A 228,733-nucleotide genomic window follows, 5' to 3' on the forward strand; every position below is an offset into this window, starting at 1 on the left:
AGCGAGTAGGCGACCGCTTCGCCGCGCTCGGCCGAGATCAGCACGCCGTTGCGGCGTCCGGGGATGTCGCCCTTGACCGGCGCGTACTCGTCGAAAACGTGGCTGATCAGCCCGGTGCCACGCGTCAGGTTGAGGAACTCGCCCTGGAAACCGATCAGGCCACGCGCCGGGATGCGGTATTCGAGGCGAACACGGCCGCGACCGTCCGAAGACATGTCCTGCAGGTCGCCACGGCGATAACCGAGCGCTTCCATGACGCCGCCCTGATGCGCTTCCTCGACGTCCAGAGTAAGCATTTCATAGGGCTCGCACGGCTCGCCGTCGACCTCCTTGATGATGACCCGCGGGCGCCCGACGGCCAGCTCGTAGCCTTCGCGGCGCATGGTCTCGAGCAGGATCGTCAGATGCAGTTCGCCGCGCCCGGAAACCAGAAAGCTGTCGGTGTCGGTCGTTTCCTCGACGCGCAACGCCATGTTGGTCAGCAACTCCTTGCGCAGGCGTTCGCCGATCTGGCGGCTGGTGACGAACTTGCCTTCGGTGCCGGCGTACGGTGAGTTGTTGACCATGAAGGTCATGTTCAGCGTTGGCTCGTCGATGTGCAGCATCGGCAGCGCTTCCGGCTGCTCGGTGGAGGTGATGGTGCAGCCGATCGAGAGATCTTCGATACCAGTCACCAGCACGATGTCGCCGGCCACTGCCTCGTCCATCGGCACCCGCTCCATGCCCTGAAAACCGAACACCTGATTGACCTTGGCCGTCTTCGGCGCGCCGTGCTCGAACTTGCCATCGGCATCGGCCTGGCCGTACATGATGGTCACCTGCTGGGCCGGCTTCAGGCGGCCACGCTGCAGGCGGCCGATGCCGATGCGTCCGACATAGCTCGAGTAATCGAGTGCCGAAATCTGCAGTTGCAGCGGCCCGTCGATCTCGTCGGCGTGCGGTGGCGGGACGTGCTTGAGAACGGTCTCGAACATCGCTCGCATGTCGGTCGAGGGCTGTGCCAGATCGAGCGTCGCATAGCCGTTGATCGCCGAAGCATAAACGACCGGGAAGTCGAGCTGCTCGTCGTTGGCGCCGAGTTTGTCGAAGAGGTCGAAGGTGTGATCGACGACCCAGTCCGGGCGCGCGCCGTCGCGGTCGATCTTGTTGACCACCACGATCGGCTTCAGACCGAGCGCCAGCGCCTTCTTGGTCACGAAGCGTGTCTGCGGCATCGGACCCTCGACGGCATCGACCAGCAGCAGGACGCCATCGACCATCGACAGCACACGTTCCACTTCGCCCCCGAAATCGGCGTGTCCCGGCGTGTCGACGATGTTGATATGCACGTCGCCATAGTCCACGGCCAGATTCTTGGCCAGAATGGTGATTCCCCGTTCCTTCTCGAGGTCGTTCGAGTCCATCATCCGCTCGGTGATGTGCTGGTGGGCGGAGAAGGTGCCCGCCTGAACCAGCAGCTTGTCGACCAGCGTGGTCTTGCCGTGGTCGACGTGGGCAATGATGGCGATGTTACGGATGGCGCGGGTCATAAGGGGTCAAGCCTCTGAACAGGGGCGGTTATTCTATCACAGGCTGGAAGTCCGTGCTGCGCTGCAAAAACTCGCCCCCTCTAGCCGGGCTGGTTGCGCATGAAGTCGGCCGTACTGAAAAAGGATGCCAGCAGTTTCTGGCGCAGGGCTTCCTCGATCCCGACCCCTTCCATGGCCAGCACCATGCACGCCACCCACTGGTCACGCTCGGCCTCGCCGATGGCAAACGGCAAGTGCCGACGGCGCAGCATCGGATGTCCGATGTTTTGCACGTAGAGGTCGGGTCCGCCCAGCCACCCGGACAGAAACATGAACAGCTTGTCGCGCGACGACTGCAAATCAGCCGGGTGCAGCGCCCGAATCGTCGCGAACTGCGGCACCGTTTCCATCAGTTCGTAGAAGCGTTGGCAGAGGCGGGCGACGGTGGTTTCGCCACCGATGAGGGTGTAGGGCGTTGCTTCGGGCATGGTGCTCACTCAAGGTCGGGTTCGCGCAAGCCTTGCTGGTCGCCGGTCGGATCGCCAGCCGCCAGCGGCGGCGCGCAACACGTGGCCTGACGCCTTGCTGGGGCGATAGGGAGGCGAAAGTGTGTTTGTGGCAAGGCGGCTTTCGGCGCTCATTGGCTCGCTGTTTTTCTCTTGTTGCAACGCAGCAAAAACGCTTGACAATCCCTGCTCGAAGGCTAGAATAGGTCATCCGCTGCATTGCAGCAAACAGCTTCAGGCGGGAAGCCTGGGCGGTGTTCGGGTTCGCAATTTCAAGGAGAGTATCGTGTACAACGTAGCTGAGCAATTCACCAGCCGCAGCAAAGCCGGTCTGGACGTGTGGAAGTCGGTGGTCAATGCCTCCTTTGACGGGGTGGGCAAGCTTGCTGCGTTGAATCTGCACACTGCACGCGCTGTTGCCAAGCAAGGCGCCGAGAACGTCAAGGCCTTGTCCGACGTTCGCGATATGGCAGGCCTGAAGGCCCTGCAGCAGCCGATGGCGGTCGCCGCGGTTTCACAATCGGTCGCCTTTTCGCGTCGTGCCTACCATATTTCCAACGAAACCTCGTCAGCCGTCGTGCAGGTCTTGGGTAGTCAGCTTTCGCAGGCCGGCAGGGGCGCGGTCGGAGCGCTTCAGGAAGCCAAGAAGAACACCCCGCCGGGTGTGGACTTTGCGGTGTCATCGGGTAAGCAGATGGTGACGACGGTCACCTCGATGCTTGCCAACCTCGCCCAGTTCACCAAACCGGCAACCGAGGTCAGCGCCAAGCCGGCGGCAAAGATGATCGCCAAGACGGCCTGAGCCAGCCCATCGGTAGCCGCCTGCTTGCGGGCGGCTGCGTTCGCGCAGGTCCGAGCCCGGTGTTACGGCACCGGGCTTTTTCGTGCTTGGCAGGCAGGGGCGTTGCGCGCTGCCTTCCTGCCGGAAATGGCCTGCGCCGATGCGCGCCGCAGCGCCGACAGAAGCGGGTTGCGGTTGGGTGCGATTTGCCAGAACGGCGTCCGCGGCGCACACTGAGACACTTTGCCGACTGGCAATGGCATTTATTTGGGGGTTCAGATGACCGATTCGATCCTTGGGTTCCTGAGAGCCAACGGCGAGCAGCTCGATGTCGACATGGCCGCATCGCTCGATATTCCGATCGCCGAACTGCGCGACGAAGTCGCGCGGCTCGCTTCGTCGGGAGACCTGATCTGTTGCCGGGTGACCCGTTTCGTCGACGGCCGGAAGATTGAGGGTACCAGCTGCCGGTTGTCGTGCGATCCGCCGACCCCGGCGCGTGGACGCAAGCCGGGTGTGAAGAAGGCTGACGACAGTAGCGAAACGAGCAATTATTGAGCTGGCCTGTCGTGCCCGGTGTCGACCGGGGCACGGAGGCGCCGGCCTGCCACCGTCATCGCAGCCGACGGCAACGGTCGGCGTCGGGCGGCGCGCTCAAAGCACGCCCGATTTCTACCTGAGCAGATTCAGGTTGAAGTGGGCCTTGGTGAATTCCTGAAATTTCTCGACCCCCTTCAGGGCGAGTTGCAGGCGGCCGAGCTCCATCATGTTCAGGCGTTTGAGGGGAATGTAGTTGTCCGGTATGCGCCCTTCCCGCACGGCTTCCACCTGACCGCGGAGGCGCATCAGAACCAGAAAGTCGAAGGTCTCGGCGACGTTGTCGGCCATTTTCTGATCGATCACCTTTTCCTTGACCAGCGCTTCCAGGCGCTGGTGGGTGCTTCCTTCGAGCTTGCCGGCGAGGATGGCCAAGGCCTTGACGCCCTCTGAAATGGCAAAGATACCGGCCTTCTTTATTTCCAGCATTCCCGAATGCTCGCCGCCGCTCTCGCCCTTGATCTTGCCAAACCAGCCCAGGGGGGGCGCAAAACGCAAGGTGCTCTCGACCATGCGCATCAGGAACAGTTTGTCGCGCTGGACGTGCTCGTAGAGTTGCTTCTTGAGTTCCTGTTCGAAGGACGGGTCGCCGTAGATCGTGCGGATGTCGACAAAGGTGCCACAGCTGAGCACGTGTTTCGGCGTTGGCGTGCGTAGCCAGCGGTCGAGTTGTTCGCGCCACTTGCCGATGCTGCGTCGCCACTCCTTGTTCTTGGCCATGATCCCGCCGGGGCAAGGCGGGATGCCGATGGCGATCAGCGAAGCGACCAGTTCTTCCGAAAAGTCCTCGATCCGCGCAATCTCCTCGGGGCCCAGTTCGTCGCCGTAGACAATTGCGTTGTCCTGGTCGGTGAGCAGCGTCTGCTCGCCACGCCCCTCGCTGCCGAGGACGACGAAGGCAAAGCGCGCAGGCAAGTCGGCAAAGCGGTCGGCGCGCATCAGCGCGATCAGCCGCAAGAGAATCTGGTCGTTGAGGTGGGCAATCAGTCGCACCATATCGCGAGTGCTGGTGCCGCTGCCGCTGAGGTGCAGAACCAGGCTCTGGATCCTGCCGTACACCGCTTTCACTTCGTCGAGGTCCTTGGTCGCTTCGATGTCCAGGACCAGTTGATGCGGCGAGTGTGACTGCAGGCGGATGATGTCGCTGTCGGTGATGATTCCCGAGAGTCGGCCCTTGCCATCGACGACCGCCAGCCGATGGATCTTCCTGCGCGACATCCGGTAGAGCGCCTCGTAGAGCAGGTCATTCTCGCCGATCACCGCCAGCGGACTGTTCATGATCGTACTGACGGTGAGCGTCGACGGGTCGATACCCGAGGCGACCACCTTGTTGCGCAGGTCGCGGTCGGTGATGATTCCACTCGGCAGTTTCTGGTCGCAGACCACGACGCTGGAGATGTTCTTGTCGCGCATGATGCGGACCACGTCTACCAGTGCGTCATCCGGTCTGCAGGTGACCACCGCACGCTGGCAGAAGTCCTTTACCGGGCGAAAAAACTGACCTTCCTCAGCCATCGTGTGCTGTTCCTTGTTGTCGGCTTTTTGTTTGGCCCGGCGGCGTGCGACGTGCGTGAGCGAAGCGAACACCGGACGGGAAAGTGCGAGGCGCGATTCTACCACTGGCGACGGGCGCGAGTCTGCTAACGCCCGGTCGTGCACTCGTTTCCCGCGCTGCCCAGCCGACACGCTGCGGCCATCAGCGGCGTGCTGGCGTCAGCGCAGCAGTCGGCTCGTGCCGGCGCATCGCGGAGCCGTGCCATGTGCTCGCTCAGGATCGCCGCAGCCGCCGACGCTTGTGCCTGACGTACCAGTACCAGCCGATGCTGGTCAGCAGGTAACTGGCGAGGCCGATCAGGCTGGCGGTGATCGCCAGGCCGACGACAAGCGGTGTGCCGAGGGCGGTGATGCGCTGCCAGATGCCCGCATCTTTTGCTGGCGGGGCGGTGCCCGCGCTTGGTGTCGGCGGGTCGAGTTTTTCGCCCGTGACCCAGGCGCCGATCCGGTAGGCGGCGAAGTAGACCGGTGCAAAGGTGATCGGGTTGGTGACCAGCGTACTCGCCGCGGCAGCCGGCAGGTTGGCGCGCATTATCACGGCGGCGGCGGCGGCGAACGGGATCTGTGCAATCGGGATCAGCAGGCCGAAAAAGACGCCGATCCCGACCCCCAGCGCCACCCCGCGGCGGGACCAGTGCCAGAGCTTGGGGTGGCCGAGGTACGGCGACAGCCAGCGCAGCCAACGATTGTTGCCAATCTGCTCGCGGGTCGGAATCAGGGCGCGCCAGCGTTCAAGCATCGCTGTCCGGATCCTGGGGCGCTCGGACATCGCTGATCACCAGAACATCGCATTGCGATTCGGCCAGCACGTGTTTGATGACGCTCCCCAGCAACAGCTCGTCGGCCGTGAACCGGCCGTGCTTGCCGACAATGACCAGGTCGCAGGCCTGCTCCTGTTCCACGGCAGCGATCAATTGCGCGGGGTCGCCATGGCGGACCAGCGGTGCATAGTCGCCGGATGCCAGCCCCGCGCTGGCGGCCAGTTGATGGAGTTGTCGCCGCCGCTCCCGGCGCGCAGTCTCTATGTAGCCGTGGATGACGCCATCCTCGACGCCGGCAAAGCGCAGCTTGCCCTCGTAAGGCAGCTCGAAGGCATGCAGCAGCACGATCTCGGCCGTCGGCGCCAGTTGCCGGCCGAGGCGGATGGCCTGTGCGGACGCCGGCGAGAAGTCCACCGGGATCAGCAGGCAGCGGTAGGATTCGTGCGGCGCCTGCTTGACGATCAGCACCGGTCGTCGGAGCGACTTGCGCAGCAGGCGCGAGGCGGTGGACCCGAGCAGGGCATGGCGCAGGAAGGATTCGCCGCGTGCACCGACGACCAGCAGGTCGGCATCGAGCGCATCGGCCTCGTCGGCGATGACCTTCAGGGGCGCTCCGGAAACGATCCGCGCATCGGCCGCGACGCCGCGGTTGTGCGCCGGGTTCGACAGCATTCGTTGCAGCGTTTCCCGGGCATCGTCGGCCAGCCGCTGCTTGATCCTGCCGGTGTCGGCGCCGAGCAGATCCGACAGGCTGTCGAGAGCGTCGAGTTCCGTCGCATGCATTACCGTATAGCGCGCGTTGCTGTCGGCGGCGATAAAAAAGCCACGATCGACCGCATGGCGGGCGGGTGCTGACAGGTCGGTGGCGGCGAGTATTCGGGTGATGGGCTTCATGGTGCATTCTCCTTTGTGCCGATAAACTTGGCAGTGCTGGCGTCGGCGCAATAGAGCGCCGGGGTCAGTGAGCGCTCATGGTTTGGGGTCCGTTCACATGCTGCGCACCTGCAAGCGCCGCAACACCGCTTTCTCCGCTTCGACGGCGAGGAACTTGCCTGCGCCGAGAGCGACGATGACCAGCCAGGACAGCACATCCAGCGCAGCGGTGTGGAACACCTGTTGCAGAGGCGGGGCGTAGGTGAACAGCAGCTGGAAAACGATCAGGATTACGCTGACCCAGAGGGCAACCGGATTGCCGGTGAGGATCTCGCGGTTGAGAGCCGGGGCGGTAAAGTGGCGGACGTTGAAAAGGTACACCAACTCGCCGATGACCAGCATGTTCACTGCCGCCGTACGCGCCACCTCGACGCTGCTGCCGCGTGCCAGTTCCCATTCGAAGACGGTGAAGGTGACCGCGATCATCAGCACGCTCACGTAGGCGATGCGCGCCGCCAGGACGCCGGTAATCAGCGGCTCGCCGGGGCGTCGCGGTGGCCGGAGCATGACGCCAGGCTCGGCTGGTTCGAAGGCCAGGGCCAGCGCCAGGGTGACCGCGGTGATCATGTTCACCCACAGAATCTGGCCGGCGGTGACCGGCAGCGCCAGCCCGAGAAAGACTGCCAGCAGGATCACGCCGGCTTCGCCGCCGTTGGTCGGCAGGATGAACAACAGCGATTTCTTGACGTTGTCGAAGACCACGCGGCCTTCGCGCACGGCGCGCGCGATGGTCGCGAAATTGTCGTCGGTGAGTACCAGGTCGGCCGCTTCGCGGGCGGCATCGGTCCCCTTGAAGCCCATCGCCACGCCGATGTCGGCGGCTTTCAGCGCCGGTGCGTCGTTGACCCCGTCACCAGTCATTGCCACCAGTTCGCCCTGGGCCTGCAGCGCGCCTACCAGGCGCAGCTTGTGCTCCGGGCTGGCACGGGCAAAGACGTCGGTGTCGAGGGCGTGGCGCCGCAGCGCCTCGTCGTCGAGCGCGCCGATCATGTCACCGGTCAGGGCATGATCCGCATTCAACCCCAGTTGCCGGCCGATGGCCGCTGCGGTGACCGCGTGGTCACCGGTAATCATCTTGACGCGCAGGCCGGCGCGCTGGCATTCGGCGACGGCGGCGATCGCTTCCTCGCGCGGGGGGTCGATCAGGCCGATCAGTCCGAGCAAGGTGAAGCGCGGAGCGATGTCGTCCATCGCCAGCGCCGTCGTGTCGGCCGGCATTTGGCGGCGCGCCAGCGCGAGCACTCGCTGTCCCGCACCGGCCGCACGATGCATGCGCGTTTGCCAGGCGTCACGGTCAAGCGGCTGACCGCTGCCATCATCGGTGCACAGGTCGAGCACCCGCTCCGGTGCGCCCTTGAGCAACACGGCGGTGTGTCCGGTGTGGTCATGGTGCAGCGTGGCCATGAAGCGATGTTCCGACTCGAACGGGATCTCGTCGACCCGAGGGTGCGTTTTAGCGAGCTGGGCGGGGTCTAGCCCGGCCTTGCGCGCGAGCGTCAGCAATGCGCCTTCGGTGGGGTCGCCAACGAGTTGCCAGCCGCTATCGGCGCTGCGCTTGAGTTGGGCGTCGTTGCACAACAAGGCGCAGCGGGCCAGTTCCTGCAGGGCCTCGTCGCGCTGCGCGTCTACGGTCGCGCCGTCGCGGCTGAAACCTCCCTCGGGCGCGTAGCCGGCGCCGCTCACTTCCAGGGAATGTGCGGGCAGCATGACGCACACGGCGGTCATCTCGTTCCTGGTCAGCGTGCCGGTCTTGTCCGAGCAGATGACGGTGACCGAACCGAGGGTCTCGACCGCCGGCAGGCGCCGGACGATGGCGTGCTGGCGGGCCATGACGCGGGTGCCGATGGCCAGGACGATGGTGACGATCGCCGGCAGACCTTCGGGGATTGCCGCCACCGCCAGACCGACGACGGCGAGAAAGATCTCCAGCACGGGCATGTCCTGGACCAGATGGCCGTACAGGAAAGTGAGCAGTCCGACGACCAGGATGAACAAGGTGATCTGGCGGGCGAACTGATCGAGCCGGCGGGTGAGCGGCGTCGCCAGGGTGCGCGTAGCCCCGACGAGGAGCCCGATGCGTCCGATCTCGGTCGCCTGTCCGGTGCCGACGACAAGGCCCTGTCCCTGGCCAAAACTGACCACGGTTCCGGAAAACGCCAGGCACAGGCGATCACCGATCGCGGCGTCGGCTGTCACCGCTTGCGTGCGCTTCTCCGCGGGTACCGATTCACCGGTCAAGGCCGCCTCATTGACACGCAGGTTCTTCACCCGCAGCAGGCGCAGGTCGGCCGGAACGCGTGCCCCCGATTCGAGAAAGACGATATCCCCGGGAACCAGCAGCGAGGCGTCGATTTCGTGCCGCTCGCCCTCGCGCAGGACGGTGGCGCGACTGGCCAGCATCGCGCTCACCGCTTCCAGCGCTTTCTCCGCCTTGCCTTCCTGAACGAAACCGATAACGGCGTTGATCAGCACCACGCCGACGATTACTCCGGCGTCGATATAGTCTCCGAGTGCGAAGGTGACGGTGCCGGCAGCCAGCAGCACATAGATCAAAGGGTTGTGGAACTGCAGAGCAAAGCGCAGGCAGGGCCCGCGCCGCTTGGGCGGTGGCAGACGGTTGCGCCCATGTTGTTCGAGACGCTCGGCGGCGCCTTGCTGGCTGAGACCCGTGGCAGCAGCGACCGCCAGCCTGTGCAAGGCATCGGCGACAGGCAGCGAGTGCCAGGCTGGAGAGTTGTCGGATGCTGCACGCGGTATGGACATAGGTCACCTCAAGCGAAAAGCGTCGGATTCCCAACAGGCTTCGGATTTCAAGCTCGACTCACGCGATGAGTTTCCTCCGGAAATTTGTCTTCCGGGCGCCAGGGTACAAGCACAACGGAAACGAAGGAAGTACGGTGTTCACGAGTGGCTTCATGCGTGCCCCGCACTGCTGCGCAGCGCCGCGATGCGTTCGGCCAGCGGCGGGTGGGTCATGAAGAGGCGCTTGATGCCGCCGCCGCCACCGCCGCTGATGCCGAAGGCCGCCATTTTCTCCGGCAGGGGCGCGGGATGCAGCGAATTCAGCCGCTCCAGCGCGGCGATCATGTGCTGCCGCCCGGCGAGCGCGGCGCCGCCCCGGTCGGCGTGGAATTCGCGCTGGCGCGAGAACCACATGACGATGATAGAAGCGAGAACGCCGAGCACCAGTTCGGCGACGATCATGGTGACGAAGAAGGCCGGCCCGTGGCCGCGCTCGGTCTTGAACACGACGCGATCGACCAGGTGGCCGATGACGCGCGAGAGGAACATGACGAAGGTGTTCACCACGCCCTGGATCAGCGCCAGCGTGACCATGTCGCCGTTGGCGACGTGGGCGATTTCATGACCGATGACGGCTTCGGCTTCTCGCTTCGACATCTGCTGCAAGAGGCCGCTGGAAACGGCGACCAGGGAACTGTTCCTGCTCATGCCGGTGGCGAAGGCGTTGACCTCGGGGGTGTCGAAAATGCCCACCTCGGGCATCTTGATGCCGGCTTTGGCCGAGTACGTGCGCACCGTTTCCAGCAGCCACGATTCGGTCGAGTTGGTCGGCGTTTCGATCACCTGCACCCCCATCGCCCGCTTCGCCGACCACTTGGAGATGGCGAGCGAGATGAAGGAACCGCCGAAACCCATGACGGCAGCGAAGATCAGCAGCGAAGTGAGATTCAGGCCATTGGCGTTGAGATAGGGCTCGACGCCCAGGAGGCGCATGCTGACCGACAACACCAGCACGATGGCCATGTTGGTGGCGAGGAAGAGAAAGACGCGTTTCATGGGTTCTCCTTTGCGGTGGGGTCTGACGACGGGGTTTGGAGAAAGCCGGACGGAGCGGTTGCGCCGACCGAGAGCATGGATTGGAGGGCGCGGATTTCATCGCGCAGGCTGCGCATCTCGGCGTGCAGGTCGGCCTCGATGTGCTCGCGGGCCGCTTTCACGGCCAGTCGCGTGTCGTGCTGCTCGGCGTCGGTGTAGCTTTGCATGGCGTTGACGATGATAGCGATGAACAGGTTGAGCATGGTGAAGGTGGCCACCAGGATGAAGGTGACGAAGAAAGCCCAGGCGTAGGGGAAGTTCTCCATCACCGGGCGGGCGATGCCCATCGACCAACTCTCCAGGGTCATGATCTGGAACAGGGTATACAGCGAGCGGCCGAGGTCGCCGAACCATTCCGGGTGGGTCGCGGCGAACAGCTTGGTGGCAATTACCGCGAACACGTAATAGACGATGAGCAGCACCAGGGCGATCGAGCCCAGGCCCGGAATCGCCGCCAGCAAGGCGCCGACCACGCGGCGCATCGACGGCACCATGGTCAAAAGGCGCAACACCCGCAGCACCCGCAGCGCCCGCAGTACGGCCAGCGGCCCGGTCGCCGGGACCAGCGCGATGGTGACCACGGCGAAATCGAATACGCTCCACGGGTCGCGCCAGAAGGCCGCGCGGTGGGCGTAAAGGCGCAAAACGATTTCGACGACGAACACCCCCAGGATGGTGCTGTCCAGCAGGACGATCAGCCCGCCGGCTGCCGCCATCGCGCTGGCCGAGGTTTCCAGCCCCAGCAAGGCGGCATTGAGCAGGATCAGGGCGATGATGAAGTTCTGCACCCGCGGCCGCTCGACCCAGGCGCGTATGCGCTCGCGTGAGTCGCGTGCCCGAGGGTCATTGAGGTTCGTGCTCATGGTCGTTTCAGCGAACCACCAGATAGGCCAGCGCCAGCAGCGCCACCGTTGCCCAGCCCAGGCGGTCCATATGGCGGTGCAGGGCGGCCTCCATGCGCTCACCGCCCCAGGCCATCAGCCCGGCGACGAGGAAAAAACGCGCACCGCGCCCGATCAGCGAAGCGGCGACGAAAGGCAACAGGGCCAGCGACAGGGCGCCGGCGGCCATAGTGAACACCTTGTAGGGAATCGGCGAGAAGCCGGCGATGAACACCGCCCAGAAGCCCCAGCGTTCGAACCAATCGACCGCCGTCTGATAGGCTGGCCAGTAACGGCTGTCCTGCAGCCAGGGAAGTACGGCGTCGATGGCGAAGTGGCCGATGGCGTAGCCGAAGAGCCCGCCGGCGACCGAGGCCAGCGTGGTCAGGAGGGCGAGACGCCAGGCCTGTCGCGGCTGTGCGAGGCACATCGGCGCGAGCATCACGTCCGGCGGGATCGGGAAGAACGAGGACTCGGCAAAACTCATGCCACCCAGATACCAGGGGGCGTGCGGATGCCGCGACCAGATCATGGCCCGGCGATAGAGTGATGAAAACAGTTTCATTGGCGGAACTCGTGGCGTTGGACAGTTTGGCAGGGTGCGAGTGCGGTGGCTACGACGAAGGCATCCCGTACCGCGTGCCGGCTGCCGATCACTATTCCCGAACAGCCGAGATGCCCGGCCAGGGCAATGACCTGATCGACGGCCTCACCCATCGCCACGTGCAGTCGCCACGGCAGGGCTTTCGAAACTGTCGATGCTGGCGGTCAAGGAAGGCTCCCCCCTCTTGCCGCAGGTCAGCGTCATGACCTGGCCGGCGTCCCGTGTTGCCGCCTTCTGCCGCTGCGCAGGAGAACCCGAGCCCATGACGATGGCTGTCAGCGGTCGGTAGGCAGGGCGCTGCACGGCGTTTCCTCGGTGAGCGGTTGTTGCCGAGTGGCTGAGATCATGGGGAAATCGCGTCGCCGCGCCAGGTGGCGATCGAGTGCACGGCCGATGCGTGCGCTGGCGCGGTCGATGGCCAGGTAAAGATCGCTCTGGATATCCTCGACGATCAGGGCAGGAGCGCCCTTGAGGCGCACTTCGATGCCGCAACATCTGTCCTTGCCGCCGCGCGGGCCATCGACCTCGGAAAGGCGGACGACGATGCGCGTGAAGACGTCCCGGCCATGGTTCAGGGCGTGGGCGAGGCGCGCGGCGAGGTGTTGGCGCAGCGCGTCGGTAAGAGGGAGGTCTTGAGCTTGGATTTTCAGGTTCATGGCATTCCGCTGGCTGGACGGGACGACGACAGCTGGATTATGGGCATTGGGCAGGTTCGACACAAATAGATATAACTATGGGTTATGATCGAAAAATACGAACATATGGAGGGCGGCATGCTCAACTACAAGCATTTGCATTACTTCGTCAGTGTCGCCCGCTCGGGTGGTGTCACCCGCGCGGCGGAGCGCCTGCATCTGACGCCGCAGACGCTTTCCGGGCAAATTTCCCAGTTCGAGGAACGGCTCGGCGTGGCGCTGTTCCGGCGCGTCGGGCGCCGACTGGAACTCACCGAAACGGGAAAACTTGCGCTCTCCTACGCCGAGGAGATCTTCCAGACCGGGGCCGAGCTGGAAGACCTGCTGAAGAATGGCGCCGAGGAGCGGTTCATCACCTTCCGCGTCGGCATCGCCGACGTCGTGCCGAAATTCATCGCCCATCGTCTGCTTGCGCCGGTACTGGGACTTCCCACGGCCGTGCGCCTGATCTGTCAGGAGGACCGGCTGGAACGTCTGCTGGCGGATCTGGCGATCCATCGTCTCGACATGGTGCTGGCCGCCCGCCCGATGCCGCCGGGTACGGAGATCAAGGGCTACAGCCATCCGCTAGGCGAATCGGGCGTCGCTTTCATGGCTGCGCCCGCGTTGGCGGCGCGACTGACGGGCGACTTCCCGGACTGCCTGGATGGCGCGCCCTTGCTCCTGCCCGGGCGTGATAGTGCCCTTCACGGCGCCCTGCCGCGCTGGCTGGAGCGCGAGGGGATGCGTGTGCGCATCGTCGGCGAGTTCGACGACAGCGCCTTGATGAAGGCTTTCGGCGAAGCCGGTGCCGGGGTCTTCCCGACGCCAGCGGCCAGCGTCCCGGACGTGACGGCGCATTACCAGGTCGTCAAGCTGGGCGAAACGGAGGAGCTTCGCGAGCGATTTTTCCTCATTTCGGCCGAGCGGCGGTTGACCCATCCCGCAGCGCGGGCGGTCAGCGAGAACGCGCGCAGCGGAGTGTTCACGCCGCCGCAAGGCCCGGCGAACACGACGTCGCAGCAGGATACGCAGCGAGGTTGAAAGGTCGGCCCGGGCGGGGTTTCCTCTCAGTGCGGCCCCGGCTCCTGCTCGCCTGTCTGCGCTGGCTGCCCGGAATTGCGCCCGCTCGATTGCCGATGGAGCGCCGCTTTGGCCAGCAGGTGTGCCGTCACCGGCGCGGTGATGAAGAGGAAGAACAAGGGGGCCAGCTCGTGCAGGCTGATTCCTTCGCTGTCCTGTAGCGAAAAGAAAATCGCCGAAGCGAGCAACGTTGCGCCGACGCCCATGGTCGTGGCTTTGGTCGGGCCGTGCAGACGCATGAGAAAGTCCGGGAGACGGGCGAGACCGACGGAGCCGAGCAGCGCGAACAGCGCGCCGACAATGATCAGCGCGGCGATGATGGCTTCGGTGGCCGCGCTCATTCGCTGATATCTCCACGCAAGAGGAACTTGCACAGCGCGATGGTGCCCACGAAGCCAAGCAGCGCGAGCAGCAGTGCGACCTCGAAGTAGGCGGTGCTGTTGGTGCTGATTCCGTAGAGTACGAGCAGGGCGATGCTGTTGATTCCCAGGGTGTCGAAAGCCAGGATGCGATCGGTCGTGTCCGGGCCGACGAGCAGGCGGTAGACGTTCAGCGCCAGTGCGCTGGCAATCATGACGAAAGCGATTTCGACGGCGGCATTCAGCATGCAAACATCTCCTTGAGGGCCTGTTCGTAGCGCTCCTTGATCTCGCTGATCAGCGCCTCCGGATTGGGCGCGTCGAGGGCGTGTACCAGCAGCACCCAGCGCTGCTGGTCGACGTCGATCGATACCGTTCCCGGGGTCAAGGACACGATACTCCCCAGTAGCGTGGCGATAAACGGGTCGCGCAGATCGAGGGGTACCTCGACGAAAGCCGGTGACAGCCGGTGTAGCGGCCCGATGATCTGGCGCGCAACGCGCCAGTTGGCGGTGACGATGTCGAGTCCGAAGAGACCCATGAAGCGCAATGCCCGCCAGGGACGGACGAGCGGCGGGGGGTCGGGCCAGAAGTCATGGGTCAGCAAGGGGATGACGATTGCCAACACGGCGCCGAGGACGAGCACGCCCAACGATGCGGCGTTGGTGATCACCGCCCAGAGCAGGAACACCATCAGCGACAGGCGCGGGTGTGGCAGGATGGCGCGCATCATGGTCTTGTCCCGTGGCCGGTGGTCGTTGCGCCTGCTCCGAGAACGCCCGTCACGTAGGCGCCAGGTGCATGCAGTTGAGCGGATGCGCGCGCGGCGTAGTCGGCTAGCGGGCGCGCACCGACCGCCAGCAGCGGCCCGGCAGCGACCAGCAGCAGGGTCGCCGTCGCCCGTTGCCAGCCGACGGGCTCGCCCGGCAGCGATCTCGCCGCCGCCTTGTGTTTCCAGATCAGATAGCAGCCGTCACGGGCCAGCGCGGCCATGACGATGAAACCCGAGATCAGTATCACTACCCAGATAGCGCTTCCCGCTTCGACGTCGCGCGTGCTGGTCAACAGCATCAGCTTGCCGACGAAGCCGGAAAACGGGGGCAGGGCGGCGGCCGTGGTGGCCACGATCAGGAAGGCGATTTTCAGCCAGGTGGCGCGCAGTGGCGGGCCGGCCAGGAACTGGTCGGCGACCTTGCCGCGCTGCTCGGCGATCAGGCCTGCGAGCAGGAAGAAAGCGGCGCCGGCAAGGGTCGATTGCAGCAGGTAGTAGAGCGCTGCGGCGCTGACTTCGGTACTTGCCTGCGCGGGCGTCACCAGCAGGGTGCCGGCCGACAGCAGGACCAGCCACGCGATAAGCGCCTGCAGGCGGGCGGCAGCCAGCGCGCCGAGGGCGGCGAAGGCGACGGTGGCCAGCGCCAGGGTGGTCAACCAGTTGTCGAGAAGGTCGGGCATCACCGGTTCGAGGGCGATCGCCTGTACGCGCAGGATGGCGACGATGCCGACCTTGGTCATGATCGCAAAGAGCGCGGCCACCGGTGCGCCGGCAGCGCTATAGGTGTGTGGCAGCCAGAACGATAGCGGCAACAGACCGGCCTTCAGTGCGAAGACCGCGATCAGCAGTGCGAAGGCCAGTCTGGCGAGTGCACGATCATGGCCGGGCAGGGTCAGAACGCGCGCTACATCGGCCAGGTTCAGCGTGCCCAGCGTGCCGTAGATCAAGCCCAGCGCGATCAGGAAAAGCGCCGAGCCGACCAGATTGAGCACCACGTAGGTGATCCCGGCGCGCGTGCGGGCCAGGCCGCCGCCGTGCGCGAGCAGCACGTAGGAGGCGAGCAGCATGATTTCGAAGAAGACGAAGAGGTTGAACAGGTCGCCGGTGAGAAACGCGCCGAGCAGGCCGAGCAGTTGAAACTGGAACAAGGGGTGGAAGTGAATCCCCTCGTCGTCGAAGCCGGCGCTGGCATAGAGCAGGACCACGAAGCCGAGCACGGCGGTGAGCAGGGTCATTGCGGCGGCCAGGCGGTCGACGACGAGGACAATGCCAAAGGGCGCCGGCCAGTCGCCAAGGGCATAGACGCGCAGCACGCCGTCGTCGGCGAGCAGCGTCAGCCAGCTGGCGACGAGCACGAGGAGCGCCGTGGCCAGCAGTCCGACCGCGCGCTGGAACGAGAGGCGGCCGGACGCCATCTGCAGCAGCGCTGCAGCCAGGGGGATCAGAAGCGGCAGAATGGGCGCGTTGGCGTTCATGGTCCCTTGTGGGCGTCGACGTGGTCGGCTCCCGATTCGGATAAGGCGCGCAAGGCAAGGATCGCCAGATAGGCGGTCATCCCGAAACCGATAACGATGGCGGTGAGCACCAGTGCCTGCGGCAAGGGGTCGGCATAGCTTGCGCCGGCGCGAATCAGCGGCGGGGCATCGATGCGCAGGCGGCCGCTGGCAAAGAGAAAGAGGTTCACCGCGTAGGACAGCAGGGTCAGGCCGAGCAGGACGGGGAAAGTGCGCGAGCGCAGGATGAGGAACACGCCGCAAGCGGTGAGCACGCCGATGGCAATCGACAGCAAGACTTCCATCAGTTCCCCGCCTCCTGGTTGTGTGCGCGTGCCGATAGTCGGCCCAGGCCGGAAAGTACCGTCACCACGACGGTGACCACCACTACATATACACCGAGATCGAAGATCATCGCCGAAGCCAGTTCGAACTCGCCGATCAGCGGCAGCGAGACATGGCCGTGGGCAGTGGTCAGAAAAGGCCGCTCGAAGAGCCAGCTCGCCATTCCCACTCCGCTTGCCAGCAGCAGCCCCAGCGAGAGCAGCCCGGCCGAATTGCGTGGCATGCGTCGCTGCGCAAAGACGTTGCCATTGGCCAGGTATTGCACGACCAGCGCGACGCTGGTGATCAGGCCGGCGACGAAACCACCGCCGGGCACGTTGTGTCCGCGCAGGAAGATGTAGACCGAAATGGTCAGCGACAAGGGCAGCAAGGGGCGCATCATCATCGCTAGAAATAGCGGGTGGGCTTCGCTCGACCAGGGGCGTCCATCGCTATCGAGTCGTGGTGCGGTCAGGATCAGCCGGTCGAGGAGCGCGTGGGAAGCCAGGGCGACCAGGGCCAGGACGGTGATTTCGCCGAGAGTATCGAAACCTCGGAAGTCCACCAGGATCACATTGACGACGTTCGTACCGCCGCCGCCGGGAACCGCTTCGCGAAGATAGAAACCGGAAATCGTCGCGAACGGTGCGGCGAGCATCTGCAGGGTAATCAGCGCCATGCCGCCGCCGGCAAACATGGCCAGCAGCAGGTCGCGTGTCAGGCGACTGGCACTGCTTCTCGGCGCTTCGCGTACAGGAAGAAAGTAGAGTACCAGCAGCATCAGAATGATGGTTCCTGTCTCGACCGCCAACTGGGTCAGCGCCAGGTCGGGTGCCGACAGGCGGACGAAGATCAGCGCCACGATCAGGCCGACGATGCCGACGAGAATCACGGCCAGCAAGCGTTTCCGATACAGCAGCGTGCCACCCATGCTGCCCACCAGCAGCGCGAACAGGGCGAGGTAGGCTGCTTCGCCAGCGGGTTGGCTGGGTAGCCGGACAGTCGCGGCAGGCCCCGAGAAGAACGCCCAGCTGCCGAGCACCAGGATGAAACTGAATAACAGCGCGTTGTAGCGCTGCAGAGAGCCGTTGTCGAGCAGCGCGACGAGGCGTCGCGCAGCGCCGGCGAGCAGCCGGTAGCCGCGTTCGAAGGCCGTGCGCGGGCGTAGTGGCGGCAGCTGTTCCTGCCACGCAAAGAGCGGACCGCGCATTGCGTAGATGAAAACGCCACCGGCTAGCGCCAGCAGGCTCATCATCAAGGGCCGATTGAAGCCGTGCCACAGCGCCAGTTCGAATTCCGGCAATGGCGCCTGCAACGCGGCGGCGGCGGCGACGTCAAGCAGCGGCGCGACGGTCCATCCGGGAAAGACGCCGACGAGCAGACAAAGGAGCACCAGCAGTTCGATCGGCGCACGCATCCAGCGGGGTGGCTCGTGCGGCTGGCGCGGCAGGTCGATCGGCTCGCCATTGAAGAAGACGTCGTGCACGAAGCGCAGGGAGTAGGCGACGGCAAGCATGCCGGCGATCGTGGCGACCAGCGGCAGCAGCCAGGAGACGGCTTCGAACTGCGGGTGACCGACCGTTTCGGCGAAGAACATCTCCTTGCTCAGGAAGCCGTTCAGCAGCGGTACGCCGGCCATCGAGCCGGCGGCAATGATGGCCAGGGCGGCAGTGATCGGCATGCGCTTGAACATGCCATTGACGCGGCGCATGTCGCGTGTGCCGCATTCGTGGTCGATGACCCCGGCGGCCATGAACAGCGAGGCCTTGAAAATCGCGTGGTTGATGATGTGGAAGACGCCAGCGACGATGGACAGCGGCGTGTCGAGGCCGAACAGCAGGGTGATCAGACCCAGGTGACTGATCGTCGAGTAGGCGAGCAGGCCCTTGATATCGTGTCGAAAGAGCGCCGTCGCCGCGGAATAGACCAGGGTCACCGCGCCGGTGCCGCTGACCAGCCAGAACCAGGCGTCGGTACCGCCGAGTGCCGGATGCAGGCGGGCGAGCAGGAAGACGCCCGCCTTGACCATGGTCGCCGAATGCAGGTAGGCCGATACCGGCGTCGGCGCCGACATCGCGTTCGGCAACCAGAAGTGGAAGGGGAACTGCGCCGACTTGGTAAACGCGCCGAGCAGGATGAGGATCAGCGTCGGTATGTAGAGTGCGTGTGCGCGAATCTGATCGCCGGCCGCGAGAATCACCGAAAGCTCGTAGCTGCCGGCGATATGGCCAAGGAGGAGGATGCCGGCGAGCAGTGCTAGGCCGCCGCCGCCGGTGACCGCCAGGGCCATGCGGGCACCAATCCGCGACTCGTACTTGTCGTGGCTGTAGGCGACGAGCAGGAACGACGAGAGACTGGTGATCTCCCAGAAAACGAGGAGCAGGAGCAGGTTTTCGGAAAGCACGACGCCGAGCATCGCGGCCATGAAGAGGAGCAGAATCGAATAGAAGCGCCCCATGCGGTCGCTGCCCGGCAGATAGTAGAACGCATAGAGCACGACGAGCAGGCCGATGCCGCAAATCAGCAGGCTGAAGAGCAGCCCGAGACCATCCATGCGCAGGCCGAGGTCCAGTCCGTAGGTGGGAAGCCAGTGCACGCGTGCGACCTGCGTTTCGCCGGCGAAGACGGCGGGCGCCAGCCGCAGCACCAGCGCGAGGCAGGTGCCGATCACCGCTGCCGCGGCCACGGTGGCGGCGACGCGTCCGAAGCGCTGCAGCAGCAGCGGCAGCAGGAAAGTGGCAAAGGCCATGCCGGGAATGGCCAGGAGCAGCAGGTTCGAATTCACAAAGGCCGATCCAGGAGTGAATTGTCCGGGGGTGACTCGGAGGTGCCGAAGATGCGACTATTACAGAAACTGGAGTTGTCCGCTGGCTTCATCGCAGGGAGTGTTCTGCTCGCCAGCATCGCAGGTCCTGGCGGAGCACAACAGCGGTGTCGCTGGGCCGGATTATAGCCGTCTGCTGAATCTGGTGGCCGACGCGAAGTCAGTGGCCGCTCCGGGCAGGCGGGCTGCGTCATCGCGCCGAAACATTGGCGGCGTAGTCTGCCGGCTGTCCTTCTCACTGCCCACACGAGCCCAAGCCAATGAGCGACCACCTCAGCAAACAGTTCGATCTGGAACTTGAACACATTCGCACGCGCCTCCTGCAGATGGGTGGCCTGGTCGAAAATCAGGTGCAGGCGGCGATCGATGCCTTCAGCAGCGGCAATCTGGAGGCGATGCAGCAGGTGATCGACAGGGACTGCGAAGTGGACGCCAACGAGGTTGGCATCGACGAGGACTGTACGCTGTTGATCGCTCGCCGGCAGCCGACGGCACGCGATCTGCGCCTGGTGATGGCCGTCTCACGAATTGTCACCGACCTCGAGCGTGTCGGCGACAAGGCGGCGAAAATCGCCAATATGTCACGCAAGCTGCACCAGGGCGGTAACCAGCGCATCCCGCGCCTGTCCGATATCCGGCATTGCGGCCGCCTGGCCACCGACATGTTGCAGAGCGCCCTCGATTCGCTGGCGCGGATGGATGTCGCCGCGGCACGGCAGGTCATCGGTGCGGACAAGGCGATCGATGCCGCGTTCAACGCGATCCTGAGGCAGTTGATCACTTACATGATGGAGGACCCGCGGACGATCAGCGAGGCACTGGACATCATCTGGATTGCCAAGGCCATCGAACGGGTCGGCGATCACGCGGCGAACATTGCCGAAAACGTGATCTACATCGTCAGCGGCGTAGACGTTCGGCATAGCGGGGCGGCGCGCAAGGTGGCGAGCGAGTGATGACGCGCACGAAGGCCAGTTTGCCGCAGGTTCTTGTCGTCGAGGACGACAAGGGAATTCAGGAATTGCTGCGCTTTACGCTGCTGCGCGGTGGCTATGAGCCGCTCTGCGCAGACAGCGCCGAGCAAGCCGAGACCTTGTTGCGCGAGACGCTGCCGGAGCTCGCGCTGGTTGACTGGATGCTGCCCGGGAAGTCGGGTCTGGCGCTGATTGGCCGGCTGCGCGGCGAGGCTCGCACGCGCGGCCTGCCGGTCATCCTGCTCACCGCGCGTGGTGAGGAACCGGACCGCGTCGCCGGGCTCGAAGGTGGTGCCGACGATTACATCGTCAAGCCCTTCAGTCCGAAAGAGCTTCTCGCCCGCGTGCAGGCAGTGCTGCGGCGTTGCGCTCCGGAGTTCGTCAAGGGGACGCTGCAAGCCGGGCCGATTGAGCTCGATACGGTCAGTCACGCGGCAAGTGTCGATGGCCAGCGAATCAGCCTGACGCCGACCGAGTTCCGGCTGCTGCGCTTTCTGATGGCCAACCCTGGCCGCGTCTACACGCGGCAGCAGTTGCTCGACAACGTCTGGGGCGATCACGTCTATATCGAAGACCGTACGGTGGATATTCACATTCGCCGCCTGCGCGTTGCGCTCGGCGCTGCGGCCGAGTCGATGGTGGAAACCGTTCGCGGTGCCGGTTATAAACTCGCATCTCGGTCCGGGTCGAACCCGCTGGACTCATGAGCCGGCGTGGGTCGTGGTTTGCAAGGTTTCTGCTCACCGGTCTGCTGCCGATTCTTGGCCTCGCCCTGCTGGCCTGGATCAGCCAGGGTGCAGCGTGGGGCTGGGCGGTTGCAGCGCTCGGCTTCGCCGTGCTGGCTTGCGTGCACGCCAGGCAGTTGGTGGCACTGCTCGCGTGGCTGGACGCTCCCGAGAAGCGCGCGTTTCCGCACGCCGGTGGCGCCTGGGGCGAAGTCCTGGGCAAGCTCTCGGGAAGGCTGCGTGACGATACGCGCGGTCGCCAGGAAGTCGAGGCGACGCTGCACTCATTCCGCGGTGCCATGGACGCCGTCCCCGATGGCCTGGTGATTGTCGACGCCAGCCATCGCATCCACTGGAGCAATCGCGCCGCCGGCGCGCATCTGGGAATTCATTTGCCGCGCGATAGCGGCGTGATCATCGAGCACCTGGTCCGTACGCCGGGCTTCGCCGAGTACCTGGCCAGTCCGGATGTGCACAGCCCCTTTGTCCTGCAGGCGCCGGCGGCGCGGACGCGCATCTACACCATCCGGGTCGTTCCCCTCGGTGATGCCAACAAGCTGCTGGTCAGCCTGGACGTGACCGATGCCCGGCGCGTGGAATCGATGCGCAGTACCTTCGTGGCCAACGTTTCTCACGAATTGCGCACGCCATTGACCGTGGTCCGTGGTTTTCTCGAGTATTTCACCGACGACGGGGTGGTCGACGGCGAGCAGCGCCAGCAGTTCGCGCGCCTGATGAGTGATCAGACCGCACGCATGTTGACGCTGGTCGACGACCTGCTGACCCTCTCGCGGCTGGAAGCGGAGGACGCGCCGGCGAGCGAAGAGGATGTCGATATGGCGAATCTTCTCGCGCAACTGCAAGCCGAAGGGAAAAGCCTCAGTGACGGTCGCCATCGTCTGGACGTGAATTGCCTGGGACCGGCCTTGCGCGGCAACCGCAAGGAGCTGCACAGCGCTTTCGGCAACCTGGTTTCCAATGCCATTCGCTATACGCCCGCGGGTGGCGAGATCGCTATCGAATGGGCCATGCACGAGGGGGTGGGCGTGTTTTCGGTTCGCGATTCCGGTGTCGGTGTGGCTGCCGAACACCTGCCACGGCTGACCGAGCGCTTTTACCGCGTCGATCGCGGTCGCTCGCGCGACACCGGCGGCACGGGTCTGGGCCTGGCGATCGTCAAGCATATCCTCCTGCGCCATCAGGCGAGCTTGAGCATCGACTCGGAAGTCGGGGCCGGCAGCACCTTTCGCGCCGCATTTCCGGACTGGCGCTTACCAGCGGCGAAGTGAGGCCGAGCTCGAGGCGACGCCTTGCTCCCGTCCAGGCGTCGTCGCGGTGTGCCTCGATCAGCCACCGCCTGGAAAATCGGCGGGCAATCGTCGCGTCGGGTCGTGGTGGTGGTGGCGGTTGAAAGGTTCCTCGTCAGGGAATTCGGGCGCCAGAACTGCCGGCTCGAATGCTTGCGGCTCGGCCGTCGCTGCGCCGAGACCGAGCTCGATCTGATCAGCGATATGCTTGATGCCGGCTAGCACTCCGGTGTCCGGATCGTCAACCAGCTGCCGCCACATCGCCGTCTGTGCCGAATCCAGGGTCGCGCGCAGCTGTGCTTCGAGCGCCGGCTTCTCCTGCGCGTGGGCGATGGCGCCAACGCCGGCGGCGCCCAGCGAGAGGACCATCCCGGCGACACCGCCGACGGCCGCCGCGGCAGCGCTGGCGCCGCCGCTGATCGCCATCTGGTCGATGAGTTTTCTTGCCGCGCGTTCGGCGATTGGCGATATCCGCGCCGCCACGGGCCCGGCGACGACGCGCGAACGCCCCTCGTGCAGGCGCGCCAGCAAGCTTGCATAGGCCGGCAGCCGGCCAACTGGCTGGCTATGCACAAGGTCATAGAGCGAGGCGTCTGGCGCGGCGGGTGTCGCGGCAGCAATGGCCGAAAGGGCCTTCAGTCTGCGCTCGAATTGGGCTCTTGGTACGCCATGGCGCCGCGGCATACCCTGCAGCTGCTCGGCGAGGAGCTTGACGTACAGGTTGGTCGCCTGTTCGGTGACCACGTCGGGGTCGATCTCCTCGGACGCCGGTTCGAGGACCCGCTCGGCGTATTCCTCCTGCAGATACGCGGCCAGGCGTCGTACACTTGCATCGTTGCCATCGCCATCGCCATCGCCATCGCTGCCCCCGTCCCCCATTTTGTACCAGGCAACTTTGATCGACAGCCATTGCTGGGTCCAATAGCCGGTATACCAGGGGATGAAGTCTTCTTCGCCAAGCTCGCGCACGCGGCGCATCCATCCGTCCATCAAGCCGCGCGCAAAGTTCTCGGCCGACTCCCAGGCCACCCGCGACGCGGCGGCAATGTCGTCATCGACCTGCTGCCAGGTGCTTGCGGATACATGGGGCGCGGGAGCCCGCTCGGGCGGCGGTTCGGGAGTTGCGCAGCCGAGCACGGAGAGCAGCAATGCGACGACCAGTGAATGGGCCGTCAGGAGCAGGGTTCTGTAGTATGAAATCGACACGTTTTGCCTGACCACCTATGTGCATGTCAGAACGGGTGCTTCCACACCGGCTGTCACTGATGCAATTATAGTGGGCGAGCAAAGTGCGCCTGGCTCCGAATTCCCGAGCGGCGGGAACGAGCGGCGGCCGGCCCTGCCGCGAGGCTGCGTTACCACAAGGAGAGACTATGAACACGCTTCGTCTGCTGGTTGCTCTGTGCTGCCTGTTTGCTTTGCCAGCGCTTCAGGCAGCCGACGACCTGAAGGCGTTTCCCGCCGCGGAGCAGGGGATGGTTCGCCATGTCCTGCGGCTGCCGCCGCAGGGGGAGGAAGACGAGGCCGATCTGAAGATCGAGCTGGTTGTCGGCAGGACGCTCGAGGTCGATGCGCACAATCGCTACTTCTTCGCTGGCCAGATCGCCAAGGAAACCATCAGCGGCTGGGGATTTCCGCGCTTCATCGTCAGTCCGTTGGGGCCATTGGCGGGCACCTTGATGGCCGTCGATGCGGATACGCCGAAAGTCAGGCGCTTCGTCGCTCTCGGTGGCGAACCGTATCTCATGCGCTACAACAGTCGCCTGCCGATCGTCGTTTACGCGCCCGAAGGCGTCGAAGTCCGTTATCGATTGTGGCGCGCCAGCCCCGGGACGACCGTGATCGACAGGGGGTGAGCAGGCGCGGCAGGCCGACGATCATCCAACGGGCGGGCAGCTTCGTTGCGCGAGTGCGAACCTTCCCGTTTCCGTTGCCCTCGAGCGTATCGAAGGCATTCTGCTTGCCGGTCGGCGTGGGTCAGGCGGTCATTGCCTCGGCGCCGTGCCGGCTGCTTAGCCAGGCAGAGAAGTCAGCGCCAAGTTCGGGGTGTGTCTCGCCGAGCACGACGCTGGCCTGCATCAGGCCGAGCTTGCTGCCGCAGTCGTAGCGCGTGCCGTGGTAGCGGTAAGCGAGGACCTGCTCGGTGTTGAGCAGCGCGGCGATGCCATCGGTGAGCTGAATTTCGCCGCCAGCGCCGCGCGGCTGCTGGCGAATCAGGTCAAAGACCGCCGGCGTCAGGACGTAGCGCCCGGCTACCGCCAGGTTCGAGGGGGCGACGTTCGGCTGGGGCTTCTCGACCAGGCCACTGATTTCCACCAGATCTGCCCCCATTGCCTGCCCCTTGACGATCCCGTAGCGGTGCGTCTGGTTTCTCGGTACCTCCTGCACGGCGAGGATACTGCACTGGTGTGCGGCGAACAGTTCGGTCATCTGTTGCATGATCGGGGGCTCGCCGATCATCAGGTCGTCGGCGAGCAGGACGGCAAAGGGTTCGCCGCGAACCAGACGCTCGGCGCACAACACCGCATGGCCGAGACCCAGCGCCCGCGGCTGGCGCACGTAGACGCAGTCCATGTCGTCGGGCTTGATCGAGTGCACCAGCGCCATCAGCGCGTCCTTGCCGCCGCTGGCGAGTTCTGCCTCCAACTCGTAGGCGGTGTCGAAGTGGTCTTCGATGGCCCGCTTGTTGCGGCCAGTGACGAAGATCATCTCGCGGATTCCAGCGGCGTAGGCTTCTTCGACCGCGTACTGGATCAGCGGTTTGTCCACCACCGCGAGCATTTCCTTGGGGCTGGCCTTGGTCGCTGGCAGAAAGCGCGTACCCAGCCCGGCGACCGGGAAGACTGCTTTCTGAACCAGCAAGTTGTTGTTCTTGGGAGTCATCAGGGTCTCCAGATTGAGTGGTTTGGCGGGGTCGTGGCGTCGTCCTGCCCTGCAGCGCTCGGCTCGTCGACGATCCGCCAATTGTGCCAATCATGGCTTCGGTCAGGTGTGATTTTATCCTCGGCGAGGAGCAACAGGCCCCCGGCTGGATCGACAAAGCCCTCGCGACCTGGGTCAGCTTGCGAAAACGGCGGCCCGATCGGCGGTCCACGCCATGCCGCCGATGACGGCCATTGCCGAGACAATGACGAGCAGCACGCAGCTCGCGAAGTATAGCCTCGGGTGCGCTTCGCGGTCGGCGATCGCCAGGATGTGCAGGGCTCCCCAGGTGACCGCCATGCCAATGAGTAGCGGGATGCCAAGAACCTGCCACTCGACGCTGTTCAGCGACAGCATGCGGCTCTCGCCCCACGGTACGGCGAGAAAGACGCCGAAGGTCCAGAACAGCGCGACGCTGCCTGTGGCGCAGAGTAGCGCGACGCTGCGGGTGATCCACTTTTCCATTCGGTTTCCTTGCCGTTCATTGGTTGCGCTGGCGGTGTCGCGGTTCGCGAAAACAGGGTCGTCGCAGCGCCGGATCACGGTTTCATCAGGATGACGCATCGGCTCGACGGTCAATAGATGAAGCGCTCGCGCAGGTCGTCGAGATTCAGCGCGTGCAGGATCTGTTCCAGTCGCGTGCCGGCGTTGCCGCGTGCCTGGCCGGTATGCCTGGCGATGATCAACTCGTTTTTCAGCGAGTGTTCCCAGCCGACGAGTTCGGTGACCGTCAGCTGATAGCCGCGCGCTTCGAGTTGCAGGCAGCGCAGGGCGTTGGTCAGCTGGCTGCCGAACTCTCGCGTGTGTATCGGATGACGCCAGATTTCCGACAGCGGTGTCTTGGCGAAGGACTCGTTTTTCTTGCTGCGCAGCTGTGCGGCGACTTCCGCCTGACAGCAGGGGACAAGAACAATGAACCGCGCCTGTTTCTCGAAGGCGAAGCGAATGGCGTCGTCGGTGGCGGTGTCGCAGGCGTGTAGCGCGGTGACGATGTCGATTCTCTCGGGCAGGGCTGGGGAATCGATGGCGTTTTCGACGCACAGGTTGAGGAAAGACATGCGCGTGAAGCCGAGTCGCTGGGCCAGCTGGCGCGAACGATCGACCAGTTCCGGTCGCGCTTCGACGCCGTAGATATGGCCGTCGTGCCGGGCCTTGAAGAACAGGTCGTAGAGGATGAAGCCGAGGTACGACTTGCCGGCGCCGTGGTCGGCAAGGGTCAGGCTGCTGTCGGAGGCGACGAGTTCGGCGAGCAGGGGCTCGATGAAGTGGAACAGGTGGTGGACCTGTTTGAGCTTGCGGCGGCTGTCCTGGTTCAGCTTGCCGTCGCGGGTCAGCAGGTGCAGTTCCTTGAGCAGTTCGATCGACTGTCCGGGCCTGATTTCGGGGGGCGGCGGCAAGTTTGTCCTGAGCTGGGTTGACGAGAAACCAGCATTCTAGCGCCCTTGGCTGATCGCGGGGCGGCAGCACAGGTGGCAGGAGGGCGGCAGGACGGTGGCCGAAGCGCGGCAGGAACGGTCAAGCGGTGGGATAATGGCCGCTCTTTCAGTCAGTCTTTGGATCGTGCATGGCCATCCAGTGGTTTCCCGGACACATGAACTCGGCGCGCAAGAAGGCGGCGGAGACGATGGCGTCGATCGACGTGGTCATCGAGCTGCTTGATGCACGTATGCCAGAGGCGAGCACCAATCCGCTGGTCCGCGAACTTCGCGTGCACCGTCAGCGTCCCTGTCTGAAGGTGCTCAACAAGGCCGACCTCGCTGATCCGGCGGTGACCGCGGCGTGGATCGATCACTACAACCGGCAGGATGGCGTGCGCGCGGTCGCGCTGTCGTGCCGCAAGCCCGGAGACGCAACGCGCCTGCCGACGCTGTGCCAGACGCTGGCGCCGCATCGCAACGACAACGTCAAGCCGCTGCGGATGTTGATCATGGGCGTTCCCAACGTCGGCAAGTCGACGCTGATGAACGTTCTCTTCAAGCGCAAGATTGCCAAGGTCGGTGACGAACCGGCGGTCACTCGCCAGCAACAGACCTCGCAGCTGGACGTTCGTCACTCGATTACCGATATGCCGGGGCTGATGTGGGCGAAGATCGACTATCCGAGCGATGGTCTGATGCTCGCTGCCGGCAATGCGATCGGTCGCAATGCAATGATCGATGAAGAAGTGGCGAGCTTCCTCGCCGGCGTGCTGCTGGCGCGCTACCCGGCGCTGCTGGCCAGCCGTTACGGTTTGCCGAGCGCTGAACTCGCCAGGCTCGACGCGGCGGACGTGATCGAGCGGATTGCCGTGCGGCGCGGCCTGCGCCTGCGCGGCGGTGACGCCGATCTCGAAAAAGCGGCGAAGGTGTTGCTGCAGGACTATCGCGACGGCATACTCGGGCGGGTGAGCCTGGAGACGCCGGCAACGCGGCGGCTGATGCTGGCCAGTCAAGCGCCGCTGGATGCTTCCCGACCGGCGGCCGCGGCGGAGCGGGTGTCCGATCCCCGGCGCCAGGAAAATTCGCCGGCGAGCCCGCCTGGCGACACTGCGCCGTAGGCCTCGCGCGACGGCATCTTCAGCGCGATCGTCGCCGTCGGCGCTCACCATCCATGTTCCATTTCCTTCCCGCCCCACTGCTTGGCCTGATCGCTTCCTTGCTACTCGGGCTCAACACCCTCGTCTGGGTGCCGATCCTGGTCTCCTTGGCGGTCGTCAAATTGCTCCTGCCATTCAAAGCGCTGCGTCTGCGTCTGGACCCGCTTCTGGTGCACATTGCCGAGGCGTGGATCGCCGGCAACAGCGGCTGGATGCGCCTCACGCAGAAAACGGTCTGGGACATCGAGGGGGGTGACGGACTCGACCGGCACGGCTGGTATCTGGTCAATTGCAATCATCAGTCGTGGGTCGATATTCTCGTCTTGCAACGCTTGCTGACCGGGCGTATTCCTCTGCTCAAGTTCTTTCTCAAGAGGCAGTTGCTATGGGTGCCGGTGATCGGTCTGGCGTGGTGGGCTCTCGATTTTCCGTTCATGCGCCGGCACAGTGAGCAGTCATTGGAGAAGAATCCGGAGTTGCGTGGCCGCGACCAGGAGGCGACGCGCAGGGCGTGCGCGAGGTTTGCGCTGATTCCGACCAGTGTCATGAATTTCTGCGAGGGGACGCGCTTTACCCCCGCCAAGCAGCGGCGGCAGCAGTCGCCGTACCGTCACCTGCTGCGACCGAAGGCCGGTGGCATCGCGCTGGCCCTGAACGCGATGGGCGACAAGTTCCAGGCCATCCTCGACGTGACCATCGTTTATCCTGACGGGGTGCCGAATTTCTGGGCGTTTCTGTGCGGGCGCGTGGCCTGCGTGCGTGTGCGTGTGCGTCGCCTGCCGGTGCCAACGCATCTGGTGAAAGCCGATTACGCCAGTGACCCGGCGGTGCGTGAGGCGTTCCAGCAGTGGCTGCAGCAAATCTGGCAGGAGAAGGATCGGCAGATCGACGCGCTGCTGGCGCAGCGATCGTGTTGAGCAGTTACCGAGCACTTGCCTGTTGCCAGCGAGCGGGGCGGGCGGTCAAGGTACTGCGAAACAAGTGCCCTGGTAGCAGGCGTCGTCAGGCAGCGCAGGCACCAGCAGGAAATAGTTCGTTTGGTCGCCACTTGCGGGTGCTTTGTGCCTTGCCTGTCAGGCCAGTGATGGCATAATTGCCGGGCAATGCCCATTCCTCTCATCAAGCTGTTTAGAAGGCAGGTTTTATGTCCATGTCACTAGGCCGGGTAATCGCCGTTGTTTCGCAGAAAGGCGGGGCCGGGAAGACGACGGTTGCCATGCAACTGGGCGGCGGCTTCCATGCACTCGGCGCTTCAGTGTTGCTGGTTGACCTCGATCCTCAGGAGAGTGCGTTTCGCTGGGCGGAATCGGCCCCTTTGCTCGACTCTGATCTGCAACTCGATGTGCGCAAGATGTCCGGGCTCGAGCTGATAAAGCACGTCGGCGAGTTGCAGCGGGAGGCCGACTACGTGATCCTCGACACGCCGCCGTCGATCTACCATCCCTCGACGCTGGCGGCGCTGGCGGTGGCGCATCTGGCGGTGATCCCGGCGGTGCCCAGCCCGACCGATCTATGGTCTACGCTGGCCGTCGAGCGACTGATCCTGACACGCATGGAGCAGAGCCATCGTCTGCACGGATGCATCGTGCCGAACCGCGTGCAGAACACCGCGCTGGCGACGGATGTGCTTGAACTGTTGCACGAATTTACCTTGCCGATTCTCGATGCTATGCTCTGCCAGCGTAATGCCTATGCGCAAAGTGCGGTGATCGGTGCATCCGTTTTTCAGCTGGGATCAGGAGCTGACGCCGCACAGGAAGAAGTGCGCAAGCTGATTGCCGCCGTTCTTAAACAATTGGGAGAAAATTGATGACAACATCCTCACGTACCAGCAGCAACAAAAGCGCCTTGCGCGCCAGCCTGAAGAAGGAAGACGATTCGCTGGCCGGTCGCCTGGCGGGGACTGACGCTCCCCTGGAGGCCACGATTCAGGCCACTGCAGCCGAGTCTGAACCGGCCACGGGCGCTGCTGCCGTTACTGCTCCCAGCGCACCGGCGCGGCGGGCAGCGGCACGGCCGGCGGCGGCGAAAGCGCCTGCTGCCCGGACGGCTGCGACGGCCAGAAAAGCGCCTGCCCAGGCGCCGGCGGTCGATCCAGCAGCAGCACCGAAGGCAAGACCGGCGAGCAGGAAAGTCGCCGCTACTGGCGCCGAGCCACGAACGAGGGCTCCCAAGCCGGTAACGGGGACCGTCGAGATGCTCGAGAAGGTGGCCAAGCAGAAGCGCGACAAGCTGGTCAGCTACTCGGTCAAGCTATTGCAGAGTGAGGAAGCCGCGATCGAAGCCCTGCGCGACGAGTTGTCCAGGGTTGCCGGTTGGGCGGCGACCAAGTCTGATATTCTGCGTGCAGGCATTCAGGTCTTTGCCGAGCAGAAGCTGGAGCAAATGCAGGCCTTGCTCGGGTCGCTGGCTGCACCGGTGAAAGCTGGCAAGAAGGATAAGAAGGATAAGAAGGATACGAAGAAAAGGAAGCGCTGAAAGAGACGCGCTGACTTGCAAGAATAAGCGGTGAGTGCTCACCGCTTTTTTTTTTGTCGAGGTCAGGCGCGCAGCCGTCGTAGAGCGGCGACGGTTTGACAATTCATGAGCGAGTGGCAGGACGATGATGGAACGTTTCGTAGTCGGTAAAGATGAAAAGCGTCGGCGTTGGACCAATGCCGGGTGGGGTGCGTTGTTCAGTGCTGCCATGGTCGTGGCGGTCTCTTTCGGTCACCAGCAAGACCCCGAACGTTACAGCAGTTTTCTCTTCTGGTCGGTTGCCTCAATCGTGACGACGCTGAATCTGGTCAACCTGATCTTCCTCTTGCGTTATCTGCGCGCGATCGGCGATCACTGCCTGGAAGTGCTGCCTGGCAAGCTTAGATTTCTGACCGCAGGGAAATGCTCCGAGCTGGAGTTCGAGCAAGTGACGGCACTGCGCTTGTTCCGGCGCCGAGGTGAGCTGCGGCACATTCAGCTGCTTCTCAGGAACAATCGCGGGATCCGCCTTGAGGGCTACCAGGATCTGGAACGTCTGGCTCAGTGTTTGCAGGATGCGCTTCCTGGCAAACAGATGTCCTGAAGAAGTCGGCGCGGCGGCTGGCTCAGGACGCTCGCCAACGGTCGGCAAGGCATTCCTCCTGCGACCTTGCCAAACGGCCATTCACGTGCGCTCGACACGCGTGCTGCGGGCGGCCGCGAACGAGCCGGCAGAGGCGCTTAACTCTCCCGTGATTGTCGCCTGAGCGCCAAAATGCTGCGTTCGGTGGCTGTCTGCTGGCTGGTCGACATGGCCTTCCGTCAAGCCGCCGCGCTGCGCTACGCATCGAAAAAAATTTCGCAATTGCAGGCGTTTGCGTCCAAAAAATCTCTTGACACCCTCCCTTTGTGATGCCTTTAGGACTACAATTTAACCCGGATCGAGATGCGTAGAAAGGCGCTTCACGGGCAGCTTGAAGGCCTGTGCGCGCGGCAAAAAATAACAGAGGTTTGTAGTTTTTCTTGTTTTTTACCAACCATACCGGAGGACAAATGTTATCCACCAATCCGATTGCGGCTTTGTTCGGCAAGTCGCCTTTCAAGCCCATGCAACAACACATGCGCATCGTCTGCGAGTGCGTGGCGGAAGTACCGGGAATGTTCAACGCCGTAATTGCACAGGACGCGGCGCAGGTCGAAGCGCAGAAGGACAAGATCTTCGTCAAGGAGGGTGAGGCAGACGCGCTGAAGAACGACCTTCGCGACCATCTGCCGAAGAGCATGCTGTTGGCGGTTGACCGGCGCGACCTTCTGGAACTGCTGGCAATGCAGGATTCGATTGCCGACACCGCTCAGGATATCGCCGGCCTGCTGGTCGAACGCAATATGGAAGTTCCGCCGGACATGGCCGAGCCGCTGATGCGATTCGTGAACCGTTGCGTCGAGACCTGCGAGCAGGCGCACAAGGTCATCGAGGAGCTTGACGAACTCCTGGAAACGGGTTTTCGCGGCCGTGACGTCGACCGGGTCAACGCGATGGTTCTCGAACTGGGCCAGATGGAAAGCGATACCGATCTGATGGGCATTGCGCTCAGCGGTGTTCTTTTCGCCCAGGAAGATAATATCAAACCGGTGTCGGTGATGTTCTGGTACCAGCTGATCCAGTGGGTTGGCAATCTCGCCGACAACGCCGAGAAGGTCGGTGATCGCCTCCGTCTGCTGATCGCTCGCTGATCATCGAACGCCGAGCGCGTGCGCAAGCCGTTCAGTCAGACCACCCTTCCCGATGCGGGAAGTCGATTCGCGTGGTCAACTAGCAAACTCTACAGTTAAGGTTATTCAATGGAAATTATTGAGCAGCATCAGACTATCTTCTTAATCATGGCCTTCGGTTTCGGTCTCTACATGACCTGGGGTATCGGCGCCAACGACGTCGCCAACGCCATGGGCACCTCGGTCGGTTCCGGCGCCCTGACCGTCAAGCAGGCAATCATCGTCGCCGCAATCATGGAGTTCGCTGGCGCCTATCTGGCCGGGGGCGGGGTCGCGTCGACGATTTCGAAGGGAATCATCGACGGTACGGCCTTCGAGCCGGTGCCGGAATTGCTGGTCATGGGCATGTTGTCGGCCCTGCTGGCCGCCGGCATCTGGCTGATGGTGGCCACGATGCGTGGTTGGCCGGTGTCCACCACGCATACGATCATCGGCGCCGTCGTCGGCGTTGGCGTCGCGGCAATTGGCATGGACGCCGTGCACTGGGACAAGATGGGCGAGATCGTCGCCAGCTGGTTCGTTTCCCCGGTGCTTGGTGGCTTTTTCGCCCTGCTGCTGACGCTCAGCATCCGCAAGCTGATTCTCAACACCGACGACCCGATCAGCCAGGCTCGCAAGTGGGGGCCGTTCTATGCATTCCTGGTTGGCTGGCTGGTGTCGCTGGTGACCATCACCAAAGGCCTCAAGCACATCAAGATCCATCTCACTGACGTCGAGGGGCAGATCCTCGCGCTGGTCATCGGTGTTGCCCTGGCCATCATCGCCAAGTTGATGATGAACCGCATCAAGACCGACGAACGTGCGGACAAGGACTTCCACTACGCGAGCGTCGAGAAACTGTTCATCCCGCTGATGGTGTTTACCGGTGCGGCAATGGCCTTCGCCCATGGTTCGAACGACGTCGCCAACGGTATCGGCCCGATGGCCGCCGTGATTCAGCTGATCGAGACCAAAGCCGTATCGGCGAAGTCGGCGGTGACGCCGTTCATGCTGTTCATCGGTGGTGTCGGCATCGTCATCGGTCTGGCGACTTACGGCTACAAGGTAATGGCCACCATCGGCAACAAGATCACCGAACTGACGCCAACGCGCGGTTACTGCGCGACTATCGCCGCTTCATTCGTCGTCGTGCTGGCTTCGGGTCTTGGCCTGCCGGTGTCGACCACCCATATCGCGGTGGGTGCCGTGATGGGGGTGGGCCTGGCGCGTGGAATCGGCGCCCTCGACCTGCGCGTCATCGGCGGCATCATTCTCTCTTGGTTCATCACCGTGCCGGTCGGGGCGATCCTGGCGGCGATCATTTTCTACGTCATGCGAGCCGTCTTCAGCTAGGCTAACGACGCAACCCTCCAGGCGGCGCTTCCTTTCCTTTGGGGCGCCGCCTGTTCGTTTGTCCACCTGAAAGCTTGTCTCCTTCCACTCCCGACCCTAGCCTTTCGAGATCTGATTGATGCCGGATCTGTCTACCCAGCCCGTAGAGTCGTTGCAGCGCTTGAAAGGAATCGAATTTCCAGGCGATGTGCGCTTTCGCCAGATTCTGGTGACCGGTCCGCCCGGCGCTGGCAAAAGCACGATGATTCGACGTCTCGGTGGCTGGTCCGAAGAGGGCTATCTGGACATCAGTCGAAAGTACTGGTGGCGATCGGAAATGCTTTCCGTGCGCCCGCGCGAGATCCATCTGGGGCTGCCGATGCTCGGCATGGTCGACGCGGTGTCGGTATACGATCCGGCGTTTCTCGACTGCGATCCCTTGCCATCGGTCGACCTTGCCCGTATAGCGCTGCCGCCCCGGCAGCTGTTCTTCCTGTCCGTCGATTGGTATCGACGCTATGTCTTCGATTTTCTGCTGCCACCGCCAGAACTGGTGTTCGAGAGACGCAGCGCGCGCGCGCGCCACCACACGCATCCGGTGGACGCTCAGCTGAGCCTGGCGATCTGCACAGCGCAAGTTGAGGTCTTTCGCCAGGTTGCCGAGCATCTTCATCGGAAGGGCTTCAATGTCTACGTGCGCGAGGGGATCGACAGCACGCCGCAGCGCTTTGTCGACCCTTCCGGGATCGCTGCAGCGGCGATTCCGCGCCGTCGCCGATTCACTTTTGCCAATGTCCTTGCTCGTCTGAAAGCCTTCTCGGCGCGACTGGGCTTTGGCGTCGGTCGTCACCTCCGCTTGCACGGCGCCTATCGCCTGGGGGATAGCAAAGTCCGCGTGACGCTCGGCGGTTTGCCGATCGAAATTACCCTTGGTCTCGACGACAAGCGCCTTCGACTCTATCCCGAGACACGCATCAACCAATTGGGAGAGGCAGTCAAGGTCGGCAGTTTCGTCGTCGTCGACCCCGCCACCCATCTCCGCCAGATTGGTGGGTTTCTGCGGTTGAGCCCCAAGAACTGGCTGGTCCTGGGTTCCGACGACCGCATCCAGCAGGCGATATTCGACTATCCAGAGGCTGTCGACGGGCATCATCTGGCCTTGATCCATGGCCGTGACGGCCTGGTGTTCCGCAACCTCAGTGACGCCGGTACGACCATTGCGCCGATCGTCGAAGAGCCCAAGGTGATCCGCCTGAAGCGCTTGCGGCGGCTGCGCAAGCGTAGCAGGCTGGTAGACCAGGGCATCCCCATAGCGCCCATGCTCGACAAGGCCAGGGCGCTGCGGATGAACAGATTGCAGCGGCTGCGCAAGATCTTCGGCGGGCCGATAAGGCTCGTGCCCAGGGACCAAGCGCTAGCCCTTATCGAAAAGGTCAATCGGCTGATGCACAACGAGGTCTATCGGCCCAGGGACGATCGAGGCCTGCCCGGCGGATTGCTCGTGCTGCCGCGCGAGTTGATCCCGATTGTGCTTGCAGACATGCATGCGCAGGTCGATAACCTGCTCACCGTGCTGACCCAGAACGCCTTCCTCGAAGCGCTGGAGGATGGAACCGCTGCCCTGATAATTCTCGGCGACGCTGTTCATTGCGAGGTTGATGGGCAACTGCGGGCGATGGAAAGCTCGATGATCCTGATGGACCTCATCTTTCGCCTCAAGCTGCATTTTCCGGAGCAGGTATTTTATATCCGCGGTAACCATGATTCGTTCTCGGAGGACCTGGCCAAGGAGGGCGTTCCGCAGGGTCTGCTGTGGGCGAGGGAACTCAGCGAGCTGCGCGGAGCGGTCTATCAAAGGGCCATGGGTGACTTTTACCGTCTGCTGCCCTATGTGGTCATGTCGCCCGATTTCCTCGCCTGCCACGCCGCCGCGCCAAAGACCAAGGTCAGCAAGAAAATGCTCGTGCAGCTCTACCAGCGACCCGAACTCGTTCTCGAATTGATCAACAACCGCCTGCAACGGGCCAATCGACCGCAAGGCTACACCCGACGCGACGTCAAGCGCTTCCGCAAGAACCTGAGCCTTGACCGGGAGACTCCGTTCATCGTTGGCCATACGCCAATCGACCGCGAGGAAACGCTGTGGCTGAACGTCGATGGCATTGACAATCACCATGTTCTGTTCAGTGCCAATCCCAGTCAGGTCGGCGTATTCACCCGCGTCGGTGAGACGATGGTGCCATTGACCTACCCGGTAGACGAGTTGACGCCAATTCTGAACGCCATGGTATTCAGGAGGACCGCCGACGCTACCGAGGCCACCGCCGGTCCTGGCGGGCCGGAGGACGAAGCGGCAGCGAAGGAGCCAGCTGCCAGAAGATTGCGGCAAGGTGGGTAGCCCAACCAGCCTGCTGCTTTGGGCGGCCTTTCGTGCCCTGAACGGGCAACTGTCTATTGCGCATCCGGGCCTATGGAAACAAGGGAGCCACGCTTGGAACATCGCCTAGCCGAACTGGAAGTGCGGCTGAGCCTCACCGAAGATCTGGTCGAGGCGCTGAACCTGACGGTCTATCGACAGCAGCAACAGATTGATCTATTGCAGCAGCAGCTGCGCCACCTTTACCGCTACCTGCAGGAACCTTCTCCGGCTGGCGAAAAGCGCAGTCCGCACGACGAAATCCCACCACACTACTGAACGGCGGGAGGCTCTACAGGCTGCCGTCAGGAGTCAGGGGCGCTCGCCTGTCTCCTCCGTTTTCCCGCCAGCTAGGCTCTCGTGCGCAGTGGCTGCGGCCGTCCTGGCCGTTGCCCAAAGCTCCCTCTGCCTGCCGTGACCGCTTTCTTGTTGATTCGTGTCAACCGCTACCCCAGGCGAGCGTTATGCGCTGCATGGGCGGGAAGCAAGAACAAACCTTCGACACAGGAGAGAAAAAAATGGGTAGCGTGAGCAACGAGTCTTTTGACCAGTTCCTGGATTCACTGAAAGAGGCTGGGGTTGAAATCAGCAACGAGCGCGAACTGCGGGAGCGCTTGGCAGAAGCTCAGCGCTGGCGTTTTGCTTTCGCCACACTGGCCGCCAACGGCCGTCAGCTGGGGATTCGTTTTCAGGACGCCAGGAGCGGCGTCAGCGATGCCGACATCCACCGGGCGTTCGCCCGCTTCGAATTCCCGGCAAAGCTGGAGAGTTCCTTTGCTGCCAGCCTTCGGGCCGACCACTAGGCGCCACGAGCTCGCCTCGGCCAAAGCCGTTAGGGCTGCCCAACGATCTCCGGGCAAGCCGTATGCGATGATGGAAAAGACCCGCCTCCTGGCGGGTTTTCTTCGCCTCCTGTTCGCCCTGCCGATGTCGCGCTGCTGTACAGGTTGGTTGGTGTTGGACGATCGCCGCAGTGTGAGTCATAATGCGGCAATGAACGAATCACCTCCCCAGGATCCGCGTCGCCGGCTCCGTGAGCTACTCTCCATCCCCGAGCGCGATCGCAGCGACCCGCAATGGGATGAAATCATCGAGCTCGAAATTACTCTGGCTCCGGGAAACCGTGAGTCCGATCGGAATTCGGACCGTCTTCCAGGGCAACCGGAGAAGCGTCAGAACACCTCCGGGCCCGGTCGTCGACCGGATCAACGCAAGACCGGCCCACGTCCGGCCGGGCCTCCTCGCCAGCAGGATCAGCGGCAGCCTGCCGCGAGGGCTGAAACTGCCTCCCCGGAGGGAGGGGCGGCTGACGGGCGCTCTCCCGACTCCAGGCCGCCCGCCAAGCGACATGGCCGGCGGCCCAGGCGGCCGCCCGAGGCGCCCAGCGACGGCTGATACCTCTCGCGACCCCGTTTGCGTGGCCGCGGAGGCGCCGAGGCGGGTGCTACGTGTGCCGCCCGCAGTGCGAAAAATGTCGGCTGGGAAGCGACACGGGAAGCGCTGTCAGTCGACCGACGGCAGGGTTCGCGCCCACACCCGCAGGCCGAGCCGGCAAGGGCAGACGCCGCAGCCGGCGAATCAGCTGCCGACCTGCCCGCGCAGCCACAGGCATTTGCCTTTACTTGCTTCGTCAAGGTCGGCCAGTGCCTGCTGGTGTTCAGCGACTTCTTCTTCGCTGGCGCGCCTGACGATCTGGGCTTTACGCCGACCCGAGGCGGGCATCGGGCGGGCAGCCTCTAAGCGTTCGGCGCTGTCATCGCCGAGATCCATGATCAGGCTTTCCTGGCCCCGGGTCATCGCCAGATAGACCTCGGCGAGAATCTCGGCGTCGAGAAGGGCACCGTGCAGCGTACGGTGCGAGTTGTCGACGCCGTAGCGGTCGCAGAGCGCGTTGAGGTTGTTCTTCTTGCCGGGGTGCAGATCCTTGGCCATTCGCAGGGTGTCGCAGACGGCGTGACAGACCGTGTCCAGTGGCGCCATGTCCAGTCGGGCCAGTTCGGCGTTCAGAAAGCCAAGGTCGAAAGCGGCATTGTGGATGACCAGTTCGGCACCGCGCACGAAATCGAGAAACTCATCGGCAACGTCGGCAAAATGCGGCTTGTCGAGCAGGAACTCACGGCTGATACCGTGCACTGCCAGCGCGCCAGCGTCGATTTCCCGCTCGGGATTCAAGTAGCGGTGGAAATGGTGATGGGTCAGGCGTCGATGGTACATCTCGACGCCAGCGATTTCGATGATGCGGTGGCCAAGCCTGTGTTCCAGGCCGGTGGTTTCGGTGTCGAGAAAAATTTGGCGCATGGGTGTTGTCCAATGACGGCGAAAGCTGGCGTTGTCGCGGATTCTTCGGTAGCGGGGGCCCGCGTGGGCAGTGCCGGTGGCTCAGGAGTCCCTGGCGCGTAGCTCGTCCATGCCGCGATTGGCGAGCGCGTCGGCGCGTTCGTTGCCGATATGCCCGGCATGTCCCTTGATCCAGAACCACTTGATGTCGTGCTGGCTGGCGAGTTGGTCGAGACGTTGCCAGAGGTCGGCGTTTTTCACCGGTTTCTTGTCCGACGTGCGCCAGCCATTGCGCTTCCAGTTGTGAATCCAGGCACTGATTCCTTTTTGCACGTACTGCGAATCCGTATGTAGATGCACCGTTGCGGGTCTGGTAAGCGCCTCAAGGGCGCAAATGGCGGCCGTCAGTTCCATGCGGTTGTTGGTCGTATTGCTCTCGCCGCCCCACAGTTCCTTCTCTCGGTCGCCGGTCTGCAGCACGGCGCCCCAGCCGCCCGGCCCGGGATTGCCACGGCAGCCGCCGTCGGCGTGGATGATAACCACCTGCTGATCAATCATGTCTTGCTGCTTCCTTCTTGGTGACCGCCGACAGGGCCTTGCGCGGAGTGGCCTGTTGCTTCCAGTTGGGCATGATCAGGCGCATGCTATGCACCCGTTTGACCGCGCGCAGTACGTAGACGCCGCCGGCGAAGCTCCACCAGCGCTGGCCGCTGGCTTCCAGGAAGTGCCAGCGTTTGAGCCAGCGCTCATTGCGGAAGGGCGGCGCGTAGCAACCGAAACGGCTGCTCTCGGCCTCGAAGCCGAGCAGTTGCAGCCAGTCCTTGAGGCGCGCCAGCGACAGGTAGCGACCATTCCAGGGAAAATGCTGCGGGCAGTTGGGGAGCCGGCGACGCAGGCCCCAGATCGAGATCGGATTGAAACCGGCAATGATCACTTCGCCCTCGGGAATCAGAACCCGTTCCACCTCGCGCAGAATTCCGTGCGGGTCGTCGTGGAACTCAAGGACATGCGTCATGACCACCAGGTCGATGCTGTGCGCAGCAAAGGGCAGTTGGCGCAGGTCGCAGAGGACGTCGACCTTGCCCGAGTCGTGCGCCAGCTGGCGGAGGGGAATGCGGTTTTGCGCGAGGAGGTCGAATTGCGGCAGTCCCAGCTGAAGCGCATGGTAGCCGAAGACATCGGCCACCATTTTGTCGAGGGTGGCCTGCTCCCAGGCCATGACGTACTTCCCCTGCGGCGTTTGAAGCCAGGCGTCGAGGCCAGCAATTGACATTTTCCGCAATTCTTCCAAAATTGAACGATGTTCGACGTCATCCGCATTCCAGCCTTCAAGGATAACTACATCTGGTTGTTGCGCAAAGGCGCATCGGCCGCCGTGGTTGATCCCGGTGATGCGCGCCCGGTGCTCGAGGCGCTTGAGCGCGAGGGTCTGTCGCTGACGAGCATTCTGGTTACCCATCACCACGCCGACCATCAGGGTGGGGTGGCGAGTCTCCTGGCGCACTACCCGGCCGAGGTCTTCGCGCCGGCAGCGGAATCGATTGCCGGCGCAAGCAGGCCCTTGCACGGCGGAGAAACGATTCACCCGACCTTCTGCGACGACGAGTTTCAGGTCATCGCCGTTCCCGGGCATACCCTTGGGCACATCGCCTATTATGCGGCAGGCTGCCTGTTCTGTGGCGATACCCTGTTTGCGGGCGGTTGCGGGCGTTTGTTCGAGGGCAGCGCAGGGCAAATGTTCGCCTCGCTGTTACGGCTGGCCAGCTTGCCCGAGCAGACGGCAGTCTACTGCGCACATGAATACACCGAGGCGAATCTGCGTTTCGCGCTGGCGGTAGAGCCAGGCAATCGCCGTCTGCAAAGCCGGGTCAATGAAGTCGCCGTGGCGCGGGCCAAGGGCTGGGCGACGGTGCCGTCGACGATTGGGCTGGAAAAGGCAAGCAATCCGTTTCTGCGCTGTGGCGAGCCGGAAGTAGCGGCATCGGCGCGGCGCCGCGTTCCCGGTGCGGTCGATGAGGTCGCCGTGTTTGCCGCGCTGCGCGAGTGGAAGAACGGCTTCTGAGGTTTTCTTCAGGTGGTTTCCAGGTCGCTGTTGTGTCTGTCTGGCAGGGTTTTTCCCGCTGCCGGCCAGGCCAGCCTGAGCGTATCGAGGACCTTGCCAACCTTGTACGGCTTGATGATGAAGCCGCTGGCGCCGCCCTGTATCGAATCGCGAACATTGGCGACACTCGGTGTTCCGCTGACCATGATGACGACGATCTGCGGATGCAGGGCCTTGATCGCCTGCAAGGCTTCGAGGCCGCCCATTTCGGGCATGACGACATCCATGCAGATAATGTCGGGTCGCAGTCGCTCGGCGAGTTCGAGCGCGCCGATGCCGTCTCGGGCCTCACCAACGACCTCGTAGTCGTTGCTGCGCAGAATGCTGCGCAGCAAGGCTCGCGTCAGCTCGTGGTCGTCGACGATCAGTACTTTCGCTCCTGCTGACGCCACTGCGTTACTCGCGCTCACGTCCTTGTCCCAGGGTTTGCCCAGGCGTCGTTCAGCGAAGATGTCGCCGTCGCTCTGGCGCTGGCCGCGTGGCGAGTGCGGGAAGCCCGCCTTCGTGCTAAATTCGCCCTTCCCCCAGCCAGCTTGCGGCCTGCTGCCATGCCTGAAAACACCGATCCTGCGACGGCGAATGCCTCCACCGCCCTGAGAAAATACGGGCTGCGCGCTGCCCTTGCGTTGCTGGTTTTCAGCGTGCTCGGATTTCTCGTTCTGCCGCTGGTCGTCAAAGCGGTCCTCGTGGAGCAACTTGCGCAGGTCTTGCAGCGGCCGGTGGCCGTCGACGGAGTGAGAATAAACCCCTATACGCTGTCGCTGCAAGTGAGCGGATTGGCGATTCAGGAAAAGGGCGGTGGCGAGATCGTAGCGGGCTTCGAAAGCCTGGATCTGAATGCCGAGTGGAGTTCGCTATGGCACGGTGGACCGGTGATCAGCGAGCTGAATCTGGTCGCTCCGGCGTTCAGGGTCGTGCGCCAGCCCGACGGGCGATTCAATTTCTCCGATCTGGTCGACGAGTTTGCGGCGAAGCCGGAATCAGACGATCCGCTACCGCGTTTCTCGCTGAACAACATTCGTATCTCTGGCGGAAGATTAGAATTCGACGACCAGATGCTGGCCGAAAAGCATCTGGTCAGCGACCTCGATGTCGGCCTGCCTTTCATCTCCAGCCTGCCACAGGCGATCGAGATATTTGTCGAGCCCACTTTTTCGGCTTCGCTTGATGGTTCGCCGCTGCTTTTCGAGGGCAAGAGCAAGCCCTTCGACCCGTCGCTGGAAAGCCAGCTGATGCTCGACCTCAGCGAAGTGCCGTTGGCCAGGTACGTCAATTACCTGCCGCTGCACCTGCCGATCGAAGTTGTTTCCGGCACCCTTGACAGCGCGTTGACGCTGGCCTTCCAGCGCCAGGACGCGGACCAGTCGATCTTGGCCATCTCGGGCAGGGTCGCGCTCAAGGACGTCGTCGTGAAAGACAAGGGCGGTTCGCCATTGCTTTCTCTGCGCCGCCTGGAGGTGGTGCTCGATGCGCTTGATCCGCTTAACGGCAAGTTCGCCATCGAACGCGTATCGCTCGAGCAGCCGGAACTCCATGCACGGGTCAGCCCGCAGGGCACGATCAACTGGGTCGACTTCTTCAGCAAGGAACTGGCGGCCCGCGGTACGCCTGCGGCGGAAGAAAAAGACGCCGGCGGATCAGTGCCTGTCGAGTGGTCGCTCGCCGAGGCGAGCATCACTGGCGGTGCGCTCCGCTGGCTCGACGAGTCGCACGGCAAGCCGTTCAATGCCCGCGTCGACGGGCTGACGGTCGAGCTGAAGAAACTCGCCAGCAGGAGCCGCGTGCCGGCAGAGTTCGACCTGGCGTTTCGCCTCGACGCCGATCAGTGGGTGAAGGTCGACGCCTTCGCGGTCAAGGGCGGCAGGCTCGATCTGGCCAAGCGTGCAGTGCTCATCAATGAGGTGGCGGTGCGTGATGCCAGGCTGCTGATTCGGCGCGCCAAAGATGGTCGCGTCGAGTTCGTCGAGCCGCCTTCACTGCGCGCCGTCGAGGCGGCGCAGGAGGATTCGTCGGCGCCGTGGGCGCTGACGGTCGCCAGATACCGTGGTGAGAACCTTGGCCTGCGCTTCGAAGACCACGGGGTCTCGCCAGCGGTGACGCACACGGTCGAGGAGATGAGCGTCGAGGCCGAGAATCTGTCGACCGAGCCGGGCGCGGCGGTCAAGCTGGCGACGCGCTTCAAGCTCAACGGCAAGGGCGCGGTCGAGGTCGGCGCCGGTGGCACGCTACTCCCTCTCGACACTGACCTCAAGCTGCTGGTCAGGAATCTCGAGCTCCTGCCGCTGCAACCCTATTTTACCGAGCAGCTGAATGTCGAGCTGAAGCGGGGCCACGTGGCCCTGGACGGCAATCTGCGTCTGCGCCAGGAGGCCGGCGGTGGCGCGGCTGTCGGCAAGTTGGGCGGGGGATTCTCCGGGAAGCTGGCGGTCGCCGACTTTTCGGCAGTCGACAAGACCAACGCGGCCGATTTTCTGAAGTGGGGGTCGCTCTCCTTCGGCCGTCTCGACTTGACCCTGAATCCGGATTCGCTGTCCATCGGCGAGGTGGCGCTGGCCGACTTCTTCGCACGGATAATCATCAATCCGGAGGGCAAGCTGAATCTGCTGCAGATTGTCCGGCGGCCTGCCTCGCCGCCCGAGGCCGTGGTGCCCAAGACTGGCGAGCAGACGTCCGGCGATGCCGCCGCGGAAGGCAAGGCGGTGGCGCCGGTGGCCAGTGGCGAGCAGCCACGGTTTCCGGTGAAGGTGGGAAAAATCACCTTGCAGGGTGGGGACATCAAGTTCAGTGACCACTTCATAAAGCCGAACTACTCGGCCGACCTGAAAAAGATCGGCGGTGCGATCAGCGGGCTTTCGTCGGCTGCCGACAGCGTTGCGACGCTCGACCTGCGCGGGAACTACGACGACATCGCCCCGCTCAAGATCGCCGGTCAGCTCAATCCCTTGATCGCCACGCCCTATCTGGATATCCAGGCCGACGTCAAAGGTATCGAGATGACTGCGCTGTCGCCATACTCCGGCAAGTATGCTGGCTATGCCATCGACAAGGGAAAGATGTCGCTCTTCGTCAAGTACAAGATCGAGAAGAACCAGCTGACTGCCGAGAACCGCATATTTCTCGATCAGCTGACTTTCGGCGAAGCGGTCGACAGCGCCGAGGCGACCAAATTGCCGGTGACCCTCGCCGTTGCTCTGCTCAAGAACCGCAAGGGCGAGATCGACATCAATCTCCCGGTCGCGGGATCGCTTGACGACCCGCAGTTCAATATTGGCGGCCTGCTCGGCGAGTTGATCGGCAGCCTCCTGGTCAAGGCCGTCACTTCGCCGTTTGCGCTGCTGGGTTCGATATTTGGCGGCGGTGAGGAGTTGTCGAACGTCGAGTTCGCTACCGGAATGGCGGCGATCAGCCCGTCGGCGCAGCAGCGTCTCGACGTCCTGGCCAAGGCCTTGCTCGATCGGCCGGCGCTCAAGCTCGACGTTGAGGGACATGCCGATCCGGAAGGAGATTCCGAGGGCTTGAAGCGCTATCGCCTGCAAGAGAAGTTGCAGGCCCTGAAAGCCGGAGGGCGCAGCGGCGACGACAGTGCCGCGCCGGCGACAGTCGGCGTCGACAGCAAGGAGTATTCCGAGTTGCTCGAGCGCGTCTACCGCGCCGAGGACTTCGAGAAGCCGCGCAACATGGTCGGGATGGTGAAGGGGTTGCCGGTCGACGAAATGGAGAAGCTGATTCTCGCCAACACGGTGATCGATGAGCAGGACCTGCGCGATCTGGCAGATCGCCGGGCAGTAGCCGTGCGCGACGCGCTGCTCGCGCAGAAAGTACCGGCGGACCGGTTGTTCCTGCGCCCCGTGCAAGTCGCCAAGCGGAGCGGCAAGGCGGCGGAGGGCAAGTCCGATGGAAAGCCGGATTTACCCGGGCAGGGCGAGGGAAACCGGGTTGTCTTTTCCCTGCGCTAGCGGCGGTCGCGTCTCGCCGGCCGATCTCGCCGGGCTACCGCCTGAGGCGCTTAGATGAGCGAAGCCTGGCTGTTGTATGCTTCGGCGTCGCTGGGCCTTCTGGTGATCGTTCTGCAGGTCGCGCTGCTCTTGCGGGCGGCCACCGCGCGCGAGCTGATGGGCGTGCGTTTTCGCGACCTGCAAGGCGGCCTGGAGCGACTCGAACGTGAGTTGCGCCAGGAGATGTCGCTGGGGCGACAGGAGGCGGCCAGTACCGCGCGCGGCGATCGCGAGGAGCAGTCTCAATCGCTGAACCGCGTCGCACAAATGCTTGTCGGGCAGTTGGCCCAACACGGCCGGCTGCAGGCGCAGCAGCTCGAATCCTTTGCCCAGCAGCTGGCGCGTCTGACGAACAGTAACGAGCAGCGTTTCGAGCAGCTACGCCTGGCGCTGGAAGCCCGTCTCGGGGCAATGCAGGCCGACAACGCCAGCAAGCTCGAAGAGATGCGCCGTACGGTCGATGAAAAACTGCACGCGACCCTTGAGCAACGGCTTGGCGAGTCGTTCAAGCTGGTCAGCGATCGCCTCGAGCAGGTGCACAAAGGGCTCGGCGAAATGCAGACCCTGGCGGCCGGTGTCGGCGATCTGAAGAAGGTGCTGACCAACGTCAAGACCCGCGGCAGCTGGGGTGAGGTCCAGCTGGAGGCCCTCCTGGACCAGTTGCTGAGCAGCGAGCAATACGCCAAGAATGTGGCGACGCGGCCGGAATCGTCGGAACGCGTCGAGTTTGCCATTCGTTTGCCGGGTCGCGCGATCGGTGATGACGAGCAACGGCCGGTGTGGTTGCCGATCGACGCAAAATTCCCGCTCGAGGATTATCAGCGCTTGCTGGAGGCACAGGAACGGGCCGATCCGGTGGCGTCGGAAACGGCGACCCGGGCGCTCGAACTTCGTCTGCGTGACGAAGCGCGAAAAATTCACGACAAGTACGTCGAGCCCCCGTACACCACCGACTTCGCCATCCTCTATCTGCCGACCGAAGGCCTCTACGCCGAAGCCTTGCGGCGACCGGGCCTGGTTGACAGCCTGCAGCGCGATCTGCGCATCTGCATCGCCGGGCCGACGACGCTGGCGGCATTGCTCAACAGCCTGCAGATGGGTTTCCGAACGCTGGCCATAGAGCGCCGGTCATCGGAGGTCTGGGCCGTCCTCGGCGCCATCAAGACCGAGTTCGGCAAGTTCGGCGAGATCCTCGAGGCGACGCACAGGAAGCTCGAACAGGCCAGCCGGAGTATCGAAGCGGCCGGCGTGCGGACCCGGCAGATCGAACGTAAGCTGCGCGGCGTCGAAGCACTGCCGGCGAGCGACGTGCGCTTGCGGCTGGGCGACCTTGAAGACCTCGGCGGAGAAGGCGAAGACCGATGAGCAGGGCCGCGATGGAGGCTGCATTCCTGGCGACGACCTATCGGGTGGAGACCCCCGAGCGCAGCTTCGATTTGCGCATCGGGGTGGCGAGCGCCGGCTTCGATGAATTTCTGTGCCGTCAGGCGGTGTCGCTGGGAAAACCTGCCGCCGCCGGGCCCGCGGGCGCGGCGATCGGTTGGGGCATCGTTACCGCCTACAACCCCGGCGAGCGGCTCTCGGAGCATCAGAACGAGATTCGTCAGCGCCGCTTGCGCGAGCGAATCGCCGCTTCGGCTGGCGCTTGCTTCGCGGCCAGCAACCTTCCAGATGCCGATGCACACTGGCCGGTGGAACCGAGCTATCTCGTACTGCCCGTCGATGAACAGCGGCTTGCCGCGCTTGGCCGCGAATTCTGCCAACTCGCTGTCGTCTATGGAGAAACGGGATTGGCGCCGCGCTTGCTGTGGCTTTGAGCAGAAACTTCTGTGCCGGCTGTGACTTTTGCGGCACTGGTCGCCAAAGATCGACGCCTAGAATGATTCATTTGGCAAGCGAGAGAAGCCGGTGAGCAAGCAGGTTGGACGTTTCGAGCTGATTCGCGAGCTGGGTCGAGGCGCGCAAAGCGTCGTTTACCTGGCGCGCGATCCACAGCTGCAGCGGCAGGTGGCAATCAAGACGCTGCACTTCGCCCCTTCCGACCCGCAGCAGAAGCAGCAATTGCTAGCCGAGGCGCGCATCGTCAGCCAGTTGCGCCACCCGAGCATCGTGCCGATCTTCGAGGTCGCAGAGGAACAGGGCGATCTCTATCTCGTCTTCCAGCACGTTCCCGGTCGAAATCTTGCCGAACACCTGCAGCTCAGTGGTCGCCTGCCGGCGGAAAAGGCGATCGCCATCATGCAGGCGATTCTCGATGCCGTGGCACACGCCCATGCGGCGGGGATCATTCATCGTGATCTCAAGCCAAGCAACATCCTGATCGACGACGATGGGGTGCCGCGGGTCATGGACTTTGGCATTGCCAGCCGCGCCGAGGGCCTGGCCAGCGACGGGGCACCGCTGTCGGGCACGCCAGCGTACATGGCGCCCGAGTACATCGCGCAGCGGACGAGCAATGAAAGGACCGACGTTTTCTCGGCCGGGTTGGTGTTCTATGAATTGCTCAGCGGCCAGCGCGCGGTACCGGGCAGCAACATCGACGAGGTGATGAAGCGGATCACGAGCACGGACATCACGCTGCCAGCGGAGCTGAACAGCGCACTCGACGAACGGCTGGTGGCGCTGCTCTACCGCGCGCTGGCTCGCGACCCGGAGGGCCGCTATGCGACGGCGGCGCAGATGCGTGCGGCCCTTGACGACTATCTCGCACCGGAAACGCCGGTGGCTGGGGTGGAGGCACGGCAGAGCACGATCGAATTCCTGCTCCGGCGGATGCGCCACAAGAGCGATTTTCCGGCGCTTTCGGAGTCGGTCGGGGCGATCAACCGGATCACCTCTTCGGAAAATCAGAACCTCGCCGAGCTGTCGAACACCATCCTCAAGGATTTCTCCCTGACCAACAAGATCCTGCGCATGGTTAACTCGGTGCACTACCGCCAGGCGGGTGGCGGCAACATCAGCACCGTGTCACGTGCGATCGTCGTTCTCGGTCTCGACGCGGTACGCAGCATTGCCATTACGGTGATGCTCTTCGAGCACCTGCAGAACAAGGACAACAGCAATCAACTCAAGGAAGAATTCCTGCGCGCCCATCTGGCCGGCGTTCTCGCCCGGGACATCGGTGGCAAGAGCATGGCGCGCGGCGACATCGAACAGGCCTTTATCTGCTCCAACGGTGTCCGGTTGCCTCATAGATATGCCAACAACAATGGCCGCAACTGGGCCTCATAAAGCGCCTGCGAGGCCGGTTTGTGAAAACAGTGCTTGAAGAACCGCAAGACTTGGCGGCTCACCTTGGAGGTGTAGCGGAATACCGGGCTGCTCCAGTCGGGGCGATCGGTCCCGTCGGTTGCAGAGGTCTGGCGCCGGTCCTGCTTGCGCAATGCTTTCTCGTCCACGATTCCGTGCTGACCCATTCTGCGGTGCAGCAGCAAGGCCACCAAGAGGCTGGTGACAATGGCCAGGCGGACCTGATTCTCGATGGCCGCCAGGCTGGCGCCCCAGGCCTTGGCCTGGCTGAAGTCGTTCTTCCAGGTGTCAAAACACTTCTCCTCCTCCCAGCGGCGCGAGTAGAGGAAGGCGATGAGGCCGGGTTCGAGCTTGAACTCGTTGGTCAGAAACTCCACGAGATGCCCGCGCCGGCTGCGGAAGGTGATCAAGCGCCAGTCTTGCCGGGAACTGCGCAGGGTGATGCGCAGATCCTTGAGCACCCCTTCGTTGGCCGGCACGTCCGCCACCGCCAAGCCCTCGGTAGAATCGATGCACAGGCTGCATTTCATGCGCGTGATCATGGTCACGCCCAAGCGCTTTTTCCGGCCATCCCAAAACGCCGCGTCGATGAAAGCGCGGTCGACCAACCACAGGGCACCCTTGTGACGGGTCATGGCTTGCGCGGATTGGTCGTAGTCGCGCAACAGCGCCGTCTCGTGGCGACTGCGGGTATCGACGTAAACGTCGGCGGGACAGCCCAGGCGCACGTCGTAGAAGCTCAACAGCGCGTGTCCCTTGGGATTGTCCTCGCCGCCCTGGCGGGGCGTACACCGCCCGTAGTGGGCGCTTTCGCTTTGATAGGTCCCATCCATCGCATACACCGGGCGTCCTTGCAGTGCAGGGAATTTCGCCAGACGATCCGGCAACACCGCCCGGGCCTCGGTAAGCAACGGCGGCATCGCCGCCTGCAAGACCGCGCGGCGGCGGCGCGAGGACAGCGCGTCCGACCACGTCGAACGTGCCAGCGGCACGCGCAGCGCCGTTCCCGGTTCCCAATGCAGAAGCAACTGCACCTGCTCGCGCAGGGTGCGCATACCCTGCAGGTGACGCAGTACTCCCAAGCCGATAAAATCCGCCATACTCAACACGCGCGATACGGCGTCGGTACCGCGCACCTGCGCCAGGGCACGCGCTATCGGCGCCAACAATTCCCCCAGGACGGTTTGATTCATGAGGCTATCCATGACCGCAGTTAATCGTTCGGTATCCACAAGACACTCCAATAAGCTGTTGTTTATACAGCCTAAATGTCGAGCATTTTGCCAAACCCTTGTCAAGTGATTTTTCGTTATTTTTCGAATTATTTTGCCAACCCATTATCCGCTTCATAGAGCGGATAGATTCCGCACCTGCCGTCTTTCTATTGAATGATTCCATTATCTGCGTACAACACGACTGCTGCTGCCTCATGGGTAGCATGCCTACTCCGGCTAGAAATACAAGCCGGACACCGTTGATCTGCTCGCTGTTTCACAACCTGGGTCGCCTGTTGAGCCAGTACTACTTTCCCGACGAAAGCGCCGAGATTCGGCGCCTGGCGCAGCAGAAAGACTGCAGCGACGATCTGGCGGCACAGCAGGTCCTCGGTCTGTCGTTCGAAGACCTCGGCGTGGGCATTGCGCAGAGCTGGGGTTTCCCGCGGCTGATCATCAACAGCATGCGCAAACTGCCGCCGGGGAGTGTTCGCCGCCCGGCGAACATGGACGATCGCCTGCGCGTGCTGGCGGCATTGTCCAACGACCTGTGCAGTCTGGTCGCCGACGCCGGAGTCGAGCAGCAGGCCAAGGAACTGCGTCGGATCGTCGCCCGCTTCGGCGAGGTGATCGAGGTCGACGAGCAGGATCTGCAGAGAACTCTGCGCAAATCATTCGAGCAGGTGTCGCAGTTTGCCGGCGTCTTGCGCCTTAATCTGCAGCAGACAAATTTCGGCAAGCAGAGCCGGGCCTGGGGCGGCGCAGCGGGTGGGCGAGCCCTTGCCGCCGACCTTCCGACTCAGGAGGACGGTCTCGCGGGTACGGTGCTTTCCGATGTCGCCGCGGACGGTCTGGCTGGCGATGAGGCGGCGGCAGACGGCGCCAGGTCAACGGCCGCAGCCGCGCCGGTGAGCAGCGAAGTCATCCTGATGGCCGGGATTCAGGACGTCAGCAACGCCCTGATCAGTGATTTCAAGCTCAATGACGTGCTGCGCATCATCCTGGAAACGATCTACCGGGCGAAGGGCTTCAAGAACGTCATCCTATGCGTCCGCGACGGGCGCAGCAACGCCATGCTCGGTCGTTTCGGTTTTGGTCCGGAGGCTCCGGAGATTGCCAAACGGTTCAGGTTTTCGCTGGTGTTCAGCGCCGACATATTCCATGCGGCCCTGGCCAACGGGGCCGATATCCTGATCAGCGACACGCGTGATGCGAAGATAGCGCCACGTATCCCGGCGTGGTTTCGCCGGGCGGTGACTGCCGAAACCTTCGTCGTCTTCCCGCTCTGCGTGCGCGGCAACGCGGTGGCCATGATCTACGCTGATCGCCAGCGGGCCGGGGAGATTGTCATCGCCAAGGCGGAGTTGTCCTTGCTGCGAACGCTGCGCAATCAGGCCGTACTGGCCATCAAGCAGTCAATCTGAAGAGGGGCGGCGTGCGGGTGGCCATGGCTTACCAGAGCTTCCACCACGGTTCCGGGCGATTAAGGCCGCGCACGTAGTATTCGCTGTTCGGGTAGTTCTTGCGCATTACGCGCTCGGCATCGTCGCGCAGATCGTTGAGGCCGAGGGCGTCGTAGGCCTTGACCATGATGAACAGCGCTTCTTCGCTCGACGGCGTGTCGGGATAGTTGATCATCGCGAACTGCGCTCGATTCGCGGCTGCCAGATAGGCGCCACGTTTCATGTAATAGCGTGCCACGTGGAGTTCTAGCTGTGCCAGAGCGTTGACCAGGTACTTCATGCGCAGCAGGGCATCGGGCGTGTATTTGCTATCCGGAAAGCGGGTGACCAGTTCCTTGAAGGAATCGAAGGACTCGCGTGCCCCCTTGGGGTCGCGCTCGGTCATGTCCTGATTGCTGATCGAACCGAGCAGACCCAGGTCTTCGTTGAAGTTGATCAGGCCGCGCAGGTAATACACGTAGTCGACATTCGGGTTGTTCGGATGCAGCTTAATGAAGCGATCGCAGGCCGCGATCGCCGACGCTGGTTCGAGGTCCTTCCAGTAGGCGTAGGCAATGTCGATCTGCGCCTGCTGGGCATAGCGGCCGTAGGGGTAACGTGCCTCGAGCTTCTCGAAGTACTTGATGGCCTTGGTGTAGGAGCCATCGTTGAGTGCATCCTTCGCTTCGGCGTAGAGCTTGTTGGCCGACCAGCCGACGGTCTCATCCTTGGTATCGGGAAGGAGCCCGCAGCCAGCGACCAGAGAGGCGACGAAAAGCGCTGCGATAACCGCTAAACTACGCATGATGAAGAACCCACAGAAGAAAGAAGCACTGGCAGAGGCGTCAACGCCGAAAAGCGAGCTTGCGGATTATAGCGCAAACCCTAGAATTGGCCTGAGCGTACCCGGGGATTGCAGCGGCCAGCGTGTCGACCAGATTCTTGCACGGCTGCTCGCGCAGCACTCGCGCAGTCGCCTGCAGAGCTGGATACGTGAGGGCAGGGTGACGGTTGGCGGTATGCGCGTCGTCGAGCCTCGGCAAAAACTGTGGGCTGGCGAAATCGTCGAAGTTGCCGAAGCACCCGACGAGCGAGCCGAATCGTCGGCCCCGGAGGATATCCCCTTGCAGGTAGTGTACGAGGACGAGTGCCTGATCGTCCTCGACAAACCGGTCGGATTGGTGGTTCATCCGGGTAACGGCAACTGGAGCGGCACTCTGCTCAATGGCCTGTTGCACCACGCTCCACAGCTCGACAAGGTGCCGCGGGCGGGTATCGTGCATCGGCTGGACAAGGATACCAGCGGCCTGATGGTGGTCGCCAAGACGCTCGAGGCGCAGACCGATCTGGTCAGGCAGCTGCAGGCAAGGTCGGTAAAGCGCTGCTACCAGGCGCTGGTGCGGGGCATCGTCGAGCGTGCGGGCAGTGTCGACGCGCCGATCGGCCGGCATCCAACGCTGCGCACGAGCATGGCGGTCGTGCGCACCGGCAAACCGGCACGGACGCACTACCGCGTTCTCGAGCAGTTTCTCGCCTGCACGCTGGTCGAGTGCGCGTTGGAAACCGGCCGAACGCACCAGATTCGCGTGCATATGACGTCAATTGGACATCCGCTGGTCGGCGACCCGACCTACGGCGGGGGAGCCAGCCGTGTGCCGCGCGCCGCAGAATTTCCGCGCCAGGCGCTGCACGCCTGTCGTTTGTCGCTACGTCATCCGGGGACCGGCAAGGCGATGCTCTGGCGCTCTGCTTTGCCTGACGACATGGCGACCCTGATCGAAAACCTGCGGCTGGAGGCAGTCGCTGCACGCGCGGGCGAAGGCGACGACGACGAGGAACTCGAAGACGACTGGGATGATGACGGCGATGGTCCGGAAGTCATCGTCATCGGCGGTGACAATGAAGACGATTTTGACGACGAGGAGTTGGGTGAGCAGTAGGGGCTGGCAGCGTCCCGATTGGCCGGCGCCGACGCGGGTACGCAGCCTGATCACCGAGCGCGAGGGTGGAGTGAGCGTTGCGCCGTACGACAGTCTCAACCTTGCTGCCCACGTGGGTGACGATCCGCTCGCCGTTGCCGAGAACCGTCGTCGCCTCGCCGGCCATCTGCCGGCGTCGCCTTGCTGGCTGGAGCAGGTGCACGGCACGACGCTGGTGGACGCTGCCGGCGTTGGGCGAGCGGAGGTGCCGGTGGCCGACGGGGCGTTCGCGCGCGTTCCCGGCGTCGTCTGTGCCGTAATGACCGCCGACTGTCTACCGGTCTTGCTCTGCGATCAGTCGGGCAGCGTGGTGGCTGCGGTGCATGCGGGTTGGCGCGGCCTGCAGGCGGGCATACTGGAACGTGCGGTGGCGGCCATGGCGGTGCCCGGAGAGCGGCTTCTGGCCTATCTCGGGCCGGCCATCGGCGCGCAGGCCTTCAAGGTCGGCAACGAGGTGCGCAGTGCGTTCGTCGCCGTACACCAGGAGGCGGCTGCGGCATTCCTGCCGGCGCCTCAGTCGCCGTCGCTCGACGAAGGTGTTGCCGCAGCGAGGGAGCGAGGGGGGGAGCAGCTGGTGGGAAAATGGCTGGCCGACATCTACCTGTTGGCCCGGCAAGGTCTGCGGCGCGCGGGCGTCAATGCCGTCTTCGGCGGCAGCGGCTGTACGCTGCAGGAAGCGAAGCGCTACTTTTCCTATCGCCGAGACGGTGTGACCGGGCGGATGGCGTCACTGATCTGGCTGGCCGACGATTAGTCAGCGATCGGGCGGCTGCGGCTGGTCTTTGCCGCTGGCCTCGCTGTTCTCACTGGCGATTCGAGCGGCACGGCGACGACGCGTTGGACCGCCGAAAAGCCATACCAGAAGTGCCGTCGGCAGGATGCCGTAGAAAGTCAGGCTCAGTAGCCCGGCGACGATGCTGCTTTCGGTCAGTGCCATGAGCACGGTGACGTAGAGCCAGCCGATCACGATGATGTACATGGCGGCATTATAGGGGGCCTGCGAGGCAAAGACGACGGCGAAGGGTCGAGCAATTGACAGCGTCGATGCTGCAATGCAGAATCGACGACGGTCGCGAGGCTGGCGTTGGCATCGCGACCATCTTCCTGATTTCGGTGCCGGGCCGGCGACGCACGAGAGTCGCAGCGTTGGCGTCGAGGGCCGCTTATCGGCGCCAGGCGCTGGTCTGTGCGTGCGTCGTCCGTACGTTCCAGTCAGGCATTGAGCGCGAATTGACCAACTTCAACGCCCTGGGCCTCGTCAACGAGGGGGCGTCGTGGGAGAATGCCGGCTGACGTTTGCGTCGGCGGCTCGGGAAGGTCTGGAAAATGGCCGCTCGCGAGCTGTTGGCGGCCCCGGATCGAAGGGCTCTCGGCCAACCGCGGTGGGATCCCCGCCTGGGTCGGTCAGCAGATGTTGTAATCGTGGTGGTGGATTGCCGCCAGTTGTTTCATTCGTCAACAGGAAAGGAAGAGTTATGACGCAACGTGTTGCTTTGGTTACAGGGGCCATGGGTGGACTTGGTACCGCTATCTGCCAGGAGTTGGCCAAGGCCGGTCACAAGGTGGTTGCTGCCTACCATCCGGAGTTCGACAAGCCGGACGAGTGGAACAAGGCCATGGCCGAGGCCGGTTTCACCGACTTCATCTGTGTTGCCGGTGACGTCTCGGACTTCGAGTCCTGCGTAGCCATGGTCGCCGAGGCGGAAGCCAAGGCAGGGCCGGTCGACATTCTGGTCAACAACGCCGGCATTACCCGTGACAAGATGTTTGCCCGGATGGAAGTGGCGCAGTGGAATGCGGTCATTGCCACCAACCTGAATAGCCTGTTCAACATGACCAAACAGGTTTCGGCCAAGATGGCCGAGCGGGGCTGGGGGCGGATCATCAACATCTCGTCGGTCAACGGGCTGCGCGGTCAGGCTGGCCAGACCAACTACTCGGCTGCAAAAGCGGGTGTGATCGGCTTCAGCAAGGCACTTGCCGCCGAACTGGCCGCCAAGAACGTGACCGTGAACGCCATCTGCCCGGGTTACGTGGCGACGCAGATGGTCATGGCCATCAAGCCGGAGATCCTGCAGACCATCGTCGATGGGGTGCCCATGAAACGTCTGTGCAAGCCGGAAGAGATTGGCGGCGCCTGCGTCTATCTGGCATCGGAACTTGCTGGCTTCATGACCGGCTCCACGCTGAACATCAGCGGTGGCCTGTACTACCAGTAAGCACATTTCCCGGTTTCATGCCATCACGACAGGCCCCGTTAGGGGCCTGTTTTTTTTTGCTGGGGTATAATTGTGTTGCACCGCACCACAGAGCGCTGGATTGCGCTTGTCGAGCCATCTGCACATGGAGGAAGCGTCGTCATGCCCGAGCAGCTGCGACTGATCAAGAAATACCCGAACCGTCGCCTTTACGACACCAAGACCAGCGCCTACATCACCTTGACTGATGTAAAGGATCTTGTCCTGGCTCGCGAAATCTTCAACGTTGTGGACGCCAAGACCGGCGAAGACATCACCCGCGCGATCCTGCTGCAGATCATTCTTGAAGAGGAGGCGTCAGGTGTGCCGCTGTTTACAGCCGATCTGCTGGCGCAAATGATCCGCTTTTACGGTCACGCGATGCAGGGCATGCTCGGCAAGTACCTGGAGACGAACATCAAGTCCTTCGTCGATTTCCAGAAGAAGTTGCAGGAGCAGTCGCAATCACTCTATGGGGAAAGCAATAGCCAGATGCAGAGCGACATGTGGTCGCAGTTCATGAATTTTCAGGGGCCGGCGATGCAGACGATGATGAGCACCTATATGGAGCAAAGCAGAAAGATGCTCCATCAGATGCAGGATCAGCTGAAAACGCAGACCCGGACGCTGTTCAACGGCATCCCTCTGCCCGGTTTTCCTGTCGATTCCTCCAAGCAGCCGCACGACTCCGAGAAGTAAAGGGGACGTTTCGCCTCGCGGAAGGGCTCACCGCGCAACCGGCTGCAAAAAAAACGCGCCTGGCTACTTTACCCCGTAGCCAGGCGCGATTTCGTGAGCAGGGTGCCGCGTTTCGGCTAGCGCAAGATCGAGATAAAGACCGCGGCGATGATCGCCGAGGTGATCACGCCGCTGATACTGGCTCCCAGTGCCTGCGGCATGACGATTGCTCCCGGGTTCGCTGCGGTAGCAACCTTCTGGACGATCTTGGCGGTGGTTGGCACGCAACTCACGCCGGCAATTCCGACGATCGGGTTGAACTTGCCGCCGGTCCAGAAGTACAGGATGTAACCGCCCAGCAGGCCACCCAACGCAGAGACCCCGAGAGCCAGCATGCCCAGAAGCAGGAGCTTCAAGACCGTTGGGTCGAGCAGCGTGTTGGCCTCGCAAAGAACGCCGAGGGTCAGGCCGAGGAAGAAGGTGGCTCCGTAGAGGAAGGTTTCGCCGAGCAGTTTGGCGAAGTTCTCGAGGCCGCTTTCGCGAATGGCAACGCCAACAAAGAGAGAGAAAAACAAAGGCGCAGCCACCGGGAAGAGCAGACACAGAAGGGTGCACGCGACGACCGCAAAGATCAGCTTCTGCGACCGGGTGATCCTCGGTCCCTGGTCGCTGATCATGCTGATGCCGCGGATGTGCTTCGGCACCAGCCACTTGATCATGTACGGATAGACACCGTAGGTCAGGCCGAGGTAGAGATAGCCAACGACGGTGATCGACACGAACAGATGCTTGGCAAGAACCAGCGAGGTGAACAGCACCATCGGTCCGTCGGCGCCGCCGATGGTGGCGACGGAGGCCGCTTCGGGTTCGGTGAGGCCGAGGGCAATGGCGAACGGGAAGACAACGAAGGTTCCGAGTTCAGCGAACAGGGCTATGAACATGCTCTGGAACGGGCGTGCCATGACGTAACCGACGTCGAGAAGAACGCCGATACCCATGAACACCAGACAGGCGATCAAACCGTTGCTGAAGGTGAGCGTGTAGATCGGCTGCAGCCAGTCGATTTGCAGAATGTTGATCAGCTGCAGTGGGTCGGTGATCAAGGGATCGACGAAGAGCGTTCCCGGTTTGCCCCCTTCGAGGAACATGACCGCCGCGTTGACCGACGACATGCCCATGCCCATCGGGATCATCAGCAGTGGTTCCAGGACGTTCCTTGAGCCCAGATAGATGAGCAGGAAGCCCAGCAACATCAGGAAGATGCGTCCCATCATGATCTGCGGCTCGGCGGCCACCAGGGTGGCGACACCCTGGAACAGATCGAGAAAATTTATGCTTTCCATGCGCTTCAGTCCTCGCACCTGGCCGCAGCACCCATCCATCGGCGCATCGGCTTGAAAACCGACTCGCGGACTGGTTGATGGGTGCCGGGTTTCGGCTGATATCCGCTCACGCGATTGTCAACAGGGGCTGTCCGCCCTCGACGGGATCGCCGGCGGCGACCAGAACTCGGGTAACCTGGCCGGCGCGGGTAGCGATCACCGGCGTTTTCATCTTCATCGCCTCCATGACGATCAGGCGGTCGCCAACGGCCACGGCCTGACCGACCTTGACGTTAACTTCGACGACGGTGCCACCCATTCCGGCAACGACATCACCGTCGCCGGCAGGAGCGCCTGCGGCTGCGGCGGGCGCGGCGGCAGCCGCAGAAGGTGCGCTACCCCCGGCCTGCGGCGCGGCGGCCGCTACCGCAGGGGCTGCCGATGGTGCCGGTTGGCCGGCAGTGAGTTCCAGTACGCTGACGTCGTATTCGCGTCCGTTGACCGTGACCTTGAATTGTCTGGGCATTTTGTGCTCCTGTTAGCGGTTGCTTCGGCCGGGAGCATGCCCCGGCGTATGAGATGAATGTTGGGCGGCGCGACCGCCGACTGCCCAGCCGTGACTGGGTTGCGAAATGCGCAGTATGCGGTGCGGGCCGATGGCCGCGAAGATCGCCGCCGACAAGGCGGCGACATCCTCTTCCGGAACGCCGAGGAGCACTGGGCAAACGCTTCCGGTCGGAACTTCGACCGCTGGGCGTTTTTCCATCCTGGCGGTCACGAGTACCAGCACCTTGATCAACACGGCCACGACCAACGACACCACAATGGCGATGCCGTAGACCTGTAGCGATTTGATGATGGCGGCTGTGATCATGGGGTCTTTTCCTTCCGTCGCCGGTTACATGGGGATGTTGCCGTGTTTCTTGGTCGGCCTGAGTTCACGCTTGTCGAGTACCTTGCGCAGGGCCAGGGCAACCATCCAGCGCGTATCCTGGGGCTCGATGACGTCGGTGATATAGAAGTTGCTGGCCGACACGTACGGTGAGGCAAACTTCTCACGGTACTCCTGCGCCATTTCGGCGGCTTTCGCCGATTGATCCTCGGCCGCCGAGATTTCCTTGCGATAGAGAATCTTGACCGCCGCTTCCGCGCCCATGACCGCGATCTCGGCCGTTGGCCAGGCGAAGACCATGTCCGCGCCCATTTCCTGGCTGCACATGGCGAGATACGAGCCACCGTAGGCCTTGCGCAGGATGACCGTAATTTTCGGCGTGGTGCACGAGCCGTAGGCAAAAAGCATTTTCGCGCCGTGGCGAATGATGCCGCCGCGCTCCTGTTCGACGCCGGGCAGGAAGCCGGGAACGTCGACCAGCGTGACGACCGGCACGTTGAACACGTTGCAGGTGCGAACGAAGCGCGCCACCTTGTCGGCGGCATTGAGGTCGAGGGCGCCGGCCATGACCATTGGCTGGTTGGCGATCAGCCCGACGACCACGCCGCTGATGCGCGCAAAGCCGACGATGATGTTGCGGGCGAAGCCGGCGTGGACTTCGAGCAGCTCGCCGTTGTCGACCAGTCGACGAATGACGGCGTACATGTCGAGTGGCTCCGACGGGCTGTCCGGGATGCAGTCGTTGATGCCCGGGTCTTCCATCTCCTCGATCGGCACCGTCAGGTCGTGCGGTGGGTCCTCGGTGTTGTTCGACGGCAGGTACGAGAGCAACTGCTTGACCACGCCGATGGCGTGCTGGTCGTCTTCGGCAATGAAGTGAGCGTTGCCACTGATCGTGGCGTGCATTTCGGCGCCGCCGACCTCGGCCATCGTCGTCGCGCGTCCGGTCACCGCTTTGATCACCTGCGGACCGGTCAGGAACATGTGCGCGTTCTCGCGCGTCATGATCACGAAGTCCATCAGCGCCGGCGAGTACGCCGCACCGCCGGCGCAGGGGCCACAGATCACCGCGATCTGCGGCACGACGCCGGAAAGCAGGACGTTGGAGTAGAAGACGTCACCGTAGCCGGAAAGCGCGTCGACGCCTTCCTGAATACGTGCGCCGCCCGAATCCTTGAAGGCCACGACCGGCACGCCATTTCTCAGCGCGTGGCGCATGGTGCGGTTGATTTTTCTCGCCTGCATCTTGCCAAGCGTCCCGGCGACGACGCTGAAATCCTGGCTGAAAGCGGCGACCTGCATCGCGCCGACGTAGCCGGTACCGCAGACGACGCCGTCGGCGGGCAGCGTCTTCGTCGCCATGCCGAAGTTGGTTGCACTGTGCGAGGCATGCAGACCGAGTTCCTGGAACGTCCCCTCGACAAAGAGGGTGCCGAGGCGTTCGCGAGCCGACAGCAAACCCTTGGCGTGCAGCTCTTCCAACTTCTCGGGGCTGACATTCTCAGTCAGCTGTGTGCGCTTGGTGCGCAGCTTATCGATTAATTCCGGTCGTATCGTCATCTGGAATCCTAACGGGTGGCTAAGTTTGAACTAACTCGCAGCAGCGGGGCTGGCGACTTTCCGGCAGCGTAGTATCCACACTTTCGTGAGCGCTGGCTAGTGTTTTGAAAATCATTCGCAAGCAGATCGGCCGCGGAAAATTTGCCTGCGCGGAGGCGGAGGATCGTCGGTTTGGGAGCGTGTGAGGTGACTGGCAGGGAGCGTCGATCGGCGTCATCTTCCGGCGCCATGGCGGATCGTTGGCGGAGAACGACGCCGCGATGATCGCTCGCGGTGCGGCGCAAGCGGGGGCGCAGTGGGCGTACAATGCGCCGTGGCTGGTTTCGCGTTACAGAGCGGGTGCGCAACCGGGCCGACGAGCAAGGGAATGGCGCGGCGCAGAAACAGGGAATGGCGCGGCGCAGAAACAAAAAAAGCCCTGACTAATCAGAGCTTTCGTTGTTTTCGTCTGGTGCCCAAGAGAGGAATCGAACCTCCACGGTGTTGCCACCACTAGGACCTGAACCTAGCGCGTCTACCAATTTCGCCACCTGGGCATTTCCAGAGAGGCCGAATTCTATAGGAACAAGAGCAAATGTCAATAAGCAAACTGTCGGCGATTCGCCGTGCCGACCCCTTTCTTGAGCGCGAGCTGAAGACCTATGAACAACCCTTGCCGTCGCGCGAATACATCCTGCAGATTCTCGAGGAGCAGGGCAAGCCCGTCAGCTTCGACGCGCTGTGCGCGCTGCTCGACATCCGCGCCCACGAACTGGAACTCCTGCAGCGCCGCTTGCGGGCAATGGAGCGCGAGGCGCAGCTGCTGCGTAACCGCAAGGGCTCGTTCATTCTGCCCGAACGCGCCAGTCTGATTGCCGGGCGTATCGAGGGCCACCCGGATGGCTATGGCTTTCTGGTTCCCGACGATGCCGGCGAGGACCTGTTTCTCGAAGCCAGGCAGATGTCGAAAGTGCTGCACGGCGACCGTGCCCTGGTGCGCGTCGTCGGCGTCGATCGTCGCGGGCGTCGCGAAGGCGTGATCGTCGAAGTTCTTGAGCGGGCAAACAGCAGAGTCGTCGGCCGCGTGCTGGTCGAGCATGGCATCACGCTGGTCGTTCCGGAGAATCGGCGCATCAACCAGGACATACTGGTGACGCCGGATAGCCGGAGCGCTGTGCGTTCGGGCGAAGTGGTGACCGTCGAAATCATCGAACAACCCGATCGCCATTCGAAGCCGATCGGACGCATTGTCGAAGTGCTCGGCAACTACGCCGATCCGGGCATGGAGATAGAAATCGCCTTGCGCAAGCACGAGTTGCCATTCGAGTTCTCCAGCAGCGCCCTGGCAGAGGCGGCGCAGCTACCCGAGGGGCTCCGGCCGTCGGACGCGGAAGGAAGGAAGGATCTGCGCGCGCTGCCCCTGCTGACCATCGATGGTGAGACGGCGAGGGACTTCGACGACGCCGTTTTCGCCGAGCGGAAAGGCGCTGGTTGGCGCCTGGTGGTGGCCATCGCCGACGTCAGCCACTATGTTCGGCCGGGAACGGCCCTCGATAAGGAGGCGAGCGAGCGTGGCAATTCGGTCTATTTTCCGCGCCGGGTGATTCCGATGTTGCCGGAAAAACTCTCCAATGGCCTGTGTTCGCTGAACCCCGACGTCGATCGTCTGGCGATGGTCTGCGACATGCAAATCGACGGCAGCGGCGCGGTCACCGACTACACCTTCCATGAGGCCATTTTCCGCTCGCACGCGCGTTTGACCTATGACCAGGTCTGGAGCTGGCTGGCAGGGACCGCGCAGCCTGAAAGCGAAGTTCATCGCCGCCTGCAGCCACAGCTGCAGGCGCTCTACGCCCTGTTCAAGGTCTTGAGTGAAGCGCGCGGCAAACGCGGCGCCATCGATTTCGAGACCATCGAGACGATGATGCTGTTCAACGAGCAGGGCAAGATCGACCGCATCGTTCCCGTTCACCGCAACGACGCGCACCGCGTCATCGAGGAGTGCATGCTGGCGGCGAACGTCTGCGCCTCTGGATTTCTGCAGGCCAAGCGGCAGCCGTGCCTGTACCGCATTCACGAAGGGCCGACGCCGGAGAAACTCGGCGCCTTGCGCAATTTCCTCAAGGAATTCGCCATCGGTCTTGGTGGCGGTGACGACCCGAGCGCCAGCGACTATGCCGAACTGCTGGAGAGCATCAAGGATCGCCCGGATGCACAGCTGCTGCAGACGGTGATGCTGCGCTCACTGCGTCAGGCCCAGTACAGCCCGGACAATGTCGGCCACTTCGGGCTTTCCTACGAGCATTACACGCATTTCACCTCACCGATACGGCGCTATCCGGACCTCCTGGTCCATCGTTCGATCAAGGCCGCGCTCGCCGGCACGACTTACGCACCCGGCAAGTGGGCCGAGATCGGCATGCACTGTTCGCAGACCGAGCGGCGCGCCGACGAGGCGACACGCGATGTCACCAACTGGCTCAAGTGTTACTACATGCGCGACCGCATCGGCGAGACCTTTGCCGGAACGATTGCCGCGGTCGTGCCTTTCGGCGCGTTTGTCGCCCTTGACGAGGTCTATGTCGAGGGACTGGTGCATGTTTCGGAGCTTGGCGAAGACTACTTTCAGTACGACAGCGTCAGGCATCAGATGCTTGGCGAGCGCAGCGGGAAACGTTATCGCCTCGGTGACCGCCTGCAGGTGAAACTGGTCAAGGCCGATCTCGAAACCGGGCGCATCGACTTCGTGCTGGCCGACGGCTAGCTGGCTGGCATTGCGCAGGCTGGCCGTAGCACGCGGTTTATGATGCTGTTTCCGGCAAGCGGGTTTAACGGAAATGTGAACCGCAGCCTGCGCGGCTGGGTGAACTGCTTCCAGTCTCCAAACTCAAGTCAGGCAACGGACAACTCAGATGCTATGCGGAGGATCGGTTGCGCAAGCACTTGATGAAGCGCCACAAGGTGACGGAGCGAGGAAGCGGCTGCCGCCGTTTCCCGACTGCTCATATCGTTACCGGCACTCCGGGCTGTACAAGGTTCCGATGAGGGCGGGCTGGAGCTCGGCGCATGCCTCGGCGTGAAGAACATCGGAAAGCCGTGTGCGGGAAAACGGCATGCACGGTTTGACGAGGAAGGGCAGGCGAATGCCTGTCCTCTACTCGATCAGCGGGCGACGGGTCACCGGTCCGGTAGGCGCTGGCGAGAGTCGCTGCCGCGCTCGGGGCAGGAAATGAGTCGCCAACGTCGCCGCTTCGTAGTCGGCGGACTTGCGGCCGGCGGCTTGGTCGGGCTGTCGGCCTTCGTCGCGCTGCGCGTGCCAGCCTTGTTCAACGCCTGCCATGCGCAGCTGCCGCCAGCGACCGCCAGGCACGAGTTGATCGAAGCGGCCTGGGCGGGAATCGACCCGGCGCGCTTTCTCGATGCTCACGTGCACCTGGTGGGTACCGGCGATTCGGGCAGCGGCATCGAGGTCAACCCGCAGATGGACAGCCTCTTTCATCCGCTGCAGTACGCGCAGCGCCTGTTCTACCTCAATGCGGGTTGTGTGCATGACGCGCCGGGACGGATCGACGACAGCTACGTCGAGCGCATGCAGAACCTGGTCGACGGCCTGCGACCGGGAGCGCGCCTGCTGCTTTTCGCTTTTGATCGCTTTCACGACGAGCAGGGGCGTGCCGATCCGGCCCGCAGCTCCTTCTACACGCCGAACGCCTACGCGCAGGTGGTTGCCGAACGCCATCCGGGAAGCTTTGCGTGGGCGGCGTCGATTCATCCGTATCGTGTCGACTGCGTCGACGCGTTGGCGGCCGTCGTGAAGGGCGGCGCGCTGGCCGTGAAATGGCTGCCACCGGCGATGGGTATCGATCCGTCGTCGCCGCGCTGCGACCGCTTCTACGCCGCGCTCGCCGCGCACGACCTGCCGCTGATCAGCCACGCCGGGGAGGAGAAAGCCGTGCACGGCGGTGGTCAGCAGGCCTTCGGCAACCCGCTGCTGCTGCGGCGGGCGATGGACCACGGCGTGCGCGTGGTGGTTGCCCATTGCGCTTCGATCGGGGACGCCGTCGACCTCGATCAGGGCGCGAACGGACCGCTGCGCTCGTGCTTCGCGCTCTTTGCCCGCCTGATGGCCGAAGCGCGCTACGAAAAACTGCTCTTCGCCGACATCTCGGCGCTGACCCTGCGCAACCGCGGCGCCGAGATCGTACGCGCGGTGATCGAGCGCAGCGAATGGCATCCGCGCCTGCTGAACGGTTCCGACTACCCCTTGCCCGGGATCGTGCCGCTGGTTGCGCCGGGCGAGTTCGCCGAGCGCGGCATGTTGCCGCTGTCGGCAGTGGCGGTGCTGGAGGCGATTAGGCAGCATAATCCGCTGCTCTTTGATTTTGTTCTCAAGCGACAGTTGTCGGCGGCTGGGCGGCGTTTGCCAGCGTCAATCTTCGAGACGCGCACCTTCTTTGAAAGGAAGACTGCATGAGTTCCCAGTTCGGTCTGCTCAAGACCCGTCGCTTCGCGCCTTTTTTCGGCACCCAGTTTCTCGGCGCCTTCAATGACAACCTGTACAAGAACGCGCTGGTCGTGTTGCTTACTTTCCAGGCTGCCAGCTGGACGACGCTGACCCCGGAGGTGCTGGCCAACCTGGCCGCCGGCATCTTCATCCTGCCCTTCTTCCTGTTCTCGGCGACCGCCGGGCAGTTGGCCGACAAGTACGACAAGGCTCGCCTGGCACGGCTGACCAAGCTGCTCGAAATCGTCATCATGGCTTTCGCCCTGCTGGGCTTCATGATGCACAGCCTGGAAGTCCTGCTCCTGGCGCTCTTCCTGCTCGGTCTTCAGTCGGCCCTGTTCGGCCCGGTCAAGTACGCCATCCTGCCGCAACACCTGCACGAGAACGAACTGGTCGGCGGCAACGCACTCGTCGAGTCCGGGACTTTCGTCGCCATTCTCATCGGCACCATCGCCGGCGGGCTGCTCGCCGGAGCGGCGGGCCAGCCGACCTGGGTCGCCTACGCCGGGTTGTTGGTCGCCGTGGTCGGCTACCTGTGCAGCTGGGGAATTCCGGCGGCGCCGGCGCCGGCGCCGGACCTGGTGGTCGGCCTCAATCCCTTCTCCGAAACCTGGCGCAACATCGGTTTCGCCCGCGAAAACCGCACTGTCTTTCTGTCGATTCTCGGCATCTCGTGGTTCTGGCTGTACGGTGCGCTGTTCCTGGCGCAGTTTCCGGTTTATTCGAAGAGTGTCCTTGGTGGTGACGAGACGACTGTGACCCTTTTGCTGTCCGTGTTCACCGTCGGCATTGGTCTTGGCTCGCTGCTCTGCGATCGGCTCTCGGCCGGGCACGTCGAGATTGGCCTGGTGCCTTTCGGTTCCATCGGCCTGACCCTCTTCGGCATCGACCTGGCGTTCGCCTCGCCCGCCGCGCCGCCTGCTGGCGCGCCGCTGGCGCTCGCCGCCATCCTCGCCATGCACGAGACCTGGCGAGTGCTCTTCGACCTTTTTGCACTCGGGGTGTTCGGCGGATTCTTCATCGTCCCGCTGTATGCGCTGATCCAGTTGCGCAGCGCGCCGGAACAGCGGGCACGAATCATCGCCGCCAACAACATTCTCAACGCGCTGTTCATGGTCTGCGGCGCGCTGGTGGCTGCCGGGCTGCTCGCCAACGGTATCTCGATCCCGGTCCTGTTCGCCATTGCGGCACTGTGCAATGCGGCAGTGGCGGTCTACATCTACAGCCTGGTGCCCGAGTTCATGTTGCGTTTCATCGCCTGGCTGTTGATCCACTCGGTGTACCGCCTGGAGCAGAAAGGGCTGCAGAACATCCCCCAGGAAGGGCCGGCGGTGCTGGTCTGCAACCACGTCAGCTTCGTCGATCCAATCGTCATCGCCGCCGCCAGCCGCCGGCCGATCCGCTTCGTGATGGACCACCGTATCTATCGTCTGCCGGTGATCAGCCTTGTCTTTCGCCACATGAACACCATCCCGATCGCTCCCGCGCGCGAAGATCCGCTGATGATGGAGGCGGCGTTCGAGGAGGTGGCGCGGGCGCTCGAGGAGGGCGAGCTGGTGGCCATCTTTCCGGAAGGGCGGATCACCGACAACGGCGATCTCTCTCCCTTCCGTCCGGGCGTGCAGCGGATCGTCGAACGGACGCCGGTGGCGGTGATTCCGATGGCCCTGCAAGGTCTGTGGGGCAGCTTCTTCAGTCGCCAGGGCGGCCCGGCGATGAGCAGGCCGCGGCGCCTGCTCGGCCTGTTCTCCAGAATCGCGCTGAGCGTCGGCGCCGCGGTCGAGCCCGCTGCGGCGACGCCCGAGCATTTGCAGGAGGTTGTCGCCGGCCTGCGCGGTGACTGGCAGTGAGTGCGGGCCTTTCAACGGCGCGAGGAGAGCCGAGGCCGGCGGCTGGAGAGGGTGGGCAGACGAGTTAGAATGAACGCTATGCGATTTTCCGGCCCAGCGCTGCGCGAGCGGCTCGATCTCTACGAACGGCTGATGCGCCTCGACAAGCCGATCGGCATTCTGCTGCTCCTCTGGCCGACGCTGTGGGGATTGTGGCTGTCCGCCCTGGGCCGGCCGGACTGGCTGGTGGTGTGGATCTTCGTCCTCGGCACCGTGCTCATGCGTTCGGCAGGATGCGTGATCAACGACCTCGCCGATCGCGATTTCGACCCGCATGTGGCACGCACCAGCCAGCGCCCGCTGGCCGCCGGCCAGGTGTCGGTCAGGGAAGCCTTGCTGCTCTTCTCCGCACTGGTCGCCTGTGCGGTCGTCGTCGTTCTGCCGCTGCGCAGCTGGCTGCTTGGCGCGCTCTGCGTCGCGGCGCTGTTTCTTGCCGCAAGCTACCCCTTCACCAAGCGCTTCCTGGCCATTCCGCAGGCCTACCTCGGCGTCGCCTTCGGTTTCGGCATCCCGATGGCCTATGCGGCACAGCTCGGGGCCGTCCCTGCGGAAGCCTGGTGGCTGTTGCTGGCCAATGTCCTCTGGGCGATCGCCTACGACACCGAGTACGCGATGGTCGATCGCGTCGACGACCTGAAGATCGGCATCCGTACTTCGGCGATCACCTTCGGCCGCTTCGATGTGGCGGCGGTGATGCTCTGCTACGCGCTGGCGCTGGCGCTCATCGGTGCGGTCGGTTACGGCCTTGGCCTCGGTGTGTTCTTCTACGCCGGCCTGGTAGTGGCGGCGGCGATTGCCGGCTACCATTACACGCTGATCCGGGAACGTAACCCGGCGCGTTGCTTCAAGGCTTTCCTGCACAACAACTGGTTCGGAGCCAGTGTTTTTGCCGGCATTGCCGTCGATTTTCTGGCCGCGAAAGGGATTTCCGGATGAAAGCTCCTCTGTTTTGTTCGCTCGCGCTGCTCACGGCAACGGTGCACGCGGCCGACGGCGACGATACGCGGCAGCTGGCGTCGTTGCCGGCGGCTGCGGAATCGACTCTGCGTGCCGAGATGCGCGCCAACCTGCTGGCGCTGAACGAGATCCTTGGCCTGGTCTCGACCGGCAAGTTCAAGGAGGCGGGCCAGATCGCCGAGCAGGAGCTTGGCGTCTCGGCGATGGGCAAGCACCGCAGCCTGCCCTTCGAAGCCCGTCCCGGACCGCACATGCCGCCGGCGATGCACAGTATCGGCATGGACGGGCATCGCGCGGCGAGTGAATTTGCCCGCATCGCCGCCAGCGGCGATCGCGACAAGACCATCGCCGCGCTGCCGTCGCTGACCAGCGGCTGCGTTGCCTGTCACTACGTGTATCGACTGCGCTAAGTACGGCCACCGCCGCGGCGGGCGGATGACGCCGTCTCCTGGGCGACGCGCCGCAGCGTCGGTGCCGTGGTACACGCGGTATGGAACATGATAAGTCCGGCGACGACATGTTTTCGCGCCGCCGTCCGGCTGGCCGAAGGTGGCGTCGGAAATGCGGCGCGACCGCAGCCCGCACGTAAAGTCTCATCAAGAATGCCGCGCTCCACCAGCGCGCAGCGGGGAAGAAGACGATGATCGTGCGCTTGACCAGGTTTGCCCGGCGAATACTTGTCGCCGTGGCCTACAGCGTTGGCGGGGCCGTTGTGACGCTGGTGATCGTTGGCGTGGTCTACCTGGAGGCCCGACCGGAGCTCGACGTCTGGCACCTGGCGGACCTCGACGAGGAGTTCACCGAGGCCTCCGGAGTGGATAGCTTCGCCGCCTACCTGGCGCTCGAAGAACGCTTGTTCGCGCAATTGCACGCGCAGGTCTATGCCAAGGTGCCGGCGAGCGGGCAACGCTCGATCAACCGCTACGACGGCAACAGCCTGTCCGATCCGGAAAGCTGGTCGCCGAACTGGAACCGCAGTTTCGAGCTGACCGCGGCGACGCCGAAGGCCGGCGTCCTGCTGCTGCACGGCATGTCGGACTCGCCTTACAGCCTGCGTGCGCTCGGCGAGACGCTCAACGCGGCTGGCGCCACGGTCGTCGGGATGCGCCTGCCGGGACACGGAACGGCGCCGTCCGGTCTCGTCGAAGTCACCTGGCAGGACATGGCGGCCGCAGTGCGCCTGGCGATGCGTCATCTCGCCACGCAGGTCGCCGAGCGACCGCTGTACATCGTCGGCTACTCGACCGGCGCCGCCCTGGCGGTGAACTACGCGCTGGCGACGCTCGATGACGGGGCGCTGCCGAAGGTCGCCAGGATGATCCTGCTGTCACCGGCGATCGGGGTCAGCGGCGCGGCGGCCTTCGCTGTCTGACAGGGGCGGCTGGGTCACCTGCTGGGCCTCGAAAAACTCGCCTGGACGTCCATTCTGCCCGAGTACGATCCGTACAAATACGGCTCTTTCGCGGTAAACGCGGGCGACGTGGTCTACCGCCTGACGCTGCACATCCAGAACCGCCTGGACGAGCTTGGCGGCCGCGGCAAGCTCGCCGCTTTCCCGCCAGTGTTGGCCTTTTCCTCGGTCGTCGACGCCACTGTCTCGACCCCGGCTCTGGTTCGCAACCTTTTCGACCGCCTGCCGCAGGGAGGCCACGAGCTGGTGTTGTTCGACATCAACCGCATGGCCGACATGGAACCGATCATGACCTCGGATCCGACCGCCGCCGTGCAGGCTCTGCTGGACAATCCGCTGCGGCCCTTCGCGCTGAGCGTGGTGACCAACGAGAACGCCAGGAGCCGCCAGCTGGTGGTGCGCCGCGAGGGCCCCGGCGATGCGACACTCACCGAGACGCCGCTCGGCCTTGCCTGGCCGCCGGACATCTACTCGCTGGCACACGTTGCGCTGCCGTTTGCTCCCGACGATCCCATCTACGGCGGGCAGGCTCTGCGCACCGGGCGCAGCGTCCCTCTTGGCCAGCTCGCGCTGCGCGGCGAGCGCGGTGTGCTGCAGATCCCGGCGGCGGACATGCTGCGCCTGCGCTGGAACCCTTTCTTTCCCTACGTGGAAGCGCGGGCGCTGGCGTTCACCGGGCTTGGCGGGGAATAGCGGCAGGCGGCGCGAGAAGCCGGTGGGCTGCGTGGGGCGCTCGCTGAAAGGCCGAAGCTCGCGGCGTCGATCGGCCGGCCGTCGATCCACGACGCGGCTATAATCGGCCGCAGGACGTCCCGGCAAGCGACCGGCTATACGCTTTGGCCCGGCCTTCAGGCAGGGCGTAACTCGATGGTCGCCATGGCGACTCTGCCGCCGGAACGCTGCCGGCCGGAAAGCTGCTCATGAAATATCACGACCTGCGCGACTTCATCGCGCAACTTGAAGGAATTGGCGAACTCAGGCGCATCGGCGTCGAGGTCGACCCGCGCCTCGAAATGACCGAGATCTGCGACCGCGTGCTGCGCGCCGGGGGGCCGGCGCTGCTCTTCGAGAAGCCCAGGGGGCACAGCATGCCGGTGCTGGCCAACCTCTTCGGGACGCCGCGACGGGTGGCGCTCGGGATGGGACAGGAATCGGTGCTCGCGCTGCGCGAAGTCGGCAAGCTGCTCGCCTACCTCAAGGAGCCCGAGCCGCCGAAGGGGCTCAAGGACGCCTGGGACAAGCTGCCGGTGCTCAAGCAGGTGCTCAACATGGCGCCGCGGGTACGCTCTTCCGCGCCGTGCCAGGAAGTGCTCTGGGAAGGCAAGGACGTCGATCTGTCGCGCCTGCCGATCCAGCTCTGCTGGCCGGGTGACGCCGCGCCGCTGATCACCTGGGGGCTGACGGTGACGCGCGGGCCGCACAAGACGCGCCAGAACCTCGGCATCTATCGCCAGCAGGTGCTCGGGCCGAACAAGGTGATCATGCGCTGGCTGGCGCATCGTGGCGGCGCACTCGATTTTCGCGAGCACTGCCTGCACCACCCCGGCCAGCCCTTTCCGGTGGCCGTCGCGCTCGGCGCCGACCCGGCAACCATTCTCGCGGCGGTGACGCCGGTCCCGGACAGCCTCTCCGAATATCAGTTCGCCGGTCTGCTGCGTGGCGCCAGGACCGAACTGGTGAAATGCCTGGGGTCCGATCTGCAGGTGCCGGCTTCCGCCGAGGTCGTCCTCGAAGGCTTCATCGACCCGGCGGAATGCGCACTCGAAGGACCGTACGGCGACCATACCGGCTACTACAACGAAAAGTCGATGTTTCCGGTGTTCACCATCGAGCGCATCAGCACGCGCCGCGAGCCGATCTACCACAGCACCTACACCGGCAAGCCACCCGACGAGCCGGCGATGCTCGGCGTGGCGCTCAACGAGGTCTTCGTGCCGCTGTTGCAGAAGCAGTTTCCCGAGATCGTCGATTTCTACCTGCCGCCCGAAGGCTGCTCGTACCGCCTGGCGACGGTAAGCATCAGGAAGCAGTATCCGGGGCACGCCAAGCGGGTGATGTTCGGCATCTGGAGTTTCCTGCGCCAGTTCATGTACACCAAGTTCATCATCGTCGTCGACGACGACGTCAATATCCGCGAGTGGAAGGAGGTGATCTGGGCGATGACCACGCGTGTCGATGCGGCGCGCGACACCCTGATCGCCGAGAATACGCCGATCGACTACCTCGACTTCGCCAGCCCGGTCGCCGGTCTGGGCAGCAAGATGGGTCTCGATGCGACCAACAAGTGGCCCGGCGAGACGAGTCGCGAGTGGGGAACACCGATCGTCATGGATGCCGCCGTGAAACAGCGCGTCGATGCCCTGTGGGCCGAACTCGGCTTGTGAGCGCGACTTGCCGTTACGCGACCCCTCCGCCGCGTCATTTTTCCATCGCCCGGCTGGCGATTGATGGCCCTCGTCGCGCGGCAAGAGCGTGCCGGGACTGGAGAACGAAATGAGTAATGACCTGATCCCCGATTCCTACCTCGAGGGCGAACGTGCCTGGTGCCACGTCATCTACGGCCTGCATGCGCTGGCCGTGGTGATCGGCGTCGCCGGTGCGGCGAGCGTCGCCGGAGCCTTCGTCTTCGGCGTGCCATCGCTGATTGCCGTGGTTCTCAACTACGTCAAGCGCAGCGATGTCCGCGGCACCTGGCTCGAAAGTCACTATCGCTGGCAGATCCGGACCTTCTGGTTCACGGCCCTGTGGTTGCTGGTCTACGGCCTGCTGATCATCACCATCATCTTCATTCCGATCGCCTGGCTGTTGATCGTCATCCTTGGCGTGTGGGTCGGCTATCGCGTCGTTCGCGGCTGGCTCGCCCTGTCCGGACGAAGAACGATCGACGCTGCCTGAACGGCTGCGCAGGCCCTGCCGGTCGCCGCGTCGGCCGGTATTGAGCCACCTATCCGCGGCTGGTCGGCTATGATTAAGTATCAGTCAAGTCAATGGCCCGCATTCATGCGCTTTCTTTGCTGCCTTTGCCAGTTTCTTCTCGTGCTGGCTGCCGGGGTGGCGTCGGGCGCTGCCACTGGCGGCGAACGGGTCTCCTCCAGTGCGGATGGCCGGGCGCTGACGGTGGTGACGGACGACAACTACCCGCCCTACGTTTTTCGCGATGGCGATGGCGCGCTCACCGGCTATCTGGTCGATAGCTGGCGACTGTGGGAGAAGAAGACCGGGGTGCGCGTCAACCTGCTCGGCAGCGACTGGGCGACGGCCCAGCAGCGGTTGGCCGATGGGCAGGCAGAGGTGATCGATACCATCTTCAAGACCGCCGAGCGCGAGCGCAGATTCGCTTTCACGCGGCCGTATGCGCAGATCCCGGTGGCCATCTACACCCATGCCGGTATCGGCGGGATCGTCGACCTGGCGACCTTGCGCGGCTTTCTCGTTGGCGTGAAGGCCGGCGACGCCTGCGTCGACGCGCTCGCCGACGCCGGGATTCACAGCGTGCAGCCCTTCAGCAGTTACCAGGCGCTGGTGCAGGGGGCCATCGCTGGCCGGGTGAGGGTCTTCTGCCTCGACGAGCCACCGGCCAACTACCTGCTCTACCGGAATGGCGCCGACGACGTGTTCAACAAGGCCTTCACCCTGTACACCGGCGAGTTCCATCGCGCCGTGAACGCTGGCGACGATGCGACGCTGGCGCTGGTGGAGCGTGGATTTGCCAGCATCACGCCGGCGGAAGAAAAGATCCTGCGCGACAAGTGGATGGGAACTCCCCTGCTGCGCTCGCCCTACGTCCGCTATCTTGCTTACGCTCTCGTGCTCGGTGCGCTGCTTGGCGCTGTGCTGCTGCTTTGGGTGATGAGTTTGCGACGGCTCGTCCGGCAGCGAACGGCGAAGCTTGCGGCAACGCTCGATGCCATTCCCGACCTGATGTTCGAGTTGGGACTCGACGGCAGCTACCATGACTATCATTCGCGGCGCGGTGACCTCCTGGCAGCGCCCGCCGAGTCCTTGCCGGGTCGGCGACTCAGCGATGTGCTGCCGCCCGCTGCCGCGGCGAGCTGCCTGGCCGCCTTGCAGGAGGCCAATGAAACAGGCTACTCGGGTGGCCGCCAGTACGAACTGCAGTTGCCACAGGGAAAATTCTGCTTCGAGCTGTCGGTTGCACGCAAACCGGTCGACGGCGGTGAGGCGCCGCGCTTCGTGACGCTGGCGCGCGACATCACCGCCCGCAAGCACGTCGAAGCGGCGCTCTTGCGCCGTAGTGAGCAACTGGCGCTGATGGCTGCGGCGAGTCAGGAGATCAACAGCGAGCTCGATACGTCGCTGGTTCTGCGTCAGCTCGTCGTCGCCGCATTGAAGATCACCGGCGCCACCTCCGGGGCGGCGGCGCGAATGAGTGCCGGCCAACTGGTGTTCAGCGAGTACAACCAGGGCGGCGAACTGTTGCCGGTCGATTTCCGCTTTTCGTCGGGTCAGGGCGTACCGGGTCGGGTGATGGAGACCCGTCGCTTCCACCTCAGCAACGATGCCGAGAACGATCCGTACGTCATTGCCGAGATTCGCCAGGCGCTCGGCTTCGATAACCTGCTCGACACCCCGATCCTCAGTCGCCACGGCGACCTGCTCGGCTGTTTCGAAATCCACAACAAGCCCGGCGGATTCGACGACGACGACGTGCATCTCTTGCAGGGCCTGGCGGCAAGCGCCGCGGTGGCGCTGGAGAACACCGCGCTGCTCGCCGAACGACGGCGGACGGAAGAGGCCCTGCGGGAAAGTGAGGCGCTCAAGGCTTCGGTGCTCGCCAGCGCTGCCTGCGGGATCATCGCCACCGATCCGCAGGGGCTGATCACGGTCTTCAATCCGGGTGCTGAAGCGATCCTTGGCTACGCTGCGCAGGAAGTCGTCGGCAGGCTCACGCCGATGGCCTTCCACGATCCCGCCGAGGTCGCGGCGACGGCCAGGATGCGCAGCGAAGAGCTGCATTGCCAGGTCGATCCGGGCTTCGATGCGCTGGTCGTCAAGGCGCGTTGCAGTGGCGAAGCGGACGAGCGCGAAGTGGAGTATGTGCGCCGGGATGGCCGCCGGCTTGCCGTTCGTCTGGCGGTGACCGTTCTGCACAACGCCGCCGGCGACCTCACCGGCTACCTCGGGATAGTGGTCGACATCAGCCAGCAGAAGGAGGCCGAAGCGCGCATCCAGCATCTGGCTCACTTCGATTCGCTGACCTTTCTGCCCAACCGCAGCCTGCTTGAAGAGCGCGTCCACCATGACCTGAGCCGTGCCCAGCGGGGGCGCGAGTCGCTGGCGCTGATCTTCCTCGATATCGACCGTTTCAAGCAGGTCAACGATTCTCTCGGTCACCGGATCGGCGACGAACTGCTGATCCAGCTCGCCGAACGTCTCCGCCACACGGTGCGCGACGAAGATACGCTCTGTCGCCTGGGTGGCGACGAGTTCATCCTCGTCCTGCCGAATACCGACGCCGAAGGCGCAGCCCATGTCGCGGCCAAGTTGCTGGAGATCACCGCGCCCCCGTATCGCATCGCTCAACACGAGCTGAGCTGCACGGTGTCCGTCGGCATCGCCATGTACCCGGTTGACGGCGAGAATCTGGAACAGCTGTCGATGTGCGCCGATGCCGCGATGTATCGCGCCAAACAGGGTGGTCGCAATGCCTTCTGCTTTTTCACCGCCGAGATGCAGGAGCGCTCGGCACGCAGCCTGCAACTCGGGAATGACTTGCGGCGCGCGCTCGAGCGCGGCGAACTGGCCGTCTTCTACCAGCCGCAGCTGGCCCTTCCGGAGCGCCGGCTGATTGGCGCCGAAGCGCTGCTGCGCTGGCAGCATCCCGAATTCGGGATGGTTTCACCCGACGAGTTCATTCCACTGGCCGAAGAGTCGGGGCTTATTCTGCCGATCAGCGAATGGGCGCTGCGTTCGGCAGTACGCCAGATGCGCCGCTGGCACCAGGCCGGGCTGCCGCCGATGCGGGTCGCCGTCAATCTCTCGGCAGCGCAGTTCCGTCTGGCCAATCTGGTGCAGGTGGTGTCGCGCGTTCTTGATGAGGAGGCGCTGCCCGGGCAGTATCTCGAGCTCGAACTGACGGAAAGCGCGACCATGGACAACCCGCTGGCCGCCATCCCGATGATCGATCAACTACGCGCGCTTGGCGTACGTCTGGCCATCGACGACTTCGGCAGCGGCTATTCGTCGATGGGCTACCTCAAGCGTTTTCGCGTGCACACGCTGAAAATCCCGCGCTCGTTTGTTGCCGACCTGGCTGCCAATCCCGACGACGAAGCCGTCGTTGCGGCGGTCATCGGCCTGGCGCACAACCTTGGCCTGCGCACCACCGCCGGTGGTGTGGAAAGCGAAGCGCAGCTGGCGTACCTGTGCGCGAAGGGCTGCGACGAGGCGCAAGGCCATCTCTTTGGCGAGCCGCTGCCTGCGGCGCAGTTCGAGAATCTGGTCCGCGAGCGTTATCAGTACGGCGAACGCTAGGCAACGATCAGCGCTCGGCAACCCACAGCAGCAGGGCATCGAGAGCGGCCTTGCCGAGGCGGGCATTCGGGTCGTTGATCAGGCCGACGACGATCCAGCGCTTGCCGCTGTTGTCGAGCACAAAGCCGGAAATCGCCCGCACGCCTTCAAGATAGCCGGTCTTCAGGTGCGCTCGGCCAGCCGCTGATCCATTCTTCAAGCGCTTGCGCAAGGTGCCGTCGACGCCGGCGACCGGCAGCGAGGCGATCAGTTCGGCCATCACCGGACTTCGCCAGGCGGCGCTCAGGACCTGCGCCAGGCCAGCCGCCGAGACGCGCGCGTGGCGCGACAGGCCGGAGCCATTGTCGATGAACAGTTCGGGTAGCTGCAGACCGTTCGCCAGCAGCCAGCCGGCAATCTGACGCCGCGCGCCCTCGATCGTCGCCGGCCGTTCGCTGTCCAGCGTCAGGAACAGCTGGCGGGCCATGACGTTGTTGCTGTACTTGTTGATGTCGCGCACGATCTCGCCGAGCGTCGGCGACTCCTGGACGACCAGCGTACTGGCGCCAACCGGCGTGCGTCCTTCGCGCACGCGGCCCCTGAAACTGCCTCCGAGTTCGCGCCACAGCACGCGAAACAGGTCTTCTACCTGCATATCGGCCGTCCATGGGGCCAGGCTCAGGCTGCGTTCGCCACAGGCTGCCGGGAAACTGCCGCTGAGTTCGATGCTCATCCCCCTGACCACTGGCGTCAGTTGCTCCCGCCAGTCGCCGCAGGCGCCACGTTCGAGGCGCAGGCGATTGTCGATGCGCAGGCCCTCGCTCGGCGTCTCGGCGAGCACGCGCACCGTGTTTCCCGCCGCGTCGGCCTGCAGGAGCAGGCGCAGGCTCCTGAAGTTCACCAGCAAGGCGTCGGGGCCAGCGTTGTACGGCCGCAGCGGCTGCTGGTCGAACTCACCCGGGTCGTGTGCCGGTAGCGCAAAGGCACTGCGATCGAGGATCAGGTCACCGTTGATTTCGCTCACCCCGCGCGTGCGCAATTGGCGCAGCAATAGCCAGAACTGTTCCAGCGCCAGCTTCGGGTCGCCGCTGCCGCGCAGGTAGAGGTTGCCCTTGATCAGGCCGTCGTGCGGGCTGGCGTCGGCGAGTATTTCGCTGCGCCAGGTATAGGCTGGCCCGAGCATTTCGAGGGCAGCGTAGGTGGTCACCAGCTTCATCGCCGACGCCGGGTTCATCGCTTTCCGGGCGTTGTGGCTGAGCAGCGGCGGTCCGCCGTCGACCGCCTGCACGACGATGCCGACCGAACTCGCCGGGATCCCGGCCTGCTGCAGCGCCTGGCTGACGACGCTCGGCAGCTCGGCCGCCCGGACCAGCGGCAGGCCGCCGAGCAGCCCGGCGAGCAAGACTGGAAAAAGCGCCCTTGCAGCGCCGCGCAGCCGGGAAGGGTGGGTCATCAGTGGAGGAAGTTGCCGTGCGAGGTGGGTGTCGGGGAAAGTGGCGGCCGCAGCGGCTGTCCTAGCTCATCCCTGGTCCCAGGGCGCCGGATGGCTGAGGAACTCGCTCAGCATCGCGTCGAGCTGAGCGAGCAAGAGATCGTTACGTCCGGCCAGCCAGGCGCGCACGAGGTCGCTGTGGTGGCCCGGCAGGGCCTGCGCCACCAGGTGTTCGGCAACGGTGAAGTCGTTCATCCGGCCGAGCAGGTCGAGCAACCCGGCGGCGCTTTGATGATAACGCTGCAGGCGGCGGGCCGGAATCAGCGGGGCAAAGAACTCCAGGGCATAACGCAGCCGCTTCAGGGCCTTGCGCAGGTCGTGCCGGGCCTCTGGATTCGAGTTCTTGGTTTCGGCGGCCAGTTCGGCGACCTTCTTGGCGCGTTTGTTCAGCGAACGTGGGGCAAACACGGTCAGCGCGGGCTTCTTTTTCTCCGCCAGGGCCACCGTTGCCGCAGTGAACTCGAGCAGCAGCTGCGAGTAGCTGGGCGATGCCATCGCCGCCTGCGCCGCCTTGCGACAGGTCGTCAGCTGGATCGCCGCCTGTTTGGCGACCGCCTTGACATCGCTGTGATCGGGAAAGGCCTTGCTGATCGGTGGCAGGACCTCGGTGAGGAAAACGTCCCAATTGCGGGTGTCGCCGAGTTGGCGGGCGAGTGTGCCCCAGCGGGGGTCGAATTCGGCGACGTAGTCGACCGGCAGGAGCGGTCTCCAGAGGCGAATCGCCGAGCGCAGGCGACGGATCGAGACCCGTGCCTGATGGACGAAGCCCGGGTCGTCGCTTTCACGTGCGCCGCGCTCGTTGCCCTGCAACTGGGTCAGGCAGGCGAAGACCGAGCTACGGAAAACGCCGATGCTCGACATGCCCAACTGCAGTTGGGCGTCGGCAGCCTTGACCGGCGCTCGCTGCGTGTTGGCGGCCAGGCGGTAACCGCGCTCGGCCTTGCTCGGGCTCTCCGGGTGCAGTGGCAGATCCTTCTGCAGGGCGATGGCCAGCGCAAACAGATCGGCAACGCTTCCCTCGAGCAGTTCGAGTTCGACTTCGCAGATCGTCTCCTGCCGTCCGTTGGCGTCGATCTTTCCGCGATCCATGGCCACCTCGATGCGCGTCCCTTCCTGGGGAGCGAGAAGCCAGCTGAGGCGCGTGAAGTCGGTGCAGAACAGCGGTGCAAGTTCCGGCGTCGCGGCTTCGAGGAAGCGGCGCAGCTTCGGATTGTCGACGTGCGAAAAATCGAACTCGCCGGGTTGACCGGGGATCTCCCATTCGTTGCGCTGCGCCAGCCCCCCCGGTGACGGCAGGTCGCTCTTGACGGTCAGCAGCCACTCGGCACCTTTCTGGCGATAGCGCACGGCAACTCGCTTGCCCTGGAGTCGTCGGTCGGGGGTGTCGTAGTAGGTGCTGACCAGTTTCTGTCGGTACGGCTTGGCGTCGGCCAGGAGCGGGTGTGTCGGCAGCCTTCGCGCTGAACTGGCCGGCACGCTCAGCTTGATCTCGGTTTCCAATGCCATTGATGGGGTCTCCTCGTGAAGTTGTTATGGGTGCGGCAGATTTCAGAGATCATAGTTGCGCAGTTGGTCGACATCGGCGATGTGGATTCTGCGTCCGTCGACGACGATCAGGCCTTTTTCCGAGAGCTCGTGCAGGATGCGCGAGAAATGCTCCTGCGTCAGATTGAGACGCGACGCGATGACGCCCTTGTTGGTCGGCAGCGTCACGATGATCTTGTTCTCGCAAACCTCGCTGTGTTCGCGCAACAGGTAGCCGATGATTCGCCGCCGGCCCGAATGCAGCGAATACGACTCGACGTCATTCATCAACTGGTGCAAGCGCATGGCCAGTCCGGCGATCATCTTGCGGCCGAGTCTGGGGTCGGCATCGAGTTCTTCGTTGATCGCCGCCTTCGAGATGTGCAGCACCAGCGAGTCGGCCAGCGCCTGCGCATAGACCATGAACGGCTTGTCGGTGAACATCACCGCCTCGCCGAAGGTCTGCCCCTGCGGCAGGATGTCGACGACTTTCTCGCCGCCTTGCGGCGAGGTGAAAGCCAGCTTGACCTGGCCGTAGACGATCAGGTAGAAGCCGGTCGGTGTGTCGCTCTTGTGGAAGAGGATGTCGCCACGCGTCGCGTTGATTTCGCGGGTGCCGCGGGCGAGGCGCGCAATTTCTTCTTTCTCCAACTCATTGAACAGCGGTACGTGCGCCAGTAGCGCTTCAATATTGATGCCGTGATGGGACGAATGCATAAGCGGTTTCCGAAACAGTCAGCCGGCAGCAGGAATAGCGGGCGGCAACAATATTCGCATTTGTACTCGCCGGGGGCAAGCGATCTGCCGCGCAGGCGCGGTCAACCGGTTACGCCGAGGAGAGAAATGACGTGTGGATGGTTCGCGCAAGTCTCCGCCAGCGAGGGCCGTTTGGCATATCGCATCGTCTGGTCGTATACTCGGCCGATTTTTTACGCGAGGCAGTTGTGGATTCGCATGTCGTGACGCTTGGTTCGGAAGCACCTCCGGTGCCGGAAATATCCGCAGGCACGCCCGCCAACATGGCGCGCGCCTGGTTGTGGTTGGGGGTAATGGCGCTGATTGGTTCGGGCCTGCTGGCGGTACTGCTGGTTCTCTCGCGCACACCGGGTATTCAGGATGTCTTTCCCCTCAAGGACATGTTTCGCGCTGCGCTGGTGGTGCACGTCGACCTGTCGGTGGCGGTGTGGTTCATGGCTTTTGCCGCCGTCATCTGGTCCGCGGTCGGCGCAAGGTCAATGGCTTGGCTGGGCTGGAGCGGCTTCGCGCTGGCCGCCCTGGGCACGGCGCTGATGACCGTCTCACCGTTTTTTCCGGGTGCCGAGCCGGTGCTCAACAACTACATTCCGGTGTTGAAGCAACCGCTGTTCTTTGCCTCCCTGTGGATCTTCGGCGCCGGCATCTCTTTGGCGGTGTTGCGCGCGCTGATCACCACCTGGCCGCAACGCTTTCTCGGCGAACCGCTGCGCCTTGGTGCTTTTCTCGCTGCCGTCGCCGCTTTCCTGGCCCTGGCCGCTTTCTACTGGTCGTGGTGGGCCGTGCCCGAAGTCGAGGGAACGATCTATTACGAGGTGATGTTCTGGGGCGGCGGGCACACCCTGCAGTTTCAGCACGCGCTGCTGATGGTCGTCGCCTGGCTGTGGATTGCCGCAGACCTCGGGCGCCCGTCCCTGGCGTCGCCGCGCGCGCTGTCGGTGCTCTTCCTGGCCGCCGCGCTGCCGCTGCTGGCGGTGCCGACGATCTATCTGCTGGTGCCGGCCGGCTCACTGCCGCATATGGAATTGTTTGCCAAGCTGATGGAGTGGGGCCATCCCTACATGGGGCCCCTGATCCTTCTTGGTGCGCTGTCCTTGTGGGGGGTGCGGACGCTGCCCGCGGCGCCCGCCAAGTCGGCGTTTGTCGCATCCTTCACGCTGTTTGCGCTCGGTGGCGTCCTTGGTTACATGATTCACGGCGTCAACGTCGTCATACCCGCGCACTACCACGGCTCGACGGTCGGCGTCACGCTGGCCTTCATGGGACTGGCCTACGTGCTGTTGCCGAAGCTCGGGTTCGGCACGGTCGATGGCCGCATGGCGCTCTGGCAGCCTTACGTCTACGGCGGCGGGCAGCTGATCCACGTGCTCGGCCTGGCCTGGTCGGGAGGCTACGGCGTGCAGCGCAAGGTCGCCGGTGCCGAGCAGATGCTGACCACCTTGCCGCAGAAGATCGGCATGGGGATGATGGGCCTCGGCGGCCTGATCGCGGTCATCGGCGGCCTGATGTTCGTTCTGGTGTGCCTGAAGGCGATGTCGCGGCGGCGGGCAAAATGAAGTCGCTGCTGCGTCAGCTCGGCCCATGAATCAGGCGCGTGCGCTATGGGTGGCGGTAGTCGCTGGCGTTCTCACCGTCGCCACCGTCGCGCTGCTCGCCTACCGTCTCCTGGTCCTCGGCGGCTTGCCGGCCGGCGATACGATCCCCGACAGCCTGCGTTCGGCGCCGCAGTTGTCGCCGGCAGAGGCACAGGCCGAGGTCGACGCGATCATGGCACTGACCCTGGACGATCTCGACGGCCAGCCGCAGCCCTTTGCCCAGTGGCGAGGCCAGGTGCTGGTGGTCAATTACTGGGCCAGTTGGTGCAAACCCTGCGTCGAGGAGATGCCGGCGTTCTCGCACCTGTACCGCCGCTATGCGGCGCAGGGCGTGCAGTTCGTCGGCATCGGCATCGACGAGGTCGACAACATGCGCGCCTTTGTCGACAAGACGCCGGTTTCCTACCCCTTGCTGGTCGGCGGCAAGGAAGCCACCCAGACGCCCGGGCTGCAGGTCAAGGCGCTGCCCTATACGGTGGTCATCGGGCGCGACGGGCGCTTCGCGAGCAGTCGCCTGGGGCGGCTCGACGAGGCAAGACTGGAGCCGCTGCTGAAAGAGCTGATCGGGCAGTGATTCGGCGGTCGGCGGTGACGAATGGCGGTCGTAAGCCTGGAAAACCCGCCTTAGCCGCGGCCGGATAGGGCGCGCTCGACGCTGGCCTGAGCGCGCTGAAGTCGCAGTTGGCCGTCGCAATGGGCCGCGCGCAGGGCAAAGTCGAAGCGATCGACCTGTGCGCAGAGCCTGAGGTCGCTGGCCGGCAGGTTGGCGTTGCTGTCGGCCTGAAAGCGTCGCCCGAAATCGGAGTTGCGCACGCGCGCAGCGTAGGGTTCAGGGTCGGGGTCTTCGCCGTGCAGTAGCGCTTCCATGTAGTCCGCGCAGGCGATGTCCTCGTCGCCATCGCGATCTACCCATTCGCCCGTGATGACGAAGCAGACCTCGGCCGGTCGCAAGGCGAGCAGCGCCTGCGCGGTGGCGCGCCCGAGAACCAGGCTGCCGGCGAACAGAGCGCGGCAGGAGCGGAAGCGCGCCAGGCCGCGAACTCCCGCGGCGGTGGTCTGGATCAGCGGTCGACCGGCGAGGTCGGCGCCCTGCAGAGCCGACGGCGAATTGCCGAAGTCGAAACCGGGTATCGGGTCGCCGCCGCCGACCGCGCCGGTGGTCAGTGCGTTTGCCAGGGTGCGTTGCAGGTGGAATGCTCCGGCGATCGTTTCCACCGGGTAGATGGCACTGGCACCGGCGGCAAAAGCGTAGGCCGCCGTCGAGAAGGAACGCAGTACGTCAATCACCACCACGGCATCGTCGGGATCGTGTTCTTGCGGATCGAGGCGATTCAGGAAAACGCGGCGAGTGCGCATGCTTGCTTCAATACCCCTCTGGCATGGCCCATGCAGAGCTCAAGGCGAATCAATGAACTCGCGCAGGTCGCGAACGAAGCGGTCGCGTTGCCACTGGTGCGGGGAGTGGTCGCTCCCTTCGTAGATGTGCAGGATGGCGCCGGCGATGCGGTTCTTGACGTAGTGCGCGGTCTCGCTACGGTAGTAATTGCTGTCGCCACCGTAGACCAGTAGTGCGGGGATGTCGATGCGCTCGAGAGCGTTGCGGTAGTCGGCTTCGGCAAGACTCTCCCAGCACGCGATCAGTGGCGCCGGATCCTGCGCGCTCAGCCATTGCCGGGCTTTCTCCAGACCGTGCGCGTTCTCGTGATACTTCTGCCGGGCGCGCTCGTTGAGTCCCATGCCGCCAAGGCGGAGAACCGATTCGGCGAAGTCGTCTTCCAGCTGGCGCAGGAAGGCTTCCGACTGCTCGCGGTCGAACTTGCCGTAGATGCCATCGGACCAGGTGTCATCGGTGAGCAGTTTGGGCGATTGATCGATGAACACGACCTTGCGCAGATTCCGGCATCCGTGTTCCTCGATGTACTGCCAGAGGGTCAGAGCGCCCATCGAGTGGCCGACGACCACCCACTCGTCGAGCCGGTAGTGCTCGATCAGGTTGCACATGTCTTGCGCCATGCGCTGGACGGTCGGTGCCGTGTCCTGCGCAAGGCGGTGGCCGCCATGGCCGCGGGCATCCCATCGGAATACCCGGTGGTGCGCTGTCAGTTGCTCGAGGAAGGGCTGCCATTCGCGGTGGCTGGCGGTCCACCCGTGCAGCATGAGAATCGGCGAGCCATCGCCAGAAATCTGGACGTGGATCTTTTCGCCATCGTCGGCAAAGAAATGCGTCATCGCAACGGACAAGCAGAAAAAGAGTCAGGGTGTCACAAGCGTGTGACAACGGCAACCATAATCGCCGCCTGGCCGGGCGTTCGCTCAGCGCCTGGCGACGCGTCGCAAGAAGCGGCGGCGCGCGGGAAGCAACAGCTCGTCCGCCTCGGCCGCCGGCCTTGGGCAGTCCTCGTCCGGCATGCCGAACAGCGCATTCAGGGCAGCCATCGCCCCGGCACGGGCTGCCGCCTGCGAGGCGAACTGGCCAGGCGGCGCAAACAGCGGGCAATACTGGTAGGCAGGAACCTCGGCGCTGGCGTCATCGTCGGCGATGAATTCCAGCGGCCCGATCGGGAAAACGAGTCGACAACGCTCGCCGGAAGGTCGATCCGACCACAGGTCGCCGCCGCCGGGCACGATGAAGAGATTGATGAACCAGGGCGTGATCACCGCGCCGACCCAATCGCCAAGCAGGCCGTCGCTACTGCTGCGTTCCCTGCTCGCGGCTGATCGCGGCGCGGCCTCGCCGTACGGCCCGGCGCCGCTGCTCGACGTGGGATCACTCGCCGCCTGCCAGCGACGGAAACCGACCGCTTCCACGGACAGGGCGAGATTGACGAAGGGCAGGTCGCGCATGCTGGCCAGCCAGATGCGACGGTACATGGCTTCGAGGCGCGCTGCCGGGTTGTCGCTGATCGGTTCTGCGGGAGCAGGCCGAGGGGCCTGGAAAGCTGCCTTGCGAATGCCGGTGGTCATTGATGCGTGCTCCGTGTTGGTCGCGGCGTGGTCAGATCGGAAAAGTGCGCCGACGGGTCGTAGTCGCCGGCAAGGGACGCAGCGAGCGCGGCAAGGGCGTCTTCGATCAAAGCCCGCTGGTGATCGTCCAGGACCTCCCTGGCCAGACCGAGCGAGGCCAGAATCCAGCTGCCGAGCGGTTGTCGTCCGATCAGCATCATGTTGACCCGCTCGCGCCGCAGCGCGTTTCCCTGCCGCCGCTCGGCGATGGCGAAGTCACCGTTTTCGTCCTCCAGGGCGACCAGTTGCAGCGGAATCGACAGGCACATCAGGCGACCTCGGCAGTCCGTCGCGAGGCGCGGATTCCCAGCCCTGCCAGTTCATCGACAACCATGCGCAGAAGAACCGGCATGACGCTTTCGACTTCCGCGCTGAGTTCCATTCCCAGCGCCAGCGACAATGGCTGCACACCGACAATAGCCGTGTATTTCGGCGCTCTGCCGAGAAGATCCAGCGTCGCCAGTACATCGCAAAGGCCGATCTGGTGTGGCGACAACTTGCTCCTGAAGAACACCGGCAGCGCGTCGCCGGTGAGCCGGACCGGCGTCCCGGGCGGCTGGCCGGCACGAACGGCGTCAACCATGATCAAGGCGTCGAGGCCCTCAAGCTCGTCGAGCATTTCCATGCCGCAGGTGCCGGCGTCGATGATGTCGACGTCGCTGGGGAGCGAGTACGCCAGCGACAGGCGCTCGATGGCATGTACTCCCAGCCCTTCGTCGCTGAGCAGGATATTGCCGGCCCCCAGTACGGCGACGCGCATGCTCAGCCCGCCTGCGGAGAATGACGGCAGCGGCAGGCGGGAGGGGCGCCGGCCTGTCGCCGCGTGCGGTGGCCGACGGCCGTCACGCCGCCTTGACCTTGACCAGTGGCCGCTGCTCGGTGTCGACGACATGTACGGCGCAGGCCAGGCAGGGATCGAAGGAGTGCACGGTGCGCAGCACTTCGAGCGGCTGATCGGGAATGGCCACCGGTGTTCCCGCCAGGCAGGCCTCGTAGGCACCGGGGGCGTCGGCCTCGTTGCGCGGTGCGGCGTTCCAGGTAGTCGGTACGACGCACTGGTAGTTCCTGATCTTGCCGTCGTCAATGACCACCCAGTGCGAGAGGACGCCGCGCGGCGCTTCGTGGATGCCGACGCCAGCGACTTCGTCCTTGGGGAAGAGAGGCTTGTTGAAAGTGGTCAGGTCACCCTTGGCCATGTTCGCCAGCAGCAGATCCCATTGCCGTGCCAGTTCGTCGACCTGCACCGTGCAAGCGACGGCGCGTGCCGCGTGGCGGCCAATCGTCGAGTGCAGCGCGTCGAGACCGACCTTGGTCTTGGCGACCGTGGACACCAGGTCGAGCGCCTGCGTCGCGTAGGCGATGGTCGGTTGGTGCCGGGCGGCGACCATGGCCAGGACACGGGGCAGCGGACCAACCTGCATCGGCTTGTCGTAGAAGGTCGGCGATTTCAGCCACGAGTACTTGCCGTCGTCGTCGAAGTCGGTATATTGCGGTCGCGTTTCGCCCTTGTAGGGATGCAGGGGTCCCTTGCCACCCTCGTACCACGAGTGTTTCACCGATTCGGCAACGCCCTCCCTGAAATAGGCGTCGTCGTGGCTCGATATTTCCTTGAAGCTGCTCAGGTCGCCGGCGGCGATATGCCCGCCGGGGAGGGCAAAGCGAGTGTTCTTGCCGTCAAGCGGGATGTCGGGTACCGAGACGTAATCGACGATGCCGCGTCCGATGGCCGTCCACTCCGGGTAGAACCCGCCGATCACGGCGACGTCGATCAGGTACACGTTCTTCACGAAATCGCTGAGCTGGTCGATCCAGCCCTTGACCGCCAGCAGACGTTCGACGGTGAGCACCGACTGCGAGTCGATCGACAGGGCGTTGGCCACGCCACCGACGGCGACGTTCTGGATGTGCGGCGTCTTGGCGCCGAGGATGCTGACGATCTTGTTGGCGTGACGTTGCACGTCGAGCGCTTGCAGATAGTGGGCGACGGCGATCAGGTTCACGTCCGGCGGCAGCTTCATCGCCGGGTGGCCCCAGTAGCCGTTGGTGAAAATCCCCAGTTGTCCGGTGCCGACAAAGCCGGCCAGGCGTTCCTTGACGCGGGTGAATTCGGCCTTGCTGTTGCCTGGCCAACTGGACAGGCTTTCGGCCAGCGCGGCCGCCTTGCCGGGGTCGGCTTGCAGGGCGCTGGTGACATCGACCCAGTCGAGCGCCGAGAGGTGGTAGAAATGCACGATGTGATCGTGCACCGCGTGCGCCAGGATGATCATGTTGCGGATGTACTGGGCGTTGAGCGGGATTTCCATCTGTAGTGCGTTCTCGACCGCGCGTACCGAGGCGATGGCGTGAACCGTCGTGCACACGCCGCAGATGCGCTGGGTGATCGCCCAGGCGTCGCGCGGGTCACGACCGACGAGGATGGTTTCGACGCCGCGCCACATCTGTCCCGAAGCCCAGGCTTTCTTGACCTCGCCGCCGTCGACCTCGACATCGACACGCAGGTGACCTTCGATTCGCGTGACCGGATCAATCGTGACTCGTTGCGACATTTTCCTGTCTCCTGAAAGAGGGCTAGCGGTGTGCAGGCTGGGCGTACGATTCTTCGCGCGGTAGGACCGGGAAGCGGCGGGTGATGACGATGTAGCCGAGGACTTCGGCGGCGAAGATGCCGATGGTGACCAGCAATTCGGGGACCGATGGGAAATAGGTCCATCCAGGGCCGGTATCGAAGGCGATCAGAAAGCCGTTCAGGCGCAGCAGGATGCCGCCGAGCATGACGGCGATGCCGGCCAGGAAGAGGCGCGCCGGATTGCGTCGCGCGTCGACCGTGCGGATGAGCAGGAAGGGGGCGATGAAGCAGGCGTTCTCGATCCAGAAAGTCAGGGCGATGAAGCTGGGCTGGAAAGCCTGGCCGAGAACGCCGCGCGCGATGAGGTCGGCGAAACGGACCAGCAGATAGAAGGCCATGATGCCGAGCATCACGCGGGCCATCGGATTGAGCATCGACACCTCGACCTGACGGCGGTAGGCCGACGCGGCGACGCAGGACTCGAAGAGCACGACGCCGTAGCCGAGGATGATCGCCGAGAGCAGGTAGATCAGCGGCTGCATCGGCGTCTGCCAGAGCGCATTGACCTGTCCACCCATGACCACCAGCATCGTCCCCAGCGAAGCCTGGTGCATCATCGGCAGGACGATGCCGAGGGCGATGAAGAAGAAGAGCAGCTTGCCCAGCTTGCGGCGCGCGTCGTGCAGACCCAGCTTTTCGAGGAATACCGGCGAGAACTCGATCCACATGACGATGATGTACAGCGTGATGCACGCGGCGACTTCGAACATCACTGAATTGACGTTGAAATAGCCCGGCCAGAAGATGTGCCAGAAGTTCCACCAGCGGCCGAGGTCGAAGGTGATCGCCGCACCGGCCAGGGTGTAGCCGAAGAGGCTGCCGAGCAGGGCCGGGCGCACCAGCGGATGGTACTGGCCCTTGTTGAAGATGTAGACCAGCAAGGCGACCGAGAAGCCGCCGCAGGCCAGCGCCGACCCGATGAAGACGTCGACCACCACCCAGGCGCCCCAGGAATAGCCATCGTTGAGATTGGTGGTGGCGCCGAGGCCGAAGATCAGGCGCACCAGAATGATCGTCGCCATGACCGCGATCAGAACGCCGCAGACCAGGGTCGTGGCGTTGAACAGGCTGCCGCCGACCGGTGCCGGCCGGGCGTATTGTTGACCGCTCATGACCACTCCCTCCCTGGTCCGGTCGTCGCTGCCGGCGAGTTGTGATCATCGTCGTCGTCATCTTCATCGTGATGGACGTTGCGCTTGGCGACGTAGGTCATTGCGCCAAGGACGGCAAAGGGCATCAGCAGGCCGCCGTAGAGCGTGTGCTGGATGGTCTCAGAGGTTGCCGCCGACGACTCGGGCGGCAGATTCGGCATGCCGACCTTCTCGAAGGGAACCGCCGAGAGCTTGAGGACCTGCGTACCGCCGTACTCGTGCTCGCCATAAACGTGCTGCTGGTAGTTGCCGACGTGGCCTTCGTAGCCTTGCTCCGGGCCGCCGTCGATGCTGCCGCGCGGGTAGCGGGTGAGGCTGCCGGCGGGGAGTGCCAGGCGGCGTTTGGCTTCGATCAACAGATCGCGGGTGCGGCCATGCAGGGTGGCGCCGGTCGGGCAGACTTCGGCGCAGGCCGAGAAGTGGCCGTCGGCGACGCGATGCCGGCACAGTTCGCACTTGCCGATCTTCCCGGTTGGCGAGTCGTACTGGTACTTGGGAATTCCGAAGGGGCAGGCGACGACGCAGTAGCGGCAACCGACGCAGGCGTCGGGATCGTAGGCGACGACGCCGGTGACCGGATCCTTGGTCATCGCCGTCACCGGGCACGCCGAAACGCACGACGGGTCGGCGCAGTGCATGCACGAGGTCTTCATGAACGCGTAACCGTTGCTCTCGGCGTCCTTGGTGGTCATCGTCCCGTGGCGATACATCTTGATGATGTTGAAGGTGTGGCCGCTGGTATCGAGCGGCGTATCCCACAGCTTGTCCACCGTCGAAAACTCGGGCGGATTGTCGTTCGCCTGCTTGCACGCGGCGACACAGGCCTTGCAGCCAATGCACAGGGTCGCGTCGTAGAGCAGGCCAAGCGCCTCGGGCGGGCGGTGATGGGTGTCGCGCGCCGCCGCCGGCGTGCTCAGCGTGCCGATCGCTCCGCCGGCGACCGCCGTGCCGGCGGCGCCCAGGCATCCTTTCAGGAACTTGCGACGCGGGTTCTCGTCTCTAGCCGGTTCACGTGTCTCGGTACGCATCTCGGACCTCCGTTTTCTCGCCCTCCGCCCTCGCGCGTTGGGCTTCCTCTGCCTGGTGTGAAAGACCCAGGTTGCGCGCGACCATTGCCCCGGCCCCGGCGGCGGCTCCGGCGACGGCCGCCAGCAGCGATGCCGAGCCAAGCGTCGCGCCGACGCCTTGCTCTTCGACGATGCGCGGGTACTGTTGCGGTGGCTCGACGTTCTTTACTTTCGCGAGCATGTGAATCGGCTTGCTGAAACCGACGCCCTGTTCGGTACAGCCGATGCACGGATGGCCGCAGCCGACCGGCCAGGTGCCCGCCCCGGCGTCGCCAAAAAGTGCGGTCGGGCAGTTGGCGTAGGTTTCCGGCCCCTTGCAGCCGAGCTTGTAGAGGCAATAGCCCTTGCGGTGCCCCTCATCGCCGAATTGCATGGCAAAACGGCCGGCGTCGAAATGGGCGCGTCGCTCGCAGTTCTCATGGATCAGGCGCGAATAGGCGAACTTTGGCCGCCCCTGGTCGTCGAGCGGTGGCAAGGCGCCAAAGGTGAGGAAGTGAACCACCGTGGCCAGGAAGTTGTAGGGGTTGGGCGGGCAGCCGGGAATCGTCGCGACCGCTTTGCCGAGGACGTCGGCGACGCCGGAAGAACCGGTCGGGTTGGGGGCAGTCGAGGGCATGCCACCCCAGCTTGCGCAGGAGCCGATGGCGATCACCGCCGCGGCATCGGCGGCGCATTCCTTGGTCAGTTCAATCGCCGTCTGGCCGCCCACCTTGCAGTAGATGCCGCCGTCACGGGTCGGGATGGCGCCTTCGACGACCAGCAGGTAGGCACCCCTGTTCTCGGCCATGGCCGTTTTGCGCGCCTGCTCGACCTGATGGCCGGCGGCGGCAAAGAGCGTTTCGTGGTAGTCGAGCGAGATGACGTCGAGGATCAGCCGTTCCAGCGTCGGATGCTCGGCGCGCAGCAGCGATTCGGTGCACCCCGTACATTCCTGGAAGTGCAGCCAGATCACCGAAGGCCGCTTCTTGCTCGCCACCGCTTCGGCGACCGCCGCCTCGGCGCCGGGTGGCAGGCCGAGGCCGGCGGCGACGGTGGCGCAGAACTGCAGGAATTCGCGTCGCGGCATGCCGAGTCTCTTGCTCGCATTGGCGATCGTCGTCTCGTCCTCGAGCTGCAGCAGACGGGTGTTTGCCATTTTCCTCTCCCCTTGTCTCGCTATCTCGTTTTCGTCGCCCGACCGGTGCTCGGGAAGTCTCGCCGCGGCGCACCAGGAACGGCGCGTGTAGCCGAAGCATTTACACGGGAGGTGCTTACAAGAAGCGTGCCAGTCAGAAATCAGCCAATAAAGCAGCGACATGTGCTTGCGCGGCAGACACGAGAAGGTAATGCGGCTTTACGCCCGTGTAGAGAAGTGGAAACCTTCTTTCCACTTTGATGGCCGCCCGCCTCGCCTTGATGGTCGCCTTGCGCTCGCGGTCGTCGCGGCCGACGGCGTTGCTCTTCGAGTGAGCGTTGCAGCGCGTTTCGATTCGCCCTACGATCGGCGCATGAAACGATCGCTCATGGCCAGCAGCGCCAGCGTCCCGGAGCAGCCGCCGCTCGCGCAGGCGCTGACCGCCCCCGACTGCCTGCCGGGGACAGGGTCGGCGTTCGCGGGCGTCGACGAGGCGGTGTGGATCGAGGTGATCCACAAGATGGACGACGTGTATAACGACCTTCTGCAATACGAGGTGGTCCTCGAACAGAAGAATGCCGCACTCGAGGATTCGCAGCAGTTCATCGAGAGCGTGCTGGCGTCGATGTCGGACATCCTCATCGTCTGTAATCGCCACGGTGCGATCGACGAGGTCAACGACTCGCTGCGCCGCTTCATCGGCCAGGACGAAGGCGAATTGCGTGGCCGGCCGCTGTGCGATCTTTTCGCCGACGAGGCGTCGCGGCAACGCGCCCGTGATTTCTTCTCGGCGGCGCGTCCGGCAGCGGTACAGGACTGCGAGCTGCGGATCATGGGGCGAGATGGCAGCCCGCTGCCGGTCTCGCTGAACTGCACGCCGCGTCTGTCGGGAACCGGCAAGCTGCTTGGCATGGTGCTCACCGGCCGGCCGGTTGGCGAGCTGCGCCGCGCTTACCATGCCTTGCGGCAGGCGCATGAAGACCTCAAGCGCACGCAGCAGCAGCTCCTGCAAGCCGAGAAGATGGCTTCGCTCGGTCGTCTGGTCGCCGGTGTCGCGCACGAACTGAACAACCCGATCAGCTTCGTTCTCGGCAACGTACTGGCCATCCGGCGGTACACGGCGCGCCTGCAGACCTATCTGGAAGCGGTGCACAGCGCCCCCGGCGGGCGCGCCGGCAAACTGGACGAGCTGCGTCAGGAGCTGCGCATCGACCGCATCATGGACGACCTCAACCCCTTGCTCGACGGGATGAGCGAAGGCGCCGAGCGCACCCGCGACATCGTCGATGGACTGAAGCGCTTCTCGGCCATCGATCGCAGTGCCGATCAGCGTTTCAATCTGGCCGCCGTGGTCGACCGTGCGGTGCGCTGGGTGGCGCGCTCGGGCGTGCGCGATTTCGCCGTCAAGGTCGATCTACCGGGCGACTTGCCGGTCATCGGCTCGTCCGGGCAGATGCAGCAGGTGCTGATGAACATCGTCCAGAACGCCTGCGACGCGACTGCCGGCTGCGCCGCGCCGACGCTCGAAATCAGCGCCGAGCAGCGCGACGGGATGATCGTCCTGCACTTCGCCGACAATGGCCCGGGAATTACGCAGGGCAACCTGGCGCGATTGTTCGACCCCTTCTTCACCACCAAGCCGGTCGGGCAGGGGACGGGTCTCGGGCTGTCGATCAGCTACGGGATCGTCGAACGGCACGGTGGACGCCTGGCGGCGACGAACCGGGCGCAGGGCGGCGCCCTGTTCGCCCTGACCCTGCCGCTGGCGCCGACCTAGATCGGGTCGCCGCCGCCGATCATCTCGTTCGGCCTGACCCAGCGGTCGAAGTCCTCGCCGCTGACCTGCCCCAGCGCCAGTGCTGCCTCTCGTAGCGTGCTGCCGTCATGGTGCGCGCGCTTGGCGATTTCCGCGGCGCGGTCATAACCGATGTGCGGCGCGAGCGCGGTGACCAGCATCAGCGAGCGCTCGAGCAGTTCGCCGATGCGTTCTCGCCGGGCCTCGACGCCGCAAACGCAGTGCGCCTCGAAGCTGCTCATGCCATCGGCCAGCAAGCGCACACTCTGCAGAAAATTGTGGGCGATCAGCGGCTTGAAGACGTTCAGTTCGAAGTTGCCGGAGGCGCCGCCGATGCCGATCGCGACGTCGTTGCCCATCACCTGGCAACAGAGCATGGTCAGCGCCTCGCACTGCGTCGGGTTGACCTTGCCGGGCATGATCGAACTGCCCGGCTCGTTTTCCGGAATGCTGATCTCGCCGAGGCCACAGCGCGGCCCCGACGCCAGCCAGCGGATGTCGTTGGCGATTTTCATCAGCGCCACGGCCAGCGTTCTGAGCGCGCCGTGCGCGGCGACCAGGCCATCGTGTGCCGCCAGCGCCGCGAATTTGTTGTTCTCCTCGACAAACGGCAGGCCGCTTTCGCGAGCCAGTTCCTCGGCCACGCGAGCACCGAATCCCGGGGCAGTGTTGAGGCCGGTGCCGACTGCCGTGCCACCGATCGCCAGCGGGTACAGCGAGGGCAGGGCGTCGTCGATGACTGCTTCGGCGTGTTCGAGCTGGGCGACGTAGCCGGAGAACTCCTGGCCCAGGGTCAGTGGCGTCGCGTCCTGGAGGTGGGTGCGGCCGATCTTGACGATGTCCGAAAAGGCGGCCGACTTGGCCGCCAGCGTGGTGCGCAGCCTGGCCAGCGCCGGCAGCAGGGCGCGCGTGATGCCGAAAACGGCAGCGACATGCATGGCCGTCGGGAAAACATCGTTCGACGACTGTCCACGATTGACGTCGTCGTTGGCGTGCACGCAGCGCTTCTCGCCGCGTTCGCCGCCAAGGAGTTCCGAAGCACGGTTGGCGAGAACTTCGTTGATGTTCATGTTGCTCTGCGTACCAGAACCGGTCTGCCAGACGGACAGCGGGAACTCGGCTCGATGGCGGCCGAGCAGGACTTCCTCGGCGGCGGCGGCGATCGCCCTGGCCTTGTTTTCCGGGAGCAGACCGAGGTCACTGTTGACCCGCGCGCATGCCGCCTTGACGGCAGCCAGGGCGAGGACCAGTTCCTCGGGCATGCGCTCGCTGGAGATGTCGAAGTGTTCGAGCGAACGCTGCGTCTGCGCTCCCCAGAGGCGGTCGCTGGCGACCTCGATGCTGCCGAAGGAGTCGTGTTCCCAGCGCGTTGCGTTCATCGCCTGGGTCGCCGCTTGCGCTGGGAAGCTTCCGGGAACGAGCGCATGGGTATTCTCCTGACTGAGGGCAGAGTCAATCATAACTTTCTGGCGTCGTTACGGCCAGCCGTGGTTGTCGACGAGCGCTTCCGCCCAAGCTGCCTGAACAATAAATGTTTAGTTGGCACTTACTAAAAAAAGCCGTGCAAAGCGGCAGGGAGCGTGCTATCGTTCGGTCATGCTTAATCGACTGGCACGTTACGAATTCAGCGAGCGACTCGCCGACCTGCTCGGCGAGTCGCGGCGCGACCTGCGCTTCCGGGTCACCCTGATGGTGACCGGTGGGCTGGTTGCCCCTGGCCCGCGCGGCCGCGGCTCGCCGCCGGCGACGCCGCAGTACGCGGCGCAACTGCTGATCGGCGCGATGGCCGCACCGCAGCAGGCGCAGACCGTCGAAGCCATCCGCTGCTATGAAGACCTGCAGCCGGCGGCGGTAGCGCCGGGAGGGAATACGCCGCGCGTCCTCTTCGGTCCGGCGCTGGCGACCGCCGACGGCGACGAGCAACCGGCGGCGGCGATTCGCCTGGACGGAATGCGTTTCGGTGAGGCGCTCGCCCAACTCCTGGAGCTGGCCTGCGCCGAGGAGACACGCCCGATCGTCGCCGGCGAACTCTTCGGCGTGTGGATCAATCGTGGCTGTCCGGTTGCCTCGCTGCAATTCAGCGCCTGGTGGCAGGGCCGTCGCGCCGTCTTCAGTCACACCTATGGCCTGGCCCCGGGCGCCGCTCCCCCGGCCTGGCTTGACCCTCAACGTGGTGGATTGGTCGATCCCGGTCTGTTCCACAGCGTTTTTCTGCCGGTCCGCAAGTTGATCGAGATCGGTTCGCTTACCACCTTGTCCGATGACAGGAGGAATCCCATGCTGAACAAACTGGGCCACAAGATGGCCGCCATTGCCAATATGGCAAAACTCGCCGCCAAGACACCGCACGGCAGTCGCTGGGAGAAGCTTCTTTCGACGCTGGCGTCGGTGAAAGCCTGGTCCGACCAGGTCGACACGCAGGAAAGCCGTTTGCGCGAAGTCAGCGCTTTCGGCAGCAATCCCGGCGAACTGACGATGTATACCTATCTCCCCGAGAGCCTGCCGGCGAACGCGCCGCTGGTCGTCGTCCTGCATGGCTGCACACAAAGTGCAGCCTCGTACAACAAGGGCAGCGGCTGGTCGACGGTCGCCGACCGGCACGGCTTCGCTCTTCTCTTTCCGCAGCAGCAATGGAACAACAATCCGCTGCGCTGCTTCAACTGGTTCCGGCCCGAAGACAACGAACGCGAACGCGGTGAGGCGCAGTCGATCGCGCAGATGGTGGACAGGATGGTCGCCGAGTACGGCATCGATCGGCGCCGGGTCTTCGTTACCGGAACGTCCTCCGGTGGGGCGATGACCAGCGTGATGCTGGCCAGCTATCCGGAGGTCTTTGCCGCTGGCGCGGTCATCGCCGGGGTTCCCTATCGTACGGCCAAGGGCTTGCAGGAAGGGCTGGAGAGCATCTTCCAGGGGCGTTCGCGTTCGGGCCCGGAATGGGGAGCGCTGGTGCGCGCCGCGTCCCCCCATCAGGGGCCGTGGCCGAGGTTGTCAGTGTGGCACGGTGACGCCGACACCGCGGTGAAGCCGGTCAATGCCGAAGAGCTGATCAAGCAGTGGGCCGATGTGCACGGACTGGACTCCAGGCCGAGCGTCGAAATGCGCGTCGATGGCTATCCGCGCCGCGTTTGGCAGGGCGCCGACGGCGAGGAGTTGATCGAGTCCTACACGATTACCGGCATGTCACACGGCGCAGCCCTCGACCCCGGCCCGGAACCGCACCAGTGCGGCACCGCGGCACCGTTCTTCAACGCAGTCGGCATTTCGTCGACACACCGCATCGCCGATTTCTGGGGCCTGCTCGCCGAGCGCCCGGCGGACGCCAGAGCGCCTGCGGCGGAGGCGGCCGCCGACGCGCAAAGTCGGGCGGGCAGCCCTGCGCAAGCGGCAGATGGGACGACTGGCGCAGCGGGTCCAGAACCCCATTCCGCTGGCTCGGCCAGCCCGGGTGACCGTGGCGAGCCGCTGCTGCGCAAAGAGCCCGCCCGGGAGGCAGGGAACGAGCACGCCGAAGCGGCGGACGGAGCGCAGGCTGCGGGCAGGCAGTCAATGGGTCTCGACGTGCATGGCATCATTTCGGCCTCGCTGCAGGCGGCGGGGCTGCTCAAGCCCGGCAGCCGGCCGCGCAGTTCGGCGCCACTGGGCATCGACGTTCCGGGGATCATTTCGACCGCCCTGGAAGCGGCGGGCGTACTCAAGGGTGGGGCGCAGCGCTCGAGTCCCTTCCACGCCGGTCGGTTCAGCCCGGAAACCCTGCGCAGCGCTGGCTGGGAAGGCGCCGGCTGGGATCTGCTGCACGACGATCCGCGCGCATTTCGCGGCGGCTCGATGCTCTACGGACACGCTTCGTCGGGCGATTCGGGCGCGGTTGGCGCGCGCGCGCAATCGATCTCGCGGCGCGTCACCCTCGGTCCGCGGCCGGAGCTTAGCTACGTGCGGCGGCTCGATCTCAGCGCGGCCGTCAACGACTACACCAGCGCCAGCTTTCGGGTTCTCGTCGATGGCATCGTCGTCGATGAAGTCACGGCGATCGGCATGGTGCACCAGGAGAACGAATGGCTGCGGCAGTCAGCGGTCGATCTGGCGCGCTTCGCCAATAGACAGGTGACTCTGACGCTTGAAGTGGCGGCCTATGCGAACATTTACAGCACGGTTTACGCTAAGGCCTGGGTCGATCAGGTGACGATCAGCAACGCCGTCGAAGCTGCCGCGCACTGCTGATTTCGCGGCGCAATTTCCGGGCAGCCGCAGCCGCTGCCCGGGGGATGCAGAGAGATCAGGCGCTCAGCGGTTGGTGAAAGCCGCTTTGCGTTTCTCGACGAAGGCGGTCATGCCTTCTTTCTGATCGTCGAGGGCGAATGCCGAGTGGAAAGCACGCCTTTCGAAGAGCAGGCCCTCGTTGAGCGAGCTCTCATACGAGCGATTGATACACTCCTTGATCATCATCACCACCGGTAGCGAGAATCCGGCGATGCGGGTGGCGGTCGACATCGCCTCGTCGAGCAGCCTGTCGGCCGGCACGACGCGCGAAACCAGACCCGAGCGCTCGGCTTCCTCGGCGTCGATATTGCGCGAGGCGAGGCACATTTCCATCGCCTTGGCCTTGGAAATGGCGCGAGGCAGACGCTGTGTGCCACCGGCACCGGGAAGAATGCCCAGACGGACTTCCGGTTGGCCAAACTGTGCCGTGTCGGCGGCGAGAATGATGTCGCACATCATCGCCAGTTCGCAGCCGCCACCCAGGGCGTAGCCGGCGACCGCCGCGATCACCGGTTTGCGGCAGTTCTTGACGCCTTCCCAGTTGCGGCTGATGAAGTCGCCCTTGTAGGCCTCCATGTAGGTCAGCGACTGCATGACCGTGATGTCGGCGCCGGCTGCGAAAGCCTTGTCCGAACCGGTGATGACGATCGCACCGATATTCTCGTCGGCTTCATAGGTGGCCAGCGCGCTGCCCAGTTCGTCCATCAGGTCATCGTTGAGGGCGTTCAGCTGCTTCGGACGATTGAGGGTGATCAGGCCGACTTTTCCACGGACTTCGGCGATGATGTTGACGTAGCTCATAAAGGAAATCTCCAGATTCAAAATGAAAGGTATTCGAGTATCCACGATGAGGTGGGCACTCCTGTTGCTGCGATTGGCGGGTGTCTGGCGCTTGGCGCGACCGCTATCATGAACGATTTGTGCCGCCGTCGCTTGCTTTGACGGTGCGCAACGCCAGTCCACAAACAACGCGGCCGACCTGGACGATTCTCGTCGGGCCGGCCGCGTGACTTGCAGAGGGTCAGAAGGCAATCGTCAGTTGCACGCTGCCGTCGTTTCCCGGGAGTCGTCCCGTGTTCAGGCCGAGATGTCCATCTGGAACTTCACCGGGCCGCGGGCGGCCTTGCCATTGGCGTCGGTGAACTCGCCGGTAACCGGCGCTTTCTTGCCGTAGGGGCTGGTCAGGATGGCGACGTGACCGCCGAAGAAAGCGACCGATTCAAGACCCTCCCAACCTTCGAGGTGCTTGTTGCCGGCGGTGGCGCAAGCCGGCGTGACCAGGTCGTCCTTGATCGCGTAGTTCTGGTACCACGGCACATTCAGGTCGATCAGGTGCTTGATGTTGAGCGCCTGGTCGAAGAGCTTCACGGGCAGCGTGCCATCTTCCGAAATCGCATCCTGGAAGGTGTGCGAGCTCATGTTGGCGATGGCCAGAGGCAGGTGAACGCGTTCCTTGAGCAGCCAGCGGAAGAGCGCGGCGGGGGTCTTGCCCGGGTTCATGCCGGTGGCGCGTTGCAGCGAAGCCTGGTCGAGCACCTTGACCAGCGGCGTTTCGCGGTCGATGGCCACGAAGCGCATGCCGAGGCTGAGCAGGTAGCCGTTGGCAACCTTGTTGCCACTCGGCAGCGTGGTGGTGACAAAGTCATGGTGCATCTGGGGCATGCCGCTGATGGCATCGCTGTAGGTCCCGTCAACCGGCGTCACGTTGGTGATCAGGGCGTCGCAGACATCGGTCAGCTTGCCCGAGAGGATGTTCATCATGCAGATGTAGCCACCCTGGCAGGTGCCGTTCAACGTCACTTTCTTGCCGTCGTTGAGCTCCATGACCTTGGCGCAGAGCTCACGCGTCTGCTCGCAGTCCTGCTCCGGGGTCATCGTCTGCACCTTCTCGGTGGTCATGATGTCCTTGACGACGCGGACGTAGGTCGGAATCCCCTCGTTGGCGAACGAGTGGCTGTAGCTCTTGTTCTCGAAAGGCAGGAAGGCCAGGATATGCACGCCGAGCATGTACGGCGGGACGAGAACGACAGGCTTCAGGTCCTTGCGGACCTCGACGCCTTTCTTGATCGGCAGCACCTGGTAAAGCTCGAAGGCGTCCGTTTCGGCCACCAGCTTGTAGTCCTTGGTGTTGAAATGGAAGCCGAACTCGTCGCCGATGGCTTCGATCTGTTCGTTGAAATTGGAGACCGCTTCCATGATTTCGGCTTCGCGGCGCATGTAACTGCCGAGCTTCTCACCGTCGGACTTGAGGATCGTGTTCAAGTAGGCGCGGGTACCTTCCTCGATCTGGTCGAAGGCATAGTCGGCCATCTTGTCCTGCATGCCGGCGGCTCCCTTGCGCGCCAGGCCGACGCTATGCTCCATGATCTCGAAGGTCTCCAGCATGCTCATCGGGTTGTCGCGGGCGGCGGTCATGGCGATGTGCGCGGCAATGAACATATTGTCGTTGAACTCGCCGACTTCGCGGTTCGAAGCGCGCATCATGGCCAGCATGTATCTCCACCAACTCGTGGTGAAATCCGGCATTTCCCGTAGCAGTGAATACATATCTTTACCTCCAACAAACAAAGTGAATCAAAACGGGCCGGCCCCCTGGAGGGCGACCCACGAGTAACTGGCCTTGCCGGCAGCCCGGATGTGGGCGGCGCGACAGACGAAAGCGCGCTGATGTTCTATCTTGCCAAACCGGAACGACGCGCGGTGTATCCCGTTCGCGGCGGTCCTGGCCGCTGTGAAATGGTGCGGAAAGACCACCAAAACGATCGTCATTCCGCACCGCACAATTCATTCTACTCCTCTGGGCTGGAATTGTTCACCCCTCCCATGCTTATGGCCAAGATTATTCGATCGATGGCAAGAAAGGCCAAAATACGAGCGTTCCAGCCCCCATAGCGCCGCCGAGGCGGCCTTGTCAAAGGGCGACTTGGCAGCGGAAGTGGCGCCACAGGCGTCTCCGCCGCTGCACTCTCCGACGTTGTATAGTATGGGTATGTTGCGCTGCGATGCAGATGGTTGCTGCCGTGCTCGCAGCCACGCTGCTTACGTGCTGGCGCAGCCCGGGTCTTGCCGCCGCACGAGGCGGATGGTGCTCGCCGCGGGCGAGCGGCGAAGTCAGTTCAACGGGTGGGCTTGGCGTGCCGGGCCACGCACCCCCGGTCTCGTCAAAGGGAGGAAATATGCTGCAACTAGCGACGCTCATCAAACACCATGCGCAGTTTCGACCGGATCAGGTCGCTGTCGTTTTCGAGCAGGATCGGCTCACCTGGCGCGAATTCGAGGCACGCGTCAGCCAATGCGCCCGCGTTCTGACCTGGCTCGGCGTGCGCAAGGGCGATCGCGTGGCGACGGTCCTCGCGAACTGCCGGGAACTGCTCGAGGTTTACTGGGCGGTGCCGTCGATCGGCGCCGTACTGGTGCCGCTCAGTCCCTTGCTGATGCCTTCGGGCCTGACGAGTCTGCTGCGCGACTCGGGCGCCAACTGCCTGGTCACGCAGCGCTCGATGGCGCCGATGATCGATCAGGTGCGCGCCGAACTGCCTGAGCTTGCCGCCGATCACGTGCTGATGGTCGACGGTCCGGCGGGCGATTACCCCGACTATGGGTCGCTGTTCAAGACCTGTGCGGACGGTGCCAGCGAGCCGGTACGGGTGGGCTCCGACGATATTTTCAACATCATGTACACCAGCGGCACGACCGGCCTGCCGAAAGGGATCATCCACAGCCATTTCGTGCGCGCGATGTACGGCACGCTGTTTGCGTCCGCCTGGCGGATGAGCGCGGAGTCGGTGGTCCTGCACACCGGTGCGATCGTCTTCAACGGCGCTTTCGTGACCCTGATGCCGTGCTTCTACCTTGGCGCGCGCTACCTCCTGCAGCGACAGTTCGACGCCGAAGAGGCGATCGAAATCATCGCCCGCGAGCGCGTCACGCACACCATGATGGTGCCGGCGCAGATCATCGCCATCCTCAATGCGCCGAATTTCTCGCCCGAGAAGCTGGCCTCGCTGGAAATGATTCTCTCGCTCGGTGCGCCGCTGTACCAGGAGTACAAGGACCTTCTCAATCGCCTGCTCCCCGACCGCTTCTACGAACTGTACGGGCTCACGGAAGGATTCTGGACCATCCTCGACAAGACGCAGTCGCTGCGCAAGGCGGGTTCGGTCGGCGCGCCGCCCTTCTTCTACGAAATGCGCATCGTCCGCGAAGACGGCAGTGACGCGCCAGCCGGAGAAGTCGGCGAGATCGTCGGTCGCGGACCCTCGCTGATGGGCGGCTACTACGGTCGCCCCGACCTCACTGCGCAGGCGATTCGCGACGGCTGGCTGTTCACCGGTGACCTCGGCTATACCGACGGCGAGGGCTACCTCTATCTGGTCGATCGCAAGAAGGACATGATCGACAGCGGCGGCGTCAAGGTCTACCCGAAGGACGTCGAAGAAGTCGCTGCCCGTCACCCGGCGGTCAGGGAGGTCGCCGTCTTCGGTGTGGCGCACGAAAAGTGGGGCGAGACACCGGTGGCCGCCGTCGTCCTCAATGCCGGCGCGTCGATCACCGCCGGCGAACTGCGCGACTGGATCAACGAACGCGTCGGCGCCCGCTACCAGCGCCTGCACGCCCTGCAGATCATGGACGACTTCCCGCGCAACGCGGCCGGCAAGACGCTGAAGCGGGAAATGCGCGACGCCTATCAGGTGGCGGCGGGCGATCGTTGACTGGCGGCGCTCGCCGGTAAAGCCGCGCTGACCCGCGGCGTTGTCGCCTACTGCTGCAGGACGTAGGTTCCCGGGCTGTCGCAGAGCGGCTCGTAGCCCTTGTCCGGGGCACCCATGCCCGGCGGCGCTTCGCTGCCCGACGAGTGCCGCGTCAGCCACTGCTGCCACACTGGCCACCACGAACCCTCGGTGGTTGGCGTGCGCTGCTTCCAGGTATCCGGGTCGATGCAGCGGTCGCCTTCGTGGCAGACGCTGAGCTGGAAGGAGCGGTGCGCGTGGCCCGGTTCGTTGACGATGCCGACGTTGTGGCCGCCGCTGGTCAGCACGAAGGTCAGCTCGGTGGCGTCGCTTTGCAGGTGCAGCTTGTACACCGAGTGCCAGGGGGCGACGTGGTCACCAGCCGCGGCAACGGCAAAGATCGGGCAGTGGATGTCGCTGATCGAGATGGCACGGCCTTCGACCATGTACTTGCCCTCGAAAAGCTCGTTGTTCACGTACAGCCGGCGCAGCAGCTCGGAGTGCTGGCGATACGGCATGCGCGTGCCGTCGGCGTTCCACGCCATCAGGTCGAACATCGGTTCGCGGTGTCCGAGGTAGTACTCGCGAACCATTTTCGACCAGATCAGGTCGGCCGACTTGAGGACCTGGAATCCCCCGGAGACCTGCTTGTGATCAAGGTAGCCTTTCTGCCACATCATGTCTTCGAGCAGCGTCACTTCGCTGGCATCCATGAAGACGTTGATCTCGCCGACTTCGGTAAAGTCGGTCATGGTGGTGAACAGGGTGACGCTGGCCAGGCGCTCGTCGCCGTCGCGGGCCATGGCGGCGGCGGTGATGGTCAGCAGGATGCCGCCCAGGCAATAACCGGCGGCGTGGATCTTGCGCCCCGGTTGCAACTCGGTGACGACGTCGATGGCGGCCAGCGTGCCGTGCCGGCGGTAGTCCTCCATGCCCAGGTTGCGGTGCTCGGGACCCGGGTTGAGCCAGGAGATCATGTACACGGTATGCCCGCTGTCGACCAGGTATTTGACCAGCGAGTTGTGCGGCGAGAGGTCGAGGATGTAGTACTTCATCATCCACGCCGATTGCATCAGGACGGGTTCGCGCTGGACGCTGTCGGTGCTCGGCGAATATTGAATCAGCTCGATCAGGTGGTTGCGGTAGACGACCTTGCCGGGGGTGATGGCCAGGTTTTCGCCGACGCGGAAGGCTTCGACGCCGGCGGGCGGTTCGTTGCGCAGTGAGCGCTTGAAGTCCTCGCGGTAGTTGCTCGCGCCGCGCGCCAGATTGGCGCCGCGCTCGTTGATCGTCGCTTCGGCGATCTCGGGGTTGAGGAAGGGAATGTTGCACGGCGCCGTCATGTCGAGGATCTGGCGGGCGGTGAATGAAACCGCCGCCTGGCTGTGCTTCGAGATGCCGCGCACGTCGGTGGTCGCGTTGTGCCACCACTGCTGATTGAGCAGGAAGCCCTGGTAGATGACGTTGTAGGGAAAGCGCTGCCAGCCGGGATGGTCGAAACGGTGGTCGCCGCGGAGCGGTTCGATGCACGGCTCGGCGTTGCCGGTGATTGCCGACGTCAGGGCGTAGCTGCCCAGACGCATGGCTTTGCGTGTTGCCTTGGCGGCCAGTTGGAACTGTTTCCCGGGTGAAGAAGCAAGGTGCACCATCCAGTCGAGATAGGCCATGGCCAGCGACGCCGGAGAAATGCCCCCGCTCAGCTTGCCGAGCGCGACATTGGTCATGCGGTCGATTTCTTCGAGTGCGCTGGAGTCGAGCAGGTGGCGATCACCGAGGCGGCGAGACAAGGCTGCGTGCGGTGGGGTGGCGGCGGTCGCGGCGGGTGTCGTTGCTGCTTTCGCCCCGGCTTTGAGGTTCGTCGCTACGCTTCCGGCCGGTCCGGTCGTCGCCGGCGTCAGCGCCTTGGCCGACTGGGTCTGCCGGGTCGCTCTGGGTCGGCGCTTGCTGGCTGCCGTGCTTCCTGCTTCGGCCGTCGGCGGGATGCTGCTTGCCGCAGCTTCGCTCGCCGCAGCTTCGCTTGTTGCCGCGGTCGTTGCGGAGCTTGGAGCCGGCTTCTTGCGGCTCGTCGCGCCTGCTCTGGTGCGCCGCTTGGCGACCGGCTTGTTGCTGGCGCCGGTGACTGAAGGGCCGGTCGGCAGGCTGGTCGATGGGCTGTCTTCCCTGGCTTCCGCCTCGGTGGAAGATTCCAGGGTGTTTTCGGGATTTTCGCTCATGGGCTTTCTTCCAATGTCTGGCGGAGCGTCCGAAAGTCGTGGCCGCGAAGCGCTTCGCCGAAAGCGAAAATGCTAAGGCATAAGTAGCGACGGCGGCCTGATCCAGGTCAACTGCAAGGACTCCCGCGGCGCCTGGCCTGGAGGGGGCTCGCGAGTCCTAGCAGCCTGTCCGACTTCACGCCAGCTAGATCCGGGTGCTCGAACTTACTCGTTATCATATGCGGATCCGGCGCCGGGAAAGTCCGACAGGTCGCTAGCGACATCGTCGCCCGGCGGATGGCTTGCGGGAAGTTTTGCCCGCTTGTCTCGGGATTGGCTCTACGCCATGCGTGGCAATTGGTTGTTTTTTCAGCCAATCAATACCCTAGGATCAGCTCTCGCAACCGCGGCTCGGCTCGTTCCCGGGGAGTGGGCAGCGAAGGGAGGGCGAAAGGGGGGCGCAGGACAGGCGGCCCACGGTTGGCACGGAAGCGACGGGAACGGCGCTGCCTCTTGGCGGAGCACTCACTGCGCCGCTTGCACCCAAACGGGGCGTAGGAGCCGGCTGGCAGCGTCGCAACGCGGAAGGATACTGCCAAGGCGCTGTGCCCAAAATCCCGCGAAGCTCGGAAATGCAGGGTTTATGACAAACGGCAAGGGCGTGGGCCGAATCCCGTCGATCCGGGCACACTACTTGCTTTGAAACTCCTATTCTACGAGGAGAAGGGCATGGCCAGGATTCCTCCGTCCGGTCGGCGACTTGCGCTGCGCCGCCGCCGACACCTCTATCAATCCGCGGTCGCCTGGGTAACAATGCAGCATCCAAATGGGCACCGCTTCGGTAATCCCATGAAGATAGTAGTTGATCGTAGTAAATCAACCTTTAGATGGGCTTAATGCTATTTATCATAGCGGTCTGTTTATAAAAGGATGAGTGAGTGCCTAAAACGGGGGGTTTATCTCCTGCCGACAACCGATGTAAAAACACGGAGCAAGATGATATGCTGAAATTGCGAAAGATAATGACGATCTTGGCGCTAGCCGCCACGTTGCTTTCAGGTTTGATAGCGGCCCAGGTGTCCGCGGCCGAGTATAACTGGCGCTTCGCTAACCTCTACGGGCGCGGCACCGCGTTCGGTACGCTCTATGAAAAGCTGGGCAGTAATATCGAAAAAATGTCCGACGGTCGTATCAAGGTACAGGTGCTCTATTCGGGTGAAGGCGTTGGTACGACCGGCCTTTTGAGCGCGGTGAAATCAGGCCTGATCACCATGGGAGCACCTTTTCAGTCGATGCATGCGGGTGAACTGCCCAATCCTCTCAACTTAGCATTCCGTCATACCGGCTTGTAGGCGTGGTAGCGATGCGGTTTTCGCTGCGGCGTTCGAGGCTTGGAGCGGCCAGCGACAAACTTCTGAAGGTTGGCGGCAATCTCGTGAATGAGGGGCTTCAATCGCCGCGTCGTCGCACCGGCGGCGAGCAACCAACGGCCGATCTGGCGCTTGATCTTGTCGATCGCCAAGGTACGGTTGATCTTCCATGGCGAATCGGCGTCCAGATGCGCGTCGGTGGCGACGTAGGCAGCCAGGGCATTGAGGTTGTCGAAGACAGCCTTGGCACCGAAGTCCTGATTGGCCGCTTGCCAGGACAAGCCGGAGGTATGTTCGAGCCCCAAGCGATGCTTGAGCCGGCGAAATGCTTCTTCGATCCGCCAACGGCCGTAGTACAAGGCGCCAAAGACGGCCGCCGGGAACGCGACGGCGTCGAGCAGCGAAGTCATCACCACATGTTGCCGCCCGTTCGGCGTAACCACCCGCACCAGGCGAACCGTTGTCGGCGTCGCCGGGCACTCGTAGTCCTGCGCATCGCGTGCGTTCGGCGCACGCAGGATCACCAGCTGCTCGCTCTGCCCCGAGCGCATGAACTCGCGTACCACCCTGAATCCACGGGACATGTCACAGCGAATACAGAAAGGGATCCCGCGTGCGGTCAACGCTGCCGCCAGCCAGCGGCAAGGAAAGCCGCGGTCAAGCACCAGCAGGTCGTCGACCTGCAGCCGCTCGATCACCTCGAAGAGCATCTGGCGCTCGTCACACGCGCCATGCTGCAACGCGAAGTGAAGGAACATCTCAATTCCCGGCAAGTACAGGCCAAACGCCACGCCCGTGACGATCGAACGTACACCTTCTTTCATCGTCGTCAGCCGGACCGCCGCGGTATCGCTAGCCACTATCCGCAGGCCCTGCCATCGCGGCACCGGCAGATGCTCCTCGACCAGGTCCATCAACTTTCGATTGACGTCACCGAACACCAAAGCACTAATCTTGTAGCGCGCCTTGCAGAAAGCCTGGGCGCTCACCAAGCGCACCGCGTCCGCACGATTTCTCAGGTTGGCAAAGAACTGGTCCAGTTCAGCCTGGACCGCACCTTGTACGCCGGACAGCAAGAACGTCAGGACGGTTGGGAAGCTGAGCGTGCGGTCGCGGGTGAAATACTTCGGCTTGAGACGGGCGCCTTCCAATAACTCCTGTGAAAACAGATAGTTGGCAAGCCCGTTAATTACTTTCGCATATGAAGGGCGTCATGCAATTCCCCTTTATAAACAATACGTTACAGCTCAATTATGCAATGAAAATGAACGCCATTCAAGCCACGATCGCCGCTATGCATTTATGCTAAGTTGAGAGGATTGGTGAACTGCCCGCCGGCGTCGTGGAGATCGGGCTACCGGGCGGAACCGATGACCCGGCCAAACTGCAGAAGCTGTTTCATGAGCAGGGTTGGGACAAAATACTGGAAAAAGCCTACGGCTCTCAGGGGTTGGTGTGGCTGGAGCCGTACATCCAGCCGCCGGTATATATAATCACCAAGAATCCGATCAATTCCATCGCCGATTTCAAAGGTCTCAAAATCCGTGCGCCGGGTGCGTATGGAAAGTTCCTGCGTAATCTGGGCGCGTCCCCGGTATCGCTGGCGTGGAACGAGATCTATACGAGCATGGCAACCGGTGTCATCGACGGTTCTATCGGCAGCAATATGATTGACCACCGTGATGGCAACCATGTGGAAGTGGCCAAGTACATGTACCGTTTGCCGCTGGCAGGCGCACAGGTGCTGCCGATCATTGTGAACCGCGCGGCATGGAAAAAACTGCCGGAAGATTTACAGGCGGTCGTGCGCAAGGCCACAGTCATACATGCCGAAGAGCAGCTTGCAATGTCCAAGAAGTGGGAGTCCGAAGCGCTTGCCGAAATGCAAAAAAAGGGTCTTTTGTGGAGCCCGGAACCGTCCGCGGCAGATCGCAAGGCCTGGGCGGATGCCAGCGCCAGTTTACGGGAAGAATATGCGGCCCAGGACAAATACAGCAAGCAGCTGATTGATATACTGAAAAATCAAAAGTGAGCTCTTGATCTCTCGGGTTTAACGGTCATGAGCTGTCGAGACACCCCAGATCATGAAAGCCATGACCGTCCCCCTCGACTTGCAGTGCGTATTCCGGTATTCCGGCTTGCACGCCGGAATCGTACGACGGGCAGCGAGCCTGCTCCCTGAATTCCCCGTCTCACCCCCGGCTTTTCTCCCGCGGGGGAAGAAGGGGGTAGTTGTTGTGAACTCTCCATTGGGTCTCTGAGCAGCGTCAGACAGCAGAATCTATGATCTCTCGATAATGCTTGTGCGCTCTTTTCGACTTTTAACCTCTGGCATTGCAGGTGTCTGAATGACTTTAACTGCTTTGAAATGGATATGCCGCGCCATAGATCTTGTTGTCATGCTCATGGGTAAGGCAGCCTCCTACCTGATGCCCGTGCTGGCATTTGTGGTCGCGTATGAAGTTTTCTCGCGCTACGTTCTCAACAGCCCTACCGTCTGGGCCTTTGATCTGTCACTGTTCATGTTTGGCTATGTTGCCGCACTCGGCGGTGCCTATGCGCAGCAGAAAAAGGCGCATATCAATGTAGACATCTTGTATTTTAACGTCTCCAAAAAGACCCGCTGCGTTTTCGATTTGATCTCTTACTCATTAGGCATATTCTTTCTGTGGATCGTTTTGGATATGAGTATCGGAAAATTGCTGGAGGCGATTGAGTTTGATTATCGACGGGAGAGCGAGTGGGCGCCGCCCATGTACCATTTCTGGATTATGTCGATAATCGCGTGTGGACTATTCATCGCCCAGTTGGGTCGGGATATGCTGACCGCCATCTACTACCTATTCACAGGCAAGGATCTCCTTGCGCAGGGGGATTCTGATGGGAATTGAAGCGCTTACTGGTGTATTGCTTCTTTGTGTACTGACCTTTTTCGCCCTTGGTGCGCCGGTTGCACTGGCACTCGGCGGTATTGCCATGTCGATTGGATATATGGTGTGGGGCGACGGTATTTTCAATGTTATACCTACGACGCTCGAGGCAACCTACTTCAGTTTTGTGCTGCTGGCGATCCCGCTCTATATCTATATGGGGCAATTGCTCACCAAGTCCGGAATCGGTGACGCGATGTTCAACGCCACTCAGATGGTCATCGGAAGAGTGCGCGGTTCGCTGGCGATCAGTGTGATCGGCGTCTGCTCGATGATCGGCGCGATGGTGGGTATCATCGGTGCCGGAATCATGACCTCCGGCAGTATTGCGCTGAAACCGATGCTGGACCGCGGATACAACCGGCAGCTGGCTCTCGGTGTGATCATGGCGGGTGGTGCGCTGGGGATTCTGATTCCACCCAGTATCCCGATGATCATGTTTGCCGCCACGACCCAGAACTCGGTTGGCAGGATGTTCCTGGGGGCAATGATGCCTGCCCTTTTGACCATAGTCATGTTGATTGTCTATGTGGTGATCAGTTGCCGACTGGATCCGAACAGGGCGCCACTGGACCAAGAGCAGGCGCATGTCCCGGAATTGAGCGCCAAAGAAAAATTCAGGATTGCGCGTGACGGATTCTTTGCAGTTCTATTGATCGTCGCGGTGCTCGGCAGCATTATTTCGGGGATCGCAACGCCGACTGAATCGGGAGCCATCGGCGTGGTCGGTGCGATCCTGCTGGCTATTGTGTTCAAGCGCTTCAAGCTTGACATGTTCCGCGCGGCCGGGATGCAGACCGCGACTCTGGTCAGCGTTGCGATGTGGATCATCTTTGGTGCATCGGTCTTCAGCAATTTCCATCTGCTGATGGGCGTGCAGGGGATGGTGGCCGATTTTACTGGCAGCCTCGATCTGCCTCCGTTAGCGATTATCATCATGTTTCAGATAATCATGCTGCTGCTCGGCTTCATCATCGATGAGTTCATTATCGTGCTGATGTGCGCACCCCTGTTTACACCGATAGTCGTCTCCATGGGGTATGACCCGATCTGGTTCGGGGTGCTGATGATCATCAATATTCTGGTCGCAGTGCAGACACCCCCTTACGGATTTGCGCTCTTCTATCTGAAGGGGATAGCGCCGCCGGACGTCAGCATGGCGGATATTTACCGGTCGGTCACGCCGTTTATCATGGTCAACCTGGTGGTTCTCGTGCTCTGCATGATTTTCCCGCAGATCATTCTCTGGCTGCCCAATCTGGTGATGGGCTGACCAAGGTAAGTCGCTGGCCTCGGCCGGGGTGGTCCTTATCTGGCTCCATGTCGTTGCGTATGGAAGGGATCCCGGTGAGGCGATACAGGTGCCGAACCGTCCCCGCACGCCGTTTCGAGCCGGCCCCGGGCAGCCCACCCTGCCACGGCGACGCGGTGGCCGCCATCCTGACGCTCTTCGCGGCATCACGCTGCTGCCCCTCGAATGGGTGGTCGGAGGGCGTGCCGAACCCATGCGTAGCGGCGGCTAGCCGCAATGGGCACTGCTGATCACCGGCGGTTCTTGGCCCGCCGTCGCCTGGCGGGAGCGCGTCAGATTGCGCTCGATGATCGCTGCCAGCGTCGCCGCGGCCGGCGCGATACGTTCCACCGGGACGGCGGCAAAACCCAGGTTCAGTCCCGGTTGGCGTCGTTCCTGGTCGAGGTAATACATCGACAGCGGGCGGCAGATGATGCCTTCGGCCAGGGCCTCGGCGGCGACCCTTTCGTCGTCCACCGGTTGGCAGAAGCGATAGAGCAATTGCAGGCCACCATGACCTCCCGACGGTGCAACGGCGCCGCCGAGGCGGGCGCTCATCGTTTCCTTCAAGGCGTCGCGCCGCTCGGCGTAGATGCCGCGCATGCGCTTGATGTGCGAGGTGAAGTAGCCTTCGTCGATGAATTCGGCAAGGGCCGCCTGCTCCGGCAGCCGTCCGCCACGATGAAGCTCAGAATTACCGGTGACGAAGGCGTCGATCAGTCCCTCGGGAACGACCAGGTAGGCGAGGCGCATGCCGGGGAACATCACCTTGCTCAGCGTTCCCAGATAGATCACCCGCTGCTTGTCGGAAAGCCCGAACAGGGAAGCGAGCGGTCGTTCGTGGTAGCGAAGTTCGTTGTCGTAATCGTCCTCGATGAGCCACGAGTCGGCAATGTCGGCACGTTCCAGCAGTTGCAGGCGGCGCTCGAGAGAGAGCACGGTACCGGTGGGATACTGGCTCGACGGCGAGGTGAAGATCAGGCGCGGCGGCAGTGACCAATCCTCGATCGTCGGAGCAATGCCTTTCTCGTCGACCGCGATCGGCGTCACCTGCAGGCCGGCGGCGGCAAGGACGTTGCGCGCTCCCCAGTAACCGGGATCCTCGATCCATGCCCGCTCGCCGTGGTCGGCGAGCATGCGCGCACAGAGGTCGATCGCCTGGTGGGAACCATTGACGATCACCACCTGCTTCGGATCGACGTGCATCATGCGTGTTACGCGCAGGTAGTTGGCCAGGGCCACTCTCAGCGGGCCGTAGGCGGTGTGCGAGTAATTGAGCAGGTGCGACTGCTCGACGCGCAGGTACTTGGCGAGCAGGCGGCGCCAGATGCTGAACGGAAATAGGTCGACGTCCGGAATTCCCGGCATGAAGGCACCGCGCTGGACGATGCTGCTGGTGACGCTGGCGGCAACCGCCTTGCCTCGGCGCGACAGCGTGTGCCGACCGGTGTCCAGCGGACGCTTCTGGGCCGGCGCTTTCAGTCCGCTGGAGACGGCCTCGGAGACGTAGGTGCCGTCACCGATGCGGCCTTCGAGATAGCCTTCCACGAGCAGTTGTTCGTAGGCCCGCACGACCGTATTGCGGCCCATGCCGAGTTCCTGGGCCAGGATTCTGGTCGACGGCAGCTTGGTGCCGGGAGACAGGCTGCGGTCCATGATCGCGTTCCGTAGCGCGAGGTACACGCGCACGCGCAGCTTTACGGTCGGCGCCTGACGGTCGACGTACTGCAACAGCAGTTCTGCGATCAAGCCTTGTTCCATGGGTCTCCCGGGCGGGAATTGGTTTTCTGAATGACGGGGAAAAGCGCCGGATATTATGACCAATTAGCAGCTTGTCATCAACTGCGCGTTGGCCCGTGTGGCGGCGCGGGCTCGTCGCCATATGATCTGGCGCCGGCGGCGAGCTTCGCCTTGTGGCCGAGGGGTGGCCAGCGCACGGCGGTAGCGACGCGAAGTATTCTCGATCATGAAATCCGGCGTCTGTCCGGAGCAGTGCTTGACTCGGTAGCACTCGGCATTCGACAATGCCAGAGTTGCTCGCCGCCGCTACCGGACAGCGAAGAACCGAACAGTGGACGCAGCGGGCGAGGGCGGGTCGCCAGACGGCCTTCTCGATACAGGGCAGCACTTCCTGCGCAACGGCACTCGTGTCACCAGGACGACCTCGGGTCAGCGGGTGGCTGAATTTTTCTGTGCCGATGTCGGGTCGCAACGATCGACGTCGGCATGGACCAGTAGCGCGACATCGCGTGATGTCGCGATATTTTTTTGGGGGTAAAAATGCAAATCAACGGTAGTGTGTTTGTGGTAACGGGAGCAGGTTCGGGACTTGGCGCGGAAACGGCCAGCAACTTGGTCAGTGCTGGCGGCAAAGTGGTGATCGTCGACATCGACGCCGCTGCCGGCGAGGCGCAGGCGGCGCAGCTGGGCGCCAGCGCGCGCTTCGTGAAGACCGACGTGACCGATGAGGCGAGCGCAACTGCCGCCATCGAAACCGCGGTCAAGGAATTCGGCGGGCTGCATGGCCTGGTTAACTGTGCCGGCGTTGCCCCCCCCAAGAAAGTACTTGGCCGCAACGGCCCGCATGATCTGGCGACCTTCGCGCGCGTGGTGAGCATCAATCTGGTCGGCACTTTCAACATGATTCGCCTGGCGGCCGATGCGATGAGCAAGAACGAGCCGAACGACAAGGGCGAGCGCGGCGTGATCGTCAATACCGCTTCGGTTGCCGCTTTCGATGGCCAGATCGGTCAGGCCGCCTATGCCTCTTCGAAGGCCGCGGTGGCTGGCTTGACGCTGCCGGTGGCGCGTGAACTGGCCGCGCACGGCATCCGGGTGATGTGCATCGCTCCAGGCATTTTCGAGACGCCGATGCTCAAGGGTCTGCCGCAAGCCGCTCAGGACTCCCTGGGCCAGATGGTTCCGTTCCCCTCGCGCCTCGGCAAGCCGGCCGAATACGCCGCTCTCGTTCAGCACATCTGCGAGAACTCGTACCTGAATGGCGAAGTGATCCGCATAGACGGTTCCATCCGCATGGCTCCGAAGTAATTACGGCCAGACGCGAACTTCGAGCGGTCGATGCCGCCAATCCCTATTGCATGAAAGGAGTGTTACATGAGTGAATCAGTTGTCATCGTGGGCGCCAAGCGTACCCCGGTCGGTTCTTTCCAGGGCCAGTTTTCGTCAGTCAGTGCGCCGGAACTCGGCGCCGTGGCGATCAAGGCCGCCGTCGCGCAGTCGGGCGTCAAGGTCGAGGATATCGACGAAGCGCTGATGGGCTGCTGCCTGATGGCCGGTGTGCGGCAGGCGCCGGCGCGCCAGGCCGTTCTCGGCGCCGGTCTCCCGACGTCGGTACCGTGCACCACGCTGACCAAGATGTGCAGCTCGGCGCAAAAAACGGTCATGATCGCGCACGACGAACTGCTTGCCGGCTCGGTCAATATCGCCATTGCCGGCGGTATGGAGTCGATGACCAACGCACCGCACGTCCTGACCACCGCTCGTTCGGGCTACCGGCTGGGCAACGGTGTGCTGCACGACCACATGTTCCTCGACGGTCTCGAGGATGCGTACGAGAAGGGCAAGCCGATGGGCGTGTTTGCCGAACTGTGCGTCGACAAGTACGCGTTCACGCGTGAAGAGATGGACGCCTTTGCCGTCGAATCGGTGACCCTGGCGCAGAATGCCGTCACCAGCGGCGTCTTCAAGGACGAAATCGCGCCGGTTACGGTCAGCACCCGCAAGGGTGACACCGTGGTTGAACTCGACGAAACCCCGATGAAGTGCGATGCATCGAAGATCTCGAAGCTGAAGCCGGTGTTCAAAAAGGACGGGGCCGTCACGCCAGCCAACTCGTCGTCGATTTCCGACGGCGCAGCCGCGTTCGTGATGATGCGTGAATCGGATGCCAAGGCCGCCGGCATCACGCCGCTGGCACGTATCGTCGGCCATTCGACCTTTGCGCACGAGCCGTCATGGTTCACCACGGCGCCGGTGTTTGCGTTCCAGAACCTGCTCAAGAAAGTTGGCTGGCAGACCGAGGACGTTGACCTCTGGGAGATCAACGAAGCCTTCGCGGCGGTGACCATGGCGTCGATGCGCGACCTGAAGCTGCCGCGCAACAAGGTCAATGTCAATGGCGGCGCCTGCGCCCTCGGCCATCCGATCGGGGCGACCGGTTCGCGCATCCTGGTGACCTTGCTCTACGCGCTCAAGGCGCGTGGCCTCAAGCGCGGTATCGCCGGTCTTTGTGCCGGTGGTGGTGAAGCAACAGCGATTGCCATCGAAGTTCTCTGATCGAGTCGCCAACGAGAATTCCCACCCCGCTCAGGTCAGCTTGCGGGGTGGGCGAGGAGTGAAGCAGATGTTGATTGACAAGAAACACATCGGCATGAAAGTGCCGCCACACTCGGTTACTCCGACGGCGTGGCAACTGAAGTGGTTCGCCAAGGCGACGGGAGAGACAAACCCGATCTACTTCGATGAGGCGGCTGCCGCGAAGGCAGGACTGCCCGGCGTTCTGGTGCCGCCGACCTTCTTCTTCTGCATGGACATGGACAAGGATGAGCCCTTCGACTACATCGCTGCCATGGGCTGTGACTTCGGGAAGATGTTGCACGGCGAACAGATTTTCACGTACCACAAGCCGGTCTATGCCGGCGATACGCTGGATTTTGACGGACAGGTGACCGATATCTACGACAAGAAGAACGGCGCTCTGCAGTTCATTGTCAAGGATGTCAAGGTCAGCCGGCAGGGCGAAGCGGTGTGCGATCTGCGCACCGTGATCGTCATCAGGGCATAGGGGAAAGGCGATGACAATACCGAATTTTGAGGCAATCAACGTGGGTGACGAGATTCCTTCGTTCACGACGGAGCCGGTGTCGCGTCTTACTCTGGCGCTGTACGCGACCGGCTCGGGCGATCACCATCCACTGCACCTCGACCAGGACTATGTCCGCTCGAAGGGGATGAAGGATGTCTTCGCGCATGGCATGCTGGGTATGGCCTACCTCGGCCGCCTGTTGACGCAATGGGTGCCGCAGGAGGCGATCCGCAGCTTCGGGGTACGCTTCACGGCGATCACCTGGGTCGGCGAAAGCATGGTCTGTACGGGAAAAGTGGTCGAGAAACTGGAGCAGAACGGCGAGAAATGTGTGCGTCTCGAGTTGACCTGCGCCAACGAGCAGGGCGAGGCCAAGCACAAGGCAGATGCGGTGGTGGCGCTGGCGTGACAACGCAAGTTGCCAGTACGACTGCATGATCGCGGCCGTCTTCGGACGGCCGCTGTTTAGTTGTAGAGCACCTTGTCTACCGATGGGCATCTGCCTGGCGTTTCGGTAGGCGTGTCCGACACACTGGAAGGAGATCAAACGAGTGGAAAGTAATAATCCGAATGAGCAACTAGGCGGCGTCGTCAACGCTTGGGCTGATATGCAGAAGCGCATGTGGAGCGACTGGTCCGGGCTGCTGCAGAATCTCCCAGGCAGCAACCAGGGTCCCGTCGAAGCCGCAAAAAAAGGCGTCGAAGCGGCGAGCAAGGGTACCAATGATGCAGCGCGCGTGTTGATGGATCGCATGACCAGCAGCCAGGCGTCAATGAACCGGGTCATGGATTTCTTTTTCCGGTCGATGAAAATCGTCGCGCCGAACCTCGAGGCGAGCAAGGACTGGCGTCCCGACCTCAAGGGCTTTGCCGAAAACTGGGCCAAGGAATCGACCGCCATGCTGCAGCGCAGCATGGGTATGGGTTCGCACCTCGGCGATCTCGGCCAGACGATGAGCAAGGACTTGCCGGGCGCCATGGGTCCCTGGATGACCTTCCTGATGCAGGCTGCCTCGACCGGTCACGTTGGCGAGGCGATGCTCGGTGGCACCGCCGGAATCAATCGCCTGCTGTCGATGGAAGGCGAGGCTAGCGCGCTCGGAGGTCTCGGAGAAATTCCGCTCTTCGGTGCATCGCGTGAGAAGAACGCCAAGCTGTTGCGCATGGTCGACGCCGGCGTTGACCTGCGCAAGACCAGTCTCGCGTTTCACCAGGCCTTCGCCGAGGCACTGGCCAAGGCCGTCGAGGCAACCGTGGACGAACTGGGCAAGCTGGCCGCCAAGGGTGAGAAGATCACCGCTGTTCGCGACCTCATGCGCCTCTGGTATCGCACTGCCGACAAATCGCTGCTGGTGACCTTCAACAAGCAGGAATTCCTCGACACGCAGAACGAGTTCACCAAGGCCCAGCAGCGCTTCACGCTCACCCAGCGTGCCGTCGTCGAGGACCTCCTGACGAAGTTCGACATCCCGACGCGTACCGAGATCGACCAGGCCTACCAGGTGATCCACGATCTCAAGAGAGAAGTGCGTGCTCTCAAGAAGGCCTTGCTTCCTGCGTCCGCCGCAGCACCCAAGCCTGCCGCCCGTACCACGGCGGCGCGTCGTGCCAAGAGCGAGTAAGCAGAGCGCCCGCATCTTGTTGATTCGGCTGACAAGCTAATAGACCTTTAGGAGGAAGCTATCCCTATGTTTTCATTCCCCATTCAGATTCTTCCCGCCGACGTCGCGGCTGAATCCGCAGCCCTGAACGCCAAGCTCACCAAAGGCGTGAGCAACCTCACCAACCTCACCGACGACGACATCGATATCGGCAGCACGCCGAAGGACATCGTCTTCGAGCAGGACGGAATCGAGGTGTACCACTACCACGCGCTGGTCGAGCAGGCGAAGGTCATGAAGACGCCGCTGCTCATCGTGCCGCCGCTGATCAACGGCTACGAAGTGGCCGACCTGCAACCCGATCGTTCTCTGGTGCGCAATCTGTTGAACGAAGGTATCGACGTCTACCTGAACAACTGGGGCTACCCGCGTCCGGTGGACAAGTACCGCAACATGGACGATTACATCAACGGCTACCTCGACGAAACCGTTGATTTCGTTCGCCAGCACCATGGTGTCGACAAAATCGCCCTGCTCGGAATCTGCCAGGGTGGCGCCATGTCGACCACCTACGCGACCCTGAATCCGGACAAGATCAGCCATCTGGTCCTGACCGTGACGCCGATCGACTTCGACGCCTACAAGGCGAATCACAAGCCGCACGAAGGCCTGATGTTTACCATGGGCGGTGAAGCGGACGTCGAGCAGCTGGTTGCCGTGCACGGCAACGTGCCCGCGACGGTGCTCAACGAGTCGTTCATGATGGCTTCGCCGTTCATCCTGAACTTTGGCAAGTATGCCGACGTGATCGATATCCTCGACGATCGTCAGGCGCTGCAGAATTTCCTGCGCATGGAAAAATGGCTGTTTGGTGGCCCGGACGCCGGTGGTCAGATGTTCAAGGAATTCGTCCGCGACTTCCTCAAGGGCAACAAACTGGTCAAGGGTACGCTCGAAGTCGGCGGTCGCAAGGTCGATCTCAAGAACCTGACGATTCCGATCCTCAACGTCTTCGCCGAGAAAGACCATATCGTGCCGCCTCCGTGCACGGTCGCCCTCGGCAAGCACGTGGGCAGCAAGGATTACACCGAAGTCCCGATCGCCACCGGCCACATCGGCATCTATACCGGTGGCCTGGCACAGAAGGTGCTGGCGCCGACGGTTGGCAAGTGGTTGCGCGACCACAGCGCCTGAGTCGCGTAGCCGTTCGCGTCGGCAACGGCGTGGCGTAGTCCGACTGGCCGCCAGGCGAGTCGGAGCAGTCTGCAGAAGGAGGAGCGCGGCTTGCCGCGCTCCTCCCACCACTTCCCCCAGCTTCCCTCGCCTGTCCGCACAGCGCTACCGTCCGCTGTCTGCGTCCCTATGCACGGCCTTGTCCGGGTTTCGCCAATCAGCGCCCGAAGTTCGCGTCTGCGGCGCCGGTCATCGGCACGAAGCGGACCGGCAGAACGGCCTCGCGCTGCAATTCGGCGCCGCGTTTCTTCAGCAGGTAGAGCATCTGATCGTTGCGCTCGCCGACCGGGATGATCATCCGCCCACCGTCGCGCAGCTGGTCGATCAGCGGCTGCGGCACATGATCGGGCGCGCAGGTGACGATGATCGCGTCGAAAGGCGCCGCTTCCGGCCAGCCCTTGTAGCCGTCCCCGTGGCGCAGCCTGACGTCGTCGTAACCGAGGCGGGCAAGGTCACCCTGCGCGCGGCGGGCCAGCGGTTCGACGATCTCGATGCTGTAGACCTCGTTCACCAGTGCCGACAGGATGGCCGCCTGATAACCCGAGCCGGTGCCGATTTCCAGGACCCGGTCGGTGTTTTTCGGCTGCAGCTTTTCGGTCATGAAGGCAACCACGTAGGGTTGCGAGATCGTCTGCGCGTAGCCGATCGGCAACGGTCGGTCGTCGTAGGCGTAGGGCTGCACTTCGGCAGGGACGAACTCGTGGCGCGGTACCGTGGCCATCGCCCTGAGCACGGCCGGATCGCTTATCCCCCGCCAGGGCGAGGCCAGTTGCTGCTCGACCATGCGCGTGCGCGCCGCGGCGTAATCAAGCTCAGTGGCTGCCACCGCGCCTCCCAACGGCGCCCACAGCCCGACCAGCAAGGACAGGAAACGGCACACACGCTGCTGCCGCGAGCGATGCGCCGGCCCGCATCCTGCCGGGCGAGACTGAAGGGGGTTTGCAGCGGGGCGAGGGTATGCTGGCATCGAGGCCTCCCGGTGCTGAGGGTGGCAGGACGGGGCGCTCAGCACCAGCGTTGCCGAGAAGCGCACCGCGCCCAATTAGGGTAGTCACCGACAGCTCCAGAGCTTCACTGGCCATACGCTGGCCACAGGTGGCATGAGAGAACGCCCAGCGGTGATCGCCTGAGCTAGGCAAGTCGCGTTCGCCGCAACGCCTGAAGTATAGGTTCTTCGTCCTTGGGGTGCCATCGGTCGATGACCGGGAGAGCACTGCGCGGGGCCGCCGTAGCGCTCATGTTCGCGAGCGGGGCGCGCTTCCCTGACGGGGGTGCTGATCCGTTGACAGGGTGATGTCGGCCGGGTTGCTCATCGCGTCGCCCTCGGTGGCGACGACGGCGGGTAGTCCGTAGCGGTGGCGAGCGCGGGCGCACTGCAGGTCGCCTGCCCGAACTTCGCGGCACGGCGAGGGGCGTTGAGCATAGACGGTGCAGACCACAGCGCTGCCGATATCTCCGGCCAGCGCGTGACAGCGCGGCGAGGGATCGTTGCTGCCAGCCATGCACGCGTACCACGGTCCAATCTGCTCGACGAGAGCCGTGGGCAGGCCGAAAGAGTCGGCCTCGGCCCAATAGAACGAGACGCGAAAAGCGGCGCAGCAGGCGCCGCAGCGGCGGCAGTCGTAGTCACCGGCGTCGCTCGTGGCCGCCGCGTGTGGATCATGATCGAGTTCCTGAAACACTGGCTTGCCGGTGGACCCGTCGCTGGAGGCGTGCATCAGGGGCACGGTATTTGCGGTATTCACGGCACGGGCTCGAGTCGCGCAATGACGCCTTTCGGACTGTCGGTGAGCAGATAGACGAAGCCGTCCGGTCCGTTGCGCACGTCGCGAATGCGTCCGATCGCGCCTTCCAGCAGACGCTCTTCGTGGACCACGCGCGCACCGTCGAGCTCCAACCTTACCAGCATCTGGTCGCGCAGGGCGCCGACGAAGAGGTTGCCGCGCCAGGCCGGAAAGCGATCGCCAGTGTAGAAAGCCATTCCTGACGGCGCGATCGACGGCGTCCATTGGTACAGCGGCTGCGCCATGCCGGGCTTTGCCGTTCCCTCGCCGATCGCCGTTCCGGTGCCGTAGTTGCGGCCGAAGGTGATTACCGGCCAGCCGTAATTGATTCCCGCGCGGATGATGTTGATCTCGTCACCGCCCTGCGGTCCATGTTCGTGGGTCCACAGCTCGCCGCTTTGCGGATGTAGCGCAGCACCCTGCAGGTTGCGATTGCCGAGGGTGAACTTCTCTGGACGAGCGCCGGGATGATCACGGAAGGGATTGTCGGCCGGGACGCGGCCGTCGTCGTGCAGGCGGATCACCGACCCGGCATGATCGTCCAGGCGCTGCGCCCGCTGCTGCTCGCCGCGATCGCCGAGGGTGATGTACAGGTAGCCCTGGCGATCAAAGACCAGCCGCGAGCCGAAGTGTTGTCCGCGCGTCGACTTTGGCAGCATCCGGAACAGGACCTGCACGTCGACCAGCGTCCTGCCCTTGAGCCTGCCCCGGAGAACCTCGGTTCCGTAGCCGCCGGGTCCGCTGGCCACGTAGGATAGGTAGATCCAGCCGTTGTCGCGATAGTCGGGATGCAGCGCGACGTCGAGCAGCCCGCCCTGGCCGACGGCGGCGATCGGCGGCAAGCCGTGCAGCGGATCCGGATCGACCCGGCCGTCAGCGCCCACCAGTCGCAACCGCCCGGGACGTTCGCTGACCAGCATCCGCCCGTCGGGCAGAAACGCCAGGCCCCAGGGGTGTTCGAGACCTTCGCTGACGATCGTTACGCGAAAGCGCTGCTGCTCGCTGGCGAACAGCAGCGCCACCGCGCTTGTCGAGTACAGCGCGCAACAAAGGGCGAGCACGGACGATAGTGCAGGCGGATTGTGCGAGCGGAGGAAAAGGCTGTTCAGCATCGCGATTCCTTGAAAAAGACACGCGGCGAAAAATCGACGCGAGCAAGCTTGGCAGTATCGGGCCACCGTGGCGCACATTCAACGCGGATGGAAAGCGCGGTAGACTTGGCGGCCCGATCCATCCACTACAGGTGCCCCCATGCATACCCATCCGTCCGACCTATTGTCCCTGGCAGCGCCTGCTGGCGGTCTGATTCTGACTCCCTGCCCGGGGAGCAAGGAGCTGGATACCGAGAACGCGCTCAAGCAACTCAAGGCCGCCGGCGCCAGCGCCGTGATCACCTTGATGCCGGAGGCCGAAATGGCGAGCAACGCGGTGACCGATCTGCCGACGCTCTGCGCGCAAAACGGGCTGCAATGGTTTCACCTGCCAATCGAGGACGATCACGCGCCGGCAGAGGATTTTGCGGCCTCCTGGCAGGCGCAGCGGGTGGCGGTGCATCGTCTGCTCGACGCTGGCAAGCGGATCGCCGTGCATTGCAAGGGCGGTTCGGGCCGGACGGGCCTGATGGCGGCGCAGATCCTCGTCGAACGCGGTTACACCAAAGAGGACGCTCTGGCAGCAGTCAAGGCGTTGCGTCCCAAGGCACTCAGCCTGGCTGCGCATCAGGATTACCTGGCACGACTTCCTGTCGCTGCTTAAGCCAGGGCGTCAGGGCCAGGGCAGCGGCAGCAGGTGGGGCCGGGGGGTGGGCACCCCCCGCTCCGGTGGGCCGCCGCACCGCTTCTACGGGGCGCCGATCATGCGCTTGTAGAGCGCTGAAACCTCGCCGACGATGCCGCGACGGAAGGCCAGTACGCAGACCACGAAGATCACCCCCATGATGACCGTGACCAGCGAGCCGACCTTGTCGGCCAACTCGTTCTGCAGAGTCACGATCACGCTTGATCCCACCACCGGCCCGAGTACCGTGCCCATGCCGCCCAGTATGGTCATCAGCACCACCTCGCCCGAGCCATGCCAGTGGGCGTCGGTGAGCGTGGCAAACTTGAATACCAGCATCTTGGTGGCGCCGGCCAGTCCGGACAGCCCGGCGGAAAGCACGAAGGCGAGCAGCTTGTACTTCGCCACGTCGTAGCCGAGCGATATCGCGCGCGGCTCATTCTCGCGGATGGCGGTCAGGACATGCCCGAAGGGCGAATGGATGGTGCGGTAGATCAGCCAGAAGGCGAAGACGAAGATCGCCAGTACGAAGTAATAGAGGTTGAGGTCGTCGGACAGGCTGATCAGCCCGAGGATCGTTCCCCTGGGGATTCCCTGGAGACCGTCCTCGCCGCCGGTAAACGGCGCCTGCAGGAAGATGAAATAGACCATTTGCGCCAGCGCCAGGGTCACCATGGCGAAATAGATGCCCGTGCGGCGGATGGCCAGGCTGCCGACCGCCCAGCCGAGGAGCGCCGACGCGGCGGTGCCGGCCAGCAGGCCCAGTTCGGTCGGGAATCCCCAGCCCTTGATGGCGTAGCCGGCGACGTAGGCGGCCGTCCCGAAGAACGCCGCATGACCGAAGGAAAGCAGGCCGGTATAGCCGAGCAGCAGGTTGAAGGCGCAGGCGAAGAGGGCGAAACACAGGATCTTCATCACCAGCACCGGGTAGACGAAGAAAGGCAAGGCGATCCCCACGGCCAGGAGCGCCAGGTAGGCGAAGGCGTTTCTGCTCATTTCTCTTTTCCGAACAATCCGGCCGGCCGTACCATCAGGACGATCGCCATGATGACGAAGACCACCGTGTTCGACGCCGCCGGGTAGAGCAGATTGGTTATCCCCTCGATTACCCCGAGGCCCAGGCCGGTGAGGATGGACCCCAGGATAGAGCCCATGCCACCGATCACCACCACCGCGAAGACGGTAATGATCAGGTGCGATCCCATCAAGGGGCTGACCTGGATGACCGGTGCCGCCAGCACGCCGGCAAAGCCGGCCAGGGCGGCGCCGAAGCCGTAGGTCAGCATGACCATCATTGGCACGTTGATGCCGAAGGCCTGGGTCAGTTGCGGATTCTCGGTGGCCGCACGCAGATAGGCTCCCAGGCGCGTTTTCTCGATTCCGAACCAGGTGGCGAAGCAAACCACGAGCGAGGCGACAATTACCCAGCCGCGATAGTAGGGCAGGAACATGAAGCCCAGGTTGAAGCCCCCCGACAGTTGCGCGGGTATCGAGTATGGTTGTCCGGAGACGCCATAGGCGTTGGTAAAGAAGCCCTCGATGACCAGCGCCAGGCCGAAGGTCAGCAGCAGTCCGTAAAGATGATCGAGCTTGTACAGCCAGCGCAGCATGCCGCGCTCGACGATGATACCGAACACGCCGACCGCCAGCGGTGCCAGGAGTAGCGTCGGCCAGTAGCCGATGCCGAGGTACTCGAGCCCCATCCAGGCCAGGAAGGCACCCATCATGTACAGGGCGCCGTGGGCGAAGTTGATGATGTTCAGCATGCCGAAGATCACCGCCAGGCCGAGGCTGAGCACGGCATAGAACGAGCCATTGACCAGACCCAGCATCAGCTGGGCCATCAACGCTTGCACGGGGATACCGAAGATTTCGCTCATCGCTTGTCGTCACGTCGGCACGGAGTAATTCTCCGCGCCGACGATCCCGATTACTTCTTCACCAGCGGGCACTTGGAGACCGACAGAGGCTGGAATGCCTCGTCGCCCGGGACGACGCTCTTGATGTCGTAATAGTCCCAGGGATATTTCGACTCGGACGGCTTCTTCACCTGCATCAGATACATGTCGTGGATCATGCGGCCGTCGACGCGGATCTTGCCGTTCTTGGCGAAGAAGTCGTTGATCGGCATGGCTTTCATTTTCGCCATCACCGCCTCCGCGTCGTCCGTACCGGCCGCTTGCACCGCCTTCAGGTAGGTGGTGACCGCCGAGTAGTCGCCGGCCTGCACCATCGTCGGGTTGCGCTTCGTCTTCTCGAAATAGCGCTTGCTGAACTTGCGCGTGTCTTCGTCCCTGTCCCAGTAGAAGCCGGCAGTCAGCAGCATGCCCTGCGTCGTTTGCAGGCCGAGGGCGTGGATGTCGGTGATGAACATCAGGAGGCCGGCAAGCTGCTGATTCTTCGTGATGCCGAATTCGCTGGCCGCCTTGATCGCATTGATGGTGTCGCCGCCGGCGTTGGCCAGGCCAATGATCTTGGCTTTCGAGGCCTGAGCCTGCAGCAGGTAGGAAGAGAAATCCGAGGCATTGAGCGGATGTCGCACCGAGCCCAGCACCTTGCCGCCGTTGGCCTTGATGACGTCTGTCGTATCCTTTTCGAGCGATTGACCGAAGGCATAATCGGCGGTGAGGAAGAACCAGGTGTCGCCACCGTTCTTGACGATCGCCTTGCCGGCGACATTGGCCAGAGAATAGGTGTCATAGGCGTAATGCACCGTGTTCGGCGTGCAGTCCTGGTCGGTCAGGCGCGTCGAAGCCGAGCCGACGAACATCACGATGCGCTTCTTTTCCTGCGTGACCTTGGCGACGGCCAGGGCGACCCCCGAGTTGAGCACGTCGGTGACCATGTCCACGCCCTCGGTGTCGTACCACTCGCGCACCTTGTTGGACCCGACGTCAGCCTTGTTCTGGTGGTCGGCATAGACCATCTCGATCTTGAACTTCGGCTTGTACTGCGCCTTGTAGTCGTCGATTGCCATCTGCACGGCGGTCACCGCGCCCTGTCCGCCGAGATCGGAATAAACGCCCGACATGTCGGTGAGCACGCCGATCTTGACCGTGTTGTCCGAGAGCTTCATGGTGCCGGGGCTGGTTTGTGCCGCGGCAATGTTGGCGGCCGGGATCAGCATCAGGGCGAGCGCGAGCTTACGCAGTTCGTATCTCATATTGTTGTCTCCTCTGGTTATTGTTGCGCCGGATGGCGAATCCGACAGGTGGAACCCTTCAAACGCCAAGATACTCCTGTAACAGTTCCTGCTTGGTCTCGATCTCGTCCTGCGCAATTTCGGCAGCAATCTGGCCGTGTTCGACGATGTACATGCGATCCGCCAGAGGCGCCGCGAAATGGAAGTTCTGTTCGACCAGAATGATCGTGAACCCCTTGCTCTTCAGGTCGCCAATCACTGCAGCGAGCTGCTGCACGATCACCGGCGCGAGCCCTTCGGAAACCTCGTCGAGCAGCAACAACTGTGCACCGCTCCAGAGTATGCGCGCCATGGCCAGCATCTGCTGTTCTCCACCGGACAGGCGCGTCCCCGGACTGTGGCGACGCTCGGCAAGATTCGGGAACATTCGGTAGATTTCTTCCAGGCTCATTCCCCGGTTGCCAATACGCGGTGGAAGAAGCAGGTTCTCCTCGCAACTCAGGCTTGCGTAGATGCCGCGCTCTTCCGGGCAATAGCCGACGCCAAGCTGCGCGATGCGATGCGTCGTCATGGCTATGGTCTCGCGGCCATTGAGCATGATCGATCCCGTTCTTTTTCCGGTAAGGCCGAGGATGGCGCGCAGTGTGCTCGTACGGCCGGCGCCGTTCCGGCCGAGCAGCGATACGCACTCGCCGCGATTCACCCGCAGATCCATTCCATGCAGGATGTGCGATTCGCCGTAGAAAGCATGCAAGTCGCGAATGCGCAGATATTCGACGGCCGCACTCACGCGCCGATCCCCTCGGGCTCGCGTTGGGCCGTGCCCATGTAGGCCTCGATCACCTGTGGATTGCTGGCCACCTCGGCGTACGGGCCTTCCGCCAACACCGCGCCGTGCGCCAGCACGGTGATCGTGTCCGAGATGCCGGCAACGACCTTCATATTGTGTTCGACCATCAGGATGGTGCGGTCGGCCGACACCTTCTTGATGAGTTGCATCACGCGGTCGACGTCTTCATGCCCCATTCCCTGGGTCGGCTCGTCGAGCAGAATCAGCTCGGGTTCAAGCGCCAGCGTCGTGGCGATTTCCAGCGCGCGTTTGTGACCATAGGGCAACTCGACGGCAAGCATCCGGCTGTAGGAATCGAGGCCGACGTCGGCAAGTAGCTCGACAGCGCGGTCGTCGAGCCGGCTCAGGGCCTTGTCCGAGCGCCAGAAATGGAAAGAAGATCCGAGCTTTCTCTGCAGGGCGATGCGGACGTTCTCGAGCACTGTCAGATGCGGGAAGACTGCCGAAATCTGGAAAGAACGAACAATGCCGCGTCGCGCGATCCTTGCCGGCTCGTCGCGGGTGATGTCGATATCGTTGAAACGGATGCTGCCACGGGTGGGTTGAAGAAACTTGGTGAGCAGGTTGAAGCAGGTGGTCTTGCCGGCGCCGTTGGGACCGATCATGGCGTGGATGTGCCCACGCCTGATCTTCAGACTGACGCCATCGACAGCGACAAATCCCTTGAATTCCTTGACCAGATCATTCGTTTGGAGAATGTAATCGTTCATGATCTTGGATTGCGCAAGTTCTCGATCGACGTCTCCATGCCCGTGGTGTGGGCGCATCGTGCGTTGAGCCTCTCGGGTGATTATCGGACAGGCTATTGCTTTAGGCAAGAAATTGCGTGCCGCAAGAAGTGCTGCTCCAAGAGCCGGATTCGAGCGCGCCGCTTGCAGTGCTCGATCGTCGCTTCCTCGCCAGGATTCCTGCGCGCGCCTGGAAGCGGGTGGATGACAGAACAGAAGCGTTGCCGGTGCAGGTATACTCGCAGCTTTCGTCGGTTCGCTGCCCATCGGCTTGCGGGCCGAAAAAGCGACTCTGTGAGATCTCCATCTTGGCCCTGACCCTTCTCGGACTTTCCGGCGCGCTGACCCACGATCCTTCGGCGGCGCTGTACATCGATGGCAAGCTGGTTGCCGCAGCGGAAGAGGAGCGCTTCGTTCGCGACAAGCACGCCAAGAACCGCATGCCCTACGAGGCGGCCAAGTTCTGCCTGGAATTTGCCGGCATCAGGCCGGCCGACGTCGACGCGGTGGCCATTCCCTTCGCGCCGATCAGCCTCGCCGAAGGTGCCCGCTGGCATTATGCCCGGCGCTACTGGTACGCGCCGGAGCGCGCGCTTGACGCGATCCTGACCGGCAACCGGCGCTTTTTCCGCTACCGCAAGCGCATCGAATGGTGCCTGCTGCAGCTTGGCTTCGATCTCAAGAAGACCGAGATCGTGCCGGTCGAGCACCATCTGGCGCATGCCTCCAGCGCCTACCATTGCTCGGGTTTCACCGAGAAGACGGCAATCCTCGGTATCGACGGCAAGGGCGAGTACGCGACGACCTTCTTCGGCTACGGAGAGAACGGCCGCATTCACAAGATCAAGGAGTTCTACGATCCCGACTCGCTCGGCGGCCTTTATGGCGCCTTGACCGAGTATCTCGGTTTCGAGATGCTCGACGGCGAGTACAAGGTGATGGGAATGGCGCCCTACGGCGACCCGCAACGCTACGATTTCTCGCGTCTGGCCAAATTCGAGAACGGCGAGCTGACGGTCAATACCGACTACGCCAACGTGATCGGTTTTCGCCGCTACAAGGAGCAGGGCAAGGGCTACTATTTTTCGCCGAAGCTGATCGAGTGGCTGGGCCCGAGGCGGGCCGGTGACAGTGCCGACGACCCCTACATCCATTACGCGGCGAGCATGCAGAAGCTGTTCGAGGATCTTTCGCTGCAGATGATCGAGCACTATCTGGGCGACATCCTGCGCGAAACCGGGCGGCTTGCTTTTTCGGGTGGCGGCGCGCTGAACGTCAAGCTCAATCAGAAGATCATCGCGCGTCCGGACGTCAGGGAGCTGTTCGTGCAGCCGGCGTCGGGCGACGCCGGCACGGCAGTCGGCGCCGCCGGCTACGTCTCGGTACAAAGAGGCGTGCCGATCGAAAAGATGGCGCACGTCTTCCTCGGTCCGGCGTACAGCAACGAAGACGTCGTCGCTGCCTGTGCCCGTCATCCGGCAAGACCGCAATGGCGGCGGCTGCGCGCAGTGCCACAGGAAATTGCCGCGCTGCTGGTGGCCGGCAATCCGGTGGCCTGGTTCCAGGGGCGTATGGAGTTTGGTCCGCGCGCGCTCGGCGGCCGCTCGATCCTCGGCTGCCCGAGCGTTGCCGGTGTCGCCGACCGGATCAACGCGCAAATCAAGTTCCGCGAGCGCTGGCGTCCGTTCTGTCCGAGCATGCTCGACAGCGTCGGCCCGCAGATGCTCGGCAGCGATCACCCGGCGCCATTCATGACCTTCACCTTCAAGGTCGCCGACGGCTGGCAGGAACGCGTTCCGGAAGTGGTGCACGAAGACGGCACGTCGCGGGCACAGGTGCTGCAGCGCGAATACAACCCACGCTACTACGACCTGATGGTCGAATTGGAAAAGTTGACCGGCAATGGCGTCGTTCTCAACACCTCGCTCAACCGTCGCGGCGAAGCCATGATCTGTTCGCCGACCGATGCGCTGAATATGTTCTTCGGCTCGGACCTCGAGTATCTGGTGATGGAAGACGTGCTGGTCGTCAAGGCGGATGTTGCCGCCGATGCGCTGGCTCCGGCTGCTGCCTGAAGCCTGTCTTGCGCCAGAGATGGCTCGCCGCGCATTTTTCGTAACGACAAACAAATGGCCTTTGCGGCCACCTTCCCCGTGCGCCCGAAAAGCAGTTTCTGCGGACCAGAGGAAGACCCTGTCAGGGTATTCGAGACGCCGCTTGCACCGCTCACGGCACGGGCATTTGACTCGGGAAGCGGCGCCAAGGATACTTCGTCTGCGTGGTTAAAACGCTTTCCCCGATGTTCCCTGTTCTCAACGCAGTGGCTGAAAGGTGCTCTGTTGAGGGGTCGTTTTGTAGCCGAAACGGAGACGCCATGCCATTTTCGATTCTTAGTCCGCCTTCAATCAACCACCATTCTTTCTCGAGGAAACCATGTCCAAACTGTTCATCGAAGATCTCGCTCTCGACGGCAAGCGTGTCCTGATCCGCGTCGATTTCAACGTCCCTCAGGACAAGGTCACGGGAGCGATCACCAACACCAAGCGTATCGAAGCTGCCTTGCCGACGATCAAGTACGCGCTCGACAAGGGCGCCGCGGTGATTCTGATGTCGCACCTTGGACGTCCCGACGGCAAGGTCACGCCGCAATTCAGCCTGCAGCCCGTGGCCACCGCGCTGGAAGGCCTGATCGGGCGTCCGGTGGGCTTCCTTGCCGACTGCGTCGGCCCTGAAGTCGAAGCCGCGTGCGCGAAGATCAAACCCGGCGAAATCATCCTGCTCGAGAACCTGCGCTTCCATATCGAGGAAGAAGGCAAGGGCACGGTCAAGGGCGCCGACGGCAGTGTCAGCAAGATCAAGGCCGACCCCGAGAAGGTCAAGGCCTTCCGCGCATCGCTCACCAAACTGGCCGACGTCTACATCAACGACGCCTTCGGGACTGCCCACCGCGATCACTCGTCGATGACCGGCGTGCAGCTGCCGCAGCGTGCGGCGGGTTACCTGATGAACAAGGAACTGGCCGCTTTTTCGGCCGTGCTTGAATCGCCGCAACGGCCGCTGCTGGCGATCCTCGGCGGCGCCAAGGTTGCCGACAAGATCCAGCTGATCAACAACCTGCTCGACAAGGCAGACCAGATCATCATCGGTGGCGGCATGGCCTTCACCTTCAAGAAGGTCATCTCCGGAATGCCGATCGGCAACTCGCTGTTCGACGAAGAGGGCGCCAAGCTGGTCCCCGATCTGATGGCCAAGGCGAAGGCCAACGGCAAGCAGATTTTGCTGCCGACCGATTTCGTCATCGCCGACAAATTCGACGCCGACGCCAACACCGGCGTCGCCAACGATGTTGATGGCATTCCAGATGGCTGGCTGGGGCTTGACTGCGGACCCGAATCGACGAAGGTGTTCAGCGATGCCATCGTCAACGCCAGGACCGTCATCTGGAACGGCCCGGCCGGTGTTTTCGAATTCGCCAAGTTCGAAGCCGGCACCAAGGCGATGGCCGACGCCATCGTCGAGGCAACTGCCAGGGGCGCGACGACCGTGATCGGTGGTGGCGACACGGCCACCGCGGCCAAGAAGTATGGCGCCGAGAAGAAGGTCACGCACACCTCTACGGGTGGCGGTGCGTCGCTCGAGTACCTCGAAGGCAAGGTGCTGCCGGGCGTCGCGGCGCTCTCCGAGAAATAAGCCGAGCGGCCCGGGCAGCGTGCCGGGGCCGTTTCTCTCCCTGAATCCTGGACAACAGACAAAAGGAACACCATGCGTAAAATCGTTATCGCCGGCAACTGGAAGATGAACAAGAGCGTCGCCGAGTCAGTCAAGCTTGCCGCCGACGTGGTCGCCGCTGCCAAAGGCATCAAGAACGTCGTCGTCGCCATCGCGCCGACCTATCTCGCTCTGGCCAAAGTCGCCGACGTGGTCAAGGGCAGCAACGTCAAGCTCGCTGCGCAGGACGTGCACTGGGAAAACCAGGGGGCCTTCACCGGCAAGGTCAGCGCCGACATGCTCAAGGACATCGGTGTCGACATGGTCATCATCGGTCACTCCGAACAGCGCTCCTACTTCGGCGAGACCGACGAAACCGTCAACAAGAAGATCAAGAAGGTTCTTTCGCTGGACATGGGACCGATCGTCTGCATCGGCGAGACGCTCGAAGAGCGCAAGGCCGGCAAGCTCGAGAGCGTGCTCACCACGCAGGTGAATGGCGCCTACGCGGGTCTTTCCGCCGATGACGCGCTGCGCACCGTTGTCGCGTACGAGCCGGTGTGGGCCATCGGTACCGGTGTCACCGCCAGCGATGCCGAAGCGCAGGAGGCGCACGCGCTGGTGCGCGGCCTGCTCGCCAAGCTCTTCGGTGACGACGTCGCGCAGTCGATCAGCATCCAGTACGGTGGCTCGATGAAGCCGGAGAACGCCGCCGGCCTGCTCGCGCAGAAAGACATCGACGGTGGCCTGATCGGCGGTGCCGCGCTCAAGGCCGACAGCTTCCTGGGTATCGTGACCCCCGGCGAGTCGATCAGCAAGTAAGTCTTTCCAGGCTTGAGAAGCGCGGGCGCCGCATCGCGGCGCCCGTTTTTTTTCTTCGGGCGATCGCCACCGCGCTGCGGAAGGCGCCCATGCTGCAGCGTCTTTACAGGCCGAAAATCAACGCCGAGGCAAGAAAGCGCATATGGAATCATTTCATTGGGACGAGAACTTTGTGACCGGGCTTTCAGATGTCGATCAGCAACACCAGCATCTGGTCGGGATCATCAATCAGTTTGGCTACCTGCTGTCGGAAAACAAAGTCGCATTCAATGATATTGAAGAGGTTTTCAGGAAGCTCGCCGATTACGCAAGATACCATTTCCAGGAAGAGGAAGCCTTGATGATCGAGGTCGGTATCGATCGGCGGCACCTGAGTCAGCACGTTGAAGGGCATCGCAGCTTTCTCAATGAGATACGCGCGATGCATTCCGGTGTTTCTCCTGATGATGTTGACCCGGCAAGGAGTCTCCTGGATTTTCTCACGCATTGGCTGGCCTATCACATTCTTGGTTCGGATCAGAATATGGCCCGGCAGATTACCGCGATCAGGAGCGGAATCGACTCGGCAAGGGCCTATGAGGAAGAGGAGAGATCCAGAGACAATGCCACCGAGCCTTTGCTCGTCGCCTTGAATGCCTTGTTCAAGCAGGTCTCGGCGAGGAATCGCGATTTGCTGGCCTTGAATCAGTCGCTGGAAGAGAAAGTCAGGCAACGCACCCGCGAGCTCTCGGAAGCGAATCTGCAACTCGTCGAGCTTTCCCTGACCGACGCCCTGACCGGGCTGCCCAACCGTCGCCACGCTCTGCGGGCGCTCGCCTCGCTCTGGGAGGAGTCGGTTGCGAACGATTCGCCGCTGGTTTGCATGATGATCGACGCGGATCACTTCAAGCAGGTCAATGATTCCTGTGGCCACGACGCCGGCGATGCCGTGCTCACCGAACTGGCCAAGACCTTGCAGCATTCCTTCCGCAGTGACGACGTCGTCTGCCGTCTCGGTGGCGACGAGTTTCTGGTGATCTGCCCGGATACGGAGGAAGCCGGTGGACTGCACATCGCCGAGTTGACCCGGAAAGCGGTCGCCGCACTGCGCGTGCCGACCGGTGGCGAGCCCTGGCACGGCAGCATCAGCGTTGGCCTTGCTGCCAGAACGCCGGCCATAAAGAGCTTCGACGAGCTGATCAAGGCGGCCGACCAGGCCGTCTATGTGGCCAAGCAGGATGGCAAGAACTGCGTCCGGACAGGGCGGTCGCGCCGCCGATCAGTGCCCGTCGCCTCCCCCGGGTGAGGAACTGCAAGGGCGGAAAGCGTCCGTTCGGCAAGCCATCCGAGCGGCTCATCTGCCGGCTTCGGCCGAGGCTTTCCCCGTCGCGAGCATCGTTTTGAGTCGCCCGCGCAGTGCGTCTATTCGCTGACGATTGGCGCCAAGGTCGCTGCGCCCGATGCGCGACGCCGAGCGTACCTGGATCACGTTATTGATCGGGTCGAACCAGAATTCGACGTCGTCGACGAATTTCAGCCATGGCGTCGTGTACTGCACGTAGAGGTAGTCGGTGCGACTGTCGACGATGGTGGCGCTCGCCTCACTGGCCAGGAGTGCCTTCAGGGCGGCAATGGTCGCTGGCCCGTCCTCGTGCAGCGCAAGCGGCGCGATATCGGCATAGTCACGCTGCGGGTGATCGGGCCACAGCCTGGCCTGGCTGCTGACGCTGTTGGCGGTTGGCGACGGCGGCTTGAGCCTGCCGTCGTGCACGCCGAGGTCGCGCGGTGGCACTCCGGCGAGCAGGCCGATCCGGCCGGCGGACAACAGCAGCGCAGCGAGCAGCAGCAGGGTGATGGCGATCCGTTGCAAGAGTTTCATGTCAACGCTTGCGCGCAATGCCGCGGTTTCGCCGGCTTCCTTGCCCGTCGGCCGGTTCGTCGTGCTCGCCGCTCGCCGTACTGTCGAGATCGAGATCGTAGCGCAGCCTTTCTCCCCCCGCCAGAACGACGAAGCGCTGCCCCTTGGCGCGTCCGATCAGCGTCAGTCCGGCGCGCCTTGCCAGCTCCACGCCCCATGCCGTGAAACCGGAGCGCGAGACGAGAATCGGAATTTCCATGTGTACCGTCTTGATCACCATTTCGCTGGTCAGGCGTCCGGTGGTGTAGAAGATCTTGTCGCGCCCGCCAAGGCCCTGCTGCTGCATGTAGCCGGCGATCTTGTCGACGGCGTTGTGCCGGCCGACGTCCTCCATGTAGACCAGCGGCCGGTCACGCTGGCAGAGGACGCAGCCATGGATCGCGCCGGCCTTCTGGTACAGGCTCGGTTGCCGGCTGATTTGCTGCAAGAGGCTGTGCAGCCATGAACTGCGCAGCTCGGCGGCAGCGTCGAGGCGGATGTCGTCGAAACGCTCCATGAGGTCAGCGAAGATCGTTCCCTGCGCGCAGCCCGAGGTGCGAATCCTGCGCTTCAGCTTCTGTTCGTAGGTCGATTCGCTGCGCGTACGGACGACGACGACGTCAAGCTCGGCGTCGTGTTCGATGGCGGTGACGGCATCGTCGGCAGCGAGCATGTTCTGGTTGAGCAGGAAGCCCAGCGCGAGCAGCTCGGGGTGGTCGCCGATGGTCATCAGGGTGACCACTTCGGTACCGTTCAGGTACAGGGTCAGCGGCCGTTCGACGACCACGTTCAGGCTGAGCGGCTGGCCGTGCTGGTCGCAGCCTTCGACCCGGCGCGTGAGCCCTGGATCGTCGGGGTCGGGCGCGAGGACGAAGCCTGTGCCGCCTTCGCGACCTGCAGATTCCTGGCGATCGCTCATTCAGGCACGCTCCATGCGAACGGCGCAGTACTTGAACTCGGGGATCTTGCCGAAGGGGTCGAGCACCGGGTTGGTCAGGCGGTTGGCGGCGGCTTCGTGGAAGCAGAAGGGCAGCCACAAGGACCCCGCCGCGACCGCCGGGTCGGCGTGCGCCGTGGCCTCGATCTCGCCGCGCCGGGTGATCAGCCGCACGCGCTCGCCGTCGGCGATGCCGAGCCGGCGCAGGTCTTCGTCGCTGGCGGTCACCACTGCTGCCGGCTCGAGGGCGTCGAGTGCGGCGCTGCGGCGGGTCATCGCGCCGGTATGCCAGTGTTCGAGCAGTCGCCCGGTGGACAGGACCAGCGGGTAGTCCGTGCTGGGCTGCTCGTCGGGCGGCAGCAGCGCCGCGGCGACAAAGCCGGCACGGCCACTTGGCGTCGGGAAGCCGTCCGCGAAGACGACGTCTGCACCCGGCTGGTCGTCGCCGGCGCAGGGGTAGCTGACCGAGCCTTCCCGTTCGAGCCGATCACGGCTGATGTTGGCCAGCGACGGCATGGCCTGGCGCATTTCGGCGTAGACCGCCGCCGGCCCGTCGTATTGCCAGTCGAGATCGAGGCGGCGCGCCAGCTCCTGCATGATCCACCAGTCCGGGCGCGTATCGCCCGGCAGGGGCAGGGCCTGGCGGCCGAGCTGAACCTGGCGATTGGTGTTCGTCACCGTGCCTTCCTTCTCCGGCCAGGCCGATGCCGGCAGAATGACGTCCGCGTAGATCGCCGTTTCGGTGAGAAACAGGTCCTGCACCACCAGATGTTCGAGCGACGCCAGCGCCTGCCGCGCGTGCTTGAGGTCGGGGTCGGACATCGCCGGGTTTTCGCCAACGATGTACATGCCGCGGATGTCGCCGACCGCCGCGGCGTTCATGATCTCGACGACCGTCAGCCCCGGTTGCGGGTCGAGGGTGACACCCCACAGCTTTTCGAAGCGCGCGCGGTTGGCGGCCAGCGAGATCGGCAGGTAGTCGGGCAGGACCATCGGGATCAGGCCGGCGTCGGATGCGCCCTGGACGTTGTTCTGCCCGCGCAGCGGATGCAGGCCGGTGCCCGGGCGACCGATGTGCCCGGTCATCAGCGCCAGGGCGATCAGGCAGCGCGCGTTGTCGGTACCGTGCGCGTGTTGGGAAATTCCCATCCCCCAGAAGATCATCGACGCTTTGGAGCGCGCGTAGAGACGAGCCACCGCACGGATCTTGCCGGCGGCGATGCCGCAGACCTCGGCCATCGCTTCCGGGCTGTAGGTCGCCAGGTGTGCGCGCATCGCTTCGAAGCCGCTGGTGTGGCGGGCGACGTAGGCGGGGTCGAAGAGTTCCTCGTCGACGAGGGTATGCAGCATCGCGTTGAGCAGCGCGACGTCGCTGCCCGGGCGAAACTGCAGTGTTTCGTCGGCAAAGCGCGCCAGGCCGTGCCGGCGCGGATCGATGACGATCAGCCGCGTCCCCTTGCGCGCGGCGCGCTTGAAGAAGGTCGAGGCGACCGGGTGGTTGGCTTCCGGGTTGCAGCCGATGAGGATCGCCAGCTCGGCGTTGTCGATCTGCATGAACGACGCCGACACGGCGCCCGAACCGACGCCTTCGATCAGCGCCGCCACCGACGACGCGTGACACAGCCGCGTGCAATGGTCGACGTTGTTGGTCGTGAAGCCGGTGCGCACCAGCTTCTGGAACAGGTAGGCTTCCTCGTTGCTGCATTTCGCCGAACCGAAGCCGGCGAGCGCGTTGCCACCGTGTCCGTCGCGTAGCGAGCGCAGCCCTGCGGCGGCGCGTTGCAGCGCTTCGTCCCAGCTCGCCTCGCGAAAGTGCGTCGAAGGATTGGCCGGGTCGAAGGCTGCGTCGGGGATCTTGGGGGCGTCGTCACGGCGGATCAGCGGCTTCAACAGGCGCTGCGGCGAGTGCACGTAATCAAAGCCGAAGCGTCCCTTGACGCACAGGCGCTCGCGGTTGGCCGGACCGTTGCGGCCGGTCACGGCGACGATCTGCTCGTTGCGCACCTGATAGTCGATCTGGCAGCCGACGCCACAGTAGGGGCAGACGCTGGGTACGACGCGGTCGACGGTCTCTCCGGCGGCGAGCAGGCCGCTGCCGTCTGCCGCCAGCATCGTCGTCGCCATCAGCGCGCCGGTCGGGCAGGCCTGTACGCACTCGCCGCAGCCGACGCAGCTCGAGTCGCCCATGGCGTCGTCGACATCGAAGACGATCTTCGCCGCGGCGCCGCGACCGGCCATGCCGATGACGTCGTTGGCCTGGATGTCGCGGCAGGCCTGCACGCACAGCTGGCAGTGGATACAGGCGTCGAGCTGAACGGTCATCGCCGGGTGGCTGCGGTCGGCGGGGGGAGGGGGCACCCTGCTTGCGCGTTGCGGGAAGCGGCTTCCCTGCAATCCCAGCTGCTCGGCCCAGTGCCAGAACGACGCGTTGCGATCATGTGCCAGCGCGCGCGCTGGCTGCTCGGCAAGCAGCAGTTCAATCACCAGCCGCCGGCTGTTCAGCGCGCGCTCGGAAGTATCACTGCGCACGCCCATTCCTGCGCTGACCTGGCGGCTGCAACTCGGCGCCAGGTTGCGTTCGCCGTCGATCTCGACCATGCACGCGCGGCAGTTGCCGCCCGGCCGATAGTCCGGCGCCCCCCGCGTGCACAGATGAGGAATCGTCGTTCCGGCACGCCTGGCAGCCTGCCAGATCGTTTCGCCCGGCAGCGCCGTCAGCTCGCGACCGTCGAAAGTGAAGCGTACCTGCGCCACTTGCGTCGCGTCACTCATCGCGCTTCCTTGCCAGCTGGTGTTGCGGGAAATACTGCAGCGCCGTGGTCAGCGGATTGGGCGCCGCCTGGCCGAGCCCGCAGATCGATGCATCGCGCATCAGCGCGGCCAGCTCGTTGAGCAGGCTGACGTCGAGTTCGGGCGCTTCGAACAGCGCCAGCATCTTCTCGGTGCCGATTCGGCACGGCGTGCACTGGCCACAACTCTCGTCGGCGAAGAATTCGAGCAGCGCCTGCACCGCGGCGCGCAGGTCGTCGCGGTCGGAAAGCACGATCAGCGCCGCCGATCCTATCAGCGCGCCGTGTTTCTCAAGTTCGCCGAAGTGCAGCGGCAGGTCGGCCAGGCTCGCCGGCAGAATCCCGCCCGAGGCACCGCCAGGCAGGTAGGCCAGCAGCTGATGCCCCTCGGCCATGCCGCCGCAGTAATCGTCAATCAGCTGGCGCGTGCTGATTCCCGCCGGTGCCTGCTTGACGCCCGGTTCGCGCACCCGACCGGAGACCGAGTAGCTGCGCAGGCCGGCAAAGCCCTCGCCGCCCAGTGCCCCGAAGCGCGCACCGCCGGCGGCGAGAATGGTCGGCACCAGCGCCAGCGTCTCGACGTTGTTGACCAGCGTCGGGCGTCCGAACAGCCCCGCTTCGGCGACGTAGGGCGGGCGTTGTCGCGGGTAGCCGCGCTTGCCCTCGATCGACTCGATCAGCGCCGATTCCTCGCCGCAGATGTAGGCGCCGGCACCGCGCCGCAAGTCGATGAAGCCCGGCTCGACGAGCTGCGCCGCTTCGAGCGCGGCGATCTCGCGGCGCAGCAGCGCGTGCGCAGCAGGGTACTCGTCGCGCAGGTAGATCCAGCAGCGGTCGGCGTCGATGCAGGCCGCCGCCAGCAGCAGGCCGTCAAGGAACGGGTGCGTTTGCTCCTCGAGAATCACGCGATCCTTGAAGGTGCCCGGCTCGCCCTCGTCGGCGTTGCAGACCAGGTAGCGCGGCGCCGGCGCGGCGCGCACCAGTCGCCACTTGCGCGCCGTCGGGAAACCGGCGCCGCCCATGCCGCGCAGCCCGGCCGCCTCGAGTTCGGCGAATACCGTTTCGACCGGCAAGGCACCGTCGCGCAGCGCCTGCAGTTGCCGGTAGCCGCCGCGTGCGCGGTAGGCATCCAGGCTCTCGCCGACGAGCGGCAGGGGCGTGAATGCACCCTCATCGATCAGCGCCAGCACGTCGGCGGCGCTGGCACGGTCGGCGTGGCGCTTGCCGACCTGCACCACCGGCGCCAGGTCGCAACGGCCCATGCACGGTGCGCGCAAGACTCTGGCGTCGGCCGGCGGCAGACGCGCACGCAAGGCCGAATCGAGTTGCAGCGCTCCCTGTAGTCGGCAGCTGAGGCCGTCGCAGACCCGGACGGCGAGCGCCGGCGCCGGCTCCTCGTCCTCGCGGATGTCGAAGTGGGCGTAGAACGTCGCCGTCTCGTAGACCTCGGCGACACCGATGCGCAGCAGATCAGCCAGCGCCAACAGGTCACCGGCACGCAGACAGCCGCGCGTATCCTGAAGTCGGTGCAGGTGTTCAATCAAGAGGTCGCGGCGCAGCGGCAAGTCGGCGAGAAGTCCGGCGACGGCGTCCCGCGTGGCGGCGTCGACGCGCCGTCCGCGGCGCTGCCCGCGTCCCTTGCGTCGTCCTGTTGCAGGCTGCTCGCTGCTGTGCATGCGCGGCTTTCCCGATTCGAAGTGGCCATGCTAACAAACGCTCACCGATTGTCGACACACTACCGATCATCGACGTCAGGACCGTTAGTACCCTCTCTATTACCCCTATTTGAGGGCAATTACCTCTTCTTCGCCCAGCTTGCCCCAGGACCGCGTCCCTTGCACTCGACTACGCCCGCCGCCTGCTGCTCGCGAAGAACCCGGCGCACCATGTCGCGGCCGACGCCCGGACAGCTTTGTTCCAGTGCGCTGATCGAGAAATCGCCGGCCTCGGTGGCGAGGCGCTCAATCCCGGCCAGCACCTGATCTCGCTTGGCGCCGCGCGGCGCTTTCGTTTCGCCGACGCGCTCGGCAAACTCGCGATAAGCCGTCTTCAGGATCGATAGCAGGTAGTTGATGTATGGCCACGGGTCGTGCCTGCCTTCATGCCAGCCCTGCGAACTTTGCTCGAGGGTCTCGTAGTACCGGTCCTTGTTTTGCTCGATGAGACGTTCCAGGCTGATGTAGCGCCCCACTTCGTAGCCCAGTTGATAGCTTTGCAGCAGGCACAGCAGGCGCGATACGCGGCCATTGCCGTCGCGGAACGGATGAATGCACAGGAAATCCAGATTGAACGCCGCCAGCGCGATCAGCGGATGCACCCAGCTTTCCTCCCGGCAAGCGTGCCAGGCGGTCAGCAGCGCCGCCATGCGGGCAGGTGTTTCCGCCGCCGCCACGGTGCGAAAGCGCACCCGTTCGCGACCATCCGGATAACGTTCGATGATGTCGGCGTCCCTTTCCTTGTAGCGCCCTGCGTCCCAGATCTCGCCACGCGCCAGAGCGTGCAGGCGCTGCACCGTAGCCCCGTCAATGCGGGGTGCTGCCTGATGTATCCAGGACAGGGCATCGCGATAGCCGCGTACTTCCTCCTCGTCGCGGTCGCGAAACAAGGGTCGGGCCGTCACCAACACATCGCGTACCCGCGCCGCTTCGATCGACACCCCCTCGATGCGGTTGCTCGCTAGCGCGCTTTCGATCAGCGCGTGTTCGCGCAAGGCCTTCAATCGCTGCGGCGATTGGCGAGTATATAGCTCCTGTTTGCCGCGAAACTCTCCGAGGTCGGCGAGATACCACGCCGCTGCGGGGTGGACGGGGAGGGTGCCTGCGGCGAAGAGGCAGAGGGTGTTCATGACTGGTTTTCCGTTGCGCTGATTCGGGTTCTATGCACAAGATCGCCTTCTTTTCACGGCCTTAACACCGCTGAACGATGAAGCGCCATGCGCTCGGCTTCCGTCGAGCGCGGCATCGACTTCGTCGCCAGATGGAACTGTGCCGCGACGCGATCTGGCATGGTTCGAGCAGTCGCTGCGGCCCGTTCGAGCACTGCGTACAGCGCCGGGATTCCTTCTGCGAGCTTCCAGCCATTTTGTGCAAGCGGCAGGGCTTCCAGCAAGCTCGCATCGCTCACACTCAGCTCGAAACTCGTGCCGCTCGTCACGCGTACCTCGACGGTTTCGGGAAACCTTGTTGATGCAAGGAGCAAGCCGCTTTCTCGCAGTGCCGGCGGGAGGTCGAAACCGCAGTCGGCGGCCTTCTCGATGCGGGTGCGGTCCAGTGGTCTCATCTCGGGTCGTCGACGTCGCTCATGTCGTCGGTTCGAGGTGATTCCAGACCAGTGCGTTACGGCGCCAGTGCTGGTCGATCTGCTGTGTAAAATCAGGTCGGACCAGTTTGGCGCGCTGGTGTAACCAGTGCTCGTCGTCAACGCGGATCACCACACCCTCCATGGGCCCGTCGCGGTAGCGGCTGCGATGCTCGTTCAGCGTGTCTTTCAAAGTTGCCAGGTCGGTCTGACCGCGCAACAGTGCGGGTGTTGTTGTCAGGCCGAGATCGTGCGCCCACTCGTCACGGCGGCGAGTGCACCAGAAGCGGCCCTCACGGCGGTCGTAGACATCGAACACCAGCCACCAGTCGGGCAGGGCGGTGTACTCCAGCGAATGCCTCGCTGTACACCATTCACCAAACGCAATTAGGTGCGTATCCAGGGCGTCAAACAAGGCGCCTTCGTGGGCTGTTAGCCACCCGTTCAAGCGGGCGAATTGGCCGCCAAACGGTGGTTGCAGGTACTGACCGCGGTTCTGTGCGCGCACCGGCGTGTCGGGCCCTACCGACACGCGCAGGTTGGCACCACCTTCTCGCTGTGCGTCAGCAAGTCGCGGTGCAATTGCTGGATGTGGTTCTCGGTCAGGGCAATGTCCGGCCGGGAGGAGAGCACTCGCTCCATCACATCGGCGTAGCCGGCGACCTCCTGCTCATCGCGCGTGGTGAACGGCTTGATCTGCAGCCGGGAGAGCAAACGTTCGACCTCGCGGTCCGAAAGCTGGCTGCCCTCGATGCGCGTCGATGAGCCGATGCTTTCGATGGTCGCCACCCGCCGCAATGCCGAGAGCCGATCCGGCGCCAAGCTGCCGAGCGCGCGCCACGCACCCTTGAACTCATCGATTTCCGCGATGAGGCTCAGGATTTCTGGAGTGATCTGGACGGTGTCGGAGCGGATCATGAAGCCCAATACTACATCCATTTACATCCGTTTCGGTGGGCAGTGGATGGGGCACGAAACGCTGCCTGCTGGCGTTGCGAATGCCCGGCATGGTCCAGCAGACGTGCGCCGGGCGAAGCGTCATTCGCCGACACCCCCTGTCGGCGAGGACCCGGTTGGTGCCGATGATTACGGCCGGGCGGTGCACGTCTTACGCCGGCCGACCTCGACTTGTTCCGGCGCGCCTGCCAAGGCCTGATCTTCATTGAGCTTGCTGTGCCCCGGCACGCGGCGAAGCAGCTGCCGTGCGGGTTCATGCGACTTGATGGCAAAGAAATCGACACTTTCGTTGATCACTCGGCTCGGGCGCCCCGAGATGTCGCTGGCCAATGCTGATGTAGAATTAAGGTCTTTCCAGGCCAGTGGAAAGTCGAGCGACCGAACCAGGAGTGGGCTGCGGATTTCAAGGAACTGGCCATCCAGCGCCACCGATCGTCGGAGATCTGCGCAGGGGTTCCCCGAAGGAAACGATTGTTTTCACTTTCCGAAAGCGGTGAAGGAAAAATACGCGCTGATGGCCGAAGAAACCAACGACGAACACTACCTCAAGGCGGCCACCGAGCTTGGCGACACGCAAAACGTGGTCGCCCACCAGCCGATCCTTTCCAGCAACGGAATCAAGGTGGTCGAGCGCGGCGTGCGCGTTGATAGCCGGCTGTTCGAGCGCCTGCTCAATCACCGCTTGCAGGTGCCCATCGACGAAAGCCTCACGGTGGAGCAGGCGGTCACGCTGGACGAGTTACGCGATCTGGCCGAGAAGCTCATCGACGAGCGCCCTTTCTACGGGCAGCTCGCTGCCCAACTCAGTGATCGCGTCACCTTGCTCGGGGCCATCGGCAGCATTGCCCTTCCGAAGCCGATCGCCTTCAGGTTGACCGTCGCCCGTGATCGTCGCGGCGCCATCTTCGGCCACAGCCTGCAGGTGGCGCTGATTGCACTTCACCTGGGCATACGCCAGGAGTTCAAGGTGGCCGAGTTGCGGGCGCTGGCGGCGGCGGCCCTGCTCCAGGATGCCGGCATGTTGCATATCGACCCGGCGATGCTCCAGGCGGAACACAGGTTCGATGCCGCCGAACGGCGACAGCTGCATGCGCACCCACTCACTTCCGCGATGATCGTCAAGCAGCAACCGGAATACCCGCAGGCAGTCGGCAGAGCCATTCTCGAGCACCATGAACGGCACGACGGGAGCGGCTATCCGCGCGGACTCAAGGGGGCCGAGATCAGCGTGATGGGCCGCATACTGCTGCTCGCGGAGGTCGTCGCTGGTGTTCTGGACAAGGACATCCGGGCACCCGAGAGACGCCTGTCGCTGATCCTGCGGCTGAACCACGTCAAGTTCGATGCCCGGATGTCGAAAGCGATATTGCGACTGCTCGAGCAAGGCGCCGTCGACGCGAGCGATGTCGAGCAGGACCGCCGCAACGCCGAGCGGCTCAAGCGCCTTGATGAGGACTTCGGCGAATGGAGCCAGGCCCGTTCAGAGTTGGTGAACTACGCTGCAGGCGCGCCGACGGTTGGCGCTTTTCTGACTGATCGCGTCGTGGCGTTGGAGCGTTCACTGGCCGACGCCGGTCTGCACCCTGATCAGCTCAAGTCGGTGTGCCTCGACATCGGTGACCAGCCGGACGCGCTTGGCGAAGTGGCCATGCTAGCGCGTGAAGCGGGTTGGCAGCTGAACGGGATCATCCAGGATGTTTTCTGCCGCTTTCCGACACTGGAGAGCAGCGAACAGCCAGGGGAAGTCGCGATCCGGGACTGGCTTCTGCGGCTGAGCGGGCGCTTGCAGTAAGGCGCCCGACATTGGTCGCCGTTTGCGCTTGCTTCGGGCCGGCGCGACCTTGCCAGGCAGGTGCGCTTTCTTGCCCGGTCAGCCTTTGCCTTGCGGCAGGTCCACTTCCAGGGTGTTGCGGTTGACCTCGCCGTGGCGCTGATAGTCGAAGCGATCGACGCCCTGCAGGGCCAGGAAGACGCCCAGCCCGCCGATTTCCCGGTCGGACAGGGGTTTGTCGAGGTCTTCGGCAGTCGGCATGCCCTGCGCACGCGGATCGTAGGCCACTCCCGTATCCTCGAGAAGCACGCTCAGCCGCTGCTTGCTGGCGTCGATGGCGATGGCAATGTCGCCCGTCGTGCCCTGTTCCTGGTAGCCGTGGGTAATGATGTTGGTGGCAATCTCGTCAACCGCCAGAATCAGGCGATAGCTGGCTGCGTCGTCCAGGCCGGCCTCCCGGCAAGCCTGCGCGAGCAGTTGGCGGATGGTCGACAGCGCCGCCAGGTTGGCTGGGATGCTGTACCGTGTCATGAGCGATCAGGAGCGTACGTCCGCCGGGCTCAGGGATAGCTTTCCTGGACGTAGACAGACTGGTCGAAGCCGCTCATCTGCAGGGTGTTGAGGACCGGACCGCCGGCGCCAACGACGTAAATGCTGACGTCCCGTCCCATCTGCTGCTTGGCGAATACGAGTACCCGCAGGCCGGCGCTGGCCATGAACTGCAACTTGCTGACGAAGAGGACGAGTTTCTCGGGTTTCTGCTCGGCGACCTGCTCGATGGCCTGGCGGAACTCGCCGGCCACGGCGGCGTCAAGTTCGCCTTCGAGGTTGATCCATGCCTCGCGGCCCTTCATTTCCACACGGGTGCTGAATGTCATGTTGCTGTCTCCACGGATTGGTCTATTGGTCTATTGGTCAGGCTGGCAGGCGCGGGCGCCCGATGAGTATGGCCACGGCGCGGCCGCCAACCAGGAAGCTCTGCAGATTGTCTTGCAGCGGTATTTCCTCGCCGGGTTCCCGAATGTCGTCGGGGGCCGGCAGGCTGGTATTGGCAAACAGGTGCCAGTGATAGCGATTGGGCAGTTCGGGGAGTTCGAAGGGCAGGGCGTCCCAGAAGCTGTTGATTGCCATGTACAGGACCGGCGTGGTATTCCCGCCTTGTCCGGCCTGACGTTCGCGGAGCAGAAAAGCCAGGGCGCGCGAGTCTTCCGACCAGTCGGCTTTCCACGCTTGCGTACCGTGCCAGATGATGTCGGCCGGCGAGCGGCTGGTTCCGAAAAACTCGCCGGCACGCAGCAGCGGGTGTGCCTTGCGCAGGGCGATCATCTTGCGCGTGAAGTCGAACAGGTCGCTATTGCGTTCGCGCAGCGTCCAGTCGAGCCAGTTCAGCTCGTTGTCATGGCAATAGGTATTGTTGTTGCCACGCTGCGTGCGGCCCAGTTCATCGCCCATCAGGAGCATGGGTACGCCGTGGCTCATGAGCAGGATGGCCAGGGCATTCCTGATCATGCGCTGGCGCAGGGCATTGACCTGCGCATCGTCGGTTTCGCCTTCGGCGCCACAATTCCAGCTATGGTTGTCGTTGCCGCCGTCGCGATTATGTTCGCCGTTGTCGTCGTTGTGCTTGTCGTTGTAGGTGAACAGATCGTGCAGCGTGAAGCCGTCGTGGCAGGTGATGAAGTTGATCGACGCGGTCGGACCGCGTTCGTTCCAGCCGTAGAGATCGGGCGAGCCCTGGATGCGCTCGGCCATCACCGGCACCATGCCTTCGTCTCCTTTCAGGAAACGGCGAATGTCGTCGCGGTACTTGCCGTTCCACTCGGCCCAGCGTCCGTAGGCCGGGAATGAGCCGACCTGATACAGGCCGCCGGCATCCCAGGCTTCGGCGATCAGCTTGCACTTGGCGAGCACCGGGTCGAAGGCCAGGCTTTCCAGCAAGGGCGGGTTGGGCAAGGGGGCGCCGCTCGGCGCACGGCCAAGGATCGAGGCCAGGTCGAAGCGGAAACCGTCGATGTGGTATTCGGCCGCCCAGTAGCGCAGGCAGTCGAGAACCATGTTGCGGACGACCGGGCTGTTGCAGTTCAGCGTGTTGCCGCAGCCGCTGAAGTTGTAGTAATAGCCTTCCGGAGTGAGCATGTAGAAGGTCTGGTTGTCGATTCCCCGGAACGACAGCGTCGGACCGTTCTCGTTGCCTTCGGCGGTGTGGTTGAAAACCACGTCGAGCATCACTTCGATACCGTTGCGATGCAACTCCTTGACCAGGTTCTTGAACTCGTCCACCTCCATGCCGAAGGGTCCGGTGGCGGCGAAGCCGGCCTTGGGCGCGAAGAAGCCAACCGTGCTGTAGCCCCAGTAGTTGAGCATCATCTCGCCGGTTTCCGGGTTGGCGCGGCTGTTCTCGAACTCGTCGAACTCGAAGATCGGCATCAGCTCGACGCAGTTCACTCCCAGCTCCTTGAGGTAGGGGATGCGCGCCGCGATGCCGGCATAGGTGCCGGGGTGCTTGACGTCGGCCGACGGATGAGCGGTGAAACTGCGCGTGTGCAGTTCGTAGATCACCAGGTCGGCGAGCGGCGTCTCCAGAGGACGATCGTCTTCCCAGTCGAAATCCTCGAAGATCAGTCGCGCACGCTGCGGGTATAGGTCGTTCCAGTCGGGTGGCTGGCCCCAGTGCGTCCGCCCGCCGATCGCCTTGGCGTAGGGGTCGAGGAGAACCTTCGAGCGGTCGAAGCGGTGTCCGGCGCCCGGGTCCCAGGGGCCGTCCATGCGGTAGCCGTACTCGATGCGCTCGCACTCGAGGTCGAAGACGACCATGCACCAGACGTTGCCGACGCGAAAGGCCTCCGGGAAGGGGATCTCCACGAATGGCTCCGGCGCGCCTTTCTCGAAGAGCACCAGGGTGCACGCGGTGGCGTGGCCGGAGCTGATCGAAAAATTGACGCCGCCCGGCACCAGCGTCGTACCGAAGGGATACGCCCGCCCGGGACGCAGTTTGTAAGCGCCGTGCTGGTGTGTCGGGTAGAAATCGATACGCGTATCCATCTCACCCCTTCTTGAGCGTCTGCAGTGCCTCATCGACACTGTTGGCGACGGTGAAGAACTTCAGGAAGCCGGTGATCTCCATGGTGTCCCTGATCGATTCGGCGAGCCCGGCGATGGCCACCCGGCCATTGTGCGATGCCGCGTGGCGGTAGAGCAGGAGCAGCATGCGCAGACCGGCGCTGGACATGTAGCTGACCGCGCCGAGATCGAGGACCAGCGCGCTATCGTTCTGCAGCAGGGGCAGGATCTTCTCCTGCAACTTGGGCGCGGAGCTGCCGTCTATCTCGCCCTTGACGACGACGACGGTCATCCCGTCGCGGGGGAATGCTTCAAGCTCGATCGACATAGGGCGAAATCCTTCGTTGAATTGAGGGCGGGGCTACTTGACGGGGGTCAGAGTCACCTTGACGCGGACATCCTGGCGCGAGTCCGGCAATTGCACCGACAGTGCGTCGGCGTCGAATGCCGCGTACGGGCGACCGTCGACCTCGACCGCCGTCAGGCGGACGCTGCCCTTGGGCAGGATGTCCGGAGCCACGCGCAGGACGCGGCCGGGGAAACCATCGGGCCGCGGCTTGAAGTACAGGCACATCGGCTCTTTCTTGATCAGCAGGTTGATATAGGTTGCTGACAGATAGCATAACTCGGTCGAGTGATAGGCGCTCATCGAGTGGCTGCCCTTGAGTCGTTCGTTGCCGAGCAGATAGGGCAGGCCGTTGGCCAGGACGTTGAAGTAAACGCCGCCGTCGTCGTGATCAAGGAAGAAGGCGTTGTAGAAAGCGGCCGCTTCGCGGCCGTGCTTCTCGTAGTCCTTGTCGCCCAGGCAACCCTGCAGAATGAGGTAGGCGAGAATCGCCTGCTCCTGCTGCCACCAGGCCTTGCGATCATGCCAGACGAAGCGGTGCGCTTCCTCGCCGGGCGCCAGCGTGCGCTCAACGACATCGTACCAGCCGCCGCGCAGTCGGTCGGAACCGACGTCGGGCATCAGTTGGGCGATCTTCTCGGCCAGTTGCACGTAATCGTCATTCGGACGAATGCTGTGGATGCGCATCAGATTCCAGGCAATCTTCAGATTATGGCCAACCACTGCGCGGTCCTGCTGCCAGTTCCAGGTGCTGTCGTGGCTCCAGTCCTCGTGGAAACGCTCCTGGACAAACGGCGAATGCGCGTAGTCGGGGAAGTGCTTGACGATGGTGTCGGCGGTGTCTACCAGGAAGTCGAGGTGCTTTTCCTCGCCGGTGGCCAGCCACAGGTTGATCAGGTAGGCGGGCGCGTGGTCGCCGACCGAGTTCCAGTTCTTGCGCGCGCGGTTGTTGCCCTTGTCGAGCAGGGGCGAGCGGGGGTCGAGGCTGATCGGATCGATATGCGAGAAATAGCCACCTTTTTCGTCGTCCTTGTAGAACTTGTCGAAGAGTTCGATCGTCTTCTCGATGTCGTAGAGGATGCGCGGATCGCCAGTGAGACGATAGGTTTGGGTGGGTCCGGCGAGCGCGTAGATCTGCTCGTACATGGGCAGCGAATCGTAGTCGTCGCCGAATTCCGAAGTCAGCAGCTTGTGCTCGCGGTCGCCGGAAACCTGGACGCCGTGATACCAGTAGATGAGGTCCTCTTCGGCGTCGCGAAAGCGCATATGGCCACGCAGATACTCGGTGCCTTTTTCGGCGGCCTCGAGGAAGCTCTCTTCGCCGGTCAGCATATACGCCGAGGCCATGCCGTAGACCATCCGCGAAATGGTGTCCGTCTCCTGCAGGTAGTCGCCTTTCTTGCCGCCGGCCAGATGCAGGATGGTGCGATAGTTGCGGTAATCGATCGACTGGCTGGGGTAGTTGAACTGCCAGCGCAGGTAGCTATTGGCGATCGAGCGGATCTGCCTGATCCACCAGTCCGGCTCCTCGTGCCGGTACACCCCGGCGCCTTCGCCCGGGAAGACCATCGATTTCACCTCGGCGCGCAACTCTCCGGCTTGCGGATAGAAGACGCAGTAGGCAAAGACCTGCTGCCCCGGTTGCAGCATTTCAGCCATGCGCCCGGTGCAATCCTGGTACGAGTCCTCGAGGTTCTCGGCAATGCGCGCGTAGGTGTTCGGCGTGAGGTAGGCGCGGAACTCGCCTCCATTGCTGGTCTGGAGATCGAAACTGCGCGCGGCGCGATCGACTTGGGTGACGTAACCGGCAATGGTGTCCGAATAGGAATATGCTTGCGTCTTCATGACTGCTCCTCGCGATTGTAGAATTTGTTGTTCAGTCTGAATGCCGCAGCTACCTTAGCCGCGACCCCGATGGGCGGTCAACTGCTAATTGTCGATTGCCGGCCGCACTCGCTTGCATCTATAAATCATGATTTTCCCGATTCGCTGGCCGGGCGGCCGATCTGCCTGCCGGTGGCCACGAAGCGCATACTCGAGGACCTGCATGCCGCCTGAGGATAGCCAGAACCTGATCACCATGCTCGATGACCTGGGCATTGTGACCCGCAGCGTCGAGCATCCGCCGCTGCGAACGATAGACGACAGCAAGCGCCTGCGTGGCGATCTGCCGGGAGGTCACGCCAAGAGCCTGTTTCTGAAGGACAAGAAGGGTGGCTACTGGCTGCTGGTGGCCTTGGAGCAGACGCGCGTCGACCTGCGCAGCGCGGCGAGCCTGCTGCAGGCGCCGCGCTTCTCGTTTGCCGGAGAGCAGGCGCTGGCTCGCCTGCTCGGCGTCGTTCCCGGCGCCGTGTCGCCCTTCGCAGCCATCAACGACGTGCACGGCCAGGTCTGCGTGGTAATCGAGCAGCGTGTGCTGGCCTGCGGCCTGCTCAATTGTCACCCGCTCAGAAACGACCGCACGACGACCATCGCCACCAGCGACCTGCTGAAATTTCTCGAGCAGGTAGGGCATCCGCCGCGGATCATCGATCTTCCCGAGGTGGCGACGAGCGCGTAGCGAGCGCGGCGTGTGCGGTGTGTGTTGAGCCGCCCGCTTCGTCACGCGTTGCCGCCGAGAACGCTTGCCCTGGTGCCGTCGCCGGCGCCGGCAGGCAGCGTCTCCTCCGCCACCGCGGCAGGCTCGTTACCGGCCGCACCCTGCCAGCGCAGCGCGAGCAGGGTGATGTCATCGCTCTGCGGGTGGCCGCCGACGAAAGTGCGCACGGCATCGATCACCTTGGCGATGATCGTGCGCGCCGTGCAGGCGTCGGATATCGCGTCCAGCGTCGTGCCCAGGCGTTCTTCCTTGAACAGCTCGTGTTCGCTGTTCATCGCCTCGGTGACCCCGTCGGTATAGACCACCAGGGCCTCGCCCGGCTGCAGGCGGATGACGTCGTCGCGGTAGACCGAATCGGCGACGAAGCCGAGCACCAGCCCGCCCTTCTTCTTGGCGAGCATGTCTGAGCGGCCATTGCGTCGCAGGACGAAAGGCAACTCGTGGCCGCCGTCGCTGCACGTGATTTCACCGCTGTCCAGATCGAGGATGCCGGCAAAGACGGTGACGAACATGCCTTCCGGATTGTTCTCGCAGAGCGTTCGATTGACGCGCTCCATGATTCCGGCAACCGAGCTCGAATCGCGCTTGGCCTCGACCGTGAACAGCGTCTTGGTGACGGCCATGAACAGTGCCGCCGGCACGCCTTTGTCGGAGACGTCGCCAATCAGGAAGAACAGGCGCCGCTCGTCGAGCGGAAAGAAGTCGAAGAGGTCGCCGCCGACCGCTTTCGCCGGTACGAGAAGCGCATGCAGGTCGAAGCGGGCGTCCGGCGGCGAGCCGAAGACGCGCGGCAGCATTCCCATCTGGATGTCGCGCGCCGCCGACATCTCGCCTTCGATGCGTTCCTTGGCGGCGGTCGTCGCCTTGAGGTCGGCGATGTAGGTTTTCAGCGTGGTGACCATCGAGTACAGGGCATTGCCCAGATAGCCGACCTCGTCCTTGCGGTTTTCCGACACCTTGAGCAGTTCGGCGTGCATTTCCTGGTCGGGATCGAAATTGTGCTCCACCAGGCGATGGGTCTGCAGGGTCAGCTGCGACAGCGGCCGGACGATGCGGTTGAGGAAGGGCAGAGCCAGGGTCATGCCGAGCAGCAGCAGGGCGATGGTCACGCCGCCACCGACGCGCAGCAGCGAATTCATTTCCGCCGCCATGTTGACCGGCAGGCGCATCAACGCCGCGCCGTTCGGCAAGCCGTCGGCTCCGAAGATCGGCGCCGCAACGTACAGGAAGGCCTGCTGGAAGAGCGCATTGTGGAAGCCGCTGTTTTCGAGGTACGAAGCCGGCGCGCTGGTGCTGATGACCGCTTCGACGAAGCTGCGTTCCGCTTCGCTCAAGTGGGTCGTCGTGTTCGTGCGCGGGTCCGAGGTGGCGGCCAGAGGCTCGAGCTGGCTATCGAAAATCCAGATCGTGTCGATCTGTGCCGCCGAGAGGACGGTCTCCACCATGCGCTTGAGGCCGACGCTGTGGATGATCCGGTTGGCGCGACTCGGCAGGCGGGCGATCAGCGCCATTCCCTGGCGATCCGGCGTCGCAACGGCGCCATAGTAGAGCTCGCGATGGTCGAGATCGCGGATCTGAAGATCGCTCGATACGCTGAATTGCTGCCCCTGCAGGAGCGGCCTGAACACGGGAAGCAGGGTCAGCCCGGAGTCGACGGCGATGCGCGCATCGATGTCGTCGAGCGACCAGAAGAGGGGGTTGCCGCGGGCGTCGCTGACCCAGATTTCCGGAATGCCATTATTCGCCGCGATCGTCCGCAGGGCGCGGTTGATATCCTCGGCGGACGCATTTTTCCGGCGCGCAAGCTGCGTCAGCTGGGCAACCATGTCGGCCTGCGTGCGCACCTCCTTGTCGACGATCTGGTTGATCACCGCCGGCACCTGCTGGATGAAGGTGACTGACTGGGCGAGGGTCTGGGCGATCAGCGTTCCCTCGCTCTCGGTCCGTTGCAGGACGGACTGCCACGAGACATAGGCGAACACCCCGGCGGTACTGGGCAGGCCGATGACGAGGATCGTCGTGACGAGGAGGAAAAGGCGGCGGCGCAGGGTCATGGCGAAGGGCCTACTTCAGCCAGATGATCGACGCGGACAGGCGTTGGGCGACGACGTAATCGAGCGGGAAATAGACGACGCCGCGTGGTCCGAACCATTTGTCGTAGATCTCGAAATAGCCGCCACGGTACTGGTCGACGCCCTCCAGGAGGTCGGCAAAGACCTCGTTGACGAAGGCGCGCCACTCGGAGTCGTTCTGCGGCAGGCTGCAGGCCATCGCTTCGTAGGACAGCTCTTCGGTGCGTGGCAGCAGGGTGACCTTGCTCTTCAGCGGGCTCTTCTCGACCATCGCGCGCAGCACGATGCCGATGTTGGCCAGGCCGTCGAGTTCGCCGCGGGCGAACATCTCGAAGCCGGTGGCCATGTCCGGCACCTCGACAATCAGCGCATCCGGCACGTGCTGCTTGAGAATTCCTTCGGTCGTCGTTCCGGCGGCGACGCCGATGCGTCGGCCATGCAGACTGCCCAGGCCCTGGCCACTCGTGCGCAGGACCATGATGCGCGTGCCGTTGCCGAAGAAGGGAATCGAGAAATCGACGGTTTTCTGGCGTTCCCAGGTGGGGGTGGTGATTCCGCACTCGATGTCGATGGCTTGGCTGGCGACCAGCTCCATGCGGTCGCTGGCGGTGGTGGTGCGCAACCGGGTTTCGATTTCGCGACCCAATTTCTTGCTCAGTTTCTTGCGGATTTCGTCGATCAGGTCGACCGAGAAGCCGACCAGGCGCTCCTTGTTTTCACCGGCCGCCTTGACCCGGTAGCCAAAGGGAACGGCGTCGGCGCGGGTGCCGGCGTTGAGGACGCCGCTGTTCCGGATGCGTTCGAGGACCGGCTCGGCGTGGGCCGGGCCCTGCACGGCGAATGCCAGCAGCGCTGCCCCGGCAAGGGCTGGCAGGCGAACAGTGGCAGCGCGAAGAGTGGCAGCAATCCGTTTCAATGTGTTCCCCAGAAGTCGCTGGCGATTCAAGACGCTGCCGCCTCGATGCGTGCCAGCAGGCGCTTTCGCGCGTAGCCCATTGCCCAGTTCAGCGGCAGGCAGAAGAGCAGGAAGTAGGCGATCGCGTAAGTGTACACCCAGAGCATCGTTTCATCGCCGCCGACCGCGGCGATGACCACATTGCAGCGCGAGACGATTTCCCCGACGCCGATCACCGAAGCCGTGCTCGAGGCCATGACGATGATCAGCAGATAGGTCGTCCAGCTGGGAATGAAGAGCAGCGCCGCCGCGTGGTTCCGGTTTTGCCGGTGCTGCAGGGCGACGAAGAGATTGTCGGAGACGAAGCCGATGACGGCCACCGAGAGCGCCAGCGACGCCTTGAGCCAGACCGGAAAGGCATACCGGTCGCCGGCCATGGCGAACTCTGCCGGAATCAGGAAGGCGAGATAGAACAGAAATACGAAGGTCGGGATGTTGCGCGTCAGTTCGGTGAGCAGCAGGCTGGCGTGCGCCAGCGGCCCTGGCCCGGAAAGGCGCAGGCGGGCAAGAACGGCGCCGAACAGCGTGCCGATGAGCATGGCGACCAGTGAAATGAGGATGTTCCACGCGAAGCCGCCGGCCAGGAAGGGCGTCCACGTCCACAGCAGGTCGACGATCTCAGTGCTCGCCACGGCGCAGAATCCTTCGTTCGAGGAGGTTGAAGAACTGGACGACGGCCAGCACGAGCAGGAAATAGGTGATCATCAAGACGTTCATCATCACCGCCGCGTTGCCGCGTTCGGCGACGATCGCCGTCGCTGCCGAAACCAGTTCCGGGACCGCGATGACGCTGGCCATACCGGTTGCCTTGACGACGTTGATCAGCGAGGCGACGACCGGCGCGTAGGCCAGGCGCAGGGACTGCGCCAGCGTCCGCCAGCGCAGCGCGAAGCCGGCCTGCTGTTGCCTGAGGACTGCCGTCGCGTCGAGCAGCGCCGAGACGATGGCGCAGCCGGTGTACGTCGACAGGCAGACGATGGCGATCGCCGCGCCGTCGAAGGTCCAGCCGAAGCGACTGACGATGACGTGGCCGACGCCGAAGAAGACCAGGTAGATCAACAGCAGCGGCGGTGTCATGCGGGCGAGCGCGGCGAACGAACGGACCAGGCCACGCAGCCAGGGCAGGCCGGCTTCCGCCGCCATGGCGCCGAGGCAACCGACGGCGAGGCTGCCGGCAATGCACGCCACCATCAGCTGCAGCGTCACCCACAGGCCATGCAGGAAGAGGCTGCGGTCGTAGGCGTCGTGGATGATGCTCACGTCGAAGCCCGCCCGTTCCTTGAGCAACAGGCCGAAGCGCTGGATGCCGTCGACGTCGGCCGAGCTGAGCAGGAACCTGTTGCGGCATTCCGCCGGCCATTGGTCGCCGTCGGCCTTGCTCTGGCGGGTGCAGAGCGGGCGACCGTCCGGCTGTAGCCGTGTCCACAGTTCGCGCATGTCGACCAGGAAGCGGCTGGGTTTGATCGCCCAGCGCTGCTCGGCGGCAATCAGCCAGCCGCTGCGGTGCCAGTCGGCGATGGTATCGGAGATGACCTGCTCGAGTCGGGAGCCGCGCTCGCTGGCGGCCAGCGCAATCGCCCACGGCGAGACCATCATCGACGGCAGCGGCGTCTCGTAGTTTGCCAGGTCGCTGTCGGCGAGCAGGCCGACGATGCCGGTGTCGTCGTAAAGCCAGGCGTCGCAGCGCCCGTCGCGCAGCGCCAGGCGGGTGTCGCGCGTTCCGTTGAAGACCTGCAGTTCGAGCAGAAAGCGCTGCGCCATCGGTCGATTGAAGTAAGCGCCCTGCGTGGCGCAGACCTTTCTGCCGCGCAGGTCGGCCCAGGTCGACAGGTGGCTATTGGGCGGCGCGACGACGGTCGCACCGCTGGCGTAGTAGCTGGGCTCGACCAGGGTGGCGATCTCGCGGCGTTGTGGGGTGTCGCCGAGCGTGGCGATGACCACGTCGATGGCGCCTTCCTCGAGCTTCTGCAGGCGGTTGGTCGATGTCACGGCAACCAGTTGCAGGCGCACGCCGAGACGACGCGCGAGTTCGCCGGCGAGGTCGGCCTCGAAGCCGATCAGGCGGCCGTTGCCGTCGCGCATGCCGAACGGCGGGTAGTCCGATTTGACGCCGGCGATCAGGGCGCCGCGCTTCTCGATCAGATCGAGCCGGTCGGCCGGCGTTGGTGGCGCTGCCAGTGCGGTGCGTCCACAGGCGAGGGCCAGCAAGGGAAACAGCCAGACGGCAAGAAGCAGCAGACGGCGGGCCATCACCGCGGCTTTACTGCCGTTGGCCGGGTGCGGGTGGCTGCGCCATCCGGGTGCTCTCATCGCCGTCGCCGCTTGCTTCGGCGACGGCGAGAAAGCCGTAGGCGTAGCGCAGCGGCAGGAGCCTGGTCAGCAGGCGGTCGAGCTTGTGCAGCACCTTCGAGCGCACGACGCCACTTTCCGGAAGAACGCTTTCGGCGCCGACGTGAAGGATGCGAAATCCCTGTTCCTCGAGCTCCTGCACGAATTCATCGAGGCCGTAAAGGTGGTAGTACATCTCGACCACCCCGTCATCGGAAGTCCGTTCGTAGAGAACGTCGCCCAGCTCGAGGTGTCCCGCTTCGACCAGTTTCCGCGACGCCACCTGTTGGCGGGGAAAACGCCGCCCGGCGTTCGGCACGCTGACCACGATCCGCCCGCCTGGCCGGAGCAGCACCCGGATGGCGGCCAGGGTCTGGCGGCGCAGTGCGCGCGAATAGATGTGAGCGAGCACGCCGAAGAGCATGATCGCCAGGTCGAACCTCTCGTCCGGATCGATGCTCTTCGCCACCACCGACAGGTCGCCGAGCAGCGGGCGCAAGCGTCCGCTCGCCACGTGCCCGGCGTATCGAGAAGACAGCTCGTCGATGGCTTCCCGGCTGACGTCGCAGGCGACGACCGACAGCGGCGTGCGTTCGAGCAGTGCTTCGGCATAGCGGCCGCTGCCGCAGCCGATGTCGAGAACGCTTCCGCCCTGCGCACCGAGCTGGTCAAGCACAATGGCCAGCGTCGACGGGTTGGCTTGCGGATAGCGCTGCTCGTAGAGCCGGCTGGCGAAGTACCGGTCGTAGCTTTCTACGAGCGAGACGGGCGGCGGCATCGATCGCTTTCGTGGGCCGGACCTGCGCCGTCGGCCGACCTGCGCCCGGCGCGGCCGCGGTCGCTCGCGACGAGAACGACGGCGAGCGGGTGCGACAGGAAGCGGGTCAATCCGCTTTCTCGATTTCGCTCAGAAAGCGGCTGATGAACTGTTCGGTGATCCCCGGATGCTTGCCGGTGATCAGGTTGCCATCGACGACGAGATCGACGGTTCCCTCGGGGCCATAGATGACTTCCGCGCCGGCGTTTTCGACGTCACAGATGATGTTGTGGGCGCAGGTGACGCGGCGGTTCTGGAGCAGCGCGCGGTCGGCGCAGAGCAGCCACAGGCTGTGGCAGATGGTGCCGAGCTTGACCTTCGGCGCGGCCATCGCCTGGCGCAGGAAAACGACCGCCGGCGCCTGATTCGGTTCGCCCTTGCGCGGCGTGACCTGATAGCGCAGGCGGTCGCTGGCGTAAGCACCGATGATGATGATGCCCTTGAACTCGTCCGCCTTGACCGAATTGATTTCGGTCTCCACCAGCACGTGCTCTTCGACCCAACCGTTGTCGGGATTGGAACCGAAGGTCAGGTTGGCGTTGCCCCACAGGTGCGAGAGATAGACGACCTGGTAGCCGTGCCTGGGGAACAGGTCGTTGAAAAGGCGGTACTCGGTCATGTCGAAGTGTTCTTCGACGAGGACGCCGATCCTGCCTTTTGTCGCTTCGCCAACGATGCCGCGCAGGGGAGGGAGGGGGGAGGTTTCGGTCATGGCACGATTCCTTGAGTAGGTTGGAACTTAGTCATGGATGGCAAACAAAAATTCTGCCGCGCTTGGCAGCCACGCGCGCCCCTTTGCAGTTGCCCTTGACGCCAGGCACTGCGATGTCGCTGCGGGTGCGATGCGATCCGAAGGTGGCAGCGGGATGGCGGCGTGGCGTGATAGCTGTCATGTCACAGTCAAACGGCCGCTCGGGCTTCCCGGAACACCAGGTGGCGATGGACAACGAGAACGGCGGTCAACAGCCAGCCGGCACGAGAACGGCTGAGTATGCCGCGTGGCAGCCCCGTTCCAGGAATGGCTCAGACAGCGTGCGACGCCGACCGATGGTACGCGCTGGTTCCCTGTTCTGCAAATGCCGCGCGGGCAGCGGGCAGACCGACTGACGGGGCGAACACCGGTTCCCTGCAGGCACGCCGAGCGCTTCAGCCCGCCAGTCGGCGGGCGCCCGTCTCGTGGTTACAACGGAGGAAGGCCACCCTGCGGCTTAGTCGCCGTCCGTCGCGTCGCGGCCTTCCGGTGCCGTGCTGGCGCTAGGACTTGGCGTCAAGCAAGTCGTTGAGGGCGGCAAAGCAGCCAACCATCTTGTTGAAACCCGCATAAACGGTCAGGAACAAGAACAACTCTTCGATCTCCTCGCGGCTGGCTCCCTGCGCCATGGCAATATGGACGTGCGCGGCGAAGGCGCTGCCAGAACCGCCCAGCGGACTCTGGTTGACGACGTCCGTCGTCAGGGCGATCAAGGCCTTGGTCTTCTGGTCGAGCAGCGGAAGGCCCCACACTTCGCCAGCCACCCGGGTCACCCAGGGACCGTACTTCGGGTTGATTGCGGCGAGTTTTTCCTGGAGATCCTTGTCATCGAGAACGGCGTTCGGGTAGGGCGTGGTCATGGTCGTTTCCTTTTCGTGATCAGCTTGGGCAATTCTTCGGAGGTCAAGGCGTCGCGCACAAGGTCCACTATCCGCTCGCCAGAAGCGGGCTCCCTCGGAATCGGAAGTCCAGCCGGCCAGGCCGGACTCTATGGAGTCCGGCCGTCGGAAGTTAGTTCCTGGTGATCAGTTGCAGCAATTCTGGAGATGAAAAGACGTCTCTATAGAACGTCAACTGCTCACCCTTGAAATAGCAGCCGCCTCGATGGCCTCGCCTGACCCAGGAAACGCTTCCTTTGGCAAGCGTTTCACTCGTCTGATCGTCGATGCAGTTCCATTCGAACCATACGAATTCCCCATGAAACATGACGATCGGCCAGGCCATGCACACGCCCGGTTGCGCGATTAACGCCCACCAGTGCTGTTCTCTGACTTTCTGTTCTTCAATGCCGTAGAACGGTCCGTCCTGGCAGAAATAGACCAGCTCCTGCCGGTATTCCCCGGTGAGGATATCCCCTCTGCCCTGTCTCAATGCCTCGCAATGAGTCGGCCACCACTCCCTGTTTTCCTGTTCGATTCTGGCCATCGTATAGTCTTCGTCGATTGCCGGTAGCGACTTTTCCTGCATCTTGTTGATATTCACGGCAAGTGCGATCAAGTCACTTTTCAACGGCTCCTCTACGAGACCGGGTCTTGAATAGTCGGCCGCGAGACCCTGGTAATAATTCGTCCTCTTTTTCATGCTGGCTCCGGGGTGTCTTGGAAAACGTGCAGAACGACTACAGGTCGTTGGCGATTATATTTTCGATCGAGCGCTCGGCAAAGGCTGCGATGGTCAGGGCGGGATTTGTCGCAGCGGTTGACCCGGGAATGAACGCGCCATCCATTACATACAGTCCGTCATAGCCCTTTACTCGCCCGTAGTAGTCGCACGCCTTGCCCATCACGACACCGCCGAGTGGATGGGCGGTGATCCCGTTGATGGCCTGCGTCGTCGGGTGTGTGCGGCCGTTGCTCGTCTGTCCGGAGTCCTGCGAATCGGGTGCCTCGGCCTCGATATCGATACAGGCATCCATCAACGAATAGGTATGATTTACGCCGTCAAGTACCTTCCTTACGCCTGGTGAGTCGATCGGCCAGAATAACTTCACGGATTCGTCACGATCATCGTATCTGAACTCGCCATGGTCCTGCGGAATGCTCATTCCAAGCGAAGTCAGCGTGCCCTCTGGCGCATCCCATTGCGGGTAGACGATTATTGTCTGCGGTGAAATCGGGTTGTCGTGGTGTTTGATGACCACGCTTGCCGGTCCCCCCTGGCCAGGGTTGGTCTCCGTGCCGACGTTTCTCGTGGCAAACGTGTCGCCATTGTCGCCCCAGAATTTGCCGACAAAATCGTTCAGTTTCGGCAGCGTTCCCTTGCCCTTTGCTTTGATCAATAGCCTGGAAGTGCCAATGGACCCGGCGCCAAGAAAAAGACGTCGGGTGGTGATCGTTCCTTCTTCGAGCGATTTGCCGCTGCTGTCGATTCGCTGATAGTGAACAGCAAAGCCATCGGAATCATCTTCGCGAATTCCGGTCACGTTGTGCAGCGGGCGAATTTCCAGGTTGCCGGTTCTCAAGCCGATGTCGAGATAATTCCTGTCGAGACTTTTCTTCATCCCGCTGTTTATTCCGTACCAGATTTCCCCGTCTATCGCGGAGGGCCTCTTTTCGCCGCTTATTTCCTGTTTCGCAATATCCCAACTCGAGGCGATGAAAAGTTTTTCGGTATGAAGCCCCGCCTTTGCTGCCTGCTCGAGGAAGACCCGCGAGGACAGATAGTAGTGCGTGTTCAATACTTCATCGGGTATCTGTTCCGGTTGCATGACCGCATAGACCCGGTCGAAGTACTTCACGAAATCGGAATATGAAACCTCACTGGCGAAGACTTTCTCGAAGTTTTCCTGGGAGGGGCGTAGCAGGACGGTATTGTAGACCAGCGACCCGCCACCCACTCCGGCGGCCACCCATACCGTTACTCCGTCCTCGACACATCTTTCTACCAGCCCGGTGAACCTGGGAATGGGCTGCGGTTCAAAGAGGACGGTTTCGTCGCTCAGCCAGGCCGAACGACCATCTGGATGACGATAGCTCGAAAAGGTGTCCTGTTCGTCGCTTGTCTTCCACTCCTTTCCCCTTTCCAGGAGGACGACTTTTTTTCCCGCCGAGGAAAGTCTTGACGCCGCAACGGATCCCCCAAACCCACTTCCTATTACAAGGCAATCCACTTGTTCGCTTTGCAGCATCATCGACTCCTCAAACGGCAGATGAAATCCGCCAAGGCCCATCTCGGAAAATTGACCGGGGAGCAAGGGCTTCTTGGCTTGTCACCCATGACCCGGCCAGGACCAGGACGTGACGATATGACAAAACGGGCGCTCGGCGGCGCCCACCAGAGTATCGTTGAACACCGTAGCGCGGTCAACGCATGCTCCGGGGCAGGCACGGGATGCTTATACAAGAACAAGACCCGGCCACCTGGCGCGCCAGTCACCTTGCCGGACATCGCGCCAGCGAGCGGCAGCCGTCAGGTCGTCGGGCCGCTTGGCGAGGGACTGGCGCCGTTGCCGTTCGACAGCCTGCTGACCAGCTTTTCGTAGCCGTTTACGCCGGCACGGCGGTAGATGTCCTTCACGTAGTCGCGCACCGTGTGCGGCGAGAGGGCGAGGATTTCGGCGATCTGACGCGGCTCGTAACGCTTGAGCAGGAGGATCGCCACACGCTTCTGCTGCGGCGACAGATGGAGCCCGAAAACCTCGCCGCGCACGGCGTCGTTGACGTCGAGCTTCTCCAGGGTCACGGCAAACTCTCGGCGCTGCTCGCCTTCGGATACCCTCAGCCGCTGCGCGAGTCGGTCGATGGCGACAGAATGTGGCACACGAATGGCATGGCCCAGGCCAATGAGGCTGGCCGGGTCGACGCGCCGGGTGCTGACGACGAAGACCTCGCTGCCACAGCGCCAGATGCGCGAAGCATCGCATCGTCCGGGCAGAATCTGCGGCTCTTTCTCAGGCAGGGATTCGACGATACGTTGTGCTTCCGCGCTCAGCGCCTGGATCTTGCCTTCGCGGCTCATCACCAGTACCGCCGGGGGCCGCTGATCATCGCGTTGGCGCCGTAGCGAGAGGTAGTCGATTGCCGTCGTGGCATGGCCCACGAACCACTGAAACAGCGCCATCTCGCGCGGGTCGAAGTCGCGTTGCCGACGCTGGCGGTGCACCGAAAAAGCGCCCAGCGGCACGCCGTTCAGCTGTGGAATCACGGCCAGCGCGTGGAAATAGGGGATGCGGTTCATGAACTGGCCGAACTCGCCGCGTACCGTTCTGCCGATATCGGTGACGTCCGACAGGCGCACCACGGCGTCCGGGTTGTTGAGTGCCGGTTGCCAGATAACGTAGGGATCCAGGATCTGGTAATGCGTGAGGTAGTCGCGCATGTCGTGCTGATCGCAGTCATGCGTATAGCCCTGGCACAGCGCGCCGCCAACCGGGTCGATGGGCATGAAGACACCCGACGAGAAGGGGAGCAGGCGGCGCAACGCGTCAAACCACTCGGGCATGAGTGCTAGTGGGTCGCGATTCGGCGTCTGCCGCCTGTAGATGATATCGATCAGCGCACACAGACCGCTGTCGAGCCTGTCCGTCGTCATCTCCCCTCCGACAGCAATGCTATCACCACGGCGGCGGTATCCGATACCCCCCAAAACGGGGGGGGTTGCGCTACTGACCGAATTAATTAGGGTTTGGGCCGACCAATTGATGTCGTCATACCAGGTGTGCTTCAGGGGCAAGGGCCAGCGAAATGACGGAGGGCCAAGTCCTCACTCTTGCCTTGGCTAAGGTAGGGTTTCACGCAGTAGGGACCATAGGAATGCCAGCGGCGGCATGGTTTCAAGCGACTGTCAGGGTCGCTGAAAGTCTCATCAGGAATGCAGCGCAGCGATGGCTGCCCTGTTCTCGGCCAGCCATTCTTCGCGCTGCCGTTGCTTGAGGGCCATGAGTAACGCCTGCGGGAGGGTGGCGGCGTCCATTTCGGGCGCCCTGCTCGTGATGCGCATGGTCTGTACGCATCACGATGTGCAAGAGGAGGGAAGTGGCCGAGTTCCAGCGCGGCCTCGTCCCTTGCGTCAGACGTTGAACAGGAAGTTCAGCACATCGCCGTCCTTGACGACGTATTCCTTGCCTTCGGCGCGCATCTTCCCGGCTTCCTTGGCGCCCTGTTCACCCTTGTAGGTGATGAAGTCGGCGAGGGCGATGGTCTGGGCGCGGATGAAGCCCCTCTCGAAGTCGGTGTGGATGACCCCGGCCGCCTGCGGGGCGGTGTCGCCGACGTGGATGGTCCAGGCGCGGACTTCCTTGACGCCGGCGGTGAAGTAGGTCTGCAGCCCGAGCAGCTGGTAGCCAACGCGGATCAGGCGGTTGAGGCCGGGCTCTTCGAGTCCGAGGTCGGCGAGGAAAGCGTGCTTGTCTTCGTCGTCGAGATCGGCGAGCTCGGCTTCTATCTTGGCGCAGAGGGCGACCACCGGCGCGCCTTCTTTGACCGCGTGGGCGCGCAGGCTATCGAGATGGGGGTTGTTCTCGAATCCGTCTTCGAGGACATTGCCGACGTACATCGTCGGTTTGATGGTCAGTAGGCAGAGCGGCTTGAGCAGCGCTTTTTCGTCGCTGGAAAGCGTCAGCGTTCGCGCCGGGTGGCCTTCGTTGAGGTGCGGCAGCAGGCGTTCGAGAACGGCGACCAGCTGCTGCGCTTCCTTGTCGCCCGAGCGCGCTTTCTTGCTGTCGCGGTTGAGGGTGCGTTCGACGGCGGCGAGGTCGGCGAGCGCCAGCTCGGTCATGATCGTTTCGATGTCCGAGAGCGGGTCGACGCGGCCCGAAACATGGACGACGTTTTCGTCGTCGAAGCAGCGCACGACATTGACGATGGCGTCGGTCTCGCGGATGTTGGCCAGGAACTGGTTGCCCAGGCCTTCGCCTTTCGAGGCGCCGGCAACCAGCCCGGCAATATCGACAAACTCGACGATCGCCGGCTGTACCCGCTGCGGCTTGACGATGGCGGTCAGCTGCGCGAGGCGTGGATCGGGCACTTCGACGATGCCGACGTTGGGCTCGATGGTGCAGAAGGGGTAGTTCTCGGCGGCGATTCCCGCTTTGGTCAGAGCGTTGAAGAGGGTCGATTTGCCGACGTTGGGCAGGCCGACGATACCGCATTTGAGGCTCATGCTCGGATTCCTATGGTGAGACGGTCTTGACGTGCAGCTGTCGTTGCGCGGCCGCGTAATCGCCGGCGGCGAGGTCGGGCCAGGCGAGCAGACAGCGGTCGAGGGCGCGGTCGATCAGCTCCTGCTCTTCGCGCCGGGGTGCCTTGAGGACGTAGCTGACGACTTCGGCGCGCTCGCCGGGATGACCGATGCCCAGTCGCAGGCGCCAGAAATCCGCCGTCGCCAGTCGCGCCTGGATGTCTTTCAGACCATTGTGCCCGCCGTTGCCGCCGCCCTGCTTGAGGCGGATGCTGCCCGGTTCGAGATCCAGGTCGTCGTGGACGACCAGCGTTTCGTCGGCGGCGATCTTGTAGAAGCGCGCCAGCGCAGCAACCGCCTGGCCGGAGAGGTTCATGTAGGTCATCGGTTGCAGCAACCACAATTCTCCCCGGCGGGCGACGCGGCCGAGGAACTTCCCCTGCGCCGTCAGCGGTGCCTGTAGGCGAGCAGCGAGCTGGTCGACGAACCAGAAGCCGACATTGTGCCGGTTATCCTCGTATTGGCCGCCGGGGTTGCCTAGGCCGACAATCAGGCGGGGTGGGGGCATGACATCAATGGCATGGGTCAAAGAAAAGACCGCCGTGGGCAGCGAGTGCCGGACGGCGGCCTGGGTCCGGCTGGACGCCGGGCTGCTGGCCTAGTCGTCCTTCTCGTCCTTCTCGTCCGTGGCAGCTGCCTCGGCGCCTTCCACTTCTTCGCCTTCGACCTCCTCCTCCTCGACGACCTTCGGAGCGATGATCGAGACGACGACCTGGTCGTCGCCGGAAACCACCGGAGTGACCTTGTCCGGGAAGACGAGTTCGGAAACGTGGATCATGTCGCCGAGCGCGAGTTCCTTCAGGTCGACTTCGATGAACGCCGGCAGGTGCTGCGGCAGGCAGCTGACTTCGATGTCGTTCAGCGCCGCGGCGACGGCACCGCCTTCAAGCTTGACGCCCGGAGCGATTTCGCCGTTCAGGAAGTGCAGCGGAATGCGCTGATGGATGGCATGGGTGGCATCGACGCGCAGGAAGTCGCAGTGCAGAACGAGCGGCTTCCAGGGGTGCACCTGGGCGTCACGCAGCAAGGCCTGCTGGCGCTGGCCATCGAGCTTGAGCGTCAGAACCGACGAGCGAAAGCCTTCCTTGCGCAGGTTGAGCAGGATTTCGTTGTGGTCGATGTCGATCATCTGCGGACCGGCCGTGCCACCGTAGACGATGGCCGGGACCCGGTTTTCGCGGCGCAGGCGGCGGCTCGCTCCGGACCCCTGCAAAGTGCGCTTGCGCGCTTCAATTTCGAACTTCATGGACAGCTCCTGGTTGTTGCAAAAGCCCCGCCCGCGACCAGGCGAGGGGTTGGAAAATGTTTCTGATGCTTCTGATGCTTCGTTCGCAAGGCGTTGGCTGCGCCGCGTCCGCTGCCCTATTCGATGAACAGGGACGAAACCGAATCCTCGTTGCTGATGCGGCGAATCGTCTCGGCCATCACTTCGGCGACCGACAGCTGCCGTATGCGCGGTGAATTCTTTGCGTCGTCACGCAGGGGAATGGTGTCGGTGACCACCAGTTCATCGAGATCGGAAGCGTTGATCCGCGCCACGGCCTGGCCGGAAAGGACCGGGTGGACGCAGTAGGCGAGGACGTGCCGGGCGCCGTGCTCCTTGAGCGCGGTCGCCGCTTTGCACAGCGTCCCGGCGGTGTCGACCAGGTCGTCCATGATCACGCAGGTTCGTCCCTGGACTTCGCCGATGATGTTCATCACTTCCGAAACGTTGGCCTTCGGGCGCCGCTTGTCGATGATCGCCAGGTCGCACTCGAGACGCTTGGCCAGCGCGCGCGCGCGCACCACGCCGCCGACATCGGGCGAGACGACCATCAGGTGGTCGAAGTCCTTCTTCCAGACGTCGCCGAGCATGATCGGCAGCGAATAGATGTTATCGACCGGGATGTTGAAAAAGCCCTGGATCTGCTCGGTGTGCAGGTCCATGGTCAAAACGCGGTGTACGCCGGCAGCGGCGAGCAGGTCGGCGACCAGCTTGGCGGCGATGGGCACCCGCGCCGAGCGCACGCGGCGATCCTGGCGGGCATAGCCGAAATACGGGATGGCGGCGGTGATGCGGGCCGCCGAGGCGCGCTTGAGCGCGTCGACCATCACCAGCAGCTCCATCAGGTTCTCGTTGGTCGGCGCGCAGGTCGATTGCAGGATGAACACGTCCATTCCGCGCACGTGCTCCTGAATCTCGACGCTGATTTCACCGTCGGAAAAGCGACCAACCTGTGCTCGGCCGAGCGATATGTTGAGGCGCTTGACAACGTCGGCAGCCAATGCGGGGTTGGCGTTGCCGGTGAAAACCATCAGGCTGTCGTAGGCCATGGTGCGCTTTCCAGAGGCGCCGCAGGAGCGGCGCCGTATAAAGCAAGACGGGCAGGTGAGGCAGCCTGCCCGCTTTGACAGAAATGGAGTGGCTGGGGAAGAAGGATTCGAACCTTCGAATGCCGGAATCAAAATCCGGTGCCTTGACCAACTTGGCGACTCCCCAGCTGTCGCTCGCATCGCCTGGCTGGCGAACGAGGCGCGCATTATACCCAGGATTGCTCAGGAAAAGAAGCGCGAAAGCAATAATTCTCCTGACCTGGTGTCGCCTACCCGCTCGCCAGTGCGCGCAGGGGATGCTCGTCGAGGCCTGCAGCCACCCAGCCACGGAGCTTTGCGGGAATTTTCCGCAGTGCCGCCTGGGCCTGTTCGGCGCTTTCGAATTCAGCGAAAACGCAGGCGCCCGAGCCGCTCATGCGCGCCGGGGCGAAGGCCGACAGGCAGGCGAGGTGCTCGGCAACGACCGGGAAGCGGGCCGCCACGACGGTCTGCAGGTCATTGCCGCCGAACCCCGGGTGCCATTGCTCGGCGCGGATCGGCAAGGAATCGCGTTTCAGCTCCGGGGCGCCAAAGATGGCTGCCGTGGCCACCGCCAGTGGCGGCTCGAGGACCAGGTAGCCGCACGCCGGCAGTTCGACGGCCTGCAATGCTTCGCCGACGCCCTCGGCAAACGCGTTGCGCCCGAAAATGAAGAAGGGCACGTCGGCACCCAGCTGCAGGCCGATTTCCTGCAGCTGCCGGCGAGGCAAATCGAGTTTCCAGAGGTGGTTGAGCGCCAGCAGGACGGTGGCCGCATCCGAACTGCCGCCGCCCAGGCCGCCGCCCATCGGCAGGCGCTTGTCGATACTGATGTCGACGCCCTGGCGGCAAGCGCTCGCCGCCTGCAGCAGGCGCGCGGCGCGAAGCGTAAGGTCGCTCTCCGGCGGCACGCCCGGCAGCGGCGTTGCCAGGTGTATGGCGCCGTCGGCGCGCGGGGCGAAGTGCAGGCGGTCGCCGTGGTCGAGGAAACGAAACAGCGTTTGCAGCAGATGGTAGCCATCGGCTCGCTGACCGACGACGTGCAGGAAGAGGTTGAGCTTGGCCGGCGCGGGATAGACGCTTTGCCAATCCCAAATCTGGCGGCTGGCGGTCATCGCGGCGATGGCGTCGATGGCCTGGCCAGGGGCAGCCATTGGTCGATGCGCAGGCGAAGTTCGAGGAGCGTCTCGCGCTCGACGAGGAGACGGCCAGGAAGCGCCTGCGGGTCGTCGCTGTCGTACTCGTAGGCGATTCGCCAGTCTTCGTAGTGCAGGCGCGAAGGGCGGCCCCAGGCGTCGACGGCCATCACCCCGCCCTGCGGGCTGCGCCCGCGTACCCAGTCGGCCAGCTTGTCCAGGGGCAGCGGGTAACCGAGGACAGCCTGCAGCAGTTCGTCGGCACTGGCTGCGCCTTGCGTCCTTCCGTCAGCGCTGGTCAGGCGGGCGCCGGCAGCGTTGCTGACGATTTCGGCCATGCCTTGTCCGAGCGGGGACGAAAGGAGCAGCTCGTCGCCGTCGTCGGCGTGTCGCCAATCGAGCCGGCCGGTGTAGCTTTGCCCTTCCTGGCGCAAAGAGAAGCGGCCGGCGAGCGAGAAGTCCTGCAGCTCGTCGCGCTGGGCAGGCGAGGGCAGGCTGGCAGGCGCGGGCGCGGTGCTGCACGCGGTCAGTGCGAGCAGCGCGAGAAGCAGCATCGCGGAGAGCAGCGAGCGACGAGGGTCGAGCCTGGGTGCGCCCACCGCCGGATAGAGCGAAGTCAGGGTCAGGGCGCGAACCTCTGCAGCACTTCCTTGATCTCCTCGCTATCCGGATGCCGCTTGAGTGCCTCATTCCAGGTGCGCAGCGCCTCGTCCCGGCGCTCGAGCACCCACAGGACTTCCCCGATGTGGGCGGCAATCTCGGCGTCGGGGCGCTGCGCGTAAGCGCGCTCCAGATGGCTCAGCGCGCCATTGAGGTCCCCCTGGCGAAACAGTACCCAGCCCATGCTGTCGAGAATGAAGGGGTCGTTGGGCGCCAGCTTGAGCGCCGTTTCGATCAATTGACGTGCTTCGGCCAGCCGTGTGTTGCGATCGGCGTATGAGTAACCGAGCGCGTTGTAAGCCTGCGCACTGTCCGGTTGCAGGGCGATCAGCCTGCGCAGACGGCTTTCCATGACTTCCAGGCGGCCGAGTCGCTCGGCCAGCAACGCCGACTCGTAGAGCAACTCGGGCTGATCGGTTTGCTCGCTCAGCTCGTGCTCCAGCAAAGCCAGGGCCGCTGCTGTCTGTTTGGCGTCACGCAGCAGTGTCGCTTCGGCGATCAACATCTGCACGCGCACTTGCGGCTCTCTCGCCGCCGCCGCGTGGAGCTGGCTTCTCGCCTCGTCGAGTTTGCCCTGCCGGGCAAGAATGGCAGCGCTGCGGATCTGCGCCGGGAGATAGTGTTCGCCAGGGCCAACATGCTGATAGTAGGCCAGCGCCTGATCGCCACGCCGGCCTTCCTCGGCGATCTGGCCAAGGTAATAGAAAGGCGCGCTCTTGTCCGGGAAGTCAAGCGTTATCAGATGCTTGAGTTGCTCTTCGGCAAGCTTCGTGTCGTCTTCCTGGAGGGCAAGGATAGCCACCGGGAAGACCACGTCCGGGTTGTTCGGGTAGGCCTGCAGCAACTGCTCGAAGATGCGCTTGGCCTCGGCATAGCGCTTTTCGCCAACCAGGGCTCGTGCCAGGTGAAGCTGTGCGTCGCGCGCTTCCGGATTCCTGTCGACAAAGCTCTGCAGCGAAGCGATGCCTTCGGCCGGTGATTGGCGCGTCAGCAACTGCGCTTCCAGCATCGCGCCGATCTGCCAATCCCGACGCAGCGCCATCGCCTGCCGTACCTCGGCCAGCGCGCGTTCGTTTTCACCCGCAGAACTGGCCGCGACGGCGATCGCGTAGTGCGCTTCGGGAAGGTCCGGGAAATGGCTGCCGATCTGGGTGATCAATTGCAGGACGGCCTTGCGATCCGGGCTGCGGGCAAACATCCGATTGAGCGCCAGCAGATTGCCGGGAAGTGCCGGCTGGTCGGCCTCGAGCATGTTGATCAATTGGGGTGCCAGCCCGGCGAGCTGATTGGTCAGCACCAGTACGCCGACGAGGACCTGCTGCGCACGTTTCGAGTCCGGCTCGATCTGCACCCACAGGCGTGCGAGTTCGAGGACGCGATCGAAACGGCGCGCGTAACCGGCTACCTCGATGGCTCTTTCGAGGATTCCGGGGTCGCGCGTGCGCACTGCCAGGTCGGCGTAGGCCTGGCTGGCGAACTCGCTGCGACCGCGCTGCAAGGCGACTTCGGCGAGCAGAACCTGGTAGACGATCTGGCCGGTCAGCTCGCTGTTGTCGGTGGCCTCGGGATGCGGTGCGAGTGCCGGTGGCAAAGCACTCTTCGGCGCACGCTTGCCCGCCTTGTTCTGCTTCGTCGCCTTGTTCTGCTTCGTCGCCTTGTTCTGCTCGGCGGGCGCTGCCTCGTTGGCCGCCTGGGCGGGCATGCCGAGGGCGAGCGACAGCGAGACGCAGAGGAGAGTGCTGATGATCGGTTTCATGGTTTCCTTGCTTGCTGCCAACGGTTGCAGGAGCTGACGGGGGAGATTGCGTCATAATTCCTGCTGCGCATGTTATGGACTTTTCGGGGTAGCAGCAATGCCGGAACTGCCTGAAGTCGAAGTGAGTCGCCAGGGTTTGCTTCCCTATTTGCCCGGGCGACGCCTGGTCGGTGCGGTCGTGCGCACGCCGGCCTTGCGTCACGCGATCCCGCTCGGTCTCGATGCGCGGCTCGCCGGCCTGCGTGTTGACGCCATTCTACGGCGCGGCAAGTATCTGCTGCTCGACTGCGCCAGCAGTCGCGGCGGCGGTTGGCTGCTGATCCACCTCGGCATGTCGGGCAGTCTGCGCCTCGTGCCGCCGGCGACGCCGGCGCAGAAGCACGACCACGTGGACCTGGTTTTCAAGCATACCGTCCTGCGCCTGCGCGACCCACGTCGCTTCGGTGCGCTGCTCTGGCACGAAGGTGTCGACGTCGAAACCCATCCGGCGCTCGCCGTGCTGGGTAGGGAACCGCTGGCCGATGGCTTCTCCGGCGAGTGGCTTTATGCGGCCACGCGCGGGCGGCGGATGCCGGTGAAGCCGCTGCTGATGGACAGCCATCTGGTCGTCGGCATCGGTAACATCTATGCCGCCGAAAGCCTTTTTCGCGCCGGTATTTCACCCCTGCGTCGTGCCGGCAGGATCAGCCTGCAGCGCTACCGGCTGCTGGCGCAGGCGATTCGTGCGACGCTCGTCGCGTCGATCGCCGCCGGCGGCAGCACGGTTCGCGACTACGTGCACAGCGATGGCGGTGCCGGTTGCTTCCAGCTTTCTTGCGCAGTCTATGATCGCCAGGGCGAGCCTTGCCCGGTTTGTGCGACGCCGATACGGGTGCTTCGTCAGGCCGGTCGTTCGACTTTCTACTGTCCGGCGTGCCAGCGTTGACCGCCGGCGCGACCGGCCTTTCGCGGTCACTATGCCATGTCACTGATTGCTCTGCCTTTTGTGATAGAGTCGAGACCTTCTTCCTGAGCTGGAACTGGTCATGACGCTTGCTCAACATCTTGCCGCCTATAGCGAATGGCGTGGCGAGCTCTCCACTGCCCTGGCGAATTTTTCTGGCTGGCTCGTCGAGAACGAGCTTACCGATGCCCAGACTGATCGACGAATTTCGCAACTGCTCGACAAGCTGCGTGAAGATCGCTTGCATGTGGCATTTGTCGCGGAGTTCTCGCGCGGCAAGTCGGAACTGATCAACGCCATTTTTTTTGCCGATTACGGTAACCGAATTCTGCCTTCGACCGCAGGTCGCACGACGATGTGTCCGACCGAACTGATGTTCGACGCCAGCAAGGCGCCGTCGATCGAGTTGTTGCCGATCGAGTGTCGTGAGTCGAACACCAGTATCAGCGAGTACAAGCGCTTTCCCGACGAATGGACCGTTCTCCCGCTTGATACCGCTTCGGCGGGTTCGATGCAGGAGGCGCTTCGGCACGTCGGCGAAGTCATCCGGGTCGACCGCAAGGTCGCGGAAGGTCTCGGTTTCACGATCGTAGACGGCGATACGGCCGTTTTCCGCGTCGATCACGACGGCAGCGTCGAGATTCCCCGCTGGCGGCACGCCATCATCAATTTCCCGCACCCCCTGTTGCAGCAAGGGCTGGTGATTCTCGATACGCCGGGCCTCAATGCGATCGGTACCGAGCCGGAACTGACCTTGTCGCTGCTTCCCAACGCGCATGCCGTGCTCTTCATCCTGGCCGCCGACACTGGCGTCACGCAGTCCGATCTGACCGTCTGGCGAGACCACATTGGCAGCGCGGGTCGGCGCAAGAAAGGCCGTATCGTCGTTCTCAACAAGATCGACAGCCTGTGGGACGAACTCAAGTCCGTGCAGGAGATCGACGCTGAAGTGGCCCGGCAGGTCGACAGCTGCGCGTGGACACTGGACCTGCCGGAAAGCCAGATCTTTCCCGTTTCGGCGCAGAAGGCGCTGCTCGCCAAGATCAACGACGATCAGCCACTGCTCGCGCGCAGTCGGCTGCTAGAGCTCGAGCGCGCACTTACCGACGAGCTGATCCCGGCCAAGCAGGAAATCGTTCGCGACAACACCGACAGCGAGTTCTCCGACTGCTACTTGCGCACGCGCAGCCTGCTCGACTCGCGCCTGCTCGGCTTGCGCGAGCAACTCGTCGAGCTCACCGAACTGCGCGGCAAGAACAAGGGTGTTGTCGAATACATGATGGGCAAGGTGCGTCTCGAGAAGGAGGAGTTCGAGACGGGCTTGCAGCGCTACTATGCGGTGCGCAGCGTCTTTTCGCAGCTGACCAACAAGCTGTTTGCGCATCTCGGCCTCGACTCCCTGCGCCTGCTGACCAACAGCACGCGTGAAGCGATGGTTGCGGCGACCTTCTCGAAGACGCTATCCACGGCGATGGCGCAGTTTTTCGCCAGTGCGCGTGGCAACCTCCGCAGATCGCACGCCGAGGTCACCGAAATCATGACCATGATGGAGGTCATCTACAAGAAGTTCTCCGTCGAGCACGGCCTGAAGCTGGGTACGCCGATCGCATTTTCGCTGCGGCGCTACGAAAACGAGATCGATCGCCTCGACCAGTGGTGCGACACGCATATCAACACCATGTTCCAGTTATTGACTCACGAAAAGTCGCAGCTCACGCAGCGCTTCTTCGAGGAGGTTACGGTGCAGGTGCGCAAGACTTTCGAGCACGCCAACCGTGATGCGGAGTCATGGCTGAAGGCGATCATGGCGCCGATGGAGATTCAGATTCGCGAGCATCATATCCAGCTGAAGCGCCGCCTGGAGAGCATCAAGCGCATTCACCAGGCGACCGATACGCTGGAAGAGCGTATCGAAGAGCTGGTGCACGTCGAGAACAACCTGCTGTCGCAAATGAAGGTGCTGACGGAAATCGGCAATGGGGTTCGTGACGTCCTGCAGCAAACGGTGAGTATCGAGGAAGTGCGCAGCGCCGCCTGAGGTCGGCCCGCCGACTTGGCCGTTGGTGTTGCATTTTTGATGGTGCTTTCCGCGGACATGACATCAGCGTGAAAGCTGCTGGGTGACTGGATTTCACCTGCGCCATGGCGCCACCCTGGTCGCCAAATCGGGGCAAGAATCCCCCAGCCCCCGTCGTGGGGCCAGGAAGTGCCTACTATTTCACGTCGCGTTTTCTTACACGTCGCGGTCGCCGAGCATTGCTCGATGGCTGGCTGGTGCGGCGGCCAGAAAGGCAAGTGTCTGAATTGCAAGCCGCCGTTTGCGATGGACTGTATGGTGGCACGAGTTTTGCTACTGGTTGCTCAGGAGTGGCGCGAGATCCCTTGCCGTGGTCAAGGGATCTGCGCGAACTCTGGCCGACCAGACCCCTGGTCGCTGCCCCATCCAATTCTTCGTCAAGGAACAGAAATGCAAGGATCCCTGCTGCGTCCGCAGCTTCTCGCTCGCAAGCAACTCGCAATCATCCTGGCCAGCCTGGGAATGCTGACCTCGCTGCCGGCAGCGGCGACCGTCGTCGACGGGCTCAGCGCCCAGGGCATGGCCCAAGTGGGCGTCACTCCGGTGCAAGTTTCGGGGCCAAATACGAGTCTTCCCTATGCGAGTGCCAATGCCACTGCCAGCGACGCCGATTCGAATGCCAGCGGTGATGCCTGGGGTCACGCCAACGGACCCTACCGCGCGAGCGCCGACGGCGTCGGAGTATTTGACAGCACCGGCCACTTCATCCGCTCGTGGAGCATTACCAACGACAGCGGCGTCGCGCAGCACTATGCTTTCAATTTCTTCATCTACTACGGAAGCATGTCTACCGATCCGGGAGCGGGCGGTACGGGCTACGCCGAATACGCGGTCAATATCAATCGCGACGGTTCGAGCACCCCGCTGTTCAGCAGTAGCGCCCGGATCGCAAGCAATGGCGATCTGACGCGGGGTGGGAGCGAACTGGACGGAGCATCGCACTCGGGGACCTCCTATTCCTGGGGTGGCACCTATGTGAACGTTGATCTCGGCATTCTGGGTATTGGCGAGTCCACTAGCGTCGTTTATGATCTGGTCAGTCACGCCTACGGTGATTACACGATTGGCACCGGCTGCAGTGGCAACGGCTACGGCGACGGTTACGGTTACGGCGATGGTTACGGCGATGGTGTCGCTCTCGCTCTCGCAGTTTCCCCCTGTACCTACACCGGTTCGTCGTATTCGTCGCTGGGCGATCCGGACAACCTAAATACCACGCCGCTCCCCGGCCCGCCTGCCATTGAGATTACCGCGGTGCAGGTACCCGAACCTGCCACCCTTGGTTTGCTGGGCATGGGGCTGGCAGCGCTTGGCGTGCGGCGGCGCAGGCAGCGCGGCTAGGCGACCAGATCTTGAAACGCAACGGGCGCCTGGCGCCCGTTGTTTCCATGAGGAGCAGCGGCTGAATGGCGACCATCGTCTTGAACTGGGAGCTCGGAGCTGCCCTGGGGCACGTCGGGCGCTATCTGACAATCGCCCTCCAGCTCAGGGCGCAGGGACATCGGCCGGTACTGGTTCTGCGCGATATTTCACGTGCGGAGGCGGTTCTCGGTCCGCATGCCATCGAGTTCCTGCAGGCGCCAGTGTGGCTCACTCCCGTACAGGGTCTGCCGCCGGACCTCAACTTCACCGAGACGCTTTACCGATTCGGTTTCCTCAAGGCGGACGGGCTGTTGTCCATCGCTCGCGCGTGGCGTTCGCTGTGGACGCTGCTGCAGCCCGACCTGATGTTGTTCGACCACGCCCCGACGGCGCTGCTCGCGGCGCGGGGCTTTGACGTTGCACGCGTGATCGTCGGCAACAGCTTTGCCGTTCCGCCGCGTGTTCGCCCCTTGCCGCGCTACCGCTGGTGGGCCAATGGCGCGGGCGACCATCATCGTCTGGCGGAGACCGAGGAACGCACGACCCGCAACTGTAACGCGGTACTCAAGGAGCTCGGCGCGCCGCTGATCGCGCAGGTCGCGGATCTCTTCGAAGCGGAGGCGACTTACCTCTGTGCGCGACCGAGACTCGATGTCTATGGCGAGCGAGCCGACGCCAACTATGTTGGGCCGGTCAACAGTCTGAGCATGGGCAGCGCACCGGTTTGGCCTGCTGGCGACGCGCCGCCGGTCTTCGCCTATCTCAAATCGGACTACAAGCATCTCGACGCCGTTCTCGGTGCCATCGGCAAGAGCAGGGCGCGCTTCCTGATCTACGCCGCGGGCCTGCCCGAACAATTGCGCAAGCGTCATGAATCCGCGCGTGTCGCCTTCAGTGCCACGCCGCTGCAGATGAGCGAAGTGGTCAAGCAGTGCGCAGCGATCATCTGTCACGCTGGGGGCATGAGCGACATTGCGCTCGACCATGGCAAGCCCTTGCTGCTCCTGCCGACGCAGATGGAGCAGACGATGACCAGCCATCGCGTCGAAGCGCTCGGCGCCGGCGTCCTGCTGGCGCCCGACGGCAATCCGGCCCTGCTTCCGAAACTGCTCAGGCGGCTGCTGGACGACGAGAGCCTCGCGGCGCGCGCGGTTGAGTACGCGGCGCAGTTGTCCAGCATTGATCAGTCGCTTGCCGTCGGCCGGCTGGTCGAGGGCTGCGAGGCCTTACTTTCCGGTGGCGCCAACGCCGACGCGAAGGCGCGCGCTCAATAGGCGAAGCAGGCCGGCGGCACACTTCCCGCCAGCCCATCAAGGCGACGGAAAACCCGTTCAGCGCAGGACGTCGCCGAGCAGGCGGGCGACGCGCTCATCGGCATCGGCGGCGAGGCAGTCGACGACCACCTGCGGGCGCAGCGTGTTCTTGAGCCAGGTGAGCTGCCGCTTGGCCAGCTGGCGGGTCGCGTAGATGCCGCGCTCGCGCAATTCGTGCTGCGGCAGCAGGCCATCCTGCACTTCCCACACCTGCCGGTAGCCGACGCAACGCATCGCCGGCAGCGCAGCGTGCAGCGGGTAGCGTTCGCGCAGCATGGCTACCTCCGCTTCCAGGCCGGCGGCGAGCATGGCGGTAAAGCGCTCGGCGATACACTGGTGCAGGACTGCGCGGTCGGACGGCAGCAGGCCGATGGCCGTGAAGGCGTACGCGGCTGCCTGCGCCTTGCCAGCAGCAAGTAGGGCCGACAGTGGTCGACCGCTCAGGCGGAACACCTCAAGGGCTCGCTGGATGCGTTGCGCATCGGTGCTGTGCAGACGCGCTGCCGTTTCCGGGTCGATCTGCGCCAGCTCGGCGTGCAGCGCCGGCCAGCCGCGCATCGCGGCTTCGCCGTCAATCGCCGCACGTGTCGCCGGATCGGCCTGCGGCAGCTCGGCGAGGCCTTCGAGCAGCGCCTTGAAGTAGAGCATGGTGCCGCCGACGAGCAGAGGCACGTGGCCACGCGCGCTGATTTCGGCCATCACCGCCAGCGCGTCGGCGCGAAAACGCGCCGCCGAATAGGCCTCGGTCGGTGGCAGTACGTCGATCAGGTGATGCGGGAATTCGGCCAGCGTCGCGGCGTCGGGCTTGGCCGTGCCGATGTCCATGTCGCGAAAGACCTGCGCCGAATCGACGCTGATCAGCTCGACGGGAAAACGGCGGGCCAGCGCCATGGCCAGCGCCGTCTTGCCGCTGGCCGTCGGCCCCATGAGCAGGATTGCCGGTGGCAGCGCTGCGTGACTCTCGACGGACACGCTCAGCGGCCGCGCAGGAAGTGGCGGTCGAGGTCGGCCATGCTCAGCTGCGTCCAGGTCGGACGGCCATGGTTGCACTGGTCGCCACGTTCGGTTTCCTCCATCTGGCGGAGCAGCGCATTCATCTCGGCGATGGACAGCAGGCGGCGGGCGCGCACCGCGCCGTGGCAGGCCATGCCGGCGAGGAACTCGTTGCGGCGCGCGGTGAGCAGCTGGCTGACACCGTGCTCGCGTAGCTCGTCGAGCAGCGAGCGCGCCAGGCTTTCCGGGTCGGCGGCCTGTAGCAGTACCGGGACCCGTCGCACGGCGAGTTGGCACGGGCCCATCGGCGCCAGATCGAAGCCGAGCTGCTGCAGCACTTCGGCATACTCCTCGGCAGCGGCGACGTCGACCGCTTCGGCGCTGAAAACGGCTGGGATCAACAGCGCCTGGGTGGCCACTTGCTGATCGGCGAGCGCCTGCTTGAGCTTTTCGTAGAGGATGCGCTCGTGCGCTGCGTGCATGTCGACGACGACCATGCCCTGGCTGTTCTGCGCCAGGATATAGACGCCGTGAAGCTGCGCGAGTGCGTAACCGAGCGGCGGCACGCCGGTCGCTGGCGGGGCCGAGTCGGGCAGTGCGCCGGGCTGGCCGCCATCCGCTGCCTGGACCCCGCCGACGAAGGCGAGGTACGCAGCGGTGCTGCTGGCGGCACCCGGATTGCCGACGCGCAGCGACCCCTGGTACGGCACACGAGAGGCGTACGAGGATTCGTCGCTCGCCGGCGCCGATGGGGCAGTGGGGCCTTGCGGCCAGCGCGTCTGCTCGGCCCCGGGCTCTGGCCGCGCTGCAGCACCGGTCGTGGCCAGGAGCGGACTGGCGAGCAGACGCTGTACGGCGTGAAAGACAAACTGGTGCACGGCGCGCGCATCGCGAAAGCGGACTTCGGTTTTCTGGGGATGCACATTGACGTCGACGGTCGCCGGGTCGATCTCGAGGAATACGCAGTAAGCCGGGTAGCGGCTGCCGTGCAGCTGGTCCTGGTAGGCCTCGCGCAGCGCATGCACGAGCAGCTTGTCGCGTACGAAGCGACCGTTGACGTAGCAGTACTGGGCGTCATTGCGCGCTCGCGAGTAGGCCGGTAGCGCGCAGAAACCGAAGACGCGCAGCGGCCCGGCGAGCGCGTCGAGTGGCCGCGACTCGGCCAGGAAGTCGTCGCCGATGATGGCGCCGACACGAGCGCGGGCGTCGCTCTTCTTCAGGTGCAGGCTGACGCGGCCGTTGTGGGTCAGCGTGAAGGCGACTGCGGGGTGCGCCAGAGCAATGCGCCTGACGGCTTCGGCACAGTGCGCGAACTCGGTCGCGTCGGACTTGAGGAATTTTCGGCGCGCGGGCGTGTTGTAGTAGAGGTCGCGCATTTCGACCACCGTGCCGGCGAGCAGGGCGGCTGGCTCTGGCGTCGCTTCTCGCTCCGCGCCGAGCCGCCAGGCGTGCCCTGGCGCGCCGCTGTCGCCGCGCTCGCCACGCGGGCGACTGGTCAGCGTGACCCGCGCGACGCCGGCGACCGAGGCCAGCGCTTCGCCACGAAAGCCGAGCGTGCCGACACGTTCGAGATCCTCAAGCGAGCCGATCTTCGAGGTCGCGTGGCGGGTGAGGGCGAGCGCCAGTTCGTCGCGCGCGATTCCGCAACCGTCGTCGCTGACGCGGATCAGTTTGACGCCCCCTTCCTCGAGCTGGATCTGGATCGTCGAGCTGCCCGCGTCGAGGGCGTTTTCGAGCAGCTCCTTGAGCACTGAAGCGGGTCGGTCGACGACTTCGCCAGCAGCGATCTGGCTGATCAGCAGATCGGGCAGCAGGTGGATGGTGGTCATGGTGGGCGTAACGGGCGTTGCAGGCATCGGCGGATTATCCCACGCTCGTCAGGAGGGAAGTGAATGGCCCGCTCGCCGCGGCCTGCACGCGGCGAGCGGGCCAACCGGTTGGCTTCTACTTCGGCAGTTTGTCCGGGGCGATAGCGAGCGCCTTGGCGACGCCTGCGCCGTAGGCCGGATCGGCTTTGCAACAGTTGCCGACGTGGCGCAGCCTGATCTCCTCGGGTATGTCGCCCATGGCCCTGGCCGTGTTGTCGAAGAGCAGCTGTTGCTGCTCGGCGTTCATCAGGCGGAACAAGGCCCCAGGCTGCGAGTAATAGTCGCCGTCGTCGCGATGATTCCAGTGCTCGGCCGCCCCTTCGATCGACAGTGGCGGCTCGCGGTAGTCGGGTTGCTCCTGCCATTCGCCGAAGCTGTTCGGCTCGTAGCCCAGGGTGCCGCCCTGGTTGCCATCGACGCGCATGGCACCGTCGCGGTGATAGCTGTGGAACGGGCAGCGTGGAGCGTTCACCGGGATCTGGTGGTGATTGACGCCGAGCCGGTAGCGTTGCGCGTCGCCGTAGGAGAAGAGGCGCGCCTGCAGCATCTTGTCGGGCGAGAAGCTGATGCCGGGAACGACCGCCGCCGGGTTGAAAGCCGATTGCTCGACTTCGGCGAAGAAGTTCTCCGGATTGCGATTCAACTCCATGACCCCGACTTCGAGCAGTGGATAGTCCTTGTGCGGCCAGACCTTGGTCAGGTCGAAAGGATGATAGGGAACGTTTGCCGCGTCTTGCTCGGGCATGATCTGCACAGAGAGCGTCCATTTCGGGAAGTCGCCTTTCTCGATGCTTTCGAAGAGGTCGCGCTGGTGGCTCTCGCGATCCTTGCCGATCATCGCTTCGGCTTCGGCGTCACTGAGGTTCCTGATCCCCTGCTGGCTGTGGAAATGGAACTTGACCCAGTAACGCTGGTTGGCAGCGTTGATGAAGCTGAAGGTGTGCGAACCGAAGCCGTGCATGTGGCGGTAGCTGGCGGGGATGCCGCGATCGCTCATGACAATGGTCACCTGATGCAGGGCTTCGGGCAGCGACGTCCAGAAATCCCAGTTGTTGGTGGCGCTGCGCATGTTCGTGCGCGGATCGCGCTTCACGGCGTGGTTGAGGTCGGGGAACTTGAGAGGGTCGCGCAGAAAGAAGACGGGCGTGTTGTTGCCGACCAGGTCCCAATTGCCTTCCTCGGTGTAGAACTTGACTGCGAAGCCACGGATGTCGCGTTCGGCGTCGGCGGCGCCACGCTCGCCGGCAACGGTCGTGAAGCGTGCGAAGAGCTCGGTCGTCTTGCCTACCGCCGAGAAAATCCTGGCGCGAGTGTATTCGCTGATGTCGTGGGTGACGGTAAAGCGGCCGTAGGCGGCCGAACCCTTGGCATGCATGCGACGCTCAGGGATCACTTCGCGATCAAAATGGGCGAGCTTTTCGAGCAGCCAGATATCCTGCATCAGGACCGGGCCACGCGGGCCGGCGGTCATCGTGTTCTGGTTGTCGACTACCGGCGCACCGGCAGCGGTGGTGAGTTTCTTGATGCTCATCAGTCGGACTCCTTTGGGTTGGTTCAAGCTGGACCGGGCGGCGGCATGTGAGCGTGTACCGGGGCCCGATGAAGCCAGTCTAGGATCTGGCGAACCATTGGGCCAATTGATTGTGGGTATATTCGCGATTGTTAATGGCTATGGATAGGCCGCAGCCAGCGGCGGCCATCGGGAGCCGGGATCGTTGCCGGGCGGCCGCTGATCGCCGTCGGGCGACCTTCTCCAGTAGAATGTGCCGCCAGACAACCCCAACCGGATGAAGAGCAAAGCGCATGGAACTCGCGGGAAAACGCATCGTCCTCGGCGTCAGTGGTGGCATTGCTGCCTACAAGGCGGCGGAACTGGTCCGCCTGCTGGTCAAGGACGGCGCCAGCGTGCAGGTGGTGATGAGCGAAGCGGCAACGCATTTCGTGACGCCGGTCACTTTCCAGGCGCTCTCCGGTCAGTCGGTGTTCACCGACCAATGGGATCCGCGGGTGGCTAACAACATGGCGCACATCGATCTCTCGCGGACCGCCGATGCGCTGCTGGTCGCCCCCGCGTCGGCAGACTTTCTCGCCAAGCTGGCCAACGGGCTGGCCGACGATCTGCTCACCACCCTGGTGCTGGCGCGCGACTGCCCCTTGCTGGTGGCGCCGGCGATGAACCGGCAAATGTGGGAGAACCCGGCCACTGCGCGTAACGTCGCCACTTTGCGTGGCGACGGCGTTTTCATCGTCGGTCCGGGCCGTGGGGATCAGGCCTGTGGCGAAAGCGGCCCCGGGCGAATGCTGGAAGCGGAAGAAATTCGCGACACCCTGGTGGCGTACTTTCAGCCGAAGCTGCTCGCCGGAAAACGCGTATTGCTCACCGCCGGGCCGACTTTTGAAGCGATTGATCCGGTGCGGGGAATCACCAACCTGTCGAGTGGCAAGATGGGCTATGCGATCAGCCGCGCGGCATACGAGGCGGGTGCTCAGGTAACGCTGGTCTCCGGGCCCGTGAGCCTGCCTTGCCCGGTCGGTGTCAGGCGCATCGCCGTGACCAGCGCCTTGCAGATGCACGCAACCGTTCACCAGCAGGTTGCTGCGCACGACGTTTTCATCGCCGTTGCTGCGGTCGCCGATTACCGGCCGGCGCAGGTCGCCGAACAGAAAATCAAGAAGCGCCTGCAGGCCTCGCCGCCGTCCATCGAACTGGTCGCCAACCCGGATATCCTCGGCGAAGTCGCTGCGCTACCTGGTCCGCCGCTGTGCGTCGGCTTCGCGGCCGAAAGCGAAAACCTGTCCGAGTACGCGGAAAGCAAGCGGCGCAGCAAGAAGATCCCGCTGATCGTTGGCAACCTCATTCAGGACGGTTTTTCCGGCGACTGCAACACGCTGATTCTGTTTGACGATGACGGTGCGCATCCGCTCCCACCTGCACCCAAGATCGATCTGGCGCGGCAACTCGTGGCCCGCGTCGCGCTGTTGCTGGAGAAAGTCTGATGAACGGGGCTGGAGTGGTGTCGATCGACGTCAAGCTGCTCGACTCGCGCCTGGGCGACAGGCCGCCGCAATACGCCAGCGCCGGTTCAGCCGGACTGGATCTGCGCGCCTGCATCGCCACCGCGATGGAAATCGGGCCGGGCGAAACGGTGCTCATTCCGACCGGAATGGCGATCCACCTTGCCGATCCCGGTCTGGCGGCGATGATCCTGCCGCGCTCGGGTCTTGGCCACAAGCACGGCATCGTCCTCGGCAATCTGGTCGGCTTGATCGATTCCGACTACCAGGGCGAGCTGATGGTATCGACCTGGAATCGCGGCCGCAACGCATTCACCGTGCAACCGCTCGAGCGTCTGGCGCAACTGGTCGTGGTCCCGGTCTTGCGGGTGGCGTTCAACGTCGTAGACGATTTTGCCGCGAGCTCGCGCGGCGACGGCGGTTTTGGCAGTACCGGCCGCTCCTGAACGAGCGGCGCAGCGGTCAGGGCCGCTGGCCCTTTACGACCAGTTGCGCGGCAGCAACCATGAAGGCCAGGAAGCAGACAATCGACCAGTTGGCCATCGACAGGCCAAGAAAGACCCAGTCCTTGCTCGAACAGAAACCCGTCGCCAGGAAGAGGTCGGGCCAGCGCACGCCAAACCAGTTTACGATCTGCTCGATAACGGTTGGCTCGCCGAAACCGCAGGCCAGGCTGCTCTCGGGATTTTGCTGCAGCCAGGTCTGGTAGCTGGCGGTGGCCAGCCCGCCGGCCGCGCTCAGGCCCATCAGTACTCCCCAGATGCGCCACCAGCCGGGCAGCAGCGCGCCGCACAGGGCAAGGCCGGCGATCAGCAGATACAGCAGACGCTGAAAGATGCACAAGGGGCACGGCTGCAGCTGCAGGAGCTCGCCAATCAGCCAGCCGGTGCCGGTCAAGCCAAGGGCAAGCAGCGCCAGTACGCCGAAACAGGCACGCAGCGAGAGGCGCACTGGGCTCTTCGTCAGGCCGGAACGTAGCTGCGCAGGCGCATCGACAGTTCCTGCAACTGGCGGACGCCCGAGTTTTCGGCACGCTCGCACCAGTCCTGCAGGGTCTTGAGCAAATGCTCGCGCGAAGCGTTCGAGCGCTCCCAGATTGCCACCAGCTCCTGGCGCATGGCGTAGAGGGTGTGCAGCGCTCGGCTCTCGCCGCGCAGCAACTCGAGCCGCCCGCGCAATTCCTGCGGGACGTCACCGGCGTGTTCCGCCAGCCAGGGCTTGAGGCCCTTGAAACGACTGCCGTCCTGGCGCTTGCCGATTTCCTCGCGATAGACCTGCTTCAGCGAGTGGGTGTAGCGCGAGAGGACATCGTAGCGGTTGGCGATCACCGCGTGCAGGGTGTCGAGGTCGACCACCGGCCGCAGCGTTCCCAGGCGCGGTCTTGGTGCGACCTTTTTGACCTGTGCCAGGCCCAGCGCCGCAAGGATGCGAATATAGAGCCAGCCGATGTCGAATTCGTACCAGCGATTCGAGAGCTTGGCCGAGGTCGGGAAGGCGTGATGATTGTTGTGCAGCTCCTCGCCGCCGATCAGTATGCCGAGCGGCGAGAGGTTGGTGCTGGCGTCGTCGGTGCTGAAATTCCGGTAGCCCCAGAAATGGCCGAGGCCGTTGATCACGCCGGCTGCCCAGAACGGAATCCAGGCCACTTGCACGGCCCAGATCAGTGGTCCGGCAAGAACGCCGAAGACGGCGATGTCGATGGCCAGCATGACCACCACGCCGAGCTTGTGCCACGGACTGTAGAGGTGATTCTCGATCCAGTCGTTCGGCGTTCCATGACCGTAACGTTGCAGGGTCTCGGTATTTCTGGCCTCCTTGACGTACAGAAAGACGCCCGCCCAGAGGACGCGATGGATGCCGTACACCTGGGGGCTGTGTGGGTCCTCGGCAGTTTCGCACTTGCCGTGGTGCTTGCGATGGATAGCCGCCCATTCCTTGGTCACCATTCCGGTGGTCAGCCAGAGCCAGCAACGGAAGAAATGCGCCACGAGTGGATGCAGTTCGAGCGCACGATGCGCCTGATACCGGTGCAGGAAGATGGTTACCGAGGCGATGGTCACGTGGGTCAAAGCCAGCGTTGCAAGCACGTAGCCCCACCAAGGCCAGTCGACTAATCCAGCGTACATAGATCACCCTCTCAAGATCGAACCTGCAATTCTAAGCCAATAGTGACGCCGCGCCAAACAGCCCGCGAAGGTGCAGCCAGCGCTCTGCGCGCAGTGACGCTGGCCCTGTTTCTCGCGGCCCGCAGGCCTTGCCGGTGCCGATCGTCGACGGGCAGGTTCATCCGCGGCCGACAAGCCGTTATCATTGGCGGATGAAAACACGAATCCTGTTGGTCGAGGACGACGAGCGCCTCGCCGAGCTGACCGCCGAGTACCTGCGCAAGAACGACCTCGAGGTCCTGGTCGAGGGGCACGGCAGCAAGGCCGAGGCCCGCATTCTTGTCGAGCGGCCCGACCTGGTCATTCTCGACGTCATGCTGCCGGGCAAGGACGGCTTCGAGATCTGCCGTGCCGTGCGGGCGCGTTACCAGGGGGTGATCCTGATGCTCACCGCCCGTGACGAAGACTTCGACCAGATCCTCGGCCTGGAACTGGGCGCCGACGATTACATTGCCAAGCCGGTACAGCCCCGTCTCTTGCTGGCCAGGATCAAGGCCCTGTTGCGCCGTTCGCCAAGCAGCGCTGGCGGCACCGGTGAGCGTGCGGAAACGGGCAGACCCGCCGAACTTGCCTTTGGCAGCTTCCACATCAGCCAGGCAACGCGCACCGCCTGTCTGGGCGCGGACTGTATCGACCTGACCACCGCCGAGTTCGATCTGCTTTGGCTGCTTGCCCGTCACGCCGGCAGCGTTCTGTCACGCGACGACTTGCTGCAGGAGCTGCGTGGCATCGGTTTTGACGGCCTCGACCGGTCGATCGATGCACGGATTTCGCGCTTGCGCCGCAAGCTTGGCGACGACTCCGAGAACCCGACCCGGATCAAGACCGTCCGTGGCAAGGGCTATCTGTTCAGCAAGCATGATTGGCAATAGCCGCAAACTGCTGTCGATCCTCGGGCCGTACACGCCGGCGCCCTGGCGCGAGCACTACAGCCTGTCGCGGCTGTTCTTCAACTTCTACCTGCTGGTCATGGGTTCTTTCGTGGCCATCGCCATTTTTGCCGATTTCGTGATTTCGACGGCGGTCAAGGGCATCACCGACGATTACACCAGCCGCTTCATGCACGGCACCATCGTGCTCATCGAAGACGAACTGTTCCGAAAGCCGCGTTCGAAGTGGCCACAGGCGGTCGCCGCTCTCGACCAGAAGTTTGCCTATCGGCTCGATATCGTCGACCGCTGGACCTTGCATCTGCCGCCGAAACAGGCCGAGAAGCTCGACAACGGCGAGCTGGCCATCGACGCCAAGGGTGACGTTCTCTATCATCGACTCAAGCAGACCTCGCAGGTCCTGGTCGTTGGCCCGATCTCGCCCGACCGCAACCCCGAGTACCACCGGGGCATGCCGCTCGATCTGCGCATCAGCCTGCTGACCTGGAGCCTGATCGGAGTCTGCCTGGCGATTGCAGTCTGGCTCTGGGTCCATCCCGTCTGGCGAGACCTCGAAGCCATGCGCCAGACCACTCGCGCGCTGGGGGAGGGGCTGTTCGAGGCGCGCGCGCCAGCGATGCGCAGCAACGCCTTCGGACCACTCGCCGAGACACTCAACGGGATGGCGGAACGCATCCAGCGGCTGATTGCCACGCAGAAGGAGCTGTCGAGCGCCATTTCGCACGAGTTGCGCACGCCCATCGCGCGCATCCGCTTTGCGCTCGAAATGCTGGCCGACTCCGAAGTGCCAGCCGATCGCGAGCGCCTGTGGCGCTTGATGGAAGGCGACCTCGACGAACTCGACGGCCTGATCGACGCCAGTCTGACCTACGCGCGCTTCGGCCGCGAACAACCGGACCTGCAGCTCACCGCCGTCGAGCTGGCGGCATGGCTTGACGAACAGGTCGAGGCCAGCCGCCTGCTCGAAGGCAAGCTAGACCTGCAGGTCGATACCGCGACCCTGCCGTCGATGCTCTACGTCGAGCTCGATCGCCGGACGATGCCGCACGCGATCACCAATCTGCTGCGCAACGCCATGAAATATGCGCAAGGGAAGATCCGCGTCAGCGCGCAGGTCGACGACGAGCAAATCCTGGTGCACGTCGACGACGACGGAATCGGTATCCCGGCCGACGAACGAGAAAGGATCTTCTCGCCGTTCACGCGCCTCGATCGATCGCGCGACCGCTCGACCGGCGGTTACGGTCTCGGGCTGGCGATCGTGCAATTGGTCATGGAACAGCACCACGGCACAGCCAGCGCCGCCGAGTCTCCGCTTGGCGGCGCCCGTTTCACCCTCGCCTGGCCACTGTCACAAAGCGTCACCGAAAGCTGACGCAATGACTGCAGACGAGCCGGCTGCGCGTCACTATCATCGGCCGCTGTTGCTAAATCTGCCGAGAAAGACAAGAAAATGAACGAATTCAAGCTCAGCTGCGAGCAGTTCTTTGCCGCGACGCGCCGACATTTCTTCGCTCGAGAAGCCGCTTGCGCTTGCCCGGGGGGCCCTGAGCAGGAGGACTTTCATTGCGCTGGCTGCGGCGAGGCAGGGCAGCACGCGCCCTTCGCCAACTGAACGTCTTGGCTGAACCGCCCGCCTCTGTACCGATCGCCGAAGGCGTCGGTATTTTCGTCGGGATCGTCGCCTGGGATCTGCTCAGCGCCGGCGAAATGGAACTGCTCAAGGCATTGCTGGTTTCCGCCGGAGGTGCTGCGGTCTGGTATGGCGCGCGCTGCTGGCAGTGCAGTCGCCGCAAGGATCGTTGAAGGCCCGTCGTCGAACGCTTGATGAAGTGGCAGCGCTGGCCCGGTCAAGCACCCGCGTCTCTGTCGCGTCGGCCGGCAAACAAGTCATCCTCGCTGACCGCCCATCGACGACGATGGGCTGTGCATCCCGCAGTATTCAAGCTGCGGGTTTTTTTCGTGCCCGGTTCATGCGCCTTGCTCGCCGGGCTCAATCGGCCGCTGCCGCCGCTGCTGGCAAGCCACCCACCAGTCGCACTTCGCGTTGCGGGAACGGAATCTGGATGCCGTGATCGCGAAATGACCGCCAGATCGCCAGGTTGATCGCTGAGCGGATACTGCCGGTGCCGTTCTGTGGGTCCGAGATCCAGAAATTCAGATCAAGATTGATGCCGCTTTCCGCGAAAGCCATCAACAGCACCTGTGGCGGCGGGTCGGCGAGGACTCTCTGATTTGCCAGCGCGGCATCGTGCATCAGGCGCATGGCAATGTCGAGATCCGTGCCATAGGCGACCTGAACGCTGAGAATGAAGCGCACGCGTGAATCGGTGAACGATTCATTGCGCACGATGTTCGAAACGAGGTACTCGTTGGGGATGATCACTTCGGTTCCGGTCAGCGTGCGCACCACCGTGTAGCGGGAGGTGATCTGGGTCACGACGCCGGTGGTCAGCGGGTCGATGGCCACCACATTGCCGAGGCGTATCGAGCGGTCGAGCAGGATGATGAAGCCGCTGACGTAGTTGCTGGCGATCTTCTGCAGACCCAGGCCGAGACCGACGGCCAGCGCACCGCTGAACACCGACAGGGCGGTGATGTCGATGCCGACGATCGACAGGCTGAGCAACAGGGCGAGTACCGACAGCAGCGCCTTGACCAGTCGGCCAAGAACCACTCTGATGCTGGCGTCGAGGGTTTCCCGAGCCATCAGGCGTGCTTCGATGATCCCGGAAATCCAGAGCGCGACCAGCACGGTCACGCAAATCGTCACCAGGCCGTTGGTCAGCGTCCACAAATCGAGCTTCTGCTTGCCGACGTTGAAGCTTACCTGTTCGAGCATGTCGATCAGTGGTGCCGAAAGTCCGCTGAGATAGAGCGCCAGGCCGATCCAGATGCTGGTGGCGATGAGGCGCTCGGAAGTGGCCAGGAAACTGCTCGGCGCGAAGGCGTGGTGCACGACGTAGATCGCTGCGCGTACCAGCGCCATCGACAGCAGAAGGGGCACCGCCAGATCGAGCAGGCTGACCGGTCCGAGTTCCCAGTGGCGGAAAATCTTGCGCACGATCAGGACCAGCAGCAGCGACAGCAGGGGGAAGGCGATGCGCTTCAGGCTGCCGGTCCCGAATGTTCGCAGCACGCCGTGATCGGCGCTCGAACGCGCGTGTTTCTGCCGCAGCCAGTAGCGCGACAAGCCCCAGGCGACGAGCAGGCAGAGGGCCAGGGCCAGGATTTGCCAGAGGAATCCCGGTTCCTGGATGTCCCGCCAGAGATCCCGAAAAAGCCGCGCAAAAGCAGCCGTGCCGTCGGCAGCCTGTTTTATCGCTTCGCTGGTCGCCTGCTTGGTCGTTTCGTTCATCGCCGCTCCATTGCTGCCGCGTAGAAAGCGTCGGTTCCGTGGCGGTGCGGCAGCAAGCGTAGCTGCTCGCCACAGTCGATGGCAATAGCCTGTTTGGCGAATATTTCCTGCGCCGAGCAGAGGGTAAACTCCGAGTGCTGCTCCAGGAAAGCGCGCACGACGGCCTCGTTCTCCTCCTCGAGCAGGCTGCAGGTTGCGTAGACCAGCCGGCCGCCAGCCTTCACCAGGCTGGCGGCGGCGGACAGAATGGCCGCTTGTCTGGTGCTCAGCTCGGCGATGCTTGCCGCCGTCTGCCGCCACTTCAGGGAGGGGTTGCGGCGCAGGGTGCCGAGGCCGGAACAGGGCGCGTCGACCAGGACGCGATCGAGCTTGCCTGCCAGGCGCCGGATCTTGATGTCGCGCTCGGAATCGATGCGTACCGGATGAACGTTCGACAGCCCGGAACGCGCCAGGCGGGGTTTCAGGCGGGCCAGTCTTTGTTCGGCAACGTCGAAGGCATAGAGCCTTCCCTGCGAGCGCATCAGGGCGCCAAGCAGCAAAGTCTTGCCACCCGCCCCGGCGCAGAAGTCGGCGACCATTTCGCCGCGTCGGGGCTGCACCAGGAACGCGAGCAGCTGGCTTCCTTCGTCCTGTACTTCGATGCTGCCGTCGACGAACAGGGGGTGCTTTGACAGGGCAGGCTTGCCGGCCAGGCGGATGCCGAGCGGTGAATGGCGGCACGCTTCGGCCCTCAGTCCGCCGGCCTGCAGTCGTTCAAGGACCTCCTCGCGTCCGACTTTCAGTGGATTGACGCGCAGGTCCAGAGGCGCGGGCTGGTTCAGCGCGGCGACCAGCGCTTCCATGTCTTCGCCGGCGAACTGTTCGCTGAGCAGCCCATGCAGCCAGTCGGGCAGATCCAGGCGCACAGCCGCCGGCAGCTCGCTGACCTGCACGCCCTTGGCGTGTGCCAGCCAGTGGCTTTCGGCCTCGCTCAGCACGGCGCCAAGCTCGCGCCGGTTCATGCCCTGCAGGCAGGCCAGCGCAGCGAGCAACAAGCGGCGCGAGGTCAGCTCGCCGGCACAGCGCGCTGATAGCGAGCGTTTGCGGCGCAGGACGGTGAACACTGCATCGGCGACGAAGCCACGATCGGCGTGGCCGAGTTCGCGGTGTTGGCGGAAATAGTCGGCAACGACGCGGTCGGCGGCAAGGTCCGAGCGCAACACTTCGGAGAGCAGCTTCTGGCCATGGTGGAAAAGGGCAGGGGTGAAACGGGTCGCGGTAAGTCGGGTCGGGTTGATTCGGGTTTCGGTATGACGCGCGCTCATGGTTCCTCGCTCAATTCGATGGCCGTCGCAGTTTCGACGAAAACGGCGCCCTTATGGTCGGTATGCAGAATTTTCACCGGCAGCAGCGAACGATCGTAGGCCAGCCACACTTCCGTCGGTGAGACGCCAGCTACCCGCAGGTGCAGCGAGCGGAAGTTTCCGGCAGGGGTCTCGACGTCCTCGTCGCCGAGGACTTCGAATCGGTACTGCTCGTATTTCTTGCCCGTGGCCACGGGCATGACCGTGCCGCTGGCCAGGTCGGGGAGCAGTCCCAGCTGGTAATGCAGCGAGAGGAGATCCTGGGCGCCAGCGTCAAGCGCTTGTAGTGGCCGTTGGCCGACGCGCACCTGCATCTGCAGCCAGTCGAATTCGGCCTGCTCGCCCGTTGCGCGACCCTCGCGGCGGGTGGAGAAGCGTTCCGGCACCAGCCCCGCAGCGGTCAGCTTGCCGCGGCTTTCGAGTTCGATGCGCAAGGGCTTGAACAGCGCCACCAGACCCTTGGTTTCGGTCACCGCGGTAATCCGGTAAACGTCGTCGACGACCACCCAATCGTGCGTCGACTCGCCAATCATGAAGCCCTGATCGCCGCGGTCAACGCGATAGCGAATCATCCCGCGCGCCGGCAGCCGCGACGAACTTGGCGCGCCTTCGGCGGTAGTCGAGGGCGTCGCCAGCGCGAGCGGGCCGATCGGCACCGCTGCCGGCCCGGTACTTGGGTTCGCTATCGTCGGCGTGGCGACCGCAGTCGACGAATCGTCTACGTTCAACACGGGTGTGGCCGTCGGTGGTGGAGTGGCGTGCGCTTTGCTGCGCTTCGCCGGTCGCTTTCTCGCCGCCGTCGTCGCGGGTTTCGCTGGCGGCTCGACGGGCGGTTCGATCAGCGGCGCTGGCTTGAGCTCGGCGAGCAGCGGCGGTGGCTCAAGGAAGGGGGGCAAATCGAACTCCGGACCGAAGAGCAACAGGGCATGCGCGCCGAGCGAGGCTGCGACGGCGATGAGCAGGGCGATCGGCATCGGCTGGCCGACTCACCTCGTCGACGTCTGGGGTGCGATCAGTGCGCCGCTGTCAAGCTGTGGCGAGTCGAGGACGACGCGTCCGGCGCACAGACGCAGACGGCCTTCGGAAAACCAGCGTACCGCGAGCGGATAGAGCTGATGCTCCTGCGCCAGGACGCGCGCGGCGAGGGTCTCTTCGCTGTCGCCGTCGAGGACTGGCACGGCGGCCTGGACAATGATCGGGCCGTGATCAAGATCGGGGGTCACGAAATGTACCGTACAGCCGTGAATACGGACGCCTTCGGCCAGCGCTCGGGCGTGCGTGTGCAGGCCCGGAAAGCTCGGCAGCAGCGAGGGATGGATATTGATCAGGCGGCCGTGGTAGTTGCTGACAAAGGCAGCGCCGAGAATGCGCATGAAGCCGGCAAGAACGACCAGGTCGGGGGAAAACGCGTCGATCGCCGTCGCCATGGCGGCGTCGAAGTCGTCGCGCGTAGCGAACTGGCGGTGGTCAACAACGCGGGTAGGTACGCCGCATGCGGCGGCTGTTTCCAGCCCGCCCGCGTCGGAGCGGTTGGCGAGGACGCCAGCGACGCGCACCGGCAGCGTTCCCGCGTCGGCGGCGGCGAGCAGCGACGCCATGTTGCTGCCGCGTCCAGAGATCAGAATGACGACCGATAGCATGCGCAGATCCTAGGCCTGGGCCTCGGTCTTGCGGTGCTGCAGCCAGCCGATGAACAGGGGGATAAGCGAAATGGCGATGATCGCCAGAATTACCAGCGTCAGGTTCTTCTGAATCCACGGCAGATTGCCGAACAGGTAGCCGGCCAGCGTCAGCGAACCGACCCAGCTGATACCGCCGACCAGGTTGAAGAAAGTGAAACGCGCGTAGGTCATGGCGCCAATTCCGGCGACAAATGGAGCGAAGGTGCGAAAGAGCGGCAGGAAACGCGAGATGACCAGAGTCTTGCCGCCGTGCTTCTCGTAGAAGGCGTGCGTCTTGTCGAGCGCCGCCCGGTTGAAGAATCGCGTTTGCTCCCAGTGGAAGACCTTGGGGCCGAGATAGCGGCCAATCTGGTAGTTGAGGGTGTTGCCGAGGATCGCCGCCGCCATCAGGACAGCCATCAGTACGCCAAGGTCCATGCCGCCGACCGCGGCCAGCGCGCCGGCGACGAAAAGCAGCGAATCTCCGGGCAGGAACGGTGTGACGACGAACCCGGTTTCGCTAAAGATGATCACGAAGAGGATGACGTAGATCCACTGCCCGTATTGTTGAACGAGCATCGCCAGGTGCTTGTCGAGGTGCAGGACGATGTCGATGAAGTAAGCGAGGTATTCCATTGGCGGCAGGGGTGGTGGACGGTAAGGCGCGATTCTACCGGAAGCCAGAGCGCATGGCTGTGCAGCTTGCCGCACTTCAGCGTGTCTGGCGGTCGGACGAGGCTCTCTTGCGTTTGCCGCGGCACGCCCCGGCCTGTCGCCGCCCGCACCACTCAGTAGGGGCGCGGCTCGCCCGGCGGCCGGGTCTTGAAACGGCGATGGACCCAGTAGTACTGCTCGGGCATAGTGCGCACGGCGGCTTCGATCCAGGCGTTCATGCGGCGGGTATCGGCCTCGACGTCGGCGCTCGGGAAATCCGCCCACGGTTCGCCGACCTCGACCGCGTAGCCGGCGCCACCGGGCAGGATGCGCGTCACGCAGGGAACGACGGCGGCCCCCGCCAGCCGCGCCAGACGGGACAGGCCGCTGATCGTCGCCGTCTGGACGCCGAAAAAAGGGACAAAAATCGACTCCTTGCTGCCGAAATCCATATCCGGCAGGTAGTAGAGCGGCCGGCCCGACTTCATCGCCCTGACGCTGGCGCGCACGCTATCCTGGCGCGTGAGCAGCAGTTGATCGCCAAAACGCAGCCGGCCACGGTGCAGGAGGCGGTCGAAGACCGGGTCGGATTGCACGGCGTAGATACTCGCGCTGTCGAAGCGCATGGCGATGGCGGCGCCGCCCGCGTCGAGCCCGACAAAGTGCGGCGTCAGCATCAGCACCGGGTGGCCGGCGTCGAGCAGTTGGCGTATCCGCTCCTCGCCTTTGACCTGCAGAAGCGGCGCCAGCCGCTGCGTACTTGCCCACCACAGGAGCGAGCGTTCGAGCATGCTGCGGCCGAGGACCTTGAAGTGCTCCCTGGCCAGGCGTCGTCGCTGTGCATCGTCGAGTTCCGGGAAGCACAGGCGCAGGTTGACCAGCACGATGTGCCGGCGCCGGCCGGCAAGGCCAAACAGCAGCAGGCCAAGTGTCTGGCCGACGAAGGCCAGCGCCGGCAGCGGCAGGAAGTGCAGCAGCCACAGCACGGCGACCAGCAATCGACTCAGCATCGGCGTGCTGCTCGCCAGTCTCTTGCCGGGTGCGGGTGGTCTTGGGCGAAGTGGATCATCAGATGAGCGGTGACGCAGCGGGTCGCCGGTCAGATCGGCAGGAGAACAATGGGAGCAGACCGTGTATTGTACTTTCATTCGCTCCCTGTCTGGCCGTCTGGCGCGCTCATGGCGCCCGCGCACTGGCTTGCCGATGGAATTTGGCCGGACGGACCCGGTCGAAGGTACTTCGTAATGGAGATTCTCATGCCCGCTTCGGCGCGCCGTCGCTTCCTGCTCGCCTCCGCCCCGGTCAGCGGCCCCTCGTTTGCCGATCGCCCCTGCGCCCGTCGGTGCTTCGCCGCCGCGCCGCCGCCGGGGCCTGTGCCCCCGGCGGCCTGAGCCGTGCCCTGGCGGCGGCTGGTCGATTGTCGTGCGGGCGAAGGGCGAGCGCTGTTCTGGTCCTTTGCCGCTTTCTTTCTGCTCCTGGCCGGGTATTACGTGCTGCGTCCCGTGCGCGAGGAGATGGGCGTCCAGATCGGGCCGGACAAACTGCAGTGGGCATTCACGCTGACCCTGGTAGGCATGCTGGTGATCGTGCCGCTTTATGGCTGGGCGGCCGCCCGCTTGCCACGGCGTGCCTTGCTGGCCGCCGTTTTCGGCATCACGGCGCTGCTTCTGACCGGCTTTCGCGCCTGGATAGCCGGCGGCGCCTCGCCCGCGGCAGCGCTTGCCCTCTTCGTCTGGGTAAGCGTTTTCAACCTGGTCGTCGTCTCGCTGTTCTGGACGGCGATGGCCGACAGCTTTACGCACGCGCAGGCGCGGCGCCTGTTCGGCGTGATTGCCGCCGGCGGCAGCAGCGGGGCCTTGGTCGGCCCGGCGATCACTGCCCTGTCGGTGCACGCGGTTGGCGTGCATGGCCTGTTGCTGGTTTCGGCGGCCTTGATGATGCTTTCCCTGCTCTGCATCCTGCGTGTGCTGGACGACCATCTCCAGGCCGAACTGCTGCAGCCGCTCGGCGGCAGGGTTCTGGCCGGCCTGGCGGAGATCGCCTCGTCCCCTTTTCTGGCCATGATTGCGCTGCTGATCGTGTTGCAAAGCGTGCTCGCCACCTTTGTCTATTTCGAGCAGGCGCGTCTGGTCAAGGAGGCCGCCCTGAGTACCGAGGCACGCACGCAGCTCTTCGCGCTCATCGACCTGACGGTGAACCTGATCGCCCTTGGGCTGCAGGCGATGGTCGCCGGTCGTCTGATGCAGCGCTTGGGCGTCGGCATCACGCTGGCGGCGGTACCCGTATTGCTGGTCGTTCCGCTGGCCGCGTTGGCCGCCATTCCGCTGCTGATCACGGTGCTGCTGATCCAGGTGATTTCGCGCGCCGGTGGCCACGGGTTGCTGCGCCCGGCGCGTGAGGCGTTGTTTACGGCGGTCGGGAGGGAATCCCGCTACAAGGCCAAGAACGTCCTCGATACCGTGGTCACCCGGGCTGGCGATGCCTTTGGTGGCTGGTTGCACGCCGCCGCCGGGATGGGCACCTCGGGCGTCGCCCTGGCGGCAATTCCCGCTTCTCTGGCGCTGGCCTGGTTGGGAATTAGACTTGGCACGCGTTGTCAGCAACAGGTGGCGGAAGCGGCGCCCGAAGCGGGTGCGGAGACGGCGCAGCGGGGCGCGTGGTGAGCGCGCAGCGTCGCCCGCGGCAAAACGAAAGGAGACGGTGATGAAAGCCAGGGATCGAGGTTCGGTTGTTTTCGGGCGGCGCGCGGTGCTCAGGGCGATCGCCGCCAGCGGCGCGGCGGTGGTCGGAAGCGCATTCGGTGCGCCATCCGGCACGCCGGAGGGCGGCCTGCTCCGGCGACGCATCCCGTCGTCCGGCGAATTGATCGCCGCCGTCGGGCTGGGTACCTACCAGACCTTCGATGTCGCCGATTCCGCCAGCACGGCCCTGGAACCGGTCTTGGCGCGTTTCGTGGCGCTCGGCGGGCAGCTGGTCGACAGTTCGCCGATGTACGGGCGTTCCGAATCGGTGCTCGGAGAACTGGCGGCGAAGCTCGGCGTGCGCGACCGGCTGTTCCTGGCGACCAAGGTATGGACCAGCGGGCGCGGTGAGGGCATTCGACAAATGGAGGCATCACTCAGCCGCTTGCGTACGCAACAGCTTGATTTGATGCAGGTTCACAATCTGCTCGACTGGCAGGCGCAGCTGCCGACCCTGCGCGAGTGGAAGGAGCAGGGAAGAATTCGCTACCTCGGCGTCACGCACTATCACGAGGGTGCCTACCGCGAGGTTGAAGCGCTGCTGCTCGCCGAAAACCCGGATTTCGTGCAGATCAACTACAGCATGGCCGAACGCGACGCCGAAGAGCGCGTGCTGCCGCTGGCGCAGGATCTGGGGATCGCCGTCATCATCAACCGCCCCTTCGCCAAGGCCTCGCTGTTCTCGCGCGTGCGCGGCAAGCCGCTGCCCGAATGGGCGGCGGAATTCGACTGCGCCAGCTGGGCCCAGTTCTTCCTCAAGTTCATCCTCGCCCAGCCGGCAGTAAGCTGCGTCATCCCGGCGACCAGCAAGGTCAAACACCTGGAAGACAACCTAGCCGCAGCGCGTGGCCGGCTGCCCGATGGCCGACAAAGAGCGAGGATGGCTGAGTACCTCGCGCGGATTTGAACGCCGGCCTTTCTGGCAATCACGGGAAGGGGTCTTGCGTGTGCCGCGACAACAAGGCACCGTGGCCTGAATCCGCGATTGACTGTAGCGGCTTGCGTCAGTGATACTTGTCAATGGTGTCAGTGAGTTTGACTCTTCGCAGGTTCATTCAGGCCGAAAAGCAGAGGACTATCAACATGTACAAGACTGTTCTGGTACCCATCGACATGGCACACCTCGCCGAAGGCAAGGCCAACGTCACTCTTGCCGCAAGCTACGGTGCGCAGGGTTCGAAGATCATTTTGCTCAACGTCGTGGAGGACATTCCGAACTGGGCGGCGGTCGACCTGCCGGCAGGCCTGCTCCACAAATCCGTCGAAGCGACAAAAGCGGAACTGACCGCGATAGCCAAAGCCAGTGGCATGCACATGGATGTCGATGTAAGGACCGGCCATTCCTACGATACGATTCTCGATGTGGCCAAGGAAAGCAATGTCGATTTGATCATCATCGCCTCCCATCGTCCCGGCCTGCAGGATTATTTCCTCGGCTCGACCGCGGCCAAAGTGGTGCGCCACGCCAACTGTTCCGTATTGGTGGTTCGCTAGCAAGCTGACTTCCGGCTTTCGCCCGATTCGTCGGGCGGTCGCGCGGGCTGAGGTAGACCGATACCCGTTGCACCCGCGCCACGCGGCGCTGCGCTAGCTCAACACCCATGGAACGAGCACCGGAAGCAGGAGTGCCGTGACCAGGCCATTGAGCCCCATCGCCAGGGCCGCGAAGGCGCCCATTTGTTCGCTCTCCTGGAAGGCGCGTGCGGTACCGATGCCGTGCGCGGCGATACCCATGGCGAAGCCGCGCACGCCGTCGTCTTCGATATGCAGGGCGCGGAAGACGTAGCGCGCGCCAATCGCGCCGATGATGCCGGTGGTGATCACCAATACGGCGGTCAGCGACGGCAGGCCACCAATGCGTTCGGCGATGCCCATGGCAATCGGGGTGGTCACCGACTTGGGTGCCAGCGACAGCAGCGTCGCCTTGCTGGCGCCGAGCACGCCGCCGATGGCCACGGACGAGAGCGCGGCGCTCAGCGAGCCAACGAGCAGGGCGCCGAGCAACGGGATGGCCAGGCGTTTCAGGCGGGCGAGCTGAGCGTAGAGCGGAATGGCGAGGGCGACGGTCGCCGGCCCGAGCAGGAAGTGCACGAACTGCGCGCCGTCGAAGTAGGTGCCGTACGGGGTGTCGGTAATCCACAGCAGGCTGACCAGCGTGGCCACCGCCAGTAGAACGGGATTGGCCAGCGGATGGCCATGGCAGCGCCTGCTGACGTAGACCGCGCCCTGATAGGCGAGCAGCGTTAGGGTCAGGCCGAGCAGCGGCGAAGCGGACAGGTAGACCCAGATCTCGTCAAGGCGGGCGTTCATGGCGCGTCACTCTGCAGGTCTCGGCGCCGGGAAAGGACGCGTAGCGTCAGCGCGGTGACCGCGATGGTGATCAACGTGCTGCCGAGCAGGGAGAGTGCCAGCGCCAGCCATTCGTCTGACATGCGCTGGAAGTGCAGCATGACGCCGGTACCGGCAGGGACGAAGAGTAGCGAGAGGTGCTGCAGCAGTCCCTGCGCAGCATTGCGCAGTTCGCCGGAGGGGCCGCCGCGGGCGACGAGAGCGGCAAATAGCAACGCCATGCCGATCACCGGCCCCGGGATCGGCAAGGCCAGTGTTCTGGCAAAGATCTCGCCGATCAGCTGAAAAACGAGGAGCAGGGTGATGGCACCGATCATGCTGGCGGCTCGGGCGTAGAGGTGGCGTGGTCGCCAGTATAGCGGAAGCGCCCGCGCGGGCATCCGCTATGCTCGGGCAGGAGCGGGTAGAAGCGAGGGCGCGCACGGGCGAGCGATCATGCGAACGCGCCGCGCCGGACAATCTACTTGCCTTCGCTCTCGTTCTCCAGCGTCTCCTCCAGGCTCTCGAGATCCTTGCGATTCTGTCGAAAAAAGAGGCGCAGGCCCCAGACTAGGCCTGCGGCGATGACCGCCAGCAGGGCTATGGCTCCCCAGTTGATGCCGACCGCCGACTCCGGATCCATCAGTTTCTCCTTTGGGTGACGAAAACCCGTGGCGTTTAGGTGCGCGCCGCTCCTCCGGGCCTGGAGTCGGCGTTGGCGGACAGCCGGGCGGCCCCTACCGCGGCATCATCGTCGGAATGCCGGCAAGCGGACCCCGGGAATCCGGGCGCGAATACTGCTTTGACCTTGATATGGCAAACGGCAGTAAAATCAATTATGCTGGTCTTTCCAAAACACGAATAAATACGGAGTTCGACGTATGACTAATAAAGGGCAACTTTTACAAGACCCGTTTCTCAACACATTGCGGCGTGAACGAGTTCCCGTTTCGATTTACCTGGTCAATGGTATCAAACTGCAGGGTCAGGTTGAATCCTTTGATCAGTACGTCGTCCTGCTCAAGAACACGGTCACGCAGATGGTCTACAAGCATGCCATTTCGACGGTCGTGCCGTCGCGTCCGATCACCATCCAGCAGGATGCCAACGGCGAGGGCTGATCGATTACCGTCCGGCTGCTGCGGCGCGAGTTTGCGCGCCAATTTCCCTCTTCCGACCTTCTGACCCGCTCCGATCTCTTCACGGCGGAGCCAATTCTCCCGGAATATCTGCATGCATGAGCGTCCCTCAGTCGAGGAAAGGGCGGTCATCGTCCAGCTCGACTTCGGCCACGACGACCTCGCCGAGCAACTTGAAGAAGTCCGTTTGCTGGCGCTTTCTGCCGGTGCGTCGATTTGCGCGGTGGTCCATGGTCGTCGCCACAGCCCGGACGCGGCGACTTACGCCGGCAAGGGAAAGGTCGGGGAGGTGGCCGCCGAGGTGCTCGCGCACGAGGCCGACCTGGTGATCTTCAATCACGAACTGAGCGCTGGCCAGGAACGCAATCTCGAGCAGGCGCTGCAGTGTCGCGTCATCGATCGGACCAGTCTGATTCTTGACATCTTCGCGCAGCGGGCAAAGAGCGCCGAAGGTAAGTTGCAGGTCGAACTGGCGCAGCTCGAACATCTGTCCACGCGGCTGGTTCGTGGCTGGACACACCTGGAGCGGCAGAAAGGGGGTATTGGTCTGCGCGGTCCGGGGGAGACGCAGCTGGAAACCGACCGTCGCTTGCTCGGTATTCGGGTCAAGTCGCTCAAGGAGCGCTTGGTCAAGCTCGAGCGTCAGCGTGGCGTTCAGCGCAAGGCGCGTGGACGGGGCGAATTGCTCAACGTGTCGCTGGTTGGCTATACCAACGCCGGCAAATCGACCCTCTTCAATGCGCTGACCCATGCCGGCGTTCTTGCGGCCGACCGGCTTTTCGCGACGCTGGATACGACCACGCGCAAGCTGTGGCTGGCCGAGGCCGGGCATATCGTGCTCTCCGATACCGTCGGCTTCATTCGCGACCTGCCGCACTCGCTGGTGGCCGCTTTTCACGCCACGCTGGAAGCGACGGCCGAGGCGGATCTCCTGCTGCATGTGGTTGACTCGGCTAGTCCGGCGCGCGACGAGCAGGTGGGCGATGTCAACAAGGTACTGGCCGAGATCGGCGCGGCCGGGGTTCCGCAACTGATGGTACTCAACAAGCTCGATCTTACCGGCCTGCCGCCGACAGTCGAGCGGGATGAATATGGTACACTCCTGCGGGTTCGCGTCAGCGCCAGACGTGGCGACGGCTTGTCGCTGCTGCGCGAGGCGCTGGCCGAGGTGGCTTTGGCCAAGAACCGGAATCTGCGCCAGCAGTCATCCGGTGAGGCTGACTTACAGGATATCGATATGGTTTTTGATTCAGATGGTTCGGCATGATTTCAATCCCTGGAGTGCGTATGTCGTTGAATGATCCGCAGTGGGGAAATCGCGGCAACGATAACAACGATGGCGGTGGTGGACGGCGTCCCAATCAGGGGCCGCCGGACCTCGATCAGTTGTGGCGCGACCTCAATCGTCGTTTGTCGGGAATTTTCGACAAGAAGCGGGGCGGCGGCGACCGCGGTGGCGACGGTGATGGCGGCGATCGCCCACCGGTCCAGTTCAGTCCAAAATTCCTCGGTGGCGGCATCGGTATGCTGCTCGTCCTGGTGCTCATCGTCTGGTTGGCGAGCGGCTTCTACATCGTCGACGCCGGGCAACGTGGTCTCGTGCTCCAGTTCGGTCGCTACAAGGAAAGCTCTGATCCGGGTCTGAGGTGGCGTCTGCCGTACCCGATCCAGTCGCATGAGCTGGTCAACCTTTCCGGCGTGCGCACGCTCGAAGTCGGTTATCGCGGCACCGAGAGGAACAAGGTTCTGAAAGAGGCGCTGATGCTCACGGATGATGAAAACATCATCAATATTCAGTTTGCCGTGCAATACATACTCAAGGACCCCTTTGACTACGTCTTTGCCAACAGAAATCCGGACGAGGCGGTGATGCAGGTGGCTGAGACGGCCATTCGCCAGATCGTCGGCAAGAACAAGATGGACTTTGTTCTCTACGAAGGTCGCGAACAGGTGGCGGTCACGGCCTCGCAGCTGATGCAGGAGATCCTTGATCGCTACAAGACCGGGATTCTCATTTCGAAGGTCACCATGCAGAACGCGCAGCCGCCAGAGCAGGTTCAGGCGGCGTTCGATGACGCGGTCAAGGCTTCGCAGGATCGCGCTCGGCAGAAGAATGAGGGCCAGGCCTACGCCAATGATGTGATTCCGCGAGCGCGCGGAACGGCGGCACGCCTGTTCGAGGAGTCCGAAGGTTACAAGCAGCGCGTCATCGCCAGGGCCGAGGGTGATGCCAGCCGCTTCACACAGATCTACACCGAGTACGCCAAGGCGCCCGAAGTGACCCGCAGCCGCATGTACCTGGACACCATGCAGGAGGTCTATGCGAATACCAGCAAGGTGCTGGTCGATAGCAAGGGGCAGGGCAATCTGCTCTATCTGCCGCTCGACAAGCTGATCCAGGCCGCCGGGGCGGTTGCGGCGTCGCCTGGTGGCGCTGCCAGCAGCCCGGAAACGCCTGCTGCGGTGGCTCGTTCGTCGCCGCCGATATCCAACGAGGTGCCGCCGCAAATGAGCGAAGGCCGTTCGCGCGAAAACCTGCGCCAGCGTGATCGGGAGGCCCGTTGATGAGAGCGAGCGTGAATTTTCTTGCGGCCGTCGTGGTGACTGCACTGGTCGTTCTCGGCGCGACGATCTTCACCGTTGACCAGCGCCAGCACGCCATCGTCTTCCAGCTTGGCGAGGTGCGCGATGTCATCGACGAACCGGGTCTCTATTTCAAGTGGCCGCTGATCCAGAACGTGCGCTATTTCGACAAGCGCATTCTCACCCTGGACGCTGCCGAACCCGAGCGCTTCATCACGTCAGAGAAGACGAACGTCCTGGTTGATTCATTCACCAAGTGGCGGATCATCGACCCAAAGCTTTACTACATCTCGGTGGCCGGTGACGAATCGCGTGCCAAGACACGACTGTCGCAAACGGTCAATGCCGGCCTGCGCGAAGAGTTCGGCAAGCGAACCGTGCATGATGTGGTTTCCGGTGAGCGTGATCAACTGATGGAGTTGATGCGCGAGAAAGCCGATCTCGATGCGCGCAAGATCGGTGTGCAGATTGTCGACGTGCGTGTCAAGCGCGTTGAACTGCCAAGTGACGTCAGCGAATCGGTCTATCGGCGGATGGACGCCGAACGCAAGCGGGTGGCCAATGAGCTGCGTTCGCAGGGTGCTGCAGACGCCGAGAAAATTCGCGCCGACGCCGACAAGCAACGCGAGGTGATCGTTGCCGAAGCGTATCGCGACGCGCAGAAGATGAAGGGTGAGGGCGACGCCAAGGCGGCCGCGACCTATGCCCAGGCGTTTCAGCGGAATCCTGAGTTCTATGCCTTCTATCGCAGTCTGGAGGCCTATCGCAACAGCTTCAACGGCAAGAGCGACGTGATCGTCGTCGAGCCGAGTTCGGATTTCTTCAAGTACATGAAGAGCATCGGCCGAGGCGGCGACAACACCGCCAAATGACCGACAATCTGTTGCTTGCTCTTGCCCTCATGCTGGTGCTTGAAGGACTGGTCCCGTTCGTGGCGCCAAACGCCTGGCGTGAGACATTTCGTCGCCTGATCCGTTGTTCGGACGGGCAAATCCGTTTCGTTGGCCTGACGTCGATGTTGATCGGCCTGGTCCTGTTGATGGTCTTCCGATGAACTGGCTGCTTCCCGAACATATCGCCGACGCGCTGCCGTCCGAAGCCGCGCAGATCGAACGGCTGCGGCGGGCGCTGCTCGACCTTTTCCGCGTCCATGGCTACGAGCTGGTTCTGCCGCCGCTGCTCGAGCATCTCGATTCCCTGCTCACCGGTTCGGGGCAGGATCTGAAGCTGCGCACGTTCAAGCTGGTCGACCAATTGTCGGGCCGCACGCTCGGCGTGCGCGCCGACATGACGCCGCAGGTCGCCCGCATCGACGCCCATTTGCTCAATCGCCAGGGGGTCACCCGGCTTTGCTATTGCGACAGCGTTCTCCACACCCTGCCGGCGTCGCTGGCCGCGAGTCGCGAACCGATACAGCTCGGCGCAGAGGTTTTCGGGTATGCCGGCCTGGCCGCTGATCGCGAAGTGATTCGCTTGATGGCCGATGCCTTGAACGCCGCTGGCGTTCCGGCTGCGCGCATCGACCTCGGTCATGTCGGCGTGTTTCGCGCGCTGGTGGACGCCGCTGGCCTCGATGGAGAACTCGAGGGGGCTCTGCTGCAGTTGCTGCAAGCCAAGGACGTGCCAAGGCTGCGCGAGCGGTGCAGTAGCATGGACGAGCCCTGGCGCTCGGCACTGCTCGCCTTGCCCGAACTTTACGGCGACGTCACGACGCTTGCCGTTGCTGCTCGCGCCTTGCCGGCCCTGCCACCAATCACGACGGCTCTCAACGCCTTGCGCGAACTGCAGGCGGCGCTGCCGGACCTGCCCCTGTCGTTCGACCTGGCCGATTTGCGTGGCTATCGTTATCACAATGGCGTTGTCTTCGCCGCCTATCACGCAGCCTTCCCGAGTGCTGTCGCGCTCGGCGGCCGTTATGACGGCGTCGGCAAGAGCTTTGGTCGAGAACGGCCAGCGACCGGTTTTTCGCTCGACCTGCGCGAGCTGGCACGGCTGACGAGCGCGCGCGGCGAGCCGGAGGGGGCAGTGTTGGCACCTTACGTGGCCGACTGCAGCGCCCTGGCCGAAGCGATCGCGGCTTTGCGGGCGCAGGGTGAGGTCGTCGTCGAACTGCTGCCCGACGAACAGGGCGGCGCCGGACCGTTGTGCGACCGGCAACTGGTCGACGCCGACGGGCAATGGGTAATCAGGGCAATCAACAGGGACGGATAACAAGCATGGCCAAGAACGTCGTAGTCGTGGGCACGCAATGGGGCGACGAAGGCAAGGGCAAGATCGTCGACTGGCTGACTGATCGCGCCAAGGGGGTCGTTCGCTTCCAGGGAGGGCATAACGCTGGCCACACCCTGGTTGTCGGCGAGAAGGTATTCAAGCTCAACCTGGTACCCTCGGGAATCGTTCGCGAAGGCGTCGACTGCTTCATTGGCAACGGAGTGGTGCTCGACATTCACCACCTGATCAGCGAGATGGAAGTGCTCGAGTCGGGAAATATCGACGTGCGCTCGCGCCTGAAGATCAGTCCCGGTTGCCCGATCATCCTCGGCTACCATTCGGCACTCGATCATGCTCGCGAGGCAGCCAAGTGTGCGGATCTGAAAATCGGCACCACCGGCAAGGGTATTGGCCCGGCCTATGAAGACAAGGTGGCACGCCGCGCGCTGCGCGTTTACGACCTGTTCTATCCGGCACGCTTCGCCGAGCGCTTGCGCGAGAACCTGGACTACCACAATTTCGTCCTGACCCACTATCTGGGCGCCCAGGCCGTCGATTTCGACGCTGTTCTGGCGCAGGCAATGGCTGACGCCGAAGTGATCAAGCCTCTGGTGAGCGACGTCTCGGCGGCGCTGCATGCGCTCAACAAAGCCGGCCACAATCTGCTTTTCGAAGGTGCCCAGGGTGCCTTGCTCGACATCGATCACGGCACCTACCCCTTCGTGACCTCGTCGAACTGCGTCGCCGGCCAGGCGGCTGCCGGGTCCGGCGTCGGCCCGGGGATGCTGCATTACGTTCTCGGAATTACCAAGGCGTATTGCACACGCGTTGGCGGCGGTCCGTTTCCGAGTGAGCTGGATATCGAGAAAGAAGGGCTGCCGGGCTACCAGATGTCGCAGAAGGGTCGTGAATTCGGCACTGTTACCGGGCGCAAGCGCCGCTGTGGATGGCTCGACGTGGCGGCGCTCAGACGTTCGATCCAGATCAACGGCGTGACCGGGCTGTGCATCACCAAGCTCGACGTCCTCGACGGCTTGTCCGAGCTGAAGATTTGCACCGGTTATCTGCTCGACGGAAAGCCCGTCGACCTGCTGCCGATGGGGGCCGACGACGTTGCGGCGTGCGAGCCGGTGCTCGAGACCTTGCCCGGCTGGTCGGGGTCGACGGTCGGTGCGAATACGATGGCCGCGCTGCCAGCCTCGGCGCGCGCTTACCTGGCGCGCATCGAGGAACTGTGCGAAGTGCCGATCGATATTGTGTCGACCGGTCCGGAGCGCGGCGAGACCGTCGTTCACCGCCACCCGCTAGGCTGATTTCGCCTCCGATCTGAGCTCGGCGCGCGTCGGCGTCGGGGCCCTCCGCAAGCGCTGCAAGGCCCGCCAGGATGGCGTTCAAGCGGCTGCGGGAGGGGCCGGTGGCGCAGCGAGGGCGCTTCGTTCGAAGCGCCTGGCTTTTTCTCGCCGTCGGCTTCGTCAGCGCCGTCTGGACATCGCTTGCGTCCTTGATATCATGCCGCCAGGTTTCGCTACCGCAGGAGGCAGGCATGGGAATTCTCGACTGGTTCATGAACCGGCCGGCGCAATTCGATACCGATCGAGTATCGGAGGCAATGATTCGCGGGGCTACGGAGAAAGCGATCACGCTGACCAACCCGCGCCTGAGCGTACTGCCCTCCTGCCATGCGCGCCTGGCGCCAGCGGTCGACACGACGATCAGGTATCTCCGGGCGATGGTCGAGGAACTGCCCGGTGCCACGCTTGTGTCGTCGGCCACCTGGTCTTCCGATCGCGCCTTGCGGGCGTTTTTTGTCGCGCCGTCGGATATCCCGACGGTTCTCGGGCGTTCGGAAAACCTGCGCACGCTGTTTGACAAGTATCCCGCCCTCGACGAGGCCTGCGTCCTTCTGGGCATGAGCTTCAACGAGCAGCGCGTTTTCGGGGTGGCCTTGCACGGCGAAGTCGTCCGCCGTGACGTGGTGCAAACGAGGGTCAGCTTCTCGGACCATCGCGCGCATGTCTGTGCGCAGGACGAGGGCGAACTGCGCCGCCTGATCGGAGTGCAAGCCTTCGAGTATCTGCTCGCGCAGGCCTTGTCGGAGATCGGCGAGGACAGGGCCGAGCGGCAGGAGTTGGAGGGTAATCGCGCACTGATCCGGGCGCGTCTGCGCCTGCTTCGCAGGCAGGGGCCGGGCCTGGGGTCAATGTTCGGTGGTGCTCCGGGCGAAGTGTCCGAGCAAGCCGAGCTGCAGGCGAAGCTACTGGAAAACGGGCGCCAGCTGGAGGTCGTCGGAGATAGTCAGACGGCGCTCGAAATGGAGCTTGAGTGCCTGAAGGAGGTGCTTGAGCATCCACAGCGCTGCCTGTGCGTGGCGCAGAAGACCTTGCGCCTGAACACGATGAACGTGCTGTGCGACGAAGCGAGCGCGGACCTTGTCGCCGATGTCGCCTTTTCGCTGGCGGAGTTGACGGGTGAGCCGCCGGTGCAGCGAGCGTTCGTGCTGGCGCGCTTCGCGCGCGCAGATCTTCCCTCCCAGACAATCAATTTCGACGCCGCCGCGCGTTATCTCTAGCGCGTGGACGCCGTCGTCGGCAGCGGAAGGCCGCGCAGCCCGCTTCGATTTCTCTGTTCATCGCGCTGGCGACCTGTACAATCGGCCGAGCAGGGATATGCCGTCGCATATCTGCCAAGCAACCAGGAGGATCAGGCATGAATCGAGAGGAACTTCGTGACCAGCTGCTGGCGCCGGTTCTCCAGTGGACCCGCCTGGGGCGGCAGACCAGCCGCCTGATGACGGCGAGTACCGCGGTTATCAGTTATCGCAGTCGTCGCCTGCTGCGCGCGGGCGCGCTCACCCGACGGGCAGACTGGGCCGAGGCGGCCCAGATGGCTCGCGAGAAGGTCGAAGTGCCTCTGGAATCTGCGACCGCGATGGCCGCGGCGATGCTTCCTGTCATGCAACAGTTCTGGACGCACGCCGGGCAGTCGATGCTCGCCTGCACCAGCGACAGCCTGTCGCTGGCCTGCAGTCGCAATTCCGAACAGTTCCGCGAGCGGCAGGCGGAACTGGGCACGACCTTGATCAATGTCACGGTCGGCTGGTTTCGGCTGCTTGGCAGCGTTGCCGACGTGGCGAGCCAGGGCGTGGCGCCGGTGCTTCGGCAGGTGCAGGCGAACGCGGCGAGGCTCGAAAAGCGCTGAATTGTCGATCGCCGCTGGTCTGCCGGGTTTCCCGGCGCGCTCGCCTGTCGTGTCCGCGCCGGGATGCCATCCGCTTGTATCTCGTCCCGACCTGGCCGGGTTGCGCAAAAACCTCTGCTAATCAGCCACTCGCCGAGCCTTGGGAAGGGGCTGGCGTGCTAGAATCACGGGCTTGATCAAGACGATGACATTCCTCCGGAAGTCACGTTGCCAGCGGAAAAAAGATGGAAGCCTTCGCCAAAGAAACCCTGCCCATCAGTCTCGAAGACGAGATGCGTCGATCGTATCTCGACTACGCCATGAGCGTGATTGTCGGGCGTGCCCTGCCCGACGCCCGCGATGGTCTGAAGCCGGTGCATCGCCGTGTGCTGTTCGCCATGCACGAGTTGTCGAACGACTGGAACAAGCCTTACAAGAAGTCGGCACGGATCGTCGGTGACGTCATCGGTAAGTATCATCCGCATGGCGATATCGCGGTTTATGACACCATTGTGCGCATGGCACAGAATTTTTCCTTGCGCTACATGCTCGTCGACGGGCAAGGAAACTTCGGCTCGGTAGACGGCGACAACGCCGCGGCGATGCGCTACACCGAAGTGCGCATGGCGCGAATCGGCCACGAGCTGCTCGCCGATATCGACAAGGAAACGGTCGATTTCGGGCCCAACTACGACGGCTCGGAGCAGGAGCCGCTGGTCATGCCGGCGCGCATTCCGAATCTGCTGATCAACGGTTCCTCGGGTATCGCGGTGGGCATGGCGACGAACATCCCGCCGCACAACCTCGGCGAAGTGGTGGATGCGTGTCTGCTCCTGCTGGCGAACGCAGAGGCGACGATCGACGAACTGATCGCCATCATGCCCGCCCCGGATTTTCCGACGGCCGGCATCATCTACGGCATCGCCGGTGTCTGTGAGGGCTATCGCACCGGGCGCGGGCGGGTGGTGATGCGTGGCCGGACGCACTTCGAGGATCTCGAAAAGGGCAACCGGCAGGCGATCATCATCGACGAACTGCCGTACCAGGTGAACAAGCGGACCTTGCTCGAAAAGATCGGCGAACTCGTCAACGACAAGCGCATCGAGGGTATTTCCGATCTGCGCGACGAGTCCGACAAGTCGGGTATGCGCGTGGTGATCGAACTCAAGCGCGGCGAAGTCGCCGAGGTGGTCCTCAACTGCCTGTACAAGCAGACCCAGCTGCAGGACACCTTTGGCATGAACATGGTGGCGCTGGTCGATGGTCAGCCGCGGCTATTGAACCTCAAGCAGATGCTCGAGTGCTTCCTCTGGCATCGCCGTGAAGTTCTCACCCGGCGTACGGTTTTCGAGTTGCGCAAGGCGCGCGAGCGGGCACACATCCAGGAAGGTCTGGCGGTGGCCCTCGACAATGTCGACGAGATCATCGCCCTGATCAAGGCGTCGCCGACGCCGGCCGATGCCCGCCGAGGCCTGATGGCGCGGCCGTGGAAGTCGCCGACGGTGGCCGAGATGCTCCGCCGCGCCAAGCTCGACGCGACCCGGCCGGACGGAACGGGGCTCGAATTCGGCCTGTCGGAGAGCGGTTACCAGCTTTCGGAGGCGCAGGCGCAGGCGATCCTGGAACTACGTCTGCAACGCCTGACCGGCCTCGAGCGCGACAAGATCGTTGCCGACTTTGGCGAACTGCTGGCGCGTATTGCCGATCTGATGGATATCCTGGCGCGACCCGAGCGTATCACCGAGATGATCGTCGAAGAGCTGACCGGGATCCGCGCCCAGTTTGGTGACAAGCGGCGCTCGGAGATCGTCATCAGCACGCAGGACCTCGGCATTGCCGATTTCATCACCCCGGTGGACATGGTGGTGACGCTCTCGCATACCGGCTACATCAAGTCGCAGCCATTGGCCGACTATCGTGCGCAACGGCGCGGCGGGCGCGGCAAGCAGGCAGCGGCGATGAAGACCGACGATTTTGTCGATCGCCTGTTCGTGGCCAATACTCACGACTCGATTCTCTGCTTCACCAACCGCGGCCGGGTGTATTGGCTGAAGGTCTACGAAGTGCCGCAGGGAACGCGCACCAGCCGGGGCAAGCCGGTGGTCAATGTCTTCCCCTTCGAGGATGGCGAAAAGATCAGTGCCATCCTGCCGATCAAGGAGTTTGCCGACGATCGCTACATTTTCATGGCCACGTCGCAGGGAACGGTGAAGAAGACGCCACTGTCCGATTTCTCCAATCCGCGCAAGAACGGGATCATTGCCGTCGCCCTCGACGACGAGGATTTCCTGATCGGCGCCGAGGTCACCAATGGCAGTCAGGACGTGATTCTTGTCTCCGATGCCGGCAAGGCGGTGTGGTTCGACGAGGAAGACGTGCGGCCGATGGGGCGCACTGCGCGCGGCGTGCGCGGCATGCGGCTGGCGGACAGGCAGCAGGTCCTGTCGCTACTGATCGCCGATAGCGACCAGCAAACGGTTCTCGTGGCGACCGAGAACGGCTTCGGAAAACGCACCGCGCTGGCCGATTTCCGCCATTCGGGACGGGGTACGCAAGGCGTCATCGCCATTTCCGCCAGCGAACGCAACGGCAAGGTGGTTGCCGCTCGCCTGGTCTCCGACGACGACGAAATCATGTTGATCACCACCGGCGGCGTGCTGATCCGCACCCGAGTACGCGAAATCCGTGAACTCGGCAGGGCAACGCAGGGTGTCACCCTGATCGCGCTTGACGCCGGTGAAAAGCTTGCCGGTCTGGAGAAGGTGGTCGAGAGCGAAGATGAGGCCGACGTTGGTGAACTGGACGAGCACAACAGTGCGCCGGGGGAGCAGGACGCCCCCGCTGATCCAGAAGAGGAGTGATACGCATGGACCGCGTGCCTGATCGCCGGTGTCGAGCTCTCGCCCGGCAGTTCGCGTCGGTCGTGCGGCTGCCGCTGGCGCTGGCTGGGCACGCGGCGGCGTGATGAGCGACGACCTGCAGCGCGAACTCGCGCTTGTCCGGCAGCAGATCGATAGCGTCGACGGGCAGTTGCTCGGACTGCTCAATCAGCGTGCGCGCTTTGCCCAGCAGGTTGGCGAGATCAAGGCGCGTCACGGTGAGGCGGGTTTCATTTATCGCCCCGAACGTGAAGCGCAGGTCTTGCATCGCATTCAGGAAGAGAACTCGGGGCCGCTGTCGAACGAGACCGTGACCTGGTTCTTCCGCGAGGTGATGTCCGCCTGCCTGTCGCTCGAGCAGCCCCTGGGAATTGCTTTCCTGGGCCCGCTCGGGACCTTTTCGGAAAGCGCCGCGACCAAGCACTTCGGCCACGCCGCGCGTCTGATGCCGCAGATTTCGATTGATGACGTCTTTCGGGAAGTCGAGGCCAGCCATGCCGATTACGCAGTGGTCCCGATCGAAAACTCAACCGAGGGGGCCATCGGGCGCACGCTCGACCTGTTGTTGACCACGCCGCTGAAGATCTGTGGCGAGGTGGTCTTGCGCATTCATCAGCATTTGCTGTCGAACGAGGCTTCGCTCGGCGAGGTCAAGAAAGTGTATTCCCACGCCCAGTCGCTGGCGCAGTGCCACGAGTGGCTGAATCGCTCGCTGCCGAAGGCGCAGCGCATTTCGGTGGGCAGCAATGCGCAGGCGGCGCAGCTGGCGGCCGCCGAAGCGGGCGCGGCGGCGCTCGCCGGCCAGGCTGCTGCCGAGCGCTACTCTCTGCCGCAGCTGGCGAGTAACGTCGAGGACGAACCGAACAACACGACGCGTTTCGTCGTTCTTGGCCGCCAGGACGCCGGGCCTTCGGGGCGCGACCGGACGTCGCTGATCATGTCGGCGCATAATCAGACCGGCGCGCTGAGCAAGCTGCTCGCGCCGTTCTCCGATGCCGGCGTGTCGATGACCCGGCTCGAGTCGCGGCCGGCACGGCATACCCTGTGGGCCTACGTCTTCTTCGTCGATCTCGAAGGTCACCGTGCCGACGCGGCGGTCAGGACGGCGCTTGCCGAGCTTGCGCGGCGTGCGCCCTACCTGAAGATTCTCGGCTCGTACCCGATGGCCGCCACTTAGGCCGATCGACTTTTCGCGGAACGCAGATGCCACTCGACGAACAATCATTGCCGTACATTCGCTCGATTTCACCGTACCAGCCGGGCAAACCGATAACCCAGCTGGCCCGGGACCTGGGCCTGCCTGTCGACAGGATCGTCAAGCTGGCGTCGAACGAGAATCCGCTCGGTATGAGTCCCAAGGCGCAGGCAGCGGTGGGCGTGGCGATCGCTGGCTTGTCGCGCTACCCGGATGACTTCGCCTTGAAGCAGGCGCTCGCTGAGCGTAGCGGTCTGGGAATGGAGCGCATCGTTCTCGGTAACGGGTCGAATGACGTGCTCGATCTGGTCGCTCGTGTTTTTCTCGCCCCGGGCCGCTCGGCGATCTTCGCTCAGTATGCTTTTGCCGTCTATCCGCTGGCGACGATTTCCACTGGCGGCGAGCCCATTGCCGTCGCGGCCAGCGACTACGGCCATGACCTGGAGGCGATGCTGGCGGCGATCAGGCCCAACACGCGATTGATCTGGATTGCCAACCCGAACAACCCAACCGGCACTTTTCTGCCCTATGCGCAGCTCAAGACGTTTCTGCAAGCGGTGCCGTCGAACATCGTGGTGGTCCTCGACGAAGCCTATAACGAATACCTGCCGCCTGCAGAGCGCGTTGATACAACCGCCTGGCTGGCCAGGCACGGGAACCTGGTAATTACGCGCACTTTCTCGAAGATCTACGGTTTGGCCGGTCTGCGCATCGGCTACGCCCTGTGCTCGGCGGAAATTGCCGACCTGATGAATCGCGTTCGCCAGCCGTTCAATTGCAACAACCTGGCTTTGGCGGCGGCTGTGGCGGCGCTCGATGACCATGAATTCGTCGCCAGGAGCTACGCGCTGAACCGGGCGGGCATGGAGCAGATCATTGCCGGGCTGAAGCGACTCGCTTGTCGCCATATACCGTCACACGGAAATTTCCTGACTTTCTACGTCCCGGAGGCGGCAGCGGTAAACCAGAAGCTGCTCAGCAACGGGGTGATCGTCCGCCCGATTGCGGCTTACGGGATGCCCGACTGGCTGCGCGTCACGATCGGCACCGAGAGCGAAAACAGCCGTTTCCTGGAAGCTTTGGAGGTGTCCTTGTGAGTGATCCCGGCGTGGTTTTCCTGCCATGAGCGACACGGCTCCGTTGGGCAAGGTCGTCGTCTTTGGCGTTGGTCTGATTGGTGGCTCCTTTGCGCTGGCGCTGAAGGCCGCCGGACAGGCCGCCGAGGTGGTCGGTTTCGGGCGGACGCTTGGCTCGCTGACACAGGCGCTGGAACTGGGCATCGTCGATCGGGCCGGGTTCAACGTCGGTCAGGAAGTGTCGAATGCCGACCTGGTGCTCATCGCCACCCCGGTCGGGACGACGCCGGAGGTCATGGCGCGCATCGCGCCATGCCTGGGGTCGCAGACCGTCGTAACCGACGCCGGCAGCACCAAGGAAGACGTGGTCGAGGCCGCGCGCGCCTGTTTTGGCGAGCGCATCGGACAATTCGTCCCGGCGCACCCGATCGCCGGCGCCGAGAATAGTGGCGCACTCGCTGCGCGGCCTGATCTCTATCGTGGAAAGCAGGTGGTGCTGACACCCTTGGCAGAGAGCAGCGAGCTGAGCATTGCGCGCGTACGTTCAGCGTGGGAAGCTTGCGGAGGCGAGATCCGGGAGCTTGCTCCGGCCGAACACGATCGGGTATTCGCGGCCGTCAGCCACCTGCCGCACCTGCTGTCGTTTGCGTTGGTGCACGATCTGGCGCGTCGTGACAACCGCGAGCTTCTCTTCGCTTACGCGGCCAGCGGTTTTCGTGACTTCACGCGCATTGCCGCCAGCCATCCCGAAATGTGGCGCGACATCTGTCTGGCCAACCAGAAGGCCCTGCTCGAGGAACTCGATCGTTATCGGGAGCAGCTAGACGAGCTGCGCGACGCCCTGCAACGCGGCGACGGCGCCAGCCTCGAGGCCACCTTCGACGTCGCCCGCACGGCGCGGCGCGAGTGGGCGGAGAGCAAAACAAGGACGTGAACGTGGATTTCATCGATCTGCCGCAGCTGCTCGCTGCCCGGGGCACGCTGCGCCTGCCCGGTTCGAAGAGCATTTCCAATCGCGTCTTGCTCCTCGCTGCGCTGGCCAGCGGCGACACCGAGCTTCGCGACCTGCTGCAGTCGGACGATACCGCACGAATGATCGACGCGCTGCGAAAACTTGGCGTCAAGGTAGAGGCGCTGGCCGACAAGGGCTTTCGGGTCAGCGGCGTCGGCGGCGTTTTTCCGCTTCGCCAGGCCGATCTTTTTCTTGGCAACGCGGGAACGGCCTTCCGTTCGTTGACCGCGGTACTCGCTCTGGCTGGCGGCGATTATCGACTCTCGGGCGTTGCGCGCATGCACGAACGACCGATCGCCGACCTCGTCGATGCCTTGCGCCAGCTCGGGGCCGAGATTACTTACGCTGAGCAGGGCGGTTTTCCGCCACTGCTGATCTCGGCACCGACGCCGTGCCCGGTCGATCTGGTGAGAGTGCGCGGTGACGTGTCGAGCCAGTTTCTCAGCGGTTTGCTGATGGCCTTGCCACTGCGCGGCGTGGCGACGACGGTCGAAGTCGTTGGCGAGCTGATTTCCCGACCCTACGTAGATATCACGCTGGCCAGCATGGCGCGCTTTGGCGTCGAGGTGCTGCGCGAGGGCTGGCAGCGCTTCACGGTCGCCGCCGGTAGCGCTTATCGCTCGCCGGGGGTGGTGGAAGTTGAGGGCGATGCCTCGTCAGCGTCATATTTTCTTGCCTTGGGAGCGCTGGGCGGTGGTCCGCTACGCGTCGAGGGCGTTGGTCGCGACTCGCTTCAGGGCGATGTGCGCTTCGCCGATGCTCTGGCCGGGATGGGGGCTAAAATCACCGTTGGCGATAGCTGGATCGAGGCTGCCGCCGCGGACGACGGCAGGCTTCGGGGTGTAGATCTGGACTGTAATCACATTCCCGACGCGGCCATGACGCTGGCCACCGTCGCGCTGTTCGCCGAAGGGCCGACGATTTTGCGCAACGTCGCCAGCTGGCGGGTCAAGGAAACCGACCGCATCGCGGCCATGGCCTGCGAGTTGCAGAAGCTGGGTGCAAGCGTCGAAACCGGCGACGACTTCATCCGCATCGTGCCGCCGGCCCGAGATCGGGGCCTTCGCCCGGCGGCAATTGATACCTACGACGACCATCGCATGGCGATGTGCTTTTCGCTGGCGGCGCTGGGTACGCCCTTGCGAATCAATGACCCGGCGGCCGTCGGCAAGACTTTCCCGGACTACTTCACGCGTTTCGCCGCAGTCACCCAGCCTGTGCCGGTGGTGGCTATCGATGGCACTTCGGCTTCCGGCAAGGGGACAGTCGCTTCGCGAGTGGCCGCGGCGCTCGGCTGGCATTATCTGGATTCCGGGGCGCTCTATCGCCTTACTGCACTGGCTGCCCGCAGGGCCGCCGTCGGCTGGGACGATGAAGCGGCTGTGGCGGGGATTGCCGCCAATCTCGACGTCGACTTCGCAGGCGGGGTAACCAGGCTCTCCGGTGAAGATGTCGGCGACGCCATACGCAGCGAGGAAATCTCGGGCGGCGCGTCACGGGTCGCGGCGCTGCCTGCCGTACGTGCCGCGCTGCTCTTCCGGCAGCGGGCTTTCCGCCGCCCGCCTGGACTGGTGGCCGACGGGCGCGATATGGGCGCGGTGGTATTCCCCGATTCAATGACCAAGGTCTTCCTCACGGCGAGCGTCGAGATACGCGCCGAGAGGCGCCATAAGCAGTTGATCGAAAAAGGAATCGCTGCTAGTATTGCAGCCCTCTTGCTGGATCTGCGCGAACGTGACGAACGGGATAGCCAACGGTGCGTCGCGCCGATGCAGCAAAGTGCGGATGCTGAATTGCTCGACACGACAAACCTGACCATAGCCACCGCGGTGGCGCAGGTGCTGGACTGGGTCAACAAGGTCTCCGAAAGAGGGTGAAACGGTTTTGCCGTTCGCCAAAGGTGTTGTCAGTTCCACACGTCATTCCGTCGGCACAGTGGCCGTTCCCTCCAGGGTCTGCCAGTGCAGTGTTCGTGCTCACCGCTCTGGTGCGCGATGCGGAGTGCTCGGAACTGGTGATCGTTTTTTAACTCACCCCGCAGCTCTGCGGTTAGGTAACTCAATTCATATGTCAGACAATCCCACCATGGAAGAAAGCTTTGCCGACCTTTTCGAGGAAAGCCTCGGCCGTCAGGAGATGCGCCCCGGCGAGGTCATCACGGCCGAAGTCGTGCGTATTGACCAGAATTTCGTCGTGGTCAATGCCGGTCTCAAGTCGGAAAGCTACATTGACCTCGAAGAATTCCTGAGCGATCAGGGCGAACTGGAAGTCGGCGTTGGTGACTTCGTGCAGGTCGCCATCGAGCAGCTCGAGAACGGTTTTGGCGAAACGCGGCTGTCGCGCGACCGCGCCAAGCGGGTCGCGGCGTGGAACGCGCTTGAACAGGCCTTGAACGACGGTAGCCTGGTGTCCGGTACGATCACCGGCAAGGTCAAGGGTGGCCTGACGGTCATGACCAACGGCGTGCGTGCCTTCCTGCCCGGCTCGCTGGTCGATATGCGTCCAGTCAAGGACACCACCCCGTACGAAGGCAAGACCTACGAATTCAAAGTCATCAAGCTCGACCGCAAGCGCAACAACGTCGTCGTTTCGCGGCGTGCCGTTCTCGAGGCGAGTGTCGGAGAAGAGCGCGATGCACTCCTTGCTGCGCTCAAGGAAGGAAGTATCGTCAAGGGTGTGGTCAAGAACATCACCGACTACGGCGCTTTCGTCGACCTCGGTGGTATCGACGGCCTGCTGCACATTACCGATCTGGCCTGGCGCCGCGTGCGTCACCCCTCCGAAGTTCTCGCCGTGGGCGACGAATTGCAGGCCAAGATTCTCAAGTTCGACCAGGAAAAGAACCGCGTTTCGCTCGGTCTCAAGCAACTGGGCGAAGATCCCTGGGTCGGTATTTCCCGCCGTTACCCGGCCACGACTCGCCTCTTCGGCAAGGTTACCAACCTCACCGATTACGGAGCCTTCGTCGAGATCGAGCAGGGCATCGAAGGGCTGGTCCACGTCTCCGAAATGGACTGGACCAATAAGAACGTTCACCCGTCCAAGGTCGTTCAGCTGGGTGATGAAGTCGAAGTGATGATCCTCGAGATCGATGAAGATCGGCGCCGTATTTCGCTGGGTATGAAGCAGTGTGCTGCCAACCCGTGGGACGATTTCTCGATGAACTACAAGAAGGGTGACCGCGTGCGCGGCGCCATCAAGTCGATCACCGATTTCGGCGTGTTCATTGGTCTGCCCGGTGGCATCGACGGCCTGGTTCACCTCTCCGACCTCTCGTGGTCGCAGCCAGGTGACGAAGCGATTCGCAACTTCAAGAAGGGCGACGAGGTGGACGCGGTGGTGCTGGCGATCGATACCGACAAGGAGCGGATTTCCCTGGGTATCAAGCAGCTCGATGGCGACCCCTACACCAGCTATATCGCCACCCACGAGAAGAACAGCGTTGTCCGCGGAATCGTCAAGTCGGTTGACGCACGGGGCGCGGTGGTGATGCTCGACGGCGACATGGAAGCCTATCTGCGCGCCTCCGAAGTTTCACGCGATCGCATCGACGATCTGACCAAGGTGTACAAGGACGGTGACACCGTCGAAGCGATGATCATCAATGTGGATCGCAAGACGCGTTCGATCAGCTTGTCGATCAAAGCCAAGGATCAGGCCGAGCAGCACGAGGCGATGCAGAAGTTTTCTGCGGACAGCAGTGCCAGTTCGGGTACCACCAACCTTGGCGCCTTGCTGAAGGCCAAGCTCAACAACCCCCAGTAGGGTTAGAGAATGACCAAGTCGGATCTTATCGGTCAATTGGCCGGGCGCTTTCCCCAACTGGTCGCAAAGGACGCTGATTTGTCGGTGAAAACGATTCTCGATGCGATGTCCGAAGCCCTGTCCAGGGGCGATCGCATCGAGATTCGTGGCTTCGGGAGTTTTGCGCTGAATTACCGGCCACCGCGTGTTGGCCGAAACCCAAAGTCCGGTGAGAAAGTTGACGTTCCGGAAAAATGGGTGCCGCATTTCAAGGCCGGGAAGGAATTGCGGGAGCGCGTCGATGGCTCGCTGGAAGTGATCTGAATGGTCAGGCTATGTCGTATTGCGGGCGGCAACGAGTGTTGCCGCCCGTTTCCTATGGGAAGCTGATGATGCGTTGGTTGTTGTGGATCCTGAGATTTGCCCTGTTTCTCTTTCTTCTTGCGTTTGCGCTCAGAAACACGGATCCAGTCGGCGTCCGTTTCTTTCTTGACGCCGCATGGCAAGCGCCTCTGGCGATCGTTCTGTTCGTTTTTTTTGCTGCTGGTGTCGCTTCGGGGATGCTCTTTCTGCTCGCTTCCCTGCTTGGTCGGCGTCGCGAGGTGGCCAGATTGAAGCGCGAGTTGGGCCAGGCCCGGGCTCGCCTCGTCGGCCATCGCGAGAGCCAGATGTGAGTCTGTTCGGGAAGCTGGCACAGGGGGATCTGGCGATCGCCAGGCGCCTCCTGAATCTGATAAGCGGTACGCAGTGCTGCTCGCCGGATGGCGTCGACAGCGCATGCGCGACCTTCACTCCCGGCTTCAGTGGCGGGTGTGCGCCGCCGCTGCGTTCCCCAAATGATTGAGTTCGAGTATTGGCAGCTACTTCTCTTTCCGCTCTTCTTCGGGCTCGGATGGGCCGCGGCGCGTGTTGATATCCGGCACCTGGTCAAGGAGTCGCGTACCCTTCCACGTTCTTATTTCGAGGGCCTCAACTTCCTGCTCAACGAGCAGCCCGATCGTGCGATCGAGGCCTTTGTCGAAGCCGTCAAGGTCGACCCCCAGACCATCGAAATTCACTTTGCGCTGGGTAGCCTGTTTCGTCGCCGCGGCGAGACCGAGCGCGCTATTCGCATGCACCAGAATCTCGTCGAGCGCGACGACCTGCCGCAGGATCTGAAACTGCAGGCGCTGGCCGAACTGGGCCAGGACTATCTGAAAGCCGGGCTGCTCGACGGCGCAGAATCGGTGTTCGAGAAGCTGCGCGACTCGGCGCTGGCTGAGGACGCCAAGCGCAATCTGCTCGAGATTTACCAGCTGGAGAAGGACTGGGAGAAAGCGATCGCGATCGCCTCGGAACTGCCGGATTTTGCGTCGCACAAGGAAGTCGCCGAGTACTACTGCGAGCTGGCGGCTGCCGAGATGATGCGTTCGCGCCCGGATCTGGCGGCAAGCTTTCTGCAGACGGCGCTCGAACGCAACCGCAAGTGCGTCCGAGCCAGTCTTCTCCTGGGCGATCTGCAGTTCCAGCAGGAAGAGTTCGCCGCCGCCATTGCGTCATGGCAGCGCATTGAACAGCAGGATCCTGTCTATCTGGCGCTGGTCGCCAAACGCTTGCTCGACGCCTTTCGCAAGCTGGATCGGCGTGAGGCGGGCCTGCAGCTGTTGCGCGGCTATCTTGATCACTACCCGTCGCTCGACCTGCTCGACGTCGTCTTCCAGCTGGAGCTCGAGAGCGGCGGCCCAGAAGCCGCTTACCGGCTGGTTCGCGATGAGTTGAGGCGCAATCCGACCCTGCTTGGTTTTGACAAGCTCCTCGAGGCGAGGCTGCTTTTTGCGTCGCCCGACATTCGCCCCGACCTGGATCTGGCGAAAGGCATCGTGCATGGCTACACGCGTCGCCTGGCGCGCTATCGGTGCGATAATTGCGGCTTCAAGGCACGTCAGTTCTACTGGCGCTGTCCGGCCTGCGGCGGTTGGGAGACCTACTCGCCGAAGCGCACCGAAGAGTTCGATCTGACACCCTAGGAGTTCTATGTTGCCTGCCACCGTGCTGGCTACCGGGCAAGCCAGTTCGGCGAGCCCAGTTTGTCTTGCCGATAGGGACCGTGATGCCATTTGCTAGCGTGGCGTGCGCACGCTTGCTGATCGTCGGCGATGTGATGCTCGATCGTTACTGGTTTGGTGAGGTCGCTCGCATCTCTCCCGAGGCACCTGTGCCGGTGGTCAAAGTGTCGCGTAGCGAGGAGCGTCCGGGGGGCGCTGCCAACGTTGCCCGCAATGTGGCCGCGCTGGGGGCACGGGTCAGCCTGTTGTCGGTCGTCGGTGACGACGAAGCCGGGCGGCAGCTGCAGCGCCTGCTCGAAGCCAGCGCCATCGACGTCAGCTTGCATGTCGACGCGGCGATCAGCACGACTGTCAAGTTGCGCGTCATTGGCCGCCAGCAGCAGCTCCTGCGTATTGATTTCGAGACCTGGCCGTCACACGAGGTGTTGCGCGCCAAGCTGGTCGAGTTTGAGTCGCGTCTGGCCGATTGCGACGCGGTGATTCTCTCCGACTACGGCAAGGGCGGGCTGGCGCATATTGCCGAGATGATCCGCATGGCACGTGCTGCCGGCAAGAAAGTTCTCGTCGATCCTAAAGGTGACGATTTCTCGAAGTATGCCGGGGCCACCATCGTTACCCCGAATCGTGCCGAATTGCGTGAAGTTGTCGGTCGCTGGCAGGACGATGACGGCCTTGCCCGGAAGGCCGAGGCGCTGCGCAGCGAGCTGGGCCTTGAGGCCTTGCTGGTGACACGCAGCGAGGAGGGTATGTCGCTCTTCCACGCGGCAGGGGCGGTCCACGAGCCGGCAGTGGCGAGGGAGGTCTTCGACGTTTCCGGCGCCGGTGACACGGTCATCGCGACGCTCGCCGTGATGTTGGCGGGAGGGGCTGGCTGGGCGGATGCGGTGCATGCGGCGAATGTCGCCGCCGGCGTGGTCGTGGGCAAACTCGGGACGGCGGTGGTCGGCCGTGACGAGCTTGATGCTGCATTGAAGTGAGGTAGAACCATGTACACCATCGTCACCGGCGCTGCCGGTTTCATCGGCGCCAATCTGGTCAAGGCGCTCAACGAGCGCGGCGTGCGCAGCATTATTGCGGTCGACAATCTCAGCAAGGCCGACAAGTTCAGGAATCTCGTCGATTGCGAGATTGCCGATTACATCGACAAGAACGAGTTCATTGACCGTCTGATTGCCGGCGATTTCGATGGCGATGTCGATGCCATCCTCCACCAGGGCGCGTGTTCCGACACCATGGAGAGCGACGGTCGCTACATGATGGAGAACAACTACCGCTACTCGCTGGCGATTCTCGACTGGTGCCTCGATCAGGAAGTCCAGTTTCTCTACGCCTCGAGTGCGGCGACCTATGGCGGCGGCAGCGTGTTCAGGGAAGAGCGGCAGTATGAGGCGCCGCTGAACGTCTATGGCTATTCGAAGTTCCTTTTCGACCAGATCGTCCGCCAGCGCCTCGCGGCGACCGACGCGTGCAGCTCGCAGGTGGTCGGCTTTCGCTATTTCAACGTCTACGGACCACGCGAAGCGCACAAGGGGCGGATGGCGTCGGTCGCCTTCCATCACTTTCACCAATACCAGCGCGAGGGTCGGGTGAAGCTTTTCGCAGGTTGCGATGGTTACGCCGACGGCGAGCAGCGGCGAGATTTCGTCTACATCGGCGACATCGTGCGCGTGAATCTGCACTTCCTTGATCATCCGGACAGGTCGGGAATCTACAACGTCGGCAGCGGTCGTGCGCAGACTTTCAACGAGCTGGCCGTGGCCAACGTCAATGCCTGCCGGGCGCTGGCTGGACACGACGCGCTGCCGCTCGCCGAGCTGGTCGGGCGAGGCCTGATCGAGTACATCCCGTTTCCGGCGGATCTGCGCGGCAAGTACCAGAACTTTACCGAGGCCGATCTCTCGCTCCTGCACAAGGCCGGCTACAAGCACCGCTTTTCCAGCGTCGAAGAAGCGGTTCCGCAGTACGTCAAATGGCTGGGCGACCGTGTATAAGACGCTCGAGAACAGCGTCGGCGACACCCCTCTGGTGCGCCTGAAGCGTTTGCCGGGCGCCGCTTGCGACGCGCGCGGGAACGTCGTGCTGGCGAAGCTTGAGGGCAACAACCCGGCGGGTTCGGTCAAGGATAGGCCGGCGCTGTCAATGATCGTCCACGCCGAGCAGCGTGGCGATATCAAGCCCGGTGATACGCTGATCGAGGCGACTTCCGGCAATACCGGAATTGCGCTGGCGATGGCGGCTGCCATGCGCGGCTACCGCATGATTCTGGTCATGCCCGAGAACCAGAGCGTCGAACGTCGGCAAACGATGCGCGCTTTTGGTGCCGAACTGGTGTTGACGCCGCGCGATGGGGGCATGGAAGTGGCACGCGACGTGGCCGAAAGCATGCGCAACGAGGGACGCGGAATCATCCTTGACCAGTTCGCCAACCCGGACAACCCGCTCGCCCACTACACGGGGACAGGGCCCGAGATCTGGCGCCAGACGGAAGGTCGAATCAGTCATTTCGTAAGCAGCATGGGGACCACGGGAACGATCATGGGCGTCTCGCGCTTTCTCAAGGAGCAAGACCCGGGCATCTGCATCGTCGGTTGCCAGCCCGAGGATGGTTCGCAGATCCCGGGTATTCGTAAATGGCCGGAAGCTTATCTGCCAAAGATTTTCGACCGCGCTCGCGTCGACCGTATCGAGTCGGTTGCGCAAGGTGATGCTGAGGAGATGACCCGGCGGCTGGCGCGCGAGGAAGGAATTTTCGCGGGCATTTCCTCCGGTGGCGCGCTGGCCGTTGCCTTGCGCCTGGCTGGCGAACTCGAGAACGCGACCATCGTCAGTATCGTCTGCGATCGCGGTGATCGCTACCTGTCGACGGGCGTCTTTCCCGCGTGACGGCGGTAGTCGGCGGTGAACGCAATGGCCGCCTGGTGGCGTGTGTTTGGGTGGCTCGCCGGTCACGGCGTACGCCTCGCTGCGGCGCCGAACCTGCTGAATGCGCTGACTGTGTGAGATGAAACCCGTTCTCGCCTTTGATATCGAAACCATCCCGGACGTCGCAGGTCTGCGGAGGCTGCACGGTCTCGACGCGGCACTGTCCGATGACGAGGTCGCCGAACTGGCTTTCCAGCACCGTCGCGCCACGCACGGCAACGACTTCCTGCCGCTGCATTTGCAGCGGGTGGTGGTGATTTCGTGTGCGCTGCGCGCCGGCAGGGACTTCCGCGTCTGGTCTCTGGCCGAGCCCGAGCAGGGCGAGGGCGAGATCATCCAGCGTTTCTTTGACGGCGTCGAGAAGTTCACGCCGCAGATCGTTTCCTGGAATGGGGGCGGCTTCGACCTGCCGGTGCTCCACTATCGGGGGCTCATCCATGGCGTCATGGCGCCGCGCTACTGGGACCTCGGTGACAGCGATTACGCCGATAGCCGCGACTTCAAGTGGAACAACTACATCAGCCGTTACCACTCGCGCCATCTCGACCTGATGGATCTGCTGGCCCTGTATCAGCCGCGGGCCAGCGTTCGTCTGGATGAACTTGCCAAGCTGATCGGTTTTCCCGGCAAATTGGGCATGGACGGCGGCAAGGTGTGGCAGGCGTGGCTGACGGGTGGAATGTCGGGCGTGCGCGACTACTGCGAGACAGACGTGCTCAATACCTACCTTGTTTCGGTCCGCTTTCGTCTGCTGCGCGGCGAGTTGTCTCGCGCCGAGTACGATGCCGAGATATCTTTCGTGCGCGGCGAACTGGCGAAGATCGGCAAGCCGCACTGGCAGGAGTTCCTCGCCGCCTGGGAGTAGCGGCGGGGACGCGTGGGCAGCACCAGCACCATTCAAGCGGCGGCCGCTGCCCCCTGTTCGTCCTCTTCAGGGGCGACGATATCCCGATACGCGTACCACGTGGAGTGTCCGACCAGCGGCATGGTGATGATCAGGCCGACAAAAAAGGTCGCGAAGCCGATGATGCCAAGGATTCCGATGCACGTTCCCCAAAGCAGCAGCGGGCCCGGGTTGCGACCGCAGGCGACGAGGCTGGCGATGGTCGCGGTGACGGCGTCTGTCTTGCGGTCGAACATCAGGGGTACGGCGATGACGCTGATGGCAAAAACGAACATCGCGAAGAAACCGCCGACGGCAAAGTAGACCAGCGCGAAGTCGAGTTGCTCGAAAGTCAGAACGGTATGCACGACATTGCCGAAGGTCGGAAACCCGCCGGTAAAGAAGAGGGCAAAAACGATGATCGATGCGCGTGCCCAGACGAGCAAGACGATGGCCAGAAGGGCGGCAAAGAGACCGACATTGGGCAGGTTCGGACGCCAGGCGGCGAGCGTCGGTAACAGTCGCGGGGGCATGCCGAATTCGATCTGCCGACTGAGGTCGTAGAGTCCCAGCGTAAGGAACGGGCCGACCAGCAGGAAGCCTGTCGTCAGGCCTGCGAAGAGCGCGTAGGCTTCGGCAAAAACGATCTGCATCAGCCAACCGGCGATAGCGAAGCAACTGCCGTAGAACAGGCTGGCCCGGCCTCCTCGGCGAAGGTCATGCCAGCCGCCACGCATCCAGCCGATGACGGCGCCGGTTTTTACGCTGCGGATGACCGGGAAGCGGCTGGCACGGTTCTCGGTGGCTGGCGGTTCATTTTCGCTCATCGACGGGTCTCCTCTGGCTTGTTCCTGGTTCGTGCTCCCCTGCAGCGATGGCGCTCCGGCTTCTCTGGCCGAATCGCCCCAACATCCTCGGGCTGGCGGCCACTCCTTACAGGATTTCGCGGGAACCGCCCAAGGGGCTGCCGAAGGATTGAATGCTGCGTATACCGTGACGCAATGAACGGTGCGTCGTTTATATAGCACACTGTGCAGCGTTCGTAACCTTTTGCCGAGACCAGCGCCGCAGTGGCCGATCGTCGCGCTGCTGGGGGTCGGCGAGCAGTGGGGCACGCCGTCGCGTGCTTCTCTCCTTGACTCCGGATGGGCCTCGCTTACAATCGGGCCGGTCGGCGTCCTCTCTCGGCGTCGTTCATGGTGCTTTCTCGGTCAGCGAATCGCGTCGCTTGTTCCTCTCATGACGGAGCAACACGATTCGTTCTCGATGCAAAAAGGGTAAAAAAATGGATGCTCTTCTGTTGTTGTTGGGACGCGTTGTCGGCTTTGCTGGCCTGCTGCTGTGCGTCGTCGCTGCTGTCGCGCGTCTGCTCGGCAATTACTGGTTGGCGGGCATCCAGCTGGGGACGCTGATGCAGGCAGGCATTGCCGCGGTCGTCATCGGCTGTTTCCTGCTGCTCGTCGCACAAGGCTGCGCAGACGGTTCCGGGCGCTCGCGCCGGTGATCCTGGCAATCATTTGCGGGGATTGGCGCCGGACGACCGCGCGCATCGCGTAAGACCTGAATCGCCTCGGGCTGACGGTATACTGGCGAGCTACTCAACATCACTGGTATGCCATGTCAAAGCCGAAAAACATCGGTTTCGTTTCGCTGGGTTGTCCGAAAGCTCTCGTCGATTCCGAACAGATTCTCACCAAGCTGCGGGCCGAAGGTTATCTGATCTCGCCTTCGTATGAAGGCGCCGATCTGGTCGTCGTCAATACCTGCGGTTTCATCGACGCCGCCGTCGAGGAGTCGCTCGACGCCATTGGCGAGGCGCTGACCGAGAATGGCAAGGTGATCGTCACCGGTTGCCTGGGGGCCCGGGAAGAGGTGATTCGCAAGGCGCATCCGCAGGTTCTGGCGGTGACCGGTCCGCATGCCGCCGACGAGGTCTTGCAGCATGTGCATGCGCACTTGCCACAGCCGCACGACCCCTTCGTCAGCCTGGTCCCGCCACAGGGCATCAAGCTGACGCCGCAGCATTTCGCCTACCTGAAGATTTCAGAGGGTTGCAATCACAGTTGTACCTTCTGCATCATTCCGTCCATGCGCGGCCCGCTGCTCAGCCGACCGATTGGCGACGTGTTGCAGGAGGCAAGAAATCTTGCAGACGCGGGTGTTCGGGAGTTGCTGGTCATCTCGCAGGACACCAGCGCCTACGGCGTCGATGTCAAGTATCGAACGGGGTTTGCCAGCGGTCGGCCGCTGCGCACCCGACTGCGCGAGCTCTGCGAAGCACTGGGGGAACTCGGGATCTGGGTGCGTTTGCACTACGTTTATCCTTACCCGAGCGTCGACGCGTTGCTGCCGCTGATGGCCGAAGGAAAAATCCTGCCCTATCTCGACGTGCCTTTCCAGCACGCCAGTGCGCGCGTGCTGAAGGCGATGAAACGACCGGCGAGTGCCGAGAACAATCTTGAGCGGCTGCGGGCGTGGCGGGCGGTTTGTCCGGACATCACGGTGCGCAGCACTTTCATTACCGGTTTTCCTGGTGAGAGCGAAGCCGAGTTCGAGGAATTGCTGGCTTTCATCGCCGAGGCTCGCCTGGATCGCGTCGGTTGCTTTGCCTATTCGGCGGTCGACGGCGCGGCGGCCAATGCGCTTCCCGGCGCGGTGGCGGAGGAGGTTCGCGAGGAGCGCAAGCGACGGTTGATGGAACTGCAGGAGGATATCTCGGCCGAGTTGCTGGCAGCGAAGATCGGGCGCGAGATCGAGGTCCTGGTCGACGAGGTCGATGACGACGGAACGATTGCCCGTTCGGCGGCGGACGCGCCGGAAATCGACGGCCTGGTTTTCGTCAACGAGTACTTCGACGCCGAACCCGGCGACTTCCTGCGCGTGCGTGTGGTCGACGCCGACGAGCACGACCTGTACGCCGAGATCGTTGCTCGCGCTGCCTGACAATCTGGCCGTCCGCTCGTCCTGGCGGTCAATGAAAATTGCGACTCGCGGTTGGCAGGCGGCCAAGCAAGGAAGACAGGTCAACAAGCCGTTTGGCCACCAGATGGACGACCTGACCTTCGCGCTGTACCTGCCCGAGAACGCCGAGCAGGCGGGCGCCGAGCAGTTCGTGGCGCTGCTGCTCGACCAGCCGTGAGTGCACGACGATGTTGGCCAGCCCGGTTTCATCTTCCAGGGTGACAAAAACAATGCCGCTGGCGGTGCCTGGCCGTTGCCGGCAGGTGACAATTCCAGCGGCGCGAGCGAGCTGGCGGTCGGGCGCATTCTGCAGCTCGCTGGCGGAAACGAAGCGCTGCGCACTGAGTCGGCTGCGCAGCAGCGTCAGGGGGTGGCGACCGAGGGTGAAGCCGGTTGCGGCGTAGTCGGCAATCAGCTCCTCGGCCTCGGATGGCGTGGCGAGCTCGGTAGCCTCTTCCGGCGGCGGTACGCTGCCCAGCAGGTCGCGCTGCAGCTTGGCGCCGGCGGCCAACCAAGCGGCTTGCCGACGATGGCCGGCAAGGCTGGCCAGGGCGCCGGCGGCGGCGAGCAGTGCGAGATCCTTGTCGGTCAGCTGGGCGCGTGTGGCGAGCTCGGCAACGCTGCGCAGCGGCTGCTGCCGACGGGCTTCGAGCAGACGCGCGGCAGCGGCTTGCGGCAGGCCGGAAATACTGCCCAGACCGAGGCGGACGGCAGGCCTGCCGGCCACCGTTCCCGCCTCGCCGCCGGCGCTTTCGAGTCGCGCTTCCCAGGTGCTGTCATTGACTGTCACCGGCCGCACATCGACGCCATGCCGGCGCGCGTCCTGCAGCAATTGGGAAGGGGAGTAGAAGCCCATCGGCTGGCTGTTGAGCAGTGCGCAGAGAAAGGCCGCCGGATGATGGCGCTTGAGCCAGGCCGAGACGTACACCAGCAAGGCGAACGAGGCGGCGTGTGATTCGGGGAAACCGTATTCGCCGAAACCGCGAATCTGCGCAAAGACACGCTGCGCGAAGGCTTCGTCATGGCCGCGCTGGCGCATACCGGTGATCAGCTTCTCTTCGAAAGGTTCGAGCCCCCCCTTGCGTCGCCAGGCGGCCATCGCCCGCCGCAGTTGATCGGCCTCGCCGGGAGTGAAGCCGCCGGCGACGACCGCCAGTTGCATCACCTGTTCCTGGAAAATCGGCACGCCGCAGGTGCGCCCGAGGACGGCGGCAATTTCCGGACGCATCGGCTCGATGGCTTCCTGGCCGTGCCGGCGACGCAGGTAGGGATGGACCATGTCGCCCTGGATCGGCCCCGGCCTGACCAACGCCACTTCGATGACCAGGTCGTAGAAATTGCGCGGTCTGAGGCGCGGCAACATGGCCATCTGTGCACGCGATTCGATCTGAAAGACGCCGATCGTGTCGGCAGCGCAAAGCATGTCATAGACTGCCGGGTCTTCGGGCGGTACATCCGGCAAGTGAATGCCGACCAGATCCAGCGCCCGGTGGATCGCCGAGAGCATGCCGAGGGCCAGGATGTCGACTTTCAACAGTCCGAGCGTGTCGAGATCGTCCTTGTCCCACTGGATCACCGTACGCTCGGGCATGGTGGCATTCTCTAGCGGCACCAGCTGTGCCAGTGGGCCGCGCGAGATGACGAAGCCACCGACGTGTTGCGAGAGATGGCGGGGAAAACCGCGCAGCGCTTCGGCCAGTGTCAGCCACTTGGCGACGCGCGGCGCCGCCGGGTCGAGGCCGACTGCGCGCAGGCGTTCGGGCAGTTGCTCGCGCTTGTCCCACCACGCCAGCGAGGCGGTCAGTGCGTCGATCTGGGCGCTGCCGAAACCGAGGGCGCGGCCGGCGTCGCGCAAAGCGCCGCGCGTCCGGTAAGTGATCACCGTTGCCGTCAGTGCGGCGCGTTCACGCCCGTAGCGCTGGTAGAGGTACTGAATCACCTCTTCGCGCCGCTGGTGTTCGAAATCGACGTCGATGTCCGGCGGCTCACCGCGTTCCCGCGAAATGAAGCGCTCGAAAAGGAGCCGCGAACGTGCCGGGTCGACTTCGGTGATCCCCAGGCAGTAGCAGACGGCCGAGTTGGCGGCCGAGCCGCGTCCCTGGCAAAGAATGTTCCGGCTGCGGGCAAAATTGACCAGGTCGTAGACGGTCAGGAAATAGGCTTCGTAGGAGAGTTCGCCGATCAGCGCGAGTTCGTGTTCGACGCGCTCGCGCACCGCTGCTGCTTCCCCGCCCGGATAGCGTCGGCGCAGCCCTTTTTCGACTTCGGCGCGCAGGAAAGCCGGCGCCGTCTGCCCGGCAGGTACCACTTCGTCAGGGTATTCGTAGCGCAGTTCGGCCAGCGAGAATTGGCAGCGTGCGGCGATGGTCAGCGTTTCGGCGAGAAGCCCGGGCGGGTAAAGCCGTGCCAGTCGCAGACGGCTGCGCAGGTGGCGCTCGCCATTGGCAAAGAGTGCGTGACCGGCGGCAAAGAGCGTGCTCTTCAGGCGGATCGCGGTCAGCGTATCCTGCAACGGGCGGCGCGCGCGCCGGTGCATGTGCACGTCGCCAGCAGCGACTGCCGGCAGGCCGCTGGCCGTGGCCAGTTCGAGCAGCATGGTCAGGCGTGTCCTGTCATCGGGCCCCGCATGCAGTTCGACGGCCAGCCAGGAGCGGGCCGGGAAGCGGGCTGCCAGCCAACGACCGTCGGCCACACTGGCGCCAGCGCCCGGGATCCACAGCGCCAGGCAGTCGGGCAGGGCGCTGCTGCTGCCGGCAAAATCGCCGGCGCTCTCGAGGTCGCCACGGTAGAGGCGGTATTGGCCCTTGGGTGAGCGTCGCCGCGCCAGGGTGATCAGCGTCGAGAGCCTGCCGTAACCGGCTCGGTTCTGTGCCAGCAGGACCAGCCGGAGACCGGCGCCGGCATCATCGGCAAGATGAAATTCGGCGCCGATGAGCAGCGGCAGGCCATGCGCGCTGGCTGCCCGGTGCGCCCGCACGACACCGGCCAGCGATGCTTCATCGGTGATGGCCAGCGCGCTGTAGCCGAGAGCCTGCGCGTGTTTGACCAGTTCTTCCGGATGCGAGGCACCGCGCAGGAAGGAAAAATTGGAGCAGCAGTGAAGTTCGGCGTAGGCAGGAAGGCAATCAGACATGGCTGGACATGGCACGAAACTGTATAAATAAACAGTATATCGTCTGTCCGGCGTCTTTCCGCAGGCGCTTACTCGCTCTGCTGTCGGAGCGTTATCCGTGCTCGCCAGGCGCGCATGCTTTTGTGGGCAATTTGACGAACGAGCAAGCCAGGCGGCAGGCGCAGCCATTGGTGGCGGAGCGAGCCCAGGCGCGCAGCGGTGCGTCGCGAAATACCCGCTGGCTGATCCGGAATTCGCGGCAGGGTGCAGCGTGGGAAGACCCAGTCAAACAGTCGAATCACTGCTGCCGGCGGGGTCGCCAATGGCAGATCCTCGGGAACCGGCGTTGTCAGCCAGGCGCGACAGTAACGCAGCGCGTACCACAACGGACGCTCGACCCGGTGCTGCACGGCGCGTGCCGCGAGCGCCTGCCAATCGTCGTGCGAATGCACATGGGCGCGAAGCAGTCCGTCGATATCGACCAGGTCGCGCAGATGTGCCTGCAAGTCGGAATCCTGGAACAGATGAACCACCGCATGCAGGATCTGATCGAGCGGGTGCAGGACCAGGAAGCGCTCGCCGGGGAGCGCTTGCAGGTCGGCAAACAGCAGCGTCGTGTCCGGCTTCAGTCGACCGGTCACCGGGGTGATCGTGTGGTGCAGGTCGACTTCGAGCGGATGTCCGGGAACACGCAGCGGCGGCAGTTCGTGGCTCCATTGGCGATAGTAGCGCTCGGTATAGGCGTCGATTTCTTCGAACTCCCAGCCCGCATTGCGCAGCGCCGCCTCGGCCGGGTCGAGGTCGCTGTGAGCGACCATCAGGTCGACGTCGCTGGGCAGGCGGCCGCGTGCCAGGTCAAGCTTCTGCAGCATGTAGGCGGCCCCCTTGAGGACGACCACCGGCAGTTCCGGGGGCAGTGCCTTGGCCAGGGCCGTCAACTCCATGCGCAGCAGGTGTCCGCGATGCGCCGAATAGACCGTCGCCGAGCGCAGGTGGCCGAGGACGCACTCGGGCACCGCCGAGCGAAGTTCGTCGTGCGGCTGGATGCGCTGCGCGAGGACGCCAAGCAGTCGTGCCTGGCGAGCAAGACGAATCGTCTTGTCCCATTCCGGTAGGCCAATACTGAGCACGTGGTGCGGGTCGGCGAGCAACGCCAGCAGCGTATGCACGCAGGGGTCGGCGGGCCCCAGAGCGATCATGTGGCCACCGCATCGCTGGTCGACTCGGCGATCATCGTGCGTATCGCTTCGATGGCTTCGTCAAGCCTGCTGTACTCCAGCGCAAAGGCCGGACAGGCCGCGACGACTTCAGCGACGGCAGCGAAGGAGATCTGGCCGAGAAGGGCGTAGTTGAAGCTGTTGAACGCCACGCGCGCGAACGCTTCTTCGCCAGGCAGGCGTCGGATGTTCAGCGTGGCGCCGTCGCGAAAGCTTGGGAAGAGCAGCAGGCACGGTCGAGCGGGCCGCTGTCGCGCGTCCACGCTGGCCGCCAGCGGGGCCAGATGCGCGACGTCACCTTTGCGCGTTCCCTTGTAGAGAGGGCCAAGAATCGCGTTATCGGCGAAATCACGGATCACGTCGACCGCCCGGTTCTTCAGCGCCACCGGCTTGAGCATCGGCCACAGCTTGCCGGTGCGCGGGCAGAGTACGCCAAACTCGTCGGACAGCATGCGAAACCCGCGCAGCATCATCGCCGCGGTCAGCGTGCTCTTGCCGGCACCTGGCGGCGCGGCCATGATCACCGCGCGATCGCCCAGGGCCAGGGCGCCGGCGTGGAGCAGTACGTGCTGGTTGAAGCGTTGCGCAAAGCACCAGTTCACGCCCCATTCAAAGTGCGGCAGCGCCTGCGCCTTGGGGAAGGGGTCAAAAGGCTGAATGCCGTCGATCAGGAAACGGGATTGCGGTCTGAGGAAGGAACGCAGTCCCTGGCCGCCGCAGACTTCGGTATGGAAATCCGCGAAGGGGGGGGCGTCGGCCACTGCAAACGCGCCATAGACCTGCTGGAAATCACGCACGAAGACGCCGAGGCGTGAGCGAACCCTGACGATTGCGGCGCCGTAGTCGAGCGCCAGAGAGGCCGTTGAAAAACGCTTTTCGAGCAGGGTAAGGGGCAGATCTCTGATGCGGGTGGGCTGTGTGTGCTGCGGTTCCTGCGGTTGCTGGCTGGTCATCCAGCAAGCATGCCCATCTCCTGAAGAGAACGCAACACCTGTTGCATTTCCGGGCTGCCGGGGTCTGCATCGAGCTCTTCGCGAAGCAGTTCGAGCGCACGGCTTTCTGCTATTGCATCACCATTACCCGCTTCAGCAAACACTTCGAAAATGACCGCGGCCGCCGGGGTGAGAATATGGGTATGCCAATTCGCCGTATCGAATACGACGGCACCGTCGCCCAGTTGGCGGTAGAGCAGGCGCGTCATCGACCCGGTTTGGCGATGCAGAAAATCGTCGGGTTGCTCAGCGAATCAGGTTTTGGCCGTCGGCGAACGGTCCGCCCGGGTGGACCGAGTTCCAACATGAAGCGGTAGCCACCGGTTTGCCGTCGACGAATTGCAGATAGTTTCCTGCCGGAGGGTTGTCGTTCGGACCGGCGGGCTGAAAACTCCGTACCCACTGGTCGTGGCTGGTCGCCGGGATCGGGTTCGCTGGAGTTTGAGTGCCCGGCGGGAAACCCCGGGCAACGCACGCGTTCAGGCTGCTGTTCGCGACTTCTGCGCCGGCAGGAAGGACGAAAATTGCAGGTACCGCAGCCGCACTCTTGAGCAAGCGCCGCCGCCGTAGCTTGGTTCGTTCCGATTCGGTCATTGACATGTGCTTTCCTTGAGATCGATTTCTGCTCTGACGCTCGTATGTTAGCTTTCGTGCTCCGGAAGCCTTGCGGACAAAATCACACAGTTGCCAGAGAAGCGGTCTTTCTCCGACCTTGGCATTCAAGCTTCCATCGCTTTAAGGCGCTTGAATAATGTTTAAGCAAATTCTATACCAGGGCTTTGTGGGCGCCCAAATAATCTTTTAAAGCATTGAATTGGAACAAAGGCTCGGTTTCATGGCATGGTTCAGAATGGTCATGTGTAAAAAAAACCGACAGTCGACCCGCCCCCGATGTCGAGGCGGTCGTTTCTTTTCTTGTTTCGGGATGATTTGCGACACGTGTCTTTTCTCCACGCGCCGAGGACGAGCGCTGTTAGAGTTTCAAACGCTCCAGCAACTCGGTTTCCAGCTTGATGCGGCTGGCCGTCATGCCGAGGTCGCCGCCGCTGATCAGAAAGGTGTCCTCAACCCGTTCGCCGAGAGTGGAAATCTTTGCTGTGTGTAGATTAGCACCGTGTGCGGCCAAAGTCATGGCGATTGTGTACAGCAGGCCGGGGCGGTCGGCAGCGCTCACCGATAGCACGTAATGCGCGCCTTTCTCGTCCGGTTCGATGGTCACCAGCGGGTGTATCGGGAAGTGCTTTACCTGGCGCGAGATACGCCCGTTGCCTGGGCCCTCGGGCGGAGCAGGGCGACTCAGCCGTTCTTGCAGTTCGTGCTCGATGTAGCTGATCATCGCGCGATCGCTGCCAAGTTCGCCAAGGTTGAGCAGCATGAAGCTGTCCAGCGCGTAGCCGTGACGGGTGGTGTGGATCTTGGCGTCAACGATGGTGTAACCGGCGCGACCAAAAAAACCAACTAGGCGCGCGAAAAGATCGGGTTGGTCCTGCGCGTAGATCATCACCTCCAGGCCTTCACCCTGCGGGTTGATGCGCGCTTTGACGACCGCTTGTTCGACCACCGGCCGATAGTGCAGGGCGCGCGTATGCCAGGCCACCTCTTCCGCGGAGTGGCGCAGGAAGTACACGGTGTCGAGCTGTTTCCACAGGCGTTCGTGTACCGCGTCGGGAAGTGCAAAATAGCGCAGCAGGCGCAACGCCTCTTGCTGGCGTTCCTCGATCAGGCCCTGCCTGACGGGCGCTTCACCGCCGGCCAGCAGCGCTCGGCAGGTGCCCCTGAACAGTTGTTCAAGGAGTTGGCCCTTCCAGCTGTTCCAGACCTTCGGGCTGGTGCCGCGAATGTCGGCGACCGTGAATAGGTAGAGCGCAGTGAGGTGGCGCGGGTCCTTTACCGTCGCCGCGAATACGCCGATGATTTCGGGGTCACCGATGTCCTGCTTTTGGGCGACGGTGGACATCAGCAGATGCTGCTCTACCAGCCACACGATGAGTTCACTGTCGGCTGCAGCGAGGCCGTGGTCGGTGCAGAACCGGGCCGCATCAACGGCGCCGAGGCGCGAGTGGTCGCCCCCTCGTCCCTTGGCGATGTCGTGGAACAGGGCCGCGACGTAGAGCACCCACGGACGGCGGAAATCGCTCATCAACTCGCTGCACAGCGGATACTCGTGGGTGAACTCGTCGGCGAGAAAGCGTCGCAGGTTGCGCAGGACGCGCAGGATGTGCTGGTCTACGGTATAGACGTGGAACAGATCGTGCTGCATCTGGCCGACGATCTTGCCGAAATTCGGCAGGTAGCGGCCGAGAATGCCGAACTGGTTCATGCGCCGGAGTTCATGCAGCACGCCGCGTCGCTGTTGCATGATCTCCAGAAAGCGTGCGCGATTGGCGGGATCGCGGCGGAACTCGTCGTTGATCAGCGTGCGCGCGTGCCACAGCGCGCGCAGTGTGCGTGCTGTCATGCCCTGCAGTGCTGGATTCTTTTCCATCAGCAGGAAGGCTTCGAGGATGGCTGCCGGTTCGCGGTGGAAGATCTGGTCATCCGCGACGTCGAGAAAGTCGTGCGTATTCTGGAAGCGTTCGTTGATTGGCTGCGGTGGTTGATCCGGCAGCGGCGATATGGCGGCACCGATATTCAGGAGCAGGATGGTGTTGATCTGGGTGACTTCTTTCGCCGTCCGGTAGTACTTCTGCATCAGCAGTTCGCTGGCCCGCCGGGTTGCGGTTGCCCGGTAGCCAAGCTGCTCCGCGAGGGCGGTCTGGTAGTCGAAGAGAAGTCGATCTTCTCGGCGGCCGACATGAACGTGCAGACGGGTCCGCAACTGCTGCAGGAACTTGATGCTGCGTTGCAGCTGTGCTTCTTCTTCGTGGGTCAGGAAACCGTATCTCGCCAGTTCGGCCCACGTGGAACCGTAACCCGCCGCACTGGCAATCCACAGTATCGTCTGCAGGTCACGCAGCCCGCCCGGACCTTCCTTGCAGTTGGGTTCCAGGCTGTAGGGGGTATCGTCATAGCGCAGGTGGCGCTCGTCCTGTTCGCTACGTTTGGCTTCGAAAAAAGTGAGTGGATCAAGGACCTCTTCGAGTCCGGTCGAGAATTTCTCGAAGAGCTGGTTGCTGCCAATCAGCAGGCGCGCTTCGAGGAGCGCCGTCTGAATCGTGAGGTCGCTTGCCGCGGCCTGTGCGCACTCGTCGACGGTGCGCACGCTGGGGGCGATTTCCAGGCCGATGTCGTAGCAAAGGGTGACAGCCTGTTCCAGTTGCGTCGTCAAATTGCCGTCGGGCGGTGCGGGGAGCAGCAGCAGCAGGTCTACGTCCGACGCTGGGTAGAGCTCGCCACGCCCGTAGCCACCGACGGCGAGCAGAGCCAGGGACGCCGGCAGGTGCAGCGATTGCCACAGGTCGCAGAGAACTTCATCGATCAGAGCGCAACGCTCGTGCAACAGGTGCGGCGCGTCGCTGCTGGCGAGGTAGCGTTCGCGAATCGCTGCTTGACCCAGTTGCAGGCGTGAGCGGTAGTGCGCGACCAGCGCCAGCGGGTCGACGATATCAGCGTTCACTGCCGATGCCCGGGGATTCCGTCGGGTGGCGGGCGCGTAGCCGCGGATACGGTGAGTACTTCGTAACCCGTTTCCGTCACCAGGATGGTGTGCTCCCATTGTGCGGACAGGCTGTGATCCTTGGTCACGATGGTCCAGCCATCGGCCATGGTCCTGATCGGCGCCTTGCCGGCATTGATCATCGGTTCGATGGTGAAAACCATTCCCGCCTGCAACTCGAGACCCGTGTGCGGGCGACCATAGTGAACTACCTGCGGTTCTTCGTGAAACTTGGCGCCAATGCCGTGACCACAGAACTCGCGGACGACCGAGTAGCCCGATTTTTCGGCCTGCTGCTGAATGGCATGGCCGATATCGCCGAGATGCGCGCCGGCGCGTACCTGCGCGATGCCGAGCCACAGGCATTCAAAGGTGATCTCGCACAGCCGCCGCGCCTGAACCGACGTTTCTCCAATCTGAAACATGCGGCTGCTGTCACCGTGATAGCCGTCCTTGATTACCGTGACATCAAGATTGACGATGTCGCCGTTCTTCAGCTGGCGATCGCCGGGAACGCCGTGGCAAACCTGGTGGTTTACCGAGGTGCAGATCGACTTCGGATAGGGCTGGTAGCCCGGCGGAGCGTAGTTGAGTGGCGCCGGAATGCTGCCCTGAACATCGACCATGTAGTCGTGGCAGAGGCGATCAAGCTCGCCGGTCGTGATTCCCGCTTTGAGGTACGGCGTGATGAAGTCGAGCACTTCGGCCGTGAGCCGGCCCGCGACGCGCATTTTTTCTATTTCCAGGGGAGTTTTCAGTGTGACGCTCATGCGTTTTGGTCGCCGCCAAGTGTAAGAGGAGCAAGGATAAAGGAAGCCACCCGCTTAGGCAATTTGCCGAGCGCTGACCGTGCGGCGTGAACTTCTCGTCGGCGTGGCAGATCCGCGACCGGCGAACGACCTACGACGTCAATTGAACTACAGGTGCCATTGATGGTAGTATCGCCCGGTTTTGCTGGCTGCGGTCAGCAAGGCAGGAAGGCGTGCCGCTGTGCTACGCCGGGTGTGCCGACCGCGGCACGCTTCATTTCGCACATTCGCCTGTTCAAGGGTGTCTGCCAACACAACACGGCAGGCTGTAGCTGGGCGAATGGTGGTCCAACCCTGATAGTGAGAGTAAAAACATATGTCTACAACGATGCGTCAGATGCTCGAGGCCGGCGTTCACTTCGGCCACCAGACACGATTCTGG

206 protein-coding genes, 2 tRNA genes and 5 pseudogenes (2 of these 213 cut by a window edge) are annotated in these 228,733 nt (G+C 63.6%); 99 read left to right on the top strand and 114 right to left on the bottom strand.

All coding sequences use genetic code 11. From position 1 onward, the window contains the following. On the bottom strand, positions 1-1,529 hold the 5' portion of the coding sequence (gene typA, locus QZ613_RS03435; RefSeq protein ID WP_291981510.1) for a translational GTPase TypA. The gene continues 313 nt to the left of window position 1, outside the view; 1,529 of the gene's 1,842 nt are visible here — the first part of the coding sequence; it begins with the start codon at positions 1,527-1,529; its stop codon lies off the left edge, out of view. A gap of 80 nt (positions 1,530-1,609) precedes the next feature. After that, entirely contained in the window at positions 1,610-1,996 is a 387-nt protein-coding gene (locus tag QZ613_RS03440) for a group II truncated hemoglobin (RefSeq protein ID WP_043563610.1), read from the bottom strand. Positions 1,997-2,300: 304 nt separating this feature from the next. Here QZ613_RS03440 and QZ613_RS03445 point away from each other — a divergent pair, with 304 nt between their 5' ends. After that, positions 2,301-2,816: a phasin family protein gene (locus tag QZ613_RS03445; protein ID WP_291981512.1), complete on the top strand. Its 516-nt coding sequence runs from the start codon at positions 2,301-2,303 to the stop codon at positions 2,814-2,816. 222 nt (positions 2,817-3,038) lie between these two features. Beyond that, complete coding sequence (locus QZ613_RS03450) at positions 3,039-3,353, top strand: ArsR family transcriptional regulator (protein ID WP_291981514.1); 315 nt, start codon at positions 3,039-3,041, stop codon at positions 3,351-3,353. Positions 3,354-3,467: 114 nt separating this feature from the next. Here QZ613_RS03450 and QZ613_RS03455 read toward each other — a convergent pair whose 3' ends face one another. Then, positions 3,468-4,460, bottom strand: coding sequence for a DUF294 nucleotidyltransferase-like domain-containing protein (locus tag QZ613_RS03455; protein WP_363319468.1), 993 nt, complete (start codon positions 4,458-4,460; stop codon positions 3,468-3,470). Here QZ613_RS03455 and QZ613_RS21065 point away from each other — a divergent pair. Continuing rightward, positions 4,460-4,531 (top strand): annotated as a pseudogene (locus QZ613_RS21065) (hypothetical protein); the annotation flags it as partial. The gene QZ613_RS03455 and the pseudogene QZ613_RS21065 overlap by 1 nt on opposite strands. Before the next feature lies 1 nt (position 4,532). Here QZ613_RS21065 and QZ613_RS21070 read toward each other — a convergent pair. The 8 genes and pseudogenes from QZ613_RS21070 to QZ613_RS03490 form a co-directional block, all read right to left on the bottom strand. Next, a pseudogene (locus tag QZ613_RS21070) lies at positions 4,533-4,907 on the bottom strand (CBS domain-containing protein); the annotation flags it as partial. Positions 4,908-5,160: 253 nt separating this feature from the next. Next, a complete protein-coding gene (locus tag QZ613_RS03460; RefSeq protein WP_043563604.1) occupies positions 5,161-5,685 on the bottom strand; it encodes a DUF2062 domain-containing protein in 525 nt (174 codons plus the stop codon). Next, a complete protein-coding gene (locus QZ613_RS03465) occupies positions 5,678-6,601 on the bottom strand; it encodes a universal stress protein (RefSeq protein WP_291864759.1) in 924 nt (307 codons plus the stop codon). The genes QZ613_RS03460 and QZ613_RS03465 overlap by 8 nt, the downstream gene beginning before the upstream one ends. A gap of 93 nt (positions 6,602-6,694) precedes the next feature. Beyond that, the gene (locus QZ613_RS03470; protein ID WP_043563599.1) at positions 6,695-9,403 is read right to left on the bottom strand and encodes a cation-transporting P-type ATPase; all 2,709 of its coding nucleotides are present in this window, start codon (positions 9,401-9,403) and stop codon (positions 6,695-6,697) included. Positions 9,404-9,553: 150 nt separating this feature from the next. Next, entirely contained in the window at positions 9,554-10,438 is an 885-nt protein-coding gene (gene htpX, locus QZ613_RS03475) for a protease HtpX (RefSeq protein ID WP_043563597.1), read from the bottom strand. Next, positions 10,435-11,340, bottom strand: a complete 906-nt coding sequence (locus tag QZ613_RS03480) for an ion transporter (RefSeq protein WP_291981516.1) — start codon at positions 11,338-11,340, stop codon at positions 10,435-10,437. The genes htpX and QZ613_RS03480 overlap by 4 nt, the downstream gene beginning before the upstream one ends. A 7-nt stretch (positions 11,341-11,347) precedes the next feature. Further along, the gene (locus tag QZ613_RS03485; RefSeq protein ID WP_291981518.1) at positions 11,348-11,923 is read right to left on the bottom strand and encodes a YqaA family protein; all 576 of its coding nucleotides are present in this window, start codon (positions 11,921-11,923) and stop codon (positions 11,348-11,350) included. 314 nt (positions 11,924-12,237) lie between these two features. After that, complete coding sequence (locus QZ613_RS03490; RefSeq protein ID WP_043563591.1) at positions 12,238-12,618, bottom strand: HPF/RaiA family ribosome-associated protein; 381 nt, start codon at positions 12,616-12,618, stop codon at positions 12,238-12,240. Positions 12,619-12,735: 117 nt separating this feature from the next. On the opposite strand from QZ613_RS03490, the gene nhaR reads away from it, so the two are divergent. Continuing rightward, complete coding sequence (nhaR, locus tag QZ613_RS03495) at positions 12,736-13,680, top strand: transcriptional activator NhaR (RefSeq protein ID WP_043563873.1); 945 nt, start codon at positions 12,736-12,738, stop codon at positions 13,678-13,680. Positions 13,681-13,706: 26 nt separating this feature from the next. Here the strand turns inward: nhaR and QZ613_RS03500 are convergent, their stop codons facing one another. From QZ613_RS03500 to QZ613_RS03525, 6 genes are read right to left on the bottom strand one after another with little or no spacing between them, the layout of a single operon-like run. After that, a complete protein-coding gene (locus QZ613_RS03500) occupies positions 13,707-14,060 on the bottom strand; it encodes a Na+/H+ antiporter subunit G (protein WP_043563587.1) in 354 nt (117 codons plus the stop codon). Beyond that, entirely contained in the window at positions 14,057-14,326 is a 270-nt protein-coding gene (locus QZ613_RS03505; RefSeq protein ID WP_043563585.1) for a K+/H+ antiporter subunit F, read from the bottom strand. The genes QZ613_RS03500 and QZ613_RS03505 overlap by 4 nt, the downstream gene beginning before the upstream one ends. Next, positions 14,320-14,811: a Na+/H+ antiporter subunit E gene (locus QZ613_RS03510; RefSeq protein ID WP_043563583.1), complete on the bottom strand. Its 492-nt coding sequence runs from the start codon at positions 14,809-14,811 to the stop codon at positions 14,320-14,322. Before QZ613_RS03510 ends, QZ613_RS03505 begins: the two co-directional genes overlap by 7 nt. Continuing rightward, positions 14,808-16,325, bottom strand: coding sequence for a monovalent cation/H+ antiporter subunit D (locus QZ613_RS03515; RefSeq protein WP_043563580.1), 1,518 nt, complete (start codon positions 16,323-16,325; stop codon positions 14,808-14,810). Before QZ613_RS03515 ends, QZ613_RS03510 begins: the two co-directional genes overlap by 4 nt. After that, positions 16,322-16,648 carry a Na+/H+ antiporter subunit C gene (locus tag QZ613_RS03520; RefSeq protein ID WP_043563578.1) on the bottom strand — a complete coding sequence of 109 codons (327 nt, stop codon included), beginning with the start codon at positions 16,646-16,648 and terminating at the stop codon, positions 16,322-16,324. Before QZ613_RS03520 ends, QZ613_RS03515 begins: the two co-directional genes overlap by 4 nt. Further along, the gene (locus QZ613_RS03525; RefSeq protein ID WP_291902409.1) at positions 16,648-19,452 is read right to left on the bottom strand and encodes a monovalent cation/H+ antiporter subunit A; all 2,805 of its coding nucleotides are present in this window, start codon (positions 19,450-19,452) and stop codon (positions 16,648-16,650) included. The genes QZ613_RS03520 and QZ613_RS03525 overlap by 1 nt, the downstream gene beginning before the upstream one ends. A 299-nt stretch (positions 19,453-19,751) precedes the next feature. Between QZ613_RS03525 and phoU the strand changes: the two genes are divergently transcribed. Genes phoU through phoR form a run of 3 tightly spaced genes read left to right on the top strand, consistent with a single transcriptional unit; the run spans position 19,752 to position 22,479 of the window. Next, a complete protein-coding gene (gene phoU, locus QZ613_RS03530) occupies positions 19,752-20,447 on the top strand; it encodes a phosphate signaling complex protein PhoU (protein WP_043563576.1) in 696 nt (231 codons plus the stop codon). After that, a complete protein-coding gene (gene phoB, locus QZ613_RS03535; RefSeq protein ID WP_043563574.1) occupies positions 20,447-21,172 on the top strand; it encodes a phosphate regulon transcriptional regulator PhoB in 726 nt (241 codons plus the stop codon). Before phoU ends, phoB begins: the two co-directional genes overlap by 1 nt. Next, positions 21,169-22,479 (top strand): phosphate regulon sensor histidine kinase PhoR, encoded by a 1,311-nt coding sequence (phoR, locus tag QZ613_RS03540; RefSeq protein ID WP_291864734.1) that lies wholly within the window; start codon positions 21,169-21,171, stop codon positions 22,477-22,479. The genes phoB and phoR overlap by 4 nt, the downstream gene beginning before the upstream one ends. Before the next feature lie 57 nt (positions 22,480-22,536). Here phoR and QZ613_RS03545 read toward each other — a convergent pair whose 3' ends face one another. Next, positions 22,537-23,703, bottom strand: a complete 1,167-nt coding sequence (locus QZ613_RS03545) for a hypothetical protein (RefSeq protein WP_291902411.1) — start codon at positions 23,701-23,703, stop codon at positions 22,537-22,539. Positions 23,704-23,870: 167 nt separating this feature from the next. Here QZ613_RS03545 and QZ613_RS03550 point away from each other — a divergent pair, with 167 nt between their 5' ends. Further along, positions 23,871-24,353, top strand: coding sequence for an ecotin family protein (locus QZ613_RS03550; protein ID WP_043563570.1), 483 nt, complete (start codon positions 23,871-23,873; stop codon positions 24,351-24,353). A 121-nt stretch (positions 24,354-24,474) separates the two neighbouring features. On the opposite strand, the gene galU is transcribed toward QZ613_RS03550, so the two are convergent. The 3 genes from galU to QZ613_RS03565 form a co-directional block, all read right to left on the bottom strand. Further along, the gene (gene galU / locus QZ613_RS03555) at positions 24,475-25,380 is read right to left on the bottom strand and encodes a UTP--glucose-1-phosphate uridylyltransferase GalU (protein WP_043563568.1); all 906 of its coding nucleotides are present in this window, start codon (positions 25,378-25,380) and stop codon (positions 24,475-24,477) included. Positions 25,381-25,554: 174 nt separating this feature from the next. After that, a complete protein-coding gene (locus QZ613_RS03560) occupies positions 25,555-25,998 on the bottom strand; it encodes a hypothetical protein (RefSeq protein ID WP_291981520.1) in 444 nt (147 codons plus the stop codon). Then, positions 25,995-26,816: an SAM-dependent methyltransferase gene (locus tag QZ613_RS03565; RefSeq protein WP_291864726.1), complete on the bottom strand. Its 822-nt coding sequence runs from the start codon at positions 26,814-26,816 to the stop codon at positions 25,995-25,997. The genes QZ613_RS03560 and QZ613_RS03565 overlap by 4 nt, the downstream gene beginning before the upstream one ends. 167 nt (positions 26,817-26,983) lie before the next feature. Here QZ613_RS03565 and ylqF point away from each other — a divergent pair, with 167 nt between their 5' ends. From ylqF to QZ613_RS03620, 11 genes are all read left to right on the top strand, one after another. Continuing rightward, on the top strand, positions 26,984-27,955 hold the full coding sequence (gene ylqF, locus QZ613_RS03570; protein WP_043563564.1) for a ribosome biogenesis GTPase YlqF: 972 nt from the start codon (positions 26,984-26,986) through the stop codon (positions 27,953-27,955). A 53-nt stretch (positions 27,956-28,008) separates the two neighbouring features. Further along, positions 28,009-28,911, top strand: a complete 903-nt coding sequence (locus QZ613_RS03575) for an acyltransferase (RefSeq protein ID WP_291981522.1) — start codon at positions 28,009-28,011, stop codon at positions 28,909-28,911. Between the two features lie 233 nt (positions 28,912-29,144). After that, the gene (locus QZ613_RS03580; protein WP_043563866.1) at positions 29,145-29,804 is read left to right on the top strand and encodes an AAA family ATPase; all 660 of its coding nucleotides are present in this window, start codon (positions 29,145-29,147) and stop codon (positions 29,802-29,804) included. Next, on the top strand, positions 29,804-30,472 hold the full coding sequence (locus QZ613_RS03585) for a hypothetical protein (RefSeq protein ID WP_291867923.1): 669 nt from the start codon (positions 29,804-29,806) through the stop codon (positions 30,470-30,472). Before QZ613_RS03580 ends, QZ613_RS03585 begins: the two co-directional genes overlap by 1 nt. Positions 30,473-30,596: 124 nt before the next feature. Then, the gene (locus QZ613_RS03590; protein ID WP_043563557.1) at positions 30,597-31,055 is read left to right on the top strand and encodes a hypothetical protein; all 459 of its coding nucleotides are present in this window, start codon (positions 30,597-30,599) and stop codon (positions 31,053-31,055) included. A 171-nt stretch (positions 31,056-31,226) separates the two neighbouring features. After that, positions 31,227-31,364, top strand: coding sequence for a hypothetical protein (locus QZ613_RS03595; RefSeq protein WP_291867929.1), 138 nt, complete (start codon positions 31,227-31,229; stop codon positions 31,362-31,364). A 140-nt stretch (positions 31,365-31,504) separates the two neighbouring features. After that, entirely contained in the window at positions 31,505-32,185 is a 681-nt protein-coding gene (locus QZ613_RS03600; RefSeq protein WP_043563556.1) for a TIGR00153 family protein, read from the top strand. A gap of 108 nt (positions 32,186-32,293) precedes the next feature. After that, complete coding sequence (locus tag QZ613_RS03605; RefSeq protein ID WP_043563554.1) at positions 32,294-33,556, top strand: inorganic phosphate transporter; 1,263 nt, start codon at positions 32,294-32,296, stop codon at positions 33,554-33,556. A gap of 241 nt (positions 33,557-33,797) precedes the next feature. Beyond that, positions 33,798-35,933, top strand: a complete 2,136-nt coding sequence (locus tag QZ613_RS03610; protein ID WP_291981525.1) for a metallophosphoesterase — start codon at positions 33,798-33,800, stop codon at positions 35,931-35,933. Between the two features lie 93 nt (positions 35,934-36,026). Continuing rightward, on the top strand, positions 36,027-36,230 hold the full coding sequence (locus QZ613_RS03615; protein WP_291863268.1) for a SlyX family protein: 204 nt from the start codon (positions 36,027-36,029) through the stop codon (positions 36,228-36,230). 185 nt (positions 36,231-36,415) lie between these two features. Beyond that, positions 36,416-36,754 carry a hypothetical protein gene (locus tag QZ613_RS03620; RefSeq protein WP_291863266.1) on the top strand — a complete coding sequence of 113 codons (339 nt, stop codon included), beginning with the start codon at positions 36,416-36,418 and terminating at the stop codon, positions 36,752-36,754. A gap of 775 nt (positions 36,755-37,529) precedes the next feature. Here QZ613_RS03620 and dnaQ read toward each other — a convergent pair. The 3 genes from dnaQ to QZ613_RS03635 form a co-directional block, all read right to left on the bottom strand. Beyond that, complete coding sequence (gene dnaQ, locus QZ613_RS03625) at positions 37,530-38,249, bottom strand: DNA polymerase III subunit epsilon (RefSeq protein ID WP_043563547.1); 720 nt, start codon at positions 38,247-38,249, stop codon at positions 37,530-37,532. A gap of 81 nt (positions 38,250-38,330) precedes the next feature. Further along, a complete protein-coding gene (gene rnhA / locus QZ613_RS03630) occupies positions 38,331-38,786 on the bottom strand; it encodes a ribonuclease HI (protein ID WP_043563544.1) in 456 nt (151 codons plus the stop codon). After that, on the bottom strand, positions 38,779-39,501 hold the full coding sequence (locus QZ613_RS03635; protein WP_043563542.1) for a class I SAM-dependent methyltransferase: 723 nt from the start codon (positions 39,499-39,501) through the stop codon (positions 38,779-38,781). Before QZ613_RS03635 ends, rnhA begins: the two co-directional genes overlap by 8 nt. A 27-nt stretch (positions 39,502-39,528) precedes the next feature. On the opposite strand from QZ613_RS03635, the gene gloB reads away from it, so the two are divergent. Further along, complete coding sequence (gene gloB / locus QZ613_RS03640; protein ID WP_043563540.1) at positions 39,529-40,290, top strand: hydroxyacylglutathione hydrolase; 762 nt, start codon at positions 39,529-39,531, stop codon at positions 40,288-40,290. 8 nt (positions 40,291-40,298) lie between these two features. Here gloB and QZ613_RS03645 read toward each other — a convergent pair whose 3' ends face one another. Then, the gene (locus QZ613_RS03645) at positions 40,299-40,739 is read right to left on the bottom strand and encodes a response regulator (RefSeq protein WP_291863262.1); all 441 of its coding nucleotides are present in this window, start codon (positions 40,737-40,739) and stop codon (positions 40,299-40,301) included. Between the two features lie 138 nt (positions 40,740-40,877). Here QZ613_RS03645 and QZ613_RS03650 point away from each other — a divergent pair, with 138 nt between their 5' ends. The 4 genes from QZ613_RS03650 (at position 40,878) to QZ613_RS03665 (ending at position 47,555) form a co-directional block, all read left to right on the top strand. Continuing rightward, entirely contained in the window at positions 40,878-44,285 is a 3,408-nt protein-coding gene (locus QZ613_RS03650; RefSeq protein WP_291981527.1) for a DUF748 domain-containing protein, read from the top strand. 54 nt (positions 44,286-44,339) lie between these two features. Continuing rightward, a complete protein-coding gene (gene rmuC / locus QZ613_RS03655) occupies positions 44,340-45,689 on the top strand; it encodes a DNA recombination protein RmuC (RefSeq protein WP_043563534.1) in 1,350 nt (449 codons plus the stop codon). Beyond that, positions 45,686-46,141 (top strand): DUF3293 domain-containing protein, encoded by a 456-nt coding sequence (locus tag QZ613_RS03660; RefSeq protein ID WP_043563532.1) that lies wholly within the window; start codon positions 45,686-45,688, stop codon positions 46,139-46,141. The genes rmuC and QZ613_RS03660 overlap by 4 nt, the downstream gene beginning before the upstream one ends. A 91-nt stretch (positions 46,142-46,232) precedes the next feature. Next, positions 46,233-47,555, top strand: coding sequence for a serine/threonine protein kinase (locus tag QZ613_RS03665; RefSeq protein ID WP_291981529.1), 1,323 nt, complete (start codon positions 46,233-46,235; stop codon positions 47,553-47,555). Here QZ613_RS03665 and QZ613_RS03670 read toward each other — a convergent pair. After that, positions 47,513-48,766, bottom strand: coding sequence for a transposase (locus QZ613_RS03670; RefSeq protein ID WP_291981530.1), 1,254 nt, complete (start codon positions 48,764-48,766; stop codon positions 47,513-47,515). The genes QZ613_RS03665 and QZ613_RS03670 overlap by 43 nt on opposite strands. Positions 48,767-49,047: 281 nt before the next feature. On the opposite strand from QZ613_RS03670, the gene QZ613_RS03675 reads away from it, so the two are divergent. Beyond that, positions 49,048-50,211, top strand: coding sequence for an HDOD domain-containing protein (locus QZ613_RS03675; protein WP_291981533.1), 1,164 nt, complete (start codon positions 49,048-49,050; stop codon positions 50,209-50,211). Positions 50,212-50,239: 28 nt separating this feature from the next. Here the strand turns inward: QZ613_RS03675 and QZ613_RS03680 are convergent, their stop codons facing one another. Next, positions 50,240-51,034 (bottom strand): outer membrane protein assembly factor BamD, encoded by a 795-nt coding sequence (locus tag QZ613_RS03680; protein ID WP_291863255.1) that lies wholly within the window; start codon positions 51,032-51,034, stop codon positions 50,240-50,242. Between the two features lies 1 nt (position 51,035). On the opposite strand from QZ613_RS03680, the gene rluD reads away from it, so the two are divergent. After that, positions 51,036-52,169 carry a 23S rRNA pseudouridine(1911/1915/1917) synthase RluD gene (gene rluD / locus QZ613_RS03685; protein ID WP_043563861.1) on the top strand — a complete coding sequence of 378 codons (1,134 nt, stop codon included), beginning with the start codon at positions 51,036-51,038 and terminating at the stop codon, positions 52,167-52,169. Beyond that, complete coding sequence (gene pgeF / locus QZ613_RS03690; protein ID WP_291863253.1) at positions 52,129-52,962, top strand: peptidoglycan editing factor PgeF; 834 nt, start codon at positions 52,129-52,131, stop codon at positions 52,960-52,962. The genes rluD and pgeF overlap by 41 nt, the downstream gene beginning before the upstream one ends. On the opposite strand, the gene QZ613_RS03695 is transcribed toward pgeF, so the two are convergent. Then, entirely contained in the window at positions 52,963-53,187 is a 225-nt protein-coding gene (locus QZ613_RS03695) for a hypothetical protein (RefSeq protein WP_043563525.1), read from the bottom strand. Positions 53,188-53,252: 65 nt separating this feature from the next. Here QZ613_RS03695 and QZ613_RS03700 point away from each other — a divergent pair, with 65 nt between their 5' ends. The 3 genes from QZ613_RS03700 (at position 53,253) to phaR (ending at position 55,144) form a co-directional block, all read left to right on the top strand. After that, positions 53,253-53,501, top strand: coding sequence for a hypothetical protein (locus QZ613_RS03700; protein WP_043563523.1), 249 nt, complete (start codon positions 53,253-53,255; stop codon positions 53,499-53,501). Positions 53,502-53,683: 182 nt separating this feature from the next. Further along, on the top strand, positions 53,684-54,427 hold the full coding sequence (phbB, locus tag QZ613_RS03705; protein ID WP_043563522.1) for an acetoacetyl-CoA reductase: 744 nt from the start codon (positions 53,684-53,686) through the stop codon (positions 54,425-54,427). Positions 54,428-54,568: 141 nt separating this feature from the next. After that, positions 54,569-55,144: a polyhydroxyalkanoate synthesis repressor PhaR gene (phaR, locus tag QZ613_RS03710; protein ID WP_042332426.1), complete on the top strand. Its 576-nt coding sequence runs from the start codon at positions 54,569-54,571 to the stop codon at positions 55,142-55,144. A 116-nt stretch (positions 55,145-55,260) separates the two neighbouring features. Here phaR and QZ613_RS03715 read toward each other — a convergent pair whose 3' ends face one another. From QZ613_RS03715 to QZ613_RS03735, 5 genes are all read right to left on the bottom strand, one after another. Continuing rightward, positions 55,261-56,466 (bottom strand): sodium ion-translocating decarboxylase subunit beta, encoded by a 1,206-nt coding sequence (locus QZ613_RS03715; protein WP_042332427.1) that lies wholly within the window; start codon positions 56,464-56,466, stop codon positions 55,261-55,263. Between the two features lie 106 nt (positions 56,467-56,572). Then, entirely contained in the window at positions 56,573-56,971 is a 399-nt protein-coding gene (locus tag QZ613_RS03720) for a biotin/lipoyl-containing protein (RefSeq protein WP_042332428.1), read from the bottom strand. 12 nt (positions 56,972-56,983) lie between these two features. Next, positions 56,984-57,319 (bottom strand): hypothetical protein, encoded by a 336-nt coding sequence (locus tag QZ613_RS03725; RefSeq protein WP_042332430.1) that lies wholly within the window; start codon positions 57,317-57,319, stop codon positions 56,984-56,986. 24 nt (positions 57,320-57,343) lie between these two features. Next, complete coding sequence (locus QZ613_RS03730) at positions 57,344-58,897, bottom strand: acyl-CoA carboxylase subunit beta (protein WP_042332432.1); 1,554 nt, start codon at positions 58,895-58,897, stop codon at positions 57,344-57,346. 449 nt (positions 58,898-59,346) lie between these two features. Then, positions 59,347-59,433 (bottom strand) — tRNA-Leu (locus tag QZ613_RS03735). Positions 59,434-59,471: 38 nt separating this feature from the next. On the opposite strand from QZ613_RS03735, the gene rnr reads away from it, so the two are divergent. From rnr to QZ613_RS03785, 10 genes are all read left to right on the top strand, one after another. Continuing rightward, positions 59,472-61,640 (top strand): ribonuclease R, encoded by a 2,169-nt coding sequence (rnr, locus tag QZ613_RS03740; protein WP_043563859.1) that lies wholly within the window; start codon positions 59,472-59,474, stop codon positions 61,638-61,640. A 465-nt stretch (positions 61,641-62,105) separates the two neighbouring features. Next, positions 62,106-63,350, top strand: a complete 1,245-nt coding sequence (locus QZ613_RS03745; protein ID WP_291981535.1) for an amidohydrolase family protein — start codon at positions 62,106-62,108, stop codon at positions 63,348-63,350. Continuing rightward, positions 63,347-65,230 (top strand): MFS transporter, encoded by a 1,884-nt coding sequence (locus tag QZ613_RS03750; protein WP_291981537.1) that lies wholly within the window; start codon positions 63,347-63,349, stop codon positions 65,228-65,230. The genes QZ613_RS03745 and QZ613_RS03750 overlap by 4 nt, the downstream gene beginning before the upstream one ends. A 69-nt stretch (positions 65,231-65,299) precedes the next feature. Further along, the gene (gene ubiA, locus QZ613_RS03755; protein WP_291863242.1) at positions 65,300-66,205 is read left to right on the top strand and encodes a 4-hydroxybenzoate octaprenyltransferase; all 906 of its coding nucleotides are present in this window, start codon (positions 65,300-65,302) and stop codon (positions 66,203-66,205) included. Further along, entirely contained in the window at positions 66,202-66,636 is a 435-nt protein-coding gene (locus QZ613_RS03760) for a hypothetical protein (RefSeq protein ID WP_043563515.1), read from the top strand. Before ubiA ends, QZ613_RS03760 begins: the two co-directional genes overlap by 4 nt. A gap of 230 nt (positions 66,637-66,866) precedes the next feature. Then, positions 66,867-67,598 (top strand): alpha/beta fold hydrolase, encoded by a 732-nt coding sequence (locus QZ613_RS03765; protein ID WP_291981539.1) that lies wholly within the window; start codon positions 66,867-66,869, stop codon positions 67,596-67,598. A 108-nt stretch (positions 67,599-67,706) separates the two neighbouring features. Then, complete coding sequence (locus tag QZ613_RS03770; protein ID WP_291981541.1) at positions 67,707-68,330, top strand: hypothetical protein; 624 nt, start codon at positions 67,707-67,709, stop codon at positions 68,328-68,330. Between the two features lie 227 nt (positions 68,331-68,557). After that, positions 68,558-70,021, top strand: a complete 1,464-nt coding sequence (gene ubiD, locus QZ613_RS03775; protein ID WP_291981543.1) for a 4-hydroxy-3-polyprenylbenzoate decarboxylase — start codon at positions 68,558-68,560, stop codon at positions 70,019-70,021. A gap of 109 nt (positions 70,022-70,130) precedes the next feature. Next, positions 70,131-70,532 (top strand): membrane protein, encoded by a 402-nt coding sequence (locus QZ613_RS03780; protein WP_043563507.1) that lies wholly within the window; start codon positions 70,131-70,133, stop codon positions 70,530-70,532. 69 nt (positions 70,533-70,601) lie between these two features. Next, complete coding sequence (locus QZ613_RS03785) at positions 70,602-74,132, top strand: EAL domain-containing protein (RefSeq protein WP_291981545.1); 3,531 nt, start codon at positions 70,602-70,604, stop codon at positions 74,130-74,132. A 7-nt stretch (positions 74,133-74,139) separates the two neighbouring features. Here the strand turns inward: QZ613_RS03785 and dacB are convergent, their stop codons facing one another. From dacB to QZ613_RS03800, 3 genes are all read right to left on the bottom strand, one after another. Further along, positions 74,140-75,564: a D-alanyl-D-alanine carboxypeptidase/D-alanyl-D-alanine-endopeptidase gene (gene dacB, locus QZ613_RS03790; RefSeq protein ID WP_291981547.1), complete on the bottom strand. Its 1,425-nt coding sequence runs from the start codon at positions 75,562-75,564 to the stop codon at positions 74,140-74,142. Between the two features lie 66 nt (positions 75,565-75,630). Continuing rightward, the gene (locus QZ613_RS03795; RefSeq protein WP_291981549.1) at positions 75,631-77,109 is read right to left on the bottom strand and encodes a CHAD domain-containing protein; all 1,479 of its coding nucleotides are present in this window, start codon (positions 77,107-77,109) and stop codon (positions 75,631-75,633) included. A gap of 42 nt (positions 77,110-77,151) precedes the next feature. Further along, complete coding sequence (locus QZ613_RS03800) at positions 77,152-77,844, bottom strand: Crp/Fnr family transcriptional regulator (RefSeq protein ID WP_291981551.1); 693 nt, start codon at positions 77,842-77,844, stop codon at positions 77,152-77,154. A gap of 269 nt (positions 77,845-78,113) precedes the next feature. Between QZ613_RS03800 and QZ613_RS03805 the strand changes: the two genes are divergently transcribed. Then, a complete protein-coding gene (locus tag QZ613_RS03805; RefSeq protein ID WP_291981553.1) occupies positions 78,114-79,436 on the top strand; it encodes a cbb3-type cytochrome c oxidase subunit I in 1,323 nt (440 codons plus the stop codon). A gap of 25 nt (positions 79,437-79,461) precedes the next feature. Then, on the top strand, positions 79,462-80,049 hold the full coding sequence (locus QZ613_RS03810; protein ID WP_291981555.1) for a TlpA disulfide reductase family protein: 588 nt from the start codon (positions 79,462-79,464) through the stop codon (positions 80,047-80,049). 50 nt (positions 80,050-80,099) lie between these two features. On the opposite strand, the gene QZ613_RS03815 is transcribed toward QZ613_RS03810, so the two are convergent. The 9 genes from QZ613_RS03815 to QZ613_RS03855 form a co-directional block, all read right to left on the bottom strand. Further along, complete coding sequence (locus QZ613_RS03815; protein WP_291981557.1) at positions 80,100-80,831, bottom strand: 2-phosphosulfolactate phosphatase; 732 nt, start codon at positions 80,829-80,831, stop codon at positions 80,100-80,102. Between the two features lie 39 nt (positions 80,832-80,870). Continuing rightward, positions 80,871-81,704 carry an alpha/beta hydrolase gene (locus QZ613_RS03820; protein WP_291981559.1) on the bottom strand — a complete coding sequence of 278 codons (834 nt, stop codon included), beginning with the start codon at positions 81,702-81,704 and terminating at the stop codon, positions 80,871-80,873. A gap of 84 nt (positions 81,705-81,788) precedes the next feature. Next, entirely contained in the window at positions 81,789-82,439 is a 651-nt protein-coding gene (hybE, locus tag QZ613_RS03825; RefSeq protein ID WP_291981560.1) for a [NiFe]-hydrogenase assembly chaperone HybE, read from the bottom strand. Continuing rightward, complete coding sequence (locus tag QZ613_RS03830; protein ID WP_043563496.1) at positions 82,436-82,747, bottom strand: HypC/HybG/HupF family hydrogenase formation chaperone; 312 nt, start codon at positions 82,745-82,747, stop codon at positions 82,436-82,438. The genes hybE and QZ613_RS03830 overlap by 4 nt, the downstream gene beginning before the upstream one ends. Continuing rightward, the gene (locus QZ613_RS03835; RefSeq protein WP_043563493.1) at positions 82,747-83,238 is read right to left on the bottom strand and encodes a HyaD/HybD family hydrogenase maturation endopeptidase; all 492 of its coding nucleotides are present in this window, start codon (positions 83,236-83,238) and stop codon (positions 82,747-82,749) included. Before QZ613_RS03835 ends, QZ613_RS03830 begins: the two co-directional genes overlap by 1 nt. Before the next feature lie 82 nt (positions 83,239-83,320). Next, on the bottom strand, positions 83,321-85,024 hold the full coding sequence (locus tag QZ613_RS03840; protein ID WP_291981562.1) for a nickel-dependent hydrogenase large subunit: 1,704 nt from the start codon (positions 85,022-85,024) through the stop codon (positions 83,321-83,323). Between the two features lie 22 nt (positions 85,025-85,046). Beyond that, complete coding sequence (gene hybB, locus QZ613_RS03845; RefSeq protein WP_291981564.1) at positions 85,047-86,216, bottom strand: Ni/Fe-hydrogenase cytochrome b subunit; 1,170 nt, start codon at positions 86,214-86,216, stop codon at positions 85,047-85,049. Beyond that, on the bottom strand, positions 86,213-87,283 hold the full coding sequence (gene hybA / locus QZ613_RS03850; RefSeq protein ID WP_291981567.1) for a hydrogenase 2 operon protein HybA: 1,071 nt from the start codon (positions 87,281-87,283) through the stop codon (positions 86,213-86,215). The genes hybB and hybA overlap by 4 nt, the downstream gene beginning before the upstream one ends. After that, positions 87,264-88,457 (bottom strand): hydrogenase small subunit, encoded by a 1,194-nt coding sequence (locus QZ613_RS03855; protein ID WP_291868402.1) that lies wholly within the window; start codon positions 88,455-88,457, stop codon positions 87,264-87,266. Before QZ613_RS03855 ends, hybA begins: the two co-directional genes overlap by 20 nt. A 352-nt stretch (positions 88,458-88,809) precedes the next feature. On the opposite strand from QZ613_RS03855, the gene QZ613_RS03860 reads away from it, so the two are divergent. Continuing rightward, positions 88,810-90,213: an ATP-binding protein gene (locus tag QZ613_RS03860; RefSeq protein WP_291868405.1), complete on the top strand. Its 1,404-nt coding sequence runs from the start codon at positions 88,810-88,812 to the stop codon at positions 90,211-90,213. Here the strand turns inward: QZ613_RS03860 and fumC are convergent. Continuing rightward, positions 90,210-91,610: a class II fumarate hydratase gene (fumC, locus tag QZ613_RS03865; RefSeq protein ID WP_291981702.1), complete on the bottom strand. Its 1,401-nt coding sequence runs from the start codon at positions 91,608-91,610 to the stop codon at positions 90,210-90,212. The genes QZ613_RS03860 and fumC overlap by 4 nt on opposite strands. A 217-nt stretch (positions 91,611-91,827) precedes the next feature. Here fumC and QZ613_RS03870 point away from each other — a divergent pair, with 217 nt between their 5' ends. Next, positions 91,828-94,452, top strand: a complete 2,625-nt coding sequence (locus tag QZ613_RS03870) for a PHB depolymerase family esterase (protein WP_291981569.1) — start codon at positions 91,828-91,830, stop codon at positions 94,450-94,452. Positions 94,453-94,515: 63 nt separating this feature from the next. Here the strand turns inward: QZ613_RS03870 and QZ613_RS03875 are convergent, their stop codons facing one another. After that, positions 94,516-95,292 (bottom strand): enoyl-CoA hydratase, encoded by a 777-nt coding sequence (locus QZ613_RS03875; RefSeq protein ID WP_043563484.1) that lies wholly within the window; start codon positions 95,290-95,292, stop codon positions 94,516-94,518. Positions 95,293-95,568: 276 nt separating this feature from the next. Beyond that, on the bottom strand, positions 95,569-97,038 hold the full coding sequence (locus QZ613_RS03880; protein WP_291981571.1) for a hypothetical protein: 1,470 nt from the start codon (positions 97,036-97,038) through the stop codon (positions 95,569-95,571). Between the two features lie 629 nt (positions 97,039-97,667). On the opposite strand from QZ613_RS03880, the gene QZ613_RS03885 reads away from it, so the two are divergent. Continuing rightward, complete coding sequence (locus QZ613_RS03885) at positions 97,668-99,203, top strand: AMP-binding protein (protein WP_291981573.1); 1,536 nt, start codon at positions 97,668-97,670, stop codon at positions 99,201-99,203. Positions 99,204-99,250: 47 nt separating this feature from the next. Here the strand turns inward: QZ613_RS03885 and QZ613_RS03890 are convergent, their stop codons facing one another. Next, positions 99,251-101,434, bottom strand: a complete 2,184-nt coding sequence (locus tag QZ613_RS03890) for an alpha/beta fold hydrolase (protein WP_291981575.1) — start codon at positions 101,432-101,434, stop codon at positions 99,251-99,253. A gap of 980 nt (positions 101,435-102,414) precedes the next feature. Between QZ613_RS03890 and QZ613_RS03895 the strand changes: the two are divergent. Beyond that, positions 102,415-102,726: pseudogene (locus QZ613_RS03895) on the top strand (C4-dicarboxylate ABC transporter substrate-binding protein); the annotation flags it as partial. A gap of 23 nt (positions 102,727-102,749) precedes the next feature. Here QZ613_RS03895 and QZ613_RS03900 read toward each other — a convergent pair. Next, positions 102,750-103,973: an IS4 family transposase gene (locus QZ613_RS03900; protein ID WP_366144427.1), complete on the bottom strand. Its 1,224-nt coding sequence runs from the start codon at positions 103,971-103,973 to the stop codon at positions 102,750-102,752. 131 nt (positions 103,974-104,104) lie between these two features. Here QZ613_RS03900 and dctP point away from each other — a divergent pair. The 3 genes and pseudogenes from dctP to QZ613_RS03915 form a co-directional block, all read left to right on the top strand. After that, positions 104,105-104,815 (top strand): annotated as a pseudogene (gene dctP / locus QZ613_RS03905) (TRAP transporter substrate-binding protein DctP); the annotation flags it as partial. A gap of 316 nt (positions 104,816-105,131) precedes the next feature. Beyond that, positions 105,132-105,674 (top strand): TRAP transporter small permease subunit, encoded by a 543-nt coding sequence (locus QZ613_RS03910; RefSeq protein ID WP_042336724.1) that lies wholly within the window; start codon positions 105,132-105,134, stop codon positions 105,672-105,674. Continuing rightward, positions 105,664-106,986, top strand: a complete 1,323-nt coding sequence (locus QZ613_RS03915) for a TRAP transporter large permease subunit (RefSeq protein ID WP_291981578.1) — start codon at positions 105,664-105,666, stop codon at positions 106,984-106,986. The genes QZ613_RS03910 and QZ613_RS03915 overlap by 11 nt, the downstream gene beginning before the upstream one ends. A gap of 246 nt (positions 106,987-107,232) precedes the next feature. On the opposite strand, the gene QZ613_RS03920 is transcribed toward QZ613_RS03915, so the two are convergent. Beyond that, a complete protein-coding gene (locus tag QZ613_RS03920; protein WP_291981580.1) occupies positions 107,233-108,765 on the bottom strand; it encodes a PLP-dependent aminotransferase family protein in 1,533 nt (510 codons plus the stop codon). A gap of 519 nt (positions 108,766-109,284) precedes the next feature. On the opposite strand from QZ613_RS03920, the gene QZ613_RS03925 reads away from it, so the two are divergent. From QZ613_RS03925 to phaC, 6 genes are all read left to right on the top strand, one after another. Beyond that, positions 109,285-110,052, top strand: a complete 768-nt coding sequence (locus QZ613_RS03925; RefSeq protein WP_042332477.1) for a 3-hydroxyacyl-CoA dehydrogenase — start codon at positions 109,285-109,287, stop codon at positions 110,050-110,052. 66 nt (positions 110,053-110,118) lie between these two features. Next, the gene (locus QZ613_RS03930) at positions 110,119-111,300 is read left to right on the top strand and encodes an acetyl-CoA C-acyltransferase (protein WP_043563469.1); all 1,182 of its coding nucleotides are present in this window, start codon (positions 110,119-110,121) and stop codon (positions 111,298-111,300) included. A gap of 67 nt (positions 111,301-111,367) precedes the next feature. After that, positions 111,368-111,808: a MaoC family dehydratase N-terminal domain-containing protein gene (locus QZ613_RS03935; RefSeq protein WP_043563467.1), complete on the top strand. Its 441-nt coding sequence runs from the start codon at positions 111,368-111,370 to the stop codon at positions 111,806-111,808. Positions 111,809-111,818: 10 nt separating this feature from the next. Then, entirely contained in the window at positions 111,819-112,238 is a 420-nt protein-coding gene (locus QZ613_RS03940; RefSeq protein WP_043563464.1) for a MaoC family dehydratase, read from the top strand. 142 nt (positions 112,239-112,380) lie between these two features. Then, positions 112,381-113,451 (top strand): poly(R)-hydroxyalkanoic acid synthase subunit PhaE, encoded by a 1,071-nt coding sequence (locus tag QZ613_RS03945; protein WP_291863024.1) that lies wholly within the window; start codon positions 112,381-112,383, stop codon positions 113,449-113,451. A 66-nt stretch (positions 113,452-113,517) separates the two neighbouring features. Next, the gene (gene phaC / locus QZ613_RS03950) at positions 113,518-114,624 is read left to right on the top strand and encodes a class III poly(R)-hydroxyalkanoic acid synthase subunit PhaC (RefSeq protein ID WP_043563457.1); all 1,107 of its coding nucleotides are present in this window, start codon (positions 113,518-113,520) and stop codon (positions 114,622-114,624) included. Positions 114,625-114,820: 196 nt separating this feature from the next. Here phaC and QZ613_RS03955 read toward each other — a convergent pair whose 3' ends face one another. The 3 genes from QZ613_RS03955 to QZ613_RS03965 form a co-directional block, all read right to left on the bottom strand. After that, the gene (locus tag QZ613_RS03955; protein WP_291981582.1) at positions 114,821-115,489 is read right to left on the bottom strand and encodes a protein-L-isoaspartate(D-aspartate) O-methyltransferase; all 669 of its coding nucleotides are present in this window, start codon (positions 115,487-115,489) and stop codon (positions 114,821-114,823) included. A 409-nt stretch (positions 115,490-115,898) separates the two neighbouring features. Beyond that, positions 115,899-116,345, bottom strand: coding sequence for a YkgJ family cysteine cluster protein (locus QZ613_RS03960; RefSeq protein ID WP_291863046.1), 447 nt, complete (start codon positions 116,343-116,345; stop codon positions 115,899-115,901). Between the two features lie 59 nt (positions 116,346-116,404). Further along, a complete protein-coding gene (locus tag QZ613_RS03965; RefSeq protein WP_291863028.1) occupies positions 116,405-117,559 on the bottom strand; it encodes a PQQ-dependent sugar dehydrogenase in 1,155 nt (384 codons plus the stop codon). 139 nt (positions 117,560-117,698) lie between these two features. Here QZ613_RS03965 and QZ613_RS03970 point away from each other — a divergent pair, with 139 nt between their 5' ends. Further along, positions 117,699-118,202: a dual specificity protein phosphatase family protein gene (locus QZ613_RS03970; protein WP_043563453.1), complete on the top strand. Its 504-nt coding sequence runs from the start codon at positions 117,699-117,701 to the stop codon at positions 118,200-118,202. Between the two features lie 84 nt (positions 118,203-118,286). On the opposite strand, the gene QZ613_RS03975 is transcribed toward QZ613_RS03970, so the two are convergent. From QZ613_RS03975 to QZ613_RS03995, 5 genes are all read right to left on the bottom strand, one after another. After that, positions 118,287-119,219 (bottom strand): branched-chain amino acid ABC transporter permease, encoded by a 933-nt coding sequence (locus QZ613_RS03975; RefSeq protein ID WP_043563452.1) that lies wholly within the window; start codon positions 119,217-119,219, stop codon positions 118,287-118,289. After that, positions 119,216-120,103 (bottom strand): branched-chain amino acid ABC transporter permease, encoded by an 888-nt coding sequence (locus QZ613_RS03980; protein WP_043563451.1) that lies wholly within the window; start codon positions 120,101-120,103, stop codon positions 119,216-119,218. The genes QZ613_RS03975 and QZ613_RS03980 overlap by 4 nt, the downstream gene beginning before the upstream one ends. A gap of 50 nt (positions 120,104-120,153) precedes the next feature. Next, positions 120,154-121,350 (bottom strand): ABC transporter substrate-binding protein, encoded by a 1,197-nt coding sequence (locus QZ613_RS03985; RefSeq protein ID WP_291981706.1) that lies wholly within the window; start codon positions 121,348-121,350, stop codon positions 120,154-120,156. Between the two features lie 94 nt (positions 121,351-121,444). Continuing rightward, positions 121,445-122,155 carry an ABC transporter ATP-binding protein gene (locus QZ613_RS03990; protein ID WP_043563447.1) on the bottom strand — a complete coding sequence of 237 codons (711 nt, stop codon included), beginning with the start codon at positions 122,153-122,155 and terminating at the stop codon, positions 121,445-121,447. Beyond that, complete coding sequence (locus QZ613_RS03995; RefSeq protein WP_043563445.1) at positions 122,152-122,925, bottom strand: ABC transporter ATP-binding protein; 774 nt, start codon at positions 122,923-122,925, stop codon at positions 122,152-122,154. The genes QZ613_RS03990 and QZ613_RS03995 overlap by 4 nt, the downstream gene beginning before the upstream one ends. A 326-nt stretch (positions 122,926-123,251) precedes the next feature. Here QZ613_RS03995 and QZ613_RS04000 point away from each other — a divergent pair, with 326 nt between their 5' ends. From QZ613_RS04000 to QZ613_RS04015, 4 genes are all read left to right on the top strand, one after another. Continuing rightward, a complete protein-coding gene (locus QZ613_RS04000) occupies positions 123,252-125,018 on the top strand; it encodes a carbamoyltransferase (protein ID WP_043563834.1) in 1,767 nt (588 codons plus the stop codon). A 358-nt stretch (positions 125,019-125,376) separates the two neighbouring features. Continuing rightward, positions 125,377-126,633: a phosphoglycerate kinase gene (pgk, locus tag QZ613_RS04005; RefSeq protein ID WP_043563443.1), complete on the top strand. Its 1,257-nt coding sequence runs from the start codon at positions 125,377-125,379 to the stop codon at positions 126,631-126,633. A gap of 72 nt (positions 126,634-126,705) precedes the next feature. Further along, positions 126,706-127,473 (top strand): triose-phosphate isomerase, encoded by a 768-nt coding sequence (gene tpiA / locus QZ613_RS04010; protein ID WP_043563441.1) that lies wholly within the window; start codon positions 126,706-126,708, stop codon positions 127,471-127,473. Between the two features lie 142 nt (positions 127,474-127,615). After that, positions 127,616-128,758, top strand: coding sequence for a GGDEF domain-containing protein (locus QZ613_RS04015; protein ID WP_291981585.1), 1,143 nt, complete (start codon positions 127,616-127,618; stop codon positions 128,756-128,758). Positions 128,759-128,806: 48 nt separating this feature from the next. Here the strand turns inward: QZ613_RS04015 and QZ613_RS04020 are convergent, their stop codons facing one another. The 9 genes and pseudogenes from QZ613_RS04020 to QZ613_RS04060 all read right to left on the bottom strand — a co-directional run bounded on the left by QZ613_RS04020 (position 128,807) and on the right by QZ613_RS04060 (position 137,758). Next, positions 128,807-129,331, bottom strand: coding sequence for a DUF1499 domain-containing protein (locus QZ613_RS04020; protein WP_291981587.1), 525 nt, complete (start codon positions 129,329-129,331; stop codon positions 128,807-128,809). A 1-nt stretch (position 129,332) separates the two neighbouring features. Then, positions 129,333-130,268 (bottom strand): formate dehydrogenase accessory sulfurtransferase FdhD, encoded by a 936-nt coding sequence (gene fdhD / locus QZ613_RS04025; RefSeq protein ID WP_043563435.1) that lies wholly within the window; start codon positions 130,266-130,268, stop codon positions 129,333-129,335. Continuing rightward, the gene (fdhF, locus tag QZ613_RS04030; RefSeq protein ID WP_291901637.1) at positions 130,269-133,058 is read right to left on the bottom strand and encodes a formate dehydrogenase subunit alpha; all 2,790 of its coding nucleotides are present in this window, start codon (positions 133,056-133,058) and stop codon (positions 130,269-130,271) included. Continuing rightward, positions 133,051-134,751, bottom strand: a complete 1,701-nt coding sequence (locus QZ613_RS04035; RefSeq protein ID WP_043563431.1) for an NADH-ubiquinone oxidoreductase-F iron-sulfur binding region domain-containing protein — start codon at positions 134,749-134,751, stop codon at positions 133,051-133,053. The genes fdhF and QZ613_RS04035 overlap by 8 nt, the downstream gene beginning before the upstream one ends. Before the next feature lie 119 nt (positions 134,752-134,870). Beyond that, the gene (locus QZ613_RS04040; RefSeq protein ID WP_291981589.1) at positions 134,871-135,920 is read right to left on the bottom strand and encodes a Fic family protein; all 1,050 of its coding nucleotides are present in this window, start codon (positions 135,918-135,920) and stop codon (positions 134,871-134,873) included. A gap of 53 nt (positions 135,921-135,973) precedes the next feature. Further along, a complete protein-coding gene (locus QZ613_RS04045; protein WP_291981591.1) occupies positions 135,974-136,273 on the bottom strand; it encodes a hypothetical protein in 300 nt (99 codons plus the stop codon). Between the two features lie 100 nt (positions 136,274-136,373). Next, positions 136,374-136,904, bottom strand: coding sequence for an RNA ligase family protein (locus QZ613_RS04050; RefSeq protein WP_366144423.1), 531 nt, complete (start codon positions 136,902-136,904; stop codon positions 136,374-136,376). Between the two features lie 17 nt (positions 136,905-136,921). After that, a pseudogene (locus QZ613_RS04055) lies at positions 136,922-137,290 on the bottom strand (Fic family protein); the annotation flags it as partial. 168 nt (positions 137,291-137,458) lie between these two features. After that, positions 137,459-137,758: a hypothetical protein gene (locus QZ613_RS04060; RefSeq protein ID WP_291901645.1), complete on the bottom strand. Its 300-nt coding sequence runs from the start codon at positions 137,756-137,758 to the stop codon at positions 137,459-137,461. Between the two features lie 85 nt (positions 137,759-137,843). Here QZ613_RS04060 and QZ613_RS04065 point away from each other — a divergent pair, with 85 nt between their 5' ends. Further along, positions 137,844-139,121 carry an HD domain-containing phosphohydrolase gene (locus tag QZ613_RS04065; RefSeq protein ID WP_291981595.1) on the top strand — a complete coding sequence of 426 codons (1,278 nt, stop codon included), beginning with the start codon at positions 137,844-137,846 and terminating at the stop codon, positions 139,119-139,121. Positions 139,122-139,199: 78 nt separating this feature from the next. Here QZ613_RS04065 and QZ613_RS04070 read toward each other — a convergent pair whose 3' ends face one another. Genes QZ613_RS04070 through QZ613_RS04090 form a run of 5 tightly spaced genes read right to left on the bottom strand, consistent with a single transcriptional unit; the run spans position 139,200 to position 144,351 of the window. Then, positions 139,200-139,631 carry an anti-sigma regulatory factor gene (locus tag QZ613_RS04070; RefSeq protein ID WP_291981597.1) on the bottom strand — a complete coding sequence of 144 codons (432 nt, stop codon included), beginning with the start codon at positions 139,629-139,631 and terminating at the stop codon, positions 139,200-139,202. 29 nt (positions 139,632-139,660) lie between these two features. Beyond that, a complete protein-coding gene (locus QZ613_RS04075; protein ID WP_043563413.1) occupies positions 139,661-139,978 on the bottom strand; it encodes an STAS domain-containing protein in 318 nt (105 codons plus the stop codon). A gap of 37 nt (positions 139,979-140,015) precedes the next feature. After that, on the bottom strand, positions 140,016-142,142 hold the full coding sequence (gene glgX / locus QZ613_RS04080) for a glycogen debranching protein GlgX (RefSeq protein ID WP_291981599.1): 2,127 nt from the start codon (positions 142,140-142,142) through the stop codon (positions 140,016-140,018). A gap of 1 nt (position 142,143) precedes the next feature. Then, entirely contained in the window at positions 142,144-142,488 is a 345-nt protein-coding gene (locus QZ613_RS04085) for an STAS domain-containing protein (RefSeq protein ID WP_291862903.1), read from the bottom strand. 33 nt (positions 142,489-142,521) lie between these two features. Then, positions 142,522-144,351, bottom strand: a complete 1,830-nt coding sequence (locus tag QZ613_RS04090) for an AGE family epimerase/isomerase (protein ID WP_043563410.1) — start codon at positions 144,349-144,351, stop codon at positions 142,522-142,524. A gap of 202 nt (positions 144,352-144,553) precedes the next feature. On the opposite strand from QZ613_RS04090, the gene QZ613_RS04095 reads away from it, so the two are divergent. Continuing rightward, positions 144,554-145,066 carry a prolyl-tRNA synthetase associated domain-containing protein gene (locus QZ613_RS04095; RefSeq protein ID WP_291901649.1) on the top strand — a complete coding sequence of 171 codons (513 nt, stop codon included), beginning with the start codon at positions 144,554-144,556 and terminating at the stop codon, positions 145,064-145,066. A gap of 41 nt (positions 145,067-145,107) precedes the next feature. Here QZ613_RS04095 and QZ613_RS04100 read toward each other — a convergent pair whose 3' ends face one another. The 19 genes from QZ613_RS04100 to QZ613_RS04190 form a co-directional block, all read right to left on the bottom strand. Further along, positions 145,108-147,159, bottom strand: coding sequence for a SpoIIE family protein phosphatase (locus tag QZ613_RS04100; RefSeq protein WP_291981602.1), 2,052 nt, complete (start codon positions 147,157-147,159; stop codon positions 145,108-145,110). A gap of 10 nt (positions 147,160-147,169) precedes the next feature. Further along, entirely contained in the window at positions 147,170-148,093 is a 924-nt protein-coding gene (locus QZ613_RS04105; protein ID WP_291862910.1) for an amino acid ABC transporter substrate-binding protein, read from the bottom strand. 26 nt (positions 148,094-148,119) lie between these two features. Beyond that, positions 148,120-148,764, bottom strand: a complete 645-nt coding sequence (locus tag QZ613_RS04110; protein ID WP_291981604.1) for an ABC transporter permease subunit — start codon at positions 148,762-148,764, stop codon at positions 148,120-148,122. Further along, entirely contained in the window at positions 148,751-150,442 is a 1,692-nt protein-coding gene (locus QZ613_RS04115) for an ABC transporter permease subunit (protein WP_291981606.1), read from the bottom strand. Before QZ613_RS04115 ends, QZ613_RS04110 begins: the two co-directional genes overlap by 14 nt. Then, positions 150,393-151,238 (bottom strand): class I SAM-dependent methyltransferase, encoded by an 846-nt coding sequence (locus tag QZ613_RS04120; RefSeq protein WP_043563407.1) that lies wholly within the window; start codon positions 151,236-151,238, stop codon positions 150,393-150,395. The genes QZ613_RS04115 and QZ613_RS04120 overlap by 50 nt, the downstream gene beginning before the upstream one ends. A gap of 106 nt (positions 151,239-151,344) precedes the next feature. Beyond that, on the bottom strand, positions 151,345-151,989 hold the full coding sequence (locus tag QZ613_RS04125; RefSeq protein WP_043563404.1) for a DJ-1/PfpI family protein: 645 nt from the start codon (positions 151,987-151,989) through the stop codon (positions 151,345-151,347). A gap of 542 nt (positions 151,990-152,531) precedes the next feature. After that, positions 152,532-152,888, bottom strand: coding sequence for a carboxymuconolactone decarboxylase family protein (locus QZ613_RS04130; protein ID WP_043563402.1), 357 nt, complete (start codon positions 152,886-152,888; stop codon positions 152,532-152,534). A gap of 151 nt (positions 152,889-153,039) precedes the next feature. Next, entirely contained in the window at positions 153,040-153,609 is a 570-nt protein-coding gene (locus QZ613_RS04135; RefSeq protein WP_043563400.1) for a hypothetical protein, read from the bottom strand. 37 nt (positions 153,610-153,646) lie between these two features. Further along, positions 153,647-155,158 carry a GMC oxidoreductase gene (locus QZ613_RS04140; protein ID WP_291981608.1) on the bottom strand — a complete coding sequence of 504 codons (1,512 nt, stop codon included), beginning with the start codon at positions 155,156-155,158 and terminating at the stop codon, positions 153,647-153,649. Positions 155,159-155,436: 278 nt separating this feature from the next. Then, on the bottom strand, positions 155,437-156,558 hold the full coding sequence (locus QZ613_RS04145; protein WP_291901661.1) for a hypothetical protein: 1,122 nt from the start codon (positions 156,556-156,558) through the stop codon (positions 155,437-155,439). 273 nt (positions 156,559-156,831) lie between these two features. Continuing rightward, positions 156,832-156,966, bottom strand: coding sequence for a type II toxin-antitoxin system CcdA family antitoxin (locus QZ613_RS04150; RefSeq protein ID WP_291921190.1), 135 nt, complete (start codon positions 156,964-156,966; stop codon positions 156,832-156,834). A gap of 69 nt (positions 156,967-157,035) precedes the next feature. Beyond that, complete coding sequence (gene ychF / locus QZ613_RS04155; protein ID WP_043563394.1) at positions 157,036-158,127, bottom strand: redox-regulated ATPase YchF; 1,092 nt, start codon at positions 158,125-158,127, stop codon at positions 157,036-157,038. Between the two features lie 10 nt (positions 158,128-158,137). After that, positions 158,138-158,713, bottom strand: coding sequence for an aminoacyl-tRNA hydrolase (gene pth, locus QZ613_RS04160; RefSeq protein ID WP_043563392.1), 576 nt, complete (start codon positions 158,711-158,713; stop codon positions 158,138-158,140). 90 nt (positions 158,714-158,803) lie between these two features. Further along, on the bottom strand, positions 158,804-159,457 hold the full coding sequence (locus QZ613_RS04165; protein WP_043563389.1) for a 50S ribosomal protein L25/general stress protein Ctc: 654 nt from the start codon (positions 159,455-159,457) through the stop codon (positions 158,804-158,806). Positions 159,458-159,567: 110 nt separating this feature from the next. Further along, entirely contained in the window at positions 159,568-160,518 is a 951-nt protein-coding gene (locus QZ613_RS04170; RefSeq protein WP_043563387.1) for a ribose-phosphate pyrophosphokinase, read from the bottom strand. An 89-nt stretch (positions 160,519-160,607) separates the two neighbouring features. After that, positions 160,608-160,684: transfer RNA gene (locus QZ613_RS04175), tRNA-Gln, on the bottom strand. A 103-nt stretch (positions 160,685-160,787) separates the two neighbouring features. Continuing rightward, positions 160,788-161,651 carry a 4-(cytidine 5'-diphospho)-2-C-methyl-D-erythritol kinase gene (gene ispE / locus QZ613_RS04180; protein ID WP_043563819.1) on the bottom strand — a complete coding sequence of 288 codons (864 nt, stop codon included), beginning with the start codon at positions 161,649-161,651 and terminating at the stop codon, positions 160,788-160,790. Beyond that, on the bottom strand, positions 161,648-162,271 hold the full coding sequence (gene lolB / locus QZ613_RS04185) for a lipoprotein insertase outer membrane protein LolB (protein WP_291865294.1): 624 nt from the start codon (positions 162,269-162,271) through the stop codon (positions 161,648-161,650). Before lolB ends, ispE begins: the two co-directional genes overlap by 4 nt. Positions 162,272-162,294: 23 nt before the next feature. Further along, positions 162,295-164,088, bottom strand: a complete 1,794-nt coding sequence (locus QZ613_RS04190) for a tetratricopeptide repeat protein (protein WP_043563382.1) — start codon at positions 164,086-164,088, stop codon at positions 162,295-162,297. A gap of 97 nt (positions 164,089-164,185) precedes the next feature. Between QZ613_RS04190 and mutM the strand changes: the two genes are divergently transcribed. The 4 genes from mutM to QZ613_RS04210 all read left to right on the top strand — a co-directional run bounded on the left by mutM (position 164,186) and on the right by QZ613_RS04210 (position 169,744). Next, positions 164,186-165,013, top strand: coding sequence for a bifunctional DNA-formamidopyrimidine glycosylase/DNA-(apurinic or apyrimidinic site) lyase (mutM, locus tag QZ613_RS04195; RefSeq protein WP_043563380.1), 828 nt, complete (start codon positions 164,186-164,188; stop codon positions 165,011-165,013). 100 nt (positions 165,014-165,113) lie between these two features. Then, positions 165,114-167,069 carry a dynamin family protein gene (locus QZ613_RS04200; RefSeq protein ID WP_291981610.1) on the top strand — a complete coding sequence of 652 codons (1,956 nt, stop codon included), beginning with the start codon at positions 165,114-165,116 and terminating at the stop codon, positions 167,067-167,069. Between the two features lie 429 nt (positions 167,070-167,498). Further along, positions 167,499-168,449, top strand: a complete 951-nt coding sequence (locus QZ613_RS04205; RefSeq protein WP_291981613.1) for a PEP-CTERM sorting domain-containing protein — start codon at positions 167,499-167,501, stop codon at positions 168,447-168,449. Positions 168,450-168,514: 65 nt separating this feature from the next. Continuing rightward, on the top strand, positions 168,515-169,744 hold the full coding sequence (locus tag QZ613_RS04210) for a nucleotide disphospho-sugar-binding domain-containing protein (RefSeq protein ID WP_291981615.1): 1,230 nt from the start codon (positions 168,515-168,517) through the stop codon (positions 169,742-169,744). 57 nt (positions 169,745-169,801) lie between these two features. Here the strand turns inward: QZ613_RS04210 and miaA are convergent, their stop codons facing one another. The 3 genes from miaA to QZ613_RS04225 all read right to left on the bottom strand — a co-directional run bounded on the left by miaA (position 169,802) and on the right by QZ613_RS04225 (position 174,175). Then, on the bottom strand, positions 169,802-170,761 hold the full coding sequence (miaA, locus tag QZ613_RS04215) for a tRNA (adenosine(37)-N6)-dimethylallyltransferase MiaA (protein ID WP_043563817.1): 960 nt from the start codon (positions 170,759-170,761) through the stop codon (positions 169,802-169,804). Continuing rightward, entirely contained in the window at positions 170,758-172,605 is a 1,848-nt protein-coding gene (gene mutL, locus QZ613_RS04220; RefSeq protein ID WP_291865346.1) for a DNA mismatch repair endonuclease MutL, read from the bottom strand. The genes miaA and mutL overlap by 4 nt, the downstream gene beginning before the upstream one ends. A gap of 115 nt (positions 172,606-172,720) precedes the next feature. Continuing rightward, on the bottom strand, positions 172,721-174,175 hold the full coding sequence (locus tag QZ613_RS04225) for a catalase (RefSeq protein WP_291981617.1): 1,455 nt from the start codon (positions 174,173-174,175) through the stop codon (positions 172,721-172,723). A 272-nt stretch (positions 174,176-174,447) separates the two neighbouring features. Here QZ613_RS04225 and coaBC point away from each other — a divergent pair, with 272 nt between their 5' ends. Next, a complete protein-coding gene (gene coaBC, locus QZ613_RS04230; RefSeq protein ID WP_291981619.1) occupies positions 174,448-175,641 on the top strand; it encodes a bifunctional phosphopantothenoylcysteine decarboxylase/phosphopantothenate--cysteine ligase CoaBC in 1,194 nt (397 codons plus the stop codon). 14 nt (positions 175,642-175,655) lie between these two features. After that, on the top strand, positions 175,656-176,105 hold the full coding sequence (gene dut, locus QZ613_RS04235; RefSeq protein WP_291865349.1) for a dUTP diphosphatase: 450 nt from the start codon (positions 175,656-175,658) through the stop codon (positions 176,103-176,105). A gap of 16 nt (positions 176,106-176,121) precedes the next feature. Here the strand turns inward: dut and QZ613_RS04240 are convergent, their stop codons facing one another. Together QZ613_RS04240 and QZ613_RS04245 are read right to left on the bottom strand one after the other, a co-directional pair. After that, positions 176,122-176,610 carry a disulfide bond formation protein B gene (locus QZ613_RS04240; protein WP_043569386.1) on the bottom strand — a complete coding sequence of 163 codons (489 nt, stop codon included), beginning with the start codon at positions 176,608-176,610 and terminating at the stop codon, positions 176,122-176,124. An 11-nt stretch (positions 176,611-176,621) separates the two neighbouring features. Next, the gene (locus QZ613_RS04245; protein WP_043569385.1) at positions 176,622-177,785 is read right to left on the bottom strand and encodes a fatty acid desaturase; all 1,164 of its coding nucleotides are present in this window, start codon (positions 177,783-177,785) and stop codon (positions 176,622-176,624) included. A gap of 191 nt (positions 177,786-177,976) precedes the next feature. Between QZ613_RS04245 and QZ613_RS04250 the strand changes: the two genes are divergently transcribed. From QZ613_RS04250 to QZ613_RS04260, 3 genes are all read left to right on the top strand, one after another. Beyond that, entirely contained in the window at positions 177,977-178,696 is a 720-nt protein-coding gene (locus QZ613_RS04250; RefSeq protein ID WP_043569382.1) for a winged helix-turn-helix domain-containing protein, read from the top strand. Beyond that, positions 178,683-180,089 carry an ATP-binding protein gene (locus QZ613_RS04255; protein ID WP_043569380.1) on the top strand — a complete coding sequence of 469 codons (1,407 nt, stop codon included), beginning with the start codon at positions 178,683-178,685 and terminating at the stop codon, positions 180,087-180,089. The genes QZ613_RS04250 and QZ613_RS04255 overlap by 14 nt, the downstream gene beginning before the upstream one ends. A 245-nt stretch (positions 180,090-180,334) precedes the next feature. Then, positions 180,335-180,520, top strand: coding sequence for a hypothetical protein (locus tag QZ613_RS04260; protein WP_291865314.1), 186 nt, complete (start codon positions 180,335-180,337; stop codon positions 180,518-180,520). Positions 180,521-180,707: 187 nt separating this feature from the next. Here the strand turns inward: QZ613_RS04260 and QZ613_RS04265 are convergent, their stop codons facing one another. The 6 genes from QZ613_RS04265 to QZ613_RS04290 all read right to left on the bottom strand — a co-directional run bounded on the left by QZ613_RS04265 (position 180,708) and on the right by QZ613_RS04290 (position 186,737). Further along, entirely contained in the window at positions 180,708-182,072 is a 1,365-nt protein-coding gene (locus QZ613_RS04265; protein ID WP_291981621.1) for a mechanosensitive ion channel domain-containing protein, read from the bottom strand. After that, complete coding sequence (locus tag QZ613_RS04270) at positions 182,069-183,376, bottom strand: RsmB/NOP family class I SAM-dependent RNA methyltransferase (RefSeq protein WP_291865320.1); 1,308 nt, start codon at positions 183,374-183,376, stop codon at positions 182,069-182,071. The genes QZ613_RS04265 and QZ613_RS04270 overlap by 4 nt, the downstream gene beginning before the upstream one ends. Next, a complete protein-coding gene (locus QZ613_RS04275; RefSeq protein ID WP_291865323.1) occupies positions 183,373-184,389 on the bottom strand; it encodes a DUF3108 domain-containing protein in 1,017 nt (338 codons plus the stop codon). The genes QZ613_RS04270 and QZ613_RS04275 overlap by 4 nt, the downstream gene beginning before the upstream one ends. A gap of 12 nt (positions 184,390-184,401) precedes the next feature. Next, positions 184,402-185,055, bottom strand: coding sequence for a phosphoribosylglycinamide formyltransferase (gene purN, locus QZ613_RS04280; protein ID WP_043569376.1), 654 nt, complete (start codon positions 185,053-185,055; stop codon positions 184,402-184,404). A gap of 9 nt (positions 185,056-185,064) precedes the next feature. Next, positions 185,065-185,712, bottom strand: coding sequence for a DedA family protein (locus QZ613_RS04285; RefSeq protein ID WP_043569374.1), 648 nt, complete (start codon positions 185,710-185,712; stop codon positions 185,065-185,067). A 152-nt stretch (positions 185,713-185,864) separates the two neighbouring features. Beyond that, positions 185,865-186,737 (bottom strand): lipid A biosynthesis acyltransferase, encoded by an 873-nt coding sequence (locus tag QZ613_RS04290; RefSeq protein WP_043569396.1) that lies wholly within the window; start codon positions 186,735-186,737, stop codon positions 185,865-185,867. A gap of 387 nt (positions 186,738-187,124) precedes the next feature. Between QZ613_RS04290 and QZ613_RS04295 the strand changes: the two genes are divergently transcribed. The 3 genes from QZ613_RS04295 to QZ613_RS04305 all read left to right on the top strand — a co-directional run bounded on the left by QZ613_RS04295 (position 187,125) and on the right by QZ613_RS04305 (position 189,965). Further along, positions 187,125-188,393 (top strand): MFS transporter, encoded by a 1,269-nt coding sequence (locus QZ613_RS04295; RefSeq protein WP_043565351.1) that lies wholly within the window; start codon positions 187,125-187,127, stop codon positions 188,391-188,393. Positions 188,394-188,433: 40 nt separating this feature from the next. Next, on the top strand, positions 188,434-189,378 hold the full coding sequence (locus tag QZ613_RS04300; protein WP_043565353.1) for an aldo/keto reductase: 945 nt from the start codon (positions 188,434-188,436) through the stop codon (positions 189,376-189,378). Positions 189,379-189,554: 176 nt separating this feature from the next. After that, a complete protein-coding gene (locus tag QZ613_RS04305; RefSeq protein ID WP_043565354.1) occupies positions 189,555-189,965 on the top strand; it encodes a universal stress protein in 411 nt (136 codons plus the stop codon). Between the two features lie 93 nt (positions 189,966-190,058). On the opposite strand, the gene QZ613_RS04310 is transcribed toward QZ613_RS04305, so the two are convergent. The 3 genes from QZ613_RS04310 to QZ613_RS04320 all read right to left on the bottom strand — a co-directional run bounded on the left by QZ613_RS04310 (position 190,059) and on the right by QZ613_RS04320 (position 191,442). Continuing rightward, positions 190,059-190,781 (bottom strand): LrgB family protein, encoded by a 723-nt coding sequence (locus tag QZ613_RS04310; RefSeq protein WP_043565355.1) that lies wholly within the window; start codon positions 190,779-190,781, stop codon positions 190,059-190,061. Then, entirely contained in the window at positions 190,778-191,137 is a 360-nt protein-coding gene (locus QZ613_RS04315) for a CidA/LrgA family protein (RefSeq protein WP_043565357.1), read from the bottom strand. The genes QZ613_RS04310 and QZ613_RS04315 overlap by 4 nt, the downstream gene beginning before the upstream one ends. A gap of 143 nt (positions 191,138-191,280) precedes the next feature. Then, positions 191,281-191,442 carry a hypothetical protein gene (locus QZ613_RS04320; protein ID WP_291901682.1) on the bottom strand — a complete coding sequence of 54 codons (162 nt, stop codon included), beginning with the start codon at positions 191,440-191,442 and terminating at the stop codon, positions 191,281-191,283. Between the two features lie 238 nt (positions 191,443-191,680). Here QZ613_RS04320 and hfq point away from each other — a divergent pair, with 238 nt between their 5' ends. From hfq to QZ613_RS04430, 22 genes are all read left to right on the top strand, one after another. After that, complete coding sequence (hfq, locus tag QZ613_RS04325) at positions 191,681-191,920, top strand: RNA chaperone Hfq (RefSeq protein ID WP_043565359.1); 240 nt, start codon at positions 191,681-191,683, stop codon at positions 191,918-191,920. 112 nt (positions 191,921-192,032) lie between these two features. After that, positions 192,033-193,205 carry a GTPase HflX gene (gene hflX / locus QZ613_RS04330; protein ID WP_043565360.1) on the top strand — a complete coding sequence of 391 codons (1,173 nt, stop codon included), beginning with the start codon at positions 192,033-192,035 and terminating at the stop codon, positions 193,203-193,205. Between the two features lie 20 nt (positions 193,206-193,225). Then, the gene (gene hflK / locus QZ613_RS04335; RefSeq protein WP_043565362.1) at positions 193,226-194,503 is read left to right on the top strand and encodes an FtsH protease activity modulator HflK; all 1,278 of its coding nucleotides are present in this window, start codon (positions 193,226-193,228) and stop codon (positions 194,501-194,503) included. Next, a complete protein-coding gene (gene hflC / locus QZ613_RS04340; protein ID WP_043565364.1) occupies positions 194,503-195,393 on the top strand; it encodes a protease modulator HflC in 891 nt (296 codons plus the stop codon). The genes hflK and hflC overlap by 1 nt, the downstream gene beginning before the upstream one ends. Further along, entirely contained in the window at positions 195,390-195,575 is a 186-nt protein-coding gene (locus QZ613_RS04345) for a DUF2065 domain-containing protein (RefSeq protein WP_042330770.1), read from the top strand. Before hflC ends, QZ613_RS04345 begins: the two co-directional genes overlap by 4 nt. Next, the gene (locus QZ613_RS04350) at positions 195,572-196,732 is read left to right on the top strand and encodes an ATP phosphoribosyltransferase regulatory subunit (RefSeq protein ID WP_043565366.1); all 1,161 of its coding nucleotides are present in this window, start codon (positions 195,572-195,574) and stop codon (positions 196,730-196,732) included. Before QZ613_RS04345 ends, QZ613_RS04350 begins: the two co-directional genes overlap by 4 nt. A 5-nt stretch (positions 196,733-196,737) precedes the next feature. Further along, positions 196,738-198,045 (top strand): adenylosuccinate synthase, encoded by a 1,308-nt coding sequence (locus QZ613_RS04355; RefSeq protein ID WP_291867806.1) that lies wholly within the window; start codon positions 196,738-196,740, stop codon positions 198,043-198,045. Positions 198,046-198,275: 230 nt separating this feature from the next. Next, a complete protein-coding gene (locus QZ613_RS04360; protein ID WP_291867810.1) occupies positions 198,276-199,301 on the top strand; it encodes a hypothetical protein in 1,026 nt (341 codons plus the stop codon). 137 nt (positions 199,302-199,438) lie between these two features. Beyond that, complete coding sequence (locus tag QZ613_RS04365; protein WP_043565372.1) at positions 199,439-199,930, top strand: hypothetical protein; 492 nt, start codon at positions 199,439-199,441, stop codon at positions 199,928-199,930. A gap of 224 nt (positions 199,931-200,154) precedes the next feature. Then, positions 200,155-202,770 (top strand): DNA gyrase subunit A, encoded by a 2,616-nt coding sequence (gyrA, locus tag QZ613_RS04370; RefSeq protein ID WP_291867815.1) that lies wholly within the window; start codon positions 200,155-200,157, stop codon positions 202,768-202,770. 103 nt (positions 202,771-202,873) lie between these two features. After that, positions 202,874-203,965, top strand: coding sequence for a prephenate dehydratase (pheA, locus tag QZ613_RS04375; protein ID WP_043565375.1), 1,092 nt, complete (start codon positions 202,874-202,876; stop codon positions 203,963-203,965). 26 nt (positions 203,966-203,991) lie between these two features. After that, entirely contained in the window at positions 203,992-205,080 is a 1,089-nt protein-coding gene (hisC, locus tag QZ613_RS04380) for a histidinol-phosphate transaminase (protein WP_043565377.1), read from the top strand. 25 nt (positions 205,081-205,105) lie between these two features. Further along, a complete protein-coding gene (locus QZ613_RS04385; RefSeq protein WP_043565379.1) occupies positions 205,106-205,993 on the top strand; it encodes a prephenate dehydrogenase/arogenate dehydrogenase family protein in 888 nt (295 codons plus the stop codon). Positions 205,994-205,995: 2 nt separating this feature from the next. Beyond that, entirely contained in the window at positions 205,996-207,948 is a 1,953-nt protein-coding gene (locus tag QZ613_RS04390; RefSeq protein WP_291867909.1) for a bifunctional 3-phosphoshikimate 1-carboxyvinyltransferase/cytidylate kinase, read from the top strand. 190 nt (positions 207,949-208,138) lie between these two features. Next, positions 208,139-209,836: a 30S ribosomal protein S1 gene (gene rpsA / locus QZ613_RS04395; protein WP_043565381.1), complete on the top strand. Its 1,698-nt coding sequence runs from the start codon at positions 208,139-208,141 to the stop codon at positions 209,834-209,836. Positions 209,837-209,845: 9 nt separating this feature from the next. Next, entirely contained in the window at positions 209,846-210,139 is a 294-nt protein-coding gene (locus QZ613_RS04400; protein WP_043565383.1) for an integration host factor subunit beta, read from the top strand. Between the two features lie 65 nt (positions 210,140-210,204). Then, positions 210,205-210,489, top strand: coding sequence for a LapA family protein (locus QZ613_RS04405; protein WP_291867824.1), 285 nt, complete (start codon positions 210,205-210,207; stop codon positions 210,487-210,489). Between the two features lie 162 nt (positions 210,490-210,651). Further along, positions 210,652-211,821: a lipopolysaccharide assembly protein LapB gene (lapB, locus tag QZ613_RS04410; RefSeq protein ID WP_291867827.1), complete on the top strand. Its 1,170-nt coding sequence runs from the start codon at positions 210,652-210,654 to the stop codon at positions 211,819-211,821. Between the two features lie 83 nt (positions 211,822-211,904). Next, positions 211,905-212,837, top strand: a complete 933-nt coding sequence (rfaE1, locus tag QZ613_RS04415; protein WP_291867830.1) for a D-glycero-beta-D-manno-heptose-7-phosphate kinase — start codon at positions 211,905-211,907, stop codon at positions 212,835-212,837. Between the two features lie 9 nt (positions 212,838-212,846). Beyond that, on the top strand, positions 212,847-213,851 hold the full coding sequence (gene rfaD / locus QZ613_RS04420; RefSeq protein WP_291981623.1) for an ADP-glyceromanno-heptose 6-epimerase: 1,005 nt from the start codon (positions 212,847-212,849) through the stop codon (positions 213,849-213,851). Continuing rightward, entirely contained in the window at positions 213,844-214,743 is a 900-nt protein-coding gene (gene cysM, locus QZ613_RS04425) for a cysteine synthase CysM (RefSeq protein WP_291867833.1), read from the top strand. Before rfaD ends, cysM begins: the two co-directional genes overlap by 8 nt. A gap of 118 nt (positions 214,744-214,861) precedes the next feature. Next, positions 214,862-215,647 carry a 3'-5' exonuclease gene (locus tag QZ613_RS04430; RefSeq protein ID WP_043565387.1) on the top strand — a complete coding sequence of 262 codons (786 nt, stop codon included), beginning with the start codon at positions 214,862-214,864 and terminating at the stop codon, positions 215,645-215,647. A gap of 32 nt (positions 215,648-215,679) precedes the next feature. On the opposite strand, the gene QZ613_RS04435 is transcribed toward QZ613_RS04430, so the two are convergent. After that, entirely contained in the window at positions 215,680-216,492 is an 813-nt protein-coding gene (locus QZ613_RS04435) for a DUF2189 domain-containing protein (protein WP_043565389.1), read from the bottom strand. 458 nt (positions 216,493-216,950) lie between these two features. Between QZ613_RS04435 and QZ613_RS04440 the strand changes: the two genes are divergently transcribed. Both QZ613_RS04440 and rimO read left to right on the top strand, forming a co-directional pair. Then, on the top strand, positions 216,951-217,169 hold the full coding sequence (locus QZ613_RS04440) for a hypothetical protein (RefSeq protein WP_043565391.1): 219 nt from the start codon (positions 216,951-216,953) through the stop codon (positions 217,167-217,169). A gap of 113 nt (positions 217,170-217,282) precedes the next feature. Continuing rightward, positions 217,283-218,608: a 30S ribosomal protein S12 methylthiotransferase RimO gene (gene rimO, locus QZ613_RS04445; protein ID WP_043565392.1), complete on the top strand. Its 1,326-nt coding sequence runs from the start codon at positions 217,283-217,285 to the stop codon at positions 218,606-218,608. A 28-nt stretch (positions 218,609-218,636) separates the two neighbouring features. Here rimO and QZ613_RS04450 read toward each other — a convergent pair whose 3' ends face one another. From QZ613_RS04450 to map, 7 genes are all read right to left on the bottom strand, one after another. Then, complete coding sequence (locus tag QZ613_RS04450; RefSeq protein WP_291867864.1) at positions 218,637-221,759, bottom strand: error-prone DNA polymerase; 3,123 nt, start codon at positions 221,757-221,759, stop codon at positions 218,637-218,639. 68 nt (positions 221,760-221,827) lie between these two features. Further along, the gene (locus QZ613_RS04455; protein WP_291867866.1) at positions 221,828-222,937 is read right to left on the bottom strand and encodes a nucleotidyltransferase family protein; all 1,110 of its coding nucleotides are present in this window, start codon (positions 222,935-222,937) and stop codon (positions 221,828-221,830) included. Beyond that, positions 222,934-223,908, bottom strand: a complete 975-nt coding sequence (locus QZ613_RS04460) for an HprK-related kinase A (RefSeq protein ID WP_291867869.1) — start codon at positions 223,906-223,908, stop codon at positions 222,934-222,936. The genes QZ613_RS04455 and QZ613_RS04460 overlap by 4 nt, the downstream gene beginning before the upstream one ends. After that, the gene (locus tag QZ613_RS04465) at positions 223,905-224,156 is read right to left on the bottom strand and encodes an HPr-rel-A system PqqD family peptide chaperone (protein ID WP_291867874.1); all 252 of its coding nucleotides are present in this window, start codon (positions 224,154-224,156) and stop codon (positions 223,905-223,907) included. The genes QZ613_RS04460 and QZ613_RS04465 overlap by 4 nt, the downstream gene beginning before the upstream one ends. A gap of 37 nt (positions 224,157-224,193) precedes the next feature. Then, positions 224,194-224,547 (bottom strand): hypothetical protein, encoded by a 354-nt coding sequence (locus QZ613_RS04470; protein WP_291867877.1) that lies wholly within the window; start codon positions 224,545-224,547, stop codon positions 224,194-224,196. A gap of 373 nt (positions 224,548-224,920) precedes the next feature. Next, the gene (locus tag QZ613_RS04475) at positions 224,921-227,503 is read right to left on the bottom strand and encodes a [protein-PII] uridylyltransferase (RefSeq protein ID WP_291867880.1); all 2,583 of its coding nucleotides are present in this window, start codon (positions 227,501-227,503) and stop codon (positions 224,921-224,923) included. Then, positions 227,500-228,312 (bottom strand): type I methionyl aminopeptidase, encoded by an 813-nt coding sequence (map, locus tag QZ613_RS04480; RefSeq protein WP_043565398.1) that lies wholly within the window; start codon positions 228,310-228,312, stop codon positions 227,500-227,502. The genes QZ613_RS04475 and map overlap by 4 nt, the downstream gene beginning before the upstream one ends. 355 nt (positions 228,313-228,667) lie before the next feature. Here map and rpsB point away from each other — a divergent pair, with 355 nt between their 5' ends. Next, positions 228,668-228,733 carry the start of a 30S ribosomal protein S2 gene (gene rpsB / locus QZ613_RS04485; protein ID WP_043565399.1) on the top strand. 678 nt of this gene lie beyond the right edge of the window, so the window shows 66 of its 744 coding nt (coding positions 1-66); it begins with the start codon at positions 228,668-228,670; its stop codon lies beyond the right edge, outside the window.

Origin of the sequence: Candidatus Accumulibacter sp. ACC005 (assembly GCF_907163215.1) — a bacterium.
GTDB classification, from domain to species: Bacteria; Pseudomonadota; Gammaproteobacteria; order Burkholderiales; family Rhodocyclaceae; genus Accumulibacter; species Accumulibacter regalis.

Bases quoted from the DNA above. Each gene is read 5' to 3' on its own strand.
- QZ613_RS03440 (WP_043563610.1), bottom strand. From the start codon at position 1,996: ATGCCCGAAGCAACGCCCTACACCCTCATCGGTGGCGAAACCACCGTC.
- QZ613_RS03460 (WP_043563604.1), bottom strand. From the start codon at position 5,685: ATGCTTGAACGCTGGCGCGCCCTGATTCCGACCCGCGAGCAGATTGGC.
- QZ613_RS03465 (WP_291864759.1), bottom strand. From the start codon at position 6,601: ATGAAGCCCATCACCCGAATACTCGCCGCCACCGACCTGTCAGCACCC.
- QZ613_RS03470 (WP_043563599.1), bottom strand. From the start codon at position 9,403: ATGTCCATACCGCGTGCAGCATCCGACAACTCTCCAGCCTGGCACTCG.
- htpX (WP_043563597.1), bottom strand. From the start codon at position 10,438: ATGAAACGCGTCTTTCTCTTCCTCGCCACCAACATGGCCATCGTGCTG.
- QZ613_RS03480 (WP_291981516.1), bottom strand. From the start codon at position 11,340: ATGAGCACGAACCTCAATGACCCTCGGGCACGCGACTCACGCGAGCGC.
- QZ613_RS03485 (WP_291981518.1), bottom strand. From the start codon at position 11,923: ATGAAACTGTTTTCATCACTCTATCGCCGGGCCATGATCTGGTCGCGG.
- QZ613_RS03490 (WP_043563591.1), bottom strand. From the start codon at position 12,618: ATGAACCTGAAAATCCAAGCTCAAGACCTCCCTCTTACCGACGCGCTG.
- nhaR (WP_043563873.1), top strand. From the start codon at position 12,736: ATGCTCAACTACAAGCATTTGCATTACTTCGTCAGTGTCGCCCGCTCG.
- QZ613_RS03500 (WP_043563587.1), bottom strand. From the start codon at position 14,060: ATGAGCGCGGCCACCGAAGCCATCATCGCCGCGCTGATCATTGTCGGC.
- QZ613_RS03505 (WP_043563585.1), bottom strand. From the start codon at position 14,326: ATGCTGAATGCCGCCGTCGAAATCGCTTTCGTCATGATTGCCAGCGCA.
- QZ613_RS03510 (WP_043563583.1), bottom strand. From the start codon at position 14,811: ATGATGCGCGCCATCCTGCCACACCCGCGCCTGTCGCTGATGGTGTTC.
- QZ613_RS03515 (WP_043563580.1), bottom strand. From the start codon at position 16,325: ATGAACGCCAACGCGCCCATTCTGCCGCTTCTGATCCCCCTGGCTGCA.
- QZ613_RS03520 (WP_043563578.1), bottom strand. From the start codon at position 16,648: ATGGAAGTCTTGCTGTCGATTGCCATCGGCGTGCTCACCGCTTGCGGC.
- phoU (WP_043563576.1), top strand. From the start codon at position 19,752: ATGAGCGACCACCTCAGCAAACAGTTCGATCTGGAACTTGAACACATT.
- phoB (WP_043563574.1), top strand. From the start codon at position 20,447: ATGACGCGCACGAAGGCCAGTTTGCCGCAGGTTCTTGTCGTCGAGGAC.
- phoR (WP_291864734.1), top strand. From the start codon at position 21,169: ATGAGCCGGCGTGGGTCGTGGTTTGCAAGGTTTCTGCTCACCGGTCTG.
- QZ613_RS03550 (WP_043563570.1), top strand. From the start codon at position 23,871: ATGAACACGCTTCGTCTGCTGGTTGCTCTGTGCTGCCTGTTTGCTTTG.
- galU (WP_043563568.1), bottom strand. From the start codon at position 25,380: ATGACTCCCAAGAACAACAACTTGCTGGTTCAGAAAGCAGTCTTCCCG.
- ylqF (WP_043563564.1), top strand. From the start codon at position 26,984: ATGGCCATCCAGTGGTTTCCCGGACACATGAACTCGGCGCGCAAGAAG.
- QZ613_RS03575 (WP_291981522.1), top strand. From the start codon at position 28,009: ATGTTCCATTTCCTTCCCGCCCCACTGCTTGGCCTGATCGCTTCCTTG.
- QZ613_RS03580 (WP_043563866.1), top strand. From the start codon at position 29,145: ATGTCACTAGGCCGGGTAATCGCCGTTGTTTCGCAGAAAGGCGGGGCC.
- QZ613_RS03585 (WP_291867923.1), top strand. From the start codon at position 29,804: ATGACAACATCCTCACGTACCAGCAGCAACAAAAGCGCCTTGCGCGCC.
- QZ613_RS03590 (WP_043563557.1), top strand. From the start codon at position 30,597: ATGATGGAACGTTTCGTAGTCGGTAAAGATGAAAAGCGTCGGCGTTGG.
- QZ613_RS03595 (WP_291867929.1), top strand. From the start codon at position 31,227: ATGCTGCGTTCGGTGGCTGTCTGCTGGCTGGTCGACATGGCCTTCCGT.
- QZ613_RS03600 (WP_043563556.1), top strand. From the start codon at position 31,505: ATGTTATCCACCAATCCGATTGCGGCTTTGTTCGGCAAGTCGCCTTTC.
- QZ613_RS03605 (WP_043563554.1), top strand. From the start codon at position 32,294: ATGGAAATTATTGAGCAGCATCAGACTATCTTCTTAATCATGGCCTTC.
- QZ613_RS03610 (WP_291981525.1), top strand. From the start codon at position 33,798: ATGATTCGACGTCTCGGTGGCTGGTCCGAAGAGGGCTATCTGGACATC.
- QZ613_RS03620 (WP_291863266.1), top strand. From the start codon at position 36,416: ATGCGCTGCATGGGCGGGAAGCAAGAACAAACCTTCGACACAGGAGAG.
- dnaQ (WP_043563547.1), bottom strand. From the start codon at position 38,249: ATGCGCCAAATTTTTCTCGACACCGAAACCACCGGCCTGGAACACAGG.
- rnhA (WP_043563544.1), bottom strand. From the start codon at position 38,786: ATGATTGATCAGCAGGTGGTTATCATCCACGCCGACGGCGGCTGCCGT.
- QZ613_RS03635 (WP_043563542.1), bottom strand. From the start codon at position 39,501: ATGTCAATTGCTGGCCTCGACGCCTGGCTTCAAACGCCGCAGGGGAAG.
- gloB (WP_043563540.1), top strand. From the start codon at position 39,529: ATGTTCGACGTCATCCGCATTCCAGCCTTCAAGGATAACTACATCTGG.
- QZ613_RS03650 (WP_291981527.1), top strand. From the start codon at position 40,878: ATGCCTGAAAACACCGATCCTGCGACGGCGAATGCCTCCACCGCCCTG.
- rmuC (WP_043563534.1), top strand. From the start codon at position 44,340: ATGAGCGAAGCCTGGCTGTTGTATGCTTCGGCGTCGCTGGGCCTTCTG.
- QZ613_RS03660 (WP_043563532.1), top strand. From the start codon at position 45,686: ATGAGCAGGGCCGCGATGGAGGCTGCATTCCTGGCGACGACCTATCGG.
- QZ613_RS03670 (WP_291981530.1), bottom strand. From the start codon at position 48,766: ATGAATCAAACCGTCCTGGGGGAATTGTTGGCGCCGATAGCGCGTGCC.
- QZ613_RS03680 (WP_291863255.1), bottom strand. From the start codon at position 51,034: ATGCGTAGTTTAGCGGTTATCGCAGCGCTTTTCGTCGCCTCTCTGGTC.
- rluD (WP_043563861.1), top strand. From the start codon at position 51,036: ATGAAGAACCCACAGAAGAAAGAAGCACTGGCAGAGGCGTCAACGCCG.
- pgeF (WP_291863253.1), top strand. From the start codon at position 52,129: ATGAAGACGATTTTGACGACGAGGAGTTGGGTGAGCAGTAGGGGCTGG.
- QZ613_RS03695 (WP_043563525.1), bottom strand. From the start codon at position 53,187: ATGTACATCATCGTGATCGGCTGGCTCTACGTCACCGTGCTCATGGCA.
- QZ613_RS03700 (WP_043563523.1), top strand. From the start codon at position 53,253: ATGCTGCAATGCAGAATCGACGACGGTCGCGAGGCTGGCGTTGGCATC.
- phbB (WP_043563522.1), top strand. From the start codon at position 53,684: ATGACGCAACGTGTTGCTTTGGTTACAGGGGCCATGGGTGGACTTGGT.
- phaR (WP_042332426.1), top strand. From the start codon at position 54,569: ATGCCCGAGCAGCTGCGACTGATCAAGAAATACCCGAACCGTCGCCTT.
- QZ613_RS03715 (WP_042332427.1), bottom strand. From the start codon at position 56,466: ATGGAAAGCATAAATTTTCTCGATCTGTTCCAGGGTGTCGCCACCCTG.
- QZ613_RS03720 (WP_042332428.1), bottom strand. From the start codon at position 56,971: ATGCCCAGACAATTCAAGGTCACGGTCAACGGACGCGAATACGACGTC.
- QZ613_RS03725 (WP_042332430.1), bottom strand. From the start codon at position 57,319: ATGATCACAGCCGCCATCATCAAATCGCTACAGGTCTACGGCATCGCC.
- QZ613_RS03730 (WP_042332432.1), bottom strand. From the start codon at position 58,897: ATGACGATACGACCGGAATTAATCGATAAGCTGCGCACCAAGCGCACA.
- rnr (WP_043563859.1), top strand. From the start codon at position 59,472: ATGTCAATAAGCAAACTGTCGGCGATTCGCCGTGCCGACCCCTTTCTT.
- QZ613_RS03745 (WP_291981535.1), top strand. From the start codon at position 62,106: ATGAGTCGCCAACGTCGCCGCTTCGTAGTCGGCGGACTTGCGGCCGGC.
- QZ613_RS03750 (WP_291981537.1), top strand. From the start codon at position 63,347: ATGAGTTCCCAGTTCGGTCTGCTCAAGACCCGTCGCTTCGCGCCTTTT.
- ubiA (WP_291863242.1), top strand. From the start codon at position 65,300: ATGAACGCTATGCGATTTTCCGGCCCAGCGCTGCGCGAGCGGCTCGAT.
- QZ613_RS03760 (WP_043563515.1), top strand. From the start codon at position 66,202: ATGAAAGCTCCTCTGTTTTGTTCGCTCGCGCTGCTCACGGCAACGGTG.
- QZ613_RS03765 (WP_291981539.1), top strand. From the start codon at position 66,867: ATGATCGTGCGCTTGACCAGGTTTGCCCGGCGAATACTTGTCGCCGTG.
- ubiD (WP_291981543.1), top strand. From the start codon at position 68,558: ATGAAATATCACGACCTGCGCGACTTCATCGCGCAACTTGAAGGAATT.
- QZ613_RS03780 (WP_043563507.1), top strand. From the start codon at position 70,131: ATGAGTAATGACCTGATCCCCGATTCCTACCTCGAGGGCGAACGTGCC.
- QZ613_RS03785 (WP_291981545.1), top strand. From the start codon at position 70,602: ATGATTAAGTATCAGTCAAGTCAATGGCCCGCATTCATGCGCTTTCTT.
- dacB (WP_291981547.1), bottom strand. From the start codon at position 75,564: ATGACCCACCCTTCCCGGCTGCGCGGCGCTGCAAGGGCGCTTTTTCCA.
- QZ613_RS03795 (WP_291981549.1), bottom strand. From the start codon at position 77,109: ATGGCATTGGAAACCGAGATCAAGCTGAGCGTGCCGGCCAGTTCAGCG.
- QZ613_RS03800 (WP_291981551.1), bottom strand. From the start codon at position 77,844: ATGCATTCGTCCCATCACGGCATCAATATTGAAGCGCTACTGGCGCAC.
- QZ613_RS03810 (WP_291981555.1), top strand. From the start codon at position 79,462: ATGAATCAGGCGCGTGCGCTATGGGTGGCGGTAGTCGCTGGCGTTCTC.
- QZ613_RS03815 (WP_291981557.1), bottom strand. From the start codon at position 80,831: ATGCGCACTCGCCGCGTTTTCCTGAATCGCCTCGATCCGCAAGAACAC.
- QZ613_RS03820 (WP_291981559.1), bottom strand. From the start codon at position 81,704: ATGACGCATTTCTTTGCCGACGATGGCGAAAAGATCCACGTCCAGATT.
- hybE (WP_291981560.1), bottom strand. From the start codon at position 82,439: ATGACCACCGGCATTCGCAAGGCAGCTTTCCAGGCCCCTCGGCCTGCT.
- QZ613_RS03830 (WP_043563496.1), bottom strand. From the start codon at position 82,747: ATGTGCCTGTCGATTCCGCTGCAACTGGTCGCCCTGGAGGACGAAAAC.
- QZ613_RS03835 (WP_043563493.1), bottom strand. From the start codon at position 83,238: ATGCGCGTCGCCGTACTGGGGGCCGGCAATATCCTGCTCAGCGACGAA.
- QZ613_RS03840 (WP_291981562.1), bottom strand. From the start codon at position 85,024: ATGTCGCAACGAGTCACGATTGATCCGGTCACGCGAATCGAAGGTCAC.
- hybB (WP_291981564.1), bottom strand. From the start codon at position 86,216: ATGAGCGGTCAACAATACGCCCGGCCGGCACCGGTCGGCGGCAGCCTG.
- hybA (WP_291981567.1), bottom strand. From the start codon at position 87,283: ATGCGTACCGAGACACGTGAACCGGCTAGAGACGAGAACCCGCGTCGC.
- QZ613_RS03855 (WP_291868402.1), bottom strand. From the start codon at position 88,457: ATGGCAAACACCCGTCTGCTGCAGCTCGAGGACGAGACGACGATCGCC.
- QZ613_RS03860 (WP_291868405.1), top strand. From the start codon at position 88,810: ATGAAACGATCGCTCATGGCCAGCAGCGCCAGCGTCCCGGAGCAGCCG.
- fumC (WP_291981702.1), bottom strand. From the start codon at position 91,610: ATGAACGCAACGCGCTGGGAACACGACTCCTTCGGCAGCATCGAGGTC.
- QZ613_RS03870 (WP_291981569.1), top strand. From the start codon at position 91,828: ATGCTTAATCGACTGGCACGTTACGAATTCAGCGAGCGACTCGCCGAC.
- QZ613_RS03875 (WP_043563484.1), bottom strand. From the start codon at position 95,292: ATGAGCTACGTCAACATCATCGCCGAAGTCCGTGGAAAAGTCGGCCTG.
- QZ613_RS03880 (WP_291981571.1), bottom strand. From the start codon at position 97,038: ATGTATTCACTGCTACGGGAAATGCCGGATTTCACCACGAGTTGGTGG.
- QZ613_RS03885 (WP_291981573.1), top strand. From the start codon at position 97,668: ATGCTGCAACTAGCGACGCTCATCAAACACCATGCGCAGTTTCGACCG.
- QZ613_RS03890 (WP_291981575.1), bottom strand. From the start codon at position 101,434: ATGAGCGAAAATCCCGAAAACACCCTGGAATCTTCCACCGAGGCGGAA.
- QZ613_RS03910 (WP_042336724.1), top strand. From the start codon at position 105,132: ATGACTTTAACTGCTTTGAAATGGATATGCCGCGCCATAGATCTTGTT.
- QZ613_RS03915 (WP_291981578.1), top strand. From the start codon at position 105,664: ATGGGAATTGAAGCGCTTACTGGTGTATTGCTTCTTTGTGTACTGACC.
- QZ613_RS03920 (WP_291981580.1), bottom strand. From the start codon at position 108,765: ATGGAACAAGGCTTGATCGCAGAACTGCTGTTGCAGTACGTCGACCGT.
- QZ613_RS03925 (WP_042332477.1), top strand. From the start codon at position 109,285: ATGCAAATCAACGGTAGTGTGTTTGTGGTAACGGGAGCAGGTTCGGGA.
- QZ613_RS03930 (WP_043563469.1), top strand. From the start codon at position 110,119: ATGAGTGAATCAGTTGTCATCGTGGGCGCCAAGCGTACCCCGGTCGGT.
- QZ613_RS03935 (WP_043563467.1), top strand. From the start codon at position 111,368: ATGTTGATTGACAAGAAACACATCGGCATGAAAGTGCCGCCACACTCG.
- QZ613_RS03940 (WP_043563464.1), top strand. From the start codon at position 111,819: ATGACAATACCGAATTTTGAGGCAATCAACGTGGGTGACGAGATTCCT.
- phaC (WP_043563457.1), top strand. From the start codon at position 113,518: ATGTTTTCATTCCCCATTCAGATTCTTCCCGCCGACGTCGCGGCTGAA.
- QZ613_RS03965 (WP_291863028.1), bottom strand. From the start codon at position 117,559: ATGCTGAACAGCCTTTTCCTCCGCTCGCACAATCCGCCTGCACTATCG.
- QZ613_RS03970 (WP_043563453.1), top strand. From the start codon at position 117,699: ATGCATACCCATCCGTCCGACCTATTGTCCCTGGCAGCGCCTGCTGGC.
- QZ613_RS03975 (WP_043563452.1), bottom strand. From the start codon at position 119,219: ATGAGCAGAAACGCCTTCGCCTACCTGGCGCTCCTGGCCGTGGGGATC.
- QZ613_RS03980 (WP_043563451.1), bottom strand. From the start codon at position 120,103: ATGAGCGAAATCTTCGGTATCCCCGTGCAAGCGTTGATGGCCCAGCTG.
- QZ613_RS03985 (WP_291981706.1), bottom strand. From the start codon at position 121,350: ATGCTGATCCCGGCCGCCAACATTGCCGCGGCACAAACCAGCCCCGGC.
- QZ613_RS03995 (WP_043563445.1), bottom strand. From the start codon at position 122,925: ATGAACGATTACATTCTCCAAACGAATGATCTGGTCAAGGAATTCAAG.
- pgk (WP_043563443.1), top strand. From the start codon at position 125,377: ATGTCCAAACTGTTCATCGAAGATCTCGCTCTCGACGGCAAGCGTGTC.
- tpiA (WP_043563441.1), top strand. From the start codon at position 126,706: ATGCGTAAAATCGTTATCGCCGGCAACTGGAAGATGAACAAGAGCGTC.
- QZ613_RS04015 (WP_291981585.1), top strand. From the start codon at position 127,616: ATGGAATCATTTCATTGGGACGAGAACTTTGTGACCGGGCTTTCAGAT.
- QZ613_RS04020 (WP_291981587.1), bottom strand. From the start codon at position 129,331: ATGAAACTCTTGCAACGGATCGCCATCACCCTGCTGCTGCTCGCTGCG.
- fdhD (WP_043563435.1), bottom strand. From the start codon at position 130,268: ATGAGCGATCGCCAGGAATCTGCAGGTCGCGAAGGCGGCACAGGCTTC.
- fdhF (WP_291901637.1), bottom strand. From the start codon at position 133,058: ATGAGTGACGCGACGCAAGTGGCGCAGGTACGCTTCACTTTCGACGGT.
- QZ613_RS04035 (WP_043563431.1), bottom strand. From the start codon at position 134,751: ATGCACAGCAGCGAGCAGCCTGCAACAGGACGACGCAAGGGACGCGGG.
- QZ613_RS04040 (WP_291981589.1), bottom strand. From the start codon at position 135,920: ATGAACACCCTCTGCCTCTTCGCCGCAGGCACCCTCCCCGTCCACCCC.
- QZ613_RS04065 (WP_291981595.1), top strand. From the start codon at position 137,844: ATGGCCGAAGAAACCAACGACGAACACTACCTCAAGGCGGCCACCGAG.
- QZ613_RS04070 (WP_291981597.1), bottom strand. From the start codon at position 139,631: ATGACACGGTACAGCATCCCAGCCAACCTGGCGGCGCTGTCGACCATC.
- QZ613_RS04075 (WP_043563413.1), bottom strand. From the start codon at position 139,978: ATGACATTCAGCACCCGTGTGGAAATGAAGGGCCGCGAGGCATGGATC.
- glgX (WP_291981599.1), bottom strand. From the start codon at position 142,142: ATGGATACGCGTATCGATTTCTACCCGACACACCAGCACGGCGCTTAC.
- QZ613_RS04085 (WP_291862903.1), bottom strand. From the start codon at position 142,488: ATGTCGATCGAGCTTGAAGCATTCCCCCGCGACGGGATGACCGTCGTC.
- QZ613_RS04090 (WP_043563410.1), bottom strand. From the start codon at position 144,351: ATGAAGACGCAAGCATATTCCTATTCGGACACCATTGCCGGTTACGTC.
- QZ613_RS04095 (WP_291901649.1), top strand. From the start codon at position 144,554: ATGCCGCCTGAGGATAGCCAGAACCTGATCACCATGCTCGATGACCTG.
- QZ613_RS04100 (WP_291981602.1), bottom strand. From the start codon at position 147,159: ATGACCCTGCGCCGCCGCCTTTTCCTCCTCGTCACGACGATCCTCGTC.
- QZ613_RS04115 (WP_291981606.1), bottom strand. From the start codon at position 150,442: ATGAGAGCACCCGGATGGCGCAGCCACCCGCACCCGGCCAACGGCAGT.
- QZ613_RS04120 (WP_043563407.1), bottom strand. From the start codon at position 151,238: ATGCCGCCGCCCGTCTCGCTCGTAGAAAGCTACGACCGGTACTTCGCC.
- QZ613_RS04125 (WP_043563404.1), bottom strand. From the start codon at position 151,989: ATGACCGAAACCTCCCCCCTCCCTCCCCTGCGCGGCATCGTTGGCGAA.
- QZ613_RS04130 (WP_043563402.1), bottom strand. From the start codon at position 152,888: ATGACCACGCCCTACCCGAACGCCGTTCTCGATGACAAGGATCTCCAG.
- QZ613_RS04135 (WP_043563400.1), bottom strand. From the start codon at position 153,609: ATGAAAAAGAGGACGAATTATTACCAGGGTCTCGCGGCCGACTATTCA.
- QZ613_RS04140 (WP_291981608.1), bottom strand. From the start codon at position 155,158: ATGATGCTGCAAAGCGAACAAGTGGATTGCCTTGTAATAGGAAGTGGG.
- QZ613_RS04145 (WP_291901661.1), bottom strand. From the start codon at position 156,558: ATGACGACGGACAGGCTCGACAGCGGTCTGTGTGCGCTGATCGATATC.
- QZ613_RS04150 (WP_291921190.1), bottom strand. From the start codon at position 156,966: ATGCGCATCACGAGCAGGGCGCCCGAAATGGACGCCGCCACCCTCCCG.
- ychF (WP_043563394.1), bottom strand. From the start codon at position 158,127: ATGAGCCTCAAATGCGGTATCGTCGGCCTGCCCAACGTCGGCAAATCG.
- pth (WP_043563392.1), bottom strand. From the start codon at position 158,713: ATGCCCCCACCCCGCCTGATTGTCGGCCTAGGCAACCCCGGCGGCCAA.
- QZ613_RS04170 (WP_043563387.1), bottom strand. From the start codon at position 160,518: ATGGCCTACGACAGCCTGATGGTTTTCACCGGCAACGCCAACCCCGCA.
- ispE (WP_043563819.1), bottom strand. From the start codon at position 161,651: ATGACCGCCAGCCGCCAGATTTGGGATTGGCAAAGCGTCTATCCCGCG.
- QZ613_RS04190 (WP_043563382.1), bottom strand. From the start codon at position 164,088: ATGAAACCGATCATCAGCACTCTCCTCTGCGTCTCGCTGTCGCTCGCC.
- mutM (WP_043563380.1), top strand. From the start codon at position 164,186: ATGCCGGAACTGCCTGAAGTCGAAGTGAGTCGCCAGGGTTTGCTTCCC.
- QZ613_RS04200 (WP_291981610.1), top strand. From the start codon at position 165,114: ATGACGCTTGCTCAACATCTTGCCGCCTATAGCGAATGGCGTGGCGAG.
- QZ613_RS04205 (WP_291981613.1), top strand. From the start codon at position 167,499: ATGCAAGGATCCCTGCTGCGTCCGCAGCTTCTCGCTCGCAAGCAACTC.
- QZ613_RS04210 (WP_291981615.1), top strand. From the start codon at position 168,515: ATGGCGACCATCGTCTTGAACTGGGAGCTCGGAGCTGCCCTGGGGCAC.
- mutL (WP_291865346.1), bottom strand. From the start codon at position 172,605: ATGACCACCATCCACCTGCTGCCCGATCTGCTGATCAGCCAGATCGCT.
- QZ613_RS04225 (WP_291981617.1), bottom strand. From the start codon at position 174,175: ATGAGCATCAAGAAACTCACCACCGCTGCCGGTGCGCCGGTAGTCGAC.
- coaBC (WP_291981619.1), top strand. From the start codon at position 174,448: ATGGAACTCGCGGGAAAACGCATCGTCCTCGGCGTCAGTGGTGGCATT.
- QZ613_RS04245 (WP_043569385.1), bottom strand. From the start codon at position 177,785: ATGTACGCTGGATTAGTCGACTGGCCTTGGTGGGGCTACGTGCTTGCA.
- QZ613_RS04250 (WP_043569382.1), top strand. From the start codon at position 177,977: ATGAAAACACGAATCCTGTTGGTCGAGGACGACGAGCGCCTCGCCGAG.
- QZ613_RS04255 (WP_043569380.1), top strand. From the start codon at position 178,683: ATGATTGGCAATAGCCGCAAACTGCTGTCGATCCTCGGGCCGTACACG.
- QZ613_RS04265 (WP_291981621.1), bottom strand. From the start codon at position 182,072: ATGAACGAAACGACCAAGCAGGCGACCAGCGAAGCGATAAAACAGGCT.
- QZ613_RS04270 (WP_291865320.1), bottom strand. From the start codon at position 183,376: ATGAGCGCGCGTCATACCGAAACCCGAATCAACCCGACCCGACTTACC.
- QZ613_RS04275 (WP_291865323.1), bottom strand. From the start codon at position 184,389: ATGCCGATCGCCCTGCTCATCGCCGTCGCAGCCTCGCTCGGCGCGCAT.
- purN (WP_043569376.1), bottom strand. From the start codon at position 185,055: ATGCTATCGGTCGTCATTCTGATCTCTGGACGCGGCAGCAACATGGCG.
- QZ613_RS04285 (WP_043569374.1), bottom strand. From the start codon at position 185,712: ATGGAATACCTCGCTTACTTCATCGACATCGTCCTGCACCTCGACAAG.
- QZ613_RS04300 (WP_043565353.1), top strand. From the start codon at position 188,434: ATGAAAGCCAGGGATCGAGGTTCGGTTGTTTTCGGGCGGCGCGCGGTG.
- QZ613_RS04305 (WP_043565354.1), top strand. From the start codon at position 189,555: ATGTACAAGACTGTTCTGGTACCCATCGACATGGCACACCTCGCCGAA.
- QZ613_RS04310 (WP_043565355.1), bottom strand. From the start codon at position 190,781: ATGAACGCCCGCCTTGACGAGATCTGGGTCTACCTGTCCGCTTCGCCG.
- QZ613_RS04315 (WP_043565357.1), bottom strand. From the start codon at position 191,137: ATGATCGGTGCCATCACCCTGCTCCTCGTTTTTCAGCTGATCGGCGAG.
- QZ613_RS04320 (WP_291901682.1), bottom strand. From the start codon at position 191,442: ATGGATCCGGAGTCGGCGGTCGGCATCAACTGGGGAGCCATAGCCCTG.
- hfq (WP_043565359.1), top strand. From the start codon at position 191,681: ATGACTAATAAAGGGCAACTTTTACAAGACCCGTTTCTCAACACATTG.
- hflX (WP_043565360.1), top strand. From the start codon at position 192,033: ATGCATGAGCGTCCCTCAGTCGAGGAAAGGGCGGTCATCGTCCAGCTC.
- hflK (WP_043565362.1), top strand. From the start codon at position 193,226: ATGTCGTTGAATGATCCGCAGTGGGGAAATCGCGGCAACGATAACAAC.
- hflC (WP_043565364.1), top strand. From the start codon at position 194,503: ATGAGAGCGAGCGTGAATTTTCTTGCGGCCGTCGTGGTGACTGCACTG.
- QZ613_RS04345 (WP_042330770.1), top strand. From the start codon at position 195,390: ATGACCGACAATCTGTTGCTTGCTCTTGCCCTCATGCTGGTGCTTGAA.
- QZ613_RS04350 (WP_043565366.1), top strand. From the start codon at position 195,572: ATGAACTGGCTGCTTCCCGAACATATCGCCGACGCGCTGCCGTCCGAA.
- QZ613_RS04355 (WP_291867806.1), top strand. From the start codon at position 196,738: ATGGCCAAGAACGTCGTAGTCGTGGGCACGCAATGGGGCGACGAAGGC.
- QZ613_RS04360 (WP_291867810.1), top strand. From the start codon at position 198,276: ATGGGAATTCTCGACTGGTTCATGAACCGGCCGGCGCAATTCGATACC.
- QZ613_RS04365 (WP_043565372.1), top strand. From the start codon at position 199,439: ATGAATCGAGAGGAACTTCGTGACCAGCTGCTGGCGCCGGTTCTCCAG.
- gyrA (WP_291867815.1), top strand. From the start codon at position 200,155: ATGGAAGCCTTCGCCAAAGAAACCCTGCCCATCAGTCTCGAAGACGAG.
- pheA (WP_043565375.1), top strand. From the start codon at position 202,874: ATGAGCGACGACCTGCAGCGCGAACTCGCGCTTGTCCGGCAGCAGATC.
- hisC (WP_043565377.1), top strand. From the start codon at position 203,992: ATGCCACTCGACGAACAATCATTGCCGTACATTCGCTCGATTTCACCG.
- QZ613_RS04385 (WP_043565379.1), top strand. From the start codon at position 205,106: ATGAGCGACACGGCTCCGTTGGGCAAGGTCGTCGTCTTTGGCGTTGGT.
- rpsA (WP_043565381.1), top strand. From the start codon at position 208,139: ATGTCAGACAATCCCACCATGGAAGAAAGCTTTGCCGACCTTTTCGAG.
- QZ613_RS04400 (WP_043565383.1), top strand. From the start codon at position 209,846: ATGACCAAGTCGGATCTTATCGGTCAATTGGCCGGGCGCTTTCCCCAA.
- QZ613_RS04405 (WP_291867824.1), top strand. From the start codon at position 210,205: ATGATGCGTTGGTTGTTGTGGATCCTGAGATTTGCCCTGTTTCTCTTT.
- lapB (WP_291867827.1), top strand. From the start codon at position 210,652: ATGATTGAGTTCGAGTATTGGCAGCTACTTCTCTTTCCGCTCTTCTTC.
- rfaE1 (WP_291867830.1), top strand. From the start codon at position 211,905: ATGCCATTTGCTAGCGTGGCGTGCGCACGCTTGCTGATCGTCGGCGAT.
- rfaD (WP_291981623.1), top strand. From the start codon at position 212,847: ATGTACACCATCGTCACCGGCGCTGCCGGTTTCATCGGCGCCAATCTG.
- QZ613_RS04430 (WP_043565387.1), top strand. From the start codon at position 214,862: ATGAAACCCGTTCTCGCCTTTGATATCGAAACCATCCCGGACGTCGCA.
- QZ613_RS04435 (WP_043565389.1), bottom strand. From the start codon at position 216,492: ATGAGCGAAAATGAACCGCCAGCCACCGAGAACCGTGCCAGCCGCTTC.
- QZ613_RS04440 (WP_043565391.1), top strand. From the start codon at position 216,951: ATGGATGCTCTTCTGTTGTTGTTGGGACGCGTTGTCGGCTTTGCTGGC.
- rimO (WP_043565392.1), top strand. From the start codon at position 217,283: ATGTCAAAGCCGAAAAACATCGGTTTCGTTTCGCTGGGTTGTCCGAAA.
- QZ613_RS04450 (WP_291867864.1), bottom strand. From the start codon at position 221,759: ATGTCTGATTGCCTTCCTGCCTACGCCGAACTTCACTGCTGCTCCAAT.
- QZ613_RS04455 (WP_291867866.1), bottom strand. From the start codon at position 222,937: ATGATCGCTCTGGGGCCCGCCGACCCCTGCGTGCATACGCTGCTGGCG.
- QZ613_RS04460 (WP_291867869.1), bottom strand. From the start codon at position 223,908: ATGACCAGCCAGCAACCGCAGGAACCGCAGCACACACAGCCCACCCGC.
- QZ613_RS04465 (WP_291867874.1), bottom strand. From the start codon at position 224,156: ATGACGCGCCTGCTCTACCGCCAACTGGGCGACGGTGCCGTCGTATTC.
- QZ613_RS04470 (WP_291867877.1), bottom strand. From the start codon at position 224,547: ATGTCAATGACCGAATCGGAACGAACCAAGCTACGGCGGCGGCGCTTG.
- map (WP_043565398.1), bottom strand. From the start codon at position 228,312: ATGAGCGTCACACTGAAAACTCCCCTGGAAATAGAAAAAATGCGCGTC.